Origin of the sequence: Blastococcus xanthinilyticus (assembly GCF_008124835.1) — a bacterium.
Classification (GTDB): domain Bacteria; phylum Actinomycetota; class Actinomycetes; order Mycobacteriales; family Geodermatophilaceae; genus Blastococcus; species Blastococcus xanthinilyticus.
The window spans coordinates 168889-353413 of the sequence record NZ_VNHW01000004.1 but is presented as its reverse complement, the minus strand read 5'-3'; the positions used below and the strand labels follow the sequence as shown (position 1 = coordinate 353413).

Sequence of the window (184525 nt, the reverse complement as noted above, 5' to 3'; positions counted from 1 at the left end):
AGTCAGACCGCCCCGGACCCGGCGTCCGTGCCCCGCAGCCTGCCCGGGAGGGACCGGTTACGGGAGCCCGATTCCATCAATGCATGAGGTGTGTCAGGTCGGAGGGGGTGGGGTGACGCCTGCTCTGGTCGCCGGGTTGCTGGGGGTGACGCTCAGGTCGGCAGCCGTGTCATGAGGCCGTGTGACGATCCGGCGGTCGGTCGGATGGACGAGCGGAGGAAGCGGTGGTCAGGATGGTGAGTCGGCAGGCGGCGGCGCTGACGAAGGCGCGGGAGCGACGACGCGCGCTGGACGTCGCCCGCGATGAGCACGATCGTCGGGTCGAGGAAGCGACTGCGGAGGCGCTGGTGGCTCTGGAGGCGCGAAGCGAGGCGGAGCAGACCTTGGCGGCGGCGACGGCGGCGCTCGGCGAGACGCTGCGCACGTTGCTCGCCGAAGACGTGCCGGCCGAGCGGGCGGCCGCCCTACTGGACCTGGACACCGCCGAGATCCAGCGGCTGACGAAGGCGGCCGACCGGCCATCGCCCACTGCCGCGAAGCCGGTCGCGCCGCTGACTTCCTGACTTGCCGCAGCTGCCCGAGCAACGTGGGGCTGCTGAGGTGACTCGGGTGACGGTTCAGGCCGTCCCGGTCGAATGGAGCGCGGGGTGGATCAGGCGAAGGCACACTGCACGGCGCTCACGGCCAGTGCTGCGGTGGCGGTGGGCAACAGGAGCGCGCCGGCCGCTACCGCGGAGCAGCCAGCCAGGCGGCTGAGCACACTTCCCCCGATGCTGCCGGTGGAGAGCCGTTGGAGTCGCGCCGCAGTCAGGCGCCCGGCCATGGCGAGAGCTCCGACGGGCAGCGGATGACCAGCCAGGCGAGACAAGGCTTCGTGAACCGCGGACGGTCCACAGCGGCGGGCTGCCTGGCTGTCCGCGGCCAATTCGACGAGGTCGCGCGCGGCGTCGGGCGCCGCACGCAGCAAGGGGCACCACGGCAGCGCCAGGGCGAGTGTCTCGACGATGGCCAGGATGAGGTGGTGTCGGCCCCTGAGGTGAGCGCGTTCGTGCTCAAGGGTGGCGTGCACGGCCGCAGGCGTCAGTTGATCCCGCAACCCCCGGCTCATGACGATCAGACCAGAGCGTCCGCCGATGGAAAGTGCCAGGGGGCGCTCGTCCTCGATCCAGAGTGGGTCCTGCGTCCGGCAGCCGGCGGCCAGGAGGCGCAGCTGCTGTAGGTGCGGGGCGTTGCGCCGTCGATGCCGGAGTCTTCCGTGGACTACGAGGCCGACTCTGGCGACGACGAACGTGGCAGCCACCACGCCCGCGGCGGCGACAGCCTCCGCGGTCCCTGGCAGGACTCCGGAGGAGAGGGCCATCCAGCAATTTCCGGCCAGGCCGAAGGCGCCGGCATGATGCTCGTCGACGGGCAGGGCCACCAAGCTGAGCATGGCGAACAGCGAGGCGACGAAGCCGAGCGTCGACAGAACCCAGCCGGTGAGCAGGATCGTTGGATCCACGCGCCGATCCGCGAGCCACATCGGCACGCGGTGGCCGTGCCAGCCGAATAGCAGAGTGCCGGCGACGAGAGCAACGAGCGCGGTCATAGTTCGGAGCTCCGCTTGGAGAGGCCGTCACGCAGGACTTGAGATTCCTCGTCGGTCGCGGTTGCGGCGAAGTGCAGCAGGACTGACCGGGGATCCTCCGAGGCCTCGAGGATCTCTCGCAGTGACGCCGCAGCGGCTGCTTCCCGGCTTCGTGCCGGGAGGTAGCTGTACGCGCGGCCGACCGCTTCGCGATCCACCATCCCCTTGCGGTGGAGCGTGCTCAACACCGTCATGACCGTGGTGTAGGCCAGGTTCCGCGTCACGGGCAGTCGTTCGAGAACCTCCCGCACGGTCAGTGCGCCGTCGGCCGACCACAGGATGCCCATGACGGCCGCCTCCAGTTTGCCCAGCGGTGGCACCGGTGCTCCTTCGTTAGTGCCCGAGCACGCTCTCCATGCCAGGAGCGGTGGAGTCGTGTCCGGATCGGGCTTGTGCGCCCGGCGGTTCATCGGTCGCCGCACCCTACTGGCAGTCAGCGAGAGAGGACCTCCACCCAGGATGGCCTCGGCGGCTCGCAAGGGCCGGGAAACGCGGGCGGACGGAGCAACAACTATTTGCCCCGCATAGTTGTCACGGAACGGTCACGGACCTATGTTGGCCAGGCCCGGTTCGGCAGTCGTCCTCCGCACACGGAGGGCCCGTCCGGGCGCCGCCGAACCCAGTACGGGCGACCGTCCGGGACCGGGGACCCATCGCAGTACTGGGGTGAATCCTGCGCGCCGAACTGTCGGCCGCAGGTAGGGCGTCTTCCCGCCCGAATCCGTCAGCTAACTCGGTAGGCGGCCACTGGAAGACAGGAGAGCCGCCCGACGTGGCGACTACCCATCGCGTGTGTACGCCCTTGCCCCGTTCCACCCGACACTGGCGGAAGCGCAGCCTGCTGCTTGCTGTCATCGCCGTCGTCGGGATCGATCTCGCTTCCGCCCCTGCCGCAGCGGCCCCGGGTGACCCCGCCACAGTGGAGGATGCAGCTTCTCTCGTCGCCGAGCGCGGCCACCAGCTGGAAGTCCTCACCGAGCAGTTCAACGAGGCGCGGGAGAACCTCCAGTCCCAGCAGGCCGCCGCGGCGGCAGCCGAGGACGAAGTCACCGCGGCCGAGGCGGAACTCGTCGTGCTCAGGGACCAACTGGCAGGCGTCGCACAGACCGCGTACACCGGAGACGGCTTCGGCGCCCTTCAGGCGTTCATGACCAGCGGATCCCCCGAGGAATTCCTCGACCGAGTCGCCCTCTTGGAGTCAGTGGCGGGTCACCACAACGACGTCGTCGACCGGGTCGCCAGGGCCCAGGCAGCGGCCGAGGAAGCGCAGGCGTCGGCCGAGAAGGCGGCTGCCGAGGCCCAGCAGCAGGTTGACAAGGTCACCGCACAGCAGGCAGGTCTCCAATCGGAGATCGCCGACTACCAAGCCCAGTACACGGCGCTCACCGCCGCTCAGCAGGAAGAGGCGGACGCCGCGCACGGCGGACGGACGCTGGCGGCGGCGCCGCCCAGTGCAGTGGTGGCCAACAGTGCTGCCGCGCAGACCGCCGTCGACACCGCGATGGCCCAGCTCGGGGACCCCTACGTCTGGGCCGCGGCGGGACCCGACTCGTTCGACTGCTCCGGGCTGACCCAATACGCCTTCGCCGCAGCGGGGATACCGCTGCCGCACTCCAGCAGGATGCAGGCCGCCACGGGGCAGGCGGTCTCGCGGGCGGAGCTCCAGCCCGGGGACCTCGTCTACTTCTACAGCCCGGTCAGCCACATCGGCATCTATATCGGCGGTGGCCAGATGGTTCACGCATCCACGTTCGGTGAACCCGTCAAGGTCGGCTCCGTCGACATGTCGGGTTACGCGGGGGCGCGACGCATCGTCTGAGGGCTGGGCCTCGAACAGTCGGCGGAGGCGGACCGCCTCGCCGGCCAGCCTCATGACGACAGGAAGTACTACGCGGCCTAGTAGTCTGGAGTCAGTCGTTGGGGGGTGGCATGTCGACGCGACGTATGTGGGTGCTGCTGCTGCTCGCTGCTGTCTTCTCCATGCGCGGTGTTCAGTGCATGGCGGCCGACATGGACGCCGGCCACGGGACGGCGGCATCTGCGATGACCGTGGTCCACGGCGCCGCGTTGGCAGAGCCGCTCTGGCCGGGCTCCACGGTCGTGGGGCATCAGTTGTCCGGCGTCGTCCCGGGCGGGGGCTCCGTCGCCGCCATGTCCGGTCTGCTGCACGAAAATCCGCCGATGCCCGGTGCCGCCTTCGGGGCGGTCTGTCTCGCGGTGCTGCTGACCGGCGTGGTCCTGCTGGGCGTGGCTGCGCTGGTCCGACGAGCGCCAGTGTCCATCGTCCGCGCCAGGGCGCCTTCTGCGCTGTGGCACACCTGGTGGTCCAGGCTCCCGCGGCCACCGGATCTCTCCGCTCTCTGTCTCCTCCGGATCTAGGCCGAGTGCCCAGACCCACCAGCCCATGTGCTCGGTCGGGTCCGTTCTGCACGCCTATGACACCAACCCAGGAGACTTGCAATGACGCGCACCACCGCTCGACTTGTCCGCCTTGCTGGCGGCCTCATGGCAGGCGCCATCGTGCTGGCGGGCTGCTCCAACGACGGCGAAGGCTCCAGCACCGCGAGCAGCTCCGAGAGCAGCGCCACCGCCGATACCTCGGCCGACGACGCCACCGCCCACAACGACGCCGACGTGGCCTTCGTCCAGGGCATGCTCCCGCACCACGAGGGGGCCCTCCGCATGGCTCAGCTAGCCGATGGCCGGGCCTACGACCCGAGGGTGATCGACCTGGCCAATCGCATCGAGGCCGCGCAGGGGCCGGAAATCGAGACGATGACCGGCTGGCTCGAAGCGTGGGGCGAGCCACTGCCCGAGGACGACATGGGCGGCATGGACCACGGCTCCGGCGGCATGGACATGGAAGGCATGACCGAGGAGGACATGACGGCGCTGGATTCCACCTCCGGCGCTGAGTTCGATCGCATGTTCCTCGAGATGATGATTCCGCACCACCAGGGCGCCGTGGACATGGCCGAGACCGAGATCGCCGACGGTTCCAATCCGGACGCCGTCGATATGGCCCGGGAGATCGTCGAGTCTCAGACCGCTGAGATCGAGGAGATGCAGACGCTGCTGACTGAGCTGGGCGGCTGATACCGCGACGGGTGGCGCTGTTCCGGATGCGGGACAGCGCCACTCGTCGACAGCTTCGCGCTTCGGCCGAAGGGCCGAACGCGCCCTCAACGTCAGCCTCTCCGTCTCGAAGGACTACTCATGCACGCTGGCATGCGTCGCCCAGTTGGATCTGTTCGTGCGTCTCGCCGTCTCGCACTCGTGGTCGTCTCGGCCCTGTTCGTCACCCTCACCGGTTGCTCGTCCAGCGACGTCGACCAGACGACGCCCGGGACTCGCTACGAGTTCAACGGCGCTACCCCTGCTGGCCAGGCGATCGAAGCCACCAGTCGCGCGGTCGCGCCATCCTTCAGTGGCGAACTTCTCGATGGCACCCCGTTCGACTCGGCCGACCTGGCTGGGGATATTGCCGTGATCAACTTCTGGGGATCGTGGTGCGCGCCCTGCCGCGTCGAGACTCCCGAATTCCAGGACGTCTACGCCGAGCTCCGTGACGAAGGCGTGCAGTTCCTCGGCGTAGACGTGAAAGACGACCGGCAGATGGCCAGCGCCTTCATGACCAAGGTGGACGCGGAGTATCCGTCGATGTTCGACCCGCGGGGCGAGGTCGCGATGGCCTTCCGTGGCTTCCCGGCCAACGTCGTCCCGTCGACCATCGTGCTCGACACGGAAGGACGAGTGGCTGGTGTCTATACCGGGGCCGTGACACGAGAAGACCTTCAGTCGGTGCTGTCAAGCCTCCTGCAGGAGACCGGAGGATGACCGACCTCGGAAGCATGTTCGCCGGCATCGTCACCGATGGGTCGTTGCTGGTGGCTTTCGCCGTCGCGGCGCTGGTCGGACTGATCAGCTTCGCCTCACCCTGCTGTCTGCCCCTGGTCCCGGGATACGTCGGCTACATCGCGGGGCTTGCCGGAACGGCCGTCGAAGCGGAAGAACCGGGGGGACAGAGAGCCGGACCCGCTCCCGGGACGGGGGCCGCAGCCGCCGAGGCCGGTACGGGCGCCGTCAGGACGGCGGTTCGCAGCCCCGACAGACGAAGGATGCTGATCGGATCCCTGCTCTTCGTCTCCGGCTTCAGCGCAGTGTTCATCTCTTTCGGCGCCCTGTTCGGTGGCCTGGGTCGGCTCCTGCTGGAGTGGGCGCCGGTGCTGACCCGGGTGGCCGGTGTCGTGACCATCGGCATGGGGTTGGCATTCCTCGGCGCCCTTCCCTGGTTGCAGCGGGAACGCCGTCTGCACCACCGGCCGTCCGGCGGCCTGGCCGGCGCGCCGGTGCTCGGAGTCGTCTTCGGGCTGGGGTGGACGCCGTGCCTGGGGCCCACGCTTGCCGCGGTCAACACCCTCGCCTATGCGGAGGCCTCCGCACTTCGTGGGGCAGTGCTCGGATTGGCCTATTACCTCGGCTTGGGAATCCCTTTCGTGGCGATGGCGCTCGGTGCCCGCCGCGTCGTGGGCGTATCGACCTGGGCGCGCCGACATGCCCGCACCGTGACACGGATCGGCGGCGGCCTGTGATCGTGCTCGGCCTACTGCTCGTCAGCGGGTACTGGGATGGATTGATGTTCTGGCTTCGGGCATGGCTCGCGGCCACGGGATGGGGAGAGTCATTTCTGTGACCGACAAGTACTCGCTGGCGGGGATGTTGCGGCGCCCCTTGGCGGTGACGGCAGCAGCGGCCGCCACCGCGCTGCTCGTCGCTGGTTGCACCTCCTCGTCCGCGCAGTCGGAAGCCGAGGCAACTGGAGCGACGGCCGGCATGCTGCCGTCCAGCCACATCCACGGTGTCGCGATCGACCCAGCTGACGGGCGACTGCTCCTGGCCACGCACGACGGGCTTTTCGAAGTGGGCGATGACGGAGAGTCGACCCATATCGGCCCGGTCATCGACCTGATGGGCTTCGCCGTCCGCGGACCGGGGCACTTCCTCGCCTCCGGGCATCCCGGGCCGGACGTCGATCTGCCAGAGCCGGTCGGACTGATCGAGTCGACGGACGGCGGCCGGACGTGGGAGGCCCGCTCCCGGCAGGGCGAGTCCGACTTTCATGCGCTGACGGTCAGCGACGCGGGGGTCCTCGGTTACGACGGCTCACTCGTGCGTAGCGCCGACGGTGACGAGTGGGAGCAACTACTGATACCGGCCGCTCCGGCGTCCCTTGCCGCGGCACCCGACGGGCGGACGGTCCTCGCTACCACCCAACAAGGTCTCCTCAGCTCCCTCGACAGCGGGGGCTCGTGGGTCCGGAACGACGGTGCGCCGCTCCTCCAGGTGGTCGACTGGGCTGACGACGGCATGAACGTCGCGGGGGTGGACCCGTCCGGTTCGGTGTGGACGAGCGCGGACGGAGCCATGACCTGGCAGCCGGGACCCCGGCTGGGATCACCGCCGCAGGCAGTGGCGGCAAGCTCCTCGGCGGAGGGCTCGCTGCGGATCGCCGTCGTCACGACTACGGCGCTGGTGGAGTCGGACGATGGCGGACTGACTTTCGATGTCGTCCTGCAGGACTGAGGCATGGCGGGGTGCCCGGCGCCTTGCGGGGCCCCCGCAAGCCCTCCGGGACCGTGCCGCCCGGGTCCTCCTCGAGGAGCGCTGAAAGTGTCTTGCGCTCCAACCCCCGGGGGGCATAAGTTCGACTTGTCGATACCGGTGGGGGGTATCTGAACCGCGGAGGAGGATGACACGGACCTCGCAGAGGCGGGCAGTGCTCACGGCTACATCCAGCGCAGGGACGACTACCTCAAGCGTCTTCGCCGGATCGAAGGGCAGGTTCGAGGCCTCCAGTGCATGGTCGAGGAGGAGCAGTACTGCATCGACATCCTCACGCAGGTGCCGGCGAGCACGAAGGCTCTCCAATCAGTCGCGTTCGGACTGCTCGAGGAGCACATGAGTCATTGCGTTGTGCGGGCGGCCGCAGTCGGCGGCGCCGAAGCCGACGTGAAGATCCGCGAGGCGACCGAGGCCATCGCCCGCCTGGTCCGCTCCTGAGACGAAACCACCCGAACCAGCACCCACGCCAATGCACGCCCACAAGGAATCGAAAGGACCATCCGAGATGAGCACCGCCACGTACAAGGTCGTCGGCATGACCTGCGGCCACTGCGTCAACTCCGTGACCGAAGAGGTCAGCCAGGTTCCCGGCGTCACCGACGTCAACGTCGACCTCGCCACCGGTGGACTCACCGTCAGCACGGTGGCCGATGTGGACGACGGTGCTGTGCGCGCCGCCGTTGAAGAGGCGGGCTATCAGGTGGCCGAGCCCGCCAACCTGCTGGCAGGGGCTGGTGGCCAGACGTCCGGGTGCGGCTGCGGCTGCAGCTGAAAGTGTCTGCGCCCGGAAGCCGGTCGCGCGGTACCGCTGGGGAGGGAGCTTCATGTGAGCACTCCGGCCAAGGTCGACGCGTACCTGGCGGGTTTCCTCATCGTCTTCGCTGCGGCCACCGGCCTCGGCGGCGTCGTCGGGCCCGTCGGTCCGGCTGGTGACCAGCCCCCGTCACCGGCACATACCGACGTCCGTCACGCGGGCGGCGGCACCGCAGGCAGCTGACCGAAACCGGCCTTGTGCCGGCACGGCCGGGGCGGTGCCCTTCGGGAGGCGCCGCCCTGCGGGTGCCGGACGTGGCGCAACTGGGCATCCTCATCAAAGGCCCGAAGGTGCTGGAGTCCACCCTCAGGGTCGACACCGTCGTCCTGGACCAGACCGGGACCACCGGCCGGATGCCCCTGCTCGAGTCGTCCCCGTCGCCGGGGAGGACGCCGATGACGTCCGACCCTGGGTGACGGGGTTCGTGGCATTCACACCACCGCCGACCAGCACGGTGAGGACTACATCCACCACTTAGCCCACCACCGTCATGGGCATGTGGCCGGCCTTACCGCGATCACTCCGACGCGCAGTCCCGCAGGGCCGAACCCTCGAAGTCGGGGACGGCGCGGGCCTGCGCCTCCTCGGCCGTGGCGGCCTCCCCGTTCTCCTCGATGTCCTGGATCAGCCACTCCATCTCGGCGATCTCGCGCTCCTGGGCCTTGATGATCTCGACGGCGAGCTGGCAGACGCGGACGTCGGTGATCTCGGCGCGCTCGGACCGGGTGATTGCCAGCGAGTGGTGCGGGATCATCGCGCTCATCCAGGCGGAGTCCTGCACGGTGGTCTGGCTGCGGTCCAGCGCGATGCCGCCACCCAGCAGCAGCAGGCTCGCCGCCACGATGGCGATGTTGCCCTTCAAGTTCTTGTACATGTTGAGCATCCACGCGAGCATGATCAGCCCCATGGTGCCGCCCATGGTGACCGCCATGAACACGCGGCTCTCGCTGAACCGGACGTGGCTCCACTCCCACGTGCCGGCGAACATCGTGAAGTACATGACGACCATGGACGTCGTGATCATGGCTGCGAAGCGCAGGTACATCTTCGTCTCGTGGGACATGCCGCCGTCCTGACCGTGTTCCTTCGCCTCGTCGCTCTTCTTGGTCGCCATGGATCCGATCTCCGTCCTTGCTGTCGCCGGTGGGGGAGGAACTCCGAAAACCAATGACTGCGCCGTCACGCGAGCCGTTCGCCGCAGCCGGTGACGTCACATGTGCGTGGTTGCAGCAGCCCGCGGCCGCGGCGCCGGACCGCTGCATGGGTAGACGTTGGTCGATTGGAGTACGTCGGTCGATTGGAGTACGTCGGTCGTCCGCATGCCCGTACGGTCGTACGGATAAACCGGAGAGCCGACATTGCGGTCGGAGCAGCTGGCGTTGTGCTCACGAAGAACTCGCTATCAGCGCCCGGAGGGGTGTACCCGTTGGCGGCGTCCCGGAAGAGCCTTCTGAGTTCCATCGACGCAGCGCCTTCGCAGTCGTCGGGTGGGTGCAGCAGTCCCTTGCGGACGACTACGCCGTCGAGGTCCACGCTGGTCGGGGATGACTTGTCCGGCATCGACCGGGCGACACAGTGCGCGACGTCGGACGACTGGACGAGGAGTCCGACGAGGTGGGCGTCTGCGGAGGCGATGGCGTGCGGGTTGTTCATTGACCACGGCGCCCTCGTCAAGTCGTTCGGTGGCAGCTCGACCTCTAGTGCGCCGCTGGAGCGTTGGTTCGGCCCCGGGGCGTCGTCTAGGCCGCCCCTGGCCTTGGCGCCTCCGGGGCCGACCTACCGTGCAGTCTCCGTCAGCCCAGTGAGCTGATGAGGTCTCGGCACGCCTGCTCACAGCGCCGGCAGGCCTCGGCGCAGACTCGGCAGTGCTCGTGCATCGAGGCGTGGCTCTCGCACTCGTCGCCGCACGCCTTGCAGGCGGCCACGCAGGCCTCGAGGACCGCGCGGGTGAGGTTGGCGTCGTAGCCGGTGTGCCGGGAGAGCACGCGGCCGGTGGTGTGGCAGATGTCGGCGCAGTCGGTGTTGATGCGGATGCACTTCGTCAGCTCGGCGACCATGTCTTCGCTGAGGCAGGCGTCCGCGCAGGCGGTGCAGGCCTGGGCGCACTCGAAGCAGGCCTCGATGCAGGCCAGCAGTTTCTGCTTGTCCACCCCCCCGAGGTCCTTGGGGTAGGTGTCGAGCATCTGGGCTGCCACGGTCATGGTTACTCCTGGGGTCTCGGCGCCGGACGGCTCGGATGCCGTTCGGGACTGTCGCCGACAAACTCGGCGTACCCGCAGACCCGTACGGGTATGAGCGGCCTGGAGGTGTTTCTCGAATGTCCGAACCTGGCCACGCCCATCCGGTCGACCCGGAACGTGTCGCGCACGCCCGAGCTCGCCTGCCCAGTCGGGAGGAAGCCGCCCAGCTGACCAGCGTGCTGAGCCTGATGGCCGATCCCACCCGGGCCCGCGTGCTGTTCGCGCTGGACATGGTCGAGGAGCTCTGCGTCGGCGATCTCGCGCTGGCCCTGGAGGCCAACGAGGACGCCGTGGGGTACGCGCTCCGGTTGTTGCGCACGGCGGGACTGGTGACCAACCGGAAGCAGGGGCGCGTCGTGTACTACCGCCTGGCAGAGGGTTTCCCCGAGCCACTGCGAGAGCACTGCCTGCGTCAGTTGGTCGTTCTCTCGGAAGCGGCGCCGGACGACGACTGACAGTTGGTGTGTCGGGTCCGGCGCAGTTGCCAGGCGGGGGCGGTCGTCGCCGCGCGAACGTCCTCGGCCACCCCTACAGTCGGCCACACCCGGACGTTCGTGCGGATGTTGTGCCGTTCGCGGCCCAGTCCCTGCTGTTCCCGTCGGAAGGCGAGGAGAGCGACATGGTTGCGCTGCTTTCGATGGCTGCCTTGATCGTGGCCGGGATCGTCGGGTTGTACGCGCTGTCGGCGGCGTTGCGCACCGCCCGGGAGCCCGCCGTCGTCCTGCCGTACGAGTCAGGCCTGCTCCCACAGCAGCACGCCGTCTCCCGCTACCACGCGCGGTGGTACGCGGTCACGGTCCTCTTCCTGGCCTTCGACATGGAGATGATTTTCATGTACCCGTGGGCGGTCGTGGTCGCGGACATGGGGGCGACGGCCGTCGTCGAGATGTTCGGCTTCCTCGCCGTGCTCCTCGTCGGTGTCACCTACGTCTGGCGTGAAGGTGCGCTGCGATGGACCTGATCGCCCGACTGCGGAACTGGGCGCTGGCGAGGCCGCGGGTACTGCTCGTCGATGCCCCGGCCGCGACCAAGCTCCGGTGGTCCGTCGAGGCCGAGCTGGACCGGCGCGGCTGGCCGCGCGCCCTCTCACCCGCGGACACTGACCTTCTGGTCGTCCTAGGGCAACCCGGACCGGAGCTCGCAGAAGCCGTCGACGTGCTCTGGAGTCAGGTTTCCGAGCCGCGGCACCGAGGGGACGTGCAGCGCCCCAGCGACGTCGGGGTCGCTCTGGACGAGGGCCGAGCTGTCCTGATCCGGCGGGCCGGATCAGGAATGAAGAAGGACGACCGGCCAGCGCCGCCCTCGTTGCTCGGAAAGGACAAGAACGAGGACGCCGACGACGAGGGCATGGACCACGGGAGTGGTCATGAGGGCATGGACCACGGGAGTGGTCATGAGGGCATGGACCACGGGAGTGGTCATGAGGGCATGGACCACGGGAGTGGTCATGAGGGCATGGACCACGGGAGTGGTCATGAGGGCATGGACCACGGGAGTGGTCATGAGGGCATGGACCACGGGAGTGGTCATGAGGGCATGGACCACGGGAGTGGTCATGAGGGCATGGACCATGGGATGCATCACGGTGGTGAGGTGGCCGGGCTGGCGATGGCCTCGACCGGCCCGGACCGCGACGGTCTCGAACTCGACGTCCTCAAGGTGGCGCTTGGGCCGGTGCTTCCGGGCTGGCCGACAGGTCTGGTGCTGCGGGCGGACCTGCAGGGCGACGTCCTCACCTCCGCAGAGCTGGCTTGGCTCGATGCCGACGCCCGCCCGGCCGTAGAACCGGATCGCGCCCACGAGGAAGCGGCGCTGGACCGCCTCGCCCGCTTCCTCGACGTGGCCGGCTGGCCGACGGCCGCCCGCGACGCGCGCCGCGCCCGGAACGGGATGGCCGAGCGGGCCAACCGAGATGAGGCGCAACGTCTCGCCGAGGCCGTGACGCGGCGGGTGAGCCGTTCGCGGACCTTGGCGTGGACGGCCGGCGGCATCGGGAGACGCGGGTCCGGGGGAGACGTCCTGGACCGGGTCAGGCGTTGGTGCGACATGGCGTCGGGGCAGTCGGTCGAGGACGTGCCCGCGATGTCACTGGACGGCGTCGCGGCCCTGGTGGAGGGCGCGGAGATCGGGAGCGCACGGTTGATCGTGGCCAGCCTCGATCTCAGCCCCGTGTCCGCGGTGTCGGCTCCGGAGCACCTGCATGTCTGAGCAGACTCTGGCGGAGGCGTGGGGACTGGTCCCGGCAGTCCTCGGGATCGTGGCGGTCGGTCTGGTCCTGGGCCTCGTGGTGGCGGCGGTCGACCGCGTCGTCGTCTCCGGGGCACCGAGGGCCGCTGTCGAGCCGATCCGCTCGAGCGCACGCCTGCTGTTCGAGCAGCGACGAACGACTCTGGCGCCGGATCGGTTGCTGTGGCGGATCGGGTGCGTTGCCGTGCCGACGCTGGCGCTGCTGTCTCTGGCGGTGGTGCCCGTAGGCGGTCGGACGTTGTGGTCGACCAGCGCCGATCTCGTGTGGTTCAACGCCATGGAGGCGTTGCTGTGGGCGGCGGTGTGGCTGGTCGGCTGGGGCCCGAACGCGGTCCATGCGCTGACCGGTGGATACCGGTTCCTCGCGCAGGGCTTGGCGTACGAGCTGCCGCTGATGTTCGCGCTCATCACGGCCGGCCTGGCAGCGGGTTCCCTGCGGGCGACGGACATTTTCGCCACCCAAGAGAATCTGTGGTTCGTGGTGACGATGCCGGTCGCCTTCGTCGTCTTCGTGGCCAGCGCCGCGGCCTTCGCGTTCTGGGGCCCGTTCGCCGCACCCGCCGGTCCGGACATCGCCGGCGGCGTCGCCTCGGAACTGTCCGGGGTGGACCGGCTGCTGGTGGAGGCCGGTCGCGTCGTCTTCCTCGGCGCGAGCGCGGCCATGGCGGCGGCGCTGTTTCTCGGCGGCGACTCCGGGCCCTGGTTGCCCGGCCCGCTGTGGCACCTGCTGAAGACGCTGGCCGTCGTCGCTGCTCTGGTCTGGGTGGGACGACGGATGCCGGTGCTGCGGCCCGACCGCACGGTGGAGGTCGGCTGGATGGTTCTCGTTCCGCTCACTCTCCTACAAGCGCTGGTCGTCGCCGTGCTCGTCCTGAACGGGTTCTACGCATGAGGAGGACGGCATGCTGAGCGATCTGTCCGGCTGGGCGATCGCGGCGGTCGCCGCCCTCGGTGTCCTCTCGGTCGCGGCCGGGGTCGCCGTGTTCGTCGTCGACTCGATGGCGCGGGCGACCTTCGCTCTGCTGGCGTCGTTCCTCGCCGTGGCGGGCATCTTGCTCGCCCTCGACCTGGTCTACCTGGCCGTCGTGACGGCGCTGATGATGACGATCGAGATGGCGATCATGGCCGTCTTCATGATCATGTTCATGATGAACCCGGCCGGGCTCATGCCGATGACGATGGTGCACAACGCCAAGGGTTCGGCCGTGACGGGTGCGGGTGCGTTCGTCGTCCTCGTCGTCGGCATCTGGACGATCGACTGGCCCACGCGGGACGCCTCCCGCCCGGCTGACAGCACCCGCCAGCTCGGCGAGGCGATCATGGGCAGCCACATGCTCGTCATGCTGGTGATCGGCATCGGGCTGTTCACCACGATTCTGGCCGGCACCGTCCTGGCCACCTCGCGCGGCCGTTATGACCGCTTCGGCGCCGATCTGACGGCGAAGCGTCCGGACGACCCGGTGCCCGGGGGCCTGCCCCGATGACCGCCGAGCTGGTGCTGCAGATCGTGCTGACCGTCGCCGCCGGCCTGGTCGGTGTCGGACTGTTCGGGGCGTTGTCCCAGCAGACGATCGTCATGGTGATGATGGGCCTCGAGCTCGTCCTCAACGGCGTGCTGCTGGCCGGGGGAGCGGCCTGGTACTTCCTCGCGCCGGAGCTGCCCGACACCCAGGTGCTCGTCGTCGTGGCGCTGGTGGTCATGGCGGTGGAGATGGCCATGGGTTTCGCCGTCACCGTCGCCTTCTACCGAGCCCGGCAGCTCGACATGATCGACATGGCCTCGGACCTGCGCGGATGAGCGCCGTCCTCGGCGCTCTGGTGCTGCTCCCCGCCCTGACCGGCGCGGGGCTGCTGGTCGCCGGTCGGCGGGCCGACCGCGCCGCCGGTCCGCTGGCCGTGGCCGTCACCGCGGCAGGTGTGGTGGTGGCTGCGCTGGTGGCCGGCGCACGGCCGCGCCTGTCGGTGCCGTTCCTCGGCATCGTCGACGGCGGAGATCTGCGCCTGGTCGTCGACGGGCTCTCCGCCGTGCTCGTCGTCCTGGTCGCGGGGATCGCCCTGCTCGTCACCGCCTTCGCCGTCGCGGACGTGCCGGGGGACGCGGCCCGAGCCCGCTTCTTCGGCTTCCTGCTGCTGTTCGTCGCGGCGATGCTGGCCACGGTCACCGCTGCCACCCTGCCCGCGCTCCTCCTGGCGTGGGAGGTGATGGGTGCGACCTCCTTCGCGCTCATCGGCTTCCGGTGGGAGGAACGCGGCAAGCTCGCCGCCGGCACCCGAGCCTTCGTGACCACCCGCGCCGGGGACCTCGGTCTGTACGTCGCCGCCGGGGCGGCGCTGGCCGCGACCGGGAGCCTGGTGCTGGCAGACCTGGAGCGCGCGGACGGAGGCTGGGCGGACGTCGCCGCCGCCGGCGTGCTGGTCGCCGCGCTGGGCAAGTCGGCGCAGCTGCCTTTCTCGGCCTGGCTCTCGGCCGCGATGCAGGGGCCGAGCCCGGTGAGCGCGCTGCTGCACTCGGCCACGATGGTGGCCGCCGGCGGATACCTGCTGATCCGGATGCAGCCCCTGCTCGCCGCGACCGGCTGGGCCGCAACGGCGGCAGCGTGGACCGGGGCGCTGACGGCGCTGGTCCTGGGTGCGGTGGCCGTGGCGCAGACCGACCTCAAGCAGCTGCTCGCGGCCAGCACCGCCGCGCAGATCGGCTTCGTCGTCCTCGCCGCCGGGGTGGGCGCCACCGCCGGCGGCACCGCCCAGCTGGTCGCGCACGCCGCGGTCAAGGCCGGCCTGTTCGTCGCCGCCGGAGCCTGGCTCACCGCGCTCGGCACCAAGCAACTGGCCGGACTCCGGGGCGCCGCCCGTCGGTACCCGGGAATGGGGGCAGCGGCCACCGTCGCTGCCCTCGCGCTGGCCGGTGTGCCGCCGCTGTCGCTGTGGGCGACGAAGGACGAGGTACTCGCCGGTGTCGACGGAACGGCGCTGAAAGTGGTGGGCCTGGCCGCCGCCGCGGTCTCGGCGGTCTACGCCGGTCGGATCCTGGCCGTCGTCCTCGCCAGACCGGCCGGGGACGAGGCGTTCGACGAGGAGGAGCCGGGCACCCGGCGCATCCCGGCCCTGACCACGGTCGTCGCCGGCGTGCTCGCCGTGTCCGCCGCCGGGCTGGGTGTGCTCGCGCTGCCGGCCGTGGCCGAGGAACTCAAGGCGGCCCTCGACGCGGAGGGCGAGCCGTCCCCGGGACTGGGGGAGCTGCTGCTCTCCGGGGCGCTCGCGCTGGTGGCCCTGGGGCTGACCGTCGCCGTGGTCCGGGCCCGCCCTGCCGTTCTGGAGCAGCTCTCCCGGGGTCCGCTGGCCTCGTGGGCCGGGCTGGGACGGCTGTTGTCGCCCCGGCCGGCCATGGCTGTCGGCCGCGCTCTGGCAGTCGTCGACGAGGAGCTGATCGACCGGGCCGTCATGGGGGTGGCCCTCGGCGCCCGTCGGCTCGCCGGTATGGCGTCCCGGGCGGACGACAGCGTCCTGGACGGCGCGGTGTCCGGTGTCGCCGCGGCTACCCGCCGCACCGCGGCCGGCTCCGCGCGCATCGACACCGGCGTGGTGGACGGCCTCGTCCGTGCGACGGCGCGGGCGTTCCGCCGCGCGGGGAGCGCCGCCCGCCGTCCGCAGACCGGGCTGCTGCATCAGTACTACGCCCAGGCCGTCGTCGGTCTGGGGTTCCTGCTCGTCCTGCTGCTCGTGGTGAGGTAGTCGTGCTGCTGACCGTCGTGATCTTCCTGCCGTTGCTGGCTGCTGGTGTGCTGCTGGCAGTCCCGAGGATCCCCAGTCGCGCGGCGATCGGCGTGTGGATCGCCGCCTCCGCCGTCGACCTGGCGTTGATCGGCTGGATGTGGTGGCGTTTCGAGCCGGGGGAGGGCGCCGCCGGGGTCGTCGACGGTTTGGCGTACGAGGCCGACCTGCAGTGGATCCCGACCGTCGACGCCGGTTACCACGTCGGAGTCGACGGGCTCTCCTTGCCGTTGCTGGCGCTGACCGGGGTGCTGTTCCTGGCCTGCGGGATCTACTCCCTGCGCGAGCCGGACCGGCCGCGCATCTACGCGGCGCTGTTCCTCTTCCTGCAGACCGCGTGTCTGGGCACGTTCGCCTCGCTGGACCTGATCCTGTTCTTCGTCTTCTTCGACCTGTCGATCGTCGGGATGTACTTCGTCATCGCCGGCTGGGGGCATGGCAACGCCCGGCGCAGCGCACTGAAGTTCTTCCTCTACACGTTCATCGGGTCGCTGGCGCTGCTCGTGGGCTTCATCGGGCTGTTCCTGGGCAGCGAGGAGCGCACCTTCGACATGGTGGCGCTGGCCGCGAACCCGCCGCTCGCGGACTCCCCGGTCGCCGGCGGCCTGGTCCTGCTGGCGATCGGCCTGGGGCTGGCGGTGAAGACGCCGCTGTTCCCGTTCCACACCTGGCTGCCCGACGCGCACACCGACGCCCCCGCCGCCGGGTCCGCCGTCCTCGCCGGCATCCTGCTCAAGCTCGGCACCTACGGGTTCGTGCGGATCGCCATGCCAATCCTCCCCGAGGCCTGGCAACGGTGGGCCATGGTGGCCGTCGTCGTCGGGGTGATCAGCGTGCTGTGGGGCGCCTTCGTGGCGCTGGCCCAGACCGACGTCAAACGCATGATCGCCTACACCTCGGTCAACCACATGGGCTACGTGCTCCTCGGCCTGGGCGCGGCGGGCCTCGTTGCCTCGGCTGATGAGGGGGCGCGGACCGTGGCCACGGTGGGGGCGATGTACCAGATGGTCAGCCATGGCCTGCTCACCGGCGCGCTGTTCCTGCTCAGCGGCGTGCTGTGGTCCCGCGGGCACACCTACGCCTTCGACCGCTGGGGCGGCCTGGCGCGGCCGGCGCCGGTCTTCGCCGCCTGCCTTGCGGTCGCCGCATTCGGCTCTCTGGGGCTGCCCGGCTTCTCCGGGTTCATCGCCGAGTTCCAGGTGTTCACCGGCGCGCTGCAGGCCGCGCCGGTCGCTACGGTGATCGCCGTCCTGGGCATCCTCGTGACGGCCGGGCTGTTCCTGCTGGCCCTGCAGCGGCTGCTCACCGGCGACACCGTCGTCCCGTCCGAGACGGAACCGGATGAAATGGGTGGGGGCCCGGTTCCGGGGCGGACCGACGGCGGCGCGGTGACTGCCACCCTGCCGCGGAAGGCGAGCCGAATGGCAGACCTGCGTGGACACGAGATGGCCTCGATCATCCCGCTGCTGGCGCTCGCCCTGATCCTCGGCCTCTTCCCACGCGTGCTGCTGGACGTCCTCGAGCCGGCCGCCATGGCAGTGGCGGAGCTGGTGGGCCGGTGACCGGCATGGGGGACGAGCGGGTGCTCGCCCTGCTGCCCGAACTGCTCCTGCTTTTCGGCGCGGTCGGCGGCCTGTTGCTGGGCCTCTGGACGCCGCAGCACCGGCAGTGGCGGGTCCGACTCCTGGTCACCGTCGCCTGCCTGGCCAGCGCGGTTGCGGCTGCTGTCGCGCTGCCCGAGCCGGCGGAGCGGGTGTTCGAGGGCACCTGGGTCGTCGACACCACCACCGGCGTCGTCCGGATCGTCGTCGCGCTCGGCGTGGCCGTCCTCGTCTGGCTGGCGTCGGCCTCGCTGGGCGGACACCCGCGGGAGACCGAGGCGTACGTCCTCATGCTGCTCGGCGGACTCGGCAGCATCGCGCTGGCCGCCAGCGGCGACCTGCTACTGCTCGTCGCCGGCTACCTGCTGGCCAGCGTCCCGCTGTACGCGCTGGCCGGCTTCGCCAAGGACTCCGCAGGCGTCGAGGCGACGATGAAGTACTACCTCATGGGTGCCTTCGTCGGCGTTCTCCTACTGGTCGGCGTCGCCGCCCTGGTGCTCGCCGCCGGTACGACCAGCTACGTCGACCTCGCCGTGCTGCTCCCGGACGCCTCCCCGGCCCTGCTCGCGGTGGGCATCCTCGGCGTGCTGGCCGGCGTCGCCTTCAAGGCCGGCGCCGTGCCGGTGCACTTCTGGGTCCCCGACGTGACCGCCGGCACCACACCGCCGATGGCCGCCTACATCACCACGATCCCCAAGATCGGCGCGGTCGCCGCCGCCTTCCGGCTGCTGGCCGAGCCGTTCGCCGGCGTCCCGCTGGACGTGCCCCTGCTGGTCGCGGTCATCGCCGCAGCCAGCATGACCCTGGGCAACCTGGCCGCCTTCAACCAGACCGACGTCCTCCGACTGCTGGCCTACTCCACGGTCAGCCAGGTCGGCTACCTGTTCATGGTCGTCGCCGTCGCCGCGCGCACCGGCCTCGCCGTCCCGGCCTTGGCGATCTACCTGGCCGGCTACGCCGTCACCAACATCGGCGCCTTCGCCGCCGTCGCGGCGGCCCCCGCGGCCCGCACGATCACCGACTGGGCGACCGCAGTTGGCCGCCACCGATGGCTGGTCGTCAGTCTCGTCGTCTGCCTGCTTGGGTTGGTCGGGACACCACCGACCGCGGTGTTCGTCGGCAAGCTCGCCGTGTTCGTCGCGGCCTGGGACGGCGGGCTTGCTTGGTTGGTGGTCATAGCAGCCATCAACACGGTGGCGAGCCTCTTCTACTACTTGCGCTGGATCGCCCCCGCCGCTACGAGAGTCGCCGCCAGCGAAAGCACGACGGCGGCTGCTCGAAGGAATGGCCCGGGCACCTCCGGGGAGACGGCGCAGCGTGACGTGCTCGAGCCGATCGTCGTTCTCCATGCGGCCGCCGTCGTATCCCTGCTTCTCGGCATCGGGTCGGGGGCCTGGCTCACCGTCGTCCTGCCGAGCTGACTGTCCGCACCCGGTCGCCGGAGTTCATGGCGTGCCGTACAGGGCGGCAGCCGTGCCGGCGCTGCCCCTCGACGACGCCGTGCCGCACATGGTCATGCGGCGTTGATGGACGCACGCCGGCGGGAGATCGTGCGCTTGGTCGTGGCGAGTTGCTGGGCGATGTCGCGGATGGACTTCCCCCGTTCGGTGAGGCGTCTGACGACTTCGTCCTGCTCAGCGGGAGTCAGGTGCTCGAGGCGGATGCCGTCGCCGGCGAGGGCGCGCTCGATGGCGATCTCGTCGAGGTCGTCGTCCTTCTCTGCGTGCCCAGCGTGGTGTTGAGGCTCTGGGTCGGTGTCGATGTCGTCCCAGGCTAGGGGTGGTAGCCAGCCGCGTTCGGCGGCGAAGGCGCGGGCGGCGTCGGCGGCGGCGCGCTGGTCATCGGTGGACTGCCGTGGGTGCAGGTTCCACAGCTGTTCGTAGAGGGCGCTGACGTCCTGCGTGGTTCGCGCGGTGACGGCGTCGCTGAGCATGCTGCGTCGGAGGCCGGCGGAGCTTCGGCCGAGCCTGGTGGCCAGCTCGTCGTGGGGCCATCCGATGGCGATCAGGGCCTGCAGCCGGCGACGAGTGCCCGTGGCGACGACGTGGCTGCGCGGCGCCCGGTTGGCCTGGTCTATCCGGATGCGCAAAACACGATGGGCGGTCTGGGGTCGGACCCGCTGGATGCCTGGGTTGCCGTCGCGTCCGGGGTCGGCCAGTTCGCGGACGTGGCTGGTGGAGATGCCCGCGAGCAGGGCGATCTGCTCGACGCCGATGCCGGCGACGCGTAGCGCGCGGATGTGCTCGCGCACCGGCGCCGCGTCCACGAACGGCCGCCAGCGGCCGAAGGCCTGCTCGCGGTGCACGGCACGACCGGCCGCAGTGTTGGCGGCGGTGCAGTCGGTGCATCGGCAGCGGTCCTTCACATAGGCGGCACGGGTTCCGTGTACGTGCCGAGCACGCGGATGGGTGCAGTCCCGCTTCACCCGACCCTGGGCGCGCTGGACACGGCGACGAGTTCGCTCGGTGGCCTGCTGGTGCTTCGCACAGGAATGGCGCGCGTGGTGGACGTCGGCGAGGGCGTCGCTGGCGTACGTGCCGCTGTAGCCGCAGACCGGGCAGGTCCGGGTGGCGCTCATGCCCCGCCCCATGGACATCCGGCGACCGGCTGACCGGTGTGGCCCCGACCGGGTACGCCGGCCCTGGCAAGGACGTCCTCGATCCAGTCGGTGCGGAGGCTGCAGGCGTCTCCGACGTGGTCGTCGAAGGCCATGGCCGTGAACTGCTGGACGGTGGCGGCCCACTCCCGGTCGGACAGGGGCCGCTCGAGGTGAGCTTCGACAGTGGGCCGGTCGACGTAAGCGATGCTGGCGCCGATGACGTCGGCCAAGTCGGTGAGCAGCCGGTGGGTGGCGCCGCCGTAGCTGTCGACGAAGGCCTGCAGCACGGCGCAGCCAGCAGAGGAGACGTGGGACGGTGCCGGCGCAGGGGCTGCCGTTGTTCGTCGTCCCGGCTGACCGCACATCCCTGCTCCGCTGGTGAGTAGTCGCTCTCACCGGGAGAAGGCGCTATTCAGAGCCGTTTGGTGACACCCCGCCGAGAATCGGAAGAAGTCGCGGGGCACGGGAGAGATGGCTCCTCATCGGAGTGTCGGGCGAGGAGCCCGTGGAGTTGTCGTACAGGTGTGCGAGCCTCGGAGGCGTCTTGTCCATCCGCAGTTCGCTCGGAGGGAGCGGCACGGGATGCCAGGTAAGGCCCGCGTACACGAACTCGCCAAGGAGTTCGGAGTCGATAGCAAGACCCTGCTCGCCAAGCTCAAGGAGCTGGGCTTCTTCGTGAAGTCAGCGTCCAGCCTCGTCGAGGCGCCGGTGGCCCGACAGCTTCGGGAGTCCCTCCCGCACGCTCAACGGTCAACGTCGCCGCCAGGTCGTCCAGCTCCGCGATCAGCGGTGCAGGAGCACGCTGCCCCGTTGCCGCCCGTGAGACGGACGTCGTCTGCGCTGCCACCACGGCCGCAGCCGCTGCCCGCCTTCCCAAGCCGCCGACCCAGGCGTGAGTGGTATCGCGGAACCCCGCCGGAGGGGCTCATCAAGTACCTGCTCGACCACTACGTCGTCTGGCGGCGGGATCCGGAGGGGAGGCCGCCGGGTGGCTCCTGCTCCTACTTCGATGACGAGGTCCGCCAAGCGAGAGACCTCTCGGCCGAGTGGGCGCCGACTCTTTTCGATGGCCTCGAGTTCGCGGACATCGTGCGGTGGGTGCGGGAGGGTGCACCTGCCAAGCACGCGGGCGATCTGCACCGAGCGGGCATCCGGCCGGAGGAGCTCAGTTGGTCGTACGAGGACCGAGGCGCCGAGCCCCTGAGCATGCGACTGATCCGTGGTCAGTGGACGGTGGAGATGGTCGTCAACGAGGTCGAGCGGCGGCGTCAACTGAGGTGATGCGGCGCTGGCCCGCCTCGCCAGCGGTGAAGCGGGCCAGTCTTGCCTTGGCGTTCGCCTCAGTCTCATCTTCCGTCCCGCCCTAGTAGCAGGTGGGCCGAAGCGGATCAGGCGGGGGCATTTGGGGCCCACTGAGACGGCCGCCGGGAAGGAGAGTGGAGGGTGCTCGTCGATGTCGCGGGGTCCCGCCACAGGCACTCTTTAGGCACCCAATACCCCCGCAACCAGCCGTCACGAGCCGTCGCAGCCAACGCTTTGCACCGTCTCTGACCTGCGCTTTCAACGCGCGCCAACGCGAGCAAACGTCTCAAGATCAAATCGCAGGGTTATAGGTTCAAGTCCTATCGGGGGAGCACTTCCAAGCCTGGACCAGCGAGTTTTCCGGTTGCGGCCCCTCGTCGTGGCGTCGCCCGCAACTGTCGGGCATCCTCTAGGCATCCGAAGCGGATGAGGAAGATGCCGTGGGCCGGCCACCGCTCCCGCTCGGCACGCACGGCAAGGTCCTGTTCATCGCGCAGCCGAGCGGGCAGGTCAAGGCCCGGGCGAAGTTCCGCGACTTCGACGGCCGGGTCCGGCTGGTGTCCAAGGTGGGCCCGTCGCGCGCCGCCGCCGAACAGGCGCTGAAGGCCGAGCTCACCAGTCGCCAGGCTCCCGGTGGCGTCGGCGCGATCACCGCCGCAACAGGAATGGCCACGTTGGCCGGGTCGGATCGGCCCCGGCGCAAGCCGTTGATGCCGCTGCTGATGGCCATGAAGGTGGCCTCCGACGTCGCCGTCGACATCAAGCTCGCGGGGAGGAGCGGGAGGACAAGGCGTTGTGCGCCTGGTGCCAGGCCGCCACCGCGATCTCCGGCGTCTCGCTCGCCCTCGCGCTGCCCGAGGCTCTTCGGGCGTGGCGAAGCCTGCGAGGGCGCTGAGACGACGACTCGCTGCCGTTCTCGACGCCCCTTCGCCTCGCCCCATGCCCGGTCAGCGAGCGGAGTGCCCAGAGAGCCACGAGTGGGGAGGGAGCTGCGGTCCGCCGTCACCGGGGCCGCCGACGCGTCCGGCGACCCGACGGTCGCGTTCGGGATCGGCCCTCGCGCCGCGCTGTCGGTGCCTCGGCGGGCTGCCCGACGGCTCCTCCACCACGGCCCACGCCGCTGCGCTGCTGGCCGACAGCGCCACGCACACCGTCCGGCTGAGGCAGCGATGAGGCCCGCTCGGCGCGTCCTCGTCGTCGGCGGTGGGCGCAACGGGCTGGTCGCGGCCTGCTACCTTCCCGCGCGGCGGTGCCGACGTGCGCGTGCTGGAGCAGTCCGACCGGCTGGCGGTGGTGCGCAGACCGAGGAGGTCATCCCGGGGCACCGCTTCGACAGCCACTCCGTGGCGCACAACATCATCCAGGCCACCGGGATCACCGAGGAGCTCGACCTGGCCGGGGTCGGACTGGCGGAAGGCGACTGAGACCGCCAGCCGGTGACGTTCGGTCAGCCCCCGCTTGCCAGTAGTCATGGTCGTCATAAAACCGTAACGGGCAATCTGGTCGCAGGCAGTTTGCTAGCTGGATCGACGCGGGCATGTGATCAACCGTCAGATGGAGGCGCGGGATCTGGCGCTGCGTTCGCAGCCGGGGGGACCCGCTCGCCACTTCGAGGTCGATGCCTCGATGGCGGTGGTGCAACAACGTGCCTCTCCACCATCCCGGAGCCGGTTCACGGCCGCCTCCGACGCTTCCGTCCTTCCGGACGGTGGCGCCCAGACAAAGGAGTCTCCATGCGCAAGACCCTCGCAGTCCCCGCCGTCGCGATCGCGGCCGCGGCGTTCCCGCTGCTCACCATGAGTGCGGCCAACGCCGCCCACGACGGCAGCTACCAGGTGTCGCTGGGCGCCTTGAACGACTCCGGAGTGACCGGCACGGGCATGATCACCCTGAACGGTGACCAGGCCGATGTGACCCTCACCGTGGACGGCGCCCTGGCCGGCTCACCGCACGCCCAGCACTTCCACATCGGCGCGCAGGGTGTCTGCCCGCCGGCCAGTGCGGACAGCGACGGTGACGGCATCGTCACCACCGCCGACGGCATCCCGTTCTACGGGGAGATCGGCGCCTCGCTGACCACCGAGGGCGACACCGGCGCGGACAGCGGCCTGGCGGTCGACCGCTTCCCGGTGCCCGAGGGTGACAGCTACACCTACGAGCGGACCTTCACCATCGACCAGGCCACCCAGGAGGCCTTCGGCGCGGGGAACGCGGTCGTCGTGGTGCACGGCATCGACGTGAACGGCAACGGCGAGTACGACGCCGAGGCCGGTCAGAGTTCGCTGGACCCGTCGCTGCCGCTGGAGGCCACCGCCCCGGCCGCGTGTGGCGTGGCGAACGCCTCGCAGATGGGCCAGATGCCTGCTGGTGGGGCTGACACCGGTGCCGGCGCGACCAGCGGTATCGAGAACGAGACCGCGATCGGCGTGGGTGCCCTGGCTGCCGCCGGTGCGGTCGCGGCGGGTGCCGTCGCCTACCGCCGTCGTCAGGCCACCGACCAGGCCTGATCGACCGGCTGACCGCTGCCGCGCCGAGCAGGCATCCCCTGCTCGGCGCGGCAGGGTCGCGTTCCCCCACCGCCCTGACCCCGGCGGTGTCGAGCCCGCTTCGAGGAGGCGTCGGAATGGTCCGCGGCACCCGCGCCGTCGGCGCGCGCACCTGGGTGCTGCTCGCGCTCGCCCTCGCCGTCGTCGCGGCGGTGGCCCTCGGGGTGGCGCTCACCGGTCAGCAGCAGGTTCCGCAGCCGCCGGTGAGCGCCGCCCCGTCGCTGCCGGCAGCGACCCCGGCACCCACGCCGTCCGGCCCGCCCGCGCCCGACCCGGCGCCGGCAGCCGCCGAGGTCGCTGAGCCGGTGTCCTTCCGGATCCCCGCGCTGGGCGTGGGCAGCGACCTGCTGGAACTGGGCCTGCAGGACGACGGCACGGTCGAGGTCCCGCCGCTGGACGCCGTCGACGTGGCCGGCTGGTACCGCGAGTCGCCGGCGCCCGGCGCGGTCGGCCCGGCCGTCCTGCTGGGGCACGTCGACTCCGCGGAGCACGGCCCCGGCATCTTCTTCGAGCTCGGGGCGCTGACACCGGGTGCCGAGGTGGAGGTGGCGCGCGAGGACGGGACGGTGGCCGTCTTCGCCGTCGACCGGGTCGAGCGCTACGCCAAGGCCGACTTCCCGACCCTGCGGGTGTACGGGAACACCGCGGATCCCCAGCTCCGCCTGATCACCTGCGGCGGCGAGTTCGACCCCACCGCCCGCAGCTACGAGGACAACATCGTCGCCTACGCGACCCTCGTGGACACCCGTTCGGCCTGAACTCGCCCAGCTCGTCCGAATTGGATGGCGGCCCGCCGTGTCGGACGGTGCGTCCACCGTCACGCGGCTCCACGTGAGAGGAGGCCCCCAGGCGCTGATCCCGCCCGACCGGGATCGCATGGGGCGCCTGCACGCCTAGCAGCTCGATGGGTGGGGCCAGACCTTCCAGCTCGCGTCCGGCTACCCGGAGGTGTCGGCGTCCAGGGACAGCTCTGCAGCCGGCACCCGGCGGGTGATCACCCGCGCGGCGAGGTCGTCCAAGGAGAGCCCGTCGGCATACGCGTGGGCGCGCAGCAGGGCCAGCGCATCGGGGCTGGGGATGCTCAGCGCCGAGTTCACGAAGCCGATCGCCTGCCACACCATGGATCGCCGTTCCGCAGCCGGGGCGTCCAGCCACGCAGGGCCGTCCGACGAAACTCGGTCCCGCAGACTCTGCGCCTGCAGAACTGCGGCCACCTGTTCACTGACCTCCAGTGCATCCTGCAGGCTCAACGAGCCGACGTCGCGCGGCGGGACGACGTACAGATCCAGCGCACCGATGCCCCGCAGTTCGTCCCGCAGCGGCAGAGAGATGGTGCCCCGGATCGGGGTGCGGGTGACCAGCGGGTCGTAGTAGCCCGGCCACCGGGAGCGCAGCGTCGCTTCGTCGGCGATCACGATGTCACCGGTGGCGTGCGAGGTGAGGCAGGGCCCTTCGCCAGCGGTGAACTGCAGACGCTCGGCCTCGGCTGCGACCGGGTCGCTAGCACCCAGCGGCAGGCGCCGGTCCGAGGCGAAGAAAAGACTGATGCCGGCGCCGTCCACCGGCAGCACCCGGGCGCACGCCCTCGCGAGCCGTTCGGGTAGTAGCTCGGGGCCGGGCAGGTCGACCGCGGACGAGGCCAGCGCAGTCTGGAAGCGCTCGGTCAGAGTCACGAATCTCCTGAACTGATGCGCCGGCGTGCTGCGCGGTGCTCCGGCCCGCGTGGCTGACCGGCTGGCAGCGAATACCCGTGCGACCAGGGCGGGAAACAGAAGTAGCAGGCACCTTGTCCCGCCCCAGGTCTGATGGAGGCTCTCAATCCACGTGGGGATGAGAGTCATGGCGGCACCGAGGAAGTACCCCGACGAGCTGCGGGAGCGGGCGATCCGGCTGGCGGTCGACGCGCGGCGTGACCCGGCCACGCGGAGCGGGGCGTTGAAGCGGATCGGTGATCAGCTGGGGATCAACCCTGAGACGCTGCGCAACCGGGTCACCCAGGCCGAGATCGACGAAGGACACCGGCCCGGCACCACGACCGATGACGCTGCGCGGCTGGCCGAGCTGGAGCGGGAGAACCGGGAGCTGCGCCGGGCGAACGCAATCTTGAATAGCGCGTCGGCCTGCTTCGCGGCGGAGCTCGACCGCCCACAGCGGTGATGGCCGAGTTCCTCGACGCCCACCGGGTGAGCACGGGGTCGAGCCGATCTGCGAGCAGCTGCAGATCGCCCCGAGCACTTACTACGCCCACCGCAACCGGCCACCGTCGCCGCGGTCGGTGACCGACGCGGCCGCCACGGCGGTGATCGAGCGCTCGGCAACCTCCCGCCGATCACCCGCTGCACCAACGTCCCCGGGCAGTACGTCCAGTCCACCGCCAGCTGGAACTCCTCCAGCAGGTCCTCCGGTCCGGCAACGGCGCGCAGGCGGGCGCGGATGGTCGGCCGCAACGCGATGAAGTAGGTGACGTCGTCGGCTGCCAGCGCGGGCGTCGTCCGTCCAGCGGCTCGTCGGGCTCCGGGACGTTCGCCAGGTATGTCGCCGGGTCGACGTAGTCGCCGTTCGCCAGCCGGTCCGCGCGCCAGCCTCAGCCCGGCAGCAACGGTCCCGGTTGGGCACGGCACCCTGGCAGGTGACGCCAATCCGGGTGACTGATGTGACTGGCGCCACTCACAGTTCGTGGCCGACGTGCCGTCGGAGGCCATTTGATGGACCACCACCGGATGCCGCCAGGCCCGACTTCCTTCTACGTTCGCCCTGCTCGCAGCGGGCAAGCCGCAGTCTGGAGACAACGCGCACAGCGCGGCCGCCAGCTCCGGCCGGTGACCTTTCCTCATCCGAATGCTGCCGCGTCCTGTCCGAGGACCCACCGTCCGGTGGGAAGGGAGTTTCACATGCCAGGTTCAGTACGAGGTCGATCCGGGCCCAGAGCCGCCACCGCGTGCTTCGCGGCCGGCGGAGTGTTCGCCACCTCTGCGGTGATCGGCCTGCTGCCCAACGTCGCGGGGGCGTCCAGCCACCGCGAGGCACCGCTGATCCTCAACGATCCGGCGGTGGACAACACCGACGTATACGCGTTCTCCAGCCCGGAGAACGAGGACAACGTCACCCTCATCGCCAACTTCCGGCCGTTCCAGGAGCCCCTGCAGGGCCCCAACTTCCACCCGTGGGCCGAGGACGCCGAGTACCTGATCAACATCGACAACAACGGTGACGCGGTCGCCGACCTGATCTACCGGTGGCGGTTCACCACGGAGGACCTCCGGGGCACCGACACCTTCCTCTACAACAACGGCCCGGTCACCTCGCTCGACGACGAGAACCTGCTCTACCGGCAGTTCTTCACCCTCGACGTGAGCACCGACGGCGGCGCCACCTACGGCGAGCCGATCTCCGAGGGGCAGGCCGCGCCCTCCTACGTCGGCCCGGCGAGCATGGGGACGGCACGGGACTACGTCGACAACCTCCGGCAGCCGGCGATCGCCGATGTCGGTGGCGGCGGCATGACGCTGGCCACCCAGACCGAGGACCCCTTCTTCCTGGACATCCGGGTCTTCGACCTGATCTACGGAGCTGACCTCTCCGAACGGGGCAACGACACGCTGGCCGGGCACAACGTCAACAGCATCGTGCTCGAGGTGCCCAAGTCCGCGGTGGCCATCAACAACGACGTAGCGGCCAACCCGGTGATCGGTGTCTGGAGCACCGCCACCCGGCCCACGCTGCGCGATGCCGACGGCACGGCAGCGGAGGGTTCGGAGGGCTTCACCCAGGTGTCCAGGCTCGGCCAGCCGCTGGTCAACGAGGTCGTCGTCCCCGCTGCGTTGAAGGACGCCTTCAACTCCATCCCGCCGTCCGCGGACGCCGAGGCGGCCGGTGGAGCCGTCGTCGCGCGCGTGCTCGACCCCGAGGTGCCGCGGCTGATCGAGCAGATCTACGGGATCCCGGCGCCGCCGACGCCGCGGTGGGACATCTTCGAGGTCTTCCTCACCGGCATCGTCAGCACCGAGGTGCTCGACGTGGACGGGAACCCGGCGACGCAGAACCCGATCGACATCGACCTGAACTCGCAGGCGCTCAACGCCGACGCGGCTACGTTCCAGCCGTCGGAGATGCTGCGGCTCAACATGTCGATCACCGGCCCGACCAGCCCGGCCGGCAAGCCGCTCAAGAAGGCCAGCCCGCTCGGCGTGATCGGCGGGGACATCCAGGGCTTCCCGAACGGCCGCCGGCTCGCTGACGACGTGGTGGACATCGAACTGCTCGCACTCGAGGGCATCTTCGACGTCAGCAACGTGCCTGCCGACCGGCTGGAGGCGTTCCGGGCGTTGAAGCAGGGCGACAAGGTGCCGCGCAACGACGCCGAGTTCGGGCGCAACTTCCCCTACCTCGCGCCACCGGAGACCGACGCGTCCAACGTGCCGGACAGCAACAAGCAGTACACCACCTGGCCCGGCCGGGACGACAAGGACCACGGCGCAGCCGCGGCGTCGTCCGGGGGGACCGGGGCCGGATGGGATGCGCTGCCGGTGGTCACCGGAACGTTGGCGGCGTTGCTGATGGGTGCCGGCGGAGTCTCGCTGCTCCGCAGCCGGTCGGTGACGGCTCGCGCCGCGGTGGGCGCGAAGAGCTGACCGATCCGTTGCCGCGGGGTGCCGGCAGGCACCCCGCGGCAACGGCCCACCGTCCGTTCGGAACGATCGTCTCGTCACCGGTCGGGGCTGCGCACCTGCTCCGACCGGCGACGACGACCGAGGAGAGCTCACGCCCCATGACAGCGCACCGCATCGGCCGCGCGCCTCGTCCGTCGACCGCCGGGTCGACCGCGCCGGGCCGGCGACGTCGATGACGACCCGTCGCACCGCTCGCAACCTGCTCGCGGCCGGCGTGCTGCTGCTGCTCGTGTCCGCCGCGGTCGCCGGCCGGGCTGCCTCGCCCGAGCCCGGCCGATCGATCGGCGCCGTGGCCACGGCGGCGCCCGACCCGCTCGCAGCTGCCGTGTCGAGCGCCGAACAACGCCTGGAGGAGGTCCCCGGCGACTGGCGCACCTGGGCCGAGCTGGGCGCCGTGTACGTCGAGCAGGCGCGGGTCACGGCCGATCCCTCCTACTACGCCAGGGCCGAGGATGCGCTCGACCGCTCGCTCGAGCTGCGTCCGGAGGGCAACGACGGCGCGCTGACCGGTCTCGGTGCGCTCGCCAACGCCCGCCACGACTTCGCCGCGGCGGCCGACCTCGCCGATCGCGCCCTGGCCGTGAACCCGTACAGCGCCACCGCGTGGGGCGTCCTCACCGACGCTCGCACCCAGCTGGGGAACTACGACGGCGCCGGCGTCGCGCTGTCCCGCATGCTCGAACTGCGCCCGGGCGTCGCCTCGTTCACGCGCGCGTCCTACGACGCGGAGCTCCGCGGGGACACCGGCACCGCGGTCGCAGCGCTGGAGCAGGCGCTCGAGCTGGCGGCCACCCCCGCCGACGAGGCGTTCTGCAGGACGTACCTGGGTGGGCTCGCGTGGGCCGACGGCGACGTGGACGAGGCGTCGCGTCACTACGCGGCCGGTGCCGAGGCCGCATCGGGGAACCCGCCGGTGCTCCTGGGGCAGGCACGCGTCGCCGCAGCCCGGGGCGAGGTGGAGGAGGCCACCCGGAAGTACCGGCAGGTGGTGCAGGCGCAACCGTTGCCGGAGCACCTGGTGGAGTTCGGCGAGTTCCTCCTCGCCGTCGGCGAGGAGGACGAAGCCGCCGAGCAGTTCGCCGTGCTGGCGACCGTGTGGAAGCTCTTCGAGGCCAACGGCGTCGCCGACGACCTCGAGATCGCGCTCTTCGAGGCCGACCACGGTGACCCGGGGGCCGCAGTCGCGGCGGCGGAGGCGGAGTTCGCGCGCCGGCAGAGCATCGACGCTCATGACGCGCTCGGCTGGGCGCTGCACCGGGCGGGGCGGGACGCCGAGGCGCTCGAGCACGCCCGCGCGGCGACCGCGCTCGGTGGTGAGGATGCCCGCTTCCTGTACCACCGTGGGGAGATCGAGGCCGCACTCGGCCAGATCGACGAGGCCCGCGCCACGCTGACCGCAGCCCTGGACCGCAACCCACACTTCTCGCCGCTGCACGCCCCCCGGGCCGAGCAGTTGCTGGCCGCGCTCGGCGGGCGCCCGTGAGGCGTCTGGTCGTCCTCGTCCTCGCGACGACTGCCCTCGCGCTGGCCCCGGTCGGCATCGCGGCTGCGCACCCGCTAGGCAACTTCACCGTCAACCACGCGAACGCGTTGCTGTTCACCCCGGACGGCGTGGAACTCACCGCGGTGGTGGACCGGGCCGAGATCCCGGCCGCCCAGGCCCTGCTGGACCTGGCGCCAAACGGCACTCCGGGTGCCGGCGTCCTCGCGGAGGCCGCGGACGCTCAGTGCGCCGCCCTCGGCGACGACGCCGTGCTGACGGTGGACGGCCGGACGGTGCCCTGGACAGTCGAGCGCACGTCCCTGGAGGTCCTGCCGGGCACGGCCGGGCTCCCCACGTTGCGGCTGGAGTGCGACCTCCGGGCGGGGGCCGACCTGACCGCACCCCGTCAGGTCTCCTTCCGGGACGACCACCTCGACGGGGTTCTGGGATGGCGGGAGATCACCGCGGACGGCGACGGCGTCCGGCTGCTCGACCCGTCGGTGCCTGCCGAGAGCCCGACCGACGCCTTGCGCGACTACCCGGAGGAACTGCTCGAGACACCGCTGGACGTGCGCAGCCTCGAGGTGGAGGTCGAGCCGGGCCAGAACCGCGGGGCAGGGGCATCCGCCGCCATGGGGTCGTCCGGCGATCCGTTCGGCTCCGCACTGGCTGCGCTCGACCGCCGGCTCTCGCAGCTCATCGGCGGCGACGCGCTCTCGCCGCTGGTCGGTGCCCTCGCCCTCGGACTGGCGGCCCTGCTCGGGTGCGGGCACGCGCTGCTCCCCGGCCACGGGAAGACCGTCATGGCCGCCTACCTCGCCGGCCGCCGGGGCCGCCCCCGGGACGCCGTCCTCGTCGGGGTGACCGTCACGGCAACCCACACGGTCGGCGTGCTCGCGCTCGGACTGGCAGTCTCCCTCTCGAGCGCGTTCGCCGGCGACCAGGTGCTCCGCTGGCTCGGGGTGACCAGTGGCATCCTCGTCGCCGGCATCGGCGCCTTCATGCTCCGCGGAGCATTGCGCGACCGCCGGGCCGCGCTCGAGGTCGATGTGGTCCGGCACCTGCCCGAGCCGGCGCTGGCGGCCGGCGTGCCCGCACTCGCCTCCGTGAGCGGCGTCGGTCCGGTGACCGAGGTGGTCCCGCACCGTCACGGCCACGATCACGACCACGACCACGACCACGACCACGACCACGGCCACGACCACGATCACGGCCACGATCACGACCACGGCCACGGCCACGATCACGGCCACGATCACGATCACGGCCACGATCACGACCACGATCACGGCCACGACCACGATCACGGCCACGGCCACGATCACGGCCACGGCCACGGCCACGGCCACGGCCACGGTCACGGCCACGGTCACGGTCACGGTCACGGTCACGGTCACGGCCACGGCGGCTGGTGGGCCGGTGCGCACACGCACGGGCCAGGCACGCATACGCACGGGCCGGGCCGCGGCGGCCTGGTCGGTATGGGCATCGCGGGCGGCCTGGTCCCCAGCCCGTCGGCGCTGCTGGTGCTGCTCGCCTCCGTGGGCCTGGGGAGGACGGTGTTCGGCGTCCTGCTGGTGGTGGCCTACGGGCTCGGCATGGCGGCCACGCTGACGGCCGTCGGCCTGGCACTCGTGCGGCTGCGCAACCGGCTGGCCCGACGGCTGACGTCGATCGGGCCGTCCTCGGTGCTCCGAAGGCTGGCGGGCGCGGCTCCGCTGGTGACGGCGCTCCTCGTGGTCACGGTCGGGCTGGCGCTCGTCGTTCGCGGCGCCCTGCTCGGTGCCGCCTGACATCGATCGAGCACGCGGTTCCTGCGTTCAGGAGGAACGGCCGCCGCCGTCGAACTCGGCGAGCAGGCGCCGGGGCGCACGCGCCCGTCACGCGTCCTCCACCAGCTCGGCGAGCTCGTCGACCGGAATCCACCCGAGGTGCACGAGGACGACCGCGTACCCGTCGACGTGCGGGGAGGTGAAGGAAGACGGCGGGCTCCTCGGCGAGCAGCGCGCCCTTCACTCCCTCGTCGGCCACGCGCACGCCCAGCAGTGGTTCTGCCCCGTCCCGTCCCCGAGCGCCGCGCGCTCGCCCTCCCGCAGCGGCAGCGCCCACACGACGTTGTTGACGCGCACCCGCCACGACGGGCGCCCGCGCCCGCCGTACGAGAGGTGCTCGTCGGTGCCCGGCAGCCCGGCGACGAGACGGCGGACGTCCTCCCAGCCGGCCACCCCCGGAGACAGGACGACCGTGCCGACCGCGCCTTTCGCCGCGTTCCGGGCAGCCGTCGAGAGCCGTGACGTCGACGCCGCAGTGCGGCTGTTCGCCGACGACTGCGTGTTCCTGTCACCGATCGTGCACGAGCCCTACCGCGGCGCCGGACCGCTGCGCGCGATCCTCACCGGCGTGATGTCCCTCTTTCGAGGACCTCCGCTACACCGCGTCCAACGCAGGCGGTGACGGCCACGTGTTCGCCTTCAGCGCCCGGGTCGGCGATCGCGACCTCGAGGGGGTGGCCATGCTGCGCGGCCGCGACGGCGTGCTCACCGAGCTGACCGTGATGGTCGGCCCCTACTCCGCCGCGACCGCACTCTGCGAGCGGATGGCGGCTCTCCTCGCGTGAACTCACCCCGCGAGCCGACGGAGTAGGGGCGGGACGACCGACCGCCGGTCACGATCTCCGGTCCGGACTTTCCCGTTCGCGTCCGACGACCGGGAGGTCCCCGTGCTGACGTGGGGTGCCTACGGGCGTCCTGCTCCCCGCAGCTCGTAGGGCTGCGGCAGCCGGAAGCCGCGCTCGGCGAGGATCTCCCGCAGTAGGTCGGGCCGGTCGGTGATCAGGCCGTCCACGCCGATGCCGATGAGGTGCTCCATGGTCGGCCGGTCGTTGACCGTCCACGGGATCACGTCCATGCCGGCGGCGTGCGCGGCGTCGACGAGCTCGGGCGTGGTGAACGGCACGTAGCCCGGGTCGGCGACCGAGCCGTTCTGCGGCGTGCCGTGCACGGGGGAGACGGCGTCGGCGCCGAAGGAGTCGACCGCGGCGACGTAGGCCTCCTGCAGCGAACGGCCCTCGGTCATGAAGTCGTCGATGTCGATCCCGCCGAGCCACGGGGAGGCGCCCGGCACGCCGGCCTGCAGGAACTGCTGGCCGTTGGTCAGCGCGACCACCGGCAGGTTCGGCGCGACCTCCTTCATCCGCATCAGCGTGCCCCAGTCGAAGGACTGGATGGTCACGTGGCGCTGGACCTTCGCCTCCATGATCAGGTCGGAGACGATCTGCACGAACTGCTCGCGGGGCGCCGTCTCCTCGGGGGCGCCGGCCTCCACCTTCGTCTCGATGTTGAAGGTGACCTTCCGGGCCTTGTAGTCGCGCGCGAGCTCGAACACCTCGGACAGCAGCGGCATCTGCTCGCCGGGCGACAACTCCTGCTCCGGGTAGGCCGGCAGGCGCTGCGAGCCGCAGTCCAGCGTGCGCACCTGCGCGAGGGTCAGGGTGTGGACGTAGTCGCCGACGTAGGGGTACTCGGGGTCGCCCGGGGTGGCCGGCCCGGTGTCCAGGCACTTGGTGCCGGAGATCTTCCGGTCGTGGGTGACGACCGCCTTGCCGTCCTCGGTGATCTGGACGTCGAGCTCCAGCGTGCTGACGCCCAGCTCGAGCGCGTTGGCGAAGGCGGGGAGGGTGTTCTCCACGGTGAGCGCGATGCCGCCGCGGTGGGCCTGCAGGTCGAAGTGCCGGGGGGAGTCGGCCGCGGCCGGGGCGGCCGTCGCCACCAAGCCGAGCAGGGCGGGGACGGCGGCCGCGGCCAGGAGGGAGCGTCTCGGGGACGAGGTGAGGAGTGCCATGGGCCGACCCCATCGCGCCCCCGTGACCTCCGCGTGACCGGCAGGAGGCGACTCGCCGTTCCCCGGCCGACCAGTAGGGGCGGAGGCGTCAGCCCGCCGGCGGGCAGTCGCGGATCGCTGCCCCGTCGAACTCCGGCACGGGCCGTTCGCGGGCCTCCTCGAGCGTCTCCGCCTCGCCGTTCTCCTCGATGTCCTCGATCAGCCACTCCATCTCGGCGATCTCCTTCTCCTGGGCGACGATGATGTCGACGGCGAGCTGGCAGACGCGGACGTCGTCGATGTCGGCGTGCTCGGAGCGGGTGATGGCCAGCGAGTGGTGCGGGATCATCGCGCTCATCCAGTTGCGGTCGTCCACGGTGACCTGGCTCCGGTCGAGGAAGACCGCGCCGCCGAAGAGCAGCAGGCTCGCCACCACGATGGCGATGTTGCCCTTGACGTTCTTGTACATGTTGAGCATCCAGGCCAACATGACCAGCCCCATGGTGCCGCCCATGGTGAGCGCCATGAAGACGCGGCTCTCGCTGAACCGGACGTGGCTCCACTCCCAGGAGCTGACGAACATCGTCCAGTACATGACGACCATCGACGTCAGGATCATGGCCGCGAAACGCAGGTACATCTTGGTCTCGTGCGACAGCTTGCCGCCGGAGCCCTTCTGGTCCGCCTCGTCGCTCTTCTTCGTGGCCATGGACTGATCTCCGTCCGTGCTCATGGGGATGGGGGAGGGCTCCCGGGGGTTCGTGTGCCCGCTGCTGGACACGCCCTGCGGCGCAGATGGCGCCGGGTGACCACGGCTGCCGTCGGCCGGGTCGGCGTCCGGATGCCCGTACGGTCGTCCGGGGAAACGTGACGGTTCCGTGTCAGCCGGCCCGGGGGCGGCGGTATCCGCAGAGCCGTACGGGTATGGGGCGCGGCGGAGGTGGTGCCCGATGTCCGAACCCGACCACGCCCACCCGGTCGACCCCGAGCGGGTCGCGCACGCCCGCGACCGCCTGCCGAGCCGCGACGAGGTGAGCCGGCTGACCAGCGTCCTGAGCCTCATGGCCGACCCCACCCGGGCCAGGGTCCTGTTCGCCCTCGACATGGTCGAGGAGCTCTGCGTCGGCGACCTCGCCCTCGCCCTGGAGACCAACGAGGACGCCGTGGGATACGCCCTGCGCCTGCTGCGCACCGCCGGGCTCGTCGCCAACCGGAAGCAGGGGCGCGTCGTCTACTACCGCCTCGCCGACGGCTTCCCGGAGCCGTTGCGCCAGCACTGCCTCCGCCAGCTGATCGTCCTCTCCGAGGCCCCGGTCGCGGACGACGACCGACCCGATCCCGCATCCGACCGGAGCTGACCCCTTGGCCGACACCCTCCTCATCGTCGCGGGCGTGCTCCTCGTCCTCGCCGTCTACGGCGACGCGCTGGCGACCACCCTCACCGTCGGCGGTGCCGGGCCGCTGACCCGCACCGTCCTCGCGCGGCTCTGGCGGCTGCTGCTGGGGCTGCACCGCCCCGACAGCAGCTCCAAGCTGCTCACCGGGGCCGGCGCCGGGCTGCTCTTCACGACGGTCCTGCTGTGGGTCGCCGGGATCTGGGCCGGCTGGACGCTGGTCTTCGCGGGCAGTGACACGGTGGTCGACGCGCAGACGTCGCTACCGGCCGGGTTCGCCGACGTCGCGTACTACGCGGGCTTCACCGTGTTCACCCTCGGCGTCGGTGACTTCACCGCCTCCGACCCGGCCGGCCGGTTCGTCACGGCGCTGGCCAGCTTCGGCGGGCTCTTCCTCATCACGCTGGCGATCACCTACCTGCTCTCGGTCATCGGCGCCGTGGTGGAGCGGCGGGCGATCGCGGTGCGCATCAACGCCCTGGGGCGCAGCTCCGGGGAGATCGTGGCGAAGGGCTGGAACGGCAGCTCCTTCAGCTCCGCCTTCGTCCAGCAGCTGGTCGCGCTCACCGGCCAGCTCTCCACCACCGCCGAGCAGCACCTGGCCTACCCCGTCCTGCACTACTTCCGCAGCGGGCAGCCGAACACCGCGGCACCCGTGGCGGTCGGCCGCCTCGACGACGCGATGCTCCTGCTGCGGGCCGGTGTCGCGCCGGACGCCCGGCCGGACGACAGCGCGGTCGATCCGGTCCGCGACGTCATCGCCCGGTACCTCGAGACCGCCTCCGCCACGTCCACCGCCGCCCCCGCCGGCACCCCGCCCGCACCCGACCTGGCTGCCCTGCGGGCGGCGGGGATCCCGGCCGTGACGGACGAGGAGTTCGCCCGCGCGGCGGAGGACGAGGAGCCCCGGCGCCGGCTGCTCCACCAGCTGGTGAAGAGCAACGGCTGGTCGTGGTGAGCGAGTCCGCCGAGGCCCGGCCACCGGTCGCCCGACGGCGCGGTCGTCCCTGCGGGTACCTGACGGCGCGCTGCGACGCAGCCGTCCCCGCCTTCTGCCCGGGCAACGTGGCGTACGCGTCCAAGGCCTGCCTCGCGATGGCCCGGCTCGTGCACTACCGCGGAGCGCTGGTCCCCGACGCACGGCTGCCGGATGACGTGTCCCCGGGTGATGCAGTCCTCGTCCCGGCGACGGGTCCCTACGGGAGGCGATGGCGTCCACGGACGACCGCATGCCCCGGTCGCGGGTGATCTTCCTCGACGAGGGTCGTGCCACAGTGGTGATCCACCGCGAGAGCGACGAGGACCTGCTGCGACTGGATGTCCCGCAGGCGGAGGAGGTGGCCTTGCCATGATCAACAGTGCCCGCTTGCAGGTCCTCCTCGAGATCGCCCGCCTGGGCACCATTGCCGCGGCCGCCGAGCAGCTGCGGCTGAGCCCGTCGGCCGTGTCCCACCAGCTGGCCACCCTTGAACGCGAGGTCGGGGTCGCCCTCGTCGAGCGCGGCCCGCGGAGCCTGCGGCTGACGCCGGCGGGTTGCCGGCTGGCCGAGTACGGGCAGCAGGTCGCCGACCTCATGTCCGCAGCCCGGGACGAGCTGACCGCGCACGGGCGCGGCACCCGCGGCAGCCTGCGGGTCGGGTTCTTCGCGTCGGCCGGGTCGGAGCTGCTGCCGCGTGCGCTGTCGACGTTCACCCGGGGCCATCCGGACGTGGAGGTCGCGCTCATCCTCGGCCAGCCGCACGAACTCCTGCCCCGGCTCGACCGGGGGGATCTCGACCTGGTGCTGGTGTTCCAGCACCCGCTCGACCCGTGGCGGGACGCCGGCGAGCGCGACGTCGTCCCCCTCCTGGTGGACGCCCAGCTGGGCGTCCTCCCGAGGACCCACCGCCTGGCCGATCGCACCGTTCTCCGCCTGCAGGACCTGTCCGGCGACCGGTGGCTCACCACGCTGGGGACGGACACGGAGGTGTCGGTGCTCGAACGGGCGGCGCTCACTGCCGGCTTCCGCCCACGGGTGCTGTGCCGCAGTGACCACTACGAGGTGCTGATCGGGCTGGTCCGCGCCGGCGTCGGGGTGGCCCTGGTGCCGGCGCTGGGCCTCCGGGACGACCGGGACGTCGTCGTCCGGCCGCTGGTCCAGTCCCGGTTGCACCGCGACATCGGGGTGGCCGTGCGGCCGGGCAACCCGAACCCGGTGGCCCGGCAGTTCATCGGCGAGCTGAGCGCCGCGGCCGATCAGCTGTCCCGGGAGATCGGCCGGCGGTGGCCCGGATCGGGGGAGGGGCCCGGGCCGGCCAGCGCGAGATCCCGGACGACGCTCCCGGCGTGCCGCAGCGCGTCGACCGCCGAGCCCTCCGCGCCGGGCGGGAACGTCGCGACGACGGCGTAGACGACGCAGGCGAGGCCCCGGGTGATCCCGACGTCGGCAAGGACCCCCACGTCGGTGCCCGTCTTGTTGACCACGACCGGGCGGTTACCGCCCCGGGTGATGCCGTCGGCGACGAGCGAGCGATCGACGTTGAGGGCCAGCCAGCCGCGCAACAGCTGGGACGCCCGTGGGCTCACGAAGCGGTCGAGCGCGACGTCGCGCAGCAGGCCGGCCAGCTCCCGGACCGTTCCGGACGCGAACTGCGGCGCCGTCCCCGGACCCCGGTGCGCCCGGATGACGTCGTGCACGGTGGTGCGCACGAGGCCGGCGGCCCGGGCCGTCTCCTGGACCGACCCCAGGCCGACGGCCCGGAGCAGCACGTTCGTCGCGGCGTTGTCGCTCACGGACGCGACCGCGGTCACGAGGTCCTGCACCGACCAGTCCGTGGGGGACAGCCGGGCCAGCAGGCCGGTTCCCCCGACGGCCCGGTCGCCGGGCAGCAGCGGCAGGCGTTCGCCGGAGTCGAGGGCCCCTGCGTCGACGCGGCGCGCCACCTCGGCGAGCAGCAGCACCTTGCCGACGCTGGCCAAGGGGACGACCTCGTCGGCGCCCGCACCGATCTCGGCGCCGTCGCCCAGCCGCTGGACGCATGCGGCGACGCGGATGCCATTCACGTGCTGGTGAGGACCCGTCCCGGGCACGCGTCCTGCACCTCCCCGCCGTCGACCACCAACCGGCCCGCCACGACGACCGTGCGCACGCCGTCCGGCGGCAGCAGGGGGTCGGCGTAGGTGGCGGTGTCGGCCACCTCCTGGGGATCGAACACCACGAGGTCCGCGGTCCAGCCGCTGCGGACCTCGCCCCGCCCGGCCAGCCCGAACCGTCGCGCCGACGCCCCGGTCATCTTGTGCACCGCCTCCTCGAGGGACAGGAGCCCCTCGTCGCGGACGTAGTGGCCGAGCACGCGGGCGAACGTGCCCGCCCACCGAGGATGCGGGAGGCCGGGCTTGGGGACGCCGTCGGAGCCGATCATCGACAGCGGACTGGCGAGCACCCGCCGGACGTCGTCCTCCCGCATGGAGTGGCTCACGATGGTGACGTCACCGTCGTTGGCGCGCAGGAGGTCGCAGGCCATGTCGACGGCGTCCGCCCCGCTCGCGGCGGCCAGGTCGGCGACCGAGCGGCCCTGGGCCGCCGGCGATCGCGGCGCGGAGGCGACGACGATCCGGTCCCACCCGCTGTTGCCGACCGTGTTCTCCCACCCCTCCAGGCCCTCGGCGATGTCCTGCCGGACGCGGTCACGCACCTCGGCCCGCGCGACCTCGGCCAGCATGGCCGACACGCCTTCCTGCAAGGTCCAGGGCGGCAGCATGGCGTGGAGGGCGGTGCTGCCGGCGGTGTACGGGTAGACGTCGCAGCGCACGTCGAGGTCGCGCTGGGCCTCGATGAGGGTCGTGAGCGTCCGCACGGTCGCCCCCCACCCGCGGCGCCCCGCGGTCTTGTGGTGCGACACCTGCAGCGCGGCGCCGGAGGCCCGCGCCACGGCGAGCGCCTCCTCGAGCGCCTCCTCCACACCGGCCATCTCGTCGCGCAGGTGCGTCACGTACGGCTTGCCGTGCGCGGCCGCGACCCGCGCCAGGGCGATGATCTCCTCGGTGCCGGCGTGCGTCCCGGGGACGTAGATGAGCCCGGTGGACAACCCTGCCGCTCCCTGTCGCAGCGCATCGTCGAGCAGGCCGCACATCACCGCGAGCTCGGTCGCCGTGGCGGGCCGTTCGGCGAACCCGACCACCCCCGCCCGGAGTGCGCCGTGCCCTACCAGCGGGAGGAGGTTGGTCCGTCGGCCGCCCTCCTGCGACGCCGCGAACGAGGGCAGGTCGAGGTGAGCGGTCGCCGGCGCCCCGAACGTGGCCGTGACCAGTTCGGCGAGTCCGGGCAGCCGGTGAGGGAGAGCCGGGAACGGGGTGATGCCGCAATTGCCGCACACCTCCGTGGTCACCCCCTGCAGCAGCGGCGCACGGCGGAGCTGCTCGCGGTCGGGGCCGGCGCCGGCCAGCACGTCCGAATGGGTGTGCACGTCGATGAACCCGGGCGCGACGACGTGCCCCCGCGCCTCGACGACGTGCTCCGCGGCGGCCCCGCTGCCGGGTGGGAGCACCACCAGCCGACCGTCGATGCTGCCGACGTCCGCCGGATAGGGCGGTGACCCGCTGCCGTCCACGACTTCCCCGCCGCGGAGGAGGACATCGAGCCGGCCCATCAGAGCACCTTGGAGAGGAACGCCCGGGTGCGGTCGTGCCGCGGCGACCGGAGCACGTCCCGGGGTGGTCCCTGCTCGACGATCACCCCGTCGTCCATGAACACCAGGTGGTCGCCGACCTCCCGGGCGAAGCCCATCTCGTGCGTGACGACGATCATCGTCATCCCGTCGGCGGCGAGGTCCTTGATGACCTGCAGCACCTCGCCGACGAGCTCGGGGTCCAGGGCGGACGTCGGCTCGTCGAACAGCATGAGCTTGGGTGCCATCGCCAGTGCCCGTGCGATGGCCACGCGCTGCTGCTGCCCGCCGGACAGCTGGGCCGGGTAGTGGTGGGCCCGGTCGGCCAGCCCCACCCGGTCGAGCAGGGCGAGGGCCTCCTCCCGGGCCCGTTCCCGGCGGCGTCCCTTCACGGTGACCGGACCCTCCATCACGTTCTCGACCGCCGAGCGGTGCGGGAACAGGTGGAACCGCTGGAAGACCATGCCGATCGACTGCCGCTGGCGGCACAGTCGGGCCTCGGGCAGCACCCGCAGCCGCCCACCGACCTCCTCGTAGCCGATCAGCTCGCCGTCCACGCGGATGCGGCCCGCCTGCGGCTCCTCCAGGTGGTTGATGCAGCGCAGGAAGGTCGACTTGCCCGAGCCGGACGGGCCGACCACGCACACCACCTGTCCGGTCGCCACGGTCATGTCGATACCGCGGAGCACCTCCAGGTCGCCGAAGGTCTTGCGGACGCCGACGGCCTCGACCATGGCGCTCACGGCCGGTCCGCCGATCGCCGCCGGCGGAAGAGCAGGTTGCTGCCGATCCGGCGGTCGAGCGGCACGCTGGTGCCGTAGCCGCGGCTGAACCTGCGCTCGATGAAGTGCTGCCCGATCGAGGCGACCGTGGTGAGTACGAGGTACCAGATCGAGGCGACGATCAGCAGGGCGATCACCTCGAAGTTGGTGAGGTAGATGCGCTGGCTGACCGTCAGCAGGTCGGCACCGGCGATCACCGACACCAGCGACGTCGTCTTCAGCATCGAGATGAACTGGTTGCCGGTGGGCGGCACGATCACCCGCATCGCCTGGGGCAGCACCACGCGGAGCATGACCTTGCGGTGCGGCATGCCGAGGGACTCGGCGGCCTCCTGCTGCCCCGGGTCGACCGACTTCAGGCCCGCGCGCACGATCTCGCTCATGTATGCGCCCTCGTTGATGGTGAGGCCGAGCAGCGCCGCGACGAAGCCGGTGATGATCGCGTTCGTCGACCAGCTGGCGAGCTTCGGGCCGTCGAAGGGGATGCCCAGCGAGAACTCCGGGAAGATCAGTCCCAGGTTGAACCAGAAGATCAGCTGGACCAGCAGGGGCGTCCCCCGGAAGAACCAGACGTAGGCCAGCGCCGCAGTCCGCAGGATCCGGCTGTCCGAAATCTGCATGAGCGCGGCGACCACGCCGATGAGGACGCCGAGCACCATCGAGATGACCGTGAGCTGGATGGTGACCCACAGGCCCTGCAGGACCACCGCGTCGAACTGGTAGTCGACGACGACGTCCCAGTGCAGGTTGGGATTGACCGCGATGCTCCAGCCGACCCAGACCAGGGCCAGCCCCGCCACGAGGGCAGCCAGCCACCGGCCGGGCCGCGGGGGGTGGGTGGCCCGGATGGTCAGGTCCTCGTGCTCACCCTCCGCGCCCCGGCCCGTAGGGGCCGCGGTCGCCGGGGGAAGGTTCGTCGAGCTCACTGCTGGTCGTTGATGGTGGCCTCGTCGACGGCGCTCCCGGACACCCCCCACTCCTCCAGGATCTCGCCGTACTCACCGCTGTCGATCAGCTCCTGCAGGGCCCGCTGGACGGCGTCGCGCAGCTCGGTGTCCTTCTTGTCGACGGCGATCCCCCAGGGGCCGGCGGCGTACTGCTCGTCGAGGACCTCGTACTCGCCGGTCTCCTCGGCGAACATGACGGCCACCGGGTAGTCGACGATCGTGGCCACGGAGCGACCGCTGGAGATCTCGAGCAGGCCGGTCGGCGCGTCCTCGCTCTGCGAGATGGTCATCTTCTCGTCGCACTTCTCGTTCTGCTCCTCGCCGATGGCGAGGTTGGAGCTGCCCTTGGCGAGGACGACGTTCCTGCCGCAGAGGTCCTCCAGCGAGGTGATGCCCTCCGGGTTGCCCTTGGCGACCATGATCGCGCCGCCGGCGTGGAAGTAGTCGACGAAGTCGACGACCTGGCGGCGCTCCTCGGTGTCGCTCATCGAGGACATCGCCAGGTCCCAGCGGTCGGCCGCGAGGCCGGGGATCAGCCCCGGGAAGCTGGCGTTGGTCATCTCGAGCTCCAGCCCGAGCTTCTCGGCGATCGCGGCCGCGAGATCGGGGTCGACCCCAATCAGGTCCTGGGTCCCCTCCGCGTACATCTCCATGGGGGGGTACCCCTCCGCGGTCGCGACTCGAAGGATGCCGGACTCCTGCAGGTCCTCGGGGACGAGATCCGCGGCCGTGGCATCCTCGGCAGGAGCGGGTGCCGGCGCATCCGCCGTCGCCGCGCCACCTCCGGAGCGACCACATCCGGTCACCGCCAGGGTCAGGACCGCCGCACCGACAACCGCCTGCGCCATTCGACGAGAACGCACGTGCCACCTCCGCAGGTTCGTTGCGCCAGATGCTGGCAGCCGCTCGCCGCACCGTGAATCGGCTGAAAGCATTTCCCGCTGAGCCACGAAGCAGTCGATGCTCGATCCGGCTTGTCGCGGTCCGGTGAGGACTGCGGGGACCTCGTGCCGGAAGGGCGCGCCGCCGGGTCGGGCCGTGGCGGGTCAGTAGGGTGTCTTCCCGCGACCGGCCGGAGCCAGGGCCGCCGGACCGGAACGGCGGGGATCCGTACGACGGAGTGCTGCCGGCGGCGGCGGCGCAGCAGCGGCAGGTGAGGGGAGAAGGACCGCGATGACGATCGGCCCTGGTCATGAGGCCGCGCAGGACGCCGATCGGCCGCCGGTCACCATCTTCGGCCCGGACTTCCCCTTCGCGTTCGACGACTGGATCACCCACCCCGCGGGCCTGGGCGAGATCCCGCCGGAGCGGCACGGCGAGGAGGTCGCCGTCGTCGGGGCGGGCATCTCCGGCCTGGTCGCGGCGTACGAGCTCATGAAGCTCGGGCTCAAGCCGGTCCTCTACGAGTCCTCGCAGATGGGTGGGCGGCTGCGGTCGGCGCGGTTCGAGGGCGCCCCCGCCGAGGTGGTCGCCGAGCTGGGCGGCATGCGCTTCCCGGTGTCGTCGACCGCCTTCTACCACTACGTCGACCTGCTCGGCCTGGAGACGAAGCCCTTCCCCAACCCGCTGACCCCCGCCTCCCGCAGCACGGTCATCGACATCGAGGGCGAGACCCACTACGCCGAGTCCACCGAGGCGTTGCCGCCGCTCTTCCAGGAAGTCGCCGCGGCGTGGGCCGACGCGCTGGAGACCGTCTCCTTCACCGAGATCCAGGACGCGATCCGCGCCCGCGACGTCCGGACCCTGAAGAAGCTGTGGGACGCCCTGGTCCCGCTGTGGGACGACCGCACCTTCTACGACTTCGTGGCCACCTCCGAGGCATTCTCGAAGCTGTCCTTCCACCACCGGGAGGTCTTCGGCCAGGTGGGCTTCGGCACCGGCGGCTGGGACTCGGACTTCCCGAACTCGATGCTGGAGATCTTCCGCGTCGTGATGACCAACTGCGACGACGACCAGCGCTTCGTCGTCGGCGGGGTGGAGCAGGTGCCGTGGGGCCTGTGGAACCACGCGCCGGAACAGCTGGTCCATTGGCCCGCGGGGACGACCCTCGCGACGCTGCACCGCGGCGGGGCGCGCGCCGGGGTCGCCGCCATCGCCCGCGCCGCCGACGGCAGCTTCGCCGTCACCGATGCCTGGGGCCACACCGCCCGCTACCCGGCGGTGCTCGCCACCTGCCAGAGCTGGCTGCTGACGACCCAGATCGACTGCGAGGAGAGCCTCTTCTCGCAGAAGATGTGGACGGCGCTGGACCGCACCCGGTACATGCAGTCGTCGAAGACCTTCGTGATGGTCGACCGGCCGTTCTGGAAGGACAAGGACCCGGAGACCGGCCGCGACGTCATGAGCATGACGCTCACCGACCGGCTGACCCGCGGCACCTACCTGTTCGACCACGGTGACGACCTGCCCGGCGTCATCTGCCTGACGTACTCGTGGATGAGCGACGCGCTGAAGATGCTGCCGTACCCGGTGGACCAGCGGGTGCGGCTGGCCCTCGGGGCGCTGAAGAAGATCTACCCCGACGTGGACATCGCCCAGCACATCATCGGCGACCCCGTCACCGTCTCCTGGGAGGCGGACGCGAACTTCCTCGGCGCCTTCAAGGGTGCCCTGCCGGGGCACTACCGGTACAACCAGCGGATGTACGCGCACTTCGTGCAGGGCGACTTCCCGCCCGAGCAGCGGGGCATCTTCCTCGCCGGCGACGACGTCTCCTGGACGCCGGCCTGGGTGGAGGGCGCGGTGCAGACGTCGCTCAACGCGGTGTGGGGCATCATCCGGCACTTCGGCGGCCGCACCTTCGCGGAGAACCCCGGACCCGGTGACGTGTTCGCCGAGCTCGGCCCGATCGCGCTCCCGGACTAGGCGGCGCTCGTGCGGATCGCCCTCCACCAGTGCGAGTCGCGCCCCCTGGGCGTCGACGAGAACCTCGAGCGCCTGGGGCAGGCCCTGGCCTCCGCCCGGGACGACGGCGCCGACCTGCTGCTCACGCCGGAGATGTACCTGACCGGCTACGCCATCGGCGCCGACGCGGTCGGTCGCCTCGCGCAGCCGCGCGACGGCGAGTGGGCGCGGGCGGTCGCCGAGCTGGCGCGCTCCAGCGGGGTCGCGGTCCTCTACGGCTACCCCGAGCGGGTCGGGGACGCCGTCTACAACGCCGTGCAGCTCGTCGGCGCGGACGGCGTCCCGCTGGCCGGGTACCGGAAGACGCACCTGTTCGGCAGCCTCGACCGGGAGCAGTTCAGCCCGTCCGACGACGACTCCGCCGTGGTGGAGATCGGCGGCTGGCGGTGCGGGATGCTGATCTGCTACGACGTCGAGTTCCCGGAGACCGCCCGCGCCCTCGCGCTCGCCGGGGTCGACGTCGTGCTGGCGCCGACGGCCAACATGGTCGAGTTCGACGTCGTCGCGACGACGCTGGTGCCGGCGCGGGCCTACGAGAACCAGGTGTACGTGGCCTACGCCAACTACGCGGGCGCCGAGGCCGACCTGGAGTACTGCGGGCTCAGCTGCGTCGTCGGGCCCGACGGCAGGGACCTGGCCCGGGCCGGCCGCGGCGAGGAGCTCGTCGTCGCCGAGCTCGACCGCGCGCGGCTGGCGGAGTCGCGGCGCCGCGCGCCCTACCTCCTGGACCGGCGGCCCGAGCTCTACCGGACGCTGGGCGGCACCTGAGCGAACGGTCCACGGCGGCCAGCCCGGACGGGCCAGTTGTCCACCGCGTCCATGGACAGCGGTGCGCCGCCCTCCTAGCGTCCCGGGCAGGCAGCCCTGAGGAGGACACCGTGAGCGTCGTCGAAGCACCCGCGGCCGGCGGACCGCAGCTCGAGCAGGTCCGGCGGCTGGTCACCGCGATCCCGGGCCCGCGCAGCCTGGAGCTCGCGGCCCGGCGCGCGCAGGCACTGCCGGCCGGCATCGTCAGCGGGCAGCCCGTCTTCGCCGCCGCCGCCGGCGGTGGCGTGCTGGTGGACGTCGACGGCAACAGCTTCATCGACTTCGGCAGCGGCATCGCCGTGACCAGCGTCGGCAACAGCGCGTCCCGCGTCGTGGAGCGGGCCGTCGAGCAGCTGCGCCAGTTCACCCACACCTGCTTCCTCGTCAACCCCTACGAGGGCTACGTCGAGGTCTGCGAGGCGCTGAACCGGCTGACCCCGGGCGACCACGTCAAGCGCACCGCGCTGTTCAACTCCGGCGCGGAGGCCGTGGAGAACGCCGTGAAGTACGCCCGCGCCGCGACCGGCCGGCCCGGTGTCGTGGTCTTCGACCACGCCTACCACGGGCGCACGCTGCTGACGATGGCCATGACGGCGAAGAACAACCCGTACAAGAAGGACTTCGGCCCGTTCACCGCCGAGGTGCACCGCGCGCCCATGGCCTATCCCTTCCGGGCGCCGGGTGGTCGTGAGCGGGCCGCCGAGCAGGCGATGGCGGCCCTGCGCGACCTGGTCGACGTGCAGGTGGGGGCCGACCAGATCGCCTGCGTGGTGATCGAGCCGATCCAGGGCGAGGGCGGGTTCATCGTCCCCCCGGAGGGCTTCCTGCCCGCGGTGGCGGAGTTCTGCCGCGAGCGCGGGATCCTGTTCGTGGCCGACGAGGTGCAGACCGGCTTCGCCCGCACCGGCGACATGTTCGCCTCCGAGCACGAGGGTCTCGCCCCCGACCTGATCACCACGGCGAAGGGGCTGGCCGGCGGGCTGCCGCTGGCCGCCGTCACCGGCCGCGCCGAGATCATGGACGCCGTCCACCCCGGCGGCATCGGCGGCACCTACAGCGGCAACCCCGCGGCCTGCGCCGCCGCGCTGGGGGTCATCGAGACGATCGAGGCCGAGGGCCTGGTGGAGCGCGCCCGCGTCATCGGTGACCGCTTCCTCGCCCGCCTCACCGGGATCGCCGACGGCAACCCGGTGATCGGTGACGTGCGCGGCCGCGGCGCCATGATCGCCGTCGAGCTGGTCCGGCCCGGCACGACGGAGCCGGACCCGGCCGCCGTCGCCCAGGTCATCCGGTACTGCCAGGAGCGCGGGCTGCTGGTGCTGTCGGCCGGGACCTACGGCAACGTGCTGCGGTTCCTGCCGCCGCTGGTGATGCCCGAGCACCTCCTCGCCGAGGGCCTGGACATCCTCACCGAGGCCTTCGCGACGCTCTGACCCCCCGCCCGCATCCCGGCACGACACCCCAGGAGAGCGACATGACCGCAACGGTGGACGACGGCGCCGGCGTGCAGCTGAAGAACCTCGTGGACGGCCGCTGGCAGGACGGCCGGGGCGAGGAGTTCACCTCGACCAACCCGTCCCGGCCGGACAGCGTCGTCGGGGCCGGGGCGCTGGCCGGTCAGGCGGAGGTCGACGAGGCCGTGGCCGCCGCCGCCCGGGCGCTGCCGGGCTGGGCGCGCACCCCGCACCACGAGCGGGCCGCCGTCCTCGTCCGGGCCGCGGCGGCCGTCGAGCAGTCGGCCGAGGCGTGGGGGTACGAGCTCGCCGCCGAGGAGGGCAAGACCCGGGCCGAGGGGGTCGGGGAGGTCCTGCGGGCGGCGCAGATCCTCCGCTACTGCGCGGGTGAGGCCGACCGGGAGGCGGGGGAGATGTACTCCTCGCCGCGGCGCGGCGAGCGGGTGCTGGTGACCCGCCGGCCGCTCGGTGTCGTCGGGGTCATCACGCCGTTCAACTTCCCGATCGCCATCCCGGCCTGGAAGATCGCCCCCGCGCTCTCCCACGGCAACACCGTGGTGTGGAAGCCGGCGAGCCTGGTCCCGCTCCTGGCGATGCGGCTGGCCCAGGCGCTGCAGGAGGCCGGCCTGCCGCCGGGCGTGCTGAACCTCCTGGCCGGGGACGGCGCCACGGGGAGCCGGCTGGTCGACCACCCTGGCATCTCCGGGATCACCTTCACCGGCTCCACCGGGGTGGGGCGGGCGATCGCGGCCTCCTGCGCCGCGCGGGGGGTCCCGGTCCAGGCAGAGATGGGCGGCAAGAACCCGGCCGTCGTCCTGGCCGACGCCGACCTCGGGCTCGCCGTCGAGCAGGTGCTGCTCGGCGCGTTCCGCTCGACCGGGCAGAAGTGCACCGCCACCTCCCGGCTGATCGTGGAGGACGGCATCGCCGGGGAGTTCCTGGCGGAGTTCGCCCGCCGCACGCAGTCGCTGGTGGTGGGCGACGCCGTCGACCCCGCCACCCAGATGGGACCGCTGGTCAGCGCGTCGGCGCGGGCCACCGTGCACCAGGGGATCGAGGACGCCGTGGGCCAGGGCGCGACCCCGCTGGCGGGGGCGTCCCCGTACCCCGGTGGCGACCTCGCTGCTGGGTACTTCGTGCCGCCCACCGTGCTCGAGCTGCCCTCGACCGACCTGGCCGTCTGGCGCGAGGAGCTCTTCGGCCCCGTCGTGGGCGTCGTGCGCGCCCGGGACGCCCAGGAGGCGTTCGCGCTGGCGAACGACGGGGAGTACGGGCTGTCCGCCGCCGTCTTCACCAACGACCTCGGCCGGGCGCTGGAGTCGGTCGTCGAGCTCGACGTGGGCATCCTGCACGTGAACTCCGAGACCGCGGGAGCCGATCCGCACGTGCCCTTCGGCGGCGCCAAGGGCAGTGGCTACGGCCCCAAGGAGCAGGGCCGGGCCTCCCGGGAGTTCTTCACGCACACCACGACGGTCTACCTCCGCGGCGGACGCCCGGCCTGACGCCGCGGGCCCGCCGGGCGCCTCCTCAGCCGCCGAGCTGCACCAGCTCGCGGGCCTTCACGGCCAGCCACAGCTCGGCGCGCACGTGGGCGGACTCGACGTCCCGGCCCAGCAGGGCGGCCACCTTGGCCATGCGGTTGCGCATCGTGTGCCGGTGCACCTCGATCGCGGCCGCGGCGGCCTCCCACTGGCCGTTGTGGGAGAGGAACGCCTCCAGCGACCGCACCAGCTCCCCGTTCCGCGCGGCGTCGTAGCTCTCCAGCGGACCCAGGGCGGCCGACGCCACCGCGGCGAGGGCCTCCCGGCTCTGGCCGCCGAGCAGCAGGTCGTAGGTGCTGAGCTCGGCGAACCGGAGCAGCTCGCGGCCGCCGCCCCGCCCCGCCCGCGCGGCCGCCAGCGCCTGCTGCCGGCTGGTTCCCGCCTCGCCCAGCGCGGCCGCGGAGCCCAGCCCCCCGCCGAGCGGCCGGCCGAGGCCCCGGCGGAGCTCCGCGCACACCTGCTCCGGCGTCCGGTCGGCGGCCTCGGCCGGCAGGAGGACGATCAGCGCCCCGTCCGCGGAGGTGGCCAGGTAGGGCAGGCCGGTCGCGGCGAGGACGTCGTCGAGCAGCTCCTCGGCGGGGAGCAGCGGCCCCGCGTCCACCACCGCCAGCGCGACGACGGGGGCATCGGGATCGAGGCCGAAGTACCGCAGCTGGGTCAGGTCGCTGCCCAGCACGCCGCTCAGCAGGGCCCGCAGGACCGCCGAGCGCAGCCGGCGCTCCACCGTCAGCACCGCGGCGGGCTTCTCCAGCTCGATCGCGATCAGCGAGACCGCGTGGTTGACCAGGAGCCGCTGGGTGGCGTGCAGCGCGTCCCGGGTGCCGACCAGCACCTCACCGCGGCCGACCCCGGCCACGCCCAGCACCTGGCTGGTCAGGTGGCCGTCCGCGTCGGCGTGGACGCCGCTCGCGGCGCGCCGGCGGGAGCGCCGGCGGGCGAGCAGGTCCCGTGCCGCGCGGGAGGCGTCCTCGCGGTCCCGGGACGCCGAGGCCAGGACGGCGTCGTGCGCGTCCAGCACCACCACGTCGGCCTCCAGCGCGCCGGCCAGCGCGTCGACCACCGCGGGGATGCCGCCGCCCAGCGCGGCGCGCGCGAGCCGGTGCTGCTGGTCGGCGACCCGCTTGGCGGCCGTGACGTCCGCCGCGGCCAGGGCGTCGGCGACCGCCCGGCCGATCGCGATGAACGGGACCTCCCCGGCCACCGCGAGGACCGGGAGCCCGAGGGCGTCGCCCTCCAGCCGGAGGGCCTCCGGGACGGCGGAGTGCACCGTCCCGGTGTCGAGCGCGAGCGCCGTGGCGCCCTTCGCGCCGAGCCGGCGGAGGTAGGCGCGCTGCGCGTCGGGCTCCCCGGGCAGCCGGAGCCCGGTCGTCATCACCAGCTCGCCGCCGCTGAGCCACGGCGTCGGGTCCTCGAGCTCGATGGCGTGCGCCCACGTGATCGGCCGGTCCGCCCCGGCGGCACCGCCGACGAGGGTCAGCCCCAGCCGCCGGTCGGCCAGCAGCCGGGCCACCGTGAGCGTCACCGACGTCCTCCTGTCGACACCGGGTCCTGCCGCGGCCCCCGGGCTGGACGAAGCGTAGTGGTCAGGCGCTGGTGAGGACGACGAGCTGCTGCGTCGTCCGGGTCATCGCGACGTAGCGGTCGACCGCCCCCTCGATGCCCCCGCCGAAGGCGCCGGGGTCGACCAGGACCACGAGGTCGAACTCCAGCCCTTTCGCCAGGACCGGGGTCAGCGACCGGACGCGGTCGGCCGCCGGGAAGCCGGGGGCGCCGATCACGCAGGCGGTGCCCTCGGCGTGCCCGGCCAGCCACGCGTCGACGACCGGGCCGAGCTCGGCGACCGAGCCGTAGCGGACGGGGATGCCGCTGCGGCGAACCGACGTCGGCACGTTCGCGTCGGGCAGCGCCGCGCGGATGACCGGCTCGGCCTCGGCCATGACCTCGGCCGGGGTCCGGTAGTTGACGGTCAGGGAGGCGACCGCCACCTCGTCCAGGCCGATGCGCGCGAGGCGGGCGCGCCACGACCTGTCGAACCCGTGCCTGGCCTGCGCCCGGTCGCCGACGACGGTGAAGCTGCGGGACGGGCAGCGCGCCAGCAGCATCCGCCACTCCGCGTCGGTCAGCTCCTGCGCCTCGTCCACGACGACGTGCGCGAACGGTCCGGCGAGCCGGTCGGGGACGGCGCCGGGCAGTGCGGCCTCGTCGACGAGTGCGCCGCGCAGGTCCTGCCCGCGCAGCATCGACATCACCCCGAGGTCGGAGTCGTCGTCGGCGATCAGGAGGTCCACGACGTCGGACATCCGGGCGCGGTCCGCGGCTGCCGCGGCCTCCTGCCGTCGGCGACGCCGGGACACCTCCGGGTCGCCGAGCCGCTGCCGCGCGGCGTCCAGGAGCGGCAGGTCGGACACCGTCCACCCGTCCGGGTCCGCGCGCTGCAGCACCGCGACCTCCTCGTCGGTGAGCCACGGTGCGCACCTGCGCAGGTAGGCCGGCACCGACCACAGGTCGGCGACGAGGTCGGCCGGCTCGAGCAGCGGCCACGCCCGGCCGAAGGCTTCTCCGAGCGCCCGGTTCGCGGCCAGGGCCCGCCGGTACGCCGCATGCGGGTCCTGCGCGGCGATCCCGTACGCGTCGAACTGCTCCTCGCCGGAGGCGTCGTCGTCCACGTCGTCGAGGCCGCTGGGAAGCTCGTCGACCAGGATGCGCACGAGCGCCTCCCACACCTGGTCGCGGGCCTCGTTGTGCGGCGTGCCGGGCTCGGGTGCGTCGAAGGCCTCGGCCCAGTCGCCGGCGTCCAGCCGGAGGGTGGCCCACGGCGTCTCGACGGTCATCGCCGTCCGGGGTGGCTCCTCGTAGAACCGGACCGCCGCCTCGATCGCGCCGACCAGGTCCGCCGACGCCTTGAGCCGGGCCACGTCGGGGTCCCGCTCTTCCGCGGCCGCCGCCCCCTCGGGGACCAGGTCGCGCAGGGTGCAGGTCCGCACCCCCTCCTCCCCGAGGCTGGGCAGGACGTCGGCGACGTAGGCGAGGTAGGGCTCGTGCGGGCCCACGAACAGCACCCCGCCGCGCTGCGGACCGAGCCGCGGGTCGGCGTAGAGGAGGTAGGCGGTGCGGTGCAGGGCCACGACGGTCTTGCCCGTGCCGGGCCCGCCGTCGACGACGAGCACGCCACGGGAACCGGCGCGGATGACGGCGTCCTGGTCGGCCTGGATGGTGCCGAGCACGTCGCGCATCCGGTCGGTCCGGGTGCCCCCCAGGCTGGCGAGGAAGGCCGACTGGTCGTCGAGCGCGGCGTGCCCCTCGACGCCGTCGGGGCCGAACACCTCGTCCCAGTAGTCGGTGATCCGCCCGCGGGTCCAGCGGTACCGGCGGCGGCTGGCCAGCCCCATCGGGTCGGCATGGGTGGCGCCGAAGAACGGCTCGGCGGCGGGGGAGCGCCAGTCGACCAGCAGCCGCCGGCCGGCGCCGTCGGTGAGCCCCAGCCGGCCGATGTAGACCGGCTCGGCGCCGTCGGCGGGCACGATCCGGCCCAGGCACAGGTCCAGGCCGAAGCGGCGGAGCGTGCGCAGGCGGGTGGTGAGCCGGTGGACCTCCAGGTCGCGGTCCAGCGCCGCCTGGCCACGGCCGCCGGGTGCGGCGCGCTCGGCGGCGAGGCGGGCGGAGAGCTCGGCCGTCGCGGCGGCGAGGCTGTCGGCGACGGCGGCGAAGTGCTGCTCGTCGCGGGTGATCAGGGCGGGGTCGGCCTTGGCGGCGAGGCGATCGGGAAGGTCGAACGGGCTGGTGGAGAAGGTGGTCACGGCGTCAGCTCCGATCTGAGGTCCGCGACCGTAGACCGAAAATTTCGACCTCATGAGGAGCGCCGGGAGCTGCTACAAATGAGGTGGCAGAGCTGCGGTGTCAGCCGCGCGCGCCCGCCCGCACGGACTCCGCCCACCGCCGGGGGCTGACTCCCCGCCAGCGCCGGAACGCGTGCACGAACGCCGAGGCCTCGGAGTAGCCGACCCGCGCGGCGACCTGCTCGACGCTGAGCCCCACGGTCACCAGCAGTTCCTCCGCGAGGTGCCGCCGGGTCTGGTCGACCACGACCCGGAAGCTCGTGCCCTCCTCGTCGAGGTGCCGGCGCAGGGTCCGGACGCTCACGTGCAGCTCGGCGGCCACCTCCTCCTGGCCGGGCATCCGCTGGGGGTCGCGCAGCAGCAGGTCGCGGACCCGGCCGCTCATCCCGCGGCGGGACGCGCGGGCCTCGAGGAGCGCGCGGCACTGCGCCTCGCACAGCGCGGCGGTGAGCGGGGCTGCCTGGGGGAGGGGCTGGTCGAGCAGCGCGGCGTCGAAGACGAGCACCGACCGCGGAGCGGCGAAGGCGGGCCGGACGCCGAAGGCCTCCTCGTACGGGGCGGGATCCGCCGGCTCCGGCAGGCGCAGCGCCACCCGCCGCGGGACGACGGGGCGGCCGAGCGACTCCCGCCACAGCTGCAGCGCCGCCACGGCGTCCCGGAGCAGCACGAACCGGCGCACGTCGGCGGGCAGGTCCAGGTCGTCGAAGTGCAGGGTCAGCTCGCCGGCGTCCTCCTCGGCACTGATCCGGGTCAGCGCGTAGGTCAGGTCGACGAACCGCATGCCGACCTCGTGGCCCTCGCGCAGCGTGCGGCTGGACAGCAGCGCGAAGCCCCAGATGCCGTAGGTGGCCAGCCGGTACCGCGCCCCGGCCGCCAGGCCGGCGGTCTCGGGCAGCGCGGCGGCGAGGGCGGCCACCAGCCGGGCCTCCTGCTCGGCGGTGATCTCCGCGGCAGGATCGCTCAGCGCGGCCTCGCCGATGCCCGTGCCCGCGATCACCCGCGACCTCGGCAGCCCGTGCTCCTCGGCCAGCGCGCACATCAGCGCCGCGCTGCCGGTGCTGCGGGCCGCGGCGTGCAGGGGGTTGGCCGAATTCCTCAATTCGCGACCGATTGTGCCATGGCTCACACCACGTCCGCGGTCCTACGGTCCGGTCGAGGGGATCGCCGACAGCAGGGGGCACCGCCATGACGACGACCACGCAGGAACGCCCGACCGGGACGACCACCGAGCACGTCGACGTGCTCATCGTGGGCGCCGGGATCTCCGGCATCGGCGCCGCCCACCACCTGAAGGAGCGGTTCCCCGGCCGGTCGTTCGTCATCCTCGACGCGCTGGATGCCCGGGGTGGCACGTGGTGGACCCACCGGTACCCCGGCGTCCGGTCCGACAGCGACCTGTTCACCTTCGGCTACCGGTTCAAGCCCTGGCGGGGGGCGTCGATCGCGACGTCGGAGGAGATCCTGTCCTACCTGGACGAGGTGATCGCCGACGACGGGCTGGCCGAGCGGATCCGCTACCGGCACCGCGTCACGACGGCGAGCTGGTCCTCCGCCGAGCACCGCTGGACCGTCGAGGGAACCCGCGAGGACACCGGCGAGAGCGTCCGCCTCACCACCGACTTCCTGTGGATGTGCCAGGGCTACTACGACCACGACCGGCCCTACCGGCCGCAGTGGCCCGGGCTCGACCGGTTCGGCGGCGCGGTGGTGCACCCGCAGCAGTGGCCGGCCGACCTGGAGACCACCGGCAAGCGGGTCGTCGTCATCGGCTCCGGGGCGACCGCGGCCACGCTGGTCCCCGCGCTCGCCGACACCGCGGCCCACGTGACCATGCTGCAGCGCTCCCCGACGTTCTTCTTCGCCCGGCCCAAGACCCACGAGCTGGCCGAGACGCTGCGCGCCCTCGACGTCCCGGACGACTGGACGCACGAGATCCTGCGGCGGGCCTACATCGCCGAGGGCGACGAGATCACCCGGATGTCCTTCGAGCAGCCCGACGAGCTGCGTGAGCTGCTCATCGAGTCGATGCGCCCCCAGCTGCCCGAGGGCTTCGACATCGACAAGCACTTCAACCCCAGCTACCGGCCCTGGCAGCAGCGGCTCGCCCTGCTGCCCGACGGCGACATGTTCACCGCCATCCGGGAGGGCAAGGCCTCCGTCGTCACCGACACCGTCGACACCTTCACCGAGACCGGGATCCGCACGTCGTCGGGGGAGGAGCTGGCGGCCGACGTGGTCGTGACGGCGACCGGGTTCGACCTCAGCGTCTTCGGCGGGGTCTCCTTCGCCGTCGACGGCCAGCCGGTCGACTTCCCTTCCCGGGTCACCTGGCGCGGGCTGATGATCAGCGGCGTGCCGAACATGGCCTACGTGTTCGGGTACTTCCGGGCCAGCTGGACGCTGCGCGCCGACCTGGTGAGCGAGTTCGTGTGCCGGCTGCTGGCGCGCATGCAGGAGCGCGGGGCGACGACGGTCGTGCCCACGCTGCGCCCGCAGGACGCCGACATGCCGCTGCGCCCGTGGGCCGTGCCGGAGAACTTCAACTCCGGCTACGTGATGCGCTCGGCCGACCGGATGTTCAAGCAGGGCGACCGCGAGCCGTGGATCCACCTGCGGGAGTACGCGGAGGAGCGGACGGCGCTGCCCGCCCTCGACCTCGACGACGACTCGCTCGTCTACCGCTGACCGGCCCCGCCCGTCCCGTCCCACCCTGCGATCCCCAGGAGAGACCTGTGCCCGTCGACCCGCACATCGCCGCGATGCTCACCATGATGGAGGAGGCGGGGCTGCCGCCGATGTACGAAGGCACCCCCGAGGCCGGGCGGGCCCTGTACCTCGCCCTGACCCACGGCGGACGGGCTCCCGAGCAGGTCGTCCCGGTCGCCGGGACGGAGGACCGCACGGTCCCCGGCGCCGGCGGGAACCTGCGGGCGCGGGTCTACCGCCCCGAGGGCGACGGTTCCTTCCCGACGGTGATCTTCTTCCACGGCGGCGGCTGGGTGATCGGCGACCTCGACACCCACGACAACATGGCCCGCAACGTCTGCCGCGGCAGCGGAGCGGTGGTCGTGGCCGTGGACTACCGGCTCGCCCCCGAGCACCCCTTCCCGGCGGCCGCGGACGACGCGGTGGCAGCCGCCCGCTGGATCGCCGGGCACCTCGACGAGTTCGGCGGCGACCACCGGCTCGGCGTCGCCGGCGACAGCGCGGGCGGCAACCTCTCCGCCGTCGTCGCCCAGGCGCTGCGGGCCGACGGCACCCCGGTGGCCGGCCAGTTCCTCATCTACCCGGCCGTCGACGCGGAGGGCGAGTACCCCTCCCGCGTGGAGAACGCCAAGGGCTACTTCCTGGAGAAGGACACGATGGACTGGTTCTACGGCCACTACGCCGGCGCCTGGGAGGACGCGAAGGACCCGCGGCTGTCGCCGCTGCACGGCGCCGACCTCGCCGGCCTGCCGCCGGCGGTCGTCGTCACCGCGGAGTTCGACCCGCTGCGGGACGAGGGCGAGGCGTACGGCGAGGCGCTGCGGGCCGCCGGCGTCGCCGCCGACGTCCAGCGGTACGACGGGATGATCCACGGCTTCTTCGACATGGGGACGATCTCGCCGGCCGCGCAGCAGGCGATCGACGAGAGCTGCGCCCGGTTCGGGGCGCTGCTGCGCGGCTGAGGGCCCGCCGGGGAAGCGGATCGGGCATCCGGTCCGCCGCCCCGGCACCCGGCGATCGCGCGCGGTGTTGCGTCCTCGTGTCGAACCCGCGTGCCCACGCGTCCGGCTCCCGCGAGCGGGAACTCAGCTCCCGTCGCAGGCTGGGCCTGCGACGGCTGGGCCTGAGACGGCTGGCCCGCGTCGAGCAGAGGAGGCACCGATGAGCGCCAGTGCAGGGCGGCCGGCCCGGACCCGTGGGGGGCGAGCCGGGCGGGCCGCGGCAGCGGCGCTCGTCACGGCCGTCGGGGTGACCGGGCTGGCCGCCTGCGGTGACGATCCGGTCGGCCCGGTCACCGGCCCGAGCAGCACGGATATGCAGGTGCTCGAGGACCGGATCAGCGCGCTCGAGGACCGGGTCTCCGACCTGGAGGATGCGCCGCCCCCCGCGGAGCCGACGGCCCAGCCCGAGCCCGGCGAGGACGAGGAGCCCGGCGTCCTCGGAAACGGGGAGGCGCTGGTCGGCCAGGCCGTGACGGTAGGCGGGGAGGTCACCGAACTGCTCACCGTCGCCGACGTCGGCGCCTCCTTCCGCGTCGTGGGCGAGAGCGGCGACCCCATCCTGGTCGTCCTGGCGACGCCGCCGGCCGACCTGGAGATCGGGGACCTGGTGGAGGTCTCCGGCCGGGTGGTCCGCGTCGCGGAGGAGAGCTTCGAGCTCGACTTCGGTATCGCCGCGGACCAGCTGTTCGAGGACGCCGGGGCGTTCTTCGAGGAGTTCGGCGGTCAGATCGCCATCTCCGCGGACCGCCTGGAGCCGGTGGAGGACCCGGCCGGCTGACGGCCCCCCCGGCTCAGCCCGCCGCCACCGGCGCGGGGCGTGCGTCGGCCCCGGTCGGCTCTGCCACGGTCCCCGGGTCGGCTCCGGGCGGGTCCTCCGCCGCCGACTCGGAGCCGGCTGCCTGCCCGGCGCCGGGGGCGGGGTGCTCCCGGAAATACCCCAGCACCCGGTAGGTGACCGCCACCAGGGGAACCGCCAGCAGCGCCCCGGCGAGACCCCAGAGCAGGCTGCCGGCCGTGACCGCCAGCAGCACGACCACCGGGTGCAGCCGCACCGTGCGCCCGACGATGATCGGGTGCAGCACGTTGCCCTCGACCTGCTGCACGACGAGCACCGCGATGAGCACGATGACGGCGTCGGTGACGCCGTTGGTCACCAGGGTGACCAGCACGGCCACCGCCCCGCTGACGGTCGCGCCGAACAGCGGGACGAAGGCGCCGAGGAACGTCAGCAGGGTCAGGGACAGCCACAGCGGCACGCCCAGGATGACCAGCACCGCGCCGATGCCCACCGCATCGATCACGGCGACGATGACCACCCCGCGCACGTACTGGGAGAGCACCGTCCAGGCCGCCTGGCCCGCGCCGTCGACCTGGTCCCGCCGACGGTCGGGGACCCAGCGGAGCATCCAGGCCCACATCGCGGCGCCGTCCTTGAGCAGGAAGAACGTCAGGAAGGCGACCAGGATGATCGCGGCCAGGATGTAGACGGCCATCCGGGCCGCGGCAGCCGGTTCGGGGGTGAGCGAGTAGACCTGGTTGACCACCGTGTTCCGGACCTCGGTGACCTGCTGCGGGTTCAGGCCCAGCGGCCCCTCGGTGAGCCAGACGCGGATGCGGTCGATGCCGGCGGTCAGCGGCCGGGTCAGGTTGCGCAGCTTGTCGGCGGCCCGGAATCCGACGAGGAAGCCGACCCCGAGCAGGACGCCGAGCAGGAGCAGCACCGACAGCAGCGCCGAGATCCCCTCGCCCAGACCTCGACGGTGCAGCCAGCGGGTGACCGGCCGCACCACCGCGGTCAGCAGCAGGGCCACCGCGACGGCGACGGTGAGCAGCGGGAGGCGCAGGAGGAACCAGAACACCAGCCAGCCGAGCGCGGCCAGCATGAGGACCGCCGCCCCGGTGACCAGCACGCGGATCGCCCAGCGCGGCGCCACCGGCGCCGGCCGCGGGGTGGGGAGCGGGTGCGTGTCCAGGGTGCCGCTCGCGCCGTCCGGCTCCGTCTCCGGCCGGACGGCGGAGCGCGTGACGTCGACGCGCTCGCCTCTGGACATCCATCTCACCGCGGCCACCCGGTCCTCTCGTGGGGGAACTCGACCGGAGCCCCGGTCCTCCTGGCCCTGCACTGCCCAGGAAGCCGCCGAAGTGTGCACGGACGCCGTCACCGTCAACCGGTTGACACACGGAACGGATCGCGGCCGCGGGACGGATCTGTTGCGGTCGCCTTGCGGATCGGTGTCAGGACGGCGGCCGGCAGAGCACCGGCCCGCCGCGGGGCACACAGTCGTCGTGGCACCACCGGTGCCCGCTCCCCGTCCCGGCCCGCCGCACCGGAGGTCGCCATGTCCGACCCGCACCCCCGCCCGCTCGCCGCCATCGACGCCGACCTGCACTCCTGCCGGACCGTCCGGCGGGACGCCGAGCGCGAGCTCGCCGAGGTGCGGCGCCGTCAGGAGGAGCTCGCCGACCTCGAAGCGGTCCTCCTGGTCACCATCGACACCCGCACGCGGCTGGTCGACCACCTGCTCGACGAGCGCCTGCGGACGGTTCCCGGCCCGGCGGCGCGGCTGCCCGCCACCACCGTGCCGCGCCGCCGGCTGACCCCGCTGGGCTGAGCGATGCACCTCGGGCGGCCGGTTCCCAGGAGAGGAACGTCCGTGACCGACCGGATCCCGCGCATCGGGAGGAGGGACAGCAGCGCCGCCCTGCTCCGCGAGGGCTACACGTTCGGTGCGCACCGCTTCCTGGAGACGGGGTCGGACGCGTTCGAGACCCGGTTGATGCTGCGTCCCGCTGTCATCGCCTACGGCACCGAGGCCGCCCGGCTGCTGTACGAGACGGACCGGATGACCCGCCGTCGAGCCCTGCCGCCGACCACCCTCACGCTGCTCCAGGACTTCCGCAGCGTCGAGCTGCTGGACGAGCAGCCGCACCGGCACCGCAAGGCGATGTTCCTGTCGCTGATGACCCCGGCCGCGGTGGCCGAGCTCGCCGATCTGGTGGAGGGGGAGTGGCGCGCGGGGATCGACCGGTGGGCCGGGTCGCGGGACGTCGTGCTGTTCGACGCCGTCCGGGAGGTCCTCTGCCGCGCCGTCTGCGCCTGGGCCGGGGTGCCGCTGCACCCGGACGACGTCGCGATCCGGACGCGGCAGTTCGCCGCGATGGTGGAGGGAGCCGGATCGGTCGGGCCGCGCAACCTCCGCGGGCAGGTGCTCCGGCACCGGGCCGAGCGCTGGGCCGGCGAGGTGGTCGAGCGGGTGCGGGCCGGGGAGCTGCGGGTCGACGAGGGACGCGCGGCGCGGGTCGTCGCCGAGCACCGCGACGAGCACGGCCGGCTGCTCGACGCCGAGACCGCCCGCGTGGAGCTGCTCAACGTGCTGCGACCCACCGTGGCGATCTCCCGGTACGTCGTCTTCGCCGCCCTGGCGCTGCTCCAGCACCCCGTGGCGCGCAGCCGGGTCGCCGAGGACGACGAGTACCTCCGCTGGTTCGTGCAGGAGGTGCGCCGGTCCGCCCCGTTCTTCCCGATGGTCGGCGGCCGGGTGCGCGAGGAGTTCGACTGGCGGGGCCGGCACTTCGCGCGCGGCTCCTGGTTCCTGCTGGACATCTACGCCACCAACCACGACTCCCGGATCTGGGACGAGCCGGCAGCCTTCCTCCCGGAGCGCTTCGCCGGCTGGGACGGCGGGCCCTACGACTTCGTCCCGCAGGGCGGCGGGGAGTTCGACGCCGGCCACCGCTGCGCCGGCGAATGGCTGACGATCACGCTGGTGGAGCGGGCGGTGCGGCTGCTCACCACGGCCATGGCCTACGACGTGCCCCTGCAGGACCTGAGCGTCGACCTGTCGCGGATGCCGGCGGCCCCGGCCAGCGGCGTGCGGCTGTCCGGCGTCCGGCCGGCGGCATGAGCCGCCCGGTCCCGGTCCGGATCGCCCTCGCCATCTCCAGCGGCGCGTCGCTGGGCGCCTACGAGGCCGGCGCCACGGCCGGGTTGCTCGTGGCGCTGCAGCGGCTGAACGAACGCGACGCCCGTGCCGGCCGCCCACCGTGCCGCTGCGCGCCCGCCTCCGGATGCCCGGGGTGCTGGCGCGCGCCTGCTGCGCTCTGCTGGCCGACGTCCAGCGCGGTCGGCGGCAGCGCGCAGCGACGGCCGGGTGTCGGAGCGGTGACAGCCGCTGAGCAGGGTTTCCCCCTCGCCGGCCGGGGCAGTCGAGGGGCCACCAGCACCGTCGAGCGAGAGGAGATCCCGTGTCCGTGGCGACGACCGAGGACCTGCGGGCCCGTTCGTGCCGGGAGGTGCTCGCCGACCGCCTCCGGCTGCGCCGGGCCGGGGAGCTGGAGGAGGACCTCCGGCGGAACTACCACCCGGACCTGGTGGTGCTGACCGCCCGGGAGGTCTTCCGCGGGCACGACGGCCTGCGGGCTTCGGCGCACCGGCTGTGGAAGGCCATCGGTGGCGGCGGGAGCTACCGCTACTCCTTCGCCCTGGCCGACGAGCGGACGGCGCTGCTCGAGTGGTCGGGCCGGGACGCGGACGTGCTGGTGCGCTGTGGGGTGGACTCCTACCTGATCGAGGACGGCTGGATCCGCGCGCAGACGATCCACTACCGGGTCGAGGACGTCGCGCTCTCCACCGACGGTGACCTGCTCGCCGCGACCGGGACGCCGCAGGCGCACCGCGACGACGACCCCGACCGGCTGCCGAGCCTGACCGATGACTGAGCGGACCGATGACTGAGCGGACCGGGACCGGGAGCCGCGGCCGGCAGATGCTCGAGCAGCTGGTGGGCGTGCCGTTCAGCGAGGGCAACCGGGTCGACGTCCTGAAGGACGGCGACCAGTCATTCCCGGCCATGCTGGCCGGGATCGCGGCCGCGCGCCGGAGCATCGACCTGCTGTGGTTCGTGTGGGGCGGCGGTGCGGTCAGCCACGAGGTCGCGGGGGCCCTCGCCGCCCGCGCGCGCGACGGCGTGCGGGTGCGGATCGTGCTGGACGGCTACGGCGCCACGCACATGGACCGCGACGACCTGCGGCGCCTGCGCTCGGCGGGGTGCACCGTTGCCTTCTACCGGCCGATCCCCAGCATCCGCCCGACCGTCTGGAACCTGCGCACGCACCGGCGGGCCATGGTCTGCGACGAGACCGTCGGCTTCACCGGGGGGATCGGCATCGACCAGCCGTGGTCCGGCGACGGCTCTTCGCCCGGGAACTGGCGCGACACCTCGTACCGGGTGCAGGGGCCGGCCGTCGCCGGGCTGCGGTCGGCGTTCACGGCCGCCTGGATGCAGGCCCAGGTGCGGCTCGAGGGTGGCGTGGTCTCCGACGCCGACCGGTTCCCGGAGCTGGGGCTGGCGGGCAGCACGCCGGTGCAGGTCCTCCGCACGCCGTCCCAGCCGGGCTGGAGCGAGGCCGCCGTCGCCATCGCGGCGCTGCTGCACTCCGCCCGCGACCGCGTCCGGGTCACCAGCCCGTACATCCGGCTGCCGCGCTGGCTGCGCCGGCTGGTGGTCGAGACCGCCGGGCGCGGGGTGCGGGTGCAGGTGCTCGTCGGCGGACCGCACGTCCAGCGGCCGTCGGTGCACCTGCAGGGCGAGCTGGACTTCCAGCCGCTGCTCGACGCCGGGGTGGAGCTCTGGCGGTACCAGCCCTCGCTGCTGCACTCGAAGATCGTCACGGTCGACGGAGCGATCGCCATGGTCGGCACGACGAACTTCGACACCCGGTCGCTGGCCCTCAACGAGCAGGTCTGCCTGCTCCTCGACGACCGGGTCGTGACCGGCCTCCTGGACGACCACTTCGACGAGGACCTCGCCCGCAGCGCGCGGGTGCGCCCGGAGGAGTGGCGGTCCCGCGGGCTGCGGCGCCGGGCGCTCGAGGTGGCCGCCGACGTGGTGGGGCGGCCGCTGCGTGGCTGGGGGGCGATCGGGCTGGCGGGGCGGCCGTCCTGACCCTGCCGGGGGCTGTTGCAACCGCGGAAGCATGACGATCCGGCGTCGATCTCCATTGGGTCGTGTACGACCGATGTGCTCGGGTCACGGGTCAGGCGTGAGCGAGACGACGCAATCGGCAGCTGGACGGAGGGGCGCGGTGCGCCCGGTGGGCCGGGGGAGCGCCGCCCTGGCGGGGATCGCGGCCGTGGCCGCCGGGCTGGGTTCGGCCGAGCTGGTGGCCGGCCTGGTCCCGCAGGCGCCCTCGCTGATCCTCGCGGTCGGCGACTTCGTGGTCGACAACGTGCCCGGCCCGGTGGAGCAGTGGGCCATCGCGACCCTCGGCACCGCCGACAAGCCGGTGCTGATCGGCGGCATCCTGGTGCTGTCGGCGCTGTTCGGCGCCCTGCTCGGGATGCTGGCCCGCCGCTCTGCGGTCCTGGCCTCCGGCGGCATCGCGCTGTTCGCGCTGCTGGGGGTCGTCGCCGCGCTGGCCGACGACCGCAACCCCGTCTTCCGCACCGTCCTCGTCGGCCTGGTCGGCGCCGGGGTCGGGATCGGCGTGCTCTATCTGCTGATGGTGGGCCTGCCCCGTCGCGCGCCCGCCGACGAGCCCGCCTCGACGGTCGACGACGAGCCCGGCACCGCGCCCGCGCTCAGCCCGGTCGACCGCCGCCGCTTCCTCGCCGTGACCGGCGGCGCCACGGTGCTCGGCGTGCTCGCCGGAATCGGCGGCTACCTGCTGTCGGGCCGCGAGCGGATCGCCGGCCTGCGCGCCGCCGTCCGCCTGCCGGCCCCGGTGCGGCAGGCCGGCCCGGTGCCGGCCGGGGCGGACCTGGAGATTCCCGGCCTCACCCCGCTGTTCATCCCGAACGAGGAGTTCTACCGGATCGACACCGCGCTGCGGGTGCCGGTCGTCGACCCCGCGGACTGGCAGCTCGAGATCCGCGGGATGGTCGACAACCCCTACACGCTCACCTACGCCGAGCTCATGGAGCTGCCGCAGATCGAGGCCGACATCACCATCGCCTGCGTCTCCAACGAGGTCGGCGGCGAGCTGGTGGGCAACGCCCGCTGGCAGGGCGTGCCGCTGCGGCCGCTCCTCGAGCGCGCCGGTCTCCAGGAGGGCGCCACCCAGCTGATCGGCCGCTCCGTCGACGGCTTCACCGCCGGCTTCCCGACGCTGACCGCGCTGGACGTGGAGGAGGCCATGGTGGCCGTCGCGATGAACGGCGAGCCGCTGCCCGCCGAGCACGGGTTCCCGGCGCGGCTGATCGTGCCCGGGCTCTACGGCTACGTGTCGGCGACCAAGTGGCTCTCGGCGATCGAGCTCACCGACTGGGACGTCGACGGGTACTGGATCCCCCGCGGGTGGGCCAAGGAGGGCCCGATCAAGACGCAGTCCCGAATCGACGTGCCCGGCCCCCGGGCCACGGTGGCGGCCGGGCGGACGCCCATCGCCGGTGTCGCCTGGGCGCCGACCCGCGGGATCGAGCGGGTCGAGGTGCGCATCGACGACGGCCCGTGGCAGGAGGCCGAGCTGGCGGCGCCCTACGACGTGGACGTGTGGCGGCAGTGGATGCTGCCCTGGGAGGCCACCCCCGGCCGGCACGTGATCGCCGCCCGCGCCACCGACGGCGCCGGCGAGGTGCAGACCGACCAGCGCACCCCGGTGGCCCCCGACGGGGCGTCGGGCTACCCGATCATCGAGGTCGTCGTCGAGTGACGCACCCGGCCTGACCGGGACCAGCCGGAGGCCCGGGCGCAGCGCGCCCGGGCCTCCGGCTCCCTCGTCGCACACCTGGCCGCGCCGGGCGGCGGCGCAGGGGACTAGGCCGCAGCCCCCTCCTCCGCGGTGACCCGCCGCACCCAGCGGGTGACCTGCTCGACGACCTCGTCCGGGTCGGTCAGCGGCAGCATGTGGCCGGCGTCGAGGATCGTGAACAGCTCACCGTCGGGCAGCGCGCCCAGGAGCCGGTCGGCCTCCTCGTTGGGGACCTCCGGATCACGGCTGCCGTGCACGATCAACGTCGGGACGGTGAGGGCCGGCGCCCACTGGATGCCGTCCTGGGCCAGCGCGGCCAGGGCCGAACCGGCCAGGGCCAGCGGCCGGGTGGAGAGGAAGTCGTCCCGCATCCGCGCGACGGCCTCCTGCGGCTCACCCGGGGCGAACGCGAAGTGCCGGATGCCGCGGTCGGAGATCGCGCGGACCGGCCGGAGCCGTCGGCCCCACCGGGCACCGACCCGCAGCAGGGCGAACCACATGGAGGCCAGCCGGGCCCGTGCCCAGCGCGGCAGGTGCCGTGCCGGGAACCCGGGCGCCGTCACCGCGGCCCCGCCGGAGCCGACGAAGACGGCGCCGGCGATGCGGTCGGCCCCGTGCTCCTCGACGTGGCGCAGCAGGACGGCTCCGCCGAGGCTGTGACCCACGACGACCGCGGACCCGCCCTCCGGGACGACGGCGTCGAGCACGGCCGCCAGGTCGGCCGCGTGGGCCGGCAGGCCGTATCCGCCCGAGCGGGCGTCGCCGCTCTGGGCGTGGCCACGCAGGTCGTAGGCGACCAGCCGGTGCTCGGCGGCGAGCCGCTCGGGGACCTCGCCCCAGGAGTCGGCGGACATCCCGAGGCCGTGCACGAGGACGACGACGGGGTCGTCGTCGGAGCCCCAGGAGTAGAGGGCCAGGCGGGTCCCGTCGAAGGAAGTCACGTCGGTCATGGGTGGGGGGCTACCCAGCGGGAGCGCCGGGGCTGTGTCGATGCCGTGACGATCCGGTCGTGCGCAACCGGTCTTCAGCGGTGGTTCACGGTGAACGGCACCTCGACCACGCCGCCGTCGGGCGCCCGCGGGGTCATCCGTTCCGGGCTGCCGTCGGCGGCGACGCCGGAGAGCGGTTGGACGGTGAGGGTGTCGCCGTCCACCCGCGCGAGGAGCAGGTGCGCCTGGGCCGCCCAGGCGACCGTGCCGGCCGGGCCGAACTCCTCCGGCGGCTCCTCGCGCAGCTGGCCGCCGGCCCCGGAGACGAAGTACTCGATGCCGTCGACCCGTGACACCTGGAAGTTGTGCTCGTGCCCGGCGAACGCCGCCCGCACCCCCGCGCGGGTGAAGAGCGGGACGAGGTGCTCGACCATGGCGGCGGTGTTGCCGTGGTGCGGTCCGGCGCAGTACGCCGGGTGGTGCGAGAACGGGAACCGCCAGCGCGGCCCGCTGCCGTCGTCCTCGGGGAAGGCCTCCGCCAGCCAGCCGTGGTGGCGGGGGTGCTCGAAGAAGTGCTCCGTGCGCAGCGACTCCGACAGCGACGTGTCGATGCAGACGAACTCGACGTCCGCGCCGAACCCGAAGCGGTAGAACATGCCCGGATCCGCCGAGGCGCGGGTGCCGGCGACCTCGGGGGTGAACCGGGTGTCGGTGTGGAAGTTGTCGCGGATCTCCTCGCGGTCGTCGCTGGACTCGGCGTCGCTGGTGTCGTGGTTGCCGACCGCCGGGTAGATCGGCAGCTGCGCCAGCGCATACCGGTAGGGCTGGTAGAAGCTGCCGTACCAGTCGGCGTCGTGGGCCCCGCTGCCCTGCGACCCGCGCCGGCCGGGGCTGGGGTAGACGTTGTCGCCGACGGCGATCGCCAGGCGCACGCCCGCGTCGTCGGCCAGCCGGTCGAGCACCTCGGCGATCCGGCGCTGCCGACGGCCGGTCTCGCTGTCGGCCAGGATCCCGATCCCGTAGTCGCCCATCACCACGAAGTCCAGCGGCGCGGTCGCGTCGGGTGCCGGGTGGGTGCGCAGGCGCATCCGGTACTCCCGGCCACCGGAGCGCAGGTCCAGGCCGCCGCGGGCGACCGGCCCCCAGTCCCGCCGCGGCCCGGCCGCCCAGGGGCGGCCGTCGACGGTGATCCGGTAGTCGTAGGCGGTGCCGGGCGCCAGGCCCTCGACCCACACGTGGTTGGCCGTGCTCGTGGTGGCCCGGGAGACGACGGTCCCCGCGTCGTCGAGGACCTCGACGACGGCGTCGCCGTAGGGCTCCGAGGAGGCGCCGATGCTCCCGGTGCGCCCGGGGTCGACCTCGGCCAGCTCCCCGTCGGCCAGCACCTGCCAGCGGGCGGCGGCGTCCGCGCGGCGGAACCAGAAGCCGCCCCAGGCGATCAGCGCCCGGTCCGGTGTCACGTCGACGAGGTGGACGAACGGTTCGAAGTGCTGCTCCGGCATGGTGGCACCAGGTACCCGGCCCGGGGCCCGCGGACCTGCGGCCGGCCTTGCGGTCCGGTGACATCACCGTCCGGGCGGTGGGGTCAGCGGGGACCGGCTCCCGCGCGCCGCTCCACCCGGCCGCGGGGATAGCGGACCTCGCCCGCCACCCCCGGCAGGAGGCACCGGGCGCAGACCAGGACCCAGACGGTGCCGAGGACGAGACCGGCGAGCACGTCGGTGGGGTAGTGGGCCGCGGTGTAGATGCGCGCGAGCGCGACGGCCGGGGCCACCAGCACCGGCACGGCGAGCACCGCCCACCGCCACCGACTGCGGCTCATGGTGATCACCAGCGCGGCCAGGGCGCCGTAGAGCGCCACCGCGGCCGCGACGTGCCCCGACGGCCAGCTCGCCGCCGTCGGCAGCCCGGACGTCAGGTCCGCCACGGACGGGCGCGCGCGGTCGACCGTGCGGGAGACGACGAAGTAGATGCCCAGCTCCCCGAGCACGGTGAACAGGACGAACACCACGGGCCGCCGGCTGCCGGTGATCGCGAGGGCCACGGTGGCGAGGGCGAGCGGGACCGCGATGACCGCGGGCGTGCCCGACAGCTTCTCCACCGTGGTGGCGATGTCGGTCAGCGCCGGGGTGCGCAGGTCGATGACGGCCTGGGCGACCTGCCGGTCGAACCGGCCGAGCCAGCTGTCGCCCAGGACCGCGGTGACCAGCAGGCCCAGCGCGATGAGTGCGGCGGCCAGCGCCGTGGCGGCGACGAGGAGCTGGAGGACCGTCCGGCGGCCGTCCGGCAGCGCCGGCCGGGCCGAGGGGGCCAGGTGCGGCCCGGCGTGCGGCTCGACCTCGAGGGGGTCCAGCGGCTCGTCGGGCCGGTGCGCGTGGTCGTGCTGCCAGCCCCGGAACGCCGCGGTCGTCACCGCCAAGAGGCCGGCCCCGAGGGCGTAGCCGGCGAGGACGTCGGTGACGAAGTGGACGCCGAGGGCCAGCCGGGTGAAGCCGACGGCCAGGGTGATCAGCACCGTCGCGGCGATGACCCAGGGTCGGGTGCGCCGGCGGACGGCGGGGAGCGCCAGCATCGCCAGCATGGCGAAGGTGACCAGCGAGAGGGTCGCGTGGCCGCTGGGGAAGCTGGCGTTGGACGGCAGCTCGCTGACGGGGGTGGCCACCACCGGTCGAGCCCGGCCGATGAGCGCCTTGGTGAGCGGGACCAGGATCGCCATCCCGATGCCGGTGGCGACGACGAAGCCGGCCAGCCGGCGCTGCCCCCGGATCAGCAGGAAGACCGTGGCCAGCGTGAAGATCAGGATCACCGCCGCGTTCCCGCCCAGGTCGGTGACCACCTGGAGGGTGCTCACGAGCCAGGGTGTCCCGCTCACCGCCTCGTTCAGCCCGGCCGCCACGTCGCCGTCCAGGGAGGCCAGCGGCGACCACTCCTCCTGCACGAGGAGCAGGAGCAGCAGGAAGGGGACCGCACCGATCACCAGGGCGACCAGTCCGAGGGCGGTGCGCAGCCCGAACCGGCCGGCCCCGACGGTGCCCTCGGCGACCTGCGGGGACGTGTCGTGGCGTTCGGCGACCCGGCTCATGGGGACCCGCGGTACCCGGGTCCCGCCGCGACCCAACGGCGGGCCACCCGACGATCCGGTTACGGCTGCGGCGGCCGGGTCACCGGTCGGTGGTCCCGTCCGCCGGGGTGACCGTCTCCAGGAGCCGGACGTCGGCGAGCAGGTGCTGGACCCTGGTGTCGCGCAGGCAGCCCTTGAGCTCCCGCTGGTCGAACTCGTCGAGCCCGGGACGCAGCCGGAAGGCGAAGACGGCGCCCTCCTCGACCTTGGTGAAGGAGTCCTCCACCACGGTGAAGGAGTCCTCCGCCACGTCGGCGTTGACCAGCAGCCGGCAGGTGCTGACCAGCCCCCGGATCATCTCCTCCCGCTCCGCCTCGTCCTCGCGGATCTCGACCGCCACCACCACGTCGGTGTAGGAACCCTCCGGCTGCGGGACGTCGACGGTCATCAGCTCGGCGCGCAGCAGCAGGAGCCCGACGGCGGCCGCGGCTGCGACCACCACCCAGGCGATCACCCGCTTCATCGGAGGGCCCGCGTCGCGGCCGGGCCGAGCAGCACCCGCAGCGAGGCATCGTCGGCGAAGTCGTCGCCGCCGGCGAGCAGCTCGGCGTCCGTCGGCACCAGGGAGGTGGCCGGGAAGGCGATCGCCTGCAGGTCGGCGGCCAGCTGCTGCTCCACGCCGGCGCGGGCGGAGTTGCCGGCCGCCGTCTCGATCAGCCAGGCGATCCCGGAGACCACGAAGCCGCCCCCGAGCAGCACGGGGATGAAGATGTGCGTCCGGTCCAGGGCGTCGGGGGACAGCCAGCGGAAGGGTCGGGTCTCCGCCGGCGCCGCCCGCAACCGTTCGAGCGCGCCGTCCGGGCGGCGGTCCGGAGCCAGGGACAGCACCCGCTCCTCGAGCTTGCCCAGCCGGCGCAGCACCAGGGCCGAGCACAGCCCGACCAGCGTGGCGACGAACAGCAGCCCGACCAGCAGGGCGCGGTGCCACTCCCACCGGTAGATGTAGACGAACAGGTACGTGCCCGACGCGATCAGCGCGACCACCGCGAGGAGCCAGCTGAGCTTCTTCACGACGTCTCCTCCTCCTCCTCCTTCTCCACGGCCCCGGTGTCGCCGTCGACGCGCACCGTGGTGCCGGGCGGGAACTGCTCGAGCGCGCCGGAGAAGCCGACGACGGTGGGCACGCCGGACTCCCGGGCGAGGATCGCCAGGTGGGCCAGCACGCTGCCGGTCTCGGCGACCAGGCCGGCCAGCCGCGGCAGGACGGGGGCGAGGGAGGGATCGAGGGTCCGCACCACGAGCACCGCGCCCTCCGGCGGGTCCTCGCCGTGGTGGACCGGACCGCTGCCCGAGCCGCCCCCGGCGCCGGAGCCGCCCGAGGTGCCGGTGACCGGCACCGGCCGGCCGGTGTCGCTCACGCGGAAGCGGGCGGGCAGCGGCTCGCCGGGCTCCGCCAGGTGCGGCCGGAGCACCAGCTGCGGATCCTGCACCGCGTCCGCGAGGTCGGCCAGCCGCAGCCCGCGGACCTCCTCGGCCCCGGCCAGCCGGCCGGCGGCGGCCAGCCGCTCCCCGAGCAGCCACGCCGCCCGGGCGGTCACCTCCTGCAGCCAGCGCACCCGCAGCCGCAGCGCCTCCCGCAGCAGCCCGGCGTCGCTCTCGTCGCCCGGTGGCGCGCTCTCGGGCGCATCCACGTCGGGCGGCAGCTGCGGTGCCGCGCAGATCCGCGGCGCGGCGAGCGCGAGGACGACCGGGTTGGCGGCCACGATCTCCGCGTCGGGCAGCCCGGCCCGGCGGGAACGGGCGAGCACGCGCAGGGCCGCGCTCACCCCGGTGAGCCGCGGTGCGGCCGGGTCCACGAGCATCCCCATCAGCACCTCGTGCGCGTGCACCGAGCGCAGGGCCGGCTGCACGCGGTGCAGCACGGCGACCAGCTGGCGGTCCGACAGATCGGCCAGCGGTGGCACACCGGCGAGCACGTGGTCGGTGGCGTCCAGGACGTCCTGCGCCAGCGCGGGGAGGGCCGAGCGCAGCCGGCCGACCCGCCACGAGGCGCGCAGCCGGCGCAGCCGGGGCCGGGGGTCCAGGCGGGCCCAGAGGCCGGGGGACTCCGGGCTGCTCTCCAGCAGGTCGAGGTCGAGCGCGGCCCAGCCGCCCAGCACGGTGACCAGCGGCGAGTCCTCCACGGCGGCCCGGTCGGCGGTCCCGGCCAGCAGCACCGCGGAGCCCAGGGCCTCGCGCAGCGGGGGGATCCAGAGGTCGGTCTCCAGGCGCTGCAGCGGCTCGGGGAAGGTCTCGGCCACCGGCCCGGGCCCGAGCACCGGGCCGTACGGCCGGCCCCGCGCCTCCGCGGTCACCGGGCGGCTCTGCAGCAGCCGCAGGTGGCCCTGCTCGTCGAAGGCCCACTCGACGTCCTGCGGGCCGCCGAACACCCGGGCGGTGCGGCGGGCCAGGTCGGCCAGCGCCCGCAGCTGCGGGCGGCGCAGCCGGACACCGCCGTCGCCCCGGGTGACGTCGGTGCGCTTCCCGGACCGGTCCAGCTCGTACCGGTCGCCGTCCACCTCGCCGCTGACCAGGCGGTCCGGTCCGCCGGTGACCGCCGCGACGACCAGCCGGTCCTCCCGGCCGGACACCGGGTCGATGCCGAACAGGACGCCGCCGCTGCGGGCGTCCAGCAGTGGCTGGACCAGCACCGCGAGGGGCTCGCGGCCGGTGAGGGTGTCCGAGCCGGCCGCCGCCGTCGTCCGCGACTCGATCACGGTGTCGACGGCCCGGGTGAACTCCTCCCGGCCGTGCACGCCGACGACCGACTCGAAGCGGCCGGCCATCGAGGAGTCGCCGAGATCCTCCACGGTCGAGCTGCTGCGCACCACGAGCGGACGCCGGCCGTCCCCGGTCAGCTCCCGCCAGGCGGTCATCACCTCGTCGGGCAGCGACGCCCCGCCGGCCAGCCGCTCCACCTCGGCGGTCGTCACCACGAAGCCGGGCACGATCGGCAGGCCCTCCCGGGCCGCCCGGGCCAGCGCGGACGCCTTCGCACCCGTCAGCCGGTCCTGGACGGCGGCGGGGTCGTCGAGGGCCACGACCGGGCGGCCGTCGGTCAGCGGTGCGGCCCGGGAGTCGTCGTCGGTCGAGGTGGCAGGCACCTCCGATGGGTTGCCACGGGGCGTGGCGCGGAATCGTCGCGTCACCCGTACCGGGGGTTTCGTCGGGAAACCGTCATGAGGTCGATCAGCGGAGCCGGGGGTAGGGGAGGGCCGTGGAGCTCCTTCTCGCCTTCGCCGTGCTGCTGTTCGTCGCGGTCCTCTTCTCCGGCCTCGCGCACCGCACGGTGCTGTCCACCGCCGTGCTCTTCCTGCTGGCCGGGTTCGTCCTCGGCGACGGCGTCACCGGGGTGCTGGCCCTCGAGCCCGGCGACGAGATCGTGGTGGGCCTGGCCGAGCTGGCGCTCTTCTCGGTGCTCTTCACCGACGGCATGCGGGTCGGCTTCTCCGACCTGCGGCGGGCCTGGCGGCTGCCGGGCCGGGCGCTGGTCCTCGGCATGCCGCTGACGTTCGCGGTCACCGCGGTGCTGGCGCACTACGTCGCCGGGCTGTCGTGGACGCAGGCGATGCTGGTCGGCGCCGTGCTGGCGCCCACCGATCCGGTGTTCGCCTCCGCCATCGTCGGCCGGCCGGAGGTGCCCGGCCGGCTGCGGTCGCTGCTCAACGTGGAGAGCGGCCTCAACGACGGGCTGGCCCTGCCCGTCGTCCTGGTGCTGCTCTCGGTGCTGTCGCGGGACGAGGTGGACTACGGCTCGCTGGCCGGCGAGCTGGCGCTGGGCATCGCCCTGGGTTTCGCCGTCCCGGCGGTGGCGGTGCTGCTCATCCGGAGCCGCTTCACCTCCGCCACCCCGATGTACGCCGCGCTGGGCGGGCTGTCGATCGGGCTCGTGGTCCTGGCGCTGGCCAGCCTGACGCACGCCAACCTGTTCCTGGCCGCGTTCACCGCGGGGATCACGATCGCGACCTTCGCGCCGGACGTGGAGAAGTCGTTCTCGGAGTTCGGCGAACTGGTCACCGAGCTGCTCAAGCTCGCCGCCATCCTCGTGTTCGGCGCCCTGATCTCCCCGGCCTTCCTGGGCGAGATCCCGTGGAGCGGCTACCTGTTCGCCGTGCTGGCCCTGGTGCTGGCCCGGCCCCTGGCGATCGTGGTGGCGCTGGCGCGCAGCGGGCTGCCCACCGCCGAGAAGGCGGTGGCGGCGTGGTTCGGGCCCAAGGGCTTCGCCTCGGTGGTCTACGGCCTGCTCATCCTGGACGCCGAGGTGCCCGGGGCGGACGCCATGTTCCACCTCGTCGCGCTGGTCATCTTCGCCTCGATCCTGGCGCACTCCTCGACCGACGTCCCGATCGCGCATGCCTTCGCCCGCGCTGAGGGGCGCCCGGAGCCCGACCTCCCCGGCCCGGCCGAGGACGAGCCGCCCGGCACGACGACCGCGGCCAGGTCACCCGGCACCGAGACCGGTGCGGGGTGACCGGGACCGGCAGCGTCGAGCTGACCAAGGGTTTCGGTCGGGCGATCGCCGGTTCGCTGCTCTTCGCGCTGCCGTTGCTGATGACGATGGAGTTGTGGCGCCTGGCGCACAGCGTGGAGCGGTACCGGCTGGCCCTGCTGGTCCTGGCGGCGGTGCTGCTGGTGATCGGGCTGTCCCGGACCTTCGGCGCCGGACCCGGCGGGGTGGGGCCGGGCGGCTACCTGGCCGATGCGGGGGTGGCGATCCTCGCCGCGACGCTGGCCGCGACGGTCGTCCTGGCGGCGCTCGGGGTGGTCGACCCGCTCATGGACTGGCAGGCCGCCGTCTCGGTGGTCGCGATCGAGGCGCTGCCGGCGGCCGTCGGTGCGTCCTACGCGCGCAGCCAGCTCGGGCAGGGCAGCAGGCGACCCCGGATCAGCGGCTACGGCCACGAGCTGTTCCTGATGACCGCCGGAGCGGTGGTCTTCGCGGCCAACATCGCGCCGACCGAGGAAGTCGTGCTGCTGGCCGCCGAAGCGAGCACGGTGACCGTCGCGGCGCTCGCCGTGCTCAGCCTCCTGCTGATGCACGGCTTCGTGTACGGCGTCGGCTTCGGCGGGCAGGAGAGGTCCACCGAGGGCTTCCTGCGGTCGTTCCTGACCCTGACGGTGGTGGGCTACGCCGCCGCACTGGCCATCTCGGCCTACCTGCTCTGGACCTTCGGCCGGTTCGACGGCATCGGCCTCACCACGGCGGTCAAGGAGACCGTCGTGCTCGGGCTCCCCGGCAGCATCGGTGCCGCGGCGGCCCGGCTCATCCTGTGACGGAGGACCACGTGGACGACGACCAGCACACCGAGGACCCGCAGGCCAGGCCCCAGCAGGACGACGGCGACAGCCAGGAGCGCACCACGCCCGGTGAGTACGCCCTCGGCGCCCTCGGGGGCCTGCTCGTGCTGCTGCTGCTCGGTTTCCTGACCTACCAGGCAGTGGCCGTCCGGGAGTCCGACCCGGCGCTGTCGGTCAGCGTCAGCTCCGTCGAAGCCGCCGGGGACGGCTACGCGGTGCACTTCGAGGTGCGCAACAGCGGCGGCCGGACGGCCGAGCAGGTGCAGATCTCCGGGACCCTCACCCGCGACGGCAGCGAGGTCGAGCAGGCCTCGACGTCGGTTCCCTACCTCCCGCCGAACAGCCGGCACAGCGGTGCCCTGCTGTTCTCCGAGGACCCGCGCGACGGCCGGTTGCAGGTGGGGCCGGCGGGCTACGTCGCGCCGTGAGCCGCCGGTCGACCCGTCGTGGTGCCGGCACGGGGCGACACCACGACGAGTCGACACCTCAGCGCTGCGCGAGGTAGTCCGCGCCCGTCCGCCGCAGCCGGTCGTGCACCCCGTCGGCGACGCTGCCGCCCGCACCCCCGAGGTAGGCCTTGGCCAGCTTGGCGACCATCGTGTAGTTGGTGTCCACGACGTTGCCGGTCGGCGCGAGGCCGGCCTGGCTGACCAGCTGGTAGGCGTCCAGGGTGTCCCAGCCGGTGAGCTCGGCGGCCCAGGTGACCAGGTCGTGCTGGCTGATCCGGTAGGCGTCCTCCAGCGGCCGGGTGGAGCCGGTCGACATGAGGAAGTCGTCGGTCTCCAGCCGGGGCCACGGCGTGCCGGCGCCCTTGATCAGGTCGACGACGACGACGGTGCGCATGGCCGCCTCGACGGCGGTGCCGCACACCTCGCCCTCACCCTGCCGGCAGTGCCCGTCGCCGATCGACAGCTGCGCGCCCGGCACGTTCACCCCGAAGTACGCCGTCGCGCCGGCGCGGAGCTCGGGGGTGTCCATGTTCCCGCCGTGGGCGCCGGGCGTGATGGTGGCGAACACCTCCCCGCCGGCCGGCGCGACGCCCACCGTGCCGTGCATCGGGTCCAGCGGGAGCTCCACCTCCGGGCCGCCCCGGCGCGGCCGGAACAGGCAGGTGCCGCGCTCGCGGTCGACCTCGTACACCCACACGACCTCCTCCAGCGGGTCGTGCAGCATCGCCGTGCTGTGCGTGGCGGTGAGCGCCCCGAAGTGCGGGAACGTGGTGGACACCGCCCAGTCCCGGGCCGGCGCGATCTCCACGAAGTGCACGGCGACCGTGTCGCCGGGTTCGGCGCCCTCGACGTGGATCGGGCCGGTGACCGGGTTCAGCTGCGAGAAGTCGCAGACCCGGCTGGGCAGGTCGCCGGTGCTGGTCACCCGGCCGCCGAAGCAGTCCTCGGTGGTCAGCTCGACGACGGTGCCCGGCCGGACCCGCAGCAGCGGTTCCGGCGCACCGCCGAAGACGTAGCGGTACTGCTCGGGGGTCGGGTCGAGGGCGACGACCTCCAGGCTCACAGGTCCTCCTCCGTCTTGAGCTCGGGCTTGCGTCCGGTGGCCAGCAGGAACACCAGCAGCACGAGGCCGACGGCGAACCACACGAAGCCGAGCTCCTGCGCGGCCACCTGGGCGTTGTAGACGACGTAGGCCAGGATCGCGAACCCGACGACCGGCACCACCAGGTGCAGCCACCAGTTCCGGCTGCCCAGCCGGCCGACGTAGTGGACCACCACCGACACGTGCAGCAGCAGGAAGGCCGAGAGGGCGCCGAAGTTGACCAGCGTGGACAGCAGGGTGATGCCGTCGTCGCGGGTGCTCATGTAGATGCCCAGCGCCAGGGAGATGGCGGCGACCAGGAACGTGGCGTTCACCGGCACGCGCCGGACCGGGTGCACCGTGGCGAGGAAGCTCGGCAGCTGGCGGTCGCGGGCCATCGCGAACAGCAGCCGCGAGGTGGCGGCCTGGGCGACCAGCGAGTTGGCGAAGCCCCACGCGATGGCGGTGGCGACGGCGGTGAGCGTGCCCAGCCACGCGCCGCCGGCGACCTCTGCGGCGTCGTAGAAGGCGGTGCCGGCGGCGTCGCCCTCGGCGATCAGGGTGTCCGGGTCCGGCACCAGCAGGGCCGCGACCCAGGTCTGGACGACGAACAGCGTCCCGGCGAGCACCAGCGCGCCGATCATGGCCTTGCCGAGGGAGCGGGCGGAGTCGCGGTTCTCCTCGGCGAGGGTGGAGATGGCGTCGAAGCCGAGGAAGCTGAGCACCGCGATGGAGACCGCGCCGAAGACCAGCTCGAGGGAGAAGGTGTCCGCGTCGTAGATCGGCGAGAGGTCCCACCCGCGCCCCTCGCCGGAGGAGAGCGCGATGACGCCCACGACGAGGAAGATGGCGAGCACGACCAGCTCGGCGACCAGCACGATCTTGTTGACCCGCGCGGTGAACTCGATGCCGAAGTAGTTGACCACCGTGTTCAGCACGACGAAGGCGACGACCCAGACCCAGACGGGGATGCTGGGCAGGATCGAGTTCATGGCGAACCCGGAGATCAGGTACAGCAGCCCGGGGATGAGCAGGTAGTCCAGCAGGACCATCCACCCCGCGATGAAGCCGACCGGCCGGGCGATGCCGCGCCCGGCGTAGGTGTAGACCGAGCCCGCCATCGGGAAGGCGCGCGACATCTGCGAGTAGGACGCGGCGGTGAAGGCCATCGCCAGCCCGCCGACGACGTAGGCCAGCGCGACCATGCCGCCGGAGGCCTGGAAGACGCCGCCGAAGATGCCGAACGGCGCGATCGGGACCATGAAGACCAGGCCGTAGACCAGCAGGTCGCTGAAGCTCAGCGAGCGCTTGAGCTCCTGCTCGTAGCCGAAGGACTCCACGCCCTGCTCGCTCGCGGCGGGTGTCACGCCGCCGAGGGCGGGGCCGTTGGTGGTGCGGGGTTCGCTCATGCGCGCTTTCCTCCGTGTCATCCCGGTGCGGTGCCGGGGCGCCAGCAGAGTAGGACGATTTCCTTCCATCTGGAAGGACTGTCTCAGGCGGTGAGACGGCCGGGGAGCTCGCGGAGCGTCAGCCCGTCGGCGCGGGCGAGCCGGGCGAGCCGGGCGGCGGGCCCGCGGGCCGGTCGCCGGGCTCCGGGTGTCGAGACGGCCAGCCGGACGCCGTCGTAGAGCCCGCGGGCGTAGGCGCAGACCACCGGCGCCGACGGCCCCGAGCGGCGGGCGGCGCGCTCCTGCAGGGCCAGCTGCCCCTCGTCCGGTCCGTCGCCGGCCGCGACGAACGAGGGCATGCAGGCGTACAGCTCACCGGTGCCGTCGCCCCCGACCGCGTACAGCCCGTTCTCCTCCAGCGCGCCCGACAGCCGGACCACCCGCGGTCGAGGCCGGCGCGGGCGAACTCGCGGTTGAAGGTGACCAGGTCGCGCCCGACCATGCTCAGGAGCACGCCGTCGGCGCGGGTGCGCCGCACGAGGTCCAGCAGCGGACCGACGTCGCTCGGCCCGAAGGGCACCAGGGCCTCGCCGGCCACCTCGGCGCCGGCGTCGGCGAGCACCCGGCGGGCCGCCCGGTGCACGGCGCGCGGCCACACGTAGTCGGTGCCGAGCAGCACCCAGCGGCGGGCGCGGCGGGAGTGCACCAGCCAGCGGAGCGCGGCGGCGTGCTGCTCCAGCGGGGAGACACCGGTGCGCACCACGCCCGGACGGCGCCGGCCGCCCTCGTGCGGCGGGGTGTAGACGTACCGGGCGCCGGCGGGCAGCGCCGCCTCCAGCGCCCGGTGCACGTCACTGGTGTGGAACCCGACCAGGACGTCGAACGCGCCCGCGGCGAACAGCGACGTCACCTCGGCGGCGACGACGGCGGGCGCCCGCCCGGAGTCGACGGCGACCAGCTGCACCTCCCGGCCGCGCACCCCGCCCGCGGCGTTCGCCTCCTCCGCCGCGAGCCCGGCGAGGTCCAGCGCCGAGGGAGCGGTGAGCGCCAGCGGACCCGACAGCGGAACGGCGAGGCCGACCCGCAGCACGTCTGCCCGCGGCCCCGTGAGCAGGACGTCCCACGGGTCCAGCGGACGCGGGGAGCCGGGCACGGCGACAAGTATGGTTCCCCCATGTTTCCGGGCGGCGTCGGAGCCGGTGCGCGCGACGAGCGCGTCGCCGACGACCTCGTCGAGCTGCTCACGGTCACCCAGCGCCGGGTAGCCGCCGGCGTCGCCGCGGCGCTCGCCGAGGACGGCGGCACGCTCGACGGCTACCGCGTGCTGCGCGCGCTGGCGGGGGGTGGGCGTGCCATGGGGGAGCTGGTCGCCGCCCTGCACCTGCCGGCGCCCACGTGCACCCGGCTGGTCGACGCCGCCGTCGACCAGGCGCTGGCCTACCGCCTGCCGCACCCGGACGACGGGCGCAAGGTCGTCGTGCACCTCTCCGAGCCGGGCCGGGACCGGCTGCGGCGCTGGGAGTCCCTGGTGCAGGCCCACGAGGCGGCGCTCGCCGGCTCCCTCGGTCCCGACCGGGTCGCGGCGCTCCGCCAGGCGTTGAGCCGCCTGGCCGACCAGGACGGCTGAGCCGCCACCCCTGGAGGGCACCCCGGAACGCCCGCGGGCCGGGGCGTGCGAGGGTTCCTGCGAGACCCCAGGGAGGAGTTGGCATGACCTGGCCCCGGCCGGTCCCGGTGATCGGTGACCAGACCTCCGCCGCGCAGCGGGCCGCCGACCCCGCGGGCTGGGCGTTCGACCCAGCCACGGTCGAGGCGCTGCACACCGTCATCGGAGCCCGTCGCGACATCCGCCGCTACCGCCCCGACCCCGTTCCGCCGGAGACCCTGCGGGCGGTGCTCGAGGCCGGGCACCGGGCACCGTCGGTCGGCCACTCGCAGCCGTGGCGCTTCGTCGTCGTCACCGAGCAGGCCACCCGCGACCGCGCGGCGGTGCTCGCCGACCGGGAGCGGCTCCGCCAGGCCGAGCTGCTCACCCCCGACCGCCGCGCCCGGCTGCTGGACCTGCAGCTGGAGGGCATCCGCGAGGCGCCGGTCGGTGTGGTCGTGGCCTGCGACCGCCGCGCGCACGCCACCGGGGTGCTCGGCCGGGCCACCTTCCCCGACGCCGACCTGTGGAGCTGCGCCTGCGCCATCCAGAACATGTGGCTGGCCGCCCGCGCCGCCGGGCTCGGCATGGGCTGGGTGACCCTCTTCCAGCCCGCCGACCTGGCCGGCCTGCTGCACCTGCCCGAGGAGGTGGAGACCCTCGGCTGGCTGTGCCTGGGCTGGCCGGACGAGCGCCCGCCCGAGCCCGGGCTGGTGCGGCACGGGTGGTCCACCCGCGCCCCGCTGGAGGACGTCGTCCTCGCCGAGCGCTGGCCGGCCGACGACAGCCCCGCGGCGCCGCCGTCGCACCTCGCCGGGCCGCGGCCGCAGGCCGTGGTCGCCGCCCGGGACAGCGGGGACGACCTGCTCGCCGTGCCCGGGTCGCTCGGCGTCCTCGACCGCGCCGTCGACCGCGTCCTCGCCCTGCCCGGCGCCGTGCCGGAGACCGGGACGCTGCTGGTCGTGGCCGGCGAGCACCCGGTCGCCGCCGCGCACGCCGTCTCGGCCTACCCGGTCTCGGTCACCGCCGACGTGCTGGCCGCCACCCGCAGCGGTGCGTCGCTCGGGGCGTCGACCGCCCGCCAGGCGGGACTGCGGGTGCGGGCGCACGCCGCGGTCTCGCCGGCGCCGCAGGGCGACCTGCTCTGCGCCGACGCGCTTCCCGTCGCCGCGGCCGAGGCGCTGCTGGAGGAGGGGCGGGCGCTCGGCCGCGAGCTCGCCGCCACCGGCCTGGTCTGCCTGGGGGAGGTGGGCATCGGCAACACCACGGTGGCCGCCGCCCTCGCCTGCGGGCTGCTCGGCCTGGACCCCGACGACGCCGTCGGGCTCGGGGCGGGGTCCGACGCGGCGATGCTCGAGCGCAAGCGCGACGTGGTCCGCGGGGCGGTGGCGCGCGCCCGGTCCGAGCACGGCCGCGCCCTGGCCGAGCCGGTCCGCGCGCTCGCCGCCCTCGGTGGCCCGGAGGTCGCGGTGCTCGCCGGCGTCACGCTGGGCGCCGCGGGCGGCGGCGTCCCCGTCGTGCTCGACGGCCTGGTCACCGCGGTCGCGGCCGTCGTCGCCGTGCGGCTGGAACCGGCGGCGCAGCCGGCGCTGGTCGCCGGTCAGCGCAGCCGCGAGCGCGGCTCCGCGGCGGTGCTGACCGAGCTGGGGTTGGAGCCGCTGCTGGACCTGCGGCTGCGGGCGGGGGAGGGCATCGGCGCGGTGCTGGCCGCGCAGCTGCTGCTCACCGCGCTGCGCGCCCGGCGCGGCGCCGGGCGGGTCTCGTGATCGGCCGCCGTATCCGGCGCACGCTGGTGCTCGGCGGCGCCCGGTCCGGCAAGTCCCGGCACGCCGAGCAGCTGCTGGCCCGCGCCGGCGAGGTGGAGTACGTCGCCTGCGGGCTGCCGGCCGACGGCGGCGACCCCGAGTGGGCCGACCGCGTCGCCCTGCACCGCGTCCGGCGCCCGGCGAGCTGGTCGACCGTCGAGACCACCGATCTGGTCGCGGTCCTGGGCCGGCCGGGCCCGCCGGTGCTCGTGGACTGCCTCTCCACCTGGCTGGCCCGCGTGATGGACGACTGCGGCGTCTGGACGGAGGACGACGGCGCCGACGAACGGCTGGCCCGCGCGGTCGACGACGTCGTCGCCGCCTGGTCGGGCACCCGCCGCCGGGTGGTCGCGGTCAGCAACGAGGTGGGGTCCGGGATCGTCCCGGCCACCGCCTCCGGCCGCCGCTACCGCGACGAGCTCGGCATCCTCAACGCGCGCGTCGCCGCCGCCTCGCAGCGGGTGTGGCTGGTCACCGCCGGCCTGCCGCAGCGGCTGCGGTGACCGGCCCGGCCCGCGGCGGGCCGCTGGCCGCACTGGGGATGTTCAGCGTGCTGCCGGTGCCCTCGTCCGCGCGCGTCCCCGGCCCCGGCGTGCTGCGCTGGCTGCCGGTCCTGGGCGTCGTCCTCGGCGCGCTGGCGTTCCTGCCGGCGCTGACCGTCTGGCGGGGGAGGGACGACGGCGCGCCGCTGCTGGCCGCCGCGCTGGTGGTGGTCGCGCTCGCCCTGCTCACCCGGGGGCTGCACCTCGACGGCGCGGCCGACCTCGCCGACGGGCTGGGCAGCGGGCGGCCGGCGGAGCAGGCGCTGGCGATCATGCGGCGACCCGACGTGGGGGCGTTCGGCGTCGCGGCGCTGGTCTGCCTGCTGCTGGTGCAGGTGAGCGCGCTCGCGGCCGTGCTCGGGGCGTCGTCCCGCGGCGAGGGTCTGCTGGCCGTCGTCCTGGCGACGGCCGCTGGGCGGGTGGCGGTGCTGCACGCGGCGGCGCGACCAGCCGCGGCGGGCTCCTCGCTCGGGGTGCTGGTGGCCGGGGCCGGCGCACCGGCGGTCCGGTGGACGGCGACGGTGCTCCTGCTCGCTGCCGCGCTCGGGCTGCGGCTGCTCACCGGCGGCACCCCGGCCGAGGCGGCCTGGGCCGCCGTCGCCGCGGGGGCCGCGCCCGCCGCCGGGGCCGCCCTGACCGCGCACGCCGCCCGTCGGCTGGGCGGCGTGAACGGCGACGTCTTCGGCGCCGTGGTGGAGGCCGGCTCGGCGGCCGCCCTCGTGGTGCTGGCGGCGTCGGTCACCTGGTCCTGAGCGCGGGCGCTCGCCTGGCGGGGCGACGGACCGGGTGGGTGACAGGATCGCCGGGTGGTGACCTACCGGGCGACGGTGACCTACACGATCGACGTCGTCGACGAGGCTGCGCTCCTGCGCGCCGGCGCGGAGGCCTGGGCGGCGTCGGCCGGTGGGTGGGCGGTCCGCGTGGAGCACGACGGCGGCGTCGTGGAGGCCACGGCCGAGGAGTCAGCGGCGGTGACGCCAGGGCCGGAGCCGAGCATCGCCTTCGTGCTGGGGCGGGCCGCGCATCCCGTCGTCCCGGGGGCGCGGTTCACCGGGTCGTCCGTCGACGTCGCTCCCGTCCCGCCCGGATAAGCAGGCGGCGGCGCCGCCGACGCACGATCACCCGGCCGGGAAGAGCGCCCGCAGCCCGAAGCGGGCCGGCCGCTGGAACGGCCGCCACGCACCCGGCGGCTGGGCCAGCCGGTCGGCGACGATCCAGAGGACCGCGGGGTCGACCCCCATGCCCAGGTGGCTGGCGTGCACGGCGACGTTCTCGCTGCGCGGCCCCTCCTCCTGCAGGCAGGTGCGCCAGTCGACGACGCCGTCCCACCGGGAGTAGACCGACGTGCTCGGCATCGGCAGGGCGCGCGCCGGCCGCACCTGCCGGACCGCCCGCAACCGGCGGTACTCCCGGTACATCCCGTCGCCCGCGGCGCCGCGCCGCCGGGGCGCGACCGCGGCGAGGGGGGAGCCGAGGGAGATCACCTGCCGGACCAGGTGCGGGCTGCGCTCGGCCAGCCGGCGGGCGTAGATCCCGCCCAGGCTCTGGCCGACGATGCTCACCGCCGTGCCGTGCTCGTCGGCCAGCCGCTGCACCAGGGCGCGGATCCCGTCGACGACCTCCGGGCGCGGCCCCTGGTTGCGGCCCAGGTCCCAGCCGGCGGTGGGATGGCCCAGCCGGGTCAGCCAGCGGCGCAGGGTGCCGGTGGAGGCGTCGGAGGCCAGCCAGCCGGGCAGCACGACGACGGGGTGCCCGTCGCCGCGGGGAGCCAGCCGCAGCAGCGGCAGCCCGGCGGCGAGGGCGCCGGCGCTCACCAGCGCCCGGGCCGGCTCGGTGAGGGCCAGCAGGTCGTCGGTGCGGGAACCGCGGGGTCGCGAGGACGGGGTGCTCACCTGTCCCCGATGCCCCGCGGGGACCGGGATCAGTCGCTCGGGGGGAGCACCCGCGGGACGAACACCTCGTCGATCGGCCGCGGCCCGACGTACTGCCGGCAGGTGCAGGGCACCCAGCTGTGCCCGGACCAGCGACCGCGCTTGTCGTAGGTGTCCCGGCGCAGCTCGGCGTAGCAGGTGTTGCTGTCGGTGTCGTGCTGGCTCAGCGTGTGGCCGCAGCCGCACAGCGGGGTGACCGGCGGGGGAGGGGCGGAGCGCCGGCGGTGACCGAGCCGGCCGGCGACGAAACCGGCACCGAGCAGGGCCGCGCCCACGACCAGGCTGATCGGATCCATCGACGTGCACCTCCCGCGCGAGGCCTCCGACGGTATCGCGCGTCCGCCGTCCCCCGGCGGTGCGGCGCCTGCGCCCGCTGCTCGCGGAGGGTCACCGCGGTGCGGGTGATCGGTGCCACGTTTCGTCCGATCGGGGGGATTGGATCCCGTGTCGGCGGGGCACGACTACTTCGTGGACACGTACGCCGTGGGGTTCGCGCGACCCGACCGCTGGTCGGACAGCACGCGGAACCAGCAGACCTTCCCCTGGCACGCCGTCGAGGCGCACCGCCCGCCGGCCGAGCTCGACGGCGAGGTGGAGCTGGCCGTCTGCGGGGCGATCGTGCAGGTGTGGGGCACGCAGAAGTGGGAGCGCGTCGGCATCGGCCGCACCGGGTGCCCGGAGTGCGCCCGCGTGACCGCCGTCGGCAGGCGGCTCACCGCCACCGGCTGACCGCCGGCCCCGAACACGGAGGAGCCCCGGATCCCGCCTCGCGGGACCCGGGGCTCCGTCGCGCCACCGGGGTGGGTCAGCGCTTGTCGGGCTTGCGGCCGCTGATCGCCGACAGCCCGGTGATGGCCCGCCCGACGATGAGCGCCTGCACCGAGTCGGTGCCCTCGAAGGTGAACACCGCCTCCATGTCGGCGTGGTGCCGGGCGACGTGGTGGTCGATGAGGATGCCGTCGCCACCGAGGATGTCGCGGGCGTCGGCCACGATCGCCCGCGCCTTGGCCGCGTGGTTCATCTTGGCCAGCGACGCCATCGCCGCGGTCATCCGGCCGGCGTCGGCGAGCTTGGACAGCCGCCAGCACATGAGCTGCATCGAGGTGATCTCGGCCAGCATCCTGGCCAGCTTGTCCTGCACCAGCTGGAACCCGCCGATCGGCTGCCCGAACTGCTCCCGCTCCAGGGCGTGCGCCAGCGCGAGCTCGTAGGAGGCGGTGGCCAGCCCGAGCGCCCGCCAGGCCACGGTGTACCGGGTCCGGTCGAGCACCTGGGAGGTGTCCTTGAACGAGTGGCAGTTGGCCAGCTTGTTCTCCACCGGCACGCGGACGTCGGTCAGGGTGATCTCCGCCTGCCACACCGCCCGCAGCGCCGTCTTGCCGGTCATGACCGTGGCCTCGTAGCCGGGCGTGCCGTTCTCGACGATGTAGCCGCCCACCGCGCCGTCCTCGCCGCGGGCCCAGATGATCACGAAGTCGGCGATCGAGCCGTTGCCGATCCACTTCTTCTGGCCGTTGAGCACGTAGGAGTCGCCGTCCCGGCGGGCCGAGGTCTCCAGCCCCACGGCGTCGGAGCCGTGCTGGGGCTCGGTGAGACCGAACGCGCCGATCTTCTCCAGCCGGGCCATGGCCGGCAGGAAGCGCTCGCGCTGCTCCTCGTCACCGAGCAGGAAGATCGACTGCATGGCGAGGAAGCTGTGCACCCCGTTGAAGGTGCCGATGCTGCCGTCGGCGCGGGCGAGCTCCGCGGCGACCAGGCCGGCCGCCACGTTGCTCATGCCCGGGCAGCCGTAGCCCTCGATGATCCCGCCCACGACGCCGGTCTCGGCCAGCTTGGGCACCAGCTCGAACGGGAACTCGGCGCGCTCCCAGTAGTCGTTGATCCGCGGGAGGACTTCGTTCTCGCCGAAGGCGCGGACCCGGTTCCGGATCGCGATCTCCTCGGGCTCGAGCAGGTCCTCGAAGGCGTAGAAGTCTGGGCTGTCGGTCACACGACCGAACGTACGGCGATCCCGGGCACCGCGCCCGTCGCGCCGGTCGTGATCACCGGGGCACCGGGCGGTGCCGGCGCGCGGTAGCTTGCCTCGTCCGGACGCCGTCGCCAGGAGATCCGTTGCCCTTCCTGCTCCACCGCTTCTCGCGGTTCGTCCGGGCGCGGCTGACCGGCTGGCGGCTGCCGCTGGCGGTCGCCGTCTCCGTGTTCCTCACCAGCTGGCTGGCGATGGCGCTGGTCGAGCCGGCCGGCAGCGACATCGTCGCGCCCGCCACCTACTGGTGGTACTTCCTCGTCACCGCCGCGACCGTCGGCTACGGGGACGTCTTCCCGTCGTCGGTCGGCGGCCGCATCGTCGGGGCGTACGTGATCGTGGGTGGCATCGTCACCCTCACCCTGCTGTTCACCCGGCTCTCCGAGGCGCTGCAGGCGCTCCGGGGCCGGCGTCTGAGAGGTGTGGTCCCCCTGGAGCTGTCCGACCACCTGGTGCTGCTCGGCTACTGGCCCGGCCGCACCGAGCGGATCGTCGCCGAGCTGACCGCGGAGCACCGCACCCAGGTGGTGCTCTGCGCCTGGGACGACGTCGCCGAGAATCCGCTGCCGGACCACCCGGCGGTGCACTTCGTGCGCGGTGACCTCACCCGCGACGACGTGATGACGCGGGCCTGCGTGCCCGCCGCGCGCACCGTGGTCATCGACGGCCGGGACGACAACGAGACGCTGGCGATCGCGGTGGCCGTCGACCACGCCAACCCCGACGTGCACCTGGTCGCCGCGCTCCGCGACCTCGAGCGCACGGAGAACCTGCGGTACGTGAACGCCGGCATCCAGGTGGTGCAGTGGCACACGCCGTTCCTGCTCACCGAGGAGGCCACCGACCCCGGGATCGCGCAGGTGTACTCGGACCTAATGCGCAGCGGCGGGCACGGCAACACCTACTCCCTCACGGTGCCGCCGGACTTCGCGTACGGAACCTTCGGGGAGTGCCAGACCCACTTCGGCCGGGAGTTCGGGGCGACGGTGCTGGCGCTGCGCGGCCCCGAGGGGCCGGTGCTCAGCCCGTCCTGGGACGCGCCGGTGCCGGCGGGGGCGCGGCTGTACTACATCGCCACGGCCCGGATCCCGGTCCGGCAGCTCACCGGCGGCCGCTGACCCCTAGGAGGGGTGGCCCTCGACGTCGCCCTCGTCGCCCTGCGGGGCCTCGGGGGTGTCGCTCTGGGCCTCCAGGTCGGCCGCCACCTCGGCGGACTCCTGCTCCAGGGCGATGTCGCGGGGCTGCGGCGTCTCGGTCATGAGCCCACCCTGCCGCAGCCCCCGCCGGTGCGCTCCCCGACGGGGTGGGGCCCACGGGCCTGCGGTGACGGATGGGTCGCCGCGCGACCGCGTCCGCTCCGGTGGGGCGTCGGAGCAGCCCCACGCCTCCTACCCTGCCCCGGTGCGCCACTCCTTCCAGGTCGACCTGCGCGGTGTCGTCGACCTGCTGTCCGCCCACCTCTACAGCTCACCCGACGTCTACGTCCGGGAGCTGCTGCAGAACGCCGTCGACGCGTCCACCGCGCGGGGCGCCGCGGCGGCCGGCGTCCCCGTCCTGGTCGAGTGCCACGACCGGCCAGGATCCGCGCCCGTGCTGTCGGTCGAGGACGAGGGCGTCGGGCTGACCGTCGCCGAGGTGCACGAGCTGCTGGCGACCATCGGCTCCTCCTCCAAGCGCGACACCCTGCTCCGGCCAGGGCAGGACTACCTGGGGCGGTTCGGGATCGGCCTGCTGTCCTGCTTCCTGGTCAGCGACGAGATCCGGGTGGTCACCCGGTCGGCCCGGGGTGGTCCGGGAGTCTCCTGGCGGGGCCGCAGCGACGGCACCTACGAGCTGCGCGAGCTGCCCGACGGCGAGGGGCGGGCCCGGCCGGGGACGACCGTGTGGCTGACCGCCAGGCCGGGGCTGGAGGACCGGCTGCGCCCGGCGACCGTGCGGGCGCTGATCCTGCGCTACGCAGGTCTGCTGGAGCAGCCGATCGTGCTGCGCACCGCCACCGGTGACGAGCGCCTGACCGGCGGGCCGCTGCCGTGGGTGGGCCGCGACACCGAGCAGCTGCTCGCCTGGGGTGAGCGGGAGCTGGGCGAGCGGTTCCTCGACGCCGTTCCGCTCGACCTCCCGGCGGCCGGCCTGACCGGGGTCGCCTTCGTGCTGCCGCAGAGCCCGAGCCCGTCGTCGCGGCAGCGCAACCGGGTGCACCTCAAGCGCATGCTGCTGTCCGACGCCGTCGACGGGCTGCTGCCCGACTGGGCCTTCTTCGTGCGCGCCGTCGTGGACACCAGCGCCCTGCAACCGCTGGCCTCCCGCGAGGGCCTGTACGAGGACGCGACACTCGCCGCCGTCCGGGACGGCCTCGGCGCCGCGCTGCGCTCCTGGCTGACCGACCTGGCCCAGCGGGAACCCGAGCGCCTGCAGGCGCTGGTACGGGTGCACGCCCTCGCCCTGAAGGCGCTGGCGGTGCACGACGACGAACTGCTGAAGCTCTTCGCGCCGTGGCTGCCGGTGGACACCAGCCTGGGGCGCATGACGCTCACCGAGGTCACCCGGCGGGGCCCGGTGCGCTACGCCGCCACCACCGAGGACTTCGGCCAGATGGTGCAGGTGGCCACCGCCGAGTCGATCTGCCTGGTGAACGCCGGCTTCACCTACGACGAGGAGCTCCTGCAGCGGCTTCCCGAGGTCCTGCCCGCGGTCGACGTCGAGCGGGTGGAGCCGGAGGACCTGGCGGCCGTGCTGCGGCCGGTCGAGGACACCGCAGGGCTCGCCGCCGCCGCAGCGCTCGTGGGCCGGTGCCGGCCGGTGCTGGCCCCGTTCTCCTGCGACGTCGAGGTGCGGGAGTTCAGTCCGGCGTCGCTGCCGTGCCTCTACACCGCCGGCGACGGTGCCCGCTTCGCCCGGGAGCTGGACGAGACCGCGCAGGTGGCCGACTCGTTCTGGGCGCCCATGCTCGGCCGCATCCAGGCCGCCACCGAGGCACCGCGCGAGGCCACTCTGGTGCTCAACTGGCGGCACCCCGTGGTGCGCCAGCTGGCGGGCCCGGTGGGCGAGCACGCCCTGCGCACCGCCGTCGAGGTGCTGTACCTGCAGGCGCTGCTGCTCGGCCGCCACCCGCTGCGCGGCCGCGAGACCACGTTGTTGTCCGGGGCGCTGGGGCGCCTCATCGAAGGGAGTCTCGATGGCACGCGGTAGGTCGGTCCGGAAGCTGCTGGCCGAGGCCGAGGGCATGCCCCCCGGATTCGCCAGGACCGCGGTCGCCGAGGAAGCGGTGCGCACGGCGGACGCGGCGAACGACCTCGACGGCGCCTTCACCGCCCGGGAGGCGCTCGCGTCGGCGGCCATGCACGGTGGCGAGCCGCAGAAGTCGCTGGTGGCCGTGACCTGGTGCCTGGCCCAGCTGGACGCCCACCCCGGGCGGTTCGACCGGCACGCCACCTACTGGGCGCTGAAGTGGCTGCCGACGACGCTCGTCGACATGCCGGACGTCCCGCTGGAGGAGATCGACCGGGTCGTCGCCGAGGCCGAGCGCCGGTACACGGAGATCGGTGAGGGTTCCGATGCCATCGCCAAGCTCCGCTGGGTGCTCCCGCTGAACACGGGACGCACGGCCGAGGCGGTCGAGGCGTACCGCGCCTGGCGGGTCCTGCCGCGCAGCGAGTACAGCGACTGCCGGGCCTGCGACGTGTCGAACGAGATCAGCCTGGCGCTCGACGCCGGTGAGCCGGAACGCGCACTGGACCTGGCCCGACCGCTCGTGGCCGGCCGGCTGGAGTGCGGGGAGGAGCCGGCGCGAGCGCTGGCCAAGCTGCTGGCCGCCCTGCGGGAGACCGGCCGGGACGACGAGGCCGAACGCCTGCACACGTGGGGGCTGCGGCTCGCTCGCGGCAACCCGTCGCTGGTGTCGACGCAGGCCCAGCACGTGCTGCACCTGTGCCGCACCGGGCGTCCGGGTCAGGCCCTCGAGCTGGCGGGTGAGCTGGTCGACGTCTGCGACCGCGGCCTGTTCGACGTCGAGGCGCGGATGGTCACGGCCGCCGCGACCGCCGCCGTCCTCGCCGCGTGGCACGAGGCGGACCTCGGCCCGCTCCCGCGCCGGCTGGGGGACCGGACCGGTGACGCCGGCGAGCTGGCGGCCGGGTTCGCCGGGCAGGCGCGCGAGGTGGCCGCCGCCTTCGACCGGCGCAACGGGACCGACCGCATCGGGCGCGCGGTCGAGCGGATGCTGGCGACCCGGCCGACCACGGCGGTCGCCCCGGTCGCGGACGCGACAGGGCCCGTGGAGCCGGTCGCGCCGCCTGCCGTGGCCTCCCGGACCGGTGCACCTCAGGTGGGATCCCCGGTTCAAACCGACGACGCGGCTGCCCTCCTGGCGCAGGCACGTGAACCGCGCGGCACGCTGGACGATCGGCACGACCTCGCCGTGCGCGCGCTGCGCGCCTTCGAGGGGATGGGCGACCGGCGCGGTGCGGCCCGGGCCCGGCGGACGGTGGCCGAGGGTCTGCTCCGGCTGGAACGGCTGGAGGAGGCCGCGGTCGAGTTCGACCGCGCCCTCGCCGAGCTCTCCGAGCTGGCCGAGGACCCGCACGACCTCCTCCTCGCCGCCCTCTCGCGAGCCCGCCTGGAGGTGGCGCGCACCGGTGCGCCGGGAGGTGAGGAGGCGCAGCGACTCCTCGCGGTTGCCCGTGCTGCCGCCGATGTGGATCCGGCCGGTGACCGGGCACGTGGTCAGGTTCTCCTGATCGAGGCCGAATGGGCGGTGCTCGCGTTCGCCGAAGCGGACGCCGAGGTGCCGGCGGGCGCCGTCGACGACCGGTTCGCCGAGGCCCGGCAGCTCCTGGCCGCCGATCCGGAGGACGTCCAGGACGCCTGGGAGACCGAGGCCTGGGTCCGCGGGGTGGCCGGCGACCTGACCGGCGCCCGGGCCGCGGCGGAGGCGGCATGGCAGCTGGCCGACCGGTCCGGCAGCGACGCCGGCCTGCGGTCGGCGGCGGAGGTGCTGGCGCCCCTACTGGTCGCTGGAGGGGAACTGGAGCGGGCGATCGACGTGGTCTCCGTGGCCCAGCGGGCGGAGGAGGCGCTGGGCGATCCGGGGGAGGCCGGCCGCGCCGCGCTGGCCAGGGCCGAGATGCTCGCTGACGACGACCGCGCCGAGGAGGCTCTCGCTGCCGCGTTCGCCGCGGTGGACCTGTTTCTCACGGGGGGCCGGTCCGGGGACGCCGCCTGGGCCCGGGTCACCGCGGCCAGGCTGTTCCGGGACCTGGACCGGGACCAGAACGCCGCCGACCTGCTCGAGGAGCTGTTGCAGCAATCCGGCGAGGACGGCGACCGGGAGCTGGAGGGCGCCGTGGCACTCGACCTCGCGCGGCTCAACGGTGACTTCGGCTTCCTCGACGACGCCCTGCCGCTGGCCGAGCGGGCGGTGCGCGCCCTGGGCCCCGAGCACGGATCCGGCCGGGCCAAGGCCTACCGGATGCTCGCCCAGCTGCACGAGAGCATGGGTAAGATCCCCGAGGCGGTGGCCGCGGGTGTCTCCTGCCTGGCCCACGTCGACGACGGCGAGGACCCACTGCTCGCCGCCGAGTTGCGCCGCGAGCACGCCGATCGGCTGGTGCGGGCAGGGATGGGCGATCGCGCCCTGGAGCTGTTCGACGCCGCGGAGGCCGGGTTCCGCGCCGTGCAGGAGGACGTGGCCGCGGCCGGTGTCGACCTCGGGCGTGCCGATGCGTACGCCGCCCTGGGGCGGCGTGACGAGGCACTCGCGGCTGCCGGGCGGGCCCTGGAGGTGGGCCGGCGCGAGGACGTGCCGGAGATGAGAGCCGAGGCGCTGTGGGCGCTCGCGGTCCATCACGACCCGGACGAGCAGCGGTACGGCGTCGCGCTGGAGGCCTACCAGGAGGCCGGCGCACCGCCGGAGCAGCTCGCCGAGCTCACCGCCGCGCGCGACGCCGCGCTGGGGAGGGGACGGTCCCGCTGGCGCCGCCGCTGACCGCCCGCGACGGCGCCTGTCCCCGGCTCAGCCGGCTCCACCTCCGTCGCGCAGCTCGCGGCGCAGGATCTTGCCGGTGACCGTCTTGGGCAGCTCGTCGATCAGCTCCACGATGCGCGGGTACTTGTAGGCGGCCATCCGCTCCTTGCAGTGCGCCATCAGCTCCTCGGGCGTGGTGGTGGCTCCCGGCTTCAGGCTGACGAACGCCTTCACCGTCTCGCCGCGCTTCTCGTCCGGCACCCCGACGACCGCGGACTCCCGCACCGCGGGGTGCTCGGCCAGCACGTCCTCGACCTCGCGGGGCCACACCTTGTACCCCGACGCGTTGATCATGTCCTTCTTGCGGTCGACGATGAACACCCAGCCCTCGGGGCTCATGAAGCCGACGTCGCCGCTCTTCAGCGCGCCGCCGGGCAGCCCGGCCGCCGTCTCCTCCGGCTTGCCCCAGTAGCCGGCGACGACCTGCGGCCCCTCGGCCACGATCTCGCCGATCTCCCCGAGCGGGAGGTCGCGGCCCTCGTCGTCCTGGATGCGCACGATCGTGCTCGGCGCGGGGACGCCGACCGAGAGCGCCCCCGAGGTCGGGTCGACGGGGGAGGCCGAGCCGAACGGCGTGACCGTCATCGGCGAGGTGGTCTCGGTCAGCCCGTAGGCGTTGTGCACCTGCGTGCCGGTGGCGGCCAGGAAGTTCTGCTCGGCGGTGGGGGAGATGGCCGCGCCGCCGGAGTAGATCGAGGTGAAGGACGCGAAGTGGTCCTTCGTGAACCCCGGTGCGTTGAGCAGCGCGGTGAACGCGGTGATCGCGCCGATGGTGAAGGCCGGCCGGTGCTCGGCGAACGCGTCCAGCACCACCTGCGGCTCGAACCGGTAGGCCAGGACCAGCGGCGCCGGAGCCAGCAGGCTGACCGCCACGTGCCCGATCAGCCCGGTGATGTGGAACAGCGGGGCGACGCCGAAGATCGCGCCGTCCCGGCCGGCGTGCACCCAGTCGCGGTAGACCTGCGCCGTGAACACCACGTTCCGGTGGGTGTTCATCGCACCCTTGGGCACACCGGTCGTCCCCGAGGTGTAGGTGAGGAAGGCGACGTCGTCGTGGCGGAGGCCGACCGGCGGGGGGACCTCCCCGCGGTGGGCGGCGACGAGCTCCAGGAGGTCGGTGGTGCCCTCGTGCCGCTGCCGGGTGACGCCCGCGAACAGCCGTTCGTCGTCCCGGGTCTGGAACTCCAGCGCGCTGGTGGTGAGCACCAGCCGGACGTCGGTGTCCGGGACGACGTCCCCGGCGACCTCGTCGTAGAGCGTCTCCAGGGCCAGCAGCACCGAGGCGCCGGAGTCCTTCAGCAGGTAGGACAGCTCGCGCGCCCGGCTCATCGGGTTGATCGAGACCATCGCCCCGCCGGCCTTCCAGGCCGCCACCATCGCGATGACGAACTGCGGCACGTTCTGCAGGTAGACCGCCAGCCGGTCGCCCGGGCCGAACCCGTGCGCCAGCAGCCCGGTGGCGAGGGCGTCGCTGAGCTCGTCGAGCTCGCGGCGGGTGATCGACCCGTCGAAGTACTGCAGGGCGACGCCGTCGGGGTCCCGCTCGACCCCGGCCCGGAACATGTCCAGAGCGTTCTCGAACTCGATGGCGTAGTCGGCCGGCTGGTCGCCGTACAGCGCCAGCCAGGGACGTTCGTCGTAGGCGCTCATGCCGGGCCGTTACTTGATCACGACGGGGTTGACCGGCGTGCCCGCGGCCTTGGCCACCTTGAGCGGCGCGGCGACGTAGAGGAAGGCGTACTGCTGGTCCTCCGCGCAGTCGGCGGCCAGCTGCTCGAGGTCGGCGATCTCGGTGAGCGTCACGCCGAGGTTGCGCATCAGCGCGTTGTGCAGCACTAGGGCGACGCCGTTGTTCGGGTCGAAGGTGACCTCGTTGGCGATCGTGTCGGTGACCAGGTTCGGGATCTCCATGTCCTGGAACCACTGCACGAGCTCGGGGGAGTAGACCAGCCCCGGCTCGTTGAAGCCCTCGTAGAACGCCTCGCCCTGCTCGTGGAACAGCTGCAGGAAGTTGGTGCGGATGACCAGGATGTCCCGCTTCTGGATCGGGGTGCCCTGGGCCTCCGCGCAGGCGACGAGGTCCTCGTGGGTGAAGGTCTCGCCCTTCTCGAGCGTGGCCTTGCCGCGGAAGCGGGCCATGTCCAGCAGCACCGCCCGGCCGACGACGCCACGCTGGGCGATCGGCTCCACGCTGGCCTTCTGCAGGCCGCCGACGGTGGTGCGGGCGTCGAAGCCGTTCCAGATCTTGCCGTCGTACCAGAGGTGGCCGAGGGCGTCGTACTGCGTCGAGCCCTGCAGGTAGGCGTCGATCTTGTCGTCGGCGTAGTGCAGGCCGCCGGGGTAGTCCGCGCCCTTGCCGCCCTCGTCCCAGTCGCTCTCGTCCAGCACCTGGGTGCGGACGGCGGGGGTGCGGCCGGGCCACACCGGGTCGCCCTTCGGGTCGCCGATGAGGCGCTGCAGCGTGAAGACCTTCCCCGAGCGGACCAGCTTGACGGCGGCGAGCACCTGCTCGGGCCCGAGGTAGTTGAGCGCCCCGACCTCGTCGTCGGGCCCCCACTTGCCCCAGTTGCTCGGCGCGTCCTTGAGCAGCTCACCGAGGTACGGCGCGGTCACGGGGGTGTCGGTCACTGGGGCCTCCTGGGCTGGTCGGCGGCCCGTCCGGCGGACGGACGGGGCAGTGCACCGGAGTGTTCGCCGGTGTGGTGCCAGCCACAACCGGCGTGCAACATTCGGTGCAACCGCGCGCCGCCGTTCCAGCAGTTCAGCCCAGGGAGACCCCATGACCAGCACCGTGCCCGGCAACCCCGAGTCCGTCTTCACCTACGGGGCGCCGCAGCTGAAGTTCGGCAGCGGCTCCTCCGACGAGATCGGCTACGACCTCAGCCGGTACGGGGTGAAGCGGGTGCTCGTGGTGACCGATCCCGGGGTGGCCGCCACCGGCCACCCGCAGCGGGTCGCCGACCAGATGGCGCAGTTCGGCATCGAGGCGCGGGTCTTCGACGGCGTGCACGTCGAGCCCACCGACGTCAGCCTCACCGCGGCGATCGAGGAGGCGCGGGCCTCCGGCCCGTGGGACGCCTTCGTCGCCGTCGGCGGGGGGTCGAGCATCGACACGGCCAAGGCCATCAACCTGCTGACGACCAACCCCGGCGAGCTCATGGACTACGTCAACGTGCCGGTGGGGAAGGGGCAGGCTCCGCCGGAGCCGCTCAAGCCGCTGGTGGCCGTGCCGACCACGACCGGCACCGGGGCGGAGAGCACCACGATCTGCGTGATGGACGTGATCTCGGCGCGGGTGAAGACCGGCATCAGCCACGCCCGGCTCCGGCCGACCCTCGCCGTCATCGACCCCGACCTCACCCGCAGCCAGCCGGCCGGGGTCACGGCGGCGTCGGGCATGGACATCCTGTGCCACGCGCTGGAGAGCTACACCGCCCGCTGGTACACCACCTACGACCACAAGTCCCCCGAGCAGCGGGTGCCCTACTGCGGCTCCAACCCCATTTCGGACATGTGGTCGGAGAAGGCGATGACCCTGCTGGCCGGCTCCTTCCGCACCGCCGTCCGCAACGGCGAGGACACCCAGGCGCGCGCCGAGATGGCGATGGCCGCGACCTTCGCCGGCATGGGCTTCGGCAACGCCGGCGTGCACATCCCGCACGCCAACGCCTACCCGATCGCCGGCCAGGTGAAGGACTTCCACCCCAAGGACTACCCGGCCGGCGAGGCGATGGTGCCGCATGGGATGTCGGTGGCGCTGACCGCGCCGGAGGCCTTCCGGTTCACCTTCGAGGCCTCGCCCGAGCGGCACGTGCGCGCGGCCGAGCTGCTCGCCCCGGGCGCCGACCGGCCCGCCGACCTCGCCGAGTTCCTGCCCACGGTGCTGGCCGACCTGATGCGCGACATCGACATCCCGAACGGGGTGGGCGCGGTCGGCTTCGGGGAGGGGGACATCCCCGACCTGGTGGACGGCGCCATGAAGCAGCAGCGCCTGCTGGCCACCTGCCCCCGCCTGGTCACGGACGACGACCTGGCCGGCATCTTCCGCCGGTCGCTGGCGCTGTGGTGACCCTCAGCGGGGAGTGAGGACCGTCTTCGTCACCTGGCCGGTGGCGACGAGCAGGCCGTCGACGGTGGCCTCGGCGCGCATGAACGCCACCGCCCGGCCCCGGCGGAGAACGGTGGCCGACAGGTCCACGACGGCGCCCGCGCGCACCGGCCGCAGCAGCGAGGCGGCCACGTCGTGGGTGACCGCGTGCTCGTCGGCGGACAGCTGGGGGAGCAGCGCCAGGAACGAGGCGACGTCGAGCAGCGCGTAGACGATCCCGCCGTGGAGCATCCCGGCCGGGTTCTGGGCGGCCGGGCCGACGGGGAACCGGATGCCCGCCGAGGGGTCCTGCTCCTCGCGCAGGCCCACCTCCAGGAACCGGTGCAGCGGGATGTCCAGGACGGCCTGGACGCGCGGGTCGAGGGCGGAGGGCACGGGCGGATCTCCTCGGGGCGGGCGGGGCGCGCAGGCTAGGCGCCGGGCAGGGAGCCGGCGGGTGCGGGCTGTGGAGCGCCCCGATCGTCCACAACCCCCTCCGCGCTGCTCCCGGCGGGTGCGCGCACCGCCCTACGCTTCCCGCGGTTCCGGTCGGCGGAGGGGTGGTGGTGGGCGTGTACGGAGATCCGGCCGCCCTGGACGCGCTCGCCGACGAGCTGCGTGGGCGCGCGGCACAGGTCCGTGCCGCCGCCGACGAGCACCGGCGGTCCGGTGCGCGGGCGCGCTGGGTGTCCGACGCGGCCGCGGTGTACCGGGACCGGATGGCCCGGGACTGCGCCGACGTCGACGCCGTGGCCGGCCGGGTGGAGGAGGCCGCGGAGCTGCTGCGCCGGCACGCCGACGAGGTGCGCGAGCGGCAGGCGGCGATCGCCCGCGCCGAGCGCGAGGTGCGCGGGTGGCTGGCCGATCAGGCCGCGCGGGGCGGCGACCTCGCGGCCGACGTGGCCGACGTCGTGGGGGCGCTGCCCGAGGTCGGCGCCGACGCGTGGCGCGCGACCGCCGGGCGGCTGAGCCGGCTGGGGCTGTGGTGAGCGGGGGACCGTCGCGGCGGCTGGTCCTCGGGCCCGCGGAGTGGTCGGTCCTGACCGGCGACCGCCTGCCCGCGGCGCCACCGGCCTTCCGCGCCGGTCCGGTGGACGGGCGCGCCTGGGACGCCGCCGCGGCCACCCTGGCGCGGCGCGGCGTCCTGACCGCCGACGGCGCCCACCCGGTGCCGGCGGTGTCGGCCGACCTCGCGCTCCTGCGGGATCCGCTGCTGACCGTGCGGCTGACGGTGGCCGGGCCCGGCGGGGAACGGTCCGGCTGGTTCGCCCTCGGCCGGGGGATGGTGGTCGTCCTCCTGACCCTGCCCGGCGGATCGGTCGAGCTGTCGGTCGCCCCGGCCGTGCGGCTGGGCGCCGAGCTGGCGCGCGCGGTGCCGGCGGCTGCGGCGGTGACCGGGGCGCCGTCGGGAGCCGAGCCGGAGCGGCCGCCGTCCGGGCGGCTGCCCCTGGCGCTGCTGGAGGAGCCCTCCGCGGAGGCGTCGGACGGGCCCGACGAGACCGCGCTCGCCGGGGAGCTGCTGCGGCGCGCGGCGGGCTCGCTCAGCGCGCTGGTGCTCGGCCGGACCGGCGGGGCCGTCGCCGCGGGGCAGGTCTCCTGGCTGGCGACCGACGGCGGCTGGGTGGGGCTGCGCCCGCTGGCGGACGGCTCGGCGCGCCGCCTGGTCGACGTCGTCCCCGTGCGCCCGGAGGAGCTGGGCGCGTGGGTGGCGCCGGCGGTGGGCGCGCTCCTGGAGGCCTCCGATGACCTCGCCTGAGATCACCGTCCGGGGCGGCGCCGGCGGGCTGGAGGCCGACCTCGAGGACCTGGCGACGCTCGCCCGGAGCAGCAGCGGGCTGGCCGAGCTGCTGGCCCGCGCCAGCGCGGCCTGCCACCCGGTGCTGGTCGACCCGGATCTGCTCGCCTCCGCGCTGCTCGACCCGGCGGGGGTGGCCCGGTTCGAGGCCGCGCTGCTCGACGCCCTCGACGGCCCTGGCGGGCTGACCGCGCTCGCCGCCACCTTCGCCGGGCGCGCGCTGGCACTGGAGGCGGCGGCGGAGACCTATGCCGCCGCCGATGCGTCGCTGGCCGAGCTCGCCGACGACCTGCGCTGGGCGAGCGGCTTCCTCCTCCCGGTGACCGGCGGCGTGCTGCTGGCCGGCGTCCTCGCGCGGGGGCTGGTGGACCCCGCCGGCACGGGAGCCGACGCCGCCGTCCTGCTGCACGACCCCGAGCTGTGGCTGACCGAGCACCCGGGCCTCGTCGACGACGTGGCCGGTGCGCTCCCCGGCGCCGCCGGCCTGGTCGGGGTGCTGGCGCCGGCTGCCGCGCCGTGGTTCGGCGGTGGGGACGTGCGGGCCGCCGCCGGCCGGCTCGGGCAGCTGTGGCCCGACGGCACCCCGGTCGTCACCGACCTCCCCGACGACGCCGGCGCCGCGGCGACCGCCCCGCCACGGGACGTCGCCGACCTGGTGGCGGCGCTGGCTCGCCGGGCGGCCGCGTCGAACTCCCGGACGGACCAGATCGACGTGCGGGTGATCAGCCACGCCGACGGCACCCGCGCCTACGTCGTCGACATCCCCGGCACCGCCGACTGGAACCCGCCGAGTGCGACGGTGAATCCGCAGACCCACGATCTCGGCACGAACGTGCGGGTGCTCGGTGGCGATGCGACGACCCGTCAGGCGGCGGTCGCGGAGGCCCTGCGGCGGGCCGGGGCGGGGTCGACGGACCCGGTGATGCTGGTCGGCCACAGCCAGGGCGGCATGGTCGCCGCCCAGGCCGCCGCCGACGCCGGCACCCCCGACTTCGACTTCGACGTCCGCAGCGTCGTCACCGCCGGCTCACCGATCGCCCGTGCCGGCGTTCCCGCGCCGGTGCAGGTGCTGGCCCTGGAGAACGTGCACGACCTGGTGCCGCACCTCGACGCCCGCGAGAACGACGACGACCCGAACGTCACGACGGTGACTTTCGATGCCCAGCAGGGCAGCATCGGCGCCAACCACGGCGTGGCCACCGCGTACGAGGCCGGTGCCCGGGCCGTCGACCGCAGCGACGACCCGTCGATCGCCGCGTTCCGGGCCGGCGCCGCGCCGTTCCTCGTCGCCCCCGGCGAGCCGGCCACGGTGGTCACCCACGTCTACGCGATCGGCAGGAGATGACCCGAGTGAGCTCCCTCCCACGCCGCCGGCGGCCGGCTGCGGCGCTGCTGCTGCCCGCGGTCCTGGCGCTGGCCGGCTGCGGCTGGCTGAGCGGTGAGGGGCCGGCCGGCAGCCCGGAGGAGCGCACCGCCGGCACCCGGGCGGACATCGAGCGCGAGCTGACCGCACGGGACGGCGTCACGGCAGCGGAGGTGCGCTACCGGGACGACCTGACGGTGTCCGCGACGGCGGCCGTCGACGTGACGGTGGAGCCGGACGCCGACGCCGAAGCCACCTACGACGAGGCGCTCCGACTGGTGTGGGACAGCGACCTGGCGCCGCTCGACGTCATCGCGGTCAGCGTGATCGACCCGGCGGATCCGCCGAGCGGGATCTCGCGGACGGTGAACCTGCTGGACGAGGTGGAGCGCGACGCGGTCGAGGACGAGCTGGGTCCCCGCGCCGACTGAGCGCGCCGGCGGACGCGCCCGCCCCGAGCGTTGGCCGGAGGCGTGCTCGGCCATGGCTAGTCTGCGGTCGTGGAGGCAGCCGCGGTCGTGCTGCCGGAGTTCGCGCTGATCGTCCTCGGCACGGTGCTGCGCCGCTGGGCCTGGCGCTCGCCCGCGTTCTGGACCGAGCTCGAGCGGCTGGTCTACTACGTCCTCTTCCCGGTCCTGCTCGTGCGCACGACCCTGGCTGCCGACCTGGGCGCGGCGGGCACCGGGCCGGCCCTGGTGGCTGCGGCGGGGGCGCTGGTGGCGGGCGCGCTGCTCGGCGCGGTCGTGCGCTGGCTGCCCGGGATCGACCGGCTGACGGCGGCGTCGGGCTGGCAGACGGCGTTCCGGTTCAACACCTTCCTGGCCCTCGCCCTCGTCGACGACCGAGGGCTGGCCGCGCTCGCGCTCATGGGCGTCCTGCTGGGCGTCTCCGTGCCGCTGGTGAACGTCCTGGCGGTGACGGCGCTGGCACGGAGCACCGCCGGGTCGCCCGGGGCGCGACCGGGCGCCGGCGTGCTGGCCGCCGTCGTCCGCAACCCGCTGATCATCGCGACGGTCGCCGGCCTGGCCGGCAACCTCGTCGGCCTCACGCTGCCGGCGCCGGTCGACACGACGCTCGGCCGGATCGCCGGCGCGGCGGTGCCGATGGGGCTGCTCACCGTCGGTGCCGCGCTGCGGCTGGCGGAGCTGGCGCCGCGGGAGTGGCTGGCCTCGGGCTACCTGACGGTGGTCAAGCTGGTCGCGGTGCCGGCCGTGGGCCTCGGGCTGGCGGCGCTGCTCGGCGTGGAGGGCGACCAGCGGGCCGTCGTCCTGGCATTCGCGGCGGTGCCGCCGGCCACGGCGTCCTACGTGCTCACCGCCCGGATGGGCGGGAACGGCAGCTTCGTGGCCGCGCACACCTCCGTGGCGACGACGGCCGCGCTGCTCACCCTGCCGGTGTGGTTCGCCCTGACCGGGTGAGCGCCCTCACCCGGTGCGCTGCGGTCGGGGCCCGGCCGACGCCCGGTAGGCGGCGCGGGCCGCCTTGATCGTCCGGTACGACGGGTGCGTCTTGTTGTGCAGCTGGTTGAGTGGCGGGGCCAGCTGGGCGATCACCTCGCCCTCCACGGCCTTCGGGTCCGGATGGGTGGCCCACGTGACCCGCAGGTGGGCCTGCATCCACTCCGACACCCTCAGCTCGTCCGCGTCGACGGGGACGACGCGGTCGGTCGTCCACCGGGTGGTGTAGCCCTCCGAGGGCATCAGCAGCGCGACCAGCGCGCGGCGCAGGGTGGAGGAGCCGGTCGGACCCCGGAGGTGGTTCCCGGCCACCCTGCTGCGCAGGTCCTGAGCCAGCCCGATGTAGATCAGCTCGAGCCCACCGGCAGTCGGGTGCGCCGGGCCGGACACCTCGGGGAGCGTTCCCGGCGCGGCCCACCAGGCGTACAGACCGGACTCGCGCGGCACCGTCGTCGGTGTATCGGCGGCGGAGGTGGGCGGGCCGCACAGCTCGCGCGCGACCGCGGCGGCATCCGTCACGTCCGCAGCCTCTCACCGCCCGCTGCTCAGCGAGGCTCGGCGTCGTCGTCGGGGAAGTGGGACACACGCGAGAACGTGGGGCGGGTGGGGCTCGAACCCACGACCCAGGGATTATGAGCACTCACGGCCCAACAAAACTGTGCGTACCTGCGGAAACGCAGGTCGCGCAGCCCCGAAATGCGTCCAGTACTTGGGTCCTACGGAGACACTCCGCGAAGGGGTGGAGGACCGCGCGCGGACCGGGGTAGCTACGCGAGCGGCAAGTCCTTCAGGACGGTGCGGGCGAAGTCCCGGATGCCCTGGGTCGTACTGATGCTCGCGCCGTTGCCCCCCGAGCCGGGGGTCACTGGCGGTTCCTTGTACCAAGTCGTGAAACGGTCGAAGTCTGCACCGATCGTGGCTGAGGTTGCCTGGTTCACGAGCAGTTGCACACGGCTCGCGTAGCCTTTCAAGGCCATGATTGCGGGCACGGGGTCGGACCGCGTCATCGGGGAGCCAGCGGCGGCCTGCGTGAAGGCTTGCATGACCTCCAACTCCATGGCGTCCCGCGCCGTCATGTACGCCATCAGCGCGTCCCGGACTTCGTCTCGCCGTCGCTCGGCCCGCTCGCGGTCCCAGGTCTCCTGGGCGTCTTCCTGGTCCCAGCCATGTTTGACCTTCGCGGCGATGAAGCCGGTGATGATGGACGCCAGCACCGTGCCGCTAGCTGTGATGACGGGGACCCAGTAGCTCGCCACAGTTAGCCACCCTATGGGCCGCGCCGGTAACGGAACTTGCCCATAGCGTGGCCGCTCAGGTCGGGGAACGTCAGATGGAGCAAGTTGGCGGCCCAAAGTCACACCTGGGTGGCAGCGCGCTCCCTCGGTACGCCTGGCGAGTCCGCAGCGGTCGGCCTTGACGCCGGGTCGAGCACCGTCATCACTGGGACGGCGTTCTACCGCGCCCACAGCTGGCGAGGGCCCGAGACCCCTGCCACGGTCAGCACATGCAGCACGCGCATCACGAGTGGCTTGAGATGGTGGCCGACAAGATGGGCCACGAGTACGCGCGCCTCCGAGCGGACGCCGCGACACCAGCCCGCATCCAGCAGGTTGGCCATGGCGCAGAAGCGACATGGGTCCAGTTTCTTACCGAGTGGTTGCCCCCTGGCTATGAGGTAGGGCGCAGGAAGTACATCCTGCCAGAAGCGGATGGGGATGGGGATGAATTTGAAACGGATATTGTGGTTTTCGCGCCGTCGTATCCGACGGCACTAAGGGTTCAAGAACGGGTATTGGCGGCAGGAGTGGCGGCCGCCTTCTCCGTGAAGCTCACGGCGGACGCCGCCGGACTCCGCGAAGCGGCCGAATCCGCAGTTAAGTTGAGCCGTGGACTCAAGCCGCGCAACGGCACACCGCGCAGCGAAATGCTACGACCCTTTCCGTTCGGATACTTGGCGCACAGTCACTCATGGACATCTCCCGCCTCCGCACCGTGGGACAATGTCGCACGGAACTTGGAGCTGAACGATGAGACTCTCGTGCAGCATCCCCGCGAAAGTCTAGACGTCGTCTGTATCGCGGACCTCGGCATGTGGAATCAGATGTACCTGCCCTACATCCCCAACGGAGCTATCCCGACGGCGGGCGTCTCGGCGAGCACCGCAATGATCGGCAGTAGCGGACCGCAGCCCGTAGCGATGCTCATTTCATGGCTCTACGAGCGACTTTCACTCACCAATCCCGCACTAACCGGACTTGCGGACGGGTTTCGCCTCACAACCGGCGGCCAGGGCAGCGGACCGCAACGGCGATGGCCACTTGACGCAGTCTTCACCGCCGACGTACGTAGCCAATTGAGCCACAAGGCGTATGGCGGTGGCGGACCCGACTGGGCGACGTCCTTTTAGCAGGTCGACCACGCGCGTACGGGCTGCGTCGTGCGGCCCTTTGACTGGCCCGCTTGGCGCGGCCAGCAGATGTTGGCCAGCACAAGCGCCGTCGTCGGGTTGGTGACGAAGCTCCTCAGGTCCCGTCCCGACGTTCCCGGCCACCATCTGCGCCTCGGCGAAGGCGTCCAGGTTGATCGGTGCCGTCCCGGCGACTATGTCCTGCACGTTGCCCTCGCCGACTGTCAGGCTGTCGAGCCCTGGCGGGGCGTTGACGGCGACGTCACCGAAGAAGGCGGCGTCGATCTTTGCGGGCGACGTCACGGGCGAGCCCGGCACCGACTTCGGTGGTGGCCTCCGGCGAGGAGTCCTCGGCCAGCTCGGAGGTGATGACGCTGAGCCCAGCCACCTTGGACGGGGTGACGACCAGCTCGTTGGTCGTGAGGTCCCTGGCGGGGATCTCCGCGCCCTCGGCCACCCACGCGGCCGACGGGTCGGCGGTGACCTTGGGGATCCGGTAGGTCGAGCCGGTGAGCCGGACGACGGTGGGGACCAGCGGGTTGAGGGCCACGGATGCGGCCAGGACGGGCAGGACGAGGAGGTCTTCGACCTGCTCCGGGGTGAGGAGGGGTCCGGCGGTGCCGGTGCTCAGGTTCATGCGCGCTGGCTCCGAAGAGGTCAGCCCCGGTGTTGATGGGAGGTGATCCCTTGGGCCGCAGACCCTTAGGTGCGCCGCTGGCGCATTGGTGCCCGACAGGGACCAAAGGCCGAATCTGCCAGACTAGCTAACGGCCCTCATTGTGCCATATCTCCAGCTTCAAAGAAGCCAAGAGAGTTCCCTCTAGATCATGTCCTGAGGTCCAGGGGCTACTACTTCGGGCATCAGTTCGCGCGCCTGACTTTTCCACGACTGAACATCGGCCGAGGCGCGCAACGCGTTTCCTAGCACCGTCGCATCACAAGCGCACAAGGTCAATAGCTTTGCTACAACCACCCGGGCACAGATGCGCGTTAGCGTGACTTGGGCTATCCACTCGGCATCCTCTTTCGCAGGGTTCGCCAAGGGTGGCGCCTCGTTATCGAGCAGATGGGCGTGGCGATTCCTGAACCAAGCCAGTCTGACGCCAAAAGCGTCGGGGTCGGTGACAAGCTGCGTCATGGCGGGGCCGAGCGACTCAGCGAGGTGAGCGAGCCGGGTACGCAAGCTGACCTCACCCAGTGAACTCAAGGTGTTGAGAACGACATCACGGTGCTCCGCGCCTGCGGCTTCAACGAGCTTCTTCCGCAGTGTCCTACTTTCGGTCCGGCCCAACAGTCGGTCGTCAGGCATAAGAAGCCGATGCAGCCCCTCGGCCGCCGCAGTCGCAGCGATCAGACTGCTCTGGATGGGCAGATGCCCGTGCAGCGCCTCTGTAGCCAAGGCGGCGACCTCCGAATACCTCGGAGCAAGCTCCAGCCACGAGGCCATCACCTCCAGACCAGCGTCCGGCAGTTTCAGGAAGTCGAGGCGACTTCCGAGAGGGTCCTCCGCGTCCGGCGTGATTCTCTCGTCGTGCAGCGGGTGGCCCTCGTGCATCTCGTCGTCGCCCGCAAGCCGAACTGACACCGACTCCTCGATCGCAGCCGTATCCAACAACATGCTCATAACTTGTTTCAGTGGAAAGACAATCGCGGACGTTGCATGGTCGAGTGTCATTGCGTCTGCCGCGATGAACACCAGTTGCGCGGAGTGTTGGATGGTTAGCACCCTGGACCCGACGCCGGTGCCCTGGAGTACACTATTGCTCCAAATCTTAAGTACACCTGGCGTCTCACCTGACACCGACACCTCTCGACTCGGAGCGGGTTTATAGGTCACGACGTCGGTGCCGAAGTCCTCCGGGGGGATGTCGTGACGGAAGACGCGATCGGAGATCCAGCGTTCTAGGCCTGCAAATCTCACAAGCACTCGTTCTACAGACTTCGCCGCCGGGTCAATGTGGCAACCTTCGACCACCGTCTGCACCCGATAGGTGGCTCGCCACTCGTCTCGACGCTGCGTAGTTTCGGTCGAGATGACTCGATGGAGAGTAAAAGGTCTTGAGAAGCATTCGCCGTGCAGAGTGCGAGGTAAGGCGACCTCGTCGCCCATCTCTTCCGGAAAAGCGCCCTCGAGCACCAACTGCGGGACTGTCCCGCCGAATGTCAGGCGGCCGAAGATCTTGAGGTCTGGCCGTTGCGGGTCCCACCAGGTCCCGCTTGCTTCCCTTTCGGGACTCCCCGCAGTCATGTCGTCGTGCATACCTCATGTCCGAGCGCCGCACGCGGGTCGTACAGCGGGGTCCACCGGCCGGTGAACCCCTCAGGGCTCACCGGCCGGTCGACGTTGGGCTCATTGCCCGCGCAGGACCGATCCCCAGGTGGTGCCGCTGCCCATGTCGACCGGCGTGCGGGTGCCCTGCCCGAAGTTCGACACACGCGGCGGCTTCATCAGGTGCGGTTTGCTGTCGGCCAGGGCGGCGACGGCCTCCGCGACCCGCTGCTGGTCGACCGTTCTCGTCCAGCAGCTCGACCAGCTCCACCCCAGAGGCCCAGAGGTCGTCGGGCTCGTGGAGCCGGGCGGCCAGTCGCTCCACCTCGGCGCGCTGCATCCGGGCGCAGATGACGTAGCTGTCCACCGTGGACGGCGCGACGTTGCGAGCTCACAGGTGGGTGCGCCAGTCGTCCAGCAGATCGAACAGTTCGATGCCGTCGACGACCACCGGCTGCTTGGTGGCGCGAGCCATCGGGATGCTCCGTCAGGATGCTGAAGGGTCGGTCGGACGCCGTCCCTGCCCCTCCCCGAAGGCTACAGTCCTAGGGTCTTGCTCCCGTGTGCTTCATTCGCAGAGTGCAATCATGCAGGTGGTGGGGCGGGTGGGGCTCGAACCCACGACCCAGGGATTATGAGTCCCATGCTCTGACCGGCTGAGCTACCGCCCCGGTCCCGACAGCCTGCCAGACGCGGCCACCACGCCGACGCCACGCCGACGCCACGCCGTGGGGCGCCTGGGGCGGACCGGATCGATCCGTTATCTCGCTGTGACATGTCGCCGGATCGCTTGTAGCCTTCGTCGCGGTCCACCCGATCCCGCCCCCGAACCCGGAGGCTCGGGCGGGCCCCGCCGAGCTGCCCGGCCTGATGGCCGGGGAGACCGGGGACCCATCGTTTTCTGGGGTGAATCCCGTCCGCGCCTCCACGGGTGGACAGGTAGGGCCACGTTCCGGCCCGAACCCGTCAGCTGACCTGGTAGGCGGACCGAGGAACGGAGAACGTCGCCTTGGCGACCTCGCACCACCAGCACCACCGCACCGTGTCGACCACTCGCCGGTTCGCGACCCGCCGGTTCGGTCTCCGCCGCACCGCCGCGGGAGTGACCGCGTTCACCGCGCTCCTGGCGCTGACGATGCTCGGCAGCCCCGGCGCCTCCGCCGCGCCGGACGACGCCCGGACCGAGCACGACCGCGTCGCCGCAGAGGTCTCCGGCCTCGCCGAGCGCCTCCGCGGCGCCGAGGAGCGCCTCGAGCAGATGACGCTGCGGGCGGAGGAGGCCAGCGGCGTGGTGCTGGCCACGGAGGCCGCGCTCGTCACCGCCCAGCAGCACGCCGACGCCATCGCCGCCGAGCTCGCCGCCGTCCGCGCGGAGGTCGAGAAGACCCAGGAGGACGTCGCCACCATCGGCCGCGAGGCCTACATGGGCGCCGACGAGGCGCTCAGCGAGATGGAGATGGTGCTGCACGCCGACGGCCCCGGGGAGCTGATCCAGCAGGCCGCCACCCTGGACCACCTGGGCAAGGAGCGGGCCACGGTGCTCGAGGACCTCCAGGTGACCGAGGCGCGGGAGGCCCGCCTCGACCGCGAGGCCAAGGCCGCCGTCGCCGAGCGCGACGCCGCGACGAAGAAGGCGCAGGAGGCCAAGACGGTCGCCGACCAGCTGCTCGCCGAGGCGCAGGCGGAGTTCGACGCCCTCACCGCGGAGAAGGCGGCCCTGGAGGCCCAGCTGCGCGAGGCGGAGATCAAGATGCTCGCCGTCCAGGGCGACGCCGACCCGGCCGCCACCTGGACCCGGCTGGACGCCGCGGAGAAGTCGGTGAGCACGCTGTCGGCCAGCGGTGGCGGGATCGCGCCCACCCAGGGCCGGGTGACCTCCTGCTACGGCGCCCGCTGGGGCACCATGCACCTCGGGGTGGACATCGCCGCCCCCATCGGCACCCCGGTGTTCACGCCGGAGCCGGGCGTCGTCCTGCAGGCCGGCCCGGCCAGCGGCTTCGGCCTGGCCGTGGCCGTCCAACACCCCGACGGCGCCATCACGGTGTACGGCCACGTGAACCAGTTCTTCGTCCAGGCCGGGCAGGTCGTCACCGCCGGTCAGCAGATCGCCGAGGTCGGCAACAAGGGCCAGTCCACCGGCCCGCACCTGCACTTCGAGGTGCACCACGGCGGGCTGTACGCCAGCCGTGACAACCCGGTGCCGTGGCTGGCGGAGCGCGGGGTCTCCCTCGGCGGCAGCTGCGGCTGACGGCGCCACGCGGGGTCCCGCCGCCGCGCGTGGTGCCCGGCCGGAGGGGAAGCCCGGCCGGCTCCGCGTGGTGGTGCTGCTCGTCGTGCTGGCGGCCGGAGCGGTCGCTGCGCTGACGACGGACCTGCCGTCGGTCGGTCAGCTGCGGGCGGATCTGGACGAGGGCGGCCTCGGGACACGCCTCCTGCTGGTCGCCGGCTCGACGGCCGTTCTCCTGGCGCCCGTCCCGCGGTCGGTGGTCTCCGTGCTCCTGGGGGGCCTGCTCGGGTTCGGGGCCGGCCTGACCGTGGCGATGGCCGCCGGCATGCTGGCCGCCGTGGCGGCGTTCGCGCTCAGCCGCGGACTGGGCCGGCAGGCCGCGCTGCAGTGGGCCGGCCCGCGGCTCAACGGCGCCGACCGGTCGCTCACCGAACGCGGGTTCGCCTGGGTGCTCACCGCCCGGCTGATCCCCGTGCTGCCCTTCGCCGTCGTGAGCTACGGGGCGGGCCTCAGCGGGGTCCGGCCGGCGCCGTTCCTCGCCGCCACCGCCGTCGGGCTCGTGCCGAGCACGGTCGTGCAGGTCGGCCTGGGGGCGTCGGTACCCCTCGTCGCCGGCTGGGTGGACGGAGGCGCGGCGGCCCTCCTCGTCGTGCTGGCCGTGCTGCTGCTCGCCGGGGCCGGGTGGTGGTGGCACCGCCGCCGCGCACGGCGCGGGGGAGCCTCCTAGCCGCGGCCGAAGAGCCGGCCCAGCAGCCCGCCGGCGCCGCCGACGGTGCGCGCCGCGAGCTGCAGGATCGGTCCGCCGGGGATGCCGGGCACCTGCTGCACGATCGGCGCCAGCTGCAGCAGCCCGCCGACGTCGTGCACCTTGAGCGCGCGGCGGGCGACCGCGGGAACCGGGTTGACCCGGCCGGACGCGGCGTCGAGCAGGAGGTCGGCCGCCGCCTCGACCGCGGGGCCCTCGACCACGCCGGCCGGCGTCCGGCGCACCTGCCAGCCCTGGCGGTCGGCCGTGAAGCCCCAGCCGCCGTACGGGGTCACCAGCGTGACCCGGCCGTGCACCCCCGTGCCGGCGGCGAGCGCCCCGGTCACGTCGGTCAGCGCCGCCAGCCCCGACTGGAGGACGTCGGCCGGCGGCGGTGCGGCTCCGCAGGACACCAGGTCCAGGCCGTGCACGGCGAGCTCGTAGGCCTGCCCGAGCACCACGCTGAGCAGCGGCACCCGGCCCACGACCGAGAGCGCCGGGGCGGTGTCGAGCTCGGTCGGCTCGTCGGCGAGGTACCGGGCGGTCGCCTCGCGGTTGCGGTGCAGCGCGGCGAACACCTCGTCGCGCGAGGCGGTGCGGTGCGCGGCGGTGATGCGGGCGTTGACCGCGTCGGGGTCCGGCGGGGTGCCCCCGTCGCCCGAGCGGGCCGAGGCGATCAGGTCGCGCAGGGCCGCGTGGTCGTCCCAGCACCCCAGGTGGACGCAGATCTCGTGCGCGCGCCAGCCAGGCAGGCGCGAGCTCCGGTCGAGGTCGACCGTCTCCGCCTGTGCGATGAACGCGTCCCACGCGCCGAGGACCATCCCGGCGACCTCGTCCCGGCCGGCGTCGGCCATGCCCTGGTGCGTGCGCTCGTGTCCTCCCACACGGGGCCCCTACCCGGCCGCCGGCGGGGCAGGCATGGATCCGGCCGGACGTCCAGGGACCGGCTCACCCGGGTGGGGGAGGCGCGCGTCAAGCAGTCGCCGGATCGGCCCGATCGGCATGGGGTGAGCGAGGACCCGGCAGCGGACCGGCGGGCGGTGGGCGGGGCGTCCTCCGGCCCCGCGCTGGCCGGGTTGCGGGCCGGTCTGTACCGGACGCTGGCCCGCGACGACGCCCGTGTCGCCTACTGGGTGCGGCACGTGCGGATCGGCGTCCTGGTCACCGAGCTCGCCGCGGCCGCCGTCATCGGGTACGTGCTCCTCACCGCCGAGCCCACCCGCGAGACCGCGGCGCTGCTCGCGCTGGCCGGCATCGTGGTCGTCTGCACGCCGGCGGTCCTGCTGCTGCCGCTGCGGGCGATGATGCGCGACTGGCGCGGGCCGACGCTCTTCTACGGCTGGACCCTCGCCACCGCCGTCGTCGTGATCACCGCAACCCGGCTCGACGGCGGCGCGACCAGCCCGCTGGACGCGCTGCTGTTCCTGACCCTCACCTACCTGGCGGTGGCCTACCCGCCTCAGGGCGTGGTCGCGATGGGCACCCTGATGACGGTGGCCTACCTGCTCCTCGTCGAGCTGCCCGGCCTGACCACGGGGGGCCTGTTCTTCGTGGCGGTCATGGGGATCTTCACGATCGTCTGCGCGATGTCGTCGGCCAACTCGTGGGCCGGCTACGACCGGCAGGTGCTGCTGATCAGCGCCCAGGAGGCGCTGGCCTCCACCGACGCCCTCACCGGCATCCCCAACCGCCGGCTGTTCCTCGAGCGCCTCGCCGGCGCCGTGCGCGCCGCCGGCCAGGGGCACCCGGCGGTCGTGTGCCTGGTCGACCTCGACGGCTTCAAGGCGGTCAACGACACCGGCGGGCACGCCGCCGGCGACGCGCTGCTGACCGCGATCGGGTCGGCGCTCGGCGGGGCCGTGCGGGAGACCGACACCGTCGCGCGGCTCGGCGGCGACGAGTTCGCCGTTCTCGCCGCCGTCACCGACGACCTCTCTCCCGCGCTGCTCGCCGAGCGGCTGCGGGCGGCGGTCGCGGCCACCGGCGCCCGCTACGGGGTCACGGCCAGTGTCGGGCTGGCCGCGATCGAGCCCGGGGACGCGGTGGAGGAGCTGCTGCACCGGGCGGACGTGGCGATGTACCGGGCGAAGACCGGCGGCGGCGACCGGGTCAGCGCGCGGGGCGGTTGATCTCGCAACTGACCCACCCGTCGTGCTGGCCTCGCCACGCACGGTGACCAGACTCTCGGCGCTCGCGCTGGTCACCGGGGCCGATGACCGGGAGTGCCTGCTCGAATCATCACTCAGCGTGAGCGCGGCGGCTCGTTGAGCGTCGCACGACCCCGGGTCTCGCACGCGGCCACCGTGGGGTCACGCAGGGGTACCTGTGAATACCCTGGGACGACTGGACGCGACCTCCGCGATCGTGATATCAGCCGCTGACCAGGGACAAGACGGCGACGACAGGCGCTGTAGTCACTTTCGTCCCAGGAGTCCCTCCCGGGCTGGCGCGATGGGGTCACCATCGTGCAGACTTGTCGTGGGAGCCCTGCTCCGCCACTGCCGATAACGGCGCGTCACCGAATTCGATGGGTCCGTAGGGGAAGACGAGACCGATCGAGTCGATGGAGGTGCCCCGTGCAGCGACGGTCTACCCAGGGTGTCGTCTTCGTGCACGCGTGCCCGAAGGCGCTCTGCCAGCATGTCGAGTGGGCGCTGGAACGCGTCGTCGGCGCGCCGGTCTCCCTGTCGTGGGCTGAGCAGCCCGCGGCGCACGGTTCCTACCGTGCCGAGGTGGCGTGGACGGGTTCGCCCGGAACCGCCGCCAAGCTGGTTGCTGCGCTGCGCGCGTGGCCGATGCTGCGCTTCGAGGTGACCGAAGAGGCCAGCTACGGCAACGACGGCGAGCGCATGTCCTACGTGCCCGGGCACGGGGTCTTCCGCGCGCCCACCAGCGCCAACGGCGACCTCATCGTCACCGAGCAGCAGCTGCGCCACCTGGCGGCCACGGCGACCTCCGTGGAGGCCTTCCGCCACGGTGTCGACCAGTTGCTGGGCGCGGCCTGGGACGCCGATCTCGAGGTCTACCGGCACGCCGGCGACGGCAGCCCGGTGACCTGGCTCCACCAGGTCGTCTGAGCCCGGGCCCCGCCGCGGCGGGGCCGGGTAACAAGTCCGCTACGACACTCCCGGGCGCCCCGGGGGAACGTCGTAGCCTGGAACGGGCCGTCCGGGCGTCGTCGGGGAAGCGACGCCGGGACGGCCCTTCCACGTTCCCGGCCGCGGTCGGCGGCCCGGCGGTGTCCCTGGCGCTGACATCCCTGGTCCCGGGACGTCGGGACCAGGGACATCGCTGCCGCGGCAGGGCGCGCGGGCTCAGGCCCCGGTCAGAGCGGGATGTTGCCGTGCGCCCCGCGGCCGAGCGGCGCCGCGGCCAAGGCCTCGATCAGCCGCTGACGGGTGCCCGCCGGATCGACGACCTCGTCCACCACGCCGATCTGCAGCGCCCGGTTCACCCCGCCGGCGATCCGCTCGTGCTCCTCGGCCAGCTGGGCGTGCAGCGCCTCGCGCTCCCCGACGGGGGCCGCGGCCAGCTTCTTGCGGTGCAGGATGCCCACGGCCGCCTTGGCGCCCATGACGGCGACCTCGGCGCCGGGCCAGGCGAAGACCGCCGTCGCCCCGAGCGACCGGGAGTTCATGGCGATGTAGGCGCCGCCGTAGGACTTGCGGGTCACCAGCGTCACCCGCGGCACCACGGCCTCGGCGAAGGCGTGCAGCAGCTTGGCCCCGCGGCGCACGACGCCGTCCCACTCCTGGCCGACGCCGGGCAGGTAGCCGGGGACGTCGACGAGCACCACCAGCGGGACGCCGAACGCGTCGCACATCCGGACGAAGCGGGCGGCCTTCTCCGCCGACGCCGAGTCCAGGCAGCCGCCCAGGCGGAGGGGGTTGTTCGCGATGACCCCCACCGTGCGCCCGGCCAGCCGGCCCAGGGTCGTGACGACGTTCGGCGCGAACCGCGGGTGCAGCTCCAGGCCGGGCTCGTCCAGCACCGCCGACACCAGCGGCTTGACGTCGTAGGCCCGGTTGGTCTGCTCGGGGAGGAAGGTGGCGAGGTCGGGGCCGGCCTGCTCGGCCGCGGGCCCGAAGGTGCCCTGGGCGGCGAGCAGGTCGACGGCCAGCCGGGCGGTCTCCAGCGCCGCCGGCTCGGAGTCGGTGACCACGTGCACCACGCCGCTGCGCCGGCCGTGGGTGTCCGGGCCGCCGAGGCTCTCCATGTCCACGTTCTCGCCGGTCACCGACCGGACGACCTCGGGGCCGGTCACGAACACCCGTCCCGCGGGGCCCATGATGACCAGGTCGGTGAGCGCCGGGCCGTAGGCCGCGCCACCGGCGGCCGGGCCGAGCACCACGGAGATCTGCGGGATCCGGCCGGAGGCGCGAACCATGGCGGCGAACACCTCGCCGACGGCGTGCAGCGCGGTGACGCCCTCGGCCAGCCGGGCGCCGCCGGAGTGCCAGATGCCCACCACGGGGACGCGCTCGCGCAGGGCGGTGTCGATCGCGTCGACGATGTGCCGGCAGCCGTCGACGCCCATCGCGCCACCCATCACGGTGGCGTCGGTGCAGAACGCGACGGCCGGGCTGCCGGAGACCGTGCCGCGGCCGGCGAGCACCCCGGAGGTGTCCCGGGCTCCGAGCGGGCGCAGCGAGCCCTCGTCGAAGAACCGCCGGAGGCGGTCCTCGGGGTCGCGCGGGTCGGGAGCGGGCAGCGGCGGTGCCGCCTGGGCTGTCGTCACGGGTACCTCCGGGTCTAGTGGCCCCGTCCGGAGGCTCGCCCGGAGCCTGCGCGGGGGGGAGGGGACGGGGTCCTGCGTCAGGCGGTGGTGAAGACCAGCGCGATGTTGTGCCCGCCGAAGCCGAAGGAGTCGTTGACCGCCGCGGTGAGCGAGGCCTTGCGGGGCTCCTGCCGGACGATGTCGAGCGACTGCACGTTGGCGTCGTCGTCGGGGTCGTCGAGGTTCGCCGTCGCCGGGACGATCTGCTCGCGCAGGGCGAGGATGGTGAACACCGACTCCAGCGCCCCGGCGGCGCCCAGCAGGTGGCCGGTCTGGCTCTTGGTGGCGCTGACCATGACGTGCTCGCCGAGCGAGGACCGGATCGCGGCGGCCTCGGCGGTGTCGCCCACCGGCGTCGAGGTGGCGTGCGCGTTGACGTGGCCGACGTCGGTGGCCGACAGGCCCGCGTCGCGCAGGGCGGCGGTGATCGCGCGGCCGGCGCCCTCGCCCTCCGGGTGCGGGGCCACCAGGTCGTAGCCGTCGGCGGTCGCGCCGGCCCCGGCCAGCCGGGCGTGCACCCGGGCGCCGCGGGCGGCGGCGGAGTCGGCCCGCTCGAGGACCAGCGCAGCGGCGCCCTCGCCCAGGACGAAGCCGTCCCGGCCCTTGTCGAAGGGGCGGGAGGCGCGCTCGGGCTCGTCGTTGCGGGTGGACATGGCGCGCATCGCGGCGAAGCCGGCCATCGGCAGCGGGTGGACGCACGCCTCCGCGCCGCCGACCAGGACGATGTCCGCCCGGTCGAAGCGCAGCAGGTCCAGGCCCCAGCGGATGGCCTCGGCGCCGGAGGCGCAGGCGCTGACCGGGGCGTGCACGCCGCCCCGGGCGCCGATGGCCAGCCCGACGGCGGCGGCCGGGCCGTTGGGCATGAGCATCGGGATGGTGAAGGGGGAGACCCGCTTGGGGCCCTTCGCCTCGAGGACGTCGTCCTGCCCGAGCAGCGTCAGCGCGCCACCGATCCCGGTGCCGAACACGACGGCGATCCGCTCGGGGGCGACGCCCGCGTGGGCGGCCCCGGACTCGGCCCAGGCCTGCTCGGCGGCGATGACGGCGACCTGCTGGCTGCGGTCCAGCCGCCGGGCGCGCACCCGGTCGATCTGCTCGGACGGGTCCGTGGCCAGGCGGGCGACGAGCTGGGCGGGGAACTCCTGCACCCACTCGTCGGTGATGCGGCTGACCCCCGAGCGCCCGGCGAGCAGGGCATCCCAGGTGCTGGCCACGTCGGCGCCGAGCGGCGTGGTGGCACCGAGGCCGGTGACGACGACGTCAGTGGTGGACGAGCTCATGGGATCTCCTCGTGCGGGCGACGGCCGGGTGGGGCCGGATCGGTGGAGCCGGGCCCCGCCGGCGGTCGGCCGGCGGGACCCGAGTTCCCTGCGGCTCCCGCGCGGCGTGCGAGGCGCGGGGGGCAGGGAGGGGCTTACTGGTTCTTCTCGATGAAGCTGATCGCGTCGCCGACGGTCTTGATGTTGGCGAGCTGGTCGTCCGGGATCGCGACGCCGAACTTGTCCTCGACGGCGGTGGCGATCTCGACCATCGACAGGGAGTCGACGTCGAGGTCGTCGGTGAAGGACTTCTCCGGGGTGGCGTCAGCAGGGCTCACCCCGGCGACCTCCTCCAGGATCTCGGCCAGACCGGACTGGATCTCCTGGGTGCTGCTCACGCGACGGGTCCTCTCTCTCGGGTGGGGCGGTAGACCGACCCCGTCCTGCCCACCGCTCGCACGCGCGCGGCGGTGCCCTGGACGGGGCCGTTCGTCGTCCGGGGCGGGATGCCCCGGGGGTCTGTGGGGGTCACGGGAGGATGACGACCTGGCCGGCGAAGGTCAGGCCCGCTCCGTAGCCGAGCAGGAGCGCGAGGTCGCCGCTCTTCGCCTCGCCGCTCTCCATCAGGGCGGCCAGCGCCAGGGGCACCGACGCGGACGAGGTGTTCCCCGACCGGACGACGTCGCGGGCGATGACCGTGCGCTCGGGCAGCTTGAGCCGCTTGGCCATGAGCTCGATGATCCGCAGGTTGGCCTGGTGGGGCGCGAAGACGTCGATGTCCTCGGGGCCGACGCCGGCCCGGCGCATGGCCTCGACGAGGGTGTCGGTGAGCTTGGTCGTGGCCCAGCGGTACACCGCCTGGCCGGCCATGCTCATGCCGGTCTCGTCCGGTGGGATGGCGATCGCCTCGTGCAGGTCGCCGTCGCTGCCCCACACCGCCGGGCCGATGGCCGGCTCGTCGGACGCGGTCACCACCGCCGCACCCGCGCCGTCGGCGAAGATCACCGCCGTCGCCCGGTCGTCGAGGTTGGTGTAGTCGGTGAGCCGCTCGCCGCCGATGACCAGGGCGTTGCGCGCGGTGCCGCTGCGGATGGCGTCGGCGGCCGCGCTGAGCGCGTAGCACCAGCCGGCGCAGCCGGCGTTGACGTCGAAGGCGCCCGGGCGGGGGATGCCGAGCTGGTGCGCGATCCGCGGCGCCAGGCCGGGGATCGCCTTCGGCGGGCTGGTGGTGGCGAGCAGCACCAGGTCGATGTCGCCGGCGTCCAGGCCGCTGGCCGCCAGGGCCTTGCCGCCCGCCGCGACCGACATCTCCACGAGGGTCTCGTCGGGCTCGGCCCAGCGGCGCTCGGCGATGCCCACCCGGCTCTGGACCCACTCGTCGTTGGTGTCCATCCGCTGGGCGAGCTCGTCGTTGGTGACGCGGCGGCGGGGGCGGTAGCTCCCGAAGCCGAGGATGCGGGCGCCGGCGGCCACCGGCGGCAGCTTCAGGGCGGTCACGCGGACTCCTCGCCGGCGCTCGTCGGGCACGTGACCGCGGGTGCGGTGCTCTGTCGTGATCTCGGGTGCTCGATCACGGGGTCACCTCCGGGTAGAGCCGGGCGATCGGGTCGCCGGCGTCGACGAGGTCGCCCTCGTGCACCAGCCACTCGGCCAGCACGCCGTCGTAGGCGGCCGACACGTTCACTTCTTCCCTGCGGCCGCGGATGCAACCCAGGGGAGTGCCGGCGGGCAGGTGTGTGCCCTCGGCGACCTCCGCGGGGCTGACCGTGCCGCGGGCCGGGGCCACGACCATCCGCCAGTCGGGGAGGTGCTCGGCCTCGGCCCGGCCGCGCTCGGCCTCGATGAGCGCGCGGGCGTGGTCGAGGTCGGCCGGGCTGCTGACGGCGAGCACCTCGATGCCGGCGCCCTTCCACTCGCGCTTGGCCAGGCCGGCCAGCGCGCCGGCGGGCGGCAGCTCGATGACGGCGGTGACGCCGAGCTCCCGCATGGTGGCCAGGCAGGAGTCGAAGCGGACGGGGCTGGTGACCTGGCTGACCAGGCGGGCCAGCGCCTCGGCGCCGGAGCCGATCGCGGCGCCGTCGGCGTTCGACAGCAGCAGCCGGCTGGGGTCGGCCGGCCGCAGCCCGCCGACCAGGCCCTCGAGCTCCTCGCGGGCCGGTGCCATGTGGTGGGTGTGGAACGCGCCGGCGACCGGGAGGGGCATGACCCGCGCCTTGGCCGGCGGGTCGGCCCGCAGGGCGTCGAGCCCGTCGAGCTGCCCGGCCGCGACGATCTGGCCGGCGCCGTTCATGTTCGCGGGGGCCAGCCCGTGCCGCTCGATGGCGGCGAGCACCTCGGCCGGGTCACCGCCCAGGACGGCGGACATCCCGGTGGGGGTCTGCGCGCAGGCGGCGGCCATGGCGCGGCCGCGGACGGCGGTGAGTGCGATGGCGGCCTCGACCGAGAGCACCCCGGCCAGCGCGGCGGCGGTGAGCTCGCCGACGCTGTGCCCGGTGATCACCACGTCGCGCCCGGCCTGCGGCGTGTGGGCGACCGGGCCGGGCAGCCCGCCGAGCTCGCGGGCGACGAACAGGCTCATGGCGACCACCAGCGGCTGGGTGACCGCGGTGTCCTTGATGGCCTCGGCGTCGCCGGTGGTGCCGAGCGAGAGCAGGTCGGCACCGGCGATCGCCCCGGCCCAGCGGAAGAACGGTTCCGCGCCGGGGAGGTCGAGCCAGTCGGTCAGCATCCCGGGCTTCTGCGCACCCTGACCCGGGGCGAGGACGGCGAGCACCCGTTCACCGTGCCAGTGATCGCGAGCCGCCGCGTCGTGTTCAGGTACGAAAGCGCCGGGGTGATCTTTGTAGAAACCCTCCAACACACGCATGCGTTCGGGCTGGTGAGGGGCTCCGGAGTGGTGGGAACCGCACTCCTGGGTGTGGGTTGCCCCTCAGTGCCAGAGCGAGCGGTCGCTGTCCAGGGCCTCGAGGGCGAGGGCCACCTGGAGGGTCCAGCTGCCGCGCGGGTCGGTGGCCGAGAGCCCGGTCAGCTCCGCCGCTCGCCGGAGCCGGTACCGGACGGTGTTGGGGTGCACGAAGATCGCCCGCGCGCTCGCCTCGAGGTTGCCCCCGCTGCTGAGCACCGCCCGCACGGTCTCCAGGACGCCGCCCCCGGCCGACCGCAGCGGGGCGGCCACCTGCTCCTGCAGCGCGGCGCGGGCCAGCGGGTCGCCGTCCAGCGCGCGCTCGGCGAGCAGCGCGTCGGCCGGGACGGGCCGCGGGGCCTCCGGCCATGCGCGGGCGGCGCGCAGCCCGGCCAGCGCCGCGGCGGCGGACACCGCGGCCCGCCCGAGCCCGTCCACCACCGGGCCGGTGACCACCGGGCCGTCGCCGAATTCGTCGCTCACCCGGTCGGCCACGGCCGGGAGGTCCTCACCGCCGCCCAGCACCACGACCAGCTGGTCGGCGTGCACCCCGACCAGCACGTCGCAGCGCAGCGTCCGGGCGGTGCGGCGCACGGCACCGTGCGGGTCGTCGACCCCCGCCGGGGTGGCGCCGACGACGACGAGGGCGGGGGTGGTGGCCGCCCAGCCGAGCGCCGCGGCCCGCCCGGAGAGCTCCTCGGAGCGCTCGCCGCGCACCAGCCCATCGACGACCAGCGCCTCCAGCCGGGCGTCCCAGGCGCCGCGGTTCTCCGCGAAGGTGGCGTAGACGTGCGCCGTGGCGAAGGCCACCTCGCGGCTGAACTGCAGCACGGCCAGCCGGAGGGTGTCCTCGTCGCCGGGCTCGGCGACGGAGGCGACGCGCTCCTCCATGACCTCGACGGTCACCTTGATCAGGTCGACCGTCTGCTTGAGCGCCACGGCGCGCACCAGCTCCCGGGGCGCGGCGCCGAACACCTCGCCGGTGAGCCGCGGCGGCCGGCCCGGGCTGCGGCACCACTCCACGAGCGAGGCGATGCCCGCCTGGGCCACGAGGGTGACCCACGACCGCTGGTCGGCCGGCATGGCGCGGAACCAGGGGAGGTCCTCGTCCATCCGGGCCACGGCCTGGGTGGCGAGCGACCCCGACGCACGCTCCAGCCGCCGCAGCGTCGCGTCGCTCGGCGGGCGGTTGCTCACCCGGGTCACCGGGTCAGCGTGTCATGGCCGTCCGACGTCGGGCAGAGTGGCGCGGTGGACCTCCTCCCGGCTGCCGCCGTCGCACCCCTGCCGGGCCGGCCGTGACCGCCCTCGACTCGCGGGCCGTGCTGGCGCCCGGGGACGGCTCCCTGGGCCCGCTGCTGCGGGTCACCGACGACCGGCTGGCGCCGGGCGCCGGGTACGGGCGGCACGACCACCGAGCGGTGGACGTCGTGGCCGTTGTCCTGAGCGGGTCGCTGGACCACCGCTGGGGAACCGGGGCCGTGGTGTCCGCGGGCGACGTCGCGGTGCTGCGCGCGGGGGCCGGGCTCGCGCACGACGAGGTGGCGGGGGCCGACGGCGCCCGGGTGCTGCAGTGCTACCTGCGCAGCGCGGCGCCGGGGGAGCCCGCGGGGCACGAGGTGCACCGGGCGGCCGGCGGCTGGGTCGACCTGCGCCGTCCCGACGCCCGACTCTGGGTGGGGCCGGCCGCGGCCGGGCCGCCGCCGGGCCTGGCGCTGGCCGTCGGGGAGGCGGAGGTGCGGGTGCTGGCGGAGGGGGAGCCGCAGGCGGACGGCGCCGGGACCGTCGTGGTGTGGCAGGTGGATGAAGCCCGGCCGGCCTGGGCAGAGTGGTGACCATGGAATCGGCTCCCTCGCTGCTCGCCGGCGCATACTCCGACGCCGACCGCACGATCGACCTGCGCCGGCAGCTGCACCGCCACCCGGAGATCGGCCTGCACCTGCCGCGGACGCAGGCGGCGGTGCTGGAGGCGTTCGCCGAGCTGCCGATCGAGGTGACCACGGGGACCACGACCACCTCCGTGGTCGGGGTGCTGCGCGGGGCGCGGCCGGGGCCCACCTACCTGCTGCGCGCGGACATGGACGCCCTGCCGGTGCACGAGGCCAGCGGCCTGCCGTTCGGCTCGCAGGTACCCGGCGCCATGCACGCCTGCGGGCACGACACGCACGTGGCCATGCTGGTCGGCGCCGCCCGGCTGCTGGCGGCGCGCCGCGACCAGCTGGCCGGCCAGGTGGTCTTCATGGTGCAGCCGGGGGAGGAGGGCTTCCACGGCGCGCGGTACATGCTCGACGAGGGGCTGCTCGACGTCGTCCCGGAGGCCCCGGTGAGCGGGGCGTTCGCCCTGCACATCTCCTCGACGCTGCCCAGCGGCACGATCAACGTCCGTCCCGGCCCGATGATGGCCGCCGCGGACCAGTGGCGGATGACGCTGCGCGGCCGCGGGGGGCACGCCTCCGAGCCGCACGCCGCCGCCGACCCGATCCCGGTGGCGGCGGAGATCGTGCTGGCGCTGCAGTCGATGGTCACCCGCCGGGTCGACGTCTTCGATCCCGCCGTCGTCACCGTCGCGCACATCGAGGCCGGGTCCACGAACAACGTCATCCCGGACACCGCCTACCTCGAGGGCACGATCCGCACCCTGTCCCGGGAGCGGCGGGCCGACGTCGTGGCGTCGGTCCAGCGGGTGGCCACGCACGTCGCGGCCGCGCACGAGCTGGAGCTGCACTGGGAGCACATCGAGGGCTACCCGGTGACCATGAACGACCCCGGGGTGGCCGCGCAGGTCCTCCGGACGGCGGCCGAGCTGCTCGGTCCGCGCGCCGCCGTGCTGATGCCGGCGCCGCTCATGGGCGCCGAGGACTTCTCCTACGTGCTGCAGCGGGTGCCCGGCGTCATGGCGTGGCTGGGTGCCTGCCCACCGGGGGTGGACCCGGCGACGGCGCCGGCCAACCACTCCAACCTGGTGGTCTTCGACGAGGAGCCGTTGCCGGCCGGGGTGGCGCTCTACGCGCAGATGGCGCTGCAGGCGCTCTCCGGCTGAGCGCCCCGCCCCGGACCCGGGCCTACGCGGAGGCGCGGCGCACGAGGTGCGTGTCGCAGATCCGGGTCTCGACCTCCCGGGAGCCCTCGATCTGCCGGCGCAGCAGGTCGGTCAGCTCCTGGGTCATCTCGGTCAGCGGCTGGGCGACGGTGGTGAGCGGCGGGTCGGACTCGGCGGCGACCGGCGCGTCGTCGAAGCCGACGACCGCCACGTCGTCGGGCACCCGGCGCCCGGACTCCGCGAGCACCCGGAGGGCACCGACCGCCATGGGGTCCGACGCCACGAACACCGCGTCGAGGTCGGGGGCCTGCTCGAGCAGCCGGGCCGTGGCACGCGCCCCGCCGGCCTCGGTGAAGTCCCCCTTGGCGCAGCGCTCCGCCGGCAGCGGCAGCCCGGCGTCGGCCAGGGCGGTGCGGAAGCCGGCGAACCGGTCGATGCCGGCGTTCATGTCTTGCGGGCCGGTCACCGTGCCGATCCGGCGGCGGCCCTGCTCCACCAGGTGCCGGGCGGCCATCGCCGCCCCGCCGGTGTTGTCCGCGTCGACGTAGGAGAAGGTCCCGCCGTCCAGCGGCCGGCCGAAGAGGACCAGGGGGACGGACGCGTCGGCCAGCACCGCGGGCAGCACGTCGTCGTGGTGCATCGACATGAGGATCACCCCGTCGACGTGCCCCTGGCGGACGTACCGGCCGGCCTTCTCCTGCTCCCGGCCGTCCCGGGCGGCCAACAGGACGACGGTGAGGTCGGTGTCGGCCAGCGCCGCGGTGACGCCGCGGACGATGCGGGCGAAGAACGGGTCGGAGAAGATCTGGGTGTTCGTCTCCGACAGCACCAGCGCGATCGTGTCGGTGCGCCGGGTGACCAGGCTGCGGGCCATCCGGTTCGGCACGTACCGCAGCTGCGCGACGGCGGCCTGGACGGCGTCCCGCGCCGAGGGGCTCACCCGCGGCGAGTCGTTGATGACCCGCGACACGGTGGCCCGCGAGACCCCGGCCAGGACGGCGACCTCGTCCAGCGTGGGCGTCGTGGGGCGCGCGCCGGTGCTGGTCATGGGAGCTCCTCGGGACGGTCGGACGGCGGCCACCGACGTCGGCCGGGGCCCACCGTAACGCCGGAGGTGCACGAGAACGAGGTCCCGGACGAGGTCGAGCCGCCCGGGGGACCGCGGGCTCGGGCAGACTGTGGGAGCGTTTCCACGTCGTCTTCCACCGTGTCGGCGCACCGCCGTCCCCTCGCCCTGGAGCACCTGCCCATGACCTCGACCGACCCGCGCACCCGACCCGCAGCGAGCCCGAGCTTCCCGCCCGCCTTCTTCTTCGGCGCCGCGACGGCCGCCTACCAGATCGAGGGCGCCGTCGACGCCGACGGCCGGGGGCGCTCGATCTGGGACACGTTCAGCCACACGCCCGGCCGCACGTTCCAGGGGCACACCGGTGACGTCGCCGTCGAGCACTACACCCGCTACCGCGAGGACGTCGCGCTGATGGCCGACCTCGGGCTGCAGGCCTACCGCTTCTCCGTCGCCTGGGCGCGGGTGCTGCCCGAGGGCGCGGAGCGGATCGAGCAGCGGGGGCTGGACTTCTACAGCCGGCTGGTCGACGAACTCCTCTCCCGCGGGATCGACCCGTGGATCACGCTCTACCACTGGGACCTGCCGCAGGCGCTGCAGGACCGCGGCGGCTGGACGAACCGCGACACCGCCGCCCGGTTCGCCGACTACGCGGGCATCGTCCACGACGCGCTCGGCGACCGGGTGCGGAACTGGTCGACCCTGAACGAGCCGATGGTCAGCGCGCTGCTGGGTCACCAGGCGGGCGAGCACGCGCCGGGGGTGCGCGACGCCGGCTCCGCCTCGCGGGCGGTCCACCACCTGCTGCTCGGGCACGGCCTCGCCGCGCGGGTGCTGCGCGACAAGGGCGTCGAGAGCCTCGGCGTCACGCTGAACTTCACGCCGATGACGCCGGCCAGCGAGCGGCCCGAGGACGTCGACGCAGCCCGCCGGCTCGACGGGCAGCAGAACCGGATGTTCCTCACCCCGATCGTGCAGGGCGCCTACCCCGAGGACGTCGTCGCGGACCTGGCCGCGGCCGGTGCGCCGCTGCCGGTGGAGGACGGGGACCTGGCGACCATCGCCGCCCCGCTGGACTGGCTCGGCGTCAACTACTACTTCGAGCAGACCGTGCGCGCCGGCACCCGGCCCGAGGGCATGGCGCCGACCTGCTTCATCGGCGGCGAGGACGTCGTCGAGCTGGACCCCGCGGGCCCGACCACCACCATGGGCTGGGGGATCAGCCCGGACACCTTCACCGCGCTGCTGCTCTGGCTGAAGGACCAGGCGCCGGGGCTGCCGCTGGTGATCACCGAGAACGGGTCGGCCTGGGACGACGAGGTGTCCGACGACGGCGCGGTGCACGACCCCGAGCGGGTCGACTACCTGCTCCGCCACCTCCAGGCCGTGTCCGCCGCCATCGGGACCGGTGCCGACGTCCGCGGTTACTTCGCGTGGTCGCTGCTGGACAACTTCGAGTGGGCCCGTGGCTACGCGCAGCGCTTCGGCCTGGTGCACGTGGACTACGAGACCCAGCAGCGGACCGTCAAGGACAGCGGTCGCGCCTACGCGGAGATCATCCGCCGCCACCGCGGGGTGTGAGCAGGCAGCGGGGCCCGGGCGCATCGTGCCCGGGCCCCGCTGTCATCGGGTTCTTCCTCAGGTGGCCGGGCTGGGGTCCGACCGCTGCTCCGCCGGGGCGGCCTGCACGTCGCGCACCTGGTATTTCTCGACGGCCTGGCGGACCGTCGACCGCTCCACCTGGCCCTCGTCGGCCAGCGAGGCGAGCGTGCGCACCACGATCGACTCGGCGTCGACGTGGAAGTGCCGGCGCAGCGCCGGGCGGGTGTCGGAGAGCCCGAACCCGTCGGTGCCCAGCGTGGACATGCCCCCGGGCACGTACGGCGCGATGAGGTCGGGGACCGCGCGCATCCAGTCCGAGACCGCCACGACCGGGCCGGTGGTCTCCTGCAGCCGCGCGGTGACGTACGGGGTGCGCGGCTCCTCCTCCGGGTGCAGGAGGTTCCACTCGTCGCACTCGTCGGCCTGGCGGCGCAGCTCGGTCCAGGAGGTCACCGACCAGACGTCGGCGGAGATCCCCCAGTCGTCGGCCAGCAGCTGCTGGGCCCGCAGCGCCCACGGCATCGCCACCCCGGAGGCCAGCAGCTGCGCCTTCGGGCCCTCGCCCCCGGCGCCCTCGGCGTAGCGGTACATGCCGGCCAGGAGCCCCTGCCGGTCGAGGCCCTCGGGCTCGGCCGGCTGGTTGAACGGCTCGTTGTAGACCGTCAGGTAGTACATGACGTCGGGGGAGCGGTGCCCGCCCAGCGGCGCACCCTCGTCCTGCCCGTACATGCGGACCAGGGCGTCCCGGGTGATGTGCGCGACCTCGTAGGAGAACGCCGGGTCGTAGGAGACCACCGCCGGGTTGGTGTGCGCCATGAGCAGCGAGTGGCCGTCCTCGTGCTGCAGCCCCTCGCCGTTGAGCGTCGTCCGCCCGGCGGTGGCGCCGAGCAGGAAGCCGCGGCTCATCTGGTCCGCGGCGGCCCAGATGGAGTCGGCGGTGCGCTGGAACCCGAACATCGAGTAGAAGATGTAGATCGGGATCATCGGCTCGCCGTGCGTCGCGTACGACGACGCGGCGGCGGTGAACGACGCCGTGGAGCCGGCCTCGTTGATGCCCTCGTGCAGGATCTGACCCTGCTCGGACTCCTTGTAGGTGAGCATCAGCTCGCGGTCCACCGAGGTGTACCGCTGGCCCGCCGGGTTGTAGATCTTCTGCGTCGGGAAGAGGCTGTCCATCCCGAACGTGCGGGCCTCGTCCGGGATGATCGGGACGAACCGCGGGCCGAGCTCGGAGTCCTTGAGCAGCTCCTTGAGCAGGCGGACGAACGCCATCGTCGTCGCCACCTCCTGCTTGCCCGAGCCGCGGCGCAGCACGTCGAGCGCCTTGTCGTCGGGCGCCTTGAGGGTCTTGAACTCCGACCGCCGGCGCGGTACCGCCCCGCCCAGCGCCCGGCGCCGCTCGAGCATGTACTGCATCTCGTCGGAGTCCGGGTCGGGCTTGTAGTAGGGCGGCAGGGTCTTGTCCAGCTGCTCGTCGGGGATCGGCAGGTACAGCCGGTCCCGGAAGTTCGCCAGGTCCTCCGCGGTCAGCTTCTTCATCTGGTGCGTGGAGTTGCGGCCCTCGAAGTGGTTGCCCAGCGTCCAGCCCTTGATGGTCTTGGCGAGGATGACGGTGGGCTGGCCCTTGTGGTCCATCGCGGCCTTGTAGGCGGCGTAGACCTTGCGGTAGTCGTGACCACCGCGCTGGAGGTCCCAGACCTCCTTGTCGCTCATCCCCTCGACCAGCTTGCGGGTGCGCGGGTCGCGGCCGAAGAAGTGCTCGCGGACGAAGGCGCCGTCCTCGGCCTTGTAGGTCTGGTAGTCGCCGTCGGGCGTGGAGTTCATCAGGTTGACCAGCGCGCCGTCGCGGTCGGCGGCCAGCAGCTTGTCCCAGCCGCGGCCCCAGATCACCTTGATGACGTTCCAGCCGGCGCCGCGGAAGAAGCTCTCCAGCTCCTGGATCACCTTGCCGTTCCCGCGCACCGGGCCGTCGAGCCGCTGCAGGTTGCAGTTGATGACGAAGGTGAGGTTGTCCAGCTCCTCGCGGGCGGCGAGGCCGATGGCGCCGAGCGACTCGGGCTCGTCCATCTCGCCGTCGCCCAGGAAGGCCCACACGTGCTGGTCGGAGGTGTCCTTGACGCCGCGGGCCTGCAGGTAGCGGTTGAACCGCGCCTGGTAGATCGCGTTGAGCGGGCCCAGCCCCATCGAGACGGTGGGGAACTCCCAGAACTCGGGCATGAGCCGCGGGTGCGGGTAGGACGACAGCCCGCCGCCGGGGTGGCTGACCTCCTGGCGGAAGCCGTCGAGCTGCTCCTCGGTCAGCCGCCCCTCGAGGAACGCGCGGGCGTAGATGCCGGGGGAGGCGTGCCCCTGGAACCAGATCTGGTCGCCGCCGCCGGGGTGGTCCTTGCCGCGGAAGAAGTGGTTGAAGCCCACCTCGTACAGCGAGGCCGACGAGGCGTAGGAGGAGATGTGCCCGCCGACGCCGATCCCGGGTCGCTGCGCCCGGTGCACCATGATCGCGGCGTTCCACCGGATGTAGGCACGGATCCGGCGCTCGGCGTCCTCGTCACCGGGGAACCACGGCTCGCGCTCGGGCGGGATCGTGTTGATGTAGTCGGTGCTGCGCAGGGCCGGGACGCCGACCTGCTGCTCGCGGCTGCGCTGGAGCATGCGGAGCATCAGGTACCGCGCCCGGTTGCGGCCGGCGTGGTCGACGACCGCGTCGAGCGACTCCAACCACTCCTGGGTCTCGTCGGGGTCGGTGTCGACCAGCTGACTGGGGAGCCCGTCGGTGATGACCGCGCGGGCCTGTCCTGCCTGGGCGGGGTCGCCGTCCGGCTGCTGCGGTGAGCTCATGCCCCCATCGTCTCCCCTCGACGTCACCCTCGTCACGTCCGGACCGCTGTGTGGGACAAGTCGTGTCGCCGGACCCGCGCGGGGGAAGGAGGCCGCGACGGCCCTACCAGGCTTGCGCCGTGCCGGTCATGCCCTACGCTTCCGCCTGCGGCGCCGCACCAGGCGGTGCCGTCCCGGGGGACGACGTCCGGGTAGGGCGCATCGGCGAGGCGAGAGGGGTGACATGACCGGGCTGCGGGTGGTTCTCCCGCTGGTCGTGTCCGTCCCCGTCCCGTGCGCCTCCGCCCGCCCCATCCCGTCCCCTTCCCGGCCGGCGGCGTGACGCCTCCCCGCGCGGGCACCGGCCCGACAGGGCACCATCCACCCCACACCAGGTCAGCAGACCGATCCATGGAGGAGCAGCAGGGATGAGCGTCGACAGCGCCGGCATGGCGGCCCGGCTGGGTATCAAGCCGGGCATGGTCGTGCAGGAGCTCGGCTGGAGCGAGGACGCCGACGAGGACCTGCGCGACTCCATCATCGAGGCCTCGGGCAGCGAGATGGTGGATTAGGACACCGACGAGGTGGCCGACGTCGTCGTGCTCTGGTGGCGGGAGGACGACGGCGACCTGTTCGACGCGCTCACCGACGCCCTGACCTCGCTGGCCGACGAGGGCGTGGTCTGGCTCCTGGTGCCCAAGTCGGGTCGCCCCGGCCACGTGGAGCCCGGGGACGTCACCGAGGTGGCGCCCACGGCGGGCCTCTCGCAGACCAGCAGCATCTCCGCGGCCAAGGACTGGTCGGGCATCCGCCTGGTCACCCCGAAGGCCGCGCGCAGCAAGCGCTGAGGCACGATCGGCCGCATGAGCCTCTCCGTCGGTGACCGCGCGCCCGAGTTCAGCCTGCCCGACCAGGACAAGCAGGTCGTCTCCCTGGCCGACCTGCGGGGCGCCCCCGTCCTGGTGGTCTTCTACCCCTTCGCCTTCTCCGGGATCTGCACCGGCGAGCTCTGCCAGCTGCGCGACGAGCTGGCGGCCTACACCGACGCCGGCGTGCGGGTGCTGGCGATCAGCACCGACCCGGTGTTCAGCCTCAAGGCCTTCAAGGCCCAGGAGAACCTCGAGTTCCCGCTGCTCAGCGACTTCTGGCCGCACGGCGAGGTCGCGAAGGCCTACGGCGTGTTCAACGAGAAGGCCGGCATGGCGCTGCGCGGCACCTTCCTGGTCGACGCCGACGGGGCGATCGCCTTCGCCGAGGTCAACTCGCCCGGCGACGCCCGCCAGCAGTCCGGCTGGAAGGACGCCGTCGCGCAGCTCGCGGCCTGAGCCCGGGCGGCCGGGGCCCTACCCTGGTCGCGCGGGGCGCGTAGCTCAGCGGTAGAGCTCTCGCCTTACAAGCGAGCGGTCGCAGGTTCGAATCCTGTCGCGCCCACGTCGCACCCGCCGATACGGTCGCCGCGTGCCCACCTTCCCGGCCGCCGACGGCGCCGTGCTGCACCACGACCGGCTCGGGGGCGACGGCGGGAACCCGCTGGTCGTGATCGCCGGCGGGGCGGCGCTGCACCCCGCCTACCTCGGCGACCTGGCCGGCCTGTCCGGCGTCCGGCCGCTGGTCGTGCCGCACCTGCGCGGGGTGGGGGAGTCACCGCGACCGGCCGATCCCGAGCGCGGGTCGTACTGGCGGCAGGCGGAGGACGTCGAGGCGCTGCGCGAGCACCTGGGCCTGGCGCGGCTGGCCGTGGCCGGGCACTCCGCGGGCACCCGGCTGGCGCTGGCCTGGGCGGCCCGGTTCCCCGACCGGGTGGACCGGCTGCTGCTGATCACCCCGCCGGCGCAGGTGGTGCCCGAGGCGGCGGCCGACGCCGACGCGCTCGAGTCCCGCCGCGGGGACCCGGTCGGCGACGCCGCGCTGGCCGCCCGCGAGCGCGGCCCCGACCTCACCGACGACGACAGCTTCAACGCCTACTTCGCCGCGGTCGCCCCGCTCAGCTACTCCGCGTGGACCGACCGGGAGCAGGCGCACGCCGCGGGCATGCGGTTCGACATGGTGGCCATGCAGGCGTACTTCAGCGTGCCGCCGCCCGAGGACCTCGCGCAGCGCTGCGCCGCCGTCCCCGCGCCGGTGCTGGTGGTGGCCGGCGCCGAGGACGCCCCGGTGGGGCCGACCCCGCCGCGGGTCGTCGCCGGGCTCTTCCCGCGCGGCGAGCTCGTGGTGCTGGACGGGTGCGGCCACTTCCCGTGGGTGGAGCGGCCCGAGGCGTTCCGGGCCGCCGTGGACGGCTTCGTCGCCGGCTGACCGGGATCGGTCAGGCGGCCACCGGGGCCTCGGACGCGGGCACCGGGTCGGCCGGCCGGGGGAAGGCCGGGCGCAGGAACGCCGGCGCCTTGAACGGGGCCCACTCGCCCTCGGGCTGGGCCAGCCGGTCGGCGACCGCCCAGAGGGCGGCCGGGTGGTGGCCGATGCCGAGGTGGCTGGCGGTGACGGCGATGTTCTCGCAGCGCTCGCCGGGGGTGTTCAGGCAGGTCTGCCAGTGCACGATGCCGTCGTAGTGCGAGTAGATCGAGGTCGCGGGCACCGGCAGCGGGCAGCCCTCGGACTCCAGCGGGAACTGGCGCTGCTCCACGTGCAGGTGGGCGTAGCGGTCGAACGCCTTGCCGGCCCGGGTCTGGGTCTCCCGCTCGATGCGGAACGGGCTGCCCAGGGTGATCACCTGGCGGACGGCGTCGGGGCACTGGCGGGCGAGGTCGCGGGCGAAGATGCCGCCGAGGCTCCAGCCGATGACCGTCACCGGCCGGCGGTAGCGGCTGTGCAGGTAGTCCAGCTTGTCGCGCAGGCCGTTGACGCAGACGGCGGTCGGGCCGATGTTGCGGCCGAGCCCCCAGCCGTGCACCCGGTAGTCGAGCCGGCGGAGCGTCGCGCGGAGGATGCGGGTGGAGCTGTCGTCGGCGAGCAGGCCCGGCAGCACCAGCACGGGGTGGCCGTCGCCCTTCGGCAGTCGCTGGACGAGCGGGCGGGCGGCGAGGTAGAGGCCGTAGTCCGCGAACGCCCGTCCCGGCTCGCTGAGGTAGAGCGGGAGTGCCGGGCCGTCGCCCTGCTGTCGTGCCACGTCGTCCTCCTGGAGCCGTCCGTTCGTGGGTGGGGCAGTACCAAGATGCGTCCTGGCTCACACTCCCGGTGGGCGCACGCGCGGGCACATGTTGCCGAACTGTGTCCTGAGTCATAGCGGACGTGTTCGTTCCGTCGAGGCCGATGCCCGCCCCGCGTGCCGCGCCGCTGGCAGGGCGTGCCACCGTACGGCGACGACATCGGGGGAGAGGGGCACCCATGGCCGAGGACGGCACGCCGGGGCGCAGCCGCACCGCTGATCTGGGCGGTCCGGTGCACTACCTGGACTTCGGCGGGCCGGCCGAGGGGCCGGTGGTGGTGCTCGTGCACGGTCTCGGCGGGTCCCACCTGAACTGGGACCTGGTGGCCCCGGCGCTGCGCGAGCACGCGCGGGTGCTCGCTCTCGACCTCCCCGGGTTCGGCCGCAGCGAGCCGGGCGGCAGGAAGGCCAGCGTCCCGGCCAACGTCGCGGTGCTGCACCGCTTCCTCACCGAGGTGGTCGGGGAGCCCGCCGTCCTGGTCGGGAACTCGATGGGCGGGATGATCTCGATCCTGGAGACCGGCGAGCACCCCGAGGCGGTGCGCGCCCTGGTGCTGCTCGATCCCGCCGTGCCCGGCCCGCGCCGCGCCCTCGATCCGCTGGTGGCGGTGACGTTCGCCCTCTACGCGATCCCGTTCGTGGGAGAGCGCTTCCTGTGGTGGCGGCGCCGGCGCACGTCGGCCCTCGTCCGGGTGCACGACATGCTGGAGCTCGTGGGCGTCGACCCGGAGCGGGTGCCGCCGGCCGTCATCGACCGGTCGGTGACCCTCCTCGAGGAGCGCCGGGACGTCCAGGGCATGGACCGGGCGTTCCTCGCCGCCGCCCGCTCGCTGCTGCGGGTGCTCGCCGACCCCCGCCGGTACCGCGCCGCGATGGCGTCCATCGAGGTGCCGGTCCTGCTGGTCCACGGCGACCGCGACCGGCTGGTCCCGGTGGAGGCGGCCCGCGACATCGCGCAGCAGCACCCCTCCTGGCGCTACGCGGAGTGGTCCGGCGTCGGGCACGTGCCGCAGCTGCAGGAGCCGGAGCGCACGGTGGTCGAGCTGCTCGACTGGATGCGGGCCGCCGCGCTCACCGGCCCGGCGGCCTGACCCCGCCCGGGCCGCGGAGACGTCCCCGCGGCGGGTCTCAGCGGGGCCCGTCGAGGGTGTCGCGCAGCGCCTCCAGCCCGGTGTAGCGGGGCGTCCAGCCCAGCTCCTCGCGGGCCCGGGTGGTATCCATGATCGCCGGCCGGCCGGCCGCCTCGACCCACTGGGCCGCCGGGGGGAGGAAGGGCAGCCGCGCCACCGCGCGCGCCGCGGCCTGCGCCGGCGCGGCGGGCAGCGGGATCGGCAGGGCACCGAACTCCCGGGCGACGTCGGCCGCGGTCAGGACGCCGTCGCCGGCGATGTTGTAGGCGCCGGGGGGCCCGGCGCCGAGCACGCACAGCAGCAGCGCCTGGCCGACGTCGTCCTGGTGGACGAACTGCAGCGGGTGCTGCGGCACCAGCAGGGGCACCGGGACCGGCAGCCGCCGCGGCCGGCCGAACAGCAGCCGCCCCAGCGGCGCGAGCGGGCCGGGCAGCACGTCCTTCGCGCCGACGGCCTGCGGGCCGAGCACCACCGGCGGGCGCAGCAGGTACAGCCCGAGGTCGGGCGCGGCCGTGGACTCCTCGGCGAGCAGGTGCTCGAGCTCGGCCTTCTCCTGCGCGTAGAACAGCCGGGACGCCGGCCGCACCGGCCAGTCCTCGTCGATCAGCTCCGGGTTGTCGCGGTGGAAGCCGTAGGCGGCCACCGACGAGGAGTACACGAACCGGCGGGCCCCGACCGCGGCGGCCGCGCGGAACACGTTGAGCGTCCCGTCGACGTTGATCGCCCGGGTGGTGGCCCGCGACGCGTTGCCGGTGATGAGGAACGCCAGGTGGACGACGACGTCGGCGCCGGCGAACGCCTCCCGCAGCGCCTCGGGGTCGCGGACGTCGCCCTGCCGGTACTCCATCTTGGTCCAGCCGCGCGCGGCCGGGTCGAACGGCCGCCGGGCGATGCCGATGACCCGGTCGACCCGGTCGTCGTCCTGCAGCAGCGGGACCAGCCCGGCGCCGAAGGTGCCGGTGGGGCCGGTGACCGCGACGGTGAGCCCGCGGCCCCCGCCCGATGGCTTCCGGCCGGCTCCCCGCCGCTTCGCGGGGCTCACCGGGTGCCCGCCCGGGCGGGAGGCTTCGCGCCCGCCGGCTGCGCGACGTCGGGGGTGGCCTGGTCGGCCCGGGCGTGCTCGAGCAGCTCCTCGATGCCGCGCCGGATACCGCTGGAGAGCACGTCGACGTCGGGGAAGGCGTCGAAGTCGGCGTTGATCCCGAAGGTCATCGTGTTGAGGTAGCTGAAGATCCCGATCGAGCAGCGGATACCGCCGTTGATCGGGACGTAGGCGTGGGCGGAGCACATCCGCCTGCCGAGCACGTAGAGCGGCACCCGCGGGCCGGGCACGTTGGTGGTCACCGCCTGGCACCACATCTGCCCGGCCTGCATGGCGGAGCGGACCCCGACCGACAGCAGCGTCGGGGCCACGAAGTCGCCCATCGAGATGATCGAGGGCACGTCGACGGCCTGCATCGCCCGCTTGTACTCGTCCATCTGGCCGCGCACGGTGCGCAGCCGGGAGACCGGGTCGGGGTCGCCGACGGGCAGGTCGACGAAGACGCACGAGACCTGGTTGTCGAGGGTGCCGCGCTGCTTGGCCGAGCGCACCGACACCGGTACCATCGTGCGGACCACCAGGTTCTCCGAGGAGAGCTCGCCGCGGCCCTGCAGCAGGTCGCGGAAGCCTCGGGTGATGGCGGTGAGGACGACGTCGTTCACCGTGCCGCCCAGCGCCGTGCGCACGGCCTTGAACTCCTCGAACTTCCCCGCCGTCCAGGCCCATCGCCGGTGCGGGCCGATCGGCCCGTTCAGCGACCGCGCCGTCGGGGTGACCGCCTGCTTGGCCAGCGAGGGGACGGTGCGGGCCAGCGTGCGCCCCGACTCGGCCAGGCCGCGGACGTTGCGCACCGCGCTGCCCATGGCCGGCAGGCCGGTGAGCGTGCGCAGCGGCTGGGTCGCCGCCTCGGTGACCGCGCCGGCGACCAGCGACAGCGAGGATGGGTCCCGCCGGGGCGTCCAGTCGCGGGGGGCCTCGTGCGCGGCGTCGGGGTCGAGGTCGAACATCAGCTGCATCAGGTCGGTGCCGGCGACGCCGTCGACCATGCAGTGGTGCACCTTGGAGATCAGCGCCCAGCGGTCGTCGGCCAGGCCCTCCACCAGCCAGAGCTCCCACAGCGGCTTGGCCATGTCCAGGCGCTGGCCGAGCACCCGGCCGGCCAGGTTGCGCAGCTGCTCGTCACTGCCCGGCGAGGGCACCGCGGTGTGCCGGACGTGGTACAGGATCTGGAAGTGCGGGTCGTCTACCCACATCGGCCGGCCCAGCTGGAGCGGCACCTCGCGCACCCGCTGCCGGTACCGCGGCACCCTCGGCAGCTTGCTCAGCAGCAGCCGCACCACGTCGCCGTAGGTGGGCGCCGGTCCGTCGAACACGGCCACCGACCCCACGTGCATCGGGGTGTTCTCGCTCTCCGCGAAGTAGAACCCGCTGTCGAGGGCGCTCATGCGGTCCACGTCTCACTCCTCGCCCCCCGGTCGCCTCTGACCAGGGCGTCGCACGTCTCGGCTGGCCGCCGAGAGCAGGTGTGCCGATCGGTACCCGCAACCCGCTCGTGTGGCGGCGGCCACAGGAGGGGATGCCCGGGATCGGCCCGGTCAACCGGCCTCCCGGAGCCCGCCCTCCACGCGGTCCAGCAGGTCGAGGAACGCCCGGTCCACCACCGCGGCCCGGGTGAGGTTGACGCTGTGGCCGGCGCCCGGGACCTCCACCAGCTCGGCCCCGGCGCCGATCCGCTCGGCGATCACCCGGCCGTGGGCGGCGGGGGTGAGCCGGTCGTGGGTGGCCGTCACCACGGTCACCGGCACCCGGCCCAGCACCGGCAGCGCGTCGGTCTCGTCGTGGTCGAGGAAGGTCGCGTAGAACGCCATCGTCACCGGCAGCGGCGTCTCCTCCAGCAGCTGCTGGACCATCCGGACGCTGCGCGGGTCGGCGTCGTCCCGGCCGAAGAGCAGCCGGCGGATGGCTCGCCGGCCGAGGAAGGTCCCGCGCCGGCGCCGGCGCTCGAGGGACGGTGCCAGCCGCTGCAGCAGCCACAGGTACAGCGGCAGCAGGCCCAGCCGCCGGCCGAGCGTCACCAGGAACCCGACCAGGCCGGTGCCGACCAGCCCGCCGGCCGAGGTGGCGAGCATGAACGCGCCGACCACGCGGGTGCCGAACAGCTCCGGCCGCTGCCGGGCCAGGGCGAGGATGCTCATCCCGCCCATCGAGTGCCCCGCCAGCACCACCGGCCCGGTCGGGGCGACGGCGTCGAGCACCTGGCCGAGGTCGCGGCCGGTGCGGTCGATGGTGGCCTTCGTCAGCGGCGTCCAGCCGGACCGGCCGTGCCCGCGCTGGTCCCAGAGCACCAGCCGGGCGCGGCCGCGCAGCGCCTCGCGCTGCACCTGCCACTCCGCCAGCCGGGCGGTGAAGCCGTGCGACAGGACGACGGTGAGGGCGGCCTCGCCCGCCGGGGCCTCGTCCACCTCCACGTGCAGGTCCACGCCGTCGTCGGTGGTCACCGTCCGGGAGCCCGGCGGCGGCGGGCCGTCGGCCGGGGGCAGGGTCAGCAGCGGTGGTTGGCTGGGCACCGGGTCATCCCAGAGCGCGGCGCCCCGGCGCGCAACCGGGGACCGGCGCCCGCGGGCCGGGTCAGGAGCGGCGGCCGGGCGCGGTCTCCCGCACCAGCCGGCGGGCGGCGTCCACCTCGCGGGCGACCGGGGCGAGCACGCCGTCGGCGTGCAGCTCGGCGTCGTCGGGGACCTCGTGGTGCATGACGTCGTCCTCCAGCCGGCGGATCGCCCGACGCAGCACCGCGACCTGGGCCAGGTCGGGGGCCGGCTCGCCGCCGCGGGTCGCGATGACCGCCTCGGTCACGGCGTCGGCGGTCCGCTCCAGCTGCACGATCACCGGCCACCAGGCCGCCGCGCGGGTGCTGATGGGTGGGGGCTCGGCCAGCCGCCGCTGCAGCTGGGTCTGCAGCTCGGTGAGCGCGCGGTAGTTGCGCCGCCGGGCGCGCCGCCGTTCGGCCGGGCTGCCGGTGAAGGCGGCCTCCACGAAGGCGTCCAGGGCGGCGGCGGCGTCCCGCAGCGCCTCGTCCAGGGGGGCCCGCCACGTCTGCGGCCACAGCAGGTAGCCGAAGACCAGCACGATCGCGCAGCCGATCAGCGTGTCGAGCAGGCGCGCGCCGACCAGCCCCGGTCCGCTGGGCAGCGCCAGGTCGAGCAGCAGGATGATCAGCGGCGTCTGGAAGACCGAGAACAGCCCGAAGTTGGTGTCCCGGGCCCACGGCAGCACGGCCGCCGAGACGGCGAGCGCGAGCAGCACCCAGGCGTCGTGGGGGAGCACCGCCAGCAGCGCGGAGCCGAGCAGGACACCCAGCAGCGTGCCGGCGCCGCGCTGGACGGCCCGGGTGAAGACCGAGCCGAAGTCGGGCTTGAGCACGATCGCGACGGTCAGCAGCACCCAGTAGGGCCGCTCGATCGGCAGGTACTGGCGGGCGATCTCCGCGACGGTCATGCACAACGACAACCGGACGGCGAAGGCCCGGGTGTCGGCGCTGCCGAGGGTCCGGTCGGCCAGGTCCCGCGCCCGGGCCCCGGCGCTGGGGGCCGGCGACGGCGCCGCGGCGCTCGCCCGCTCCTCGGGGTCGCCGACGACGTTCCACACCAGCCGGACGCCGTGCCGCACGGCGCGCACGGCCGCCGGGCCCTCCGCCAGGGACCCGGGGCGCTGGTCGGTCAGCTCGCCGCTGCCGGCGAGGGCCGCGGCGAGGGCCCGCACGGCCGGCTCGTCCCGGGGGTCGGGCGGCACCCCGGCCCGGGCGACCGCGACCGCCCCCTCGACGAGCGGCGCGGCGGCGTTGAGCACCCCGGCCAGCTCGGACAGCTCACGGCTGCGGCCGGCCGACCGGCTGCGGCTGCGGATGACCCGGTCGTACGCCCCGTTGAGCGCGGTGGTCAGCCCGCGCCGGGCCTCGGGCGCCCGCTCGGTGCCGACGGCGGCGAGCAGGTCGGCGATCCGGCTGAAGACGGCGGCGACCGCGGCCCGGTCGGGGTCCGTCGGCTCGGTCCGGTACTGCAGCAGGGCGGTGAGGGTCGCCCAGGCCGCGCCGCCCAGGAAGCAGCCCACCTCGGCCACCGCCGGCAGCGGGGTCACCAGGCCCGAGGCCAGGGCGGTGTAGACGAGCAACTGGAGCGCGCCGAGGGAGAGCGCGGCGTTGACCGCGCTGACCAGCGCCGCGAACGCCGAGAGCAGGGCGATGACCACGACCGGTTCCCAGCCGCCGCCGGTGGCGTACTGGCCGGCGAGGAGGCCCAGCATGCCGAACCCGGTCGCGGCGGCGATGCGCCGGAGCCGGTCGCGCAGCGGGCCGGGCTGCGGCGCGAGCGAGGCGGCCAGCGCGCCGATGGTGCCGAACACGCCGGCGCCGAGGGTCGCGCCGGAGTCCAGCCCGCCGCCGACGGCGACCGCGAGCGCCAGGGGGGCGGGCACGGCGACGGCGAACCGGGCGACGTCGCGCCACGGCACCGGCGGCGGGGTGGTGCGGACCAGCTCCTCGAGCCAGGCCGGTGCCCGGAGCGTCCGCTCCCGACGCCGCCGCTCCGCCACGCCGGAAGCTTGTCATTCCACCCGCCCGGTCGTGCGGAGGTGCCACCTAGGCTCGTCAGCCGTGACCGTGCAGCTCCGGACCGTCCTCGCCGCCCTCGACGCCCGCTACGACCCCGCGCTCGCCGAGAGCTGGGACGCCGTCGGGCTGGTCTGCGGCGATCCGGACGAGGAGGTGCGGCGGGTGCTCTTCGCCGTCGACCCCGCCGCCGCCGTCGTCGACGAGGTGATCGCCACCGGGGCGCAGCTGCTGGTCACCCACCACCCGCTGTTCCTCACCCCGGTCCACGGAGTGCCCGCCGACGACGCCAAGGGCCGGCTCGTCCACCGCCTGGTGCGGGCCGGCGCCGCACTGTTCGTGGCGCACACCAACGCCGACCGGGCGCCCGGGTGCGGGGTGAACGCCGCGCTGGCCGACGTCCTGGGCCTGCTCGACGCCGTGCCCCTGGAGCCGGTGGCCGGCTCGCCGGGCGCGGGGCTGGGCCGGATCGGCCGGCTCCCGGAGGCGGTGCCGCTGCGCCGCTTCGCCGAGCACGCCGCCGCGGTGCTGCCGCCCACCGCGGGCGGGCTGCGGGTCGCCGGCGACCCCGACCGCGAGGTGCGCACGGTCGCGGTGTGCGGCGGCAGCGGCGGGTCGCTGCTGGGGGCGGCCGCGGCGGCAGGGGCGGACGTGCTGCTCACCAGCGACCTCAAGCACCACCCCGTCGCCGACGCGGCGGAGGTGCCCGGCCCGGCGCTGTGCGACGTGGCGCACGCGGCCTCGGAGTGGCCGTGGCTGCCGGTGGCCGCCGAGGTGCTCCGCCGGGACCTCGACGACCGGGTGGAGACCGCCGTCTTCTCGCGGTCGACCGACCCCTGGGTGTTCCGGGCCGGGCAGGGATAGCGGCCGCCTCAGGCGTGGCCGGCGGCCCGCAGCGCCGAGACGCAGGCCCGCTCCAGGCTCCGCTGCCGGCGCATCCGGGCGAGCAGCCCCGGCAGCGGCTCCAGGGCCCGGGTGGGCGCCGGGACCACCCCGGTCAGCTGCCCGTCGGCGTACCGGCCGGTGGTGGTGTGCACGGTCCAGCGCTCGACGTCGGGCACGGAGAACTCCTGGCCGACGAGGACGGCCGGGCCGGAGGCGCTGCCGGGGCCGCCACGGAGGTCGAGGGGGTCGGTGTCCCAGTCGGCCACCCGGACGGTGGCCACGTGCAGCCGCCCGTCGTCGACGCCGAGCACCGCGTCGGCCGGTCCCTCCCGCCGGGCGCCGGGGGAGACCTCGACCGGGTCGAGCACCAGCACGAGGCGGGGGAGGTACCACCAGTGCTCGCGCCGGAGCATGGGCGAGTCCGCGAGGGCGCGGGCCGGCGGGTGCTTGCGCAACTCCTGGTCGAGCAGCTCCTCGGCGAACAGGTCACCTGCGCCGTCCGCCACGAGGGACGGTCGGCCGGTGACCACCAGCGGCTCCCACCGGGAGCCGGTGAGCCGGGGGTCGGAGAGCACCAGCGCCGCCGTGTCGCTCGCCGCCACCGCGCGCGCGGTGGCGACGTGGGCCCAGGGGAGGGCCACCGCCGGCCGGCCGCCGAGGACGAGGGGGACGACGCCGACCGCCCCGGGCGGGCCGCCGGGGGAAAGCCATAACAGTTCGGCCACGCCCGCCGAGTGGACCGCCGACTGCAGGGTTGTGTGCTCGGTCACCTGGTTGTCTACTCCCTCCGACGGCGGCGACGGAGCCGCCCATGGACCTGGGAGCCGCCGTGCCCGCGTTCGTCGTGGCCGTGGTGGTCGGGGTGCTGTTCTTCCTCGGCTACCGCTACTACTCCAGCTACCTGGCCCGGAAGGTGTACGCCCTCGACCCGGCGTTCGTCACGCCGGCGCACGAGTTCAACGACGGCAACGACTTCGTGCCCACGAACAAGCACGTGCTGTTCGGCCACCACTTCACCTCCGTGGCCGGGGCGGCCCCGATCGTCGGCCCGGCCATCGCAGTGTTCTGGGGGTGGGGCCCGGCGCTGACCTGGATCGTGCTGGGCACGATCTTCGCCGCCGGCGTGCACGACTTCGGTGCGCTGGCGGTCTCGGTCCGGCACAAGGCGAAGAGCATCGGCACGCTGGCCGGTGAGGTCATCAACGGCCGCGCCCGGCGGCTGTTCCTTGTGATCATCTTCTTCCTGCTGACCCTGGTGAACGCGGTGTTCGCCGTCGTCATCGGCAACCTGTTCGTCGCCAACCCGGGCGCGGTCATCCCGATCGTGGTGGAGATCCCGCTGGCCATCGGCCTCGGCGTCTACATCTACCGGACCCGCTCCTCGGCGCTGCTGCCGTCGATCGCGGGCGTGATCGTGCTGTACGCGCTCATCCTGGTCGGCAACGCCTTCCCGATCTCCCTGGACGGGCTGGCCGAGGCGCTCGGCGTGGAGCAGACCCGCAACGTCTGGGTGGTCCTGCTGTTCGCCTACACCTGGATCGCCTCGCGCATCCCGGTGTGGGTGCTGCTGCAGCCGCGCGACTACATCAACAGCCACCAGCTGTTCATCGCCCTCGCCGTGATCGGCCTCGGGGTGATCGTCGGCATGAACACCATCCAGGCGCCGGTGGTCAACGACGTGCCCGAGGGCTCGCCGAGCTTCTTCCCCTTCCTCTTCATCACCATCGCCTGTGGAGCCATCTCCGGGTTCCACTCCCTGGTCTCCTCCGGGACGACCTCCAAGCAGCTGGACAAGGAGAGCGACGCGCGCTACGTCGGCTACATGGGCGCCGTCGGCGAGGGCTCCCTGGCCACCGGCGCGGTCCTGGCCGCGACCGCTGGGGTCGCCGCCTCGCAGGCGGACTGGGACGCGCTCTACCCCGACTTCGCCACCGCCTCCGGCGGCGCGGTCGGCAACTTCGTGGACGGAGTCGCCGTCTTCGCCAACAACCTGGCGATCCCGCTGGACCTGGCCACGATCTTCGCCGCCGTCGTCGTCATCAGCTTCGCCGCCACCACGATGGACACCGGCGTGCGGCTGCAGCGCTACGTCGTCCAGGAGATCGGCGAGCTGCTCGGCGTGAAGGCGCTGTCGCGCAACCTGACGGTGGCGACCACGATCGCCGTCGTCATCCCGCTGGGCATGGCCCTGATCCCCGGGGAGGGGGAGGCCGGGTACACCTTCGGCGTCCTGTGGCAGCTGTTCGGCACCACCAACCAGCTCACCGCCGGGCTGGCCCTGTCGGTCATCGCGGTGTGGATCACCCGGCGGGGGCGCAACCCGCTCGCCGCGCTGATCCCGCTGGCGTTCCTGCTCGTGATGACCAGCTGGGCGCTGATCGTCAACCTGCGGAACTTCATCGAGGCCGAGGACTGGGTGCTGGCCCCGCTGGACGCGCTCATCTTCGTCCTGGCCATCTGGCTGATCGTGGAGGCCGGACTGGCCCTGCGCAGCGCGTACCGCGAGCGGCCGGTGGCACCCGTCGGCGGCTTCGGGACCGGCGAGCCGGACGCGGTGGCGAAGGCCAACCCGGAGGTCGGCGACTCGACGGCCGGCCCGACCGAGGGTCCGGCCGGGCGCGCACGCCGTTGAGGGCAACCCGGTGACCTCGCGGGTCGTCCTGGTCCGCGGCTCCCGGGCCGCGGGCGGGGGCGGCGGCTGCTGCAGCGGCGACATCCGCCCCTTCGACGGGGGCGGATCGCACGCCCACGTCCCGCCGGAGGACCCCGTCAGCTCGGTCTACCGGGCGCTGCGGCAGGAGCTCCCGCCCGACGTCGCCGTCGAGGTGGTCTCGCCGTCGAACTGGCTGTGGCTGGTGCCGGAGCTCACCACTGCCGGCCGGCGGCGCGGGCTGCGCGGCGCCGCCCTGCGGCGTTCGGTGCGGGCCGGGCTGGCCGTGGAGTCGCTGATCGTCGACGGCGTGGTGCTCGCGTCCGGAGGGCTGCCCGACCCCGCCGCGGCGGTCGCTGCGGTGGAGGCCGAGCTGGCGCTCCGGTGACCCGCGCAGGGACCGCGCAGCGGCGCCGGTCGGGTCGCTCCCCGAAAGCCCGGAAAGAACCGGGAGGAACCGGAACGAACCGAGAGGAAAACGCCTCCGGGGCGGGCCGAGCCGTGGCAGGGTTGCCGCCACCACGACCACTGACAGAGGACGGGCCATGATCAGGAAGATGCTGCGCACCGCGGTCGTCGTCGGCTTCACCGCCGTCGCCACGATCGGCGTCGCAGGGCCGGCCGCAGCTGGGGAGTGCTCGTTCTGGGGCACGGTCTGCGGAAAGGTCAAGAACGACGCGTCCTCGCAGCGGTCCCTACAGGTGACCGGCGACTGGGGGGACAAGAGCCCCAGCACGTACGTGTCGTCGGGATCCTGGTCCCCGTACAAGGACACCGACGGCTACCGGACCCACTCGACGTGCCGCACCTACCTGCAGGGCGGGAACGGCTGGATGCTGCTGTCGAAGGGCGCGTGGATCAAGGTCTACGACGGTGAGAGTGCCATCGTCCGGGTCCTCTGCTGACCAGCCGGACGAGCGGACGGGAGGCTGGGTGAAGGCCCTCCCGGTCTCGCCCCTGTCCGCATCCGGTAGACGCTCGGGGGACATCCTCGGTCACGTGCCGGCCGCTCAGCCGCCGCCGCGGCGCCTGAGTGGCCGGCCGGCCGCGCACCGGTAGGTAGGTTGGGCGCGTGAAGGCCGACCATTTCGAGCAGCAGAAGCTCCTGGAGCTGGCGGCGGAGGACGTCGCCCTCACCCAGCTCGCCCACCGCCGGCGCACCCTGCCGGAGGCAGCCGCCGTCGAGGCGGTCGCCGACAAGGAGCGGACGCTCGCCGACGACGTCGTCCGGGCCGAGACCGCGGCGCGCGACCTGCAGCGCGAGGTCAAGCGGCTGGAGGCCGACGTGGAGACCGTCCGGGCCCGCGCGGCCAAGGACCAGAAGCTGCTGGACTCCGGCAGCGTCTCGGCCAAGCAGATGACCGACCTGCAGCACGAGCTGCAGTCGCTGACCCGCCGGCAGTCGGACCTGGAGGACCAGGAGCTCGAGCTCATGGAGCAGCTCGAGACCGCCGAGGCCGCGGTCCGCGAGGCCCACGCCGGCCGGGAGGAGGCGCGGGCCGCGCTCGAGCGGGCCGAGCAGCTGCGCGACGACGCGCTCGCCGACATCGCCGACGGCACGGCCCGGCACGAGGCCGCCCGGGCGGCCGTCGCCGGGGCCATCACGGCGCCGCTGCTGGCGCTCTACGACCGGATCCGCACGCAGACCGGCGCCACGGGCGCGGCGATGCTGAAGGCCCGGCAGTGCCAGGGCTGCCGGATCGAGCTGAACGGCCGGGAGCTGGCCGCGGTGCGCAACGCCGACCCGCACGAGGTCGTCCGGTGCGAGAACTGCGGGCGGATCCTGGTGCGCACCGCCGAGTCCGGGCTGTGAGCCGGCGGTTCGTCGTAGAGGCCGACGGCGGGTCGCGCGGCAACCCCGGGCCGGCCGGTTACGGCGCGCTGGTGCGGGACGCGGAGACCGGCCGGGTGCTGGCCGAGCGGGCCGCGTCGGTGGGCCGGGCCACGAACAACGTCGCCGAGTACGGCGGGCTGGTCGCGGGGCTCCAGGCGGCGCTGGACCTGGACGCCTCCGCCCAGGTCGAGGTGCGCATGGACTCCAAGCTCGTCGTCGAGCAGATGTCCGGCCGCTGGAAGATCAAGCACCCGGACATGCAGCAGCTGGCGCTCCAGGCCCAGCAGATCGCCCGCAAGCTGGGCGGGGTGCGCTACACGTGGGTGCCGCGGGCGCAGAACGGCGCCGCCGACGCGCTGGCCAACAGCGCCATGGACGGCCGGCCGGTGCACCGGGACGCCGCCGCCGAGCCCTCGGCCGCCGAGGACGACGTGCAGCCGGTCCGGGAGGCCCTGTCCTCCCCACCAACCCGCCCCGGCCAACCCGTCACCACCGTCACGCACCTGCTGCGCCACGGGCAGACCGAGCACACGCCCGAGCGCCGCTTCAGCGGGCGCAACGACCTGCCGCTCTCCCGCACCGGGCGCGCCGAGGCCGAGGCGGCCGGGGCGCGGGCCGCGCAGCTCGGCATCGAGGTGGTGGTCGCCTCCCCGGTGCGCCGCACCCGGGAGACCGCCGAGATCGTGGCCGCCCAGCTGGGGCTGCCGGTGGAGGTCGACGACGACCTGGCCGAGCTGGACTTCGGCGACCTCGAGGGGCTCACCTTCGACGAGGCCCGGGCCCGCCACCCGCTCGCGGTGCGCCGGTTCATGGCCGACGTGACCGTGGCCGCCCCCGGCGGGGAGTCGATCGCCGACGTGAGCCGGCGGGTGGCCGGCGCCCGGCGCCGGATCCTCTCCCGGCACGAGGGCCGGACGGTGCTCGTGGTCAGCCACGTGACGCCGATCAAGCTGCTGCTCGCGGCCGGGCTGGGGGTCGGCGACGACGTCGTCCACCGCGTGTTCCTGGAGGCCGCGTCGCTGTGCAGCGTGGCCTGGACCTCCGACGGCCGCGCCTCGGTGCGGCTGGTGAACGGCACCGCGCACCTGCGCTGAGCGGACCGGGCCTCAGGGCCGGGCGGCCGCCGCGGGCCGGGCGCTGAGCCAGGTCTCCAGCTCCGCGGCGGGAACCGGCCGGGAGTGCAGGAACCCCTGGCTGGTGTCGCAGTCGAGCCGCTCCAGGTGGCGGAGGGTGGCCTCGTCCTCGACGCCCTCGGCGACCACGTGCAGGCCGAGCCGGTGGGCCAGCTCCACGGTGCTGGACACGATCGCCTCGGTGCGCGGGTCGGTGAGCAGGTCGGCGGTGAAGGAACGGTCGAGCTTCAGCTCGGCGACGGGCAGGTCGCGCAGGTAGGCCAGCGACGAGTAGCCGGTGCCGAAGTCGTCGATGCTCACGGTGACCCCCAGGCCGGCGAGCGCGCCGACGACGGCGAGGCTGCGCTCGGGATCGGTGAGCAGGACGCTCTCGGTCACCTCGAGCACGAGCGACTCCGGCGGCACGTCGTGCCGGGCCAGGAGACCGGCGACGCGCCCCGGCAGCGCGGCGTCGAGCAGGTTGCTGGCCGAGAGGTTCACCGACATGCGCAGCGGCAGCCCGCCGCGCCGCCAGGCCGCGGCCTGCGCCACCGCCTGGGCCAGGACCTCGTCGCTGAGGGCGCCCATCAGCCCGTGCACCTCGGCCAGCGGCAGGAACTCCGCCGGCCCGAGCAGCCCGCGGGTGGGGTGCGCCCAGCGGACCAGCGCCTCGACCCCGACCGGCCGGCCGGTGGCGACGTCGAGCTGCGGCTGGTGGTGGAGCACCAGCTGACCGGTGGTCAGCGCGGTGCGCAGCTCCTCGACCAGGGCGAGGTGGCCGCTGCTGTCGGCGTGCCGGGAGCTGTCGTAGAGCGCGACGCCGGTGCCCGAGCGCTTCGCGTCGTACATGGCGACGTCGGCCTCCCGGAGCAGCCGGGCGGGGTCGGTGGGTGCCGATCCGGCCGACGTCGTCAGCCCGACGCTGACGGCGGAGTGGACGACCATCCCCTCGATGGGGAACGGCTCGGCGAGCCGCTCGTGCAGCCGCGCCCCCACGCGCAGCGCCGACTGCACGACGGGTGCCTCGGCGTCCAGCGGAGCGAGGACGGCGAACTCGTCCCCGCCCAGCCGGCCCAGGACGTCGCCGGGGCGCAGCACCGACGCCAGGCGCTCGGCGACCATGCGCAGCAGCACGTCACCGGCGGCGTGGCCGAGGGCGTCGTTGACCTCCTTGAACTTGTCCAGGTCGAGCACGGCGAGGGCCATGGGCGTGCCCTCGGCGCTCAGCTCCTCGGCCCGCCGGAGGACGGCGCGGCGGTTGGCCAGGCCGGTGAGCTCGTCGGTGAGCGCCTCGCGGCGGGTGTCGGCGAGCAGCGCCAGCTCCTGCACGTTGACCAGCAGCCGGAGGCTGGAGCCGAGGGCGGCGAAGGCGGCGCACCAGGCGGCCGCGGCCCCGGCGCCCACCAGCGCGGTGACGACGAGGACGGCGGTGGCCGCGACGATCACGGTGAAGGCGCCGATGGTGGACGCCGCGGGGTCCGCCGGCTGGGGATCGGAGCGTGCCGAGCGGAGCACGGCCGCCGCGGCCAGGCACACCACGGCGATCGGTTCCGCCGCCGCTGCCCAGCCGTGCCCGGCGCCGAGCAGGGCGGCGGTGCTGCCGGCCAGCGAGACGCCGAACGCGGTGACGACGAGCCAGGTGCGTGGATCCCGGCCCAGCGCGCCGAGGAAGGGGAGGGTGGCCACCGTGCCCAGGAGCACGAACTCGGCCGCGAACTGGCCGAGCAGCGGCTGCACGGTCCACCAGGGGGCCGTGGCCAGCGGTCCGCCGGTCAGCTGGACCACGAGGTTCCCGACGGCGACCACGGCCAGCACCGCCCCGGCGCCGTTGAGCACGTCGTGCGGATCGGCGAGATTGGTGCTGTAGCGGTTCCACCGGACGAGCCCGCCGTACAGCAGCGGGAAGGCGAGCACCGGGGCCCAGGCCGCGAGGGCGGCCGCGGCTCCGTGCATGCCCGGGGCCAGCGCGAGCGCGTTGCCGAGGAGCACCGTGGCGGTCAGCACCGTCGCGCCCAGCGCGATCCGCAGCCAGACGGCCCGCTCGTGCGGCACCGCGCGGGCCCGCCAGACGAGTACCACCAGCAGCCCGGCGTGCACCGTCGTCACCAGCAGCAGCCGCACCGGGGAGACCGACGTCGCGGCCGCTGTCCGGCCAGCACCGGTGACCAGGCTGCCGACCGCGGCCAGCACCACGACGGCCAGCGCCCACACCGGGGTCCCGGGCAGGAGCCGGGCGCGCACACTGGGCATGATTCTGCATCGGAGCGCCCGGGCCGCTCATGGAGCCGGGCGGCGCCCGTTCCCCCCTCGGGGGGAGGTCAGATGCGCAGGAACAGGTAGACCGAGACGGCCAGGCCGAAGGCGACGATCAGCACCCGCAGCGGCGTGACCGGGATGCGGGTGGCGATGCGGGCGCCGAGGAAGCCGCCGATCAGGCTGGCCGGCGCGGCGACGGCGACGACCGCCCAGTCGACCGGCCCGAAGATGCCGAAGACCACGAGGGTCACGGTGGCGGTGACCGCCGACAGCGCCGACTTGAGCGCGTTGGCCAGTTTCAGCCGGCCCAGCCCGACGCCGAGCACGCCGACGAGGATGACCCCCAGCGCGCCCCCGAAGTAGCCGCCGTACGCCGTGGCGAGGAAGAGCGCGGCGTACAGCCAGGCCGGATCGCGCCCCGTCGCTCCGGCCGCGGCACCGGCCAGCCGGCGGGTGAGCAGCGGCTGCAGCGCCAGCAGCACGGTCGCGAGCAGGACCAGCACCGGGACGACGACGTCGAACGCCTCCGACGGCGTGGTCAGCAGCAGGACGCTGCCCAGGGTGCCGCCCAGCACCGCCACCGCGCCGAACCGCACCAGCCGGTCGCGCTGCCCCGCGTACTCGGCCCGGAACCCGACGACCCCGCCGAGGTAGCCGGGCCACTGGGCCAGCGAGTTGGTGACGTTGGCCGCGACGGTGCCCAGCCCGAGGGCGACGAGGGTGGGGAAGAGGATCAGCGAGCCCCCGCCGGCGATGGAGTTGACGACGCCGGCGACCAGCGCGACGCCGGCGGCCACGAGCAGGTCGACGGGAGACACGACGGCCAACCTACGGTGACGGGGTGCGGAGACCGGCGAACGCGACGTGGTTGGGCGCCCTGCTGGGCGGGTCCGGGCTGCTGCACCTGGTGCGGCCGCGCACCTACGAGTGGCTGGTGCCCCCGGAGCTGGGCGACGCCCGCGCGTGGGTGCTGGCCTCCGGCGTCGCCGAGATCGGCACGGCGGTGCTGCTGGCCCCGCCGGCCACCCGCCGGGCGGGGGGCTGGGCGGCGGCCGCCCTGCTCGTGGGCTTCGTGCCGGCCCACCTGCACACCTTCCGGGTGGTGCCGCGGAAGCCAGTCCCGCTGACCGTGGCCGCGGTGCGGCTGCCGCTGCAGGTGCCGCTCGTGGCAGCGGCGCTCCGGGTGGCGCGCGGCCGGGCATGACGCAGGTCTCCCGCCGCTGATCGGTTGCAGGCTGCATCCACCGGGCACAGCAGGCCGGTGCGACAGTGGCTCCCGCTGGTGGCGATCTGCACCGGCACCTTCATGCTCCTCGTCGACGTCACGATCGTGAACGTGGCGCTGCCCGACATCGCCACCGACCTGGACACCTCGTTCACCCAGCTGCAGTGGGTGGTCGACGTCTACGCCCTGGCGCTGGCGGCGCTGGTGCTCGGCGCGGGCTCGCTGGCCGACCTGTACGGCCGGCGCCGGCTGTACCTCGTCGGGCTGGTGCTCTTCGCCGGGGCGTCGCTGGCCTGCGGCCTCGCCCCGGGCGCCGGCTCGCTGATCACCGCCCGGGGGATCCAGGGCATCGGCGGGGCGGTCATGTTCGCGACCACGATCGCGCTGATCAACTCCAGCTACGAGGGCCGGGACCGGGGCACCGCCTTCGGCATCTGGGGCGCGGTGGTGGGCGCCTCGGCGGCGCTGGGGCCGATCATCGGCGGCGCGCTCACCGAGCTGTCGTGGCGGTGGATCTTCTTCGTCAACCTCCCGGTCTGCGTGCTCGCGGTGGCGCTCACGCTCACCGCGGTGCGGGAGGCGCGGCAGCCCGGAGCGCCCAAGCCCGACGTCCCGGGCATCGCGCTGTTCAGCCTGGGGGCCGGCGCCGTGGTGTTCGGTCTGGTGCGGGCCGCCGCCGAGGGGTGGAGCCGGCCCGGCGCCTGGGGGCCGCTGGCCGGCGGGCTGGTCGTGCTCGCCCTCTGGGTGGCCGTCGAGCGGCGCCGCGCCGCCCCGATGCTCGACGTGCGGCTGTTCCGCGACCGCTCCTTCAGCGGGATCATGCTGGCCGCGCTGCTGCTGAACGGCGCCGCATTCGCGCAGCTCATCTACATCTCGCTGTGGCTGCAGTCGATCGGCGGGCTGTCCCCGCTGCAGGCCGGGCTGGTGTTCATCCCGCTGTCGGCGCTGAGCTTCGGGGTCGCCGCCGCGGGTGGGCGGTATCTGCAGTCGCGGCCGCCGCGGTTCGTGCTGGGCGGCGGCCTGGTGCTGATCGGCGCGGGGGCGCTGCTCATGGCCGTCGTCGACGCCGGCTCCACCTGGCGGGTGCTGGTCGCCGGGCTCGCGGTGCTGGGCGCCGGGGTGGGGATGGCCAACCCGACCCTGGCCTCGGCCGCCCTGGCCGCGGTGCCCCGGGAGCGCAGCGGGATGGCGTCGGGAGCGGTCAACACCGCCCGGCAGCTGGGCTTCGCCGTCGGCGTCGCGGTGCTGGGCACGGTCTTCACCACCGCGGCGGCCTCGACCCTGCGCGCCCGCGGCGTGCCCGCGCCCGGGGAGACGGCGTCGGCGCTGACGGCCGGGCAGGCACCGGAGCTGCTCGCGGCCACCGATCCGGGCGCGCGGGCCGGCCTCGCCGACGCGCTGGGCGCCGCGTACGCCGACGGGCTCGGCCCGCTGTTCCTGGCGTGCGGGGTGGCCGGGATCGTCGGGGGGCTGCTGGTCGTCCTGCTGGTCCGGGCCGCCCCGCCCAGCGCAGCTCCCTCGCCCGAGCCCGCGGCGGCCGCGACCCGCTGACGGGTTCCTCTGACGGCCGCCAGGGGGCAGCATGCCTGCATGGCCAGCTCCCCGATGCCCGACGACTGGCAGCGCGCCCTCGTCGTCGCCGCCCACCCCGACGACATCGAGTACGGCCTCGCGGCCGCCGTCGGCGTGTGGACGGCGGCCGGCAAGGAGGTGCACTACCTCCTGGCGACCCGCGGTGAGGCGGGGATGGAGGGCGTGCCGCCGGCGGAGGCCGGGCCGCTGCGCGAGGAGGAGGAGCGGCGCTCGGCCGCCGTCGTCGGCGTGACCGAGGTGAAGTTCCTCGACCACCGCGACGGGACGCTCGTGGCCGGCCCGGAGCTGCGGCGGGACCTGGCCGGGGCCATCCGGCGGCACCGGCCCGAGCTCGTCGTCACCGGGTACTTCGGTGCGACGTGGACGCCGCCCGGGGTCTCACCGGCGTACGTGAACTCCGCCGACCACCGGGCGCTGGGTCAGTGCGTCGTGGACGCGGTCGCGGACGCCGCCAACGAGTGGATCTTCCCGGACCTAACCGAGGAGCGGTGGAGCGGCGTGCAGTACATCGCCGTCGGCGAGATGACCGATCCGCCGCACGAGGTCGACGTCAGCGAGACGGTGGAGCTGGCCGTCGCGTCGCTCTCCGAGCACCGCCGGTACCTGGAGCTGCTGTCCGACGACCCGGTCGAGGAGCAGGCACGCCAGGTCGTGGACATGTCGACGCTGCGGGAGGACGGCGGCCGCCGGGTGGGCTTCCGGCTGTTCTGGGGCTGATCGCCGCCGCAGGCGCTCCCTCAGGTCACGGCTCCCTCCGGTGGCGCTCGGTGGATCTCGAAGCCGGGGACGCCGGGGATCTCTTCGTCGACGACGAACGGGACGCCGGCCAGGGAGGTGACCAGCTCGTCGGCGCCGTCCGCTCCGCACAGGCGAGCGCGGAGCTCCGGGCGGACGTGGACGGCGACCGGCTCGGGGAGCCCCGGGCGATGGGCCGCGGCGAGGATGTCGCCGGCGATGTCGGGCGCGGACCAGTGGGCGGTGGTCACGGCTCCACCTTCTCGGAGAGGGATGCGATGACCCCATGCTTTCCCCGGGGACGTCGGATCCCCACCGGCCGCCACGGCAATGCCACCGAACCGTCACCGGTCCTCAGCATCGGTCGGGTCCGGGACAGCTGCGGGGCCACCGCCCGCCGCGGCGAGGCACTGGCGGTGGGCGGCGCCTCCGGAGACGTCTCCGGAGGCGCCGCCGATCACAGGCGGCCACAGCTCATGAGCCGGGCCAGCTGGGCACTCCGCGGCCCCCGTGCCCGCGGGCGGTGCCGGACGGGTCAGCCGTGGCCGTGTCCCTTGTCGTGTCCCTTGCCGTGGCCGTGGCCGCGGTTCTTCTTGTCCCGGTCCTCCAGCTCGCCGCAGGCGACGGGCAGTTCCGCCTCCAGCGGCGCGCCGAGTGCGGTGATCGGCTCCGGGTCGTACATCCCGTCGTCGTCGAGGTCCTCGCCGTGGATGACGATGTGCAGGTCGTCGAGCTCGTCCAGCAGCTCGTCCGGGACGTCCAGCAGGACGCGCTGGTAGGACAGCCTGCCCTTCCGGTCGGCCACGGGCGCCGTGTCGAGGTTCAGGCCGGCGGCCGCGCTGGTGTCCCCCTCGGTGCTGAACGTGACCTGGATCGGGCCGTAGGCGGGCAGCCCGTCGACCGTCTCGATCAGCTGGTCGTTCACCCCACCGGCCCGGAACTCGGGGCCGGGGCACTCGTTGCGCGCCTCGAGCTCGCCGTGGATGTGCATGAGGTGCGGCAGCAGCGGGCTCAGCCCGTACGCCTTCACCTGGACCCTCAGCTCGCCGTCCACCTCCACGAGCTTCGCGAAGCCGCGCACGTCCGACCCGCTGTCGGCGCGCGGGTCGTGCGGCACCGGGTCGAGCCGCGCCTGGTACCTCTCGGCGTTGCCCCGGTCCCGGTGGTCGCGATCTGTCGCTAGGGCCGGGGCGGCGAGGGCCGGGAGCAGTGCTGCCGTGGCCAGGACGGTGAGCAGTGATCGATTGCGCATGGTGCGCTCCTATCGGGAGGGTGCCGAGCGAGCCACCGTGGCTCGACGACGCTCTCGATTCGGGCCGCGCCCACGACCGGTTCAACGTCCCGGGCGCGGTACGGGAGCTTTTCCGGCCCAGATGCGCGTCGCCCACGGACTGTGACCGGCAACACAGCAGACCGTGGGCGCCCGATGTGCGCGGTAGTGTCTCCGACACGACGGACGAGTCGGCCGGGCGGTCGCGTCGGCGGGGGAGACCCCGTCGCCGAGGAACGTCCGGGCTCCACAGGGCAGGGTGGTCGTTAACGGCGACCCGGGGTGACCCGCGGGACAGTGCCACAGAGAACAGACCGCCAGCGGTTCGCCGCTGGTAAGGGTGAAACGGCGGTGTAAGAGACCACCGCACACCGGGTGACCGGTGTGGCTCGGCAAACCCCACCCGGAGCTAGGTCAAGAAGGAACGGCGGGCTGGTTCGCCAGGACGCCGTTCCGCGCAGGCGTTCGAGGGCGGCCCGCCCGAGCCTGCGGGTAGACCGCTGGAGCCTGTCGGCAACGGCAGGCCTAGATGGATGACCGCCCATCGGGAGGCCGCGAGGCGCCCGTGGACAGAACCCGGCGTACAGGCCGACTCGTCCGTCGTCCCCCTGTCGTGCGCCGGTCACCGGCGGTTCGCCCGCCGGCCGCCGCGGGGTCGTCTTCGCTGGTCAGGGTCGGGATCACCTGTCCCGCTACCCCTGGAGCCCTCCTGTGTCACCCCGCGCCCGGCGTCTCTCCTGCACCTTCCCCGCGGCCGCCCTGGTGCTCGCCGCGACCGTTCCCCCGGCCGCCGCGAAGCCGGCCCCGGCGCCGGCCTTCGCCGAGCTGGCCACCTTCGAGGTGAGCGGTGAGGTCGCCGAGATCCTCGCGGTGACCCCCGACGGCCGGACGCTGCTCTACACCGACTCGGCCACCGGCGAGGTCGGCCTGGTCGACCTGACCCGGCCCGCCGAGCCCCGCACCATCGGCACCGTCCCGGTGGGCGGCGAGCCGACCTCGGTCACCGTCACCCGCGACGGGCGGCACGCCCTCGCGGTCGTGGACACCAGCACGTCGTTCGACGCGCCGTCGGGGGAGCTGGCCGTCATCGACCTGCGCACCCGCGCCGTCGTGCGCACCATCGACCTGGGCGGGCAGCCCGACTCGATCGCCCTGGCTCCCAACGGTGCCGTGGCGGCGGTCGCGATCGAGAACCAGCGCGACGAGGACGTCGAGGTCGGCGGGGTCGAGGGCGGCCTGCCCCAGGCGCCCACCGGATACCTGGCCGTGGTCGACCTGCACGGCACCCCGGACCGGTGGACGGCGGACCGCGTGGCGCTCACCGGCCTCGACGGCGCCCTCTTCGCGGAGGACCCCGAGCCGGAGTACGTCGACATCAACCGCCAGGGCATCGCGGCGGTGACGCTCCAGGAGAACAACGCCGTCGCCCTGGTCGACCTGCGGACCCGCACCGTCGTCGGCTCCTTCTCGGCCGGCACCGTGACCCGCACCGACGCCGACACCGCCGACGACGACACGGTCGCCTTCGACGACGCCTTCACGGCGCCCCGCGAGCCCGACGCCGTGCAGTGGACGCCCCAGGGCAACCTGGTCACCGCCGACGAGGGCGACCTGGCCGAGGAGCCCAGCGGCGGCCGCGGCTGGACGGTCTTCTCACCGGAGGGGGAGGTCGTCAGCACCTCCGGTGGGGCGGCCGAGCAGGCCCTTGCCGCGGACGGGCGCTACCCCGACGGGCGCAGCGACGACAAGGGCGCCGAGTTCGAGGGCGCCGAGGTGGCGGTGCTGTACGGCACGACCTACGCCTTCATCGGCTCCGAGCGCGGCGACGCGGTGCTGGTCTACGACCTCGCCGACGAGGCGGCGCCCGAGCTGCTCCAGGTCCTGCCCACCGGGGAGGCTCCGGAGGGGCTGCTCGCCGTCAAGCGCGGGCACCTGTTCCTCACCAGCAACGAGGACGACGGCACCATCTCGGTGTTCCAGCTGGGCCGCGGCTGACCGTCCGGCCAGGGGGCGTCGCCGCGCCCCCTGGCCGAACGGCCACAGCCCTCGGTGAGCGTTCATCTTCATGCTGTACACCTGCTGTATGCCTGCCGTTCACCTCGTCGAGGTCGAGAAGAAGTACACCGCGGACGACGACGTCCAGATCCCGTCGCTGACCGAGCTCGTCCTGCGCGACGGGTCGTCGGCCGTTGACGGCGGCGGCCCGGTGGTCGAGGGCGAGCCGGTGCAGCAGGAGCTGACCGCGACCTACTTCGACACCGCCGACCTGCGGCTGGCCGCCGCCGGGCTGACGCTGCGCCGGCGCACGGGCGGGGACGACGCCGGCTGGCACCTGAAGGTGCCCGCCGGTGGGAACGCCCGCTCCGAGGTCCGGCTGCCTCTGGGCCGCGCCTGGCGCACCGTGCCGCAGACGCTGCGGAAGATGGTCCGCGCGCACAGCCGGGGCGTGTCCCTCCAGGCGGTCGCGGAGATCGCCACCGACCGGACCGTGCGCCGGCTCCTCGACGCCACCGGCCAGGTGCTCGTGGAGGTGGCCGACGACCGGGTCACGGCCCGCCGGATCAGCGCGCCGGCCGAGGGCGAGGGCAAGGGCAAGGGCGGCGACAAGGGCGGCGGCAAGGGCGGCAAGAGCACGGCGGACGGCGCCGGTGCGGCGATGTCCTGGCGGGAGATCGAGGTCGAGCTCGCCGGCGGCGCGGCCGAGCTGCTGGACGCGGTCGACGTGCGCCTCCGGGAGCAGGGGCTCTCGTCGGCCCGCGACTCCTCCAAGCTGGCCCGGGTGCTGTCGGGCGGGGGAGCGGAGTCCGCGCGGCCGGGCAAGGGCAAGAGCAAGGGGAGCTCGGGCAAGCTGACCGCCAGGTCCGGCGCCGGCGCCGTCGTGCTCGCGCACATTCGCGAGCAGGTGGAGCAGATCCGCAACCAGGACCTGCCGGTCCGGCTGGACGCCGCCGACAGCGTCCACAAGATGCGGGTGGCGACCCGCCGGCTGCGCAGCGCCCTCACCACCTTCAAGCCGCTGTTCGAGGCCGAGGTCGTCCGCCCCCTGCGCGGCGAGCTCAAGTGGCTGGCCTCGGAGCTCGGCGCGGCGCGCGACGCGGAGGTGATGCGCGACCGCGTGGCCGCCACCGTGGGCGGCGACGAGGACGCCGCCGCCGCGACGTCGGCGTCCGTCGTCGAGGAGCTGGACCAGGCCTACCGCGATGCGCACGACCGCGTCCTGGCCGAGCTCGACGGCGAGCGGTACCACCGGCTCCTCGCGAGCCTGGACAGCCTGGTCACGGCCCCACCCGTCACCTCCCGCGCCGCGAAGCGGGCGGGCACGGTGCTCCCGCCGCTGGTGGGCCGGAGCTACACCGTCGTCCGGCGGCTGGTGGAGGAGGCGGAGGCAGCCCCGACGGGAGCGGAGCGGGAGGAGCTGCTGCACGACGCGCGCAAGAGCGCGAAGGCCGCGCGCTACGCCGGCGAGTCGGTCGCCCGGGTCTTCGGGTCGGACGCCACGGCGTTCGCGGAGGCCATGGAGGCGGTGCAGGAGGCGCTGGGGGAGCACCAGGACTCCGTGCTGATCCGCGAGCGGCTGCGCGCCCGCGGGCTCGCCGCGGCCGACGTCGAGACGGCGTTCCTGTACGGCCGCCTGCACGCGCTGGAGGAGGCCCGCTCCGAGCGGTCCCAGCACCGCTTCGACGACGCCTGGAAGGCCGCGGGGCGGAAGAAGCTGCACCGCTGGACCCGCTGACGGCCGGCCGCCGCGCGGAGGCCGTGGGGGGTCACTCCGCGACGGCGGTGACGAACGTGCAGATGCCCTCGCCGGAGTCCGCCCGCGCCCGCAGCCCGATCAGCCACAGGAGGCCGGTCTCCACCCGGTGCGCCAGCCGCCGTCGGCCCTCGTACCAGGTGGACCCGCCGGTGGTCACGGTGACGTCGGTGAACCCGGCCAGGCGGACGTGCTCGCGCAGCATCCAGTCGGGGAGGATCGATATGTGCCCGGGCTGGTGGTAGTGCCCGGGCCCGAAGATGAACGGCGCGCCGCGCAGGAACATCTTCAGCCGCGAGTGCGGGTGGGTGACGTTCGGCGTGCTCGCCAGCAGCCGGTCGCCGGGCCGGAGCAGTGACCTGATCGACCGCAGCACCTGCCGCGGGTTCTCCACGTGCTCGAGGGTCTCCACGCAGATCACCATGTCGAACGGCCCGCGGGTCTCCTCGGTCCACTCCGGGTGGTCGAGGTCGAGCCGGTGGATCCAGTCGTGCGGCGGGTCGAGGTCGGTCGGGACGACGTCGAAACCGGCGTCCCGCAGCCGGCAGGCCAGCGCGCCGCAGCCGGCCCCGACCTCCAGGATCCGCCCACCGCCGGGCAGCGCCTGCCGCGCCAGCTCCACGGCGTACTCGTGCACGCCGGGCGCGGCGTGCACGCCGTGCCCCTGGTACGTCCCGGTCGCGGCGGTCCGGGTGGAGTGCTCGTCCACGGTCACGCCGGAAGTGTGACCCCGGAACCGCCGTTACGCGCGTCCGCGCCGCAGCCGCAGGCCGCGGTACAGCGCCCCGGCGGCCAGGACCAGGATGCCGGCCAGCACCGACGTCCACGGCAGCGTGGCCGCGAGGACCACGCACCCGGCCGCGCCGGCCACCTGCAGGGCGCGCGGCCAGCGGCGGGAGCCGGCGTCCTGGGTGTAGGCGGCCACGTTCGCGACGAGGTAGTAGAGCAGCACGCCGAAGGACGAGAAGCCGATGGCGGTGCGCAGGTCGACCAGCAGGACGAGCGCGCACACGACCGCGCCGAGCGCGAGCTCCGCGTGGTGCGGCACCCGGTGCCGGGGGTGCACCGCGGCCAGCCAGCCGGGGAGGTCGCCGGTGCGGGCCATCGCCAGGCCGGTCCGCCCGATCCCGGCCACCAGCCCGAGCAGCGCGCCCAGCGCGGCGGCGGCCGCCCCGATCCGGACGACCGGCGCGGCCCAGCCCCAGGAGGCGACGGCGTCGGCGAGCGGGGTGTCGGAGCCCGCGATGCCGCCGGGGCCCAGGGCGACCAGGAGCATGACCGCGACGACGGCGTACGTGGCGACGGCGAGGCCCAGGGCCAGCGGGATCGCCCGGGGGATGGTGCGCGCGGGATCGCGGACCTCCTCGCCGAGGGTGGCGATGCGGGCGTACCCGGCGAAGGCGAAGAAGAGCAGGCCGGCCGCCTGCAGGACCCCGTACCAGCCGTTCGGCCCGGCGGACCAGTCGACCAGCCGGCCCGCATCGGCGCCCGCGCCGGTGAACCCGGCCAGCACGGCCACGGCCAGCGCGGTCAGCACGACCGCCAGCAGCACCCGGGTGAGCCGGGCCGTGCGGGTGATCCCGCGGTAGTTGACCGCGACCAGCGCCACGACGGCGCCCACCGCCGCCGGCCGCTCCCAGGCCGGGGGGACGGCGTACGCCGCGAAGGTCAGCGCCATGGCCGCGCAGCTCGCCGTCTTGCCGACGACGAACGCCCAGCCGGCGAGGAAGCCCCACCAGTCGCCGAGGCGGGCGCGACCGTAGACGTAGGTGCCGCCGGACTCCGGGTACTGGGCGGCCAGCTGGGCCGAGGCCGTCGCGTTGCAGTAGGCCACCGCCGCGGCCAGGGCGAGGCCGAGCAGCAGCCCGGTGCCGGCGGCCCGCGCCGCCGGGCCGAACGCCGCGAACACACCCGCGCCGATCATCGAGCCCAGGCCGATGACGACGGCATCGCCGGTGCCCAGCCGGCGGTCCAACCGCGGTCCGCTGCTCATCGGGCTGCTCCACTCCTCCGCCGGGCCGACCGGCCACACGGTCTCATGCGGCCGACGGCGCCCCCGCGGTCAGTCCAGCAGCCGGAGCACGGTCTGCGGGGCCTGGTTGGCCTGGGCGAGCATCGCCGTGCCGGCCTGGACCAGCACCTGGTGGCGGGCGAGGGCGGTGACCTCCGCGGCCATGTCGGCGTCGCGGATCCGGGACCAGGAGGCGGTGCCGTTCTCCGCGGCGACGGCCAGCCGGGAGGCGGTGTGCCGGAGCCGGTTCTCCAGCGCGCCCAGGTTCGCCCGGAGCGCGCTGACCCGGCTGATCGCCTGGTCGACGGCGCGGATGACGTCGGTCTCGGCCACAGCGTGGACGAGGCTGAGCCGGGCTCCGTCGGCCGCCGTGGAGCCGGCCCCCGGGGTGTCTCCGCCGAAGACCAGCCCGCTGCTCGCGGCGACCACCGGGATGTGGGAGGTGCCCAGCGCGGCGAGCGCGGCGAAGCTCATCCGGTCGATGTAGTCCTGCGCGTCGACCGCGCCGGTGTAGTCGACCCCGGCCAGGTCGAAGCTGCGCCCGTTGTACAAGATGGTGCCGTTCAGGCCCTCGTAGGCCGCCCGGAAGGTGCCGGGCGAGGTGAAGTCGCCGGGGAACGCGAGCCGGCCCGGGGCGGGCGTGCCCTCCTCGTCGGAGACGGCAGGGGTGACGACGGCGGTGCCCGGGCTGGACGAGGCGGCCAGATTCCGGGTGACGTCGATGCCGTCGACGCCCAGGCTCCGGGCGTCCATGCCCCCGCCGGGGCCGCGGATGTCGACGGTGAGCGTCTCGCCCGCGTTCGCGCCGACCTGCAGGACGCCGCGGTAGGAGCCGTCGAGCAGCCGGATGCCGTTGAACGTGGTCGTCGTCGCGATGCGGGTCAGCTGGGTGGAGAGCTGATCGATCTCGAGCTGGATCGCGCCCCGGGCGGTGCCGTCGAGTGCGCCGTGGTTGGCCGCCTGCACGGACAGGTCCCGCATCCGCTGCAGCACCGAGGTCGTCTCGGCCAGCGCACCCTCCGCCGTGCGGATCAGGTTGATCCCGTCCTGGGTGTTGCGCTCCGCCTGCCGCGTACCGCCGATCTGGGCCCGCAGACCCTCGCCGATCGCCAGCCCGGCGGCGTCGTCGGCGGCCCGGTTGACGCGCACGCCGGAGGCGAGCCGCTCCAGGGATCTGCCGGCCGCCCGGTCGCTGGTCAGGAGCACCCGGTGGACGTTCAGCGCGGCTACGTTGGTGCCGATCCGCACACCCACCCCCGCGTGCATCCGAGCCCGGTCCACCGCGGCATCCGTGCCGCAGCCCTTGCTCCTCCACCATCGGCCGCTGCCGGAGTGCGTTGAGCTGAACCTCCGGGCCGCCCGGACGCCGGGCCGCCTGCCCGGTCGGCGCCCCGCCCTGTGCGAGGGTGACGCCGTGCTCCCGCTGCGTCATGGCCGGGCCCGGTGACCGGGCTGGTCGTCGCCGTCACGGCCGTCGCCGGACTGGTGGTGGGCGGGGCGGTCAACCGGGCGGCCGGCGCCTTTCCCTGGGGCACCGCGGCGACGGCCGACCGCCGGCCGGCGGTGCGGCTCCCGCTGCTCGAGCTCGCGACGGCCGCCCTGTTCGCGCTCGTCGCGCTCCGGTTCGGCGCGGCGGCGGAGCTCCCGGCCTTCCTCGTCGTCGCCGCGGCGGGGGTGCTGCTCACCGTGATCGACCTGCGGCACCGGCTGCTGCCCAACCGGGTGGTGCTGCCGGCGCTCGGGGTCACCGCCGTGCTGCTGGCCCTGGCCGCGGTGGTCGACGGCTCGGCGGCCGCCCTGCTGCGCGCGGGGCTGGGCGGCGCCGCGCTGTTCGGCGGCTACCTGGTGCTCGCCCTGATCAACCCTCGTGGCCTCGGCATGGGGGACGTGAAGCTGGCCGCGCTGCTCGGTATCCCGCTGGGCTGGCTGGGGTGGCAGGTGCTCCTGCTCGGGGCGGTCGCCGGGTTCGTGGTGCAGGCGGTGCTGGCGCTGCTGCTGCTGGCCGGCCGGCGGATCGACCTCGAGGCGGAGCTGCCGTTCGGGCCGGCGATGCTGCTCGGTGCCGCGCTCGCCGTCGGCTGGAGCGGCACCCTCCCCGGCTGACCGGCCGCATGGGGTCACGCTCCGTGACGCCGGCCGTCCGGCCGTCCCCCGATCGGCGTAACCGTGTCCGTGGATCGGGTGGACGGCGCTCAAGGCCGCCGCTGTGTGCCCCGACACCGTCTCCCAGCAGCCGCGAGGCCGGGTCGACCGATCCGGACCGGTACGGCCGACCCCCCGGGGAGCACCAGATGATCAACGCCTACGCCACCGTCGCCAGCCTCGTCGCCCTCGCCCAGGACCGCCTCAAGCGGGACGAGAAGGGCGCGACCGCCGTCGAGTACGGCCTCATGGTCGGCCTGATCGCCGTCGCGATCATCGTCGCCGTCACCGCCCTCGGTGGCGGCCTGAGCGACCTGTTCACCGACATCGAGGGCCAGCTGCCGGCCGTCGAGGGCGGCACGGCTCCCGCGGCCCCCTGATCCATCGTCGGCCGCATCACGGCCACCCGGCGCAGCGGCCTCCCTCCGCGGGGCCGCTGCGCCGGTGCACGAGGAGAGGTGGTGACCAGGATGGCGCGACGTCTGCGCGGTGAGCGCGGCGCGAGCGCGGTGGAGTTCGCCTTCGTCGTCCCGCTGCTGCTCGTGCTGGTCCTCGGCATCGTCGAGTTCGGCCACGCCTTCCAGGTGCAGGGCACGCTATCGGCGGCCGCCCGGGAGGGCGTGCGGGCCATGGCTCTCCGCAACGACCCGGCGGACGCGCGGGCCGTCGTCCGCACCGCCGCCGCCTCGCTGCACCCGGGCATCACCGACGGCCAGATCGACATCGAGGTCGTCGGCGGGACGGCCGAGACCTGCCCGACCACCGGCGCCGGCGACACCGCCGTCCGCCTCACCATCACCTATCCCAAGCCGTACCTGACCGGGTTCTTCGGCGCGGAGATCGAGCTCACCGGAACGGGGGTCATGCGGTGCAACGGCTGACCTCCCGCCTCCGGCGCCGGCTGGACGGCGAGCGCGGCGCGACCGCGGTCGTCGTCACGCTCCTGCTGGTGCCGCTGCTCGGCTTCGCGGCCATCGCCGTCGACCTCGGCGCCCTCTACGCCGAGCGGGCCCGGCTCCAGGTCGCCGCCGACGCCGCCGCGATCGCCGTCGCGCAGGACTGCTCGCGCGGCAACTGCGGCGACATGCTGGCCACCGCCCAGCAGCTGATCAGCCTGAACGACCCGACCGGCACCGCCGGTCAGCCGGTGCTGAGCAGCGATCCGGTCAGCGTGACCGTCACCGGCGGCGCGCCGAAGGAGCACTGGTTCGCGCCGGTCATCGGCCACGACAGCAGCCAGGTGTCGGCCACGGCGACCGTCGGCTGGGGCGCTCCCAGCCGGGGCACCGCCGTCCTCCCGCTCACCTTCTCCTGGTGCTCCTTCAAGGCGCAGACCGGCGGCGGCCTGCCGTCGACCGAGACGCTGCAGACGATCATGTTCAGCAAGTCCGACGACGTCGGCGGCTGCACCGGGCCGTCGGGGAACTTCGTGCCCGGTGGCTTCGGCTGGGTCGTGCCCGACCCGGGCCGCTGCCACGCCACCTCCGCCATCGGTCAGCTGCTCTCCTCCGACACCGGTGTGTCCCTGCCGGCCGGCTGCTCCAAGGCCGACCTGGAGGGCTGGCTCGGCCGCACCGTGCTGCTGCCGCTGTTCGACCAGTTCGGGGCCGGGGGCAGCCATGGCTGGTACCGGGTCTACGGGTACGCCGCCTTCACGCTGACCGGCTACGCCGTCAACGGCTCCATCAAGAGCGGCCACAAGGTGTGCGGGCCCGGCACGAACTCCAGCGACCGGTGCGTCACCGGCTACTACACCCGCTTCGTCGAGCTCTCCGACGACTGGGACTACAGCCCCGACGCCCCGCAGCTGGGCGCCTCCATCCTCCGACTGATCCGATAGGAGCTCCTCTCGTGAGACGTCGACTCCTGGCCGCCGCCGCGGCCCTCGTCCTGATCGTCGCCGGCACCGTGGTCCTCCTGGGCTACGTGCGCGGCGCCGAGACCCGCGCCCTGGCCGGCGTCCGCGCCGTCGAGGTGCTGGTGGCCGACGCGCTGATCCCGGCGGGCACCGCCGGCAGCGCGCTGGCCGAGCTGGTGCGGGTCGAGGTGCTGCCGGCCAAGGCCGCGCTGCCCGGCCGGGTCACCGACCTCGCCGTGCTCGCCGACCGCGTGGCCACCGTCGACCTGCAGCCCGGCGAGCAGCTGCTGGAGGGCCGCTTCGAGCGGCCCGACGCGCTGCAGGCGCCGGGCACCGTGCCGGTGCCCGAGGGGCTCCAGGAGGTCAGCATCGTCCTCGAGCCGCAGCGGGCCGTGGGTGGCCGGCTGGCGGCCGGCGACACCGTCGGGATCTTCGTCTCCATGCCCGACCCGAAGACGCACGCCGTCCTGCACGAGGTCCTCGTGACCCAGGTGCAGGGCGCCCCCGCCCCGCCGGCGCCACCCGCCGAGGGCACCGTCGCCGCGGCCGCACCGGTTCCCTCGGGCAGCCTCATGATCACCTTCGCGGTGACCGCCGCCCAGGCCGAGGCGGTGGTCTTCGGCGCCGAGCACGGCACCGTCTGGCTCTCCCTCGAGCCCGCCGATCCGGACGTGTCGCGCACCCAGGTGCTCACGCCGGACACCATCTACGGAAAGGCCTACTCATGAGCCGCGTCGTGCTGGCCGGTGCGGACGAGGACCTCGCCCTGCGGGTGAAGCAGGCCACCGAGGGCGACGTGCACGTCCTGCCGCCGGGCCGGCTGCCCAGCGACCTGGCCCGGCTGTTCGAGCAGCTCCTCGACGGCGAGCTGCCCGACGTGCTGCTCGTCGGCCCGCACGCCCCGGCCGAGGAGGTGCTGGGCCTGGCGAGCCGGCTGGACGTCCAGTCGCCCGGCATCACCGTCGTGCTGATGGCCGACCCGTCGCCGGACATGTGGCGGGCGGCGATGCGCGCCGGCATCCGCGACCTGCTGCCCCCCGACGCCGACGTCGAGGAGATCGCGGCGGCGGTGGAGCGGGCCGGGCGGGCCGCCGCCGGCCGCCGCCGGGTGCTGCGACCGGCCAGCGAGACCGACCGCTACGCCGGCCGCGTCATCACCGTGGCCTCCCCGAAGGGCGGGGTCGGCAAGACCACGGTCTCGACGAACCTGGCCATCGGGCTCACCGAGGCCGCCCCCCAGTCGACCGTCCTGGTCGACCTCGACGTCCAGTTCGGTGACGTCGCCTCCGCACTCGGGCTGGCACCCGAGTACACGCTGCCCGACGCCGTCCACGGCCCGGCGGCGCAGGACACCATGGTCCTCAAGACCTTCCTCACCCAGCACCCCAGCGGGCTGTTCGCCGTCTGCGGCGCGGAGTCGCCGGCGGCCGGTGACACGGTCAGCGCCGACGACGTCACCCGGCTGCTGGCCTCGCTGGCCCGCGAGTTCCGGTACGTCGTGGTGGACACCGCGCCGGGGCTCTCGGAGCAGACCCTGGCGGCGCTCGACCGCGCCTCCGACGTGGTGATGCTCAGCAGCATGGACGTCCCCGGGGTGCGCGGGCTGCGCAAGGAGCTCGACGTGCTGCGCGAGCTGGCGATGATCCCGGCGGGGCGGCACGTCGTCATGAACTTCGCCGACCCCAAGGGCGGGCTCACGGTCCGCGACGTGGAGACGACGATCGGCACCGGCGTCGACGTCGTGCTGCCCCGGTCGGCGACGGTGCCCCCGTCGACCAACCAGGGTGTCCCGATCCTGTCCAGCGGCGGCCGGCGCGACCCCATGGTGCGCGAGCTGCGCCGGCTGGTGGCCCGCTTCTCCGCGACGCCGCTGATGAGCTCCGGTCGCTACCGGGCCAAGCACCGGGCGTCGTCGTGAACCTCGCCCAGCGGCTGGCGGCCGCCCGGACCGGGGAAGGGGAGGCGCCGGCACCCCAGCGGCCCGCGCCCGCCGGTGCCGCCGCGCCGGTGGCGGCCCCGGCGGCCGCCGGTCCCCGGAGCCTGCCCCGCCCCCGGGCCACGGCGGCCGCGACGGCCGTGCCGCCGACCGACGCCCTGGCCCGGCTCAAGGACCGGGTCGGCAAGGCGCTGTTCGAGCGCATGGGCAGCCGGATGAACGACCCGTCGATGGCCGAGGACGCGCTGCGCGCCGTCGTGCTCAAGGAGCTCGACGAGGTCGTCGAGGAGGAGAACGTTCCGCTCAGCACCGACGAGCGGCAGCGGCTGACCGCCGAACTGGCCGACGACGTGCTCGGCTACGGGCCGCTGCAGCGGCTCCTCGACGACACCGCGGTCAGCGAGATCATGGTGAACGGGCCGGACGCCATCTACGTGGAGCGCAGCGGCCGGCTCGAGCGCACGGCGACCAGGTTCACCTCGGAGGAGCACCTCCGGCGGGTCATCGACCGCATCGTCTCCCGGGTGGGCCGGCGGATAGACGAGTCCTCCCCGCTGGTCGACGCCCGGCTCGCCGACGGCTCCCGCGTCAACGCGATCATCCCGCCGCTGGCCTTCAGCGGGTCGACCCTCACCATCCGCAAGTTCTCCAAGGACCCGTTCACCGTCGAGGACCTCATCAGCTTCGGCACCCTCTCCCCGGAGATGGCCGAGCTGCTGCACGCCTGCGTCGAGGCGCGGCTCAACGTGATCGTCTCCGGGGGCACGGGCACCGGGAAGACCACCCTGCTCAACGTGCTCTCCTCGTTCATCCCGGAGGGCGAGCGGATCGTCACCATCGAGGACGCCGTCGAGCTGCAGCTGCAGCAGGACCACGTCGTCCGGCTGGAGTCCCGCCCGCCGAACATCGAGGGCAAGGGCGCGATCACCATCCGCGACCTGGTGCGGAACTCGCTGCGCATGCGGCCGGACCGGATCGTGGTGGGGGAGTGTCGCGGCGGGGAGTCCCTGGACATGCTCCAGGCGATGAACACCGGCCACGACGGCTCGCTGTCCACCGTGCACGCCAACACCCCGCGCGACGCCATCGCCCGGCTGGAGACGCTGGTGCTGATGGCCGGGATGGACCTGCCGCTGCGCGCCATCCGCGAGCAGATCGCCTCCGCCGTCGACCTGGTCGTCCAGATCACCCGGCTGCGCGACGGCAGCCGCCGGGTGACCCACGTGACCGAGGTGCAGGGCATGGAGGGGGAGACCGTCACCCTGCAGGACGCCTTCCTCTTCGACTACTCCGCCGGTGTCGACCCGCACGGCAGGTTCCTCGGCAAGCCGGTGCCCACCGGCGTCCGCCCGCGGTTCACCGACAAGTTCGACGACCTCGGCATCGCGCTCTCGCCCCGCGTGTTCGGCGCGGCCGAGCCGGCTGCGGCGACGAGGTGGTGACCGTGGCCGACACCCTCCTCGTCCTCGGCGTCGGCGCGATCGCGGCGGCCCTGCTGGTGGTCGCCCTCGTCGTCCTCCCGCCCGGCCCCGGGCAGGTCCCGCTGAGCCGGCTCGACCCCTCGGTCGCCCCGCCCACCTCCCCGCTGGCGAGCGCCGGCGCGGCCGCCGGGGCCGCCGTGGAGAAGGTGCTGCACGAGCGCGGCCGGCTCGCCGCAGGCGCCGCGGCGCTGGAGCGCGCCGGGATGTCGACGACGCTGCCCAACTTCGTCCTCGCCGTCGGGCTCGCCGCGGTCGTCGCCACGGGAGCCGGGGCCCTGCTCGGCGGCCCGCTGGTGGCGCTGCTGCTCCTGGTGGGAGTGCCGCTCGCCGCCAAGCTGCTGCTGGGGTTCCGCGCCGGCCGCCGGCAGGCCGCCTTCGCCGACCAGCTCGACGACTCGCTGCAGCTCATGGCCAGCAGCCTGCGCGCCGGCCACAGCCTCCTGCGGGCCGTGGACTCGGTCTCCCACGAGGCCGAGGCGCCGACCTCCGAGGAGTTCGCCCGCATCGTCAACGAGACCCGGGTGGGCCGCGACCTCAACGACGCCCTCGACGAGGTCGCGCAGCGGATGGGGAGCGACGACTTCACCTGGGTGGCGCAGGCCATCGCCATCCACCGGGAGGTCGGCGGAAACCTCGCCGAGGTCCTCGACGCGGTCGGCCACACGATCCGCGAGCGCAACGCCATCCGCCGCCAGGTCAAGGCGCTCTCGGCCGAGGGCAAGCTCTCGGCGATCGTGCTCATGAGCCTGCCCTTCGGGGTGACCGCCTTCCTGTCGGTCAGCAACCCGGAGTACTTGGCCAAGTTCACCGAGAGCCTCGTCGGCTATGGCATGCTCGCCGGCGCGGCCGTGATGCTCCTGGTCGGCGGCGTCTGGCTCAAGAAGACCGTGGCGATCACCTTCTGATGACCACCGTCCCCGTTCCCGTGCTCCTCGCCGCGGTCGCGCTCTGCGCCGCCGTCCCGGTGCTGGGCTGGGCACTGCTGTCCCGTGCCGACGGCGGGAGCATCCGGGCCCGCGACAACCTGCTGCGCGGCATCGACCCGTCCGCGGGGACCGGCGCGGCCGGACGCGCGGGCCCCGGCCTGCTGTCCCGGCTCGCCCGGAGCCTCACCCCGCGGGGGACCGTCGCCCGCCTCGACCGGCTGGCCGGCCGGGCGGGGCGCCCGGCCGCCTGGCCGGTGCCCCGGCTGGTCGCGGCGAAGCTCGTGCTCGGCCCGGTGGCGGCGGCGCTCGGGCTCCTCCTCGCGACGTCGTCGCCCGGCCCGCTGACCGTCGGTGTCGCGGCCGTCGGCACCGTCGTCTGCTACTTCCTCCCCGAGCTGCTGCTGCACAGCCGCGGCCAGGAACGGCAGGAGACGATCGCCCTCGAGCTGGCCGACACCCTCGACCAGATGACCATCGCCGTCGAGGCGGGGCTGGGCTTCGAGTCCGCGATGGCCCGCGCCGGCGCCAACGGCAGGGGGCCGCTCGCCGAGGAACTGGTGCGCACCCTGCAGGACATCGCCGTCGGCCAGCCCCGGCGCGACGCCTACCTCGCGCTGGCCGACCGGACCGGCGTCCCCGACCTGCGCCGCTTCATCCGGGCCGTGGTGCAGGCCGACCAGTACGGCGTCTCCATCGCCGACGTGCTGCGCACCCAGGCGCAGGAGATGCGGCTCAAGCGGCGGCAGCGCGCCGAGGAGAAGGCCATGCAGATCCCGGTGAAGGTGATCTTCCCGCTGATCCTCTGCATCCTGCCGACGCTGTTCGTCGTGCTGCTCGGCCCCGCGGCCATGGACATCGCCGAGGCGTTCAGCACTCCCTGACCGCCGTCCACACCCGGGCATAGGAAGCTTTTCCTACGGAATCGGGTCCCTATCCGTAGGTAAAGCCTCCTACGCCCGGACGGGCGGCGCGGGTCCCGGGGCTCAGCCGGTGGAGCGGGGCTGGGCCGGGTTGGTCGGGTCGCCCTGCGACGGCGGGTTCATCTTCGGGCCCGTGGTCGCCTCGGAGACCTTCGAGCCGCCGGCGGCGTGCGACGGGTCGTCCGCGGCCGAGGCGGCCGGGTCACCGCCGGAGGGCTGGGCGCCGTCCCGGAGCGACGCGAGCCGGTTCTCCATGATCGTCACCACCTGCACCCGGTTGGCGTGGGCACGCTCGTACTCGAGCACGGTCTCCAGCCCGGAGGCGTCCAGCGTCCGGATCCGCGAGGCCAGGCCCTCCACCGGCAGGTGGTCGTAGTCGGGCAGTGGCAGTTGATCGTGCTCCGTCATCCCTCGTCCTCTCTGCGGGTCGGTGTCCCCGACCGCCTACCCCCGCCTCCTGGAATCGACACCGGGTGTGAGGTGCCGGTCGGTGGGTAGGCGGCGACGGAGGGCGTCGCGACCATCGGCGACCCCGGAATCCACGCACCCGAGACGACCAAGGAGTTGTCCCCCCGACATGGACGTGTCCTTCCTGGAGCCGGTGTTCGCCGCGCCCGGGCCCTACGCCACGGTCTGCGCCGACGTCACGCACACCACCGAGAACGCCGACACCCAGCTTGAGCTGCGCGTGCGCGCGCTGACCGAGCAGCTGGGCGAGCAGGGGGCGCCCGAGACGGTGGTCGAGGCCGTCCGCAGCCGGCTGCTCGAGGGCAACGAGGGCGGCGAGGCCGGCACGCTGAAGGGCCGCGCCGTCATCGTGGCCGCCGACGGCTCCGTCGTGCTCGACGAGGTGCTGGCCGACAGCCCTGCCCGCGAGACCGCCGAGTGGGCGGCGCACCCCGACCTGCTGCCCGTGCTCCGCCAGCTGGCCGGCCGGGTGCCGCACGCCGTTGTCGTCGCCGACCGAGTCGGCGCCGACATCACCGTCGCCGGGCTCGCGGGGCAGCCGGCGGAGGAGCGCGCGGTGGAGGGCGACACCTTCCACATGCGCAAGGTCAAGGTCGGCGGCTGGGCGCACAACACCTACATGCACACCGCCGAGAACCAGTGGGAGGAGAACGCCGGCAAGGTCGCCGACGAGATCGACTCCTTCAACCGCCGCCTGCCGCTGCGGTTCGTCCTGCTCGCCGGCGACGTGCGGGCCCGCCAGATCCTGGGCGACGCGGCGCACGCCTCCTGGTCGGACCTCGTCGTCTCCATCGAGGAGGGCGGCCGCGCCGCCGGCGCCGACCGCGAGCCCGTGCAGCGCCGGGCCGCCGAGCTCCTCGCCGAGCACGAGGCCCGCGACATCGCCGACGCGGTGGAGAAGGTGCAGAGCGCGGGTGCCCACGGGCTGGCGGTCACCGGCACCACCGCCGTCGTGGAGGCCCTGCGCAAGGGCCAGGTGGAGACCCTCGTCATCACCGACGAGCAGGACGGCGACGCGACCCTGCTGGTCGGCGGCGGCCCGCTCGAGCTCGGCGTCAAGCAGCAGGACATGGACGCGCTCGGGGTGCACGGCGAGGTGGCCCCGGCCGGTCCGGCGCTGCTGGAGGCGGCCGTGGCCAGCGCGGCCGGCGTGCTCGTCGTCCCCAAGGCGGCTCTGCCCGGCGACGAGCCGGTGGCCGCCATCCTGCGCTACACCGACGCCTCCACCGACGCCGGCAACTGACCGGCGTCGTCCCCGACGAAGGAGCACCCCGTGACCGATCCGCACCAGCCCGCCACCCCGCCCGGCACCGACCAGCGCGACATCGAGCACCGGGCAGCGCTCGCCGAGGCCCTCGGCAAGGAGGTGTGGCCCGCCGACCGCGACCAGCTGATCGCCAAGGCGCAGGAGGGCACCCCCACCGACCGGGTGCTCTCGGACCTGCGGCGGCTGCCCGCCGGGCAGCAGTTCGACAACGTCCAGGACGTCGCGCAGGCGCTGGGCCTGGGCACCGAGCAGCAGCGCTTCTGAGATGACCACCCAGAAGCAGCCCAGCCCCGAGGCGCTGGACAACGTCACCGAGGACAACGTGGAGACGCGGTCGGAGCTCCTGCCCGAGGAGGCGGCGCTGAAGGGCAGCGGCATGGAGGAGGTCGCGGCGGAGGTCATCCTCGCCGAGTCGGAGGAGCGGACGATCCACCCCGATCCCGACGACGCGCAGGGTGCGCACCGGCAGTCGGCCGAGACCGCCGACCTGCCCTGAGGTGCGGCACGAGCACCGGGTCCAGCTCCGCTGGTCCGACCCCGACATGCTGGGGCACGTCAACCACGCGCGGGCGCTGAGTCTGCTGGAGGACGCCCGGCTGGCCATGATCGACGGCCGGCCGGGCGCCCAGTTGATCCTGGCGCGGCTGGAGGCCGACTACCTGCGCCAGCTGTACTACCGGGTGGACGAGCCGCTGTGCGTGCGCAGCTGGGTCACCCGCCTGGGCACGAAGTCGTTCACCGTGCGGCAGGAGCTCACCCAGGACGGCGAGGTCGCGATCCGGGCCGACGTCGTCATGGTGGCCTTCGACTTCGCCGCGAACACCAGCCGGCCGCTCACCGACGATGAGCGGGCCCACTGGAGCGCCTACCTGGGCGGCTGAGCCCCGGCGTCGGCGCTACGACCCGACCCGGCTCACCGGGCGCAGCTGAGTGGGAGCGGTGCTGTCCCGCACCACCAGGCGGGTGGACAGCTCGAGCCGCGGGCTCTCGATCGTCTCGCCGTCGACCATGCGCAGCACGGTCCGCGCCGCGAGCCCGCCCATCTCCGCGAGCGGCTGGTGCACCGTCGTCAGCGGGGGAGAGGACCAGCGCCCCTCCGGGAGGTCGTCGAACCCCACGACGCTGACGTCGTCGGGCACCCGCATGCCGCTGCGCCGCACCCCCTCGTAGACCCCCAGGGCCATCTGGTCGTTGGCGGCGAACACCGCGGTCGGCGGCTCGGCGAGGCCCAGCAGGCGGTGCGCGGCCCGCGCCCCTGACTCGTAGCCGAAGTCGCCCTCCACGACCAGCTCGGGGTCGAACGGCAGGCCGGCGGTCTCCAGCCCCGCGCGGTAGCCGTCCAGCCGGGCCCGGCTGGACCACAGGGTCGGGATGCCGGCGACGAACCCGATGCGCCGGTGTCCCAGCCCGGTCAGGTGCTCGGTGGCGCTCAGCCCGCCGGCCCAGTTGGTGGCGCCGATCGTGGGCACGTCCAGCGCCGGCACGCCGGCCGGGTCGACGACGACCGCGGGCACGTGCAGGCTGCGCAACTCGGAGTGCAGGTCGGGATCGAGGTCGCTGGTCACCAGGATGACCCCGTCGCTGGCCCGGGCGGCGAGGTTGTCCAGCCAGGCCCGCGCCGCGCTCGCCCGGCGGTGGATCGCGGTGACCACCGTGCCGACGCCGGCGGCGTGCGCGGCGTCCTCCACGCCGCGGATGATCTCGACCGCCCACGGGCTGTCCAGGTCGTTGAAGACCAGGTCGACCAGCCGGGCCCTTCCTCGGGGGCGCCCGCCCCGGCGCTGGTAGCCGTGGTCGCGGAGCAGCTGCTCGACCCGCTGACGGGTCTGCGGCGCGACGTCCGAGCGGCCGTTGAGGACGCGCGACACCGTCGGGACGGAGACGCCGGCCGCCGCGGCGATCGACGCGATCGTCACGGCGGGGGACTGGTCGTCGCTCAACGGGCCTCCGGTTCGGCGAGCTCTTCGTCGGGCGGTCAGCCTACGGCCGGGGGTTGATGCCGCAGGCCGTCGTCCCGGCCGCCCACACCCCTTCGGGAGACCCTGGCCGCCCCCGGCACAGATCCGACACGAGCACGACACGCCGGTGGATCGGCCTCCTCGGGACTTCGTCTTGACGGCTGTGGTGTGACCTTCGTAACGTTCCGACACCTTTTCCGGAAAGTACCGGAAACGGCAACGACGCCGACGAGAGGTCGACCAGATGCGCTCATTGAGGTTCGGTTCCGGCGCGGCTGCGCGCAGCGTGGTGGCGCTGGGCGTGCTGCCCGTCGTCCTGGCCGGCACGGTGCTACCCGCCACCGCGAGCAACGACAGGACGGTGGCGGCGCCGGCCGAGGCCCGGGAGGACCGGGCGAGCGGCCCGGCCATCCGGAACGGTCTGCGCACCGTCACCCCCGACGACCTGGTCATCGGGACGGCGGTCGCCGGCGGGGGGCACCACCTGTCCGCCGGGTATCCCGATCCCTTCACCCGTGACCCCACGTACCGGAAGGTCCTCGCCACCGAGTTCAACTCGGTGTCGCCGGAGAACCAGATGAAGTGGGACTTCATCCACCCCGAGCCCGGCGTCTACAACTTCAAGCCCGCGGACCAGATCGTCGCCTTCGCCGAGCGGCACGGGCAGGAGGTCCGCGGCCACACCCTGCTGTGGCACAGCCAGCTGGCCGACTGGGTCACCGAGGGTGACTACACCGACGAGGAGCTCCGGGCCATCCTCAAGGACCACATCCAGACGGTGGTGGGCCGCTACGCGGGCCGGATCGACCAGTGGGACGTCGCCAACGAGATCTTCGCGGACACGTGGGACGACGGCGGCGTGCGGCTGCGGGACGGTTCGACGGGCGCGACGGCCAACATCTTCATCCAGCGGCTCGGTCCGGGGATCATCGCCGACGCCTTCCGCTGGGCCCACGAGGCCGACCCGCAGGCGAAGCTCTTCCTCAACGACTACGCCGTCGAGGACATCGGCGCCAAGAGCGACGCCTACTACGAGCTGGCGAAGGAGCTGCTGGCCCAGAACGTCCCTCTGCACGGGTTCGCCTTCCAGGCCCACCTGGACCTGCAGTACCCCTTCCCCGAGACGCTCGACGAGAACATGCAGCGCTTCGAGGATCTGGGGCTGGAGACCGCGATCACCGAGCTCGACGTCCGGTTCACGCTGCCCGAGGACGGGGTGCCGACCGCCGAGCAGCTGGCCGAGCAGGCCGACACCTACCAGGGGGTCCTCGAGGCCTGCCTCTCGGTGGACGACTGCAACTCCTTCACGATCTGGGGCTTCAACGACAAGTACTCGTGGGTCCCGAGCTTCTCGCCCGGTCAGGGGGCGGCGACCGTGATGTTCGAGGACTACGAGCGCAAGCCCGCGTACTGGGCGCTGCACGAGACGCTCGCGGAGGCGGAGGCCGGGCAGTGATCCCTCCGGTGCGGGTCGCAGGACCCGCACCCGCCTGAGCGCCGGGCGGCCGTTCCCTCGATCCAGGGGACGGCCGCCCGGTCCCGTCCGGGGCAACCCCGTCGTGGGACATCGGCACGATCAGGTGATCATCTCCGCCCCGGCGGGTAGGGCACGCCCGGACAGGAGAGGAGAACACGATGCCGAAGACCAGCAAGAAGGGCGACGCCAAGCAGTCGGAGATCCCGGGCACCCTGCAGCGCTCGCCGAAGAAGGCCCAGCGCACCTTCACGAAGGCCTACGACTCCGCGATGGACGAGTACGGCGACGGGGAGCGCGCGGGCCGCACGGCCTGGGCCGCGGTGAAGCACTCGTTCGAGAAGGTCGGCGACCACTGGGAGAAGAAGGAGGGCGGGAAGAAGGGGCCCTCCGACGCCCAGGCGAAGGGTGGCCGGAACACCGACCGGGAGACCAAGGGCGGGGTCGACGCCAACGCCTCGAAGTCCCACCTCTACGACCTGGCCAAGAAGCTGGACATCTCCGGCCGGTCGACGATGAAGAAGAAGCAGCTCGTCGACGCCATCCAGAAGGCGAGCGACAAGAAGACCGCTGACGCGCGGAAGAAGAAGAAGTAGCCCGCGGGCCGGCCGCCTCCGCAGGCGGCCGGCACCGCCGGGGGCTCAGCCGATGAGCAGGAAGTCGGTCTGCCGGCCGGCCAGGTAGGAGACGCCGTCCCCGGTGAGCGCGATGCCCTCCTCCAGCCCCAGGCGCAGGCACTGCCCGCCCCACTCCGGCACCGGGCGGCGCACCGCGAGCTCGAGGGCGTAGACGGTGTCGGGGTGCACCGGGTAGTCGCCGGCACCGGGGACCCGCCGCTGCTCGTCCCACTGCCCGATGGCCGGCCCGGCGCCGTGCCCGTGGTAGCCGACGGGGTGCGAGTAGACGTCGCCGTCGATGCCCTCCGCGGCGGCGGACGCCCGGGCCGACGCGAGCACCTCGTTGCCCGTGCGGCCGGGAGCCAGCGCCGCGACGGTGAGGTCCTGCAACCGGTTGGCCGTGGCCATGGCCGCCCGCAGGCCCGCCGGGGGTGCGGTCTCCCCGGCGCGCAGGACGTAGGCGTTCCGCTGGGTGTCGGTGCGCAGGCCCAGGTGGGTCACGCCCACGTCGCAGTGCAGCACGTCCCCGTGCTGCACCACCGCGTCGTAGGGGACCGCAGGCAGCAGCGTGCCGTCGTCCTCGGCGAGCGGGACGCCCGCCCGCTGCAGCAGGACCGACGGGTGGAACCACGGTTCCAGGCCGAGGTCGGCGAACCGCTGGCGCAGCCACCAGGCGACGTCCACGACGGTGGTCGTGCCCACCTCGACGACGGCGGCGGAGAACGCCTCGGCGATCACCTGGTGCACCAGCTCGTTCACCGCCCGCAGTGCCGCGATCTCCTCGGGCAGCCGGGTCTCCAGCCAGCCGACGGCCAGCTCCTCGGCCGACACCATCCGCTCGGCGTAGGGGCCGAGCGCCTCGGCCAGCAGGCGGTGCTCGGTGTGCGAGAGCCCGTCGGCCAGGGCGAACCGCGCCGAGACGTCGACGCCGATGCGCCGCGGATCGGCCTGCTCGACGAACCGGCGCACCTCGGCCCACTGGCCGCCCTCCGCCGCCCCCGCCGCGCTCCAGGCCGGCAGGAACTGCCCCACCGGGTAGCGGGAGACCGCAGCTGGGGTGACGCCGTCGTCGCTGCGGTGCAGCAGCAGGACGGTGCGCCGCCGTGCCGAGAGCCAGGTGGCCGGCAGCAGGGTCGCGAGGACCGGGTCCTCGTTGTACTCGCGCCCGACCACGACCCACAGGTCGATGCCCGCCCGGTCCATCAGCCCGGGGAGCAGGTCGAGCAGGCGTTCGCTGAGCCACCGGTCGCGCACGTCGGCCTGCTGGCGCAGCGGCAACGGCACCGACCGCGTCGGATCCGGCGCACTCAGCGTCATGCCTCCAGCGAAGCAGAGAACTGCCGAACCCACCGGTCGAGATCGCCGGCCGGTGCCGTCCCCCCGGCGGAGGATGACGCTGGACCGACGGCGCTAGACCGCCGGCAGCTCGGCCGGCAGCTCGGCGGGCTCGGAGGCGCCGCCGGGCAACGCGGCGTGCACCCGGTCCCGGCCCGCGCGTTTGGCCTCGTACATCGCGGCGTCGGCCCGGTCGACCAGCCGCCACAGCGCCTCGACGGCGTCCTCGCCGTCGACCGGCCGCGTCACGGCCAGGCCGATCGACGCGGTCACCGCGTGCCCGTCGGCGCGGTGGCCGCCGCCGACGGCCGCGCGCAGCCGCTCGGCCAGCCGGGTCGCCTCCGCCACGTCGCTGACCAGCCCGAGCACGACCAGCTCCTCCCCGCCGGTGCGGGCCAGCACGTCGGCCGGGCGGACGGTGATCGCCAGCGACCGCGCCACCGCGCCCAGGACGGCGTCACCCGCGGCGTGCCCGAACTCGTCGTTGAGCCGCTTGAAGTGGTCCAGGTCGAGCACCATGGCGCTCACCTGGGTGCCGTCCCGGCGCGCCTGGCGCCACAGGCGGGGGGCCTGCTCGATCAGGTACCGGCGGTTGAACAGCCCGGTGAGCGGGTCGAGTCGGGTGAGGGTCTCGGTCGCCTCCAGCAGCCGCTGCACCCGCCGGCGGAGCAGGTAGACCCCCATCGCGGCAGCGTTCAGCGTGCCGGCGCTGACCCCGGCCTGGACGCCCAGCGCGATCGCGCTGTCGTAGCTGGGCCACAGCGCCGCGAGGCAGACCGCCCCGGTCACCCCCATGTGCACGTACAGCTGGCGCAGCGTCAGGAACCAGGCCGCCACCAGTGCCGGGAACAGCAGCATCAGCGGCGTGGCGTACCGCAGCGGGTCGTGGATGCAGAGCACGACGACCAGGTAGATCAGGTCACCGACCAGCACCAGCGCGAACGTGTGGCCGTCCCCGACCCGCCCGTGCAGCGCCACGGAGGCGGCGATCACGAGCAGCAGCAGCATGGTGGCGGCGTAGACCCAGCGGGCGAGGCCGTCGCGGAGCACGCCGTCCATGACGAGGTTGACCGACCCCATGAGGGCGCCCATGGCGAGCAGGGCGGCCACGGTGAGGGCGGCGACCTGCCGGCCCAGTCCGTGCGCCGGAGCCGGCTCCGGAACGCCGATGCCGAGGTCAGGGGCGTGCGGAGCGGGGCCGATCACCGGGGCAGCATGCACCACCGGCCGGTTTTCCGGCACAGTTTCGTGCACGAGGCATCCGATGGCGGCCCGCCGTCCCACCCACTGGACGCCGGAGGCGGCCGATCGTGAACGCGCAGGTCACGGGAGAGGGCCGAGCGGCCACCGCCGCCGGGTGCGAGGCTGGGAGCCGACGACGAGCGAAGGAGGGCACGTGGCCGAGGGACCCTGGTACTTCTGTCTCAAGCACAACACGGTCGAGCCGCGGGAGGGCTGCGCCGCCAAGTACCGGCTCGGCCCGTACGACACCCCGCAGGAGGCCGAGCACGCCCTGCAGTCGGTCGCCGAGCGCAACGAGGAGCTCGACGCCGAGGACCGGGAGTGGAAGGAGGGCTGAGCGCCGTCGTGAGGGCCAGGCATGATCGGTGCCAGCCGCCGGGTCGTCCGGCGCCGCGGAAGGGGTGGACGTGACGGACGGTCGCGCGGTCGAGGAACTGGTCGTGGGTGTGCTGGGCGGTACCGGGCCGCAGGGTCGCGGGCTGGCCGTCCGGCTGGCCGCCCAGGGGCAGCGCATGCTGCTCGGGTCGCGGGACGCCGAGCGCGCCGCCGAGGTGGCCGGGGAGGTCGCCGAGCGTGCGGCCACGGTCGCCGGCGCGGGCGAGGTCTCGGTCACCGGCGGCTCGAACGTCGACGTCGCGGGCGCGGCCGACCTGGTAATCGTGGCGGTGCCCTTCGCGGGGCACGCGGCCACGCTGGCCGAGCTCGCCACCCCGCTGGCCGGGAAGATCGTCGTCGACTGCGTCGTCCCGATGGGGTTCGACGAGCTCGGCGCCTACGTGCTCGACGTCGCCGAGGGCAGCGTCGCCCAGCAGGCGGCCGCCCTGCTGCCGGACTCGCACGTGGTGGGCGCCTTCCACCACCTCTCCGCCACGCTGCTCGAGGACCTCTCCAAGCCGACCATCGACGGCGACGTGATGGTCGTCGGTGACGACCGCGCCTCGATGGACACGGTGCAGGCGCTGGCCGGGCGGATCCCGGGCATGCGCGGGATCTACGCCGGGCGGCTGCGCAACGCCCGCCAGGTCGAGGCGCTGACGATCAACCTGGTGTCGGTGAACCGCCGCTACAAGGTGCACGCCGGCATCCGCGTCACCGACGTGTAGGGATGCCCGACGACCTGGGGACGCCGTTCCCGGGAGCGCCGCCGCGGCGCGTGGTGTCCCTCGTCCCGTCGCTGACCGAGGCGGTGGCGGCGACCGATCCGGCGCTGCTCGCCGGGGCGACCGACTGGTGCACGCACCCCGCGGATCTCGACGTGCCGCGCGTGGGCGGCACCAAGTGGCCGGACGTGACCCGGGTGCTCGACCTCGCGCCCGACCTGGTCGTCGCGAACGCCGAGGAGAACCGGGACGAGGACGTCGCGGCGCTGCGGGCGGCCGGCGTCCCGGTGTGGGTGACCGCGCCGGCGACGGTGGACCAGGCGCTGGACTCGCTCGGCCGCCTGCTCGCGGCGCTCGACCGGCCCGACCCCGGGTGGCTGGTCCGCGCGCGGGAGGTCTGGGCCGACCCGCCGCGACTGCCCGGGGTCCACGCCGTCGTCCCGATCTGGCGGCGGCCGTGGATGGTGCTGGGCCGGGACACCTTCGCCGGCGACGTCCTGGCAAGGCTCGGCGTCCGCAACGTCTTCGCGGGCTCCGCCGACCGCTATCCGAAGCTGAGCCGCGACGAGCCTGGCGCCGTTCCGGCCGAGCTGGTCGTGTTCCCCGACGAGCCCTACGCCTTCACCCCCGACGACGGGCCGGAGGCGTGGCCGCAGGCGCGGCCGGCGTTCGTCAGCGGCCGGCACCTCACCTGGTACGGCCCGTCGCTGGTGGAGGCGCCGGTGGTGCTGCTCGCCCAGCTCGCCGGCTGACCGCCGCTCAGCTCCCGACCAGCCAGGCGGCGGCCAGGGCGCCGCCGATGACGGCCGTCGACGTGAGGACCTGGACCAGGTACGGGTGGCGGTGCCGCCACGGCAGCTCGTAGACGTTCCGCCAGGGGAGGTCCAGGGGGGTGAGCTCCCCGGGGACCAGCCGCACCGGGGCCCCGACGACCTCCGCGATGGCGGAGAGCCGGTCACGGCCCCACCACAACCCGTCCAGGCGCAGCAGCGGGCGCCGGGCGGCGTCCAGGAGGACCAGCAGGCCGGACGGGCGGGCGCCCCGGCCGTCCCGGAACCCCGGCAGCAGGACCACCTCGGCGACCCGGGACCGCGGCACGGCCCGGGTGCACACCACGTTCCGGTAGCGCACCGCCTGCCCGGTGACCTGCAATCGCCCCAGGAGTCGCCAGAGCGCGCCCACCAGGACCAGGATCCCGAGGCCGGCGCCGGCGAGCCACAGCAGCCGCGGGTCACCGGCCGACGCCTGGATGGCGACGAGCAGCGCCAGCAGCGCCAGGGCCAGCAGTTGCACAGGTGCGACGAGCGCCTGCCCCATCGTCCGCAGCGACGGGCGCAGCTCGACGGTGTGCGAGGGCGTGATCATCGCGGGGACCCTAGGCCGCCCCGGCGCCGCCGCTCAACACCCGCCCGGGTGGCACAGTGGGTGCGTGCTGCTCGCGAACGCGGTGGCCGTCCTGCACGCTGCCGCCGTCCTGTTCATGCTGGTCGGCGCCCTGCTCGCCCTGCGGTGGCGCCGGCTGATGCTGCTGCACGCCCCGGTGGCGCTGGCGATCCTCGCCGTCAACCTGGCCGGCGCCGACTGCCCGCTGACCACGCTGGAGCTGGCGCTGCGCGCCGAGGCGGGGCTGCCCGGGTACGACGGCGGCTTCCTGGGCCACTACGTCGTCGGCCCGCTGGCTCTCGACGTGCGCGCTCCCGGGCTGCAGGCGGGCATCTACAGCGTCGCGCTCGGACTCAACGCCGTGGGCTACGGCGCACTGCTGCACCGGGCGGCCGCCGGCGGGTGCCGGTCAGGAACACTCAGGACCCATCGCGTCGACGGCCAGGACGGCCGGTAGCAGGTTCAGGTGGGTGCGTTGCCGCACCAGGCGGACCGCCTCGACCCGCTCGCCCCGGGCCAGCAACGCCCGGACCTCGGAGGCCAGCGGCTCCGGCAGGAGCACCGGGATCGGCGCTTCGTCGAACTGAAGCCCCCGCACCCACTGCGGGATCCGCCACCACCGAGTCATGGGGGCTGTCTACTCGAACGAGTGCTCGGGCCCGGGGAACGACCCGCCGCGGACGTCGTCGGCGTACTCCTGCGCCGCGCGCAGCAGCTCGGACCGCAGGTCGGCGTACTTCTTCACGAACTTCGGCACCCGCCCCCCGTTCATCCCCGCCATGTCCGGCCACACCAGCACCTGGGCGTCGCAGTCCACGCCGGCGCCGATGCCGATGGTCGGGATGGCCAGCTCCTTGCTCACCTGGGCGGCGATCTGCGCCGGCACCATCTCCAGGACGACGGCGAACGCGCCGGCCTCCTGGACCGCGTGCGCGTCGGCCAGGAGTTGCTCGGCGCCGGCGCCGCGGCCCTGCACCCGGAACCCGCCGAGGGCGTGCTCGCTCTGCGGCGTGAAGCCGATGTGCGCCATCACCGGGATGCCGGAGTCCTGCAGCAGCCGGATCTGCGGGGCCACGCGCACGCCGCCCTCGAGCTTGACCGCCTGCGCGCCGCCCTCCTTCATCATCCGGACGGCGGTGTCGAAGGCCTGCTGCGGCCCGGACTCGTAGCTGCCGAAGGGCAGGTCGGCGACGACCAGGGCCCGCCGGGTGGAGCGGGTGACGGCCTTGACCATCACGAGGAGGTCCTCGACGGTGACGGCCACCGTGCTGGTGTGGCCGAGGACCACGTTGCCGGCGGAGTCGCCGACCAGGAGCACCGGGATGCCGGCCTCCTCGAAGATCGCCGCGCTGTAGGTGTCGTAGGCGGTGAGCATCGCCCACTTCTCGCCCCGGGCCTTGGCCTGCTGCAGGTGGTGGATGCGCACCCGCGCGGTCGACTGGCCGCCGTAGAGCACCGACTCGGTCATGGCTGTGACTCCTGTTCGCTCCCGCGGACCGCTCCGCTCCTCGCTCGCTGGCGCTCGCTGCGATGCTCACGTCCCTGTCCGCTCACTGCGCGGCTCCTTCGCGGACCGTGGGCAGGGTCTCCCGCCACCGGTTGGTGATCGGCAGCCGCCGGTCGCGGCCGAACGCCTTGAGGCTGATCTTGGTACCGGGGGCGGACTGGCGGCGCTTGAACTCGGCGGCGTCCACCAGCCGGAGGACCCGGGCCACCACCTCGGCGTCGTGGCCCCGCTCCAGCAGCTCGGCCAGGCCGAGGTCGCGGTCGACGTAGTCGGTGATCACGGCGTCCAGCAGGTCGTAGGAGGGCAGCGAGTCGCTGTCCACCTGCCCGGGCGCGAGCTCGGCCGACGGCGGCTTGTCGATCGAGTTCTGCGGGATCGGCTCGGTCTCCCCGCGGCCGCGGGCGTGCGTGTTGCGCCAGCGGGCCAGTTCCCAGACCAGCGTCTTGGGCACGTCCTTGATGGGGGCGAACCCGCCGGCGGAGTCGCCGTAGAGGGTCGAGTAGCCGACCGCCACCTCGCTCTTGTTGCCGGTGGTCAGCAGCAGGTGGCCGTGCTGGTTGGACAGCCCCATGAGCAGGGTGCCGCGCACCCGGGCCTGCAGGTTCTCCGCGGCGACGCCGGTGAGCTCGGCCGCCCCGTGGAAGCTGTCGACCATGGGGGCGATCGGGACGACCGAGTAGTGCAGCCCGGTGCGGCGGGCGAGGTCCTCGGCGTCGGCCAGGGAGTGCTCGCTCGACCACGTCGACGGCAGGCCCACGCCGTGCACCCGGTCGGCGCCCAGCGCGTCGACGGCGAGGGCGGCGCAGACGGCGGAGTCGATCCCGCCGGAGAGCCCCAGCACCACCGAGGGCATCCCGTTCTTGTCGATGAAGTCACGCAGGCCCAGGACGAGCGCTCGCCAGACCTCCTCGCAGTCGCTGAGCGGCTCGGCGATCGACGCCGGCCGGGGCTCGTACGGCGGCACCGGCTCGTCGGAGACCACGTGCCGGGTGACGGTCATGGGGCCGACCCGGCCCTCGCGCCGCTCCGGCACCGCCGAGGGGTCCAGCCGCAGGTCGACGGTGAGCAGGTGCTCGACGAACTGCGGCGCGCGGGCCAGCAGCTCACCGGTGGGGGAGACGGCCATCGAGTCGCCGTCGAACACCAGCTCGTCCTGCCCGCCGACCTGGTTGCAGTACAGGATCGCCGCCCGCGCCTCGGCCGCCCGGCGGCGGACCAGCGGCAGCCGCAGGTCGTCCTTGGCCCGCTCGTACGGGGAGGCGTTGGGGGAGACCACGAGGTCGACGCCGGCCTCGCCGGCCACCCCGCACGGCCCGCCCTCGACCCAGAGGTCCTCGCAGATGGTCAGCGCCACGTCGACCCCGTGCAGCCGCACCACCGGCAGATCGGTGCCGGGCACGAAGTACCGGGCCTCGTCGAAGACGCCGTAGTTGGGCAGGTGCCGCTTGTAGTAGCGGGCGACGACCTCGCCGCCGTGCAGCAGAGCGGCGGCGTTGCGCGGCGCACCCCGCCGCGGGTTGGCGTCCGACGGCCGGTCGTCGTCGGTGGGCGGCTCGTCGACCGGCGCCGGCCCGCTGCCCTCGGTGTGCGCCAGGTACCCGACCACGACGGCGAGCGCCCCGAGCCCATCGGCGGCCAGCCGCCCCGCGAGGTCGACCAGCGACTGCTCGCTGGCGCGGGCGAACGACTCGCGCAGCGCCAGGTCCTCCGGCGGGTAGCCGGTGAGCGTCATCTCGGGGAAGACGACGAGCTGCGCGCCCGCTGCCGACGCCTCCGCCGCCCAGCGCACGACCAGGTCGGCGTTGCCCGCGAGGTCCCCGACGCGGGTGTCGACCTGGGCCATGGCCACCCGCAACTGCACCGGCTGCTGATCACTCACGCGACCAGTCTGGCCGCTGCCCCCACCCCCCGCCCGAGGGGGTGCTGTCCGGCTCGGGTGGTCTGCTGCGTCTCGCAGGCCGTGGGTCAGCCCTTGACGGCGCCTCCCAGGCCGGCGCCGCGCAGGAACAACCGCTGGGCGAGCAGGAACACCAGCACCGGGATGATCGTGGAGATCGCCAGTGCAGCCATGAGCACCCCGAGGTCCGTGGTGGCCTGCAACGCCGGCAGTCGCACCGACAGCGGCTGCAGATCGGGGTTGGGCAGCACCAGGAGCGGCCAGAGGAAATCCTTCCACGAGGCGATGACGGCGAAGACCGACACGACACCGAGGATGGGCTTGCTCATGGGCAGCACGATCGACCAGAACAAGCGGAAGGACCCGGCCCCGTCGACGCGCGCTGCCTCGAAGACCTCGCGCGGCAGGGAGTCGAAGAAGCGCGCGACGAGCACCACGTTGAAGGCGCTCGCGCCCGCGGGCAGCCAGACCGCCCAGTAGCTGTTGAGCAGCGACGGCCCGACCGGGGGCCGGAGGATCGTCAGGTACAGCGGGACCAGCAGCACGACCGCGGGGATGAACAGGGTCGCGAGGACCGCCCAGTTGAGCGCCTTGGCGTACCGGGGGCGCAGTACCGACAGCACGTACCCACCGGTCGTGGCGACGACGATCTGGCAGACCCAGGCACCGAGGGCGAGGAGCACCGAGTTGAGGAAGTAGTGGCTGATCCGGACGTCGGTCCACGCCTCCGTGAGGTTCTCCCACGCGAAGCCGTTCGGGAACCAGGCCAGGGGTGTGCGCAGGATGTCCTGGGTCGGGGTGACGGCGAACTTGACCAGGAGTACCAGCGGTCCGATGCCCCAGACGATCAGCAGGGCGAGGAGCAGCAGGTGCGCTCCTCTCAGCCCGAACCGGACCGACGTCCTGCGCCACTCCAGCGCCGAGACCGCTCCCCGCTGCTCCTCGGGGGCGCGTTCGGCGCGGCGCCGGCCGCGCCGTGCAGGCCGTTCTCGGGGCGGGGAGGCGCCGGGCACGGCGGCGGCGGGTAGCGCGGCGACCGCCGCAGGCGCCGCGGTGGAGGACGTCGGCATCGGGTCCGTCGTCGTCACGTCGCGCTCCAGTTGCGGGTCAGGCGGAAGTAGATGAGCGACAGCACGGCCAGGAAGGCGGCGAGCAGCAGGCTCAACGCGGTCGCCTGCCCGTAGTCGGCCCCCAAGCTCTGCCCGAAGGCGTAGCGGTAGATCAGTAGGAGGACCGTCAGCGTGGCGTCGGCGGGTCCGCCGTTGGTGAACAGGTACGGCTCGAGGAAGACCTGCGCCGTCCCGATGATCTGCAGGATGAAGGTGATCAGCAGGACCCCGCGCAGCTGTGGAAGGGTGACGTGCCAGACCTTCCGCCAGATCGAGGCGCCGTCGACCTCCGCGGCGTCGTAGAGCTCGGGCGGCACGCTCGTCAGTGCGGCCAGGTAGATGATCATCGTTCCGCCGGCCGCCGCCCAGGTCGCCTCCAGGACCAGGGACGGCATGGCCCAGGTGGCGCTCTGCAGCCAGGGGAGCGGGTCGATGCCGACCGCGCCCAGGAGCGTGTTGAAGACGCCTTCGGGCCGGGGGTCGTAGAAGAACCGCCACAGCAGTACGGCGACGACCGGTGGCACGACGACCGGGAGGTAGGCCAGCGCCGAGTAGAGCCCCTTCCTGCGGCGCACCTCGCTCATCAGGACGGCGGCGACCAGTGGAAGGGGATAGCCGAAGACGAGGGCCAGCAGCGCGAACCAGCCGGTGTTGACGATCGCCGTGACCAGGCGAGGGTCGGCGAAGACGGCTCGGAAGTTGTCCAGGCCCACCCACGAGGTCGTCAGGAGGTTCGTCTCCTGGAAGCTCATGATCAGCGACCGGCCGATCGGCAACCAGGCGAAGACACCGAAGACGACGAGGAGCGGGAGCGCGAAGAGAAACGTGCTCAGCCCGCCGGTGCGCTGCCTGCGCGGCAGGCCGCGCCGCCGCATCGGCAGGCTCCTGCGCGGAGGGGTGTCGAGCGTCAACAGAGCCTCTTCTCTGAGGGAGGTGGGAGTCACCGGTGCCCGGCGGGGATCATCACCGCCGGGCACCGTGGTCCTTCACTCCTGGTCGAGCAGATCCTGCGCCTGCGTGTCGGCCGTCTGGAGCAGCTCGTCGATGTCGGCGCCCTGGTCGGTGATCACGGCCTGCACGGGGGTGCTGAGCAGCGCGTAGATCTCCTGGGTGGCCCGGGTCGGCTCGCCGATCACCGGCTGGTCGAAGGCGACGTCGGTGTAGCCGCTCATCTGGTCGAGCGGCACATTGATGTACTCCTCGACCCAGCCCAGTGCCTCGTCGTACTGCTCGCGGCTGAAGATCGGCAGCACCGGGGTACCGACGGCCTGGCCGTTCTCCGCCCGCACCTTGGCGTTCTCCACGGCCTGCTCCTCCTCGACGAGGTTCTGCAGGTAGAAGAAGTCGATCCACTTCACGGCCGCCTCCTTCGTCGCGTCGTCGGCCTGCGCGCCGACCGCGGCAAGCGTGCCGCCCACCAGCGCTCCTGCGTCCTCGCCCTCGAGCGGCATCGCGGTGAGGCCGTAGTCCTCCCCGGTGACGCCGAAGGTCTCGACCAGGCTGTTGTAGACGTCGGAACCATTGGTGTACATCGCCACCTGGCCGGCGGCGAAGGCCTGGTTGATGGTGTCCCAGGCCAGTGTGGAGTCGGCCAGCAGCGAGTCGTCCTCCCAGCGCATCGCCCGCAGCATCTCCAGGTGCGCACGGGTGGCGTCGTTGTCGATGGTCGACTCGTAGGACTCGCCGTCGGCCTCCTGCACCACGCCGCCGCGCGAGTAGGTCGCCGCGGTCAGCTGCCAGCCGCCGGTGGACCCGGACGCCATCATCCCGTAGCCCGCCACACCGGTCGCGTCCTTGATCTGCTTGGCGTAGGCGCGGACCTCTTCCCACGTCGTCGGCGGCTGGTCGGGGTCGAGACCGGCCTGCTCGAACAGTGCGCGGTTGTAGTGCAGCGCGACGCCGTAGATGGACTTGGCCGGGATCGCGTACACGTGGCCGTCCTCGCCGCGGCCCGCCTCGAGCAGGTTCTCGTTGAACTCACCCGCGTAGTCCAGCTGCTCGAACTGGTCGTTGAGGTCGGCCAGCTGGCCGTTCTCGATGAGCGTCCGGGCATCGGTCAGCGGGATCTCGAAGACGTCGGGCAGGGTGCCGCCGGCGAGCTGGGAGGCGAAGGTCGTCGCCTCCCACTCGTACTCCTCCTGCTGGACGTCGATGTCCGGGTTGGCGTCCTCGAACGCCGCGACCCGGGCGTCGAAGGCGTCGAACGCTGCCTGTTCGGAACCGGGCAGGAGGCTGACGACGCGGAGCACCTGCTTCCCCGAAGCCTCGCCTCCCGCGTCCGAGCTGCAGGCTGCGAGCGAGGCGATCGCGACCGCGCTGGTGAGGGCCATCGCCCAGGGTGTGCGTCCGGTTCTCATGGGTTCTCCTTCATCGGGGTCGGATCGATCACAGATCGGGGGAGACCGCGCTGCACAGCCACGTCGCGGTGTCCGGGGGCAGCTGGCCGTCGACGAGGTCGTCACTGGTCAGCAGCACCGTGAAGTTCTCGGGAAGCGGAGTAGGCCTGAGGCCCAGGTTCACCACGCAGGCGAAGGTCGCGCCACGGGCGAAGGCGATCACGTCGTCGGGGGAGTCGAGCCACCGCAGCGCGCCGTCGCGCAGGTCGCGCTCGCGCCGCCGCAGCGACAGGGCCGCCCGGTAGAGGCAGAGCATGGAGGACGAGTCCTCGCTCTGCCGTTCCACGGTGAGCCTGTGCCAGTCCTCCGGCTGGGGCAGCCAGGTCGTAGCGCCGGAGGTGAAACCGAAGGGGGGCCGGTTCCCGGACCACGGCAGGGGCACGCGGCACCCGTCGCGGCCGGGGTCGCAGCCCCCGGACCGGAAGTGCATCGGGTCCTCTAGCAGCTCGCGGGGGAGGTCCTCCACCTCGGGCAGGCCAAGCTCGTCCCCCTGGTAGATGTACAGCGAGCCGGGCAGCGCCGCGGTGAGCAGCGCGGCGGCCCGCGCCCGGCGCCTACCCACGGTGAGATCGGTGGGGATGCCGAACCGCTTGGCGGCGAAGGAGAAGGACGAGTCCTCGCGGCCGTAGCGGGTGACCGGTCGGGTGACGTCGTGGTTGGACAGCACCCACGTGGCCGGAGCGCCGACCAGGCTGTGCGCCTCGAGCGTCGTGTCGATCGACTCGCGCAGCGCCTTGGGCTCCCACGGCTGGGCCATGAAGTCGAAGTTGAAGGCGGTGTGCATCTCGTCGGGACGCAGGTACCGGGCGAAACGCGCGGGGTCGGGCAGCCAGACCTCCCCGACCAGGATCCGAGGCGGATCGTAGGTGTCCGCGAGCGCCCGCCACGATCGGTAGACGTCGTGCAACTCGTCCCGGTCGAGATGGGGGTGCGCCCCGGGAGTGGGCGAGGGTGGCACCTCGGGCAGGGCGGGATCCTTGATCGGCAGGGCGGCCGAATCGATGCGGATGCCGGCGACGCCCCGGTCGAACCAGAAGCGCAGGATCGCCTCGTGCTCGGCCGCGACGTCGGGGTGGTTCCAGTTGAGGTCGGGCTGTTCCGGGGTGAACAGGTGCAGGTACCACTCGCCGGGCGTGCCGTCGGGGTTCGTCGTCCGGGTCCACGTGGGACCGGCGAAGTCCGACACCCACCTGGTCGGGATCTCCTCGCCGTCCTCGCCACGGCCGGGGTGGAACCAGAACCTGTCGCGTTCAGGTGCGCCGGGCCCTGCGGCGAGCGCCGCCCGGAACCACTCGTGCTCGACGGATACGTGGTTCGGGACCACGTCGATGACGGTGCGGATGCCGAGCTCGAGCGCCTCGCTGATCAGGGCCTCGGCGTCGGCAAGGGTGCCGAAGGTCGGATCGATGCTGCGGTAGTCGGCGACGTCGTAGCCACCGTCGGCCAGCGGGGAGCGGTACCACGGCGTGAACCACAGCGCGTCGACGCCGAGGTCGCGCAGGTAGGGCAGCCGGGAGCGGACGCCCGCCAGATCACCCGTTCCGTCGCCGTTCCCGTCCGCGAAGCTGCGAGGGTAGATCTCGTAGATGACGGCGCTGGTCCACCAGGAATGGCGGCCGGCAGGGTGGGAGGCAGCCGGCCCTGCGGCTCGTCCGGTATCGGCCTGCTCTCTCACCGGAGGGCTCCTCGCGTCGTTGCGGAGCAGCCGGAGCTGATCGCCCGGCCGGCGGGGTGCGTCGCTGTGACTTACGCAACATCGCGAGCGGGAACCTAATCCACAGTGCAGATCAACGCAATAACTCGACAGCTGTGTTTTTGATACGTGACCTAGGTGGTGAGGATCAGGCCGGGGCGCGGGTCGTCGAACCCCGGACGACGAGCTCGGGTTCGAAACGCAGCTCGTCGTGGGTGACCGATGCCCCGGCGATCTGTCCCACCAGCAGGTCGATCGCGGCGCGTCCCATCGCTTCGATCGGCTGCCGCACGGTGGTCAGCGGCGGGTCGGTGCAGTTCATCAGCGCCGAGTCGTCGTACCCCACGATCGACACGTCGTGCGGAACGCGCAGCCCGGCCCGGCGGGCCGCGCGGACGGCACCGAGGGCCAGCGGGTCGCTGGCGCAGATGATGCCGGTGACCCCCTCGCCGAGCAGGCGAGCGGCGGCGGCCTGGCCGCTCTCCAGGGAGTAAGCCCCGCGCACCACGCGTTGTGGCGGCAGCGAGACATCGAGCTGCTCGGCCATCGCTTCGGCGGCGCGGAGCTTTCGCTGCGACGGCACGTGGTCGGGTGGACCGATCAGCATGCCAATCTCCGTGTGCCCCAACGACACCAGATGGCCGAACGCCTGCTCGACGGCCACCTCGTCGTCGCAGGACACGCGGGGGAAGTGCAGGGTCTCGATCGACGCGTTGACCAGGACGACCGGGAGCTGTCGCCGGGCGAGCCGCTCGTAGTGCCCGTGCGCCGCGTCGCGTTGCGCGTAGTTGCCGCCGGCGAACACGATGCCGGAGACCTGTTGACCCAGCAGTAGGTCGATGTAGTCGGCCTCGTCGATCCCTCCGGCGGTCTGGGTGCACAGCACCGGGGTGAAGCCGCGTTGAGCGAGTGATCCGCCCACCACCTCGGCGAAGGCGGGGAAAATCGGGTTCTGCAGCTCCGGCATCACCAGGCCGACCAGACGGGCGCGCTCGCCGCGCAGCTTCGTCGGCCGCTCGTATCCGAGGACGTCGAGAGCGGTGAGCACGGCTTCGCGAGTGGTGTCCGAGACGCCCGGCTTCCCGTTGAGGACACGGCTGACGGTCGCCTCGCTGACTCCAACCTTCTGGGCGACCTCGGCCAAGCGACGTGACATGGGACGAGGGTAGCGCAAGAACTGCAAGAACTGCGCAGGGATTTGCGATCGCTTGCGTGATCGCTCCATCGACCGGTGGGCCACCGTGGGCGAAAGCTGACCAGACACGGCCGGGCGCTCGTGTGTCGATCGCCTGGAAGGGGCAGGCTAGGTCCGGCAAGCGGCGTCGTCACACCCCCGAAACGAGCGGACTGGATCATGGCGGGCATGGACCGACAGCAGGAGTTCGTCCTGCGGACCCTGGAAGAGCGCGACATCCGGTTCGTCCGGCTGTGGTTCACCGACGTCTCCGGCTACCTCAAGGCCGTCGCGGTGGCCCCCGCCGAGATCGAGGCGGCGTTCGCCGAAGGCATCGGCTTCGACGGCTCGGCCATCGAGGGGTTCGCCCGCGTCTACGAGTCGGACATGCTGGCCAAGCCCGACCCGGGCACCTTCCAGGTGATGCCGGCCCGCGAGGGGCGGGCCAGCGACACCGCGCGGATGTTCTGCGACATCACGCTGCCCGACGGCTCGCCGTCCTGGGCCGACCCCCGGCACGTCCTGCGCCGGACGCTGGCCAAGGCCGCCGACATGGGCTTCACCTTCTACACCCACCCCGAGGTCGAGTTCTTCCTGCTCAAGGACCTCCCCAGCGACGGCACCCCGCCGCAGCCGGCCGACACCGGCGGCTACTTCGACCTGTCCACGCACAACGTGGCGCACGACTTCCGGCGGGAGGCGGTCTTCGCGCTGGAGGCGATGGGCATCTCGGTGGAGTTCAGCCACCACGAGGTCGCGCCCGGCCAGCAGGAGATCGACCTGCGCTACGCCGACGCCCTGTCGATGGCCGACAACATCATGACGCTGCGGCACGTCGTCCGGGAGGTGGCGCTCGCCCAGGGCGTGCACGCCACCTTCATGCCCAAGCCGTTCACCGAGCTGGCCGGCTCCGCGATGCACACGCACCTCTCGCTCTTCGAGGGCGACCGCAATGCCTTCCACGACCCGGCCGACCCCATGCGGCTGTCGACCACCGGCAAGCAGTTCATCGCCGGGCTGCTCACCCACGCCCGCGAGGTCACCGCCGTCACCAACCAGACGGTCAACTCCTATCGGCGGCTGCTGGCCGGCACCGAGGCGCCGACGGCGGCGACGTGGGGTCGCGCGAACCGCTCGGCCCTGGTCCGCCTGCCGAGCTACAAGCCGAGCAAGGCGCAGTCGGCCCGGGTGGAGGTCCGCTCGCCGGACTCGGCCTGCAACCCGTACCTCACCTTCGCCGTCCTCCTGGCCGCCGGGCTGCGGGGGATCGAGAAGGGCTACGAGCTGCCGCCCGAGGCCGAGGACGACGTCTGGTCGCTCACC

The 184525-nt window shown here is 73.6% G+C and carries 175 protein-coding genes, 2 tRNA genes, 1 other RNA gene, 3 pseudogenes, 2 riboswitches and 1 other annotated feature (1 of these 184 cut by a window edge); of the genes and pseudogenes, 107 read left to right on the top strand and 74 right to left on the bottom strand.

Features of this window, described 5'->3' with window-relative positions; translation table 11 throughout:
• Positions 1–224 precede the first annotated feature (224 nt).
• Positions 225–563, top strand: a complete 339-nt coding sequence (locus BD833_RS08845) for a hypothetical protein (RefSeq protein WP_166532739.1) — start codon at positions 225–227, stop codon at positions 561–563.
• An 89-nt stretch (positions 564–652) separates the two neighbouring features.
• Here the strand turns inward: BD833_RS08845 and BD833_RS08840 are convergent, their stop codons facing one another.
• Complete coding sequence (locus BD833_RS08840; protein WP_166532738.1) at positions 653–1588, bottom strand: M56 family metallopeptidase; 936 nt, start codon at positions 1586–1588, stop codon at positions 653–655.
• Positions 1585–1947 carry a BlaI/MecI/CopY family transcriptional regulator gene (locus BD833_RS08835; RefSeq protein ID WP_166532737.1) on the bottom strand — a complete coding sequence of 121 codons (363 nt, stop codon included), beginning with the start codon at positions 1945–1947 and terminating at the stop codon, positions 1585–1587. The genes BD833_RS08840 and BD833_RS08835 overlap by 4 nt, the downstream gene beginning before the upstream one ends.
• A 281-nt stretch (positions 1948–2228) precedes the next feature.
• Positions 2229–2385: riboswitch (cyclic di-AMP (ydaO/yuaA leader) on the top strand.
• A 44-nt stretch (positions 2386–2429) separates the two neighbouring features.
• Between BD833_RS08835 and BD833_RS08830 the strand changes: the two genes are divergently transcribed.
• From BD833_RS08830 to BD833_RS08790, 9 genes are all read left to right on the top strand, one after another.
• Positions 2430–3446, top strand: coding sequence for a C40 family peptidase (locus tag BD833_RS08830; RefSeq protein ID WP_166532736.1), 1017 nt, complete (start codon positions 2430–2432; stop codon positions 3444–3446).
• Between the two features lie 131 nt (positions 3447–3577).
• Positions 3578–4006, top strand: coding sequence for a hypothetical protein (locus tag BD833_RS08825; RefSeq protein WP_166532735.1), 429 nt, complete (start codon positions 3578–3580; stop codon positions 4004–4006).
• An 81-nt stretch (positions 4007–4087) separates the two neighbouring features.
• On the top strand, positions 4088–4723 hold the full coding sequence (locus BD833_RS08820) for a DUF305 domain-containing protein (RefSeq protein ID WP_166532734.1): 636 nt from the start codon (positions 4088–4090) through the stop codon (positions 4721–4723).
• 180 nt (positions 4724–4903) lie between these two features.
• A complete protein-coding gene (locus BD833_RS08815) occupies positions 4904–5464 on the top strand; it encodes a TlpA family protein disulfide reductase (RefSeq protein WP_243737538.1) in 561 nt (186 codons plus the stop codon).
• On the top strand, positions 5461–6219 hold the full coding sequence (locus BD833_RS08810) for a cytochrome c biogenesis CcdA family protein (protein ID WP_243737537.1): 759 nt from the start codon (positions 5461–5463) through the stop codon (positions 6217–6219). The genes BD833_RS08815 and BD833_RS08810 overlap by 4 nt, the downstream gene beginning before the upstream one ends.
• Positions 6220–6316: 97 nt before the next feature.
• Positions 6317–7210 carry a F510_1955 family glycosylhydrolase gene (locus tag BD833_RS08805; protein WP_243737536.1) on the top strand — a complete coding sequence of 298 codons (894 nt, stop codon included), beginning with the start codon at positions 6317–6319 and terminating at the stop codon, positions 7208–7210.
• A gap of 207 nt (positions 7211–7417) precedes the next feature.
• Positions 7418–7687: a metal-sensitive transcriptional regulator gene (locus BD833_RS08800; protein ID WP_166532782.1), complete on the top strand. Its 270-nt coding sequence runs from the start codon at positions 7418–7420 to the stop codon at positions 7685–7687.
• Between the two features lie 67 nt (positions 7688–7754).
• Positions 7755–8021 carry a heavy-metal-associated domain-containing protein gene (locus BD833_RS08795; RefSeq protein WP_166532733.1) on the top strand — a complete coding sequence of 89 codons (267 nt, stop codon included), beginning with the start codon at positions 7755–7757 and terminating at the stop codon, positions 8019–8021.
• A gap of 54 nt (positions 8022–8075) precedes the next feature.
• Positions 8076–8246 (top strand): hypothetical protein, encoded by a 171-nt coding sequence (locus BD833_RS08790; protein WP_166532732.1) that lies wholly within the window; start codon positions 8076–8078, stop codon positions 8244–8246.
• A gap of 334 nt (positions 8247–8580) precedes the next feature.
• Here the strand turns inward: BD833_RS08790 and BD833_RS08785 are convergent, their stop codons facing one another.
• Positions 8581–9177: a DUF305 domain-containing protein gene (locus tag BD833_RS08785; protein ID WP_166532731.1), complete on the bottom strand. Its 597-nt coding sequence runs from the start codon at positions 9175–9177 to the stop codon at positions 8581–8583.
• Between the two features lie 679 nt (positions 9178–9856).
• A complete protein-coding gene (locus BD833_RS08780) occupies positions 9857–10264 on the bottom strand; it encodes a four-helix bundle copper-binding protein (RefSeq protein WP_166532730.1) in 408 nt (135 codons plus the stop codon).
• A gap of 116 nt (positions 10265–10380) precedes the next feature.
• Here BD833_RS08780 and BD833_RS08775 point away from each other — a divergent pair, with 116 nt between their 5' ends.
• From BD833_RS08775 to BD833_RS08735, 9 genes are all read left to right on the top strand, one after another.
• Positions 10381–10758 carry an ArsR/SmtB family transcription factor gene (locus BD833_RS08775; protein ID WP_166532729.1) on the top strand — a complete coding sequence of 126 codons (378 nt, stop codon included), beginning with the start codon at positions 10381–10383 and terminating at the stop codon, positions 10756–10758.
• 164 nt (positions 10759–10922) lie between these two features.
• Positions 10923–11264: an NADH-quinone oxidoreductase subunit A gene (locus BD833_RS08770; RefSeq protein WP_208092449.1), complete on the top strand. Its 342-nt coding sequence runs from the start codon at positions 10923–10925 to the stop codon at positions 11262–11264.
• Positions 11255–12511, top strand: coding sequence for an ICP22 family protein (locus tag BD833_RS08765; protein WP_166532728.1), 1257 nt, complete (start codon positions 11255–11257; stop codon positions 12509–12511). Before BD833_RS08770 ends, BD833_RS08765 begins: the two co-directional genes overlap by 10 nt.
• Positions 12512–12560: 49 nt before the next feature.
• On the top strand, positions 12561–13442 hold the full coding sequence (locus BD833_RS08760; protein WP_243737534.1) for an NADH-quinone oxidoreductase subunit H: 882 nt from the start codon (positions 12561–12563) through the stop codon (positions 13440–13442).
• Between the two features lie 10 nt (positions 13443–13452).
• Complete coding sequence (locus tag BD833_RS08755) at positions 13453–14034, top strand: NADH-quinone oxidoreductase subunit J (RefSeq protein ID WP_166532726.1); 582 nt, start codon at positions 13453–13455, stop codon at positions 14032–14034.
• Entirely contained in the window at positions 14031–14348 is a 318-nt protein-coding gene (locus BD833_RS08750; protein WP_208092447.1) for an NADH-quinone oxidoreductase subunit NuoK, read from the top strand. The genes BD833_RS08755 and BD833_RS08750 overlap by 4 nt, the downstream gene beginning before the upstream one ends.
• Positions 14345–16282: a proton-conducting transporter transmembrane domain-containing protein gene (locus BD833_RS08745; RefSeq protein ID WP_166532725.1), complete on the top strand. Its 1938-nt coding sequence runs from the start codon at positions 14345–14347 to the stop codon at positions 16280–16282. Before BD833_RS08750 ends, BD833_RS08745 begins: the two co-directional genes overlap by 4 nt.
• Before the next feature lie 2 nt (positions 16283–16284).
• Positions 16285–17883: a complex I subunit 4 family protein gene (locus BD833_RS08740; RefSeq protein ID WP_208092445.1), complete on the top strand. Its 1599-nt coding sequence runs from the start codon at positions 16285–16287 to the stop codon at positions 17881–17883.
• 5 nt (positions 17884–17888) lie between these two features.
• Complete coding sequence (locus tag BD833_RS08735) at positions 17889–19343, top strand: NADH-quinone oxidoreductase subunit N (RefSeq protein ID WP_208092467.1); 1455 nt, start codon at positions 17889–17891, stop codon at positions 19341–19343.
• A 92-nt stretch (positions 19344–19435) separates the two neighbouring features.
• Here BD833_RS08735 and BD833_RS08730 read toward each other — a convergent pair whose 3' ends face one another.
• Together BD833_RS08730 and BD833_RS08725 are read right to left on the bottom strand one after the other, a co-directional pair.
• Entirely contained in the window at positions 19436–20500 is a 1065-nt protein-coding gene (locus BD833_RS08730) for a response regulator transcription factor (protein WP_166532723.1), read from the bottom strand.
• A complete protein-coding gene (locus BD833_RS08725) occupies positions 20497–20808 on the bottom strand; it encodes a hypothetical protein (RefSeq protein WP_166532722.1) in 312 nt (103 codons plus the stop codon). Before BD833_RS08725 ends, BD833_RS08730 begins: the two co-directional genes overlap by 4 nt.
• Before the next feature lie 295 nt (positions 20809–21103).
• Between BD833_RS08725 and BD833_RS22675 the strand changes: the two genes are divergently transcribed.
• The 4 genes from BD833_RS22675 to BD833_RS08705 all read left to right on the top strand — a co-directional run bounded on the left by BD833_RS22675 (position 21104) and on the right by BD833_RS08705 (position 25127).
• Positions 21104–21802, top strand: coding sequence for a translation initiation factor IF-2 N-terminal domain-containing protein (locus tag BD833_RS22675; protein ID WP_208092443.1), 699 nt, complete (start codon positions 21104–21106; stop codon positions 21800–21802).
• Between the two features lie 1190 nt (positions 21803–22992).
• Positions 22993–23247: a hypothetical protein gene (locus BD833_RS08715; protein ID WP_166532721.1), complete on the top strand. Its 255-nt coding sequence runs from the start codon at positions 22993–22995 to the stop codon at positions 23245–23247.
• Positions 23248–23556: 309 nt separating this feature from the next.
• The gene (locus BD833_RS08710; RefSeq protein WP_166532720.1) at positions 23557–24330 is read left to right on the top strand and encodes a hypothetical protein; all 774 of its coding nucleotides are present in this window, start codon (positions 23557–23559) and stop codon (positions 24328–24330) included.
• A 116-nt stretch (positions 24331–24446) separates the two neighbouring features.
• On the top strand, positions 24447–25127 hold the full coding sequence (locus tag BD833_RS08705; protein ID WP_166532719.1) for a class F sortase: 681 nt from the start codon (positions 24447–24449) through the stop codon (positions 25125–25127).
• A 180-nt stretch (positions 25128–25307) separates the two neighbouring features.
• Here the strand turns inward: BD833_RS08705 and BD833_RS08700 are convergent, their stop codons facing one another.
• The gene (locus tag BD833_RS08700; RefSeq protein WP_208092440.1) at positions 25308–26042 is read right to left on the bottom strand and encodes a GAF and ANTAR domain-containing protein; all 735 of its coding nucleotides are present in this window, start codon (positions 26040–26042) and stop codon (positions 25308–25310) included.
• Between the two features lie 166 nt (positions 26043–26208).
• On the opposite strand from BD833_RS08700, the gene BD833_RS08695 reads away from it, so the two are divergent.
• The 4 genes from BD833_RS08695 to BD833_RS08680 all read left to right on the top strand — a co-directional run bounded on the left by BD833_RS08695 (position 26209) and on the right by BD833_RS08680 (position 32315).
• Positions 26209–26526, top strand: coding sequence for a transposase (locus BD833_RS08695; RefSeq protein ID WP_166532718.1), 318 nt, complete (start codon positions 26209–26211; stop codon positions 26524–26526).
• Positions 26487–26599: a sequence feature (AL1L pseudoknot), on the top strand. Its footprint overlaps the gene before it by 40 nt.
• Before the next feature lie 727 nt (positions 26600–27326).
• Positions 27327–29000, top strand: a complete 1674-nt coding sequence (locus BD833_RS08690) for a DUF4331 domain-containing protein (RefSeq protein WP_208092439.1) — start codon at positions 27327–27329, stop codon at positions 28998–29000.
• Positions 29001–29211: 211 nt separating this feature from the next.
• On the top strand, positions 29212–30522 hold the full coding sequence (locus BD833_RS08685) for a tetratricopeptide repeat protein (RefSeq protein WP_166532716.1): 1311 nt from the start codon (positions 29212–29214) through the stop codon (positions 30520–30522).
• The gene (locus BD833_RS08680) at positions 30519–32315 is read left to right on the top strand and encodes a High-affinity nickel-transporter (RefSeq protein WP_166532715.1); all 1797 of its coding nucleotides are present in this window, start codon (positions 30519–30521) and stop codon (positions 32313–32315) included. Before BD833_RS08685 ends, BD833_RS08680 begins: the two co-directional genes overlap by 4 nt.
• A 219-nt stretch (positions 32316–32534) precedes the next feature.
• Here BD833_RS08680 and BD833_RS22670 read toward each other — a convergent pair whose 3' ends face one another.
• Positions 32535–32747: a hypothetical protein gene (locus BD833_RS22670; protein ID WP_208092438.1), complete on the bottom strand. Its 213-nt coding sequence runs from the start codon at positions 32745–32747 to the stop codon at positions 32535–32537.
• A 19-nt stretch (positions 32748–32766) separates the two neighbouring features.
• Between BD833_RS22670 and BD833_RS22665 the strand changes: the two genes are divergently transcribed.
• The gene (locus BD833_RS22665) at positions 32767–32976 is read left to right on the top strand and encodes a nuclear transport factor 2 family protein (protein WP_208092437.1); all 210 of its coding nucleotides are present in this window, start codon (positions 32767–32769) and stop codon (positions 32974–32976) included.
• A gap of 7 nt (positions 32977–32983) precedes the next feature.
• A complete protein-coding gene (locus BD833_RS22660; protein ID WP_208092436.1) occupies positions 32984–33139 on the top strand; it encodes a hypothetical protein in 156 nt (51 codons plus the stop codon).
• Between the two features lie 119 nt (positions 33140–33258).
• Here BD833_RS22660 and BD833_RS08665 read toward each other — a convergent pair whose 3' ends face one another.
• Positions 33259–34362 (bottom strand): glycerophosphodiester phosphodiesterase family protein, encoded by a 1104-nt coding sequence (locus BD833_RS08665; RefSeq protein ID WP_166532714.1) that lies wholly within the window; start codon positions 34360–34362, stop codon positions 33259–33261.
• 88 nt (positions 34363–34450) lie between these two features.
• Positions 34451–35050, bottom strand: a complete 600-nt coding sequence (locus BD833_RS08660; protein ID WP_166532713.1) for a DUF305 domain-containing protein — start codon at positions 35048–35050, stop codon at positions 34451–34453.
• Positions 35051–35291: 241 nt separating this feature from the next.
• On the opposite strand from BD833_RS08660, the gene BD833_RS08655 reads away from it, so the two are divergent.
• The 3 genes and pseudogenes from BD833_RS08655 to BD833_RS08645 form a co-directional block, all read left to right on the top strand.
• Positions 35292–35699 carry an ArsR/SmtB family transcription factor gene (locus tag BD833_RS08655; RefSeq protein WP_166532712.1) on the top strand — a complete coding sequence of 136 codons (408 nt, stop codon included), beginning with the start codon at positions 35292–35294 and terminating at the stop codon, positions 35697–35699.
• Between the two features lie 4 nt (positions 35700–35703).
• A complete protein-coding gene (locus tag BD833_RS08650; RefSeq protein WP_166532711.1) occupies positions 35704–36693 on the top strand; it encodes a potassium channel family protein in 990 nt (329 codons plus the stop codon).
• Between the two features lie 390 nt (positions 36694–37083).
• Positions 37084–37953 (top strand): annotated as a pseudogene (locus BD833_RS08645) (LysR family transcriptional regulator); the annotation flags it as partial.
• 17 nt (positions 37954–37970) lie between these two features.
• Here the strand turns inward: BD833_RS08645 and BD833_RS22945 are convergent.
• From BD833_RS22945 to BD833_RS08625, 5 genes are read right to left on the bottom strand one after another with little or no spacing between them, the layout of a single operon-like run.
• On the bottom strand, positions 37971–38777 hold the full coding sequence (locus BD833_RS22945) for a serine hydrolase (protein WP_243737533.1): 807 nt from the start codon (positions 38775–38777) through the stop codon (positions 37971–37973).
• Entirely contained in the window at positions 38774–40363 is a 1590-nt protein-coding gene (locus BD833_RS08640; protein WP_166532709.1) for an N-acyl-D-amino-acid deacylase family protein, read from the bottom strand. The genes BD833_RS22945 and BD833_RS08640 overlap by 4 nt, the downstream gene beginning before the upstream one ends.
• Entirely contained in the window at positions 40363–41115 is a 753-nt protein-coding gene (locus BD833_RS08635) for an amino acid ABC transporter ATP-binding protein (protein ID WP_166532778.1), read from the bottom strand. The genes BD833_RS08640 and BD833_RS08635 overlap by 1 nt, the downstream gene beginning before the upstream one ends.
• Positions 41116–41120: 5 nt before the next feature.
• Positions 41121–42089, bottom strand: a complete 969-nt coding sequence (locus tag BD833_RS08630) for an amino acid ABC transporter permease (protein WP_166532708.1) — start codon at positions 42087–42089, stop codon at positions 41121–41123.
• Entirely contained in the window at positions 42086–42973 is an 888-nt protein-coding gene (locus BD833_RS08625; RefSeq protein WP_208092435.1) for an ABC transporter substrate-binding protein, read from the bottom strand. Before BD833_RS08625 ends, BD833_RS08630 begins: the two co-directional genes overlap by 4 nt.
• A gap of 310 nt (positions 42974–43283) precedes the next feature.
• Between BD833_RS08625 and BD833_RS08620 the strand changes: the two genes are divergently transcribed.
• The 4 genes from BD833_RS08620 to BD833_RS08605 all read left to right on the top strand — a co-directional run bounded on the left by BD833_RS08620 (position 43284) and on the right by BD833_RS08605 (position 48777).
• The gene (locus BD833_RS08620; protein ID WP_166532707.1) at positions 43284–44975 is read left to right on the top strand and encodes a flavin monoamine oxidase family protein; all 1692 of its coding nucleotides are present in this window, start codon (positions 43284–43286) and stop codon (positions 44973–44975) included.
• 9 nt (positions 44976–44984) lie between these two features.
• Positions 44985–45782: a carbon-nitrogen hydrolase family protein gene (locus BD833_RS08615; protein ID WP_166532706.1), complete on the top strand. Its 798-nt coding sequence runs from the start codon at positions 44985–44987 to the stop codon at positions 45780–45782.
• Positions 45783–45892: 110 nt separating this feature from the next.
• The gene (gene gabT, locus BD833_RS08610; RefSeq protein WP_166532705.1) at positions 45893–47254 is read left to right on the top strand and encodes a 4-aminobutyrate--2-oxoglutarate transaminase; all 1362 of its coding nucleotides are present in this window, start codon (positions 45893–45895) and stop codon (positions 47252–47254) included.
• A 41-nt stretch (positions 47255–47295) separates the two neighbouring features.
• Positions 47296–48777 carry an aldehyde dehydrogenase family protein gene (locus BD833_RS08605; RefSeq protein WP_166532704.1) on the top strand — a complete coding sequence of 494 codons (1482 nt, stop codon included), beginning with the start codon at positions 47296–47298 and terminating at the stop codon, positions 48775–48777.
• Positions 48778–48802: 25 nt separating this feature from the next.
• Here BD833_RS08605 and BD833_RS08600 read toward each other — a convergent pair whose 3' ends face one another.
• The 3 genes from BD833_RS08600 to BD833_RS08590 form a co-directional block, all read right to left on the bottom strand.
• Complete coding sequence (locus tag BD833_RS08600) at positions 48803–50338, bottom strand: PucR family transcriptional regulator (RefSeq protein WP_166532703.1); 1536 nt, start codon at positions 50336–50338, stop codon at positions 48803–48805.
• A gap of 61 nt (positions 50339–50399) precedes the next feature.
• Entirely contained in the window at positions 50400–52613 is a 2214-nt protein-coding gene (gene helR / locus BD833_RS08595) for an RNA polymerase recycling motor ATPase HelR (protein ID WP_166532702.1), read from the bottom strand.
• A 100-nt stretch (positions 52614–52713) separates the two neighbouring features.
• On the bottom strand, positions 52714–53751 hold the full coding sequence (locus BD833_RS08590) for an AraC family transcriptional regulator (protein WP_208092434.1): 1038 nt from the start codon (positions 53749–53751) through the stop codon (positions 52714–52716).
• An 86-nt stretch (positions 53752–53837) separates the two neighbouring features.
• Between BD833_RS08590 and BD833_RS08585 the strand changes: the two genes are divergently transcribed.
• From BD833_RS08585 to BD833_RS08575, 3 genes are all read left to right on the top strand, one after another.
• Complete coding sequence (locus tag BD833_RS08585; protein WP_166532701.1) at positions 53838–55337, top strand: flavin-containing monooxygenase; 1500 nt, start codon at positions 53838–53840, stop codon at positions 55335–55337.
• 47 nt (positions 55338–55384) lie between these two features.
• Positions 55385–56320 carry an alpha/beta hydrolase gene (locus BD833_RS08580; RefSeq protein WP_166532700.1) on the top strand — a complete coding sequence of 312 codons (936 nt, stop codon included), beginning with the start codon at positions 55385–55387 and terminating at the stop codon, positions 56318–56320.
• A 199-nt stretch (positions 56321–56519) separates the two neighbouring features.
• The gene (locus BD833_RS08575; protein ID WP_166532699.1) at positions 56520–57137 is read left to right on the top strand and encodes a hypothetical protein; all 618 of its coding nucleotides are present in this window, start codon (positions 56520–56522) and stop codon (positions 57135–57137) included.
• A gap of 13 nt (positions 57138–57150) precedes the next feature.
• Here the strand turns inward: BD833_RS08575 and BD833_RS08570 are convergent, their stop codons facing one another.
• Positions 57151–58410, bottom strand: coding sequence for an AI-2E family transporter (locus tag BD833_RS08570; protein WP_166532698.1), 1260 nt, complete (start codon positions 58408–58410; stop codon positions 57151–57153).
• Between the two features lie 288 nt (positions 58411–58698).
• Between BD833_RS08570 and BD833_RS08565 the strand changes: the two genes are divergently transcribed.
• From BD833_RS08565 to BD833_RS08545, 5 genes are all read left to right on the top strand, one after another.
• On the top strand, positions 58699–58971 hold the full coding sequence (locus BD833_RS08565) for a hypothetical protein (RefSeq protein ID WP_166532697.1): 273 nt from the start codon (positions 58699–58701) through the stop codon (positions 58969–58971).
• A gap of 42 nt (positions 58972–59013) precedes the next feature.
• A complete protein-coding gene (locus BD833_RS08560; protein WP_208092433.1) occupies positions 59014–60264 on the top strand; it encodes a cytochrome P450 in 1251 nt (416 codons plus the stop codon).
• Positions 60265–60604: 340 nt separating this feature from the next.
• Positions 60605–61078 carry a nuclear transport factor 2 family protein gene (locus BD833_RS08555; protein WP_208092432.1) on the top strand — a complete coding sequence of 158 codons (474 nt, stop codon included), beginning with the start codon at positions 60605–60607 and terminating at the stop codon, positions 61076–61078.
• Between the two features lie 8 nt (positions 61079–61086).
• On the top strand, positions 61087–62304 hold the full coding sequence (locus tag BD833_RS08550; RefSeq protein WP_166532695.1) for a phospholipase D-like domain-containing protein: 1218 nt from the start codon (positions 61087–61089) through the stop codon (positions 62302–62304).
• Positions 62305–62443: 139 nt separating this feature from the next.
• Entirely contained in the window at positions 62444–64009 is a 1566-nt protein-coding gene (locus tag BD833_RS08545; protein ID WP_208092431.1) for a molybdopterin-dependent oxidoreductase, read from the top strand.
• 104 nt (positions 64010–64113) lie between these two features.
• On the opposite strand, the gene BD833_RS08540 is transcribed toward BD833_RS08545, so the two are convergent.
• The 6 genes from BD833_RS08540 to BD833_RS08515 form a co-directional block, all read right to left on the bottom strand.
• Positions 64114–64998, bottom strand: a complete 885-nt coding sequence (locus tag BD833_RS08540; protein ID WP_166532693.1) for an alpha/beta fold hydrolase — start codon at positions 64996–64998, stop codon at positions 64114–64116.
• A gap of 74 nt (positions 64999–65072) precedes the next feature.
• Positions 65073–66479 carry a metallophosphoesterase gene (locus BD833_RS08535; protein WP_166532692.1) on the bottom strand — a complete coding sequence of 469 codons (1407 nt, stop codon included), beginning with the start codon at positions 66477–66479 and terminating at the stop codon, positions 65073–65075.
• An 83-nt stretch (positions 66480–66562) separates the two neighbouring features.
• Complete coding sequence (locus tag BD833_RS08530) at positions 66563–68059, bottom strand: phosphatase PAP2 family protein (RefSeq protein WP_166532691.1); 1497 nt, start codon at positions 68057–68059, stop codon at positions 66563–66565.
• Positions 68060–68138: 79 nt separating this feature from the next.
• Positions 68139–68552, bottom strand: a complete 414-nt coding sequence (locus tag BD833_RS08525) for a hypothetical protein (RefSeq protein ID WP_166532690.1) — start codon at positions 68550–68552, stop codon at positions 68139–68141.
• Between the two features lie 5 nt (positions 68553–68557).
• The gene (locus BD833_RS08520; protein ID WP_166532689.1) at positions 68558–69109 is read right to left on the bottom strand and encodes a hypothetical protein; all 552 of its coding nucleotides are present in this window, start codon (positions 69107–69109) and stop codon (positions 68558–68560) included.
• A complete protein-coding gene (locus BD833_RS08515) occupies positions 69106–71181 on the bottom strand; it encodes a PEP/pyruvate-binding domain-containing protein (RefSeq protein ID WP_166532688.1) in 2076 nt (691 codons plus the stop codon). Before BD833_RS08515 ends, BD833_RS08520 begins: the two co-directional genes overlap by 4 nt.
• A 113-nt stretch (positions 71182–71294) precedes the next feature.
• On the opposite strand from BD833_RS08515, the gene BD833_RS08510 reads away from it, so the two are divergent.
• The 3 genes from BD833_RS08510 to BD833_RS08500 are packed head-to-tail and all read left to right on the top strand — an operon-like array spanning position 71295 to position 73803.
• Positions 71295–72548 carry a cation:proton antiporter gene (locus BD833_RS08510; RefSeq protein ID WP_166532687.1) on the top strand — a complete coding sequence of 418 codons (1254 nt, stop codon included), beginning with the start codon at positions 71295–71297 and terminating at the stop codon, positions 72546–72548.
• Positions 72545–73351, top strand: a complete 807-nt coding sequence (locus tag BD833_RS08505; RefSeq protein WP_166532686.1) for a TIGR02587 family membrane protein — start codon at positions 72545–72547, stop codon at positions 73349–73351. Before BD833_RS08510 ends, BD833_RS08505 begins: the two co-directional genes overlap by 4 nt.
• A gap of 11 nt (positions 73352–73362) precedes the next feature.
• Positions 73363–73803 carry a hypothetical protein gene (locus BD833_RS08500; RefSeq protein ID WP_166532685.1) on the top strand — a complete coding sequence of 147 codons (441 nt, stop codon included), beginning with the start codon at positions 73363–73365 and terminating at the stop codon, positions 73801–73803.
• 58 nt (positions 73804–73861) lie between these two features.
• Here the strand turns inward: BD833_RS08500 and BD833_RS08495 are convergent, their stop codons facing one another.
• The 3 genes from BD833_RS08495 to BD833_RS08485 all read right to left on the bottom strand — a co-directional run bounded on the left by BD833_RS08495 (position 73862) and on the right by BD833_RS08485 (position 77446).
• Positions 73862–74887 (bottom strand): acetamidase/formamidase family protein, encoded by a 1026-nt coding sequence (locus BD833_RS08495; protein ID WP_166532684.1) that lies wholly within the window; start codon positions 74885–74887, stop codon positions 73862–73864.
• Positions 74884–76314: an APC family permease gene (locus tag BD833_RS08490; RefSeq protein WP_166532683.1), complete on the bottom strand. Its 1431-nt coding sequence runs from the start codon at positions 76312–76314 to the stop codon at positions 74884–74886. Before BD833_RS08490 ends, BD833_RS08495 begins: the two co-directional genes overlap by 4 nt.
• Positions 76315–76432: 118 nt before the next feature.
• The gene (locus BD833_RS08485; protein WP_166532682.1) at positions 76433–77446 is read right to left on the bottom strand and encodes an ABC transporter substrate-binding protein; all 1014 of its coding nucleotides are present in this window, start codon (positions 77444–77446) and stop codon (positions 76433–76435) included.
• Positions 77447–77467: 21 nt separating this feature from the next.
• Here BD833_RS08485 and BD833_RS08480 point away from each other — a divergent pair, with 21 nt between their 5' ends.
• From BD833_RS08480 to BD833_RS08460, 5 genes are all read left to right on the top strand, one after another.
• On the top strand, positions 77468–77920 hold the full coding sequence (locus BD833_RS08480) for a MarR family winged helix-turn-helix transcriptional regulator (RefSeq protein ID WP_166532681.1): 453 nt from the start codon (positions 77468–77470) through the stop codon (positions 77918–77920).
• An 83-nt stretch (positions 77921–78003) separates the two neighbouring features.
• Positions 78004–79704: a 5,6-dimethylbenzimidazole synthase gene (gene bluB, locus BD833_RS23215; RefSeq protein ID WP_166532680.1), complete on the top strand. Its 1701-nt coding sequence runs from the start codon at positions 78004–78006 to the stop codon at positions 79702–79704.
• A complete protein-coding gene (locus BD833_RS08470; RefSeq protein ID WP_243737532.1) occupies positions 79701–80246 on the top strand; it encodes a bifunctional adenosylcobinamide kinase/adenosylcobinamide-phosphate guanylyltransferase in 546 nt (181 codons plus the stop codon). Before bluB ends, BD833_RS08470 begins: the two co-directional genes overlap by 4 nt.
• Positions 80243–81037, top strand: coding sequence for an adenosylcobinamide-GDP ribazoletransferase (locus BD833_RS08465; protein ID WP_243737531.1), 795 nt, complete (start codon positions 80243–80245; stop codon positions 81035–81037). Before BD833_RS08470 ends, BD833_RS08465 begins: the two co-directional genes overlap by 4 nt.
• A 54-nt stretch (positions 81038–81091) precedes the next feature.
• The gene (locus BD833_RS08460; protein WP_166532679.1) at positions 81092–81376 is read left to right on the top strand and encodes a hypothetical protein; all 285 of its coding nucleotides are present in this window, start codon (positions 81092–81094) and stop codon (positions 81374–81376) included.
• Between the two features lie 27 nt (positions 81377–81403).
• Here BD833_RS08460 and BD833_RS08455 read toward each other — a convergent pair whose 3' ends face one another.
• Complete coding sequence (locus BD833_RS08455; RefSeq protein WP_243737530.1) at positions 81404–82177, bottom strand: esterase/lipase family protein; 774 nt, start codon at positions 82175–82177, stop codon at positions 81404–81406.
• A gap of 29 nt (positions 82178–82206) precedes the next feature.
• Entirely contained in the window at positions 82207–82512 is a 306-nt protein-coding gene (locus tag BD833_RS08450; RefSeq protein WP_166532678.1) for a hypothetical protein, read from the bottom strand.
• A 148-nt stretch (positions 82513–82660) separates the two neighbouring features.
• Between BD833_RS08450 and BD833_RS08445 the strand changes: the two genes are divergently transcribed.
• Positions 82661–82945: a hypothetical protein gene (locus tag BD833_RS08445; RefSeq protein WP_243737529.1), complete on the top strand. Its 285-nt coding sequence runs from the start codon at positions 82661–82663 to the stop codon at positions 82943–82945.
• Between the two features lie 76 nt (positions 82946–83021).
• On the opposite strand, the gene BD833_RS08440 is transcribed toward BD833_RS08445, so the two are convergent.
• Complete coding sequence (locus BD833_RS08440) at positions 83022–84206, bottom strand: acyl-CoA dehydrogenase family protein (protein WP_166532677.1); 1185 nt, start codon at positions 84204–84206, stop codon at positions 83022–83024.
• Positions 84207–84328: 122 nt separating this feature from the next.
• Between BD833_RS08440 and BD833_RS08435 the strand changes: the two genes are divergently transcribed.
• On the top strand, positions 84329–85360 hold the full coding sequence (locus BD833_RS08435; protein ID WP_166532676.1) for an ion channel: 1032 nt from the start codon (positions 84329–84331) through the stop codon (positions 85358–85360).
• A 3-nt stretch (positions 85361–85363) separates the two neighbouring features.
• Here BD833_RS08435 and BD833_RS08430 read toward each other — a convergent pair whose 3' ends face one another.
• Entirely contained in the window at positions 85364–85501 is a 138-nt protein-coding gene (locus BD833_RS08430) for a hypothetical protein (protein WP_166532675.1), read from the bottom strand.
• Positions 85502–85643: 142 nt separating this feature from the next.
• Here BD833_RS08430 and BD833_RS08425 point away from each other — a divergent pair, with 142 nt between their 5' ends.
• Both BD833_RS08425 and BD833_RS08420 read left to right on the top strand, forming a co-directional pair.
• Positions 85644–87431, top strand: coding sequence for an HSP90 family protein (locus BD833_RS08425; protein ID WP_208092430.1), 1788 nt, complete (start codon positions 85644–85646; stop codon positions 87429–87431).
• A complete protein-coding gene (locus tag BD833_RS08420; protein ID WP_166532673.1) occupies positions 87418–90225 on the top strand; it encodes a hypothetical protein in 2808 nt (935 codons plus the stop codon). Before BD833_RS08425 ends, BD833_RS08420 begins: the two co-directional genes overlap by 14 nt.
• Positions 90226–90252: 27 nt before the next feature.
• Here BD833_RS08420 and BD833_RS08415 read toward each other — a convergent pair whose 3' ends face one another.
• Complete coding sequence (locus tag BD833_RS08415; RefSeq protein WP_166532672.1) at positions 90253–91914, bottom strand: AMP-binding protein; 1662 nt, start codon at positions 91912–91914, stop codon at positions 90253–90255.
• Between the two features lie 9 nt (positions 91915–91923).
• A complete protein-coding gene (locus tag BD833_RS08410) occupies positions 91924–92892 on the bottom strand; it encodes a cyclase family protein (RefSeq protein ID WP_208092429.1) in 969 nt (322 codons plus the stop codon).
• Between the two features lie 151 nt (positions 92893–93043).
• Here BD833_RS08410 and BD833_RS08405 point away from each other — a divergent pair, with 151 nt between their 5' ends.
• Complete coding sequence (locus BD833_RS08405; protein ID WP_166532670.1) at positions 93044–94333, top strand: hydroxyacid-oxoacid transhydrogenase; 1290 nt, start codon at positions 93044–93046, stop codon at positions 94331–94333.
• Between the two features lie 3 nt (positions 94334–94336).
• On the opposite strand, the gene BD833_RS08400 is transcribed toward BD833_RS08405, so the two are convergent.
• A complete protein-coding gene (locus BD833_RS08400; protein WP_166532669.1) occupies positions 94337–94747 on the bottom strand; it encodes a PaaI family thioesterase in 411 nt (136 codons plus the stop codon).
• A gap of 56 nt (positions 94748–94803) precedes the next feature.
• Here BD833_RS08400 and BD833_RS08395 point away from each other — a divergent pair.
• The 5 genes and pseudogenes from BD833_RS08395 to BD833_RS08375 all read left to right on the top strand — a co-directional run.
• Positions 94804–95340: pseudogene (locus tag BD833_RS08395) on the top strand (WXG100 family type VII secretion target); the annotation flags it as partial.
• Complete coding sequence (locus BD833_RS08390) at positions 95337–96107, top strand: ESX secretion-associated protein EspG (protein ID WP_166532667.1); 771 nt, start codon at positions 95337–95339, stop codon at positions 96105–96107. The pseudogene BD833_RS08395 and the gene BD833_RS08390, both read left to right, overlap by 4 nt.
• Positions 96094–97491: a PGAP1-like alpha/beta domain-containing protein gene (locus BD833_RS08385; protein ID WP_166532666.1), complete on the top strand. Its 1398-nt coding sequence runs from the start codon at positions 96094–96096 to the stop codon at positions 97489–97491. The genes BD833_RS08390 and BD833_RS08385 overlap by 14 nt, the downstream gene beginning before the upstream one ends.
• Positions 97492–97496: 5 nt before the next feature.
• A complete protein-coding gene (locus BD833_RS08380) occupies positions 97497–97940 on the top strand; it encodes a hypothetical protein (protein ID WP_166532665.1) in 444 nt (147 codons plus the stop codon).
• Between the two features lie 69 nt (positions 97941–98009).
• Positions 98010–98927 carry an AEC family transporter gene (locus BD833_RS08375; RefSeq protein WP_166532664.1) on the top strand — a complete coding sequence of 306 codons (918 nt, stop codon included), beginning with the start codon at positions 98010–98012 and terminating at the stop codon, positions 98925–98927.
• A gap of 6 nt (positions 98928–98933) precedes the next feature.
• Here the strand turns inward: BD833_RS08375 and BD833_RS08370 are convergent, their stop codons facing one another.
• The gene (locus tag BD833_RS08370) at positions 98934–99485 is read right to left on the bottom strand and encodes a GIY-YIG nuclease family protein (RefSeq protein ID WP_166532663.1); all 552 of its coding nucleotides are present in this window, start codon (positions 99483–99485) and stop codon (positions 98934–98936) included.
• Positions 99486–99733: 248 nt separating this feature from the next.
• The gene (locus tag BD833_RS08365; protein WP_166532662.1) at positions 99734–100222 is read right to left on the bottom strand and encodes a hypothetical protein; all 489 of its coding nucleotides are present in this window, start codon (positions 100220–100222) and stop codon (positions 99734–99736) included.
• A 248-nt stretch (positions 100223–100470) separates the two neighbouring features.
• On the opposite strand from BD833_RS08365, the gene BD833_RS08360 reads away from it, so the two are divergent.
• Positions 100471–101373, top strand: a complete 903-nt coding sequence (locus BD833_RS08360; RefSeq protein ID WP_166532661.1) for a DUF6602 domain-containing protein — start codon at positions 100471–100473, stop codon at positions 101371–101373.
• Positions 101374–101635: 262 nt separating this feature from the next.
• Here BD833_RS08360 and BD833_RS08355 read toward each other — a convergent pair whose 3' ends face one another.
• From BD833_RS08355 to BD833_RS08345, 3 genes are all read right to left on the bottom strand, one after another.
• A complete protein-coding gene (locus BD833_RS08355; protein WP_166532660.1) occupies positions 101636–102010 on the bottom strand; it encodes a phage major capsid protein in 375 nt (124 codons plus the stop codon).
• 183 nt (positions 102011–102193) lie between these two features.
• On the bottom strand, positions 102194–103633 hold the full coding sequence (locus BD833_RS08350; RefSeq protein ID WP_166532659.1) for an ApeA N-terminal domain 1-containing protein: 1440 nt from the start codon (positions 103631–103633) through the stop codon (positions 102194–102196).
• Positions 103634–104236: 603 nt separating this feature from the next.
• Positions 104237–104313, bottom strand: a tRNA-Ile gene (locus BD833_RS08345).
• 178 nt (positions 104314–104491) lie between these two features.
• Positions 104492–104644: riboswitch (cyclic di-AMP (ydaO/yuaA leader) on the top strand.
• A 40-nt stretch (positions 104645–104684) separates the two neighbouring features.
• Here BD833_RS08345 and BD833_RS08340 point away from each other — a divergent pair.
• The gene (locus BD833_RS08340; protein WP_243737528.1) at positions 104685–105890 is read left to right on the top strand and encodes a murein hydrolase activator EnvC family protein; all 1206 of its coding nucleotides are present in this window, start codon (positions 104685–104687) and stop codon (positions 105888–105890) included.
• A 70-nt stretch (positions 105891–105960) separates the two neighbouring features.
• A complete protein-coding gene (locus tag BD833_RS08335) occupies positions 105961–106596 on the top strand; it encodes a TVP38/TMEM64 family protein (protein WP_166532658.1) in 636 nt (211 codons plus the stop codon).
• Here the strand turns inward: BD833_RS08335 and BD833_RS08330 are convergent.
• On the bottom strand, positions 106593–107468 hold the full coding sequence (locus BD833_RS08330) for a maleylpyruvate isomerase N-terminal domain-containing protein (RefSeq protein WP_166532657.1): 876 nt from the start codon (positions 107466–107468) through the stop codon (positions 106593–106595). The two genes, BD833_RS08335 and BD833_RS08330, sit on opposite strands and share 4 nt — an antisense overlap.
• Positions 107469–107621: 153 nt before the next feature.
• Between BD833_RS08330 and BD833_RS08325 the strand changes: the two genes are divergently transcribed.
• Both BD833_RS08325 and BD833_RS08320 read left to right on the top strand, forming a co-directional pair.
• Entirely contained in the window at positions 107622–108743 is a 1122-nt protein-coding gene (locus BD833_RS08325) for a GGDEF domain-containing protein (RefSeq protein ID WP_166532656.1), read from the top strand.
• A 447-nt stretch (positions 108744–109190) separates the two neighbouring features.
• The gene (locus tag BD833_RS08320) at positions 109191–109691 is read left to right on the top strand and encodes a DUF3145 domain-containing protein (RefSeq protein ID WP_166532655.1); all 501 of its coding nucleotides are present in this window, start codon (positions 109191–109193) and stop codon (positions 109689–109691) included.
• A gap of 248 nt (positions 109692–109939) precedes the next feature.
• Here BD833_RS08320 and BD833_RS08315 read toward each other — a convergent pair whose 3' ends face one another.
• From BD833_RS08315 to BD833_RS08290, 6 genes are all read right to left on the bottom strand, one after another.
• Positions 109940–111352, bottom strand: a complete 1413-nt coding sequence (locus BD833_RS08315; RefSeq protein WP_166532654.1) for an acyl-CoA carboxylase subunit beta — start codon at positions 111350–111352, stop codon at positions 109940–109942.
• A gap of 77 nt (positions 111353–111429) precedes the next feature.
• Positions 111430–112671, bottom strand: a complete 1242-nt coding sequence (locus tag BD833_RS08310) for a beta-ketoacyl-[acyl-carrier-protein] synthase family protein (RefSeq protein ID WP_166532653.1) — start codon at positions 112669–112671, stop codon at positions 111430–111432.
• A gap of 134 nt (positions 112672–112805) precedes the next feature.
• Complete coding sequence (locus BD833_RS08305; protein ID WP_166532652.1) at positions 112806–113048, bottom strand: acyl carrier protein; 243 nt, start codon at positions 113046–113048, stop codon at positions 112806–112808.
• A 130-nt stretch (positions 113049–113178) separates the two neighbouring features.
• Positions 113179–114147, bottom strand: a complete 969-nt coding sequence (locus tag BD833_RS08300) for a beta-ketoacyl-ACP synthase III (RefSeq protein ID WP_166532651.1) — start codon at positions 114145–114147, stop codon at positions 113179–113181.
• 73 nt (positions 114148–114220) lie between these two features.
• On the bottom strand, positions 114221–115423 hold the full coding sequence (locus BD833_RS08295) for an acyltransferase domain-containing protein (protein ID WP_166532650.1): 1203 nt from the start codon (positions 115421–115423) through the stop codon (positions 114221–114223).
• A 156-nt stretch (positions 115424–115579) separates the two neighbouring features.
• Positions 115580–116758 (bottom strand): PucR family transcriptional regulator, encoded by a 1179-nt coding sequence (locus tag BD833_RS08290; RefSeq protein WP_166532649.1) that lies wholly within the window; start codon positions 116756–116758, stop codon positions 115580–115582.
• Between the two features lie 92 nt (positions 116759–116850).
• On the opposite strand from BD833_RS08290, the gene BD833_RS08285 reads away from it, so the two are divergent.
• Complete coding sequence (locus BD833_RS08285; protein WP_243737527.1) at positions 116851–117387, top strand: pirin family protein; 537 nt, start codon at positions 116851–116853, stop codon at positions 117385–117387.
• Positions 117388–117389: 2 nt separating this feature from the next.
• Positions 117390–118592: a M20 metallopeptidase family protein gene (locus BD833_RS08280; RefSeq protein WP_166532647.1), complete on the top strand. Its 1203-nt coding sequence runs from the start codon at positions 117390–117392 to the stop codon at positions 118590–118592.
• Between the two features lie 22 nt (positions 118593–118614).
• Here the strand turns inward: BD833_RS08280 and BD833_RS08275 are convergent, their stop codons facing one another.
• Positions 118615–119640, bottom strand: a complete 1026-nt coding sequence (locus BD833_RS08275) for a LacI family DNA-binding transcriptional regulator (RefSeq protein WP_166532646.1) — start codon at positions 119638–119640, stop codon at positions 118615–118617.
• Positions 119641–119841: 201 nt separating this feature from the next.
• On the opposite strand from BD833_RS08275, the gene BD833_RS08270 reads away from it, so the two are divergent.
• Positions 119842–121239: a GH1 family beta-glucosidase gene (locus tag BD833_RS08270; protein WP_166532645.1), complete on the top strand. Its 1398-nt coding sequence runs from the start codon at positions 119842–119844 to the stop codon at positions 121237–121239.
• A 57-nt stretch (positions 121240–121296) separates the two neighbouring features.
• On the opposite strand, the gene aceE is transcribed toward BD833_RS08270, so the two are convergent.
• Positions 121297–124098 (bottom strand): pyruvate dehydrogenase (acetyl-transferring), homodimeric type, encoded by a 2802-nt coding sequence (gene aceE, locus BD833_RS08265; protein ID WP_166532644.1) that lies wholly within the window; start codon positions 124096–124098, stop codon positions 121297–121299.
• 407 nt (positions 124099–124505) lie between these two features.
• On the opposite strand from aceE, the pseudogene BD833_RS08260 reads away from it, so the two are divergent.
• The 4 genes and pseudogenes from BD833_RS08260 (at position 124506) to BD833_RS08245 (ending at position 126372) form a co-directional block, all read left to right on the top strand.
• Positions 124506–124925: pseudogene (locus tag BD833_RS08260) on the top strand (DUF3052 domain-containing protein).
• A gap of 15 nt (positions 124926–124940) precedes the next feature.
• Positions 124941–125402: a peroxiredoxin gene (locus BD833_RS08255; protein ID WP_166532643.1), complete on the top strand. Its 462-nt coding sequence runs from the start codon at positions 124941–124943 to the stop codon at positions 125400–125402.
• A gap of 34 nt (positions 125403–125436) precedes the next feature.
• Positions 125437–125508: transfer RNA gene (locus tag BD833_RS08250), tRNA-Val, on the top strand.
• Positions 125509–125535: 27 nt separating this feature from the next.
• On the top strand, positions 125536–126372 hold the full coding sequence (locus BD833_RS08245; RefSeq protein ID WP_166532642.1) for an alpha/beta fold hydrolase: 837 nt from the start codon (positions 125536–125538) through the stop codon (positions 126370–126372).
• Positions 126373–126382: 10 nt separating this feature from the next.
• Here the strand turns inward: BD833_RS08245 and BD833_RS08240 are convergent, their stop codons facing one another.
• Complete coding sequence (locus BD833_RS08240; RefSeq protein WP_166532641.1) at positions 126383–127183, bottom strand: esterase/lipase family protein; 801 nt, start codon at positions 127181–127183, stop codon at positions 126383–126385.
• Positions 127184–127401: 218 nt separating this feature from the next.
• Here BD833_RS08240 and BD833_RS08235 point away from each other — a divergent pair, with 218 nt between their 5' ends.
• Entirely contained in the window at positions 127402–128313 is a 912-nt protein-coding gene (locus BD833_RS08235; RefSeq protein ID WP_166532640.1) for an alpha/beta fold hydrolase, read from the top strand.
• A gap of 37 nt (positions 128314–128350) precedes the next feature.
• Here the strand turns inward: BD833_RS08235 and BD833_RS08230 are convergent, their stop codons facing one another.
• From BD833_RS08230 to BD833_RS08215, 4 genes are all read right to left on the bottom strand, one after another.
• Positions 128351–129394, bottom strand: a complete 1044-nt coding sequence (locus BD833_RS08230; RefSeq protein ID WP_166532639.1) for an NAD-dependent epimerase/dehydratase family protein — start codon at positions 129392–129394, stop codon at positions 128351–128353.
• On the bottom strand, positions 129391–130839 hold the full coding sequence (locus BD833_RS08225) for a WS/DGAT/MGAT family O-acyltransferase (RefSeq protein ID WP_243737542.1): 1449 nt from the start codon (positions 130837–130839) through the stop codon (positions 129391–129393). Before BD833_RS08225 ends, BD833_RS08230 begins: the two co-directional genes overlap by 4 nt.
• Positions 130840–130989: 150 nt before the next feature.
• Positions 130990–131961: an alpha/beta fold hydrolase gene (locus tag BD833_RS08220; protein ID WP_243737526.1), complete on the bottom strand. Its 972-nt coding sequence runs from the start codon at positions 131959–131961 to the stop codon at positions 130990–130992.
• Between the two features lie 61 nt (positions 131962–132022).
• The gene (locus tag BD833_RS08215) at positions 132023–133981 is read right to left on the bottom strand and encodes an FUSC family protein (RefSeq protein ID WP_166532637.1); all 1959 of its coding nucleotides are present in this window, start codon (positions 133979–133981) and stop codon (positions 132023–132025) included.
• A gap of 61 nt (positions 133982–134042) precedes the next feature.
• On the opposite strand from BD833_RS08215, the gene BD833_RS08210 reads away from it, so the two are divergent.
• Complete coding sequence (locus BD833_RS08210) at positions 134043–134861, top strand: Nif3-like dinuclear metal center hexameric protein (RefSeq protein WP_166532636.1); 819 nt, start codon at positions 134043–134045, stop codon at positions 134859–134861.
• An 8-nt stretch (positions 134862–134869) separates the two neighbouring features.
• Here BD833_RS08210 and BD833_RS08205 read toward each other — a convergent pair whose 3' ends face one another.
• Positions 134870–135652, bottom strand: a complete 783-nt coding sequence (locus BD833_RS08205; RefSeq protein WP_166532635.1) for a pyridoxamine 5'-phosphate oxidase family protein — start codon at positions 135650–135652, stop codon at positions 134870–134872.
• Between the two features lie 41 nt (positions 135653–135693).
• On the opposite strand from BD833_RS08205, the gene BD833_RS08200 reads away from it, so the two are divergent.
• The 5 genes from BD833_RS08200 to BD833_RS08180 all read left to right on the top strand — a co-directional run bounded on the left by BD833_RS08200 (position 135694) and on the right by BD833_RS08180 (position 140460).
• Positions 135694–137514: a carbon starvation CstA family protein gene (locus tag BD833_RS08200; RefSeq protein WP_243737525.1), complete on the top strand. Its 1821-nt coding sequence runs from the start codon at positions 135694–135696 to the stop codon at positions 137512–137514.
• 10 nt (positions 137515–137524) lie between these two features.
• Positions 137525–137920, top strand: coding sequence for a hypothetical protein (locus BD833_RS08195; protein ID WP_166532634.1), 396 nt, complete (start codon positions 137525–137527; stop codon positions 137918–137920).
• A gap of 157 nt (positions 137921–138077) precedes the next feature.
• Positions 138078–138437, top strand: a complete 360-nt coding sequence (locus BD833_RS08190; protein ID WP_166532633.1) for a hypothetical protein — start codon at positions 138078–138080, stop codon at positions 138435–138437.
• 167 nt (positions 138438–138604) lie between these two features.
• Complete coding sequence (locus tag BD833_RS08185; RefSeq protein WP_166532632.1) at positions 138605–139345, top strand: zinc ribbon domain-containing protein; 741 nt, start codon at positions 138605–138607, stop codon at positions 139343–139345.
• On the top strand, positions 139342–140460 hold the full coding sequence (locus BD833_RS08180) for a bifunctional RNase H/acid phosphatase (RefSeq protein WP_166532631.1): 1119 nt from the start codon (positions 139342–139344) through the stop codon (positions 140458–140460). Before BD833_RS08185 ends, BD833_RS08180 begins: the two co-directional genes overlap by 4 nt.
• Before the next feature lie 12 nt (positions 140461–140472).
• Here the strand turns inward: BD833_RS08180 and BD833_RS08175 are convergent, their stop codons facing one another.
• On the bottom strand, positions 140473–142728 hold the full coding sequence (locus BD833_RS08175; protein WP_166532630.1) for a putative bifunctional diguanylate cyclase/phosphodiesterase: 2256 nt from the start codon (positions 142726–142728) through the stop codon (positions 140473–140475).
• 68 nt (positions 142729–142796) lie between these two features.
• The gene (locus BD833_RS08170; protein ID WP_166532629.1) at positions 142797–143552 is read right to left on the bottom strand and encodes a sulfite exporter TauE/SafE family protein; all 756 of its coding nucleotides are present in this window, start codon (positions 143550–143552) and stop codon (positions 142797–142799) included.
• A gap of 23 nt (positions 143553–143575) precedes the next feature.
• On the opposite strand from BD833_RS08170, the gene BD833_RS08165 reads away from it, so the two are divergent.
• From BD833_RS08165 to BD833_RS08155, 3 genes are read left to right on the top strand one after another with little or no spacing between them, the layout of a single operon-like run.
• On the top strand, positions 143576–143938 hold the full coding sequence (locus BD833_RS08165) for a DoxX family protein (RefSeq protein WP_243737524.1): 363 nt from the start codon (positions 143576–143578) through the stop codon (positions 143936–143938).
• A 57-nt stretch (positions 143939–143995) separates the two neighbouring features.
• A complete protein-coding gene (locus BD833_RS08160; RefSeq protein WP_166532628.1) occupies positions 143996–145510 on the top strand; it encodes an MFS transporter in 1515 nt (504 codons plus the stop codon).
• A gap of 39 nt (positions 145511–145549) precedes the next feature.
• The gene (locus tag BD833_RS08155) at positions 145550–146269 is read left to right on the top strand and encodes a PIG-L deacetylase family protein (protein WP_166532627.1); all 720 of its coding nucleotides are present in this window, start codon (positions 145550–145552) and stop codon (positions 146267–146269) included.
• A gap of 20 nt (positions 146270–146289) precedes the next feature.
• On the opposite strand, the gene BD833_RS08150 is transcribed toward BD833_RS08155, so the two are convergent.
• Entirely contained in the window at positions 146290–146538 is a 249-nt protein-coding gene (locus BD833_RS08150) for a hypothetical protein (RefSeq protein WP_166532626.1), read from the bottom strand.
• A gap of 284 nt (positions 146539–146822) precedes the next feature.
• A complete protein-coding gene (locus BD833_RS08145; RefSeq protein ID WP_166532625.1) occupies positions 146823–147539 on the bottom strand; it encodes a hypothetical protein in 717 nt (238 codons plus the stop codon).
• A gap of 205 nt (positions 147540–147744) precedes the next feature.
• Between BD833_RS08145 and rnpB the strand changes: the two genes are divergently transcribed.
• The 3 genes from rnpB (at position 147745) to BD833_RS08130 (ending at position 151290) form a co-directional block, all read left to right on the top strand.
• An RNA gene (gene rnpB / locus BD833_RS08140) (RNase P RNA component class A) lies at positions 147745–148157 on the top strand.
• A gap of 111 nt (positions 148158–148268) precedes the next feature.
• On the top strand, positions 148269–149552 hold the full coding sequence (locus BD833_RS08135) for a hypothetical protein (RefSeq protein ID WP_166532624.1): 1284 nt from the start codon (positions 148269–148271) through the stop codon (positions 149550–149552).
• Positions 149553–149640: 88 nt separating this feature from the next.
• Positions 149641–151290, top strand: a complete 1650-nt coding sequence (locus tag BD833_RS08130; protein ID WP_166532623.1) for a CYTH and CHAD domain-containing protein — start codon at positions 149641–149643, stop codon at positions 151288–151290.
• Positions 151291–151321: 31 nt separating this feature from the next.
• Here the strand turns inward: BD833_RS08130 and BD833_RS08125 are convergent, their stop codons facing one another.
• From BD833_RS08125 to BD833_RS08115, 3 genes are all read right to left on the bottom strand, one after another.
• Positions 151322–152023: a class I SAM-dependent methyltransferase gene (locus tag BD833_RS08125; protein ID WP_166532622.1), complete on the bottom strand. Its 702-nt coding sequence runs from the start codon at positions 152021–152023 to the stop codon at positions 151322–151324.
• Positions 152024–152050: 27 nt separating this feature from the next.
• Complete coding sequence (locus BD833_RS08120; RefSeq protein WP_166532621.1) at positions 152051–153301, bottom strand: APC family permease; 1251 nt, start codon at positions 153299–153301, stop codon at positions 152051–152053.
• 69 nt (positions 153302–153370) lie between these two features.
• The gene (locus BD833_RS08115) at positions 153371–154600 is read right to left on the bottom strand and encodes a flagellin N-terminal helical domain-containing protein (RefSeq protein WP_208092428.1); all 1230 of its coding nucleotides are present in this window, start codon (positions 154598–154600) and stop codon (positions 153371–153373) included.
• A 162-nt stretch (positions 154601–154762) separates the two neighbouring features.
• Between BD833_RS08115 and BD833_RS08110 the strand changes: the two genes are divergently transcribed.
• The 9 genes from BD833_RS08110 (at position 154763) to BD833_RS08070 (ending at position 162543) form a co-directional block, all read left to right on the top strand.
• Positions 154763–155422: a prepilin peptidase gene (locus tag BD833_RS08110; protein WP_166532620.1), complete on the top strand. Its 660-nt coding sequence runs from the start codon at positions 154763–154765 to the stop codon at positions 155420–155422.
• Between the two features lie 188 nt (positions 155423–155610).
• Complete coding sequence (locus BD833_RS08105) at positions 155611–155841, top strand: Flp family type IVb pilin (protein ID WP_166532619.1); 231 nt, start codon at positions 155611–155613, stop codon at positions 155839–155841.
• A gap of 90 nt (positions 155842–155931) precedes the next feature.
• Positions 155932–156342 (top strand): TadE/TadG family type IV pilus assembly protein, encoded by a 411-nt coding sequence (locus BD833_RS08100; RefSeq protein WP_166532766.1) that lies wholly within the window; start codon positions 155932–155934, stop codon positions 156340–156342.
• Entirely contained in the window at positions 156330–157301 is a 972-nt protein-coding gene (locus BD833_RS08095) for a pilus assembly protein TadG-related protein (RefSeq protein ID WP_166532618.1), read from the top strand. The genes BD833_RS08100 and BD833_RS08095 overlap by 13 nt, the downstream gene beginning before the upstream one ends.
• Positions 157302–157312: 11 nt before the next feature.
• Positions 157313–158047 carry a Flp pilus assembly protein CpaB gene (cpaB, locus tag BD833_RS08090; RefSeq protein WP_166532617.1) on the top strand — a complete coding sequence of 245 codons (735 nt, stop codon included), beginning with the start codon at positions 157313–157315 and terminating at the stop codon, positions 158045–158047.
• A complete protein-coding gene (locus BD833_RS08085; protein WP_166532616.1) occupies positions 158044–159237 on the top strand; it encodes a CpaE/TadZ family protein in 1194 nt (397 codons plus the stop codon). The genes cpaB and BD833_RS08085 overlap by 4 nt, the downstream gene beginning before the upstream one ends.
• Positions 159234–160697, top strand: a complete 1464-nt coding sequence (locus BD833_RS08080) for a TadA family conjugal transfer-associated ATPase (protein ID WP_166532615.1) — start codon at positions 159234–159236, stop codon at positions 160695–160697. Before BD833_RS08085 ends, BD833_RS08080 begins: the two co-directional genes overlap by 4 nt.
• Before the next feature lie 2 nt (positions 160698–160699).
• The gene (locus BD833_RS08075) at positions 160700–161641 is read left to right on the top strand and encodes a type II secretion system F family protein (RefSeq protein ID WP_166532614.1); all 942 of its coding nucleotides are present in this window, start codon (positions 160700–160702) and stop codon (positions 161639–161641) included.
• Entirely contained in the window at positions 161641–162543 is a 903-nt protein-coding gene (locus tag BD833_RS08070) for a type II secretion system F family protein (protein WP_166532613.1), read from the top strand. Before BD833_RS08075 ends, BD833_RS08070 begins: the two co-directional genes overlap by 1 nt.
• Before the next feature lie 102 nt (positions 162544–162645).
• On the opposite strand, the gene BD833_RS08065 is transcribed toward BD833_RS08070, so the two are convergent.
• Positions 162646–162990: a DUF8129 domain-containing protein gene (locus tag BD833_RS08065; RefSeq protein ID WP_166532612.1), complete on the bottom strand. Its 345-nt coding sequence runs from the start codon at positions 162988–162990 to the stop codon at positions 162646–162648.
• Positions 162991–163159: 169 nt separating this feature from the next.
• On the opposite strand from BD833_RS08065, the gene BD833_RS08060 reads away from it, so the two are divergent.
• Genes BD833_RS08060 through BD833_RS08045 form a run of 4 tightly spaced genes read left to right on the top strand, consistent with a single transcriptional unit; the run spans position 163160 to position 165198 of the window.
• Positions 163160–164293 carry a baeRF2 domain-containing protein gene (locus tag BD833_RS08060; protein WP_166532611.1) on the top strand — a complete coding sequence of 378 codons (1134 nt, stop codon included), beginning with the start codon at positions 163160–163162 and terminating at the stop codon, positions 164291–164293.
• 30 nt (positions 164294–164323) lie between these two features.
• Entirely contained in the window at positions 164324–164581 is a 258-nt protein-coding gene (locus BD833_RS08055) for a DUF2795 domain-containing protein (protein ID WP_166532610.1), read from the top strand.
• A gap of 1 nt (position 164582) precedes the next feature.
• Positions 164583–164813, top strand: a complete 231-nt coding sequence (locus BD833_RS08050; protein ID WP_166532609.1) for a hypothetical protein — start codon at positions 164583–164585, stop codon at positions 164811–164813.
• Between the two features lies 1 nt (position 164814).
• Positions 164815–165198 carry an acyl-CoA thioesterase gene (locus BD833_RS08045; RefSeq protein ID WP_166532608.1) on the top strand — a complete coding sequence of 128 codons (384 nt, stop codon included), beginning with the start codon at positions 164815–164817 and terminating at the stop codon, positions 165196–165198.
• 15 nt (positions 165199–165213) lie between these two features.
• Here the strand turns inward: BD833_RS08045 and BD833_RS08040 are convergent, their stop codons facing one another.
• Complete coding sequence (locus BD833_RS08040) at positions 165214–166257, bottom strand: LacI family DNA-binding transcriptional regulator (protein WP_166532607.1); 1044 nt, start codon at positions 166255–166257, stop codon at positions 165214–165216.
• 262 nt (positions 166258–166519) lie between these two features.
• Here BD833_RS08040 and BD833_RS08035 point away from each other — a divergent pair, with 262 nt between their 5' ends.
• A complete protein-coding gene (locus BD833_RS08035; protein WP_166532606.1) occupies positions 166520–167731 on the top strand; it encodes an endo-1,4-beta-xylanase in 1212 nt (403 codons plus the stop codon).
• Between the two features lie 179 nt (positions 167732–167910).
• Positions 167911–168345, top strand: coding sequence for a ChaB family protein (locus BD833_RS08030; RefSeq protein ID WP_166532605.1), 435 nt, complete (start codon positions 167911–167913; stop codon positions 168343–168345).
• 45 nt (positions 168346–168390) lie between these two features.
• Here the strand turns inward: BD833_RS08030 and BD833_RS08025 are convergent, their stop codons facing one another.
• Positions 168391–169683: a M24 family metallopeptidase gene (locus BD833_RS08025; RefSeq protein WP_166532604.1), complete on the bottom strand. Its 1293-nt coding sequence runs from the start codon at positions 169681–169683 to the stop codon at positions 168391–168393.
• 93 nt (positions 169684–169776) lie between these two features.
• Positions 169777–170907 (bottom strand): GGDEF domain-containing protein, encoded by a 1131-nt coding sequence (locus tag BD833_RS08020; RefSeq protein WP_166532603.1) that lies wholly within the window; start codon positions 170905–170907, stop codon positions 169777–169779.
• A gap of 190 nt (positions 170908–171097) precedes the next feature.
• On the opposite strand from BD833_RS08020, the gene BD833_RS08015 reads away from it, so the two are divergent.
• The 3 genes from BD833_RS08015 (at position 171098) to BD833_RS08005 (ending at position 172795) form a co-directional block, all read left to right on the top strand.
• Positions 171098–171280 carry a hypothetical protein gene (locus tag BD833_RS08015; protein ID WP_166532602.1) on the top strand — a complete coding sequence of 61 codons (183 nt, stop codon included), beginning with the start codon at positions 171098–171100 and terminating at the stop codon, positions 171278–171280.
• Between the two features lie 70 nt (positions 171281–171350).
• Positions 171351–172046 (top strand): NADPH-dependent F420 reductase, encoded by a 696-nt coding sequence (gene npdG, locus BD833_RS08010; protein WP_166532601.1) that lies wholly within the window; start codon positions 171351–171353, stop codon positions 172044–172046.
• A gap of 2 nt (positions 172047–172048) precedes the next feature.
• Entirely contained in the window at positions 172049–172795 is a 747-nt protein-coding gene (locus tag BD833_RS08005; RefSeq protein ID WP_166532600.1) for a helical backbone metal receptor, read from the top strand.
• A gap of 7 nt (positions 172796–172802) precedes the next feature.
• Here the strand turns inward: BD833_RS08005 and BD833_RS08000 are convergent, their stop codons facing one another.
• A complete protein-coding gene (locus tag BD833_RS08000; RefSeq protein WP_166532599.1) occupies positions 172803–173408 on the bottom strand; it encodes a hypothetical protein in 606 nt (201 codons plus the stop codon).
• Positions 173409–173472: 64 nt separating this feature from the next.
• Here BD833_RS08000 and BD833_RS07995 point away from each other — a divergent pair, with 64 nt between their 5' ends.
• Complete coding sequence (locus BD833_RS07995; RefSeq protein ID WP_166532598.1) at positions 173473–173883, top strand: DUF2784 domain-containing protein; 411 nt, start codon at positions 173473–173475, stop codon at positions 173881–173883.
• A 180-nt stretch (positions 173884–174063) separates the two neighbouring features.
• Here the strand turns inward: BD833_RS07995 and panB are convergent, their stop codons facing one another.
• The 7 genes from panB to BD833_RS07960 all read right to left on the bottom strand — a co-directional run bounded on the left by panB (position 174064) and on the right by BD833_RS07960 (position 183172).
• Positions 174064–174894 (bottom strand): 3-methyl-2-oxobutanoate hydroxymethyltransferase, encoded by an 831-nt coding sequence (gene panB / locus BD833_RS07990; RefSeq protein WP_166532597.1) that lies wholly within the window; start codon positions 174892–174894, stop codon positions 174064–174066.
• Between the two features lie 82 nt (positions 174895–174976).
• Positions 174977–176812: an NAD+ synthase gene (locus tag BD833_RS07985; RefSeq protein ID WP_243737523.1), complete on the bottom strand. Its 1836-nt coding sequence runs from the start codon at positions 176810–176812 to the stop codon at positions 174977–174979.
• Positions 176813–176898: 86 nt separating this feature from the next.
• Positions 176899–177918, bottom strand: a complete 1020-nt coding sequence (locus tag BD833_RS07980; RefSeq protein ID WP_208092425.1) for a carbohydrate ABC transporter permease — start codon at positions 177916–177918, stop codon at positions 176899–176901.
• Positions 177915–178814: a carbohydrate ABC transporter permease gene (locus BD833_RS07975; protein WP_166532596.1), complete on the bottom strand. Its 900-nt coding sequence runs from the start codon at positions 178812–178814 to the stop codon at positions 177915–177917. The genes BD833_RS07980 and BD833_RS07975 overlap by 4 nt, the downstream gene beginning before the upstream one ends.
• 111 nt (positions 178815–178925) lie before the next feature.
• The gene (locus tag BD833_RS07970; protein ID WP_166532595.1) at positions 178926–180296 is read right to left on the bottom strand and encodes an ABC transporter substrate-binding protein; all 1371 of its coding nucleotides are present in this window, start codon (positions 180294–180296) and stop codon (positions 178926–178928) included.
• A gap of 28 nt (positions 180297–180324) precedes the next feature.
• Positions 180325–182010, bottom strand: coding sequence for a glycoside hydrolase family 13 protein (locus BD833_RS07965; protein ID WP_208092424.1), 1686 nt, complete (start codon positions 182008–182010; stop codon positions 180325–180327).
• 166 nt (positions 182011–182176) lie between these two features.
• Positions 182177–183172 carry a LacI family DNA-binding transcriptional regulator gene (locus tag BD833_RS07960; RefSeq protein WP_243737522.1) on the bottom strand — a complete coding sequence of 332 codons (996 nt, stop codon included), beginning with the start codon at positions 183170–183172 and terminating at the stop codon, positions 182177–182179.
• A 219-nt stretch (positions 183173–183391) separates the two neighbouring features.
• Here BD833_RS07960 and BD833_RS07955 point away from each other — a divergent pair, with 219 nt between their 5' ends.
• Positions 183392–184525 carry the 5' portion of a glutamine synthetase family protein gene (locus BD833_RS07955; protein WP_166532594.1) on the top strand. The gene runs 207 nt beyond the window's last position, so only the first 1134 of its 1341 coding nucleotides appear in the window; the start codon lies at positions 183392–183394; the stop codon falls past the right edge of the window.

What these genes read in the sequence shown, in the direction of transcription:
- BD833_RS08280 (WP_166532647.1), top strand. Translation starts at nt 117,390, where the DNA reads ATGGAATCGGCTCCCTCGCTGCTCGCCGGCGCATACTCCGACGCCGAC.
- BD833_RS08775 (WP_166532729.1), top strand. Translation starts at nt 10,381, where the DNA reads ATGTCCGAACCTGGCCACGCCCATCCGGTCGACCCGGAACGTGTCGCG.
- BD833_RS08235 (WP_166532640.1), top strand. Translation starts at nt 127,402, where the DNA reads ATGGCCGAGGACGGCACGCCGGGGCGCAGCCGCACCGCTGATCTGGGC.
- BD833_RS08200 (WP_243737525.1), top strand. Translation starts at nt 135,694, where the DNA reads ATGGACCTGGGAGCCGCCGTGCCCGCGTTCGTCGTGGCCGTGGTGGTC.
- BD833_RS08730 (WP_166532723.1), bottom strand. Translation starts at nt 20,500, where the DNA reads ATGAGCGCCACCCGGACCTGCCCGGTCTGCGGCTACAGCGGCACGTAC.
- BD833_RS08005 (WP_166532600.1), top strand. Translation starts at nt 172,049, where the DNA reads ATGCCCGACGACCTGGGGACGCCGTTCCCGGGAGCGCCGCCGCGGCGC.
- BD833_RS08820 (WP_166532734.1), top strand. Translation starts at nt 4,088, where the DNA reads ATGACGCGCACCACCGCTCGACTTGTCCGCCTTGCTGGCGGCCTCATG.
- BD833_RS08310 (WP_166532653.1), bottom strand. Translation starts at nt 112,671, where the DNA reads ATGAGCTCGTCCACCACTGACGTCGTCGTCACCGGCCTCGGTGCCACC.
- BD833_RS08105 (WP_166532619.1), top strand. Translation starts at nt 155,611, where the DNA reads ATGATCAACGCCTACGCCACCGTCGCCAGCCTCGTCGCCCTCGCCCAG.
- BD833_RS08190 (WP_166532633.1), top strand. Translation starts at nt 138,078, where the DNA reads ATGATCAGGAAGATGCTGCGCACCGCGGTCGTCGTCGGCTTCACCGCC.
- BD833_RS08175 (WP_166532630.1), bottom strand. Translation starts at nt 142,728, where the DNA reads ATGCCCAGTGTGCGCGCCCGGCTCCTGCCCGGGACCCCGGTGTGGGCG.
- BD833_RS08430 (WP_166532675.1), bottom strand. Translation starts at nt 85,501, where the DNA reads ATGACCGAGACGCCGCAGCCCCGCGACATCGCCCTGGAGCAGGAGTCC.
- BD833_RS08065 (WP_166532612.1), bottom strand. Translation starts at nt 162,990, where the DNA reads ATGACGGAGCACGATCAACTGCCACTGCCCGACTACGACCACCTGCCG.
- BD833_RS08565 (WP_166532697.1), top strand. Translation starts at nt 58,699, where the DNA reads ATGTCCGACCCGCACCCCCGCCCGCTCGCCGCCATCGACGCCGACCTG.
- BD833_RS08715 (WP_166532721.1), top strand. Translation starts at nt 22,993, where the DNA reads ATGAGGCCCGCTCGGCGCGTCCTCGTCGTCGGCGGTGGGCGCAACGGG.
- BD833_RS08490 (WP_166532683.1), bottom strand. Translation starts at nt 76,314, where the DNA reads ATGAGCGAACCCCGCACCACCAACGGCCCCGCCCTCGGCGGCGTGACA.
- BD833_RS08570 (WP_166532698.1), bottom strand. Translation starts at nt 58,410, where the DNA reads ATGTCCAGAGGCGAGCGCGTCGACGTCACGCGCTCCGCCGTCCGGCCG.
- BD833_RS08360 (WP_166532661.1), top strand. Translation starts at nt 100,471, where the DNA reads ATGCAGCACGCGCATCACGAGTGGCTTGAGATGGTGGCCGACAAGATG.
- BD833_RS08575 (WP_166532699.1), top strand. Translation starts at nt 56,520, where the DNA reads ATGAGCGCCAGTGCAGGGCGGCCGGCCCGGACCCGTGGGGGGCGAGCC.
- BD833_RS08330 (WP_166532657.1), bottom strand. Translation starts at nt 107,468, where the DNA reads ATGGCCGACGCCGGCCGGGACGAGGTCGCCGGGATGGTCCTCGGCGCG.
- BD833_RS08635 (WP_166532778.1), bottom strand. Translation starts at nt 41,115, where the DNA reads ATGGTCGAGGCCGTCGGCGTCCGCAAGACCTTCGGCGACCTGGAGGTG.
- BD833_RS08705 (WP_166532719.1), top strand. Translation starts at nt 24,447, where the DNA reads ATGGTCCGCGGCACCCGCGCCGTCGGCGCGCGCACCTGGGTGCTGCTC.
- aceE (WP_166532644.1), bottom strand. Translation starts at nt 124,098, where the DNA reads ATGAGCTCACCGCAGCAGCCGGACGGCGACCCCGCCCAGGCAGGACAG.
- BD833_RS08780 (WP_166532730.1), bottom strand. Translation starts at nt 10,264, where the DNA reads ATGACCGTGGCAGCCCAGATGCTCGACACCTACCCCAAGGACCTCGGG.
- BD833_RS08085 (WP_166532616.1), top strand. Translation starts at nt 158,044, where the DNA reads ATGAGCCGCGTCGTGCTGGCCGGTGCGGACGAGGACCTCGCCCTGCGG.
- BD833_RS08025 (WP_166532604.1), bottom strand. Translation starts at nt 169,683, where the DNA reads ATGACGCTGAGTGCGCCGGATCCGACGCGGTCGGTGCCGTTGCCGCTG.
- BD833_RS08660 (WP_166532713.1), bottom strand. Translation starts at nt 35,050, where the DNA reads ATGGCCACGAAGAAGAGCGACGAGGCGGACCAGAAGGGCTCCGGCGGC.
- BD833_RS08640 (WP_166532709.1), bottom strand. Translation starts at nt 40,363, where the DNA reads ATGGGCCGGCTCGATGTCCTCCTCCGCGGCGGGGAAGTCGTGGACGGC.
- BD833_RS08270 (WP_166532645.1), top strand. Translation starts at nt 119,842, where the DNA reads ATGACCTCGACCGACCCGCGCACCCGACCCGCAGCGAGCCCGAGCTTC.
- BD833_RS08695 (WP_166532718.1), top strand. Translation starts at nt 26,209, where the DNA reads ATGGCGGCACCGAGGAAGTACCCCGACGAGCTGCGGGAGCGGGCGATC.
- panB (WP_166532597.1), bottom strand. Translation starts at nt 174,894, where the DNA reads ATGACCGAGTCGGTGCTCTACGGCGGCCAGTCGACCGCGCGGGTGCGC.
- BD833_RS08655 (WP_166532712.1), top strand. Translation starts at nt 35,292, where the DNA reads ATGTCCGAACCCGACCACGCCCACCCGGTCGACCCCGAGCGGGTCGCG.
- BD833_RS08405 (WP_166532670.1), top strand. Translation starts at nt 93,044, where the DNA reads ATGACCAGCACCGTGCCCGGCAACCCCGAGTCCGTCTTCACCTACGGG.
- BD833_RS08620 (WP_166532707.1), top strand. Translation starts at nt 43,284, where the DNA reads ATGACGATCGGCCCTGGTCATGAGGCCGCGCAGGACGCCGATCGGCCG.
- BD833_RS08145 (WP_166532625.1), bottom strand. Translation starts at nt 147,539, where the DNA reads ATGCGCAATCGATCACTGCTCACCGTCCTGGCCACGGCAGCACTGCTC.
- BD833_RS08665 (WP_166532714.1), bottom strand. Translation starts at nt 34,362, where the DNA reads ATGGCACTCCTCACCTCGTCCCCGAGACGCTCCCTCCTGGCCGCGGCC.
- BD833_RS08155 (WP_166532627.1), top strand. Translation starts at nt 145,550, where the DNA reads ATGGCCAGCTCCCCGATGCCCGACGACTGGCAGCGCGCCCTCGTCGTC.
- BD833_RS08810 (WP_243737537.1), top strand. Translation starts at nt 5,461, where the DNA reads ATGACCGACCTCGGAAGCATGTTCGCCGGCATCGTCACCGATGGGTCG.
- BD833_RS08550 (WP_166532695.1), top strand. Translation starts at nt 61,087, where the DNA reads ATGACTGAGCGGACCGGGACCGGGAGCCGCGGCCGGCAGATGCTCGAG.
- BD833_RS08275 (WP_166532646.1), bottom strand. Translation starts at nt 119,640, where the DNA reads ATGACCAGCACCGGCGCGCGCCCCACGACGCCCACGCTGGACGAGGTC.
- BD833_RS08795 (WP_166532733.1), top strand. Translation starts at nt 7,755, where the DNA reads ATGAGCACCGCCACGTACAAGGTCGTCGGCATGACCTGCGGCCACTGC.
- BD833_RS08350 (WP_166532659.1), bottom strand. Translation starts at nt 103,633, where the DNA reads ATGCACGACGACATGACTGCGGGGAGTCCCGAAAGGGAAGCAAGCGGG.
- BD833_RS22675 (WP_208092443.1), top strand. Translation starts at nt 21,104, where the DNA reads ATGCCAGGTAAGGCCCGCGTACACGAACTCGCCAAGGAGTTCGGAGTC.
- BD833_RS08735 (WP_208092467.1), top strand. Translation starts at nt 17,889, where the DNA reads ATGGGGGACGAGCGGGTGCTCGCCCTGCTGCCCGAACTGCTCCTGCTT.
- BD833_RS08750 (WP_208092447.1), top strand. Translation starts at nt 14,031, where the DNA reads ATGACCGCCGAGCTGGTGCTGCAGATCGTGCTGACCGTCGCCGCCGGC.
- BD833_RS08745 (WP_166532725.1), top strand. Translation starts at nt 14,345, where the DNA reads ATGAGCGCCGTCCTCGGCGCTCTGGTGCTGCTCCCCGCCCTGACCGGC.
- BD833_RS08685 (WP_166532716.1), top strand. Translation starts at nt 29,212, where the DNA reads ATGACGACCCGTCGCACCGCTCGCAACCTGCTCGCGGCCGGCGTGCTG.
- BD833_RS08035 (WP_166532606.1), top strand. Translation starts at nt 166,520, where the DNA reads ATGCGCTCATTGAGGTTCGGTTCCGGCGCGGCTGCGCGCAGCGTGGTG.
- BD833_RS08225 (WP_243737542.1), bottom strand. Translation starts at nt 130,839, where the DNA reads ATGAGCGCCCTCGACAGCGGGTTCTACTTCGCGGAGAGCGAGAACACC.
- BD833_RS08060 (WP_166532611.1), top strand. Translation starts at nt 163,160, where the DNA reads ATGGACGTGTCCTTCCTGGAGCCGGTGTTCGCCGCGCCCGGGCCCTAC.
- BD833_RS08100 (WP_166532766.1), top strand. Translation starts at nt 155,932, where the DNA reads ATGGCGCGACGTCTGCGCGGTGAGCGCGGCGCGAGCGCGGTGGAGTTC.
- BD833_RS08030 (WP_166532605.1), top strand. Translation starts at nt 167,911, where the DNA reads ATGCCGAAGACCAGCAAGAAGGGCGACGCCAAGCAGTCGGAGATCCCG.
- BD833_RS08710 (WP_166532720.1), top strand. Translation starts at nt 23,557, where the DNA reads ATGCGCAAGACCCTCGCAGTCCCCGCCGTCGCGATCGCGGCCGCGGCG.
- BD833_RS08785 (WP_166532731.1), bottom strand. Translation starts at nt 9,177, where the DNA reads ATGGCGACCAAGAAGAGCGACGAGGCGAAGGAACACGGTCAGGACGGC.
- BD833_RS08450 (WP_166532678.1), bottom strand. Translation starts at nt 82,512, where the DNA reads ATGGATCCGATCAGCCTGGTCGTGGGCGCGGCCCTGCTCGGTGCCGGT.
- BD833_RS08415 (WP_166532672.1), bottom strand. Translation starts at nt 91,914, where the DNA reads ATGAGCGCCTACGACGAACGTCCCTGGCTGGCGCTGTACGGCGACCAG.
- BD833_RS08765 (WP_166532728.1), top strand. Translation starts at nt 11,255, where the DNA reads ATGGACCTGATCGCCCGACTGCGGAACTGGGCGCTGGCGAGGCCGCGG.
- BD833_RS08605 (WP_166532704.1), top strand. Translation starts at nt 47,296, where the DNA reads ATGACCGCAACGGTGGACGACGGCGCCGGCGTGCAGCTGAAGAACCTC.
- BD833_RS08480 (WP_166532681.1), top strand. Translation starts at nt 77,468, where the DNA reads ATGTTTCCGGGCGGCGTCGGAGCCGGTGCGCGCGACGAGCGCGTCGCC.
- BD833_RS08385 (WP_166532666.1), top strand. Translation starts at nt 96,094, where the DNA reads ATGACCTCGCCTGAGATCACCGTCCGGGGCGGCGCCGGCGGGCTGGAG.
- BD833_RS08130 (WP_166532623.1), top strand. Translation starts at nt 149,641, where the DNA reads ATGCCTGCCGTTCACCTCGTCGAGGTCGAGAAGAAGTACACCGCGGAC.
- BD833_RS08050 (WP_166532609.1), top strand. Translation starts at nt 164,583, where the DNA reads ATGACCACCCAGAAGCAGCCCAGCCCCGAGGCGCTGGACAACGTCACC.
- BD833_RS08420 (WP_166532673.1), top strand. Translation starts at nt 87,418, where the DNA reads ATGGCACGCGGTAGGTCGGTCCGGAAGCTGCTGGCCGAGGCCGAGGGC.
- BD833_RS08000 (WP_166532599.1), bottom strand. Translation starts at nt 173,408, where the DNA reads ATGATCACGCCCTCGCACACCGTCGAGCTGCGCCCGTCGCTGCGGACG.
- BD833_RS08540 (WP_166532693.1), bottom strand. Translation starts at nt 64,998, where the DNA reads ATGACCGACGTGACTTCCTTCGACGGGACCCGCCTGGCCCTCTACTCC.
- BD833_RS08355 (WP_166532660.1), bottom strand. Translation starts at nt 102,010, where the DNA reads ATGAACCTGAGCACCGGCACCGCCGGACCCCTCCTCACCCCGGAGCAG.
- BD833_RS08840 (WP_166532738.1), bottom strand. Translation starts at nt 1,588, where the DNA reads ATGACCGCGCTCGTTGCTCTCGTCGCCGGCACTCTGCTATTCGGCTGG.
- BD833_RS08535 (WP_166532692.1), bottom strand. Translation starts at nt 66,479, where the DNA reads ATGCCGGAGCAGCACTTCGAACCGTTCGTCCACCTCGTCGACGTGACA.
- bluB (WP_166532680.1), top strand. Translation starts at nt 78,004, where the DNA reads ATGACCTGGCCCCGGCCGGTCCCGGTGATCGGTGACCAGACCTCCGCC.
- BD833_RS08255 (WP_166532643.1), top strand. Translation starts at nt 124,941, where the DNA reads ATGAGCCTCTCCGTCGGTGACCGCGCGCCCGAGTTCAGCCTGCCCGAC.
- BD833_RS08070 (WP_166532613.1), top strand. Translation starts at nt 161,641, where the DNA reads ATGACCACCGTCCCCGTTCCCGTGCTCCTCGCCGCGGTCGCGCTCTGC.
- BD833_RS08120 (WP_166532621.1), bottom strand. Translation starts at nt 153,301, where the DNA reads ATGAGCAGCGGACCGCGGTTGGACCGCCGGCTGGGCACCGGCGATGCC.
- BD833_RS08585 (WP_166532701.1), top strand. Translation starts at nt 53,838, where the DNA reads ATGACGACGACCACGCAGGAACGCCCGACCGGGACGACCACCGAGCAC.
- BD833_RS08755 (WP_166532726.1), top strand. Translation starts at nt 13,453, where the DNA reads ATGCTGAGCGATCTGTCCGGCTGGGCGATCGCGGCGGTCGCCGCCCTC.
- BD833_RS08530 (WP_166532691.1), bottom strand. Translation starts at nt 68,059, where the DNA reads ATGAGCCGGGTCGCCGAACGCCACGACACGTCCCCGCAGGTCGCCGAG.
- BD833_RS07970 (WP_166532595.1), bottom strand. Translation starts at nt 180,296, where the DNA reads ATGAGAACCGGACGCACACCCTGGGCGATGGCCCTCACCAGCGCGGTC.
- BD833_RS08770 (WP_208092449.1), top strand. Translation starts at nt 10,923, where the DNA reads ATGGTTGCGCTGCTTTCGATGGCTGCCTTGATCGTGGCCGGGATCGTC.
- BD833_RS07975 (WP_166532596.1), bottom strand. Translation starts at nt 178,814, where the DNA reads ATGCGGCGGCGCGGCCTGCCGCGCAGGCAGCGCACCGGCGGGCTGAGC.